This window comes from Pseudomonas sp. GQ91, assembly GCF_059758795.1.
In genome coordinates, this window is record NZ_JCAXED010000013.1 from 1 (window position 1) to 197,537 (window position 197,537).

Genomic DNA, 197,537 nt, shown 5'->3' on the forward strand with positions numbered 1-197,537 from the left:
TGCCACCTCCAGCACGCCGCCGAGGATATCGGCCATCATCGAGGTATGGTTGAGCGCGTCGCCCATGCGGGCGGCCCAGAGTGCATCAGACATGCTGTTCGCTCATCAAGCCGGGACGTCGAACAGCAGCGAACCCTTGATAGTTGCCCAATGCGCGGCTTCGGCATCGCCGAGTTTCTCGGCTTTCACGTAGCTCAGCGCAAGCATCTTGCGCGTGCCCGGCAGTACCAGCGCCAACTGGTACTGGAAGACTTTTTCATTGCCCTTGTTGAACTGGCTGCGCAGCTCGATGCCTTCGACTTCCTGATTGGCCCCCAGGCGCACGGTGGCGCCCGGTTGGCAACGCAGGTCCTGGACCTGTTGTTCAAGGCGCTTGAGCTGGTCGTCGAGGTTGCTTTGCAGGGTTTCGCCCTCGGCCAGCAAGCTGCGGCTGACGATAAGCGAAGTGCCCAGCTCGGGGAACTTGAGAATGTTGATCGTGGCGTCCAGCAACTCGCCGGGCGGCAGCTGGAACTGGAATTCATTGATGCGGTAAGTCATGACGGATAAATCTCGAGGTTAGCCCTTGGGGAACGCGGCGCTGATGTTGGCGTCGATGCCGGCCTTGACGCCCTGGCCGTCGGGCGTGGCACCGGGGCCGCCGCCGTTGTTCAGGTGCAGCACGCCGCCGGTGTTGAACTCGGCATCGCCGCTGGCGTAGAAGCTGATTTGCACGCCCGTGAGGTTGATCTGTCCGCTGGCGTTCAACTCCAGGATGCTTTCACCGCAGACCAGGCGCAGGTTCTCGCCGACTTCGATGACATAGCTCTGGCTGATGCTGTCGGTCTTCTTCTGGCCCACCGAGAGGATGTCTTCCTGCTTGACGATGCGCAGGCGGTTATTGCCGATGGTCACCGTCTCGTTATGGCCGATGCTTTTGTTACGGTCGTGGCCTACCGAATGGCTTTCATCGACCTCGACCACGATGTCCTGGTTGCGCTCGGCATGGATGTACAACTGCTCCAGACCCTTCTTGTCCTCCATGCGGATTTCATTGAAGTTGGCGGGCGTGCCGCCTTTGCTCGAACGGCTCTTCATGCCGCTCTGGGTGGCGTTTTCCGGCAGGTCATAGGGCACCGTCTGTTCAGCGTTGTACACGCGTCCGGTGATGATTGGCCGGTCGGGATCGCCTTCCAGGAAGCTCACGATCACTTCCTGGCCGATTCGTGGAATCTGCATCGAGCCCCAGTTTTTCCCGGCCCAGGATTGCGACACGCGAATCCAGCACGAGCTGTTTTCGTTGGACTGGTCGTGGCGGTCCCAATAGAAATGCACCTTCACCCGGCCGTACTGGTCGGTCCAGATTTCCTCGCCCTTGGGACCCACCACCAGTGCGGTCTGCGGGCCTTTGACAATGGGCCGGTAGGTGTTGGCCAGCGGCCGGAAGCTCTGCTGCGCGTCGATGCAGGTCAGGCTGCTTTCGAACTGTGCCGACGCCGCGCCGCCGCCGGACTCGAGGTTTTCCTGAGTGATGTAGTAGCGCGCGCCGACGATCAGGTATTCACGGTTCTGGTCGCGGCGACTGAAACCGGTGAGGCTGAACAGATGACCGGAGCCCAGGCCGCGGGCGTTACCACTGAACTCCACTTGTTCGTGCAGGGTTTGCAGGGCTTCGATGCGGGTGCGGGCGTAGTGTTCACCGTCAGCGCTTTGCACGTAGGTGCCGGGATAGTCATACAGCGGATAATCCCCGGCGGTGTGCGGGCGGGGCATCGCCGAGCGCACGTCGATCCGCGCGCTGGGGCGCTGGAAGTCATAGTCGTTGAGTTCCAGCGAGCCGGGCTGCACTTCCTGGGCGAGATGCCAGTTGTGCATATGGTCGCGCTCGCGTTGCTGCTCGTCCTTGGGGTAGTAGGGCACCGAGTCGTAGCCAGGCACTGTGAGGTGAGCGCCGTAGGCATCGGCCAGCACCAGCACATGGCGATCCTGTTCGTGGCGGAAGAAGTAGTAGATCCCTTCCTGTTCCATCAGGCGGCTGACGAAATCGAAGCTGGTCTCGCGGTACTGCACGCAGTATTCCCACTCGCGATAAGGTCGGCTCAGGGCATCTTCGAAATCGGAAAAACCCAAGTCGCGGAACACCTGCTTGATGATCTGCGGGATCGTCAGGTTCTGGAAAATCCGGCAGTCGGAGGTACGGCTCAACAGCCACAGCCAGGGGCGCAGCGTCACCTGATAACTGGCGAACTGGCCACGGTCGATGTTCTGGCTGCAGCGCGCGACGATCCCATGGAAATAGCGCTCGCCGCCATTCGCCAGTTGCAGGTTCAGGCCCATCGGCTTGCCCAGCAACTGGTTGAGGTCGATGTTGGCGTCCAGCGAGGTCAGTTGCAGCTCGTAGTTGAACAGCCGCCCAAGCTCTTCGCCACCGCCCATTTCATTGAGCAGCAGCACATCCGGCCCGAGAGGGCTGGTGATCCTGGCCAGGCGTGAGGCTTGGTTGAATAGCATCGGTTAATCCGTAAATTGCGTAATAACTGTAGGAACCCGTTCCAACTGTGGGAGCGGGTTTGCTCGCGAATGCGGTGAGTCAGTCACCGGATGCATCAACTGACACACCGCCTTCGCGAGCGAGCCCGCTCCCACAGTTTTGATTGCGTTCCGTCAGGTCAATTGGCATCGCTGAAGTCGTAGTGCAATTCATTATCCCGGCTGCTGATCCGCACTCCCGCCAAGGCCTTGCCTTCCAGCATGCGCGTGAGGAACTCGCGGCTCATGTCCGGCAACAGACTGTTGGTCAGGATGGTGTCGATCATGCGGCCGCCACTTTCGGTTTCGGTGCAACGCGAGACAATCAGGTCGATCACCGCATCGTCGTAATCGAACGCGACTTTGTGGGTGTTCTCCACGCGTTTCTTGATGCGATCGAGTTGCAGGCGGGTGATTGCCTTGAGCATCTCGTCGCTCAGCGGGTAGTAAGGAATCGTCACCAGGCGTCCGAGCAGCGCTGGCGGGAAAATCTCCAGCAGTGGTTGACGCAGGGCCTTGGCGATTGCTTCAGGTTCCGGGATGCTCGCCGGGTCTTTGCAGACCTGGGAAATCAGTTCGGTACCGGCGTTGGTGGTCAGCAGGATCAAGGTGTTCTTGAAGTCGATCACCCGGCCTTCGCCGTCTTCCATCACACCCTTGTCGAAGACCTGGAAGAAGATTTCATGCACATCCGGGTGGGCCTTTTCCACCTCGTCCAGCAGCACCACGCTGTAGGGTTTGCGCCGTACCGCTTCAGTCAGCACGCCACCTTCGCCATACCCGATATAACCCGGCGGTGCGCCCTTGAGGGTCGACACGGTATGGGCTTCCTGGAACTCGCTCATGTTGATGGTGATGACGTTCTGCTCGCCGCCGTACATGGCTTCGGCCAGGGCCAGGGCGGTTTCGGTCTTGCCTACGCCGGAGGTACCGGCCAGCATGAACACACCAATCGGCTTGCTCGGGTTGTCGAGGCCGGCGCGGGAGGTCTGGATGCGTTTGGCGATCATCTGCAGGGCGTGGTCCTGGCCAATGATGCGTTTCTTCAGGTGCTGGTCGAGGTTAAGTACCGTCTCCAGCTCATTACGCGCCATGCGGCCGACCGGGATGCCGGTCCAGTCGGCGACCACCGAGGCCACGGCCTGGTAATCCACGGTCGGCAGGATCAATGGGGTTTCACCTTGCAAGGCGGTGAGGCGCTGTTGCAGGTCCAGGAGTTTTTCGCGCAAGGCGTGGCTCTCGTCGGTACCGACGTCGCTGTCGACCACGCCAGCTTTTTCCCGCAGCGTGGCGCGGGTGGCGAGCAGTTCGTCGACCAGGGTTTTTTCTTCAGCCCAGCGGCTTTCCAGGCTCGCCAGGCGCTCACGCTCAGCCGTCAGCAACGCTTCGCTGGTGGTTTGACGGGCGCCGATGGCGATGCCGATCGCGTGCTCGCGAGCGATGATTTGCAGCTCGGTTTCCAACGCTTCGATGCGGCGGCGGCTATCGTCCACTTCCGCTGGAACCGCGTGCAGGCTGATGGCGACGCGGGCGCAGGCGGTGTCCAGCAGGCTTACGGATTTGTCCGGCAACTGACGTGCCGGAATGTAGCGGTGGGACAGCTTGACCGAGGCTTCCAGGGCTTCGTCGAGGATTTGCACCTGATGGTGTTTTTCCATGGTCGACGCCACGCCGCGCATCATCAGCAGCGCTTTGTCTTCGGCAGGCTCGGCGACGTGTACGACCTGGAAGCGGCGGGTCAGCGCCGGGTCTTTTTCGATGTGTTTTTTGTACTCGGCCCAGGTGGTAGCGGCCACGGTGCGCAAGGTGCCACGGGCCAATGCCGGCTTCAGCAGGTTGGCCGCATCGCCGGTGCCGGCGGCGCCACCGGCACCCACCAGGGTGTGGGCTTCGTCGATGAACAGGATGATCGGCTTGGGCGAGGCCTGGACGTCTTCGATGACCTGGCGCAGACGCTGTTCGAACTCGCCTTTCATGCTGGCGCCGGCCTGCAGCAGGCCCACATCGAGACTGCGCAGTTCCACATCCTTGAGCGCGGGCGGCACGTCGCCAGCGACGATACGCAGGGCGAAACCTTCGACCACGGCGGTCTTGCCGACGCCGGCTTCACCGGTGAGGATCGGGTTGTTCTGACGCCGACGCATGAGGATGTCCACCAGTTGGCGGATTTCTTCGTCACGCCCGACGATCGGGTCAAGCTTGCCACTGCGGGCTTGTTCGGTCAGGTCGACAGTGAAACGCTTGAGGGCTTCCTGCTTGCCCATAGCACTTGGAGCCATGGCGCCGCTGGCTTCGCCGGGCACGGCGCCGGCGTTGAAACCATCGCTGGCGCCGAGGGCGTTTTCCGGCGAGTCGCCGACGTATTCGTCAAAGCGCTCGCTCAGTGCTTCGACCTTGATCTTGTCGAACTCCGACGACAAGCCCAGCAGCGCATGGCGCAGGCTCGGGGTCTTGAGAATCCCCAGCACCAGGTAACCGGTGCGCACCTGGCTTTCGCCAAACATCAGGCTGCCGTAGACCCAGCCGCGCTCCACGGCTTCTTCGACGTGGGACGACAGGTCAGTGATCGATGTCGAACCACGGGGCAGGCGGTCCAGGGCCTCGGTCAGGTCGCGGGCCAGGCGCGCCGGCTCCACGTTGAACTGACGGATGATGCGGTGCAGGTCCGAGTCCTGCAGTTGCAACAACTGGTGAAACCAGTGGGCCAATTCCACATACGGATTGCCCCGCAGCTTGCAGAACACAGTGGCGGCTTCGATGGCTTTGTAGGCCACGCTGTTGAGTTTGCCGAACAATGCGGCGCGGCTGATTTCACCCATGCTCTGGATTCCTTGAGGTGGTGGCCAGTTCGGCGTAATGCCGGGCCAGGATTAGGTCGTTGGCGTCGTGTCCGGGTTGGCCGAGCCACGTGTTGAAGCCCAGTCGGAACTGGCCGTTAAGCCGCAGTGTCGGGACTTCAGGTTGTTGCAGAACCAGATTGAGGTCCCAGTCCAATTCATGGCCCAGGTACTCGGCCACCCAGGCCACCAGTTCGTTGAACGGCTGGCTGCCGGGCAACATGCCCATGTAGTCATCGAGCGTGAGCGGGCCCAGGCGAATGCGGAATTTATGCTGGCGATCCCAGACGTGGCTGCCCAGGCAAAAATCCACGCCGAGCTGGTGGGCGCTGACACCGACGCGGCTGCGCTCGGGCAGCTCCAGCCATTGGCCGACATATTCTTCGATCGCTACCGGCAAGCCGAAGTATTCGCCGAGGATTGCCTTCAAACCGTCGGGGTAGCGGGTTTGCGCGCTGAGGTGGCCGCTGTAATGCAGCTTCGCGGTGTCGGGGATCAGGCCTTGTTCCAGCAGGCTGGGCATGCCTCGACCACTCAGGGCCGCCAAGCGTGCCGACCAATAATCATCGTCCGGGCGATCATGACTGACCGTTGGCCGCGCCTCGGCCCAGGCCCGGTAGAACAAGGTCAGCAGGCGATGGTGGAACACATCCAGGAAGCGCTTGCTGGTGCCGTCGGCATTGTTGCGCTGGCGTTCGCGCACGTATTCGGTGATGTGCAGGGGCAGCGGGCCGTTGGGGCCACCGAGGCCGAAAAAGAACTGCTCCAGCCGCGCCGGCTTGTTGTCGCCACCCGGATCGACCGAGGCCAGGGTGGCCGGGGCGAAGGTGCAGTCGGCCTGTTGCCCGAGGCGCAACGGGTCATCCGCCAGGCGCAGGGAGTGGCCCAGGCGCGGCAGGTCCGGTGATTCGCACTCGATACGCCGCAACGCCTGGAAGAAGTCATATTCCCAGGGCTGCTGATGCATCGCATCCAGGGTACTCACAGGGTCGGACGGCGTCCGGGCTTGGCTTTCCATCGCATGATCTCGCCGCGTTCGGTGGTACGGATCACCGTCTCGGTAAAACTGTTGATCGACACGTAGCGTGCCAGAAAGCGTTCGAACACCGCACCGAGCAGGAACACGCCGGTGCCGCGAAACGCGTTTTCGTCAAATTCCAAGGTGATTTCCAGGCCCCGGCCAAACACGATCGGGCCGGGCATCGGCAGGCGCCGGGTCACGGCTTTGCTGCTGACGTCGCGCAGGCCTTCGATTTGCAATTGCAGGGCAGCGTCGTTGCTGTCGCCGTACAGGCGCAGCAACTCACGCAACGCGGCGGCGCCCTGGCCTTGTTCACTGAGGGACAGGTAGTTGAGCGACAACTGGCTGATCAGGCGCCAGGCCTTGGCATCATGGGCGTGGCTGGCGCGTGGGCGGCTGGGCCCGGCCACGCAGCGCACCGCCAGCACCGGGGCACTGTCGGCCAGGGTGAAGTCAGTCTTGCCATTGCCCACGCTCATGAACAACGGCAAATCGCGGTTGGTGCACAGCGCCGTCACCCCCAGCTGACGCAGGTCATGGCGGTAGGGCGCCTGCTGACTGTCGACCAGGCTGACAAAGGTTTCGCTGCCCACATAGGTCGAGCGCGGACCGTTGCGGCGCTGGTCGCTGGACAGCACGCGCGGCTCGCGGCGTACGGTGTAATAGGCCAGGTCGCGCCCGTAGCGCGACGGATCACGTACGGCATAGAACGGCAGGAACGGCTGATCCGGGCCGGTGCCATGACCGGTGATGCCGCTCAGGGAGTGAATCTCGAAGTCCATCGGCCGGGTACGGTCGGCGATCACATGGTGTTCGTTGACCCGCTCGGACAAGTGGATGCGGTCCACGCGCTTGGGGAACAGGTTGATCGCCGGGGTGCAGAACGGTACGAACTGCGCCGCGCCAACGCTGCCTTCCAGGCTCGGCTCATGGCGGTCGAACAGTACGATCAGTTCCAGCTCCTGGCCGTCGCACCGTTGCACTGCACGGCTCAACTGCGCGATCTCGACGAACAGAAAGCGGTGGGGCAGGGCAAAGTATTCCTGCAGCAGCCGATAACCCTGGAAGGCCCGCGAGACCACCGGCATCGCCGCATCGGCATCGTCGAAACCGCGTGAGCGCAGCGCGTCTTGCGGCAGGCGCTCGACCCAGTCGCCTCCGGGCTTGCGCGCAAATACCGCACAGGCATTACCCAGTAATTGTTCGTAGAGGCGAAACGGTTGCTCGTCGGCGCCGTTGAGGTACAGCGGCAGGTCATTCAGGGCCAGGCTGTTGAACGGCAGTTCGGCGCCGGTGCGCAAGGTCAATCGCAACCCGGCCTTGGCCTTGGGCTCGCTGGCGGCCAGGCGCCCGAGCACGGCGGAGGGATTGCCAAAGTACTCGGCCTGGCTGACACGCAGCGGCCACAGCGTCACCGGATGCGCGGTGCGGTACTCGCAGCAGGTTTGGCTTTCACGGCCTAATGCGGCGCGCAGGACAGTGCCTCGCGGCAGTGGAAAACCGTCGGCGAGGGAGCCCTCGTCGGGATCCGCCTGAAACTGCACCACGCTCATCGAGGGTGTCGGCGCGAGATAGTGCGGGTAGGCGATCTCCAGCAGGTTATGGGTGAAGGTCGGGTACTCGGCGTCGAGCTTGAGCTGCACGCGTGCGGTGAGATAGGCGAAACCTTCGAGCAATCGCTCGACATACGGGTCGGCGCAGTCCATGCCGGACAGGGTCAGCCGACTGGCGATCTTCGGGTATTCCTTGGCGAACTCCGCGGCGCTTTCGCGCACGTGGTGCAGTTCCTGGTTGTACAGCTCGAGCAGGCGCGGATTCATGAGCGTCTCCGCTGGTCGGCATTGACCACGCGCACGTGGCCGGACTCCAGGTCCAGATCGGTTTGCAGCAACAGACGCAATGGCACCGGTTGCGCCCACAGGTCGCCTTCAATCTCGAAACTCAGGGCGTTGTGGTTCATCTCGCCGTGGGCCACCCGCGCCTTGACCCGCAGGGTGTGGCGCAGGATGCGTGGCTCAAACGTGGCAATCGCCTGGTAGATCAAGGCCTCCAGGGCGTTGATATCGACGCTGGAGGCACTGTTGCCGGCCAGGGCCGGCAGGCCGTAATTGACCACCGAGGTCCCCGCCGGGGTGTGCAGCGTCGCATCGGCGCTGAGCAGGGATGTGGTGTTGAGCAGCCACGCAAGGTCGCGCAGCACCGAGGCTTTCAATTGGCTCAGGGACAGCACGCGCTTGTCCGCGCTTTCCTTGGGGTTGCTCGGGTCGTCGTCGGTCAACCGATCCAGCAGGGAGGGTTGCAGGCGGTCGCGGGTGGCGATTTCGGTTATCACGGGAAAAGTCCGACGAAGTGCTTCTGGTCTATCACGCCGCCCATGCAAAATGAACTCTGGGCTACGATGGACGTTTCCAGACGACCTTGGATCTGGCGGACAGCCTGATACTGAGATGTGCAACTACGGCTGGATTCGGGCTCTGCTTGTGAGTGATAGACGAGGATGATCAGTTCGTTATCGCTGACAGCTTCAACACGAGGTAATCCCTTGCGGTCCGGGCTGAATTTGCATGGCCAGGGGATTTCTAGTTGCAGCAGGCTTTGGTCGGGTTTGCGCAATGCGCAACGTTGCTGGTGATTTTCCAGTATCAACGTCTGCCCAGCCAATATCACCCTGTCCTTGGCAAGCTCAGCCGTTGAGGGCGGGGCCTGCTCTGCACAGGCGGACAGGCTGGAAACAACGCAAGCCGCAAATAGGGGCAATATCCATAGCTTGATCATGTGAGTTCCCAGAACCAGACTTGCCTGGAGGCATGTGCGGGGTCATCGTAGCTGCCTGTCTGTCCGCGTCTCCATACGTCGATATGGTCACCTGAGCGGGCCTCGGTGCTTTCTCCATATCGTCTGAAGCAGTCTTTGAAGAAGATGATTCCGGTTTTCTGTTGCAATGTGCGACGGTCTTCGGCGCTACCGGTCAAGATTGTCGGGCGACCTAAGTGATGGCGCCACAGCCAGTTGGCAAGTGACTCTGCGCCTCGCGCATGGCCATGCGCGCATTTGGGCTCGGTGTAGGTCGAACTGTTGACCTTGATGGTGTGCTCGCCGTTCAGGGCGATGCTCATGCGGATAGCGCACTGATTATCCCAAGGCCCGTCACAGGCCGGAGGATGGTCGGGAGAATAGGGCGGATAGCTGTTCCACAAATTGATAAACGAAGGCTTGGCCATGACTCATACACCAGTGGGAAAGGACAGGACTCGAGCAAGCACCAAACACCCCCGGCATGTGGCACCGGGGGCATGTTCGATTACGCCTTGATGTTCTGGCGGATGTTCCAGCCGAACTTGATCGGACCGCCGTCCTTGGTGCCGTCGGCTTTCTGCGGCTGGTAGTCCACCAGCACCTTGGCGAAGTTCAGGGTGACGTTTTCGGTCAGGCGATCATCGTTGCCCGAGCCGCCGGTGCTCAGGGACGTGATCAGCACCTCTTCCAGGTTGATGATCATGTACTCGACCTGGTTTTCGCCACCGGCCTTGCGCACGGTCAACTTGACCTTGTCGATGTGCTTGCCGCTGGCGCAATGCATCATCAGGTTGGGCGAGGCTTTGTCGACGTACTTGGTCAACGACAGGTCCTGGATATTCACCTTGCCTGCGCCACCGCCACCACCGACGTGCATGTTGCCGGACTGGGACATGCCCCAGCTCCAGTTCAATACGTCGATTTCGTCCTTGTGGGCCTTGTCCATGGACTCGCCCTTGATGTCACCGATCTTGATGAAAATATCAACAGCCATGTTTTCTCCCTGTGTGGTCTCAGCCACAGACGTTGTGGGCGTCGCCGACCTCTGTAGGAGCGAGCTTGCTCGCGAAGGTCGTCAACGATGACGCTGGCATCCTGAATGAATGCGGCGCCTTCAAGTTTTTCGCGAGCACGCTCGCTCCTACAGAGAGCGAGTCGGTCCCGATTTTTACGCGCCTTTGGCAGACGGCAGTTTGGATACCAGGCGCAACGACACGGTCAGCCCTTCGAGCTGGTAGTGCGGGCGCAAGTAGAACTTGGAGTTGTAGTACCCGGGATTGCCTTCGACTTCTTCCACGATCACTTCGGCGGCAGCCAATGGATGCTGGGCCTTGGTGGTTTCAGTGGAGTGCGCCGGGTCACCGTCGACGTAGTTGAGGATCCAGTCCTGCAACCAGCGCTGCATTTCGTCCTTCTCTTTGAAGGAACCGATCTTGTCGCGCACGATGCACTTCAGGTAGTGCGCAAAACGGCAGGTGGCGAACAGGTACGGCAGGCGTGCGGCCAGGTTGGCGTTGGCGGTGGCGTCCGGATCATCGTATTCGGCTGGTTTCTGCAAGGACTGGGCGCCGATGAACGCGGCAAAGTCAGTGTTTTTCTTGTGCAGCAGCGGCATGAAACCGTTCTTGGCCAGCTCCGCTTCACGGCGATCGCTGATGGCGATTTCGGTCGGGCACTTCATGTCCACGCCGCCGTCATCGGTAGGGAAGGTGTGGGCCGGCAGATTTTCCACTTCACCACCCGACTCCACGCCACGGATGCGCGAGCACCAGCCGAAATGTTTGAACGAGCGGTTGATGTTCACCGCCATCGCGTACGCGGCGTTGGCCCAGGTGTACTTGGAGCTGTCGGCGCCATCGGTGTTTTCTTCGAAGGCGAAGGCTTCCACCGGATCGGTCTTGGCGCCATACGGCAGGCGCGCCAGGAAGCGCGGCATGGTCAGGCCGATATAGCGCGAGTCTTCCGACTCACGCAGCGAGCGCCAGCCAGCGTATTCCGGCGTGGTGAAGATCTTGGTCAGGTCGCGCGGGTTCGACAGTTCCTGCCACGAGCCCATGCCCATCACGGTCGGTGATGCCGCTGCGATGAACGGCGAGTGCATGGCGGCGCAGACTTTCGACAGCTCGCCCAGCAGTTCCACGTCGGGCGGCGACTGGTCGAAGTAGTAATCGCCCACCAGGCAACCGTAAGGTTCGCCGCCGAACTGGCCGTATTCTTCTTCGTACATCTTCTTGAAGATCGGGCTCTGGTCCCACGCGGTGCCCTTGAATTTCTTCAGGGTCTTGTGCAGGTCGGTCTTGGAGATATTGAGCACGCGAATCTTCAGCTGCTCGTCGCTCTCGGTGTTGTTGACCAGATAGTGCAGGCCGCGCCAGGCGCTTTCCAGTTGCTGGAAGTCCGGGTGGTGGATGACCTGATTGACCTGGGCGGTGAGCTTGGCGTCAATCGCGGCGATGATCGATTCGATCGACTTGATGGCGTCGTTGGACACCAGGTCTGTCTGCGCCAGGGCCTGTTCGGCCAAGGTGCGCACGGCGGTTTCCACCGCTTCACGGGCGCGCTCGGTCTTGGGTTTGAATTCTTGCAGCAACAGCGAGGCGAACTCGCTGGTTTCTTCGGTTGCGCCGAGATTCTGGGCGCCTTCGCGTGCGGTATCGGTCATGATCATTGGTCCTGTGCTGGCTTCGGCGCGCTCGCCAGGGCCTGCAACAGCGCTGGATCCTTGATCGCCTTCATGATGATTTCTTCAGCGCCGGTCTTGCCGTCCATGTAGGTCAGCAGGTTGGCCAGTTGCGTGCGCGCTTCAAGCAGCTTGTTCAGCGAGTCGACCTTGCGCGCCACGGCGGCGGGGCTGAAGTCGTCCATGCTTTCGAAGGTGATGTCCAGGCTCAGGTTGCCTTCGCCTGTCAGCTCGTTGGGCACATGAAACGCGACGCGCGGCTGCATGGCCTTGAGGCGTGAGTCGAAGTTGTCGACGTCGACTTCAAGGAACTTGCGATCGGCCACCGGCGCCAACGGTTCGGCGGGTTTGCCGGCGAGGTCGGCCATGACGCCCATCACGAAGGGCAGCTGGACCTTTTTCTCGGCGCCGTAAAGCTCGACGTCGTACTCGATCTGCACCCGGGGCGCACGATTGCGCGCGATGAATTTCTGAGAACTTTGCTTCGCCACGTTGCTGCTCCTGGTCGCTTGAGCGACGGTGTTGTTACTGCGAAAACCAGACGTTTATTCGCCGTCCGGTCCGCGCAGGTTTTCAAATTGGGACATGCCGTCGGGAATCAGATTGCGCACGATGGCCGCGAAGTCGGCGTGCACCAGATTTTTCGCACGGTTCAACAGCACCGGCAGCGGGCTCGAAGGCTCGTGACGGCTGTAGTACGCAAGGATTCGATCCAGATGGCGCAGCACTTCGTCGCGGCTGGCGATTTCGCCGGTGCTACGCGGTGCGGCGGGCGGTGCCGCGTGCTCGACCGAGGCGGCGTTGTCGTCACTGACAACCTCGGGTTCACGACTGTCACCGTCCTGGGGGGCGAACTGACTGAAAATCTGCAACGCCTGCTTGAGTGGTTGCTTGAGCGGGCCGAGGTCCACGCCTTGGGCGGACCCAACCTGGTCACTGACGTATTGCTCAATGGTTTCGCAGGCGGTGCGTGCCTCCTCGAGCGCGGCGCGAGTGGCTTGCACCTGTTCGGCGTCGCTGTCGAGAAAGGCCCCGGCAAGTTGTTCGGCGCCGAGTTGTTCACCCGGGAAACTCTGCAGGCCGCTGGCGTTGAGCGCGCCCCGCAGGCTTACGGGACCAAAGGTTCGGGAGCGGGCGAGGATGCTTTCGCGCAGCAGGCGAATGGTCTCGTCGCAGGTCAGGCCGGTGAGGGCGTTGATGCGTACCGTGGGGTCATTGTTGTCCTCGGCGTCCAGGCGCGGATGCAGGTCGCCCCAGTACTGCTGAAGCAGTTCGCTGATCAGTCGCAGGACATTCGCAAGTCCGCTCACGCCTTGCAGAGCGAGGGAGCTTTGCAGCAGGAAATGGGTGATGCGCAAGTCTTTGCTGCGTTGCAGCAGGTCCAGGCTTTGCTGCTGGATACTGCGCCATTCCGGCGGTTCGGCGGGCAGGATCGAGTCGCCCATGCTGCGTTCGGGTTGACCCTGGGCAGCACGTTCCAGATGCAGATAGTCCGCGTCATATTCCAAGTCTTCACCACAGGGTGAAGTCGCGGAAACGGCGGCGAGCAGCAGCGGCACATCCACTAAGTTCGATCTCCTTATCAACCCGTTAGTCTCGGGTAACGCATGCATTAGTTGCGCACGGAACTTGCGCTTTTTATGGGCATGTCTTTCTCTTCAGTGCAGGCTCTTTGATTTCAAAGTGCCATCATGCAAATTCAAGAAGTTGTGCATTTTTGGTGTAGTAGTTATGCCTTGTCAAGGTAAGCTATTCGCACCGTGTGACAGATGTGCGGTGCTTAACACGCTGCGCGACCCGCAGGTCAAAGTCAGTGCCGTTAGAGGATTTTTGTCACAAGAGCCAGTTAAAATCAGCGATCCTGCGGTTAAAACGGGCTTCTAGGGTGGTTTTCACGATTTTTCGCCGGGGCCTTGGGAATGATCTTCCCGCGACTCGGGCAGGCGTGGGTTTCAGCAAGGAGGCAAGATGGCGCTGTGTTTGACTATTACCAGTTATCACAAAATTACCCCTGGACAGTGTGCGGAAAAGTCCATGGATAATGGAGTGATGGCCATCGGTCGCGCTGCTGAAAATGACTGGGTATTGCCTGACCCAGAGCGCTTGGTTTCCGCGCAACATTGCGTCATTCAATACAAGGATGGTCGCTACTACTTGACCGATAACAGCACTAACGGTGTGGAGTTGGTCAAGGCCGGTATTCGTTTGCGCCGGGGAAACAGTGAGCCCTTGCAAGATGGCGAGTTGATCCGTATCGGCGATTACGAAATCCAGGCGCGCATCGACGCTGGGGTGAAAGTGAGCGATAGCCTGCCGTTCGCGGGTGACACGTCCAACAGTTTTGAAGCGTTGATGGGCCGCCAGGGCGCCGCCGTTGCACCCGTGGCCACACCGAGCGCGTCGCCGGCCATCGCGCCGCAGTTTCAAGGCGCGTCGTCGATGGACACGCTGCCCGACCTGTTCGACTTTCTCAGCCCGACCGCCGTGCCGCCAGCCACGCAGCCCGATCACGTCCCGGCCGAGCAGCACGACTTCCGCCCGCCGACCCCGCTGCCATCCGCGCCTGAGCCGGTGTTGCCGGGTGCAGTGATTCCCGAGGACTGGGATTTGTTGGGCGACCCGCCCGCGCCGGTAATCGAGGTCGCAGTCCCCGTGGAAGCCCCGCAGCCGCCGCTGCCGAGAGTCGAACCGCCATTGCCGGAGCCCCCGCCGGAGGCATCCGACAGCCCACAGCCCGATTTGCTGCAAGCCTTCCTGCGCGGTGCCGGGCTCGATCAACTGCGCCTGGACAAGGCGCAGGCCGAAGCGCAGATGGAAAGCATCGGGCGCAGCTACCGGCTGATGGTCGAAGGCTTGATTGACGTGTTGCGTGCCCGCAGCAGCCTCAAGGGCGAGTTCCGGATGCAGCAGACGATGATTCAGCCGGTGGAAAACAACCCGTTGAAGTTCGCCCCGAATGCCGACGAAGCCTTGTTGTTGCTGCTGCGTCATGGCAATCCGGCGTTTATGGCGCCGGACCTTGCCGTGCGCGACAGTTTCGATGATTTACGTGCCCATCAGTTGGCGGTGATGGCCGGTGTTGAAGCCGCCATCAAGCACTTGCTGGCGCGTTTTGAACCGGCGCAGTTGGAGGCGCGCATGGGCAAGCCCGGCGGGCTGTCGAGCCTGTTCAACGGGTCGCGCCAGGCCCAGTACTGGCAGCAGTTTACCGAGCTGTACAGCAACATTTCCCGTGAAGCCCAGGAAGATTTCCAGGACTTGTTCGGTCGCGAATTCAGCCGGGCCTACGAAGCGCACAGTGCACGCCAGCGACGCTGAAGCGCACTACAACAATGGAATAACGGATAGCTAAGTACGTCATTGAGGACGCAGGATGATTTCCAGGTTTTTAGTCGCAGTCGCCAGCGCATTCCTGCTGGCGGCGTGTGCCAAGGATGCAGCAAAGCCTTCGGCCCCCGAAGCAGAAGCGGACACTGCCGCCGTCGAGCTGCACTTTCATGCCATCAACGGGCTCAACCCCGGCACCACTGGCCAGGCTGCGCCGGTGCGGGTACGGATTTTCGAGCTGAAAAATGCCGCGATCTTCAGGCGTTCTGACTATTTCGCCCTGGCCGACCGTGCCCAGGCGACGCTCGGATTGGATTTGATCGATCAGGACGAAGTCGTGATCAAACCCGGCCAGCAACTGAGTATCCAGCGTGACCTCGACCCGGCCACTCGACAGGTCGGCCTGCTGGTGGGCTATCGCGAGCTGGACCGCGCGCAATGGCGCACGGTGCTCGAGATTCCGCCGCGCGCGTACACCGAGTACCAGATCAGCCTTGATGTGCGTGCGGTTCGCGCGGACATCGTGGTCCCCCCATCCAGCCCTGCCCAATAACAAGCAATCGGAGCCCCCATGTCCTGGAACAATCGCGTGGTCTGGTCGGAAGGCATGTTCATCGGAACGCAGCACTTTCAGCAGCATGACCGTTACCTGGAAAACCTGATTGATGCCCGCAGCCGTCCATTGTCGGCAGGCGCGTGGGGCTTTTCCGAACTGCTGATCGACCAAGGGCTGCTGGCCCAAGGCAAGCTGGCCATCGTCTCGGCCCGTGGCTTGTTGCCCGATGGCACGCCGTTCAACATTCCCCAGGACGACCTGGCACCGAGCCCGTTGAACATTGACGACAGCCTGCGCGACGGCTTGGTTTATCTGGCCTTGCCGCTCAAGCGTGCCGGCGCCCCCGATACGGTCGATGAAGGCGAAGCCCTGGGCGCCGCGCGTTACGTGAGCCAGGTCCGGGAAGTGCGCGACGACAATGCGCCGTTTGAAAATCGTGCGCCGGTGGCGGTCGGTTCCCGTGCCTTGCGTTTGCTGACGGCCGAGGATGGCGTCAGTGATTACGCGGCCATCGGCCTGGTACGCATCAAGGAAAAGCGCGCCGACCGCGCTCTGGTTCTGGATGACAGCTACATCCCGCCGGTGCTCGATGTGGCGGCCAGCAAACCGCTGACAGCCTTTCGCAGCGAACTGCTTGGCTTGCTGCATCAGCGCGGCGAAGCCCTCGCCGGACGGGTCGTGGCATCGGGCGCCGGTGGTGCGTCGGAGATTGCCGACTTCATGCTGCTGCAACTGGTCAACCGCGCGCAGCCGTTGATTCAGCACCTGAGCCAGCTGAGCCCATTGCATCCGGAGCGTTTTTTCAGCGAACTGGTCAGCCTGGCCGGCGAATTCTCGACCTTCTCCACAGCGGGCCGTCGTCCTCAGGAATATCCGCAATACCAGCATGACGACCTTGCCCTGAGTTTCACCCCGGTGATGCAGGCATTGCGTGAAGCGTTGTCGATGCTGATCGACAGCAAAGCCACGCCGATCCCGATTGTCGAGAAAGCCTACGGCGTGCATGTGGCGATGCTCGCGGACAAAACCTTGATCGACAGCGCGAGTTTCATCCTGGTGGTGCGCGCCGATGTGCCGAGCGAAACCTTGCGCGCACGCTTCGGCCAGCAAAGCAAAGTCGGTTCGGTGGAACACATTCGCGACCTGGTCAACCTGCAATTGCCGGGGATTGGCCTGCTGCCGCTGCCGGTGGCGCCACGGCAGATTCCGTACCACGCCGGCTCCACTTACTACGAGTTGGATCGGGGCAGCGAGCATTGGCAGCAATTGATCCACTCCGGCGGTTTTGCCTTCCACATCGCCGGGCAATTCCCGGGCTTGAACCTGGCCTTCTGGGCGATCCGAGGATAATCCGCGATGCATCCCAATGATGATGACCGCACCCAGTTCATGCCGCGTCCGGGTGGTCGTGCGCCGGAGCCCGCCCGCGCGGAGCCGGTTGCGGCGGCGCCACTGTCGATGCCGACCGCGCCACTCACCGGCAAAGCCCAGGGCCTGAATCCGCTGGAAGGCGCGGCCGGTCAACTGCTGGCGTTGCTGACGCGGCTGCGCAACACCATTGCGCATCCGGCCCCGTCGAGTCTGCGAGCACAGTTGCTGGCCTACCTGCGTCAATTCGAAGAGCGTGCCGAAGCCGCCGGCGTGGCCCGCAATGAAGTATTGCTGGCTCGCTATGCGCTGTGCACCGCCCTCGACGAAGCGGTGTTGAGCACGCCATGGGGCAGCACCAGTGACTGGGGCAAGCAGAGCCTGCTGATCACGGTCCACAACGAAGCCTGGGGCGGCGAAAAAGTCTTCCAGTTGCTCGATCACTGCCTGCAAAGTCCGCGCGAGCGCCTGTATCTGTTGGAGTTGCTGTATCTGTGCATATGCCTGGGTTTCGAGGGCCGCTACCGGGTGATGAACGACGGTCGCAGCCAGTTGGAAGCCTTGCGTGAGCGCACGGCGGCGGCGATTCGCAGCGCCCGGGGCGATCACGAGCGTGAGCTGTCGCCGCATTGGCGTGGCGTCACCGTGGCCCGCGACCGCCTGGCGCAATTCATGCCGCCGTGGATCGCGGTCGCGATTGGCCTGGCCTTGCTGCTGGCCTTGCTGTTCGGCCTGCGGATGAAGTTGGCGGCGGATGCCGAGCCGGTGTTCAAGAACATTCATGCCCTCGGCGAGATCCCGGTGCAGGCCATCGACCGTCCGGTGGCGCAGCCGAAAATCATCGAGCGACCGCGCCTGGCGGGTTTCCTGGTCGACGACATCAAGGCCGGGCGCGTGGCGGTGGAAGATGCGGTGGACCGCTCGGTGGTGACCATTCGTGGTGATGAGCTGTTCGCGTCGGCCAGTTCCAGCATCGTCGATGACTATCAGCCATTGATGCTGCGCATCGCCGATGCCATCCGCAAGGTCAAGGGGCAGGTGCGGGTTACCGGGCATAGCGACAACCGTCCGATTGCCACCCTGCGCTTCCCGTCCAACTGGGCCTTGTCCGAAGCCCGGGCCCGATCGGTGCTGGAGATTCTCGCGGCCAAGACCGGCCAGGGCGATCGCTTCAGTGCCGAGGGCAGAAGCGACACCGAGCCGGTGGCGACCAACGCCACAACCGAAGGCCGTGCCCGCAATCGTCGGGTTGAAATCACCGTATTGGCGGAGGGCGTCGAGTGAAGGCGTTTTTCAGTTTCATGATTCGCTGGGTGATCCCACTGTTGGGCCTGATTGCCTTGAGCCTGATCATCTGGTTCGTCGGGCCGTTGCTCGACATCCTTGTGCCGCAAGGCCGGCGTTGGGCGCTGATCATTCTGATCTTCGCGGTGTGGCTCGCTTACCGTGTATGGCGCATCGTCCAGGCGCGCCGGCAAGCCGCTGAAGTGATGCGCAGTCTCGCGGCCGAAACCCCGGCGGATCCCGACAGTGTCGCCACCGCTGAAGAACTCGCGACCTTGCGTCAGCGCATGGATGAAGCCCTGGTGCTGTTGAAAAAGGCCAAGCTGGGCGGTGACGAGCGTCGTAACCTGTATGAGCTGCCGTGGTACGTGATCATTGGCCCGCCGGGTTCGGGCAAGACCACCGCGCTGGTCAACTCCGGGCTGCATTTCCCACTGGCCGCGCAATTGGGCGCGGGTGCCGTGCGTGGCGTTGGCGGTACGCGCAATTGCGATTGGTGGTTCACCGATCAAGCCGTGCTGTTGGACACCGCTGGCCGCTACACCACCCAGGACAGCAACTCCACGGTGGATAAAGCCGCCTGGCTGGGCTTCCTCGACCTGCTGAAAAAGCAGCGCGCCCGGCGCCCGATTGACGGGGCCTTTATCGCCATCAGCCTGTCGGACCTGCTGCTCGGCAGTGACGCCGAGCGGGCCGCGCATGCGGCGGCAATCCGCTTGCGGATCCAGGAGCTGTACAGCCAATTGGGCGTGCGTTTCCCGATTTACCTGATGCTGACCAAGCTCGACCTGGTGCCGGGTTTCATGGAGTTCTTCGACAACCTGAGCAAGGAAGAACGCGCCCAGGTATGGGGCATGACCTTCGCCCTGGACGATGGCAAAAGCAGCGACAGCCCGCTGGCCCATCTGCAAAGCGAATTTGCCGGTCTCGAACAACGTCTGAACGAACGTCTGGTGGAGCGTCTGCAACAGGAGCGCGACCCGGCGCGGCGCGACCTGATCTACGGCTTCCCGCAACAGTTCGGTGCCTTGAAGGATTGCCTGCAGAGTTTCCTTGAGGGGGTGTTCAAGCCCAATGCCTTCGAAGAGCGTGTCTTGCTGCGCGGTGTGTACTTCACCAGCGGCACCCAGGAAGGCAGCCCGATTGACCGACTGATCGGCGCCATGGCCCAGAGCATGAACCTGGACCGCCAGCACCTGGCGCGCCAGAGCGGCACCGGGCGCAGTTACTTCATTGAAAAGCTGTTCAGCGCCGTGGCGTTTGCCGAGCGCGGCTTGGTCGGCGTCAACCCGAAGGTCGAGCGGCGACGCAAGTGGATGGCCCGTGGCGTGCTGGCGGCTAGCGTGGCGCTGGTGCTGGTGGTCAGTACCTTGTGGTGGGTCAGCTATCGCGCCAATCAGGCCTACATTGCCCAGGTCGACCAGAAGGTCGCGCCCCTGGGCCTGACCGTGCAGAACCTGAGCCCGGCGCAACGCGACGTGCTCGCCGTATTGCCGTTGCTCAACGCGGTAAAAAACCTTGCCGCAGATTCGCCAAGCTGGGCCGAAGGCCTGGGCTTGTACCAGGGCGACATGCTCGAAGCCGAGTCCGGCAGCGTCTACCGCAAGCTGCTGATCGCGGTGTTCGCGCCACGCCTGGTGACGCGCATCGAAGAACAACTGCAGGGCGGCGGTAGCTCGGACTTCCTCTACGAAGGTCTGAAGGCTTACCTGATGCTCGCTGACAACGAGCATTACGACCCGGACTTCATCAAGGCCTGGATCGCGCTGGATTGGGACCGCAGCCTGCCGCGCGATCTGCCGGCCGAGCAGCGCCAGGCGCTGACCGGGCACTTGCAGGCGCTGTTCGATCGCCATCCGCCGAGTGCTCGCCTGGACCCGCGACTGATCGATGACCTGCGTCGGCAACTGCAACAACTGCCGGTGGCCCAGCGTGTGTACGATCGGGTCAAGCGCCAGAAATTGCCGGAGGGCGTGGCGGATTTTCGTCTCAACGAAGCCGCTGGCCGTGATGCCGCGCTGGTATTCAGCCGTAAAAGTGGCAAGCCGTTGGGCGAGCCGCTCAGTGGATTCTTTACCGCCAAGGGCTATCGCCAGGGTTTCTTGCTGACCAGCCTGAACCAGGCCGGCACCCTTGCCGAGGAGCAATGGGTACTGGGTCGCGAGCCGGCCGATCAACAGAACGCCGCCAGCCTTGCCGCGGACGTGCGTCGCTTGTACTTCCAGGACTATCAGCGTCAGTGGGATGCCCTGCTGGCCGACATCGACTTTGTGCCAATCACCAGCGTGGCCCAGGCCGCCGATGTACTGCGGGTGATTTCCGGACCTTCCTCGCCATTGAAAAAACTGCTGGTGGCGGTGGCCAGGGAAACCGATCTGCAACAGGAAGAGCGCTTGCTGGCGGCCAAAGGCGCGCCGGTGGAAGGCGGTGTCGATCAGCTCAAGGAGCGCCTTGGAAGCCTGCTCGGCCAGGAACAGGCCGCGCCCGATACGCCGGCCACCAGTGATGATCCCGTGACCGCGCATTTTGCCGAACTCAACCGCATCGTCGCCAAGAACGAAGGCGAGCCAGCGGCCATCGACGGCCTGCTGGCGGACATGAACGCGCTCTATGTGCAGGTCAGCGCGATGGTCGGCGCCAGTGGGGAAGCCTTGCTCGGCGAGGCCAAGAACCAGGCGACCGCCGCGGCCACGCGGGTCAGCCTGAACGCTGAACGCCAGCCGCCGCTGGTGCAGGGCATGGTCAAGTCGGTGGTCAACGCCACCACCAGCAGCATGATGGGCGGGGTGCGCGATCAACTGAACGCGGCGTGGGGCAGTGAAGTGGTCAACGTTTATCGCCAGTCCCTGGCCGGGCGTTACCCGATGTCGCCGGGCAGTGCCCGCGACGCGACACTGGATGACTTTGGCCAGTTCTTCGGCGTCGGCGGGGTGATGGACAACTACTTCCGTAAATACCTGCAACCCTACGTCGACACCTCGGCCAAGACCTGGCGCTGGCAACCGGGCGCGGCGCAGAAGCTCGGGATCTCTTCCGGTGTGCTGAACACCTTCCAGCACGCGGCGACTATTCGCGATGCGTTTTTCCGCGCCGGAGGCACTCAGCCGATTGTGCGTTTTGAACTCAAGCCGGTGGCGATGGACCCGACTATCACCCAGTTCCTGCTGGACCTGGATGGCCAGCAACTGAGCTACGACCATGGACCAAGCCGCCCGGTCGCCATGCAATGGCCCAATCCCGGCAGCATCGGCGTGGTGCGTATTTCCATCATGCCGCCGTCGGCCAGCGGGCGTTCCGGGGTGACCCTGGACGGGCCGTGGGCCTGGTTTCGCCTGCTGGACCAATCGGACCTGAGCGCCGGCAATTCGCCGGACCGCTTCAACCTGCGGTTGCGGGTCGATGGTGCGAGCATCGCCTACGAGTTGCGGGCCGGCAGCGCCTTCAACCCGTTCAAGAGCCGCGTGCTGCGCGGGTTCAGTCTGCCGGAGCGGCTATGACGACGCCCGGTTTCTACGGCAAGTTGGCCAGTCGCGGGGACTTTGTCAGCCGCGGTTTGCCGCAGAGTTTTATCGGGCCTTGGGACAGTTGGCTGGCGGCGGGTCTGTTGGCCAGCCAAGCCAGCCTTGGTGGGCAATGGTTGAACGTCTATCTGGTCAGTCCGCTGTGGCGGTTTGTGCTGGGCCCGGGTGTGTGCGGACCGGATGCAGTCACAGGGGTGGTGATGCCGAGCATCGACCGGGTCGGGCGCTATTTCCCGCTGACGGTGGCGACGTTGCTGGACCACGACAGCGACCCGGCTTCGGTTGTCGCTGGCTCGGACGCCTGGTTTGAAGCGGTGGAGGAACTGCTGCTGAGCACCCTGGATGGCGGCGCCAGTTTTGAACGCTTCGAGGCCGGGATCGAAGCCTTGGGCGCACCGGTTTGCCAGTCGCGCACCGAAGGCAGTCGTTTCGCCGGGCTGCAACGCTTTGGCGCCACCGATCCGCAGGCCCGCATGCGCGTGCTGGCGGAGCAGGCCTGCGAAGGCGCAAGCCTGTGGTGGGGACGTGGATCGCAACGGATTTCTCCTGGTTTATTGCGGTGTCAGGGCCTGCCTGCCGCCGGTGATTTTGCGCAATTTCTGCTCGGACAAGAAGGTGTGGTGTAGATGGGTGCGACGTACAAGTCCGCGAGCAAAAGCCACGTCGGCATGGTTCGCCAGGTTAACGAAGACGCCTGCCTGGATCTGCCGGAAAACCGCCTGTGGGTGGTGGCCGATGGCATGGGCGGGCATGCTGCGGGTGATTACGTCAGCAGCCTGATCGTCGACAGCCTGCGCAACATTCCCGTGGGCCGCTCCCTCGAGGAATACAGCGCGGCGCTGCGCTCCGACCTGATTCGGGTCAACAGCGCCGTGCGTGAAGAAACGGCTCACCGTGGCGTGACCATGATGGGCAGCACCGTGGTGCTGTTGGCCACCCGCGGCTTGCGCGGGGTGTGCCTGTGGGCGGGCGACAGCCGCCTGTATCGCTTGCGCGATGGAGTCCTGGAAAGTATCTCGCGTGACCACAGCTATGTGCAGGACCTGCAGGACAGCGGGTTGCTCAGCGAAGCAGACGCACGGGTGCATCCGCGCGCCAATATCGTCACTCGCGCGATTGGCGTGGAGGCGCAGTTGCAGTTGTCGGCTGTCGAGCTGCTGATCGCCCCCGGCGACAGTTACCTGCTGTGCAGTGATGGCCTGAACAAGACTGTCGAGGACCATGAGATGCGTGAAGTGCTCAGCCATGACGAGCCGGAGGAGATTGTCCGCAGCCTGGTGCACCTGGGACTCAATCGGGGCGCGCCCGACAACATCACCACCATTGTCGTGAAGGTATCGCCATGACCCTCGACATTCCCGGCTATGACATCGAGGGCGAGATTGGCGAAGGCGCCATGGCCAGCGTCTACCTGGCGACCCAGCGTTCCCTGGAGCGCAAGGTGGCGTTGAAAGTCATGGCTGCCGCGCTCGCTGCCGACCCGAGTTTCTGTGAGCGTTTCCTGCGCGAAGGCAAGACCCTGGCGCGCTTGTCGCATCCACACACGGTGACCATCCATGACATTGGCAATGTCGGCGAGCTGTATTACATGGCCATGGAGTACCTGCCCAACGGCACGCTCAAGGAGCGCATTGCCGATGGCCTGACGCCGGAACAGGGCTTGGTGTACATCCGCCAGATCGCCTCGGCGCTGGGTTATGCCCACGCCCAAGGACTGGTGCACCGCGACGTCAAGCCGGCGAACATTCTGTTTCGCGCCGATGGCACCGCGGTGCTGTCGGACTTCGGCATTGCCAAATCCCTGGATGATCGTACCCAGTTCACTCAGGCCGGGTTTGCCGTGGGCACCCCGAGCTACATGAGCCCGGAGCAGGCGCGAGGCCAGGAAATCGATGGTCGTGCCGACCTTTACGCGTTAGGCGTGGTGCTATACGAAATCCTCGTTGGCAAGCTGCCTTACAACGGCACCGATGCACTCTCCACCGCGCTGGCGCATCTCACCGAGCCGCTGCCGGAATTGCCGGTGCATCATGGCCGTTATCAGGAGGTACTGAAAAAGCTCCTGGCCAAAGACCCGGCGGAACGTTTCCCGGACGCGGCGTCGTTGCTGCGTGCGTTGGATCAACTGCCCAAGGATAGCCTTGAGGCGACGTTGATTCGGCCGCTGCCGATTGCGCCTGGCAATGATCTGGCGGGCATGACACCGGTTTCCATCGAGATCCCGACCCACGCTCCGCAGCCGCAACCACAGGCGGTGCGCCAGCCGGTGGTGACGCCGACGCAACATCGCACTGTTTCCGAACAGCGCCGTGGACCGGTGCTGGCGCTGGCCGCTGTGGCGGTAGCCGTCGCGCTGGCTATCGGCGGTGGCAGTTACTGGTGGCTGAGCGACGACGCGCCCGTCGCGCCGCCGCCAGCGGCAGTCACTCCGGATGTGGCGCCAGCTGCGCCACCCGCGCTCAGCGCCCCAGTGGCTGACGTCGACGGCGGGCAACGCCCGTTGCTGATGGACGGCAAAAAAACCCTGTTCCAGCGGGTACTGAGCAAGCCCGGCGCGAAACTCTCCAGCGAGGCCGGCGGTGCACCGGGCAAGGCCTTGCCGGCATTCTCGGTGCTGTATGTCTACCAACGCAAGGACATCGATGGCAGTCCTTGGCTGCGCATTGGCGCCGCCACTGATGGGCGCAGTGACGGCTGGTTGCCGGCCGTGCAAGTCAGCGACTGGAAACAAAGCCTGGTGCTCAAATTCACCGAGCGTTCGGGCCGGGCGCCCGTGATGTTCCTGCGCCAACCGGCTGCAGTGGAAAAGTTGCTGGCCGATCCCGCCGGGGCGAAAAACCTGCTGCTCAAGGCGCAGCAAAATCCCGAGGACAATCAGCAGGTGCTGGCACTGGAACCTGCTGCCAGCGCCGTCCCGCAGAACCAGTTTTACTTGCTGCCGATCTTCGATTCCAGGGAAAGCTTCGACGAAAACGGTCAGCCGGTGCAGTTGCTCAACATCGCGTCCATCGATCCTGGCAGTGCAGCGTCGACCCAGGCCAGGCCCGCCACGCCGGTGATCAGCGCCAACGCCGATGCATTCCGCACCGCGGTGGTGTTGGTGGTGGACACCACCGTGTCGATGCAGCCCTATATCGATCAAGTACGCGACGTGGTGCACGCGTTGCAAACCCGTATCGCCGAGCGTGGCGAGTTGGACAGCGTGAGCTTTGGCATGGTCGGTTTTCGCAGCAGCGTGAAGAAAACCCCCGGCCTGGAATACGTGGCCAAGACCCTGATCACGCTTGATCAGGGCCGCGACCCGCAGCGTTTTCTCGACATGGCACGGCAGGTCAAGGCGTCCAGCGTTTCCAGTCACTCATTCAATGAGGACGCATTTGCCGGGGTGATGCAGGCGGTGGAGGGCATGGACTGGTCCGGTTATGGCGGGCGCCTGATCCTGCTGGTGACCGATGCGGGCGCCCTGCGCAAGAACGACCCGTTCGCCGCCACCCAGATGAATGAAGCCGAAGTGCGCCAGGCGGCTCTGGGCAAGCAGATCAAGATCTACGCACTGCACCTGCGCACCCCTGCCGGGCAGAAAACCCACGGTGGCGCCGAAGCCCAGTACCGCACGCTGACCGCCGATGCCAACCCGCAGATTGGCGATCTGTATGCACCGGTGCCGGGCGGTGATGTCCGCAAGCTGGGGCAGCAGGTCGATGAAATCGGCAGTGTATTCGCCAATCTGGTGCATCAAGTGCGCAGCAACACTGCGCAGCCGGTGCCGTTGCTCAATGCCGCGCCGAGCCTGACGGACAAGTCCGCGGCAGTTGGCTACGCCATGCACATGGATTTCCTCGGGCGCAAAACCGCCAGCCAGGCGCCGCAACTGGTCAGTGCCTGGACCGCTGACCGCGACCTGACCAACCCGGCGTTGCCGGCGTTCCAGGTATGCGTGATGTTGACCAAATTGCAACTCAACGACTTGCAGCAATCGCTGAAACTGATTGTCGATGCGGCGCGCAAGACCCAGACCTCGCCGCGCGATTTCTTCCAGGAAATCGCCAGCGCCTCGGCTTACATGAGCCGCGATCCCCAAGCCTTGCGCAAGGGCGGCAACCTGGCCGATGGCGGTATTCTCGGTGAATACCTGGAAGGCCTGCCGTACCGCAGCAAATCGCTGAGCATGACCCAGGACCTGTGGTTGTCGTTGAGCGTGGCCGAACAAGAGGACTTTATCGACGAGCTGGATTCGAAAATCCGCCTCTATGAAACCTTCCATAACGACCTGGCCAACTGGGTTCGTTTCGGTGATGCCGAACCGGGCGATGCGTTGTACCGCGTGCCGTTGTCGACGCTGCCGTAATGTTGAGCCTGAGCGCGGTGCACAAAAGCCGGGGCGTCGGCAGCCAACGCTATAGCCTGGTCATTGCGTCGCTGCAACTGCGGGCCGGCGAGCAGCTGGCGATTGTCGGCGCGAGTGGCAGCGGTAAAAGCACCTTGCTGGATATGCTGGCGCTGGTACTGGCGCCGGATCAAGTCGATCAATTCGAGCTCAACCGTGTCGACATTGCCGGGCTCTGGCGTGGCGGCCGGCAAAGTACCCTGGCCGAGCTGCGCAGCCGGTATCTGGGGTATGTGCCGCAGACCGGCGGTTTGCTGGGTTTTCTGGATGTGCGCGGCAACATCGCGCTGTCCCGCCAACTTTTGGGGATGCGGGATGACGGCAGCGTCATGCGCCTGGCCGAGCAGTTGGAAATCAGCGATCAACTCGGAAAACCACCGACCGCTTTATCCGTGGGGCAGCGCCAGCGAGTGAGCTGCGCCCGGGCATTGGCCCATGGCCCGCAACTGGTGCTGGCCGACGAGCCCACCGCGGCACTTGACCCTTTGAACGCCGAGCGGGTGATGCAGGCGCTGTTGGCGCGTACCCTGGAGGCGGGCGCGTGCTGCGTGATCGCGACCCATGATGAACCGCTCGCCCGCGCCAGTGGTTTGCAGGTCCGGCGTATCAGTTGTCGGCGTGATGCCGATGGTGGCGTCACCGCGACCCTTGGGGAGGCCTGCTGATGCGCGGCGCCTTGGTGGCTTCCCTGGCCTGGCAAGACTATCGCAACGATGCCTGGCTGTCGGCGTGTTCGGTGTTGGCCCTGGTGGCGGTGATCGCACCGTTGCTGGTGTTATTCGGCCTGAAATTCGGACTGGTCAGCAGTTTGACCGAGCGCTTGGAAAATGACCCCGCGACGCGGGAAATTATTCCGTTGGGAGGTGGTCGATTCAGTGGCGCGTTTATCGAGCAACTGGGTCGGCGCGCGGATGTGGCCTTCGCGGTGCCGCGCACGCGACAGATTGCGGCGACGGCGCAGTTGGGCGCGCAGACCCTGGAAATGCTGCCGACCGCCGAACGTGACCCGCTGTTGAGCGGCATGCCTCTGCCGCGCGGCCTGGATCAAATGCTGCTGAGCCACACCGCTGCGGAGAAGCTGGGCGCCAAAGCCGGGGATTGGCTGGACGCCAGTTTTACGCGCCAGGTGGCGGGACGCGTCGAGGCCCAGCGCACGCCGCTCCAGGTGTTGGGTGTGTTGCCGCTGGAAGCTTTCGCCCGCGACGCTTTGTTCGCCTCGCTGGAGTTACTGGAAGCGGCAGAGGATTACCGCGACGGTCGCGCTGTCCCGGCGTTGGCTTGGGCAGGCGACGTCGAGGGCGTGCACGAGCAACGGGTGTACCCGGCGTTTCGCTTGTATGCCCGCAGCCTGGCGGATGTGGAGCCGCTGCGGGTGTATTTTGCCGGGCAGAACCTGCTGGTTTCGACCCAGGCCCAGGCCATCGCTCAGGTGCAGTCACTGAGTCGCAATCTGTCGATCGTGTTCTGGGTGATCGCCGGGCTGGCGTTGGCCGGTGCGTTTGCGGCGATTTTTGCCGGTGCGTTGGCGGCGGTTGCACGCAAGCGTCGGGAATTGTCGGTGTTGCGCCTGCTGGGTTTCTCGACCGGCGCGCTCTTGTTGTTTGTGGTGTTGCAGGCGCTCTACAGCGCCGGTTTTGCTGCAGTACTCAGTGCCCTGTTGTATGCGTTCGCTCAGACGGGCTTGAACCAATTATTCGTGCAGGTGCCGGGCGAGTACGCCAGTCATCTGTTAGCGCGACACTACGCTCTGGCCCTGGTGGCTGTCCTCGGCGTCAGTGCCGTGGCGGCAGCGTGTGGTGGTTGGCGTGTAGCGCGAATCCAGGCTTCTGAAGGAATCAGAGATGTATAAATTACTGGGCGCCGCCGTGGTGCTGAGCTTGGCCACCGTGGCCTGTTCCGACGAGGCCTCTTCATCAGGGGGCCAGAACACACTGGACAACCCCAAGCCGTTGGCCGGTGACGTCAGCCTGCCATTGCCGTGCGAAGGCAGCATGGTCTTTCGTTACGTCTATATCCTGGCCCAAGGCACCCTTGACGATCGCGAGATCAGTCTCGGCTATCCCTTCAGTGAAGGCGAGGCGGGTTATAAGCAGTCGTTTATTTCCGGCTATCGCCGGGACTATATCAACGGCCAGTTCACCCTCAAGGACCTGCCCAAGGAGTGGAACAAGGTCATCACGCCGCTGATGCCCGAGACCGACGCGAAGAAACCGCTCAAGCCGATGTTCTACTTCATCGGCAAGTACGAAGTCACCGCTCGTCAATATGCTCAGGTCATGTCCCAGGCCCAGTCCTTGGCCAGCGGCGAACCGGCACCGGCCTGCGATGTACCCGCCGGCATGGCCGGGCGCCTGCCCAAGGTCAAGTTGTCGCGTTTCGAAGCCGAGCGCTTTTCGGCGGTGTACAGCGCCTGGTTGATGAAATACCACCGTGACCTGCTGCCGGTCAGCGGCCGTGGTACGTCGGCAGAAGACGGTGGTGTGGGTTTTGTGCGGCTGCCGACCGAAGTGGAATGGGAGTTCGCCGCTCGCGGTGGCCATGCGGTCAGTCGTCAGGACTTGGAAGGTCGGCTGTTCCCGCGGCGTATCGAAGGCAGCGAAAGCGACGGCCCGCTGGCGGATTGGGCGGTGTTCAACCAGGTGGCCGGAGGCACCGGACAGGCCGCACGCCTGCTGCCCATCGGCACCCGATTGCCGAATCCGATTGGCCTGTTCGACGTGATTGGCAACGCCGCCGAAATGGTCCAGGAATCGTTCCAGTTGGTCCATGCGGGTCGCCGTCAGGGCACTTACGGCGGTTTTGTGGTCAAGGGCGGGAATTACCTGGAAGGCGAGGGCACGCTGTTCACTGGGATGCGCCGCGAATACCCGCTGTTCGGCGCTGACGGCACTGAACAAAGCAACGAAACCACCGGCTTCCGGGTGGCGATTGGGGCATTGTCGGCGCCGCGTTCGCGTTACAACGAGCTGTTTGCCCAATGGCAAAAGGAAGGCCGACTCGCCGGACTGACCGATGCCATCGACGATGCGCAGGACCCGACCAAGCGGCTGGACAGCATCATCGCCGCCAGCGTCGACCCACGCCTGCAAGCCGAACTCGGGCTGGTCAACGAGGAACTCAAGCGCAACGTTTCGCTGATTGCCCGACAACGCGAGGAAGCGGCTGGCAACTTGATCCAGTCCGCAGCGTTGGTGGCCGAAACCATCAGCAACTACAACATCCGCCTGATCAATCTGCAGAAGAGTCGCGAGCGCTCCCTGGCGGCCAAGGACGAGGCCAGCGCGCAACTGTTTGCCACGGCCATCGCCAATGGTCGCAGCGCCCTGGATGGCGCGGTCGGCATTTACATCGACAACCTGGCCACGGGCACGCGTTATACCGATGCGGTGATTCAGGCGCAGTTTCAACGAATCAAGGAAGAGTTGGATCGCAAGCCGATACTGGGCAAGAGCCTGGTGACGCGCGCGACGTTATTCGTTCGCCATGTCGGCAACTACCGCAAGCAACAGCGGGCCGACCCGGCAACGATCTTGAAGGAATTGCTCGCAGCGAGCGCTCAGCGGTCTTGATCGCACGCAGGCTGGCGAGCTTGGAAGGGACTCAGGCGGTGGTGTGCCGTGCTGGGCTGGTCAAACTTAAAAGAGAACACAACTATGCTTTTTTCCCCTAAGACGTCTACACCGGTTTCCAAGCGTTACTTGCTGCTGATCGCGGCGGGCTTCAGCACCGTATTGACGGGCTGCGCCACCTCGCCGGCCTCCAAGGTCGCGTCAAGCACCAAGGTCGAGTATTACCCTAACTGCTACGAGCCGGTGCAGCACCTGCGTGCCACTGATTCTGACATGACCAAGTCGGTGGTGACGGGCGCGGCCATTGGTGCGGCCGGTGGCGCGCTGTTGGGCGCCCTGACCGGTGACTCCGACAAGCGTGGTCGCAATGCCGCCATCGGCGCGGCGGGCGGTGCCCTGGCGGGTGGCGCGGCGGGTTACTACACCGAGCGTCAGAAACAGATCAGCGATGACAACCAACGCATCGCTTCCTACGCTGCCGACTTCAACAAAAGCGCTTCCGATATCGATCGCAGCACCGCATACGCCAAGGCGTCCCAGCAGTGCTATAAGAGCGCGTTCACCAAGCTGGTGGCCGATCGCAAAGCCAAGACCGTCAACGAAACCGAAGGCCGCAAGCGCCTGGCGGAAATCGTTTCCGGCCTGAAAGAATCCAACGACTTGATCGTGGCGGTGAACGGCAAGGCCAGCGAAGACCTGAACAACTACACCCAGGCTTACGAGAAAGACCTGCAGCAGGTGGGTGTACAGCGTAACGATGTGGTCACCGTGGCCAAGGCCGAGACGGCACCCGCGACAAAAGGCAAAAAGCCGGTCAAGGCCGCGAAGAAGCAAGTGCTGCCAACGGTGCCGAAAGAAGCCGTGAGCACCGAAAAAACCATTCAGACCGCCAAGGCCAAGCAGGCTGAAAGCAATCAGGTGGCCAGCGCCGGTAAAAGTCAGATCGAAGGCACTTGCCGCGATCCGAACCTGGCCGATTGGGCGCCCGTTCCTTGCCCTAACGTTTAAGGCAAGTTGTTGCTATAAGCGGTAAACACCAGCCGATCTTCTGCTAATGCGCAAGATCGGTGGTGTTCTGCCTGCAAATCGTTAAACTGCTGCGGCCACTTAATAATTACATCGAGGCCGTGTGCATGAAATTTCGTCTTCTTTTGTGGGTGCTGGGCCTGATGATGGGCAAAGCCAGCCGCTCCAACCCCGCCTTCCAGCAACAGTTGGGTGACAAGGACTTGGCTTTTCAGCTGCAGACCCTCGACGGCAAGGTTGCCCGTCACTTCATCGTCAAGGATCAACGCATCACCAGCCGCTCGGGTGTTCACCCGCAGCCTGCGTTTGCCATCGCCTTTAAAGACGCCGCCTACGGCTTCGCCACGATGCAGGCGAAGAACAAGCAGTTGGCGTTCATGACGGGGATTCAGGACAAATCGATCCAGATCAAGGGCAATCCGGCGCTGGTGATCTGGTTCCAGGATTTGACCAAATACCTGAAGCCGAAGAAAAAATCCAAGGCTTGAGGGGTGGGCGTAAGGCCGAAACCAATACCTGCCAACCTCCAGGCCACAGCCTTGGAGCCCAGCCTCAGTGGAACTGCGACGCCAGTTCGCGCAGCAACACTTCGGCATCGAGTACCTTGCTCACCACATCTTCGGCCTTGTCTCGACTCAGGCCCAGACGTTCCAGCAGTTCGTCGGGGATCTGGGCGTCAGGGCCGGAGCCGATGCCACGGCTGCGCAGCAGGCGCACAGCCAGGCACACCAGGTTTGGATACTCCGCGTATTGACCGTCGTAGGCAGGATCATGCTGGAAGCGCAGGGCGGTGGACAGTTCGTCGGGCATGTCCCAGTAACGCATCAGCCAGGCGCCGATCTGCTCGCGATTGATCCCTAGCAAATGTTGCTCGACATAGCTGTGGCACAGGTGCGGGTTGACCTCCAGGTGCCGACAGATCAGCGAGAAGTGTGGCGGGAACACGTGCGCCAGCAACAGGTAGCCGAAGTTGTGCAACAGGCCGGCGAGGTAAGTCAGGCCCGCTTCCGGACGCTGGGCGCGTGGCATGGCACGGGTCAGGCCTTCGATCACCGCTGCGGTGTAGATGGATTGGTGCCAGTACGGCGTGGCCTGTTGCGGGTGGTCTTTGGGCAAACTCAAGGTTTTGCCCAGCGCCAGTCCCAAGGCCAGGTTGATCACCAGATCAAAGCCCAGCACCCGCACAATTGCATCCTCGACCGAACGGATCTTTCCCGGTGAGGCGTAGTACGGCGAGGCCGCCCAACTCACCACTTGCGCGGCCAGAGCCGGGTCCGTTTCCACCACGCCGGTGATGTCGTCGATGGTGGCGTTGGGATCGACTCGGAGCTTGATGATCTTCTGCGCGGTGTCGGCCAGCGGCGGGATTTCAATCGTAGCTTCCAGGCGTTGCTGGATGCGCCGCACGGTAAACGCCTGCACCGCCTGGGTGATTTCGTCGCGGTCGTCATTCGGGCGGTCAAAATTGGGCTGGATATTGCTCAGGGGCTCGCCAAAGTTGGCGGCGCTGGCTTTGCTCAACAGGCGCTTGAAGTCGTCACTGGAGACTTCCAGCAGCACCGAGGCCTCGCCCGAGTGAACCAGCAAGGTGGGTTCGCGCAGCAGACTTTCTTCGTAAAGGCACGGCGAACTGGTCAGCGGTGGTATGCCGGGCAACTGGCTGAGGTTGTGTTTGCCGAGCATGCGCTCCAGGCGATCCGGGGAGACGGCAGTCAGCTTGCGTCCGGTCAGTTCGGTGAGGCGATTGAGGTCCAGCAACTGGTCATGGGGAAACAGCACCATAAGCGCGCCCACGGCATCATCGAGCAGTACGGCTTGAACTTTTCGCGCCGGATTCAGGCCAGCGTGTTCGACCACTTCCGTGTAGCTGATGGCGAGTTTTGTGAGCAGATCGCGAATGACCATGGGAGCGGTCGGCGGAACTGTGGCATGGGCAACTTCTGACATGGCCGGATCCAATTTCCTACATTTCGTAGGAGTATAACCACCTTGGTCCGAGTGGGGGTCGACTAAGTGAGCACGCCGTCACACTTGACCGTATTGCTGGCCGTGCCGCAACCAGCGATCCAGCAACGGGCTGACGTGTTGTGGCCAGCGCTCCAGCAATGCCTGGGCCGCGTCGCGCACCGCAGGTAGCAAATCGGCATCGCGCATCAGGTCAGCGACCTTGAATTGCAGCAGCCCGGTCTGGCGGGTGCCGAGCATCTCGCCGGGACCACGCAGCTCCAGGTCTTTTTCAGCGATCACGAAGCCGTCGTTGGTTTCGCGCATGATCCCCAGGCGCTGGCGCCCAATCTGCGACAGCGGCGGGTGGTAGAGCAGCACACAGTGACTCGCGGCGCTGCCCCGGCCGACGCGGCCGCGCAACTGGTGCAACTGCGCCAGACCAAGCCGTTCGGGGTTCTCGATGATCATCAGGCTGGCGTTGGGCACGTCGACGCCGACTTCGATCACTGTGGTGGCCACCAGCAGTTGCAGGTTGCCGGCCTTGAACTCGGCCATTACCGCGGCTTTTTCCGCCGGTTTCATACGGCCGTGGATCAGCCCGACCTTGAGCTCGCCCAGCGCGGCGGTGAGGTCTTCGTAAGTGGTTTCAGCGGCCTGGCAGGTGAGTTCTTCCGACTCTTCGATCAGCGTACACACCCAATAGGCCTGACGTCCTTCGGCACAGGCGCCGCGCACCCGCTCGATGACTTCGACGCGGCGGGTATCAGTGACCAGCACGGTGTTGACCGGGGTCCGGCCGGGCGGCAGTTCGTCGAGGATCGAGGTGTCGAGATCGGCGTAGGCGCTCATGGCCAGGGTGCGCGGGATCGGCGTGGCGGTCATGATCAACTGGTGCGGGCTCATGCGGCCACCCACGCCTTTCTGGCGCAAGGCCAGGCGTTGTTGCACGCCGAAGCGGTGCTGTTCGTCGATGATCACCAATGCCAGGTTCTTGAACTGCACTTCGTCCTGGAACAGCGCATGAGTGCCGACCACCATCGGCGCGCCAGCCGCGATCTGCTCCAGGGCCGCCAGCCGATTCTTGCCTTTGAGCTTGCCGGCCAGCCATGCCACTTCCAGGCCCAGCGGTTCGAGCCAGCGCTTGAAGGTGATGAAATGTTGTTCGGCGAGGATCTCGGTGGGCGCCATCAGCGCCACTTGATAGCCAGCTTCCAGGGCCTGCAGCGCGGCGAGGGCGGCAACCACGGTTTTACCGGCGCCCACGTCGCCCTGGATCAGGCGCAGCATAGGCTCTTGCTGACTGAGGTCGTAGGCGATTTCGTTACCGACCCGTTGCTGGGCGCCGGTTGGCGCGAAGCCCAGGTTCGCCAGGTACTGCGCAGGCAGGCGAGTGGCCTTGGGCATCGCCGGGGCGCGCAGCGAGCGCATGCTTTCGCGCAGGCGCTGTTGCGACAGTTGATGGGTCAGCAGTTCTTCGAACGCCAGGCGATGCTGGGCCCAGTGATGACCAAGGGCCAATTCGTCGACGTCGGCATCGGCTGGCGGATGATGCAGGTAGCGAATCGCATCATCCAGCGGTGCCAGTTGGTAGTCGCGGGCCAGCTCTTGAGGCAGCCAGTCAGGCAGGCTTTTCGGGCCCAGCAGCGTCAGGGTCTGCTGGCACAACTGGCGCAGGCGCTGTTGGGTCAGGCCTTCGGTCAGCGGGTAGATGGGGGTGAGTGTGGTATCAACCGGTGGTGGTTCGTCGCCGGTAATGGCACGGTATTCCGGGTGGTAGATTTCCAGTCCCGAAGCGCCAGGTCGAGCTTCGCCGTAGCAACGTACGCGGGTGCCGCGCTTGAGGCCTTCTTTTTGCGCGTTGCTGAAATGGTAGAAGCGCAGGCTCAGGCCGCCGGTGCTGTCTTGCAGACGTACCACCAGGCTGCGGCGCTTGCCCATCACCACGTCGGCGCCGCTGACGGTGCCTTCGATCACCGCGTCCTGCCCAGGGCGCAGATGGCCGATGGGCACCACGCGAGTGCGATCCTGATAACGCAAGGGCAGATGAAACAGCACGTCCTGGAGATTCTCCAGGCCAACCTTGGCCAGCTTCTCGGCCATGGCTTCGCCGACACCCTTGAGTGCCGTCACCGACACCTGCGACAACTCGCTCATGACGGCAACTTAGCTCGCGGCGGGCGGCTTGGCCACCGAGCACAGGCGGATCGAGTCGGCGAGGATTTCGATGGCTTTTGGCCGTGGGAAGCTCGCGCGCCAGGCAATCGCCACGGTGCGAAACGGTACCGGTGGCGTCAGTGGCCGTACTTCAATCACGCCGGCGGCGTAGTGATGGCTGTCCACGGCCGAGAGCGGCAGGATCGAAATACCCAGGCCCGAGGCGACCATATGGCGAATGGTTTCCAGGGAGCTGGATTCCACCGTGGTGTGCTTGGCACCGTCGTTACCCTTGGTCAGGGTCGGGCAGGCTTCCAGCACCTGGTCGCGGAAGCAGTGGCCTTCACCGAGCAGCAGCAGGCTCTTGTCGTTGAGCAGGCCGGCGTCGATGGTGTCTTTTTTGGTCCACGGATGGGACGCGGGCATCAGTACGTAGAACGGCTCGTCGTAGAGCGGCAAGGTCAGCACGTCCGCTTCGTTGAAGGGCAGCGCGATGATGATCGCGTCCAGCTCGCCGTTGCGCAGTTTGTCGCGCAGCACGTGGGTGAAATTCTCTTCGATATACAGCGGCATCTGCGGCGCGACGCGGTGCAGTTGCGGAATCAGGTGCGGGAACAGGTACGGACCGACGGTGTAAATGGCACCGACCTTCAGCGGTGCGGTCAGCTGGTTCTTGCCGGCCTGGGCCAGCTCGCGGATGCTTTGCGCCTGTTCCAGTACCTTCTGGGCCTGGGCAACAATGCCTTCGCCTACCGGCGTAAGGCGCACGGCGCTTTTGCTGCGCTCGAAAATCAGCACACCGAGTTCGTCTTCAAGCTTCTTCACGCCCACCGACAGGGTCGGCTGGCTGACATGGCAACGTTCAGCCGCATGGCCGAAGTGTTGCTCTTGGGCGAGGGTCACGATGTAGCGTAATTCTGTAAGAGTCATAGCGGGCGTCCATGAGGTTGCGGCCAAGCATACCGGCTGCAATCGATAGACGCACGTTATCAGAACTTTGGCAGGGATTGACCCGGTGCCAGGGTCGATCTTGATCAAATGTGGGAGCGAGCCCGCTCGCCCCCACATTCAGCCGCTAGCGGCGACGTTTCTCGATGTTGTAGACAAACGGGGCAGTGATTTCGATGCTGCCATTCGTCAACATGTGGGCCGGTGGCTTGGGCAGCGGCTGGGCACGACGAATCATGTCCAGCGTGGCGCGGTCGAGGTCGGCGTTGCCGGAACGGCCCGTCAGTTCGTAGGAGAGTACCTTGCCTTCGGCATCCACCACGAACCGCAAGCGATTCAAGCCTTCCTTGCCACGGGATTGAGCGCCTGGCGGGTACTTTTTGTACTTCGCCAGGTGGCTGAGCAAGGTGCTTTGCCAAGTGGCCTTGGCGGCGATTTGCGCAGGCGAAGGGCCGGGGGCTGGCTGCGCCGATTTTTCCGCGGGCGCGTTATTCTGAGGGGATTCGCTGGGCGGCTCTTCGGAAGGTTTTTCCTTGGGCGGCTCAGGCTTTTTCTCAGGTTTTGGCGGCTGCGGTTTTGGCTTGGGCTTGGGCTTGACCGGTTTGGGCGCTGCAATGGTCGGCTTTGGCGCTTCGGCCAGTTTCGGCAATGGCAGTTCTTCGACCGGCTCGGGCGGTTGCGGTGGCGTCACCACCTTCGGCGGAGCCGGAGGTGGCGGGGCCGGCATCGGCGCCAGGTCGATGACCATGGCGGCCGGTGGCAGCTGGACCACCTGGGGCGCCGACCACTGGAGCGCGATGATAATCGCGACGGCGTGAACGCCCAGCACGACGGCGAGGCTGCTGCCATATCGCGTCAGTTTGTGGCGCGTCGTGATCATTTCTTGGCTGCCGTCTCAAGTCCGACCAGGCCTACCTTGAGGTAGCCGGCTGCCCGCAGGGCATCCATCACGCTCATCAGGTCGCCGTAGTCCACGCCTTTGTCGGCCTGGAAGAAAATCGTCGTGTCTTTCTTGCCCTGGGTCTTGGCGTCGAGCACCGCTCCGAGGGTTGCGGATTTGACTTCTTCTTCGCCCAGGAACAGGCGTTGATCGGCCTTGACGCTGAGAAACACCGGTTTCTCCGGGCGTGGCGCGGGTTTCGCGCTGGAAGCCGGGAGGTCGACCTTGATGTCGACCGTCGCCAAGGGGGCCGCCACCATGAAAATGATCAGCAGCACCAGCATCACGTCGATGAACGGTGTGACGTTGATTTCGTGGTTTTCGACGAGTTCGTCGTCGCCTTGATTCAAATGCAGGCCCATGGCCGATTACCCCACTTTCACCATGTGCGGTTGCGAGCTGCGCTCGGTAGGCTGGTGATCGAGGTCACGGCTGACCAGCAACAAGACTTCAGCCGAAGCGTCCGACACCTGGGCCTTGTAGCCGGCGATGGAGCGGGCGAAGACGTTGTAGATGACCACCGCGGGAATCGCGGCCACCAGGCCCAGCGCGGTTGCCAGCAAAGCTTCGGCGATACCCGGAGCCACGACGGCGAGGTTGGTGGTCTGGGTCTTGGCGATGCCGATAAAGCTGTTCATGATGCCCCATACGGTACCGAACAGGCCGACGAACGGCGCGGTGGAACCGATGGTTGCCAGTACGCCGGTGCCGCTGCTCATGTTGCGGCCACAGGCTGCAACCAGGCGCTCAAGGCGGAAGCTGACCCGCTCCTTGATGCCTTCTTTCTCGCGACTGTTGGCCGACAGGCGCATTTCTTCCAGCGCATCGTGAACCAGCAGGTGCGCCAGCGTGCCCTTGATCGCCGCGCTTTCGCTGGCTTCTTTCAGGGTGGTGGCTTTTTTCAGGTTGGCGATTTCGGAGCGCAGGCGACGTTTGGCACCCAGCAGTTCGAAGCCTTTGGCGATCCAGATGGTCCAGGTGATGATCGAGGCGATGGCCAGGCCGATCATCACGATCTTCACGATGATGTCAGCGTTCTGGTACATGCCCCAGGGCGACAGGTCGTGGGCCATGCCCAAGGTGTTGTCCTCTTCCAGCACGACGCCGGACTCGTCAGCCGGGGCCAGGCCTTCGGCGGCGGCCGGATCGCTGGCGACAGGCGCTGCAGCCGGTGCATCAGGTGTTGCTGCGTTTTGCTCTGGTGCAGGTGCGGGTGCTGGCGCCGCTGCTGGCGTGGCCGCGGCAGGCTGTGTGGCCGGAGCCGTGGCATCGGCGAACGCGGCGGTCGGTGCCAGCAGAACGCTGAACAGCAGCGCAGCAATCGCGCGCCAGGCGCGGGATGGGCTGTGAAGCTTGGTTGGCGAAGCGGGAAGTTTATTGCGTGTCATGCTGGCCGGACCTGAGAGAAAAAATGAGTGATCGTCCTTCCAGACCCTGAGGGTCGAGGACAAATGGGCGGTCATTATTGCAAGTAATTCTTGTTAACAAAAGTAATACAGTAACTTTATTTGTGCTTTTTCTGGCCGCTGGTCACTTGCGAAGGCTAATCTAGACCTTTGAGAACGGAGTTTTGTGATGTCTGCGCCTTCTGTTGTGATTGCCGGTTGCGGCGATGTGGGTAGCCGTCTGGCGACGCAGTTGCTGGCTTGGAACTGGGAGGTTTATGGCCTGCGACGAAGTATCTCGCGCCTGCCGGAAGGGGTGATCGGTATTGCCGGCGATTTGTTCGACAAAGAGTGTCCTGAAACCTGGCCGGTGGGCGGTGTGGATTACCTGGTGTACTGCGCGGCGGCGACCGACCATGACGAGGCAGGCTATCGAAAGGCCTATGTCGAAGGTTTGCAGCATGTGCTCGAGTGGCTGCAGGATTATGGCCAGGCGCCCAAGCAGCTTTTATTCGTATCCAGCAGCAGCGTGTACGGGCAGCAGAACGGCGAATGGGTCGACGAGTCTTCCGAGACTCAGGCGCAGGGTTATTCCGGGCAGGTGATGCTGGAGGCCGAGCAGGTGGCGCTCAACAGTGGCATAGCTGCGAGCATCGTGCGTTTGACCGGGATCTACGGTCCGGGCCGCGAGTGGCTGCTGACTCAGGTGCGCCGAGGTTACCGTGTGGCAACCGATCCGCCTCTGTATGGGAACCGCATCCACGCGGATGACGCGGCGGGCCTGTTGGCCTTTTTGCTGCGGCATGTGGAGCAGGGCGGTGTGCTGGACAAGGTCTATATCGGTGTCGACGATGCACCAGCGCCGCTGGCGGACGTCGTGGGCTGGTTGCGTGAATATCTGGGTGTTACCGAGTGGTCGGAAGACGCCAGTATGCGGCGCGCGGGCAGCAAGCAATGCAGCAACGCCCGAGCCAGGGCGCTGGGCTGGGCGCCAACGTACCCGAGTTACCGCGAAGGTTACGCCGCCATTCTGAAAGGCTGAGCCTTGCCAGGCAGGAGCCGCAAAGCCGGCTCCTGCAAGGGGTTTACTGTTTTTCCAGCAACCATTGGCGCGGCCCCGGGGTAAACGAAGGCACTTCGTCTGCCTGGGACGTATTGATCGCCTGGAAGATCTCCAATTGCTTGCCGCTGCGCGCAAAAATCCACGGATTGCCCTGGCCGCCTTGCTGCAGCCAGATGCTGTCGTAACCGCCGCTCATCGACGCGCAGTCGCCAGCGAGGCACAGCGAGTATTGATCTACGCCTGGCAGGCCGCTTACCTGGCCATTGGCCCGGAATTGCACGGTGGCGCCGGCGCCATTGCCGCTGCTGATTGTCCAGTTGCCACCCATATAGGAGGCGTACAGCGCTCGCTCGAAGCTGGCGCCGAGTGGCGCGCCTTCCGGGGCTGGCTCGCTGGGGCGATCAAACAGTTGCTCGGGCTCATTGTCATTGGCCGCTTGCAGCAATTGTCGGCCATCGCGCTTGAGCTCAGTGGTCGAGCTGCCATAGAAGTCAACGCTCCAGGTGCCGGACTTTTCCCCCAGCAGCTTACCTTCGGGGCGCTCAAAGCCGTTGAAGTAGCGTGCCTGGCTGGCCTTGGTGTTGACCTCCCATTCGAGGTTCGGGCCGTAGGCTTGCAACGCTTCACGCAAAGGGCCGCCCTGGGATGCGGCGTCAATGGCCACCTGATTGATCCAGGTGCCGCTGACGTCACGGTCGGCAGGATTGCTGGCGCAGCCGCTGAGTAGCAGCGCGAGCAGCGAGGAAGCAACGAGCGCTTTGCGCATGACGAAATCCTTTTAAAACGAAGTCGGCGCAACCTCCAGGGATTGCGCCGCAGGTATTACTCGATGACCAGAATGGCATCCATCTCGACCTGCGCGCCCTTTGGCAGGGCAGCAACGCCAATGGCGGCGCGGGCTGGGTAAGGCTGTTCGAAGTATTTGCTCATGATCTCGTTGACCTTGGCGAAGTGGCTCAGGTCGGTGAGGAAAATGTTCAGCTTGACGATGTCCTTGAACGAACCGCCAGCGGCTTCGGCCACCGACTTGAGGTTTTCAAAGACCTGGACGGTTTGCGCTTCGAAGCCTTCAACCAGCTCCATGGTCTTTGGGTCCAGCGGGATCTGGCCGGACATGTAGACGGTGTTGCCCGCCTTGATCGCCTGGGAGTAGGTGCCGATGGCAGCAGGTGCCTTGTCGCTGGTGATAACAGTCTTGGTCATGAATGACTCCTTGTAGTGTCTGGGCTGTAGGGGGGCGTCATGCACGCATGCGCGTGATGCGGATAACGCCGGTCAGGGCGCGCAGTTTCTTGATCACGCGGGCCAGGTGCACGCGGTCGTGGACGCTGACCACCAGTTGGACCACGCTGATGCGACCGTCGCGTTCGTCCATGCTGATTTTCTCGATATTGCCATCGGCCGCGTTGACGCTGCTGGCCAGCAGCGCGATCAGGCCGCGCTGGTGTTCCAGCTCCACCCGCAGCTCGACGTTGAATTCGCCGGTGACGTCCTTGGCCCAGGACAGCTGGATGCACTTCTCCGGGTTATGCCGGACTTCACTGATATTGCGGCAGTTGTCCAGGTGCACCACCATGCCTTTTCCGGCGGACAGGTGCCCGACAATCGGGTCTCCCGGGATCGGCGTGCAGCACTTGGCATAACTGAGCACCAGGCCTTCGGTGCCGCGAATGGCCAGCGGGCCTTCGGGGCTTGGCAGTTGTTCGCCTTCGCCGAGTAGCCGGCGGGCCACCACATAAGCCATGCGATTGCCCAGGCCGATATCTTCGAGCAAATCCTCGATGGTTTCCTGGCGATACTCGTGGAGCATTGCCTGCACGCGTTCGGTGGAAATCTTGTCGAGGGCGCTGTCAAAGCCGTTGAGCACCTTGTTCAGCAGGCGTTCGCCGAGACTGATGGACTCGGAGCGGCGTTGCAGTTTCAAGGCATGACGAATGTGGGTGCGAGCCTTGCCCGTCACCACGAAGTTCAGCCAGGCCGGGTTCGGGCGCGCACCCGGCGCGCTGACGATTTCCACCGTGGAGCCGCTTTGCAGCGGTTCCGACAGCGGCGCGAGGCGGCGGTTGATGCGGCAGGCGATGCAGCTGTTGCCGACGTCGGTGTGTACCGCGTAGGCGAAATCGACCGCCGTGGAGCCCTTGGGCAGCTCCATGATCCGGCCTTTGGGCGTGAACACGTAGACCTCGTCCGGGAACAGGTCGATCTTCACGCTTTCGATGAATTCCAGTGAGTTACCGGCACGTTGCTGCATTTCCAGCACGCCCTTGACCCACTGGCGGGCGCGGGCATGGGTGCCTTTGGGCTGCTCGTCACCCGAGGATTTGTAGAGCCAATGGGCGGCGATGCCGTTGTTGGCCATCTCTTCCATTTCCCGCGTGCGGATCTGGATCTCGATTGGCACCCCGTGCATGCCGAACAGCGTGGTGTGCAGCGACTGGTAGCCGTTGGCCTTGGGAATGGCGATGTAATCCTTGAAGCGCCCCGGCAGGGGTTTGTACAAATTATGTACAGCGCCCAGCACGCGGTAGCAGGTATCGACCTTGTCGACGATGATCCGGAACGCGTAGACGTCCATGATCTCGTTAAAGGCTCGACGCTTGCCGCGCATCTTCTTGTAGATGCCGTAGATGTGTTTCTGGCGGCCGCTGACTTCACCTTCAATCTCATCGATTGCCAGGCAATGGCTCAGCGACTCTTCGATCTTGTTGACGATTTCCTTGCGATTGCCCCGGGCGCGCTTGACCGCCTGGTAGATGCGCGCGGAACGCATCGGGTGCATGGCTTTGAAACCGAGGTCTTCGAATTCGATACGAATGGCGTGCATGCCCAGCCGGTTGGCGATGGGCGCGTAGATTTCCAGGGTTTCCTTGGCAATGCGTCGGCGTTTTTCGCCGGACAACACTTCCAGCGTGCGCATGTTGTGCAGGCGGTCGGCCAGCTTGACCAGGATCACCCGGATATCCCGGGCCATGGCCATGGCCATCTTCTGGAAGTTTTCCGCCTGGGCCTCGGCCTTGGTCTCGAAGTTCATCTGGGTCAGTTTACTGACCCCGTCGACCAGATCGGCCACGGTTTCGCCAAATTGCGCAGAGAGCGCCTCTTTGGCAATGCCGGTGTCTTCGATCACGTCATGCAGCATCGCGGCCATCAGGCTCTGATGGTCCATGTGCATGTCGGCAAGAATATTGGCCACCGCAAGAGGATGCGTGACGTACGCCTCGCCGCTGCGGCGGCGCTGGCCGTCGTGGGCTTGCTCGGCGTAGAAATACGCTCGGCGGACCAGGTTGACCTGGTCTGGGCCGAGGTAGGTCGATAAGCGATCGGCGAGGGCGTCTATGCTCGGCAAAGTGTGAACTCCTGCCGTTGGCTGTGACCCCGCGCCGTGCTACGTCGACCAGGCATAGGCTTAGACGGCCTCGTTGGACTCATCCTCGAACGCTGCAAACAGCGGTTCGTCTTCAACGATTTCGGCATTGGCGATGAACTCGTAGCTCATCAGGCCTTCAGCGATTTCGCGCAGGGCCACAACGGTAGGCTTGTCATTTTCCCACTGCACCAGTGGCTCTTTGCCGCCAGTGGCCAATTGACGGGCACGCTTGGTAGAGAGCATGACCAGCTCAAAGCGGTTATCCACGTGTTCTAGGCAGTCTTCAACGGTTACGCGGGCCATGGTATTCCTCGGAGCGAATGCAAGATGCGCGCTGCCCGGTTGGGCGAGCGGACTGAACAGTTTAAAAAATCACCAGCGTTTAGGGAAGCGCTGATTTTTCGCAGGCCATCGCAAGCACGCTACAGGTGCCAATGTAAGGCCCTTGCAGCGGTTTTGGGAAGAGTCAATCAGCCAAGCAGTTCGGCCAATAATTTACCAAAACGCTGCTGCTGACGCTTTTGCTGCAACTGATTGCTGCGAAAAATCGCCTGCAGATCGTCCAGGGCATGGGCAAAGTCGTCGTTGATGATCAAGTAGTCATAGTCGACGTAGTGGCTCATTTCGCTGACCGCTTCACGCATGCGACCTTCAATGATCTCGTCGCTGTCCTGTCCGCGATTGGTCAGGCGCTGGTGCAAGGCTTCGAGCGACGGCGGCAGGATGAAGATCGAACGGGCCTTCGGCATCAGTTGGCGCACCTGTTCGGCACCCTGCCAATCGATTTCCAGGATCAGGTCATGGCCTTCGTCCAGGGTTTGCTGCAGATGACTCTGGGAGGTGCCATAGAGATTGCCGAAGACCTCGGCGCGCTCGAGGAAGTCACCGTGCTCGATCATCTTCACGAACTCGCTGCGTTCGACGAAATGATAGTTCACGCCGTTCACTTCGCCGGGGCGCATGGCCCGGGTGGTGTGGGAGACCGAGACGCGGATCTCTTGATTGGTGTCGGTCAGGGCCTTGACCAGACTGCTCTTGCCCGCGCCCGAAGGGGCGGAAATGATGTACAGGGTGCCAGTGCTGTGGGTCATGGGAGGTGCCTTACTCAATATTCTGTACTTGTTCGCGCATCTGCTCGATCAACACTTTGAGGTTGACCGCAGCCGTGGTGCTGCGCGGGTCGAAAGCTTTGGAGCCCAGTGTATTGGCTTCGCGGTTGAGTTCCTGCATCAGGAAGTCGAGGCGTCGACCGGCGGCACCGCCGGACTTGAGCACCCGGCGAACTTCCAGGATGTGGGTGCTCAGGCGGTCGAGTTCTTCGGCGACGTCGCTCTTTTGTGCCAGCAGGACCATTTCCTGCTCCAGGCGCACGGGATCGAGATCGGCCTGCATGTCGGTGAAACGGTCGAGGACTTTCTGGCGCTGGGTGGCGAGCATCTGTGGCACCAGTTCGCGCAGGGTCATCACGTCTTGCTCGATCGCGCTCAGGCGCTCATTGATCAGGCGCGCCAGTTCCGCGCCTTCGCGCTCACGGCCGGCCTTGAGTTCCTTGAGGCCTTGATTGAACAGGGCCAGCGCCTCGGCGTTGAGGGCTTGCGGATCGGAGGCATCGGCCACCAGCACGCCGGGCCAGGCCAGGACTTCCAGTGGGTTCAGCGCGGCCGGCTGCTTGATCAGGCCGGCGATGATTTCGGCGGCGGCGACCAGTTGCGCGGCACGCTCGCGGTCGACCTGCAGCGGCTTGCCGGTGGTTTCTTCGGTGAAGCGCAGGGTGCATTCCAGCTTGCCACGGGAGATGCCGGCACGCAGCGCTTCACGCACCGCGCCTTCGAGGTCGCGAAAAGATTCCGGCAAGCGCAGGTGCGGCTCCAGGTAGCGGCTGTTGACCGAGCGCAACTCCCAGCTCAGGGTGCCTTGGGTGCCGGCTTTTTCGACGCGGGCGAAGGCGGTCATGCTGTGCACCATGGAAGTACCTCGCGATGCAGTCCCGTAAAAACGGGCTGATGAGTAAATTTGAAGCCGACAAGCTAATGCTGTTCTGTAGGAGCGAGGGGGGCGTCTAGCCCTTGCTCGCGAAAAACGTGAACGATGACGCGTGCATTCTGGGTGAACGCGGTGCCCTCGCTCTTACAGTGGGCCTTAAGCCGACAGGCTGCGAAGGCGCAGGATTGTAGCGCAACTGAACGGGCTGCCCCAAACAGTGGCGGTGACAAAGGTTGGCAAGCGCGATTGGGGCCACCCATTCGTAAGCGAATTTATTAGAAGTGCCCTGAATCGGTTGGCGGCTCTATAATGCTCGGCAGTTTTTCGTCCTCTGTACAGGTATCCCCTATGAAACGTCCAAGTGGTCGCGCTGCCGATCAGCTCCGCTCGATCCGCATCACCCGCAACTACACCAAACACGCCGAGGGATCGGTACTGGTCGAGTTTGGCGATACCAAGGTTATCTGCACCGTCAGCGTCGAAAATGGTGTGCCGCGCTTCCTCAAGGGGCAGGGCCAGGGTTGGTTGACCGCTGAATACGGGATGCTGCCCCGGGCCACCGGCGAACGTAACCAGCGCGAAGCCAGCCGTGGCAAGCAGGGCGGTCGCACCCTGGAAATCCAGCGCCTGATCGGCCGTTCCCTGCGCGCGGCGCTGGACATGTCCAAGCTGGGCGAGGTTACCCTGTACGTCGACTGCGACGTGATCCAGGCCGACGGCGGCACGCGCACTGCGTCCATTACCGGCGCCATGGTTGCCCTGGTCGACGCCTTGAAAGTCATCAAGAAGCGCGGCGGCCTGAAAGGCGGCGACCCGCTCAAGCAAATGATCGCCGCTGTGTCGGTGGGCATGTACCAGGGCGAACCGGTGCTGGACCTGGACTACCTTGAGGACTCGGCCGCCGAGACTGACTTGAACGTGGTGATGACCAGCACCGGTGGTTTCATCGAAGTGCAGGGCACCGCCGAAGGCGCACCGTTCCAGCCGGCCGAGTTGAACGCCATGCTGGCGTTGGCGCAGAAAGGCATGACCGAGATATTCGAACTGCAGAACGTCGCACTGGCTGACTGACGTCAGCCTTGAGGAGAAAGGCCATGAGTGACAATCAGCTTCCCGTGCCAGCCCCGGACAAGGAGGTGCGCCAGTGGGCCATGCTTTGTCACTTCGCGGCCTTTTTCGGGCTGGTGTTTCCATTCGGCAGCCTGCTGGGACCGTTGATCCTGTGGCAGGTAAAGAAGGACATGGACCCGCTCATCGATGATCAGGGCAAGGAGGCGCTGAACTTCCAGATCACCGTGGCCATCGCCTGGCTGGTCTGCATTGTGCTGGGGTTTGTGGTGATTGGCTTCCTGCTGATGGTGGTTGTGGTGATCGCCGCCCTGGTGCTGACGATTATTGCCGGCATCAAGGCCAACAAGGGGATCGCTTACCGTTATCCCCTGACCTGGCGGCTGATCAAGTAACCAGCGTCCACAAAAAAACCGACATCGCTGTCGGTTTTTTTGTGCCTGGATTTTGCTGCCTGGAGACTGACCTCAGATGGTCAGGGTCCAGTCGTAGTCCACGATCAGCGGCGCATGTTGCGAAAAGCGCGGCTGACGGGGCAGGCGTGCGCTGCGCACGAAGCGACGCAGGCCCGGGGTCAACAACTGGTAGTCGAACCGCCAGCCCAGGTTGAGCATCTCAGCCTGTTCGTTATCCGGCCACCAGCTGTACTGATCGCCTTCACGGCTGACTTCGCGCAGGGCGTCCACATAGCCCATATTGCCGACAATCTCGTCCATCCAGGCCCGTTCCGGCGCCAGGAAACCCGGTGATTGCTGGCTGTCGCGCCAGTTCTTGATATCCAGCTTCTGTTGCGCCACATACAGCGAGCCACAATAAATGTACTCGCGACGTTTACGCCGCTGTTTATCCAGGTAACGGGCGAAATCGTCCATTAGCTTGAACTTCTGGTTCAAGTCTTCATCGCCATTCTGCCCTGATGGAAGCAGCAAGGTCGCGATGCTGACCTTGTCGAAATCGGCTTGCAGGTAGCGCCCGTAGCGGTCGGCTGTCTCGAAGCCGAGGCCGCTGATGACCGCCTTGGGTTGCAACCGCGAATACAAAGCCACGCCACCTTGGGCAGGGACTTCGGCATCGCAGGCATACAGGAAGTAGCCATCCAGTTGGAAGGCTGGGTCGTCCAGTTCAAAGGCGGAGGCGCGGGTGTCCTGCAGGCAGATGACGTCGGCATTCTGGGCTTGCAGCCAACTGAGCAAACCACGCTCGACTGCAGCCTGAATACCATTAACGTTCACACTGATGATCCGCATAAATGGCCCCAAAAATCACGTGCGTGTATGATACACGCCGTCCACCTAATTAGCTAAATCCGTGGTATCTGAGGCTTTTTTCATGCAAGCGTATCAACGCGATTTCATTCGTTTTGCCATCGATCGCGGGGTTTTGCGCTTCGGTGAGTTCACCCTCAAGTCAGGGCGCACCAGCCCGTATTTCTTCAATGCCGGGCTGTTCAACTCGGGTTCGGCGCTGGCTCAGCTCGGTCGTTTCTACGCCGCCGCCATTGTTGAAAGTGGTATTTCCTTCGATGTGCTGTTTGGTCCGGCCTACAAAGGTATTCCCTTGGCTGCCGCGACAGCCGTGGCGCTGGCCGAACACCACGGGCGAGATCTGCCATGGTGTTTCAACCGCAAGGAAGCCAAGGCCCATGGCGAAGGCGGCAGCCTGGTCGGAGCTGCGCTGCAGGGCGATGTGCTGATCATCGACGACGTGATCACCGCGGGCACAGCCATTCGTGAAGTGATGCAGATCATCGCCTCCCAGGACGGCGCCAAGGCCGCGGGCGTGCTGATTGCATTGAACCGTCAGGAGCGCGGCAACGGCGAGTTGTCGGCAATCCAGGAAGTGGAGCGGGATTTCGCGATTCCGGTGGTGAGCATCGTGTCGTTGAACCAGGTCTTGCAGTTTTTGGAAGACGATCCACAGCTCAAGCAGCATTTGCCAGCCGTCAAGGCGTACCGCGAGCAGTTCGGCGTCTGACGCAGCAGCCCATGTAGGTAACGGGCTTGTGTGGGAGCGGGCTTGCTCGCGATAGCGGTAGTGCATTGAACACTGATGCCGACTGACAAATCGTCATCGCGAGCAAGCCCGCTCCCACAGGGAATCTCCACTCTGCTGCAGATCGGCGCACACAAAAAGCCCCCGTTCAATCAAGTTGAACGGGGGCTTTTTGTTCCAGCGCTTAAGGACGCTTGCGATTGCTGATCAGCGTACCCATGCCGGTGTCGGTGAAAATCTCCAGCAGGACCGCATTCGGCACCCGACCGTCGATAATCAGCGAGCTGCCGACGCCGCCTTGTACTGCTTCCAGTGCGCAACGAATCTTCGGCAACATGCCGCCGTAGATGGTGCCGTCAGCGATCAGGTCGTCCACCTGTTGGGTGGTCAGGCCGGTCAGCACTTGGCCCGTCTTGTCCATGAGGCCGGCGATATTGGTCAGCAGCATCAGCTTTTCGGCTTTCAGCGCTTCGGCGACCTTGCCGGCCACCAGGTCGGCGTTGATATTGTAGGACTCGCCGTTGGCGCCCACGCCGATAGGTGCGATGACCGGGATGAAGTCACCTTTCACCAACAGGTTCAGCAGATCGGTGTTGATCCCGATCACTTCGCCTACCTGGCCGATGTCGATGATTTCCGGCTGGGTCATTTCAGGCGTCTGGCGGGTGACGGTGAGTTTCTTCGCCCGGATCAGCTCCGCGTCTTTGCCGGTCAGGCCAATGGCGCTGCCGCCATGACGGTTGATCAGGTTGACGATGTCCTTGTTGACCTGGCCGCCGAGGACCATTTCCACGACGTCCATGGTCTGCGCATCGGTAACGCGCATGCCGTCGATGAAGTGACTCTCAATGGACAGGCGCTTGAGCAGATCGCCGATTTGCGGGCCGCCACCGTGCACCACCACCGGGTTGATCCCGACGGCTTTCATCAACACGATGTCGCGGGCAAAGCCGGTTTTCAGCTCTTCGCTTTCCATGGCATTGCCGCCGTACTTGATCACCAGCGTCTTGCCGACATAGCGTCGAATGTAAGGCAACGCTTCGGAAAGGACCTTGGCGGTATTGGCAGCGGCTTCGCGTTCGAGGGTCATTCAGGGCTCCGGGCAAAAATCAGAACGGTAATTGGAGATCAGGGGCAACACGTTTCAACTGGGCGTGGAACACGTCCTTGATGCGCTGCAACTCGGCCTCGGTATCCGCCTCGAAACGCAGGACCAGCACCGGTGTGGTGTTGGACGCGCGAACCAGGCCCCAGCCTTCGGCATAATCGACTCGCACACCATCAATGGTGGTCAGGTTGGCACCTTCGCCCCATTGCGCATCGTGCAGTGCATCAATGATGCTGAATTTGCTCTCTTCGGTCACATGGATATTGATTTCCGGCGTGGAAATATCATTCGGGAAGGTCTGGAACAGCGCTTCTGCCGTGGATTTTTCCTTGCTGAGGATTTCCAGCAGGCGCGCGGCGCTGTAAATACCGTCATCAAAACCGAACCAGCGTTCCTTGAAAAACACGTGGCCGCTCATTTCTCCGGCCAACAGGGCACCGGTTTCCTTCATTTTCTTCTTGATCAGCGAGTGCCCGGTCTTCCACATCAGTGGGCGGCCGCCATATTCCTTGATCAGCGGCGTCAGGCGACGGGTGCATTTCACATCGAAGATGATCTCGGCGCCAGGATTGCGGGCCACCACATCGCGCGCGAACAGCATCAGCAAGCGGTCCGGGAACACGATATTGCCGGTGTTGGTCACCACGCCGACACGGTCGCCGTCGCCGTCGAACGCGAGGCCGACATCGGCGCCGACTTCCTCGACCTTGGCGATCAGGTCCACCAGGTTCTCAGGCTTGCCCGGATCCGGGTGATGGTTGGGGAAGTTGCCGTCAACCTCGCAGAACAACGGGATTACTTCGCAGTTCAGGGCTGCGAGCAGTTGCGGGGCGATCACGCCGGCCGCGCCGTTGCCGCAATCCACCACCACTTTCAGGCGGCGCTCGAGTTTGATGTCGCGGGTGATTTCATCCGAGTAGCGCTGGAGAATATCGACCCGGGTGATGCTGCCCTCGCCGCTGGTCAGGTCATTGGTCTTGAGGCGCGTGTGCAGCGCCTGGATCTGCTCGTTGGCCAGGGTGTCGCCCGCGATCACGATCTTGAAACCGTTGTAGTCCGACGGGTTGTGGCTGCCGGTGAGCATCACGCCCGACTTGCCGGCCAGTACGTTGGCGGCGTAGTACAGCGCAGGCGTCGGCACCAGGCCCACATCGCTGACATGGCAGCCGCTGTCGGCCAGGCCCTGAATCAGCTGCTCGACCAACTCCGGGCCCGACAGGCGGCCATCGCGGCCCACTGAAACGTTGGGTTCGCCCTGGGCCAGGCTCTGTGAACCAATGGCGCGGCCGATCCAGTAGGCGGTTTCGGCGGTCAGGGTTTTCGGGACGACGCCACGGATGTCGTAGGCGCGGAAAATGCTGTCGGGAAAGCTCGGTGCGACGTGGGCTGCGTTGCTCATCACTGGGAAACTCCATCGATACGGTGCGGGGCAGGCCTGAATATTGCTGAACGGCAGGCTCAAACTGAAAGGTAAGACGGTGTTTCTGGCATAGAGTTCGTGGTGCAAAAATGCCATCGCCGCCGCAATACAGCTTTTTTGTCTGTTTAATGCATTGATTTTTAAATAAAAATCTTGCTGGTCAGCACGCCTTATTCCTCTTCCTTTAGGGGGATGCGGTGCCCGTAAGCCGGGTGGGGCGCCCGGCCTGCCTCAGCGTAGTCAGTGGCTGCCGGAATGCCCGAAACCGCCTGCGCCGCGCTGAGTCTCGTCAAACTCTTGCACCAGTTCGAAGTGTGCCTGCACCACCGGCACCAGCACCAGTTGTGCAATGCGTTCACCGACGGCGATGTTGAATGCGGTCTGGCCACGGTTCCAGCAGGACACCATCAGTTCGCCCTGGTAGTCGGAATCGATCAGGCCCACCAGGTTACCCAGCACGATGCCGTGTTTATGGCCCAGGCCGGAGCGCGGCAGGATCAGCGCGGCCAGACCCGGGTCGCCGACGTAAATCGACAGGCCGGTCGGGATCAGCAGGGTCTGGCCTGGCTCGAGAACGCTGTCCTCCTTGAGCATGGCGCGCAGGTCGAGCCCGGCGGAGCCTGGGGTCGCGTAGGCCGGCAGCGGGAAGTCGGTGCCGAGGCGGGTATCGAGGATCTTGGCTTGCAAAGCGTGCATGGAAATTAAACCTGGTTCAGCCGTTGGGCGATAAAAGAGATCAGTTGACGGGCAATCTTGCCCTTGCTGGTCTGGGCGAAAAGGGTGGCGTGCAGCGCTCGGTCGATCACGCTGCAGGCGTTTTCCTCGCTGTTGAAGCCGATGCTTGGATTGGCCACATCATTGGCAACGATCAGGTCGAGGTTTTTGTCTTTCAACTTGCGTGCGGCGTAGTCCAGCAGGTGTTCGGTCTCGGCAGCGAAACCGACGCTGAACGGGCGGTCCGGACGGGTGGCAATGGTCGCCAGAATGTCCGGGTTGCGGACCATTTGCAGGAGCAGGCCGTCGCCACTTGTAGGGTCTTTCTTGAGTTTTTGCGGTGCAACGACTTCAGGGCGGTAGTCCGCCACTGCTGCCGAAGCGATGAACAAGTCGCAGGGAATCGCTGCCTCACAGGCCGCGAGCATGTCCCGGGCGCTGACCACGTCGATGCGGGTGACCCGATCCGGGGTCGGTAAATGCACCGGGCCGGTGATCAGTGTGACGCGAGCGCCTGCCTCAACCGCGGCTTCGGCCAGGGCAAAGCCCATTTTTCCTGAGCTATGGTTGGTGATGTAGCGCACCGGGTCGATGTTTTCCTGGGTCGGGCCGGCGGTGATCAACACGTGTTTGCCGGTCAGCGCCAGGTGCTGGAAGCACTCCGCGGCGCACAGCGCCAGGTCGGTGGCTTCAAGCATCCGGCCCAGGCCGACATCGCCGCAGGCCTGGCTGCCGGAAGCCGGGCCGAAGACCTTGAGGCCACGGCTTTGCAGCAATTGGGTGTTGGCCTGGGTGGCGGGGTCGCGCCACATGGCCTGATTCATCGCCGGGGCGATGGCGACCGTGGCGTCGGTCGCCAGCACCAGGGTGGTCAGCAAGTCGTCGGCAATGCCTTGGGCGAGGCGAGCGATCAGGTCGGCGGTCGCCGGCGCGATCAACACCAGGTCGGCCCACTTGGCCAGCTCGATATGGCCCATGGCTGCTTCGGCGGCAGGGTCCAGCAGATCCAGATGCACCGGATGGCCGGACAGCGCCTGCAGGGTCAACGGCGTAATGAATTCGCTGCCCCCACGGGTCATGACCACACGCACTTCCGCGCCCTGGTCCAGAAGCCGGCGAACCAGCTCCGCGCTCTTGTAGGCGGCAATGCCGCCGCCGACGCCGAGAACGATGCGTTTCCGATACAGACGCTGCATTGGCTTGCCTTTCCAGTTCAGTGATGGCGCTGCGATCCCCCCTCCCCAGGAGAAATCGCACGCAAAAAAGAGGGGCTACGATAACACAGCGACCGTCTTGCAACAGCGGCGCACATGCATACGGAGGTGCTATGAGTATTCGCGATTGGCCTGCGGCGGAGCGGCCGCGAGAGAAGCTTTTGGAGTTGGGGGCGGCGAGTCTCTCGGACGCCGAATTGCTGGCGATCTTTCTGCGTACAGGGGTGTCCGGCAAGAGTGCGGTAGACCTTGCGCGCCACCTGCTGGGGCAATTCGGCAGCTTGCGCGCGTTGCTGGATGCCAGGCAGACCGTGTTCAGCCAGCACTTGGGCCTGGGGCCGGCAAAATTCGCCCAGCTCCAGGCGGTGCTGGAGATGGCCCGACGTCACATGGCCGAGCGCCTGCGCAACGATTCGGTCCTGGAAAGTCCGGTCGCCGTGCGTAACTACCTCAAGGCGCTGCTGCGTCATGAGCCCCATGAAGTGTTCGGGTGTCTGTTTCTCGATTCAAAACACCGGGTGCTGGGTTTCGAGAAGCTGTTCCAGGGCACCATCGACAGCGCCACGGTCTACCCTCGGCAGGTGGTCAAGCGCGCCCTGGATTACAACGCCGCCGCGCTGATCTTGTGCCACAACCACCCTTCGGGCAGCACCGAGCCGAGTCTCGCTGATCGAAAATTGACCAAGGAGATGCAAAGGGCCCTGGAGTTAGTGGATGTGCGGGTGCTCGATCATATCATCGTGGGCGATGGCGACCCGCTGTCGATGGTTGAATACGGGTGGATGTAGGGAGGCCGTTGCAAGTTTCAAGCTGCAAGCCTCAAGTTAGCTTGCAGCTTGCAGTTCATGGCTGAAGGCTGACCTTGGAGAAATCCTGCCGACCGAAAGGGCTGACCTGATAGCCCTTGACTTCCTTGCGTGTCAGGGCGAAGGCGGTCGGGTGTGCCAGGGGCAGCCACAGCGCCTGCTGCTGGATTTGCGTCTGGGCCTGCTGATACAGCTTGCTGCGCACACCTTGCTCGTTGGTGGTTTTGCCCGCGCTGATCAACTTGTCCAGGGTCGGGTTGCAATAGCGGGCGAAGTTGGTGCCGGACTTCACTGCCGCGCAAGAGAACTGCGGCGTCAGGAAGTTATCCGGGTCGCCATTGTCGCCGGCCCAGCCCATAAACAGCAGGTCGTGCTCTCCGGCCTTGGCGCGGCGGATCAATTCGCCCCACTCGATCACGCGGATTTCGGCCTGAATGCCGACCTTGGCCAGGTCGGCCTGCAACAATTGGGCGCCCAGGCTCGGATTAGGGTTCAGCAGGCTGCCTGAGGGTCGAGTCCAGATCGTGGTCTTGAAACCGTCCTTGAGTCCGGCGCGCTCCAGCAATGCCTTGGCCTTGGCAACGTCCTGTGGATAACCGGGCAGGTCCTTGGCGTAACTCCAGGTGCTGGAAGGATAAGGGCCGTTGGCCGCTTCGGCTGTTCCTTCAAATACGGCTTTCAGGTAAGTGCTTTTGTCGAAGGCCAGGTTGATGGCCTGGCGGACCTCGGGCTTGTCCAGTGGGGGGTGCTGGCTGTTGATCGCCACAAAGGCAGTCATGAACGCGGCGGTTTTTTCAACCTTCAACTCGGCGTCCTTCCGGGCTTCGCCGATATCCAGCGGTTTGGGTGACAGGGCGATCTGGCACTCGTCACGGCGCAACTTCTGCAAGCGCACATTGGCATCCGGGGTGATGGCAAAGATCAGGTTGTCCACCGCGGGCTTGCCGGCGAAGTAATTCGGGTTGGCCTTGTAGCGAATGGCTGCGTCTTTCTGGAAGCGCCCGAAAACGAAGGGGCCTGTGCCGATAGGCTGGCTGTTGAGTTTCTCGGGCGTGCCGGCCTTGAGCAGTTTTTCGGCGTATTCGGCGGAGTAGATCGAAGCAAAGCCCATGCTCAGCGCCGCCAGGAACGTGGAATCGGCGTGATCCAGGGTAAAACGCACGGTCAGCGGGTCCAGCGCGTCGATTTTCTTGATCAGCGCTGGCAGTTGCAGGGACTGGGCGTGAGGGAAGCCGCTTTGGGCAATCTTGTGCCACGGGTTGGCCGGGTCGAGCATGCGCTCGAAGCTGAAGCGCACATCTTCAGCGGTCAGGGTTCGACTCGGATTGAAATAGCCGGTGCGGTGGAATTTGACGTCCGGGTGCAGGGCGAAGGTGTAGGTCAGGCCGTCCGGCGAGACTTCCCAACTGTCGGCGAGACTGGGGACCAGCGTTGCGGTGGCGGCGTCGAACTCCACCAGGCGGTTCATCAGTACATCCGCCGACGCGTTGGTGGTGGTCAGCGAGTTGTACTGCACCACATCGAACCCTTCGGGACTGGCCTCGGTGCAGACACTCAAGGCGGTGGCCGCTTGCGTCAGCGGCGCAATGAAAAGAGTGGCGAGCAAGAACGGTAGGGCTGCGAGGCGCATATTCGGTTTCCTTTGCAGATCGAAGGCCCATCTGCATGTGCAGTCTGGAAAAGTCCTACCGTAGTAGGCTGGTTGGAAAATGACTAGCCCATTTTTGGCTGTGCTTTTGCGGCAAATGCTGTTTTGATGGCGCCTCACGTCTTTTGGCCCGGCACTTTGCGGTGCGTGTTGGCTCGGTAAATGATTCGGTGCGACGAGCGGTGAATTTGCATTGGGGCCCGTTGTTGCGGCGGTTCAGGCCTTCGCAGGCACGATTCAGCCCAGGAAATACACACGGGTTGTTGTTGCACTGGGGTCTTTCTGGTATAAAGCAGCGCTCTTTTCTAGGGGCCCGGTTCCTTCGCTTGTAGGTGTAGCCGGTAAGACCCTTAAAGAAACGCGGCGCCTGGCGCCAAATGACTGAGAGATTAAGCGGCCAACCCATGCCGGGTTGGGCATGAGGTTTTAGAGGGCTGAGGCATGTCGAGAGTCTGTCAAGTTACCGGTAAGGGTCCGGTGACTGGGAATAACATTTCCCACGCAAACAACAAAACCCGTCGTCGTTTCCTGCCAAACCTGCAGCATCACCGCTTCTGGGTTGAAGAAGAGAAACGTTTTGTCCGTCTGCGCGTATCTGCCAAAGGCATGCGCATCATCGACAAGCGTGGCATCACTGTCGTGCTCGCTGAACTGCGCCGCGACGGCAAAATCTAAGGAGCTATATCATGCGTGAATTGATTCGAATGATCTCTAGCGCCGGTACTGGTCACTTCTACACTACCGACAAGAACAAGCGTACTACCCCGGACAAGCTCGAAAAGAAAATGTTCGACCCGCGCGTTCGCAAGCACGTGATCTACAAAGAAGGCAAAATCAAGTAATTGGTTTTCTTTCTTGTGAAAAAAACCCGCATCTCACGATGCGGGTTTTTTTTGTCTTCGAAAAATCCCTTATCGAGCGGACGCTGCCTTTTCAATTAAGCCTGAGTAAATTTTGTGGCGAGGGGGCTTGTCCCCCGTTGGGCTGCGCAGCAGCCCTGAAACCTGTCACCCCGTTTTGACTGGAGGATCGGGGGGAGACCTTTTGGGGGCTGCTGCGCAGCCCAACGGGGGACAAGCCCTCTCGCCACAAGACAAGCCCTCCCTCATCACAGCTTTCAAGGGGGCTTTGATCAGACCTTGCTTTCGAATATCACGTAGATCTTGCGGCAGGTTTCCAGCACCTCCCAGGTACCGCTGAAACCGGCTGGAATGACAAACCGGTCACCGGCGCGCAAGGTCTTGGCATTCCCCTCGGCATCGCGCAACACCGAAACGCCCTGGACGATTTCGCAGTATTCGTGCTCGGTGTAGTTCACTGCCCATTGTCCGACCTCACCCTCCCAGACGCCGGCGTTCATCTGGTCGCACGGGCTGTTGTAGTGGTTGTAGACGGTTTGCTGCGGATCGCCCTTGAGGATCTTCTCCGCGGCAGGGCTGTAGCGTTCGGCGGCGGTGGCGGCCTGGCTGAAGTCGACGATGGTTTGAATGCTCATGTGCGTGTCCCGTCTAGGCCCGTGGTTGTGGAGCCAAAGTCTATGTTTATTAAAATGAACATCGCAAGGGTGTTTGCCGCCGTTATGTCAAATATATTGAAACATCCCTGGTGGCTGGTTTAGGGTGGCGGGTGCCTTGAGCCGAACAGATGGCTGGCCGGGCAAGCATTCTTTGAAGGTGCCTGGGGATGTCCCGGACGCTTCATTCAATAAGAGGAGGACACTCGCATGACCACCCTGACCCGTGCCGACTGGGAACAACGCGCCAAAGACCTGAAGATCGAAGGTCGCGCCTACATCAATGGCGAATACACCGCCGCCGTTTCCGGCGACACGTTCGAATGCATCAGCCCGGTGGACGGTCGCCTGCTGAGCAGCGTCGCCAGCTGTGACGTTGCCGACGCCCAGCGCGCGGTTGAAAACGCTCGCGCCACCTTCGATTCCGGTGTCTGGTCGCGCCTGGCGCCGGCCAAGCGCAAGGCCACCATGATCCGTTTCGCCGCGTTGCTCAATGCCAACGCCGAAGAGCTGGCGCTGCTGGAAACCCTGGACATGGGCAAGCCGATCGGCGATTCCCTGGGGATCGATATCCCCGGCGCTGCCCGAGCCCTGAGCTGGAGCGGTGAAGCCATCGACAAGATTTACGACGAAGTCGCCGCGACGCCCCATGATCAGTTGGGGTTGGTGACCCGTGAGCCGGTGGGCGTGGTCGCTGCCATTGTGCCGTGGAACTTCCCGCTGATGATGGCCTGCTGGAAGCTGGGGCCTGCGCTGTCCACCGGCAACTCGGTGGTCCTCAAACCGTCCGAAAAGTCCCCGCTGACGGCCATCCGCATCGCGGCCCTGGCGATCGAGGCCGGTATCCCCAAAGGCGTGCTCAACGTCTTGCCGGGTTATGGTCATACCGTGGGCAAGGCGTTGGCGCTGCATATGGACGTCGACACCCTGGTGTTCACCGGTTCCACCAAGATCGCCAAGCAATTGATGATTTACTCCGGCGAATCGAACATGAAGCGCGTCTGGCTGGAGGCGGGTGGCAAGAGCCCGAACATCGTATTTGCCGATGCGCCGAATCTGCAGGCTGCCGCTGAGTCCGCCGCGGGCGCGATTGCCTTCAACCAGGGCGAAGTCTGCACCGCGGGCTCGCGCCTGCTGGTAGAGCGCTCCATCAAGGACACCTTCCTGCCGTTGGTGATCGAGGCCCTCAAGGGCTGGAAGCCTGGCAATCCGCTGGACCCGGCCACCAACGTCGGTGCGCTGGTAGACACCCAGCAGATGAACACCGTGCTGTCGTACATCGAGGCCGGGCATGCCGATGGCGCCAAGCTGGTAGCCGGCGGCAAGCGTACCTTGGAAGAGACCGGAGGCACTTACGTTGAGCCGACGATTTTCGACGGTGTGACTAACGCGATGAAAATCGCCCAGGAAGAAATCTTCGGCCCGGTGCTCTCGGTGATCACCTTCGACAGCGCCGAAGAAGCCGTGGCGATCGCCAATGACACGCCGTACGGCCTGGCTGCCGCGGTGTGGACCTCCGACCTCTCCAAGGCCCACCTGACCGCCAAGGCCCTGCGCGCAGGCAGCGTGTGGGTCAACCAGTATGACGGCGGCGATATGACTGCACCGTTTGGTGGCTTCAAGCAATCGGGCAATGGCCGTGACAAGTCGCTGCATGCGTTCGACAAGTACACCGAGCTGAAGGCTACCTGGATCAAATTGTAAGTCCGGACTCAGGGCTCAAGTTGCAGTAGATCCAATGTGGGAGCGGGCTTGCTCGCGAAGGCGGGGTTTCAGTCAGCGCATGTAGTGACTGACCCACCGCCTTCGCGAGCAAGCCCGCTCCCACACTGTTTTGTGTGATCTGGAAACAATCCACAGGAGCGTGGAAGATGCGTTGGGCGACTTACTTCGCCGTTCTTTCCTCAGTGTTGAGCGTCGGCCTGGCCTTGGGCGTGAGCATGCCGCTGGTGTCGCTGCGCCTCGAAAGCTGGGGTTACGGCAGCTTTGCCATCGGCGTGATGGCGGCGATGCCGGCCTTCGGCGTCTTGCTCGGGGCCAAAGTGTCCAGCCGCCTGGCTGCGCACCTCGGCACGGCGAATCTGATGCGCCTGTGTCTGTGGGCGGGGGCGATTTCCATCGGTTTGCTTGCGGTGTTGCCCAGCTATCCAGTGTGGCTGGTACTGCGGCTGATGATCGGGGTGATCCTGACCATTGTGTTCATTCTGGGTGAGAGCTGGATCAACCAACTGGTGGTAGAGCAATGGCGGGGCCGCCTGGTGGCGCTGTATGGCTGCAGCTATGCCTTGAGCCAACTGTCTGGCCCGCTGCTGCTGGGCTTCCTCGGCACTGGCAATGACCTTGGCTTCTGGGTCGGCGCGGGGTTGCTGGTCGTCTCGCCGGTGCTGTTGCTCGGGCGTTCCGGTGCACCGACTGCCGAGGCTTTCAGCGTGACCTTTGGCGACCTGTTGCGGTTCTGCCGAGGGTTGCCGGCGATTGCCTGGGCGGTGGCGTTATTCGCGGCTTTCGAGGCGATGATTCTCACGTTGTTGCCGGTGTATTGCCTGCGGCAGGGGTTCACCGCCGAAATTGCCTTGGCAATGGTCAGTACCGTGGTAGTGGGCGATGCGCTGCTGCAATTACCGATCGGCGCGCTGGCGGATTACCTGCCCCGGCGCACCTTGTTTCTCGCCTGCGCGGTGTTGCTGCTGGCTTCCAGCCTGGCGATTCCACTGTCGTTGGATACGCTGCTGATCTGGCCAGTATGGGTGTTGTTCGGCGCCAGTGCCGGGGGATTGTTCACCTTGTCGCTGATCCTGATCGGCGAGCGTTACCGCGACGACGCGCTGGTGCGGGCCAACGCCCATATCGCCCAGCTGTGGGGGATTGGCTGTCTGGTCGGGCCGCTGGTGGCGGGCGCCGGCAGTCAGTGGATCAGTGGGCACGCGTTGCCGTTGCTGATGGCGGCGGGGGCCTTGGGCCTGGTGATTCTGTTGTTGCGCCAGGGCGCATTCGGCGCCGTGCAGCCGGCTTAAAGCATGCGCTCCAGGCCGACCGTGGTGGCAAACCAGGCATTGAAGCGGCGCCACCACGTGCCAGGCTCACGGGTCAGGGTGTGTAATTGGCCGTCATCCTCGGTGACCCATACCACCTGGCCCTCCTGCAATTTCGCTTCATAGCTCAAGGCCGGCGCCATGCCTTGCAGAGCCAGGTTGCGTACATGTTCGGCAAGTTCCGGGCTGTCCACCAGCACCCCGACTTCGGTGTTCCACAGTACCGAGCGCGGATCGAAGTTGAAGGAGCCGATAAACGATTTCTTGCGATCAAAGATCATTGCCTTGCTATGCAGGCTGGAATCCGAACCCTGCAGTGAGCGACTGCCCAGCAGGTGCGGGCCACTGCCGCCGCCATCGCCCGGTTGGCGGCGCAGTTCGTAGAGTTTCACCCCGTGCTCAAGCAGCGCCTTGCGATACGGCGCGTAGCCGCCATGCACGGCCGGTACGTCGGTGGCTTCCAGGGCATTGGTCAGCAGGCTGACCGCCACGCCGGCGTCGGCCCGACCGGTCAGGTACAGCAAGCCGGGTTCGCCGGGAACGAAGTACGCTGAAATCATCATCAGCTCCTGGCTCACACCTTCCAGTTCGGGCCCCAGCTGGGTGGTCAGCAAGAGTTGCGGGTCGGGATCAGCCTTGGCCAGGACTTTGCTCGGCGCATCCCACAGCGCCTGGTTCCAGGCCCAGATCAGCTCGCGGCGCCAGAGGTCCATGCGCGGCTGGGTCTGGTAGGTCCTCAGACGGTTGTACAGCACATGGTTTTGCTGGCGGGACTGGGCAAGGGAGTCTTCCAGTCGCGCACGGACCACCGCCAAATCCTGCGAGGACTTGCTGGAGATGAATTGGCCGATGGGTTTGCTGAGTGCACTGTTCCAGTATTGATCGAAACTGTGCCCCAGTTGCTCGGCCACCGGGCCGACGCTGAGCATGTCGATATCGGTGAAATTCAGGTTGGGCTCGGCATCAAAATACGCATCGCCCAGATTGCGCCCGCCGACAATCGCCACGCTGTTGTCGGCCAGCCACAATTTGTTGTGCATGCGCCGGTGTTGGCGCGACAGGTTGAACAGCCGGCCCAGGGCGCGGGTCACGCCTGTGCTGCGGCCCAGATGCAGTGGGTTGAACAAGCGAATCTGGATCTGTGGATGTGCCGCCAGGGTCGCGATGACCTGGTCGAGTCCGTCGCTGGTGGTGTCGTCCAGCAGGATGCGCACGCGTACGCCCCGGTCGGCGGCCTTGAGCAACTCGTCCACCAGCATACGGGTGCTGATGCCGTCGTGGACAATGTAGTACTGCAGGTCGAGGCTGGTCTGGGCGTTGCGAATCAGTTCGGCCCTGGCCATGAACGCTTCGCTGCTATCGGACAGCAGGCGAAACCCTGAACGACCTTGGTAAGGCGCGGCCTGGGCCTGGATCGAGCGGCCGAAGGAAGAATCTGCCGCGGGCAAGGCCTGGCTGGGCTCGCGTGGCACACTTAGGCTGGCGCAACCGCCCAGGCTCAGTAATCCCGACAGGAAAAACGCTAAAAGCCGCTGGCTCATCAAGGCTGTGGATTCCGAATCAAGACAGTTGTCGGTATATGACGGCTATTTTGCGTGAAAGGTCAGTCCGCGCCCTGTTCCTCGGCCAGCATGCGGGTCGCGATCGCGCCGACGTTGCGCACCGCCTCTTCAATCTGCGGCGTCAGCTTGGCAGCGTAGTTCATTCGCAGGCAATTACGGTATTTCCCGGAGGCGGAAAAAATACTGCCGACGGCAACCTGTACACCTTGCTCGACCAGCACGCGATTGAGCTTCAGGGTGTCAAAGCCTTCTGGCAATTCGACCCACAGCAGGAAGCTGCCTTGCGGGCGGCTGGCGCGGGTACCGGTGGGGAAATAGCGGCTGACCCAGTCGAGCATTACGTCGCGATTGCGTTGGTATTGGGTGCGCATCCGCCGTAAATGGGGTTCGAAATGTCCATTTTGCAGGAATTCGGCAATCGCGATCTGGGGTTGGGTCGCGGTCGAACCCGTGCTGATGTATTTCATGTGCAGCACCCGCTCCAGATAGCGGCCGGGGGCTACCCAACCGATCCGCAGGCCTGGGGCGAGGGTTTTCGAGAACGAGCTGCAGAGCAGGACGCGACCGTCCTCGTCGAAGGATTTGATGGTGCGTGGACGAGGGTAGCTGTAAGCCAATTCGCCATACACATCGTCTTCGATGACCGCCACGTCAAAGCGTTGGGCCAGTGTCAGCAACGCGCGTTTACGGGATTCCGGCATGATGTAGCCCAAGGGATTGTTGCAGTTGGGCGTGAGTTGAATGACCTTGATCGGCCATTGTTCCAGGGCCAGTTCCAGGGCTTCGAGACTGATGCCGGTCAGTGGATCGGTGGGAATCTCCAGGGCTTTCATGCCCAGGCCCTTGAGCGTCTGCATGGCGCCATGGAAGCTGGGCGAATCCACCGCGACAATATCGCCCGGTTCGCAAATCGCATGGATGCTGGCCGACAAGGCTTCGTGGCAGCCGGTGGTGATCACGATGTCCTGGGCGTCGAGCTGGCAGCCGGAATCCAAGGACAGTCGGGCAATTTGTTCGCGTAGTTCCATACAGCCGTAGATATTGTCGTAGTACAGGCCCGGCAGGTCCTGGCGTCGACTGACCCGCGCCAGGCTGCGGAGCAGGGGCTTGAGGGTCGGTGACAGTACATCGGGCATGCCTCGTCCCAGCTGTATGACATCTTTGCGTGGCACCGCGCGTATCAGTTCCAGCACCTGATCCCATTGGGAAATCTCCACCGGCCGCTGCGCCGGACGCCCCACCGCGGGCAGGGCGGGCAGCTCGCGGCCTGCCGGGACGAAGTAGCCGGACTTGGGTCGTGGCGTCGCCAGGCCGTGGTCTTCCAGCACGCGATAGGCCTGCTGCACGGTACTCAGGCTGACTCCGTGCTCGATACTCAACGCCCGTACCGAGGGCAGCCGGTCGCCAGGACGATAGAAGCCCTGCTCGATACGTGTGCCCAGTAGTTCCGCGAGGTTGACGTAGAGAGTCATGAAGGTCGCTCCTGAGTGACCAGTACAGATGAGAGGAAAATACACGATTCAATGGCAGATAGGCAGCATCTGTATGGGTTTAATAAAATAAGGCTGAATCTGTAATGGTTTTGCGCACGGATTCATTCTAGCCACTCATGGCAACAGGTAAATGAGGGGCAGGACGATGAGCGGTTTGAGTGATGTGCGGCTGGTGTTACGCAGTCAGGAGTTGGAAGCAGGACAGCAGCGGTCAATGGCGGGGCTGGAGCCGGCTGCGATCAGCCGCTGGACACTGTTCTGGCGTCGGCGGCACACGCGCAAGGCCTTGCTTGAACTGACCCGTGAGCAACTGCGCGATATCGGCCTGGATACCGAACAGGCGCGCCGGGAAGGTTTGAAACCGTTCTGGCGCGGCTGATTCAGAGCAGTTCTTTCAGGCGGTGCCAGAGCATGCCCAGTGCCAAGAGCGGCGAACGCAAGTGTTTGCCGCCGGGGAAGGTGATGTGCGGCACCTGGGCAAACAAATCGAAGCGCCCGCCTTGCTGGCCGCCAATGGCTTCCGCCAGCAGCTTGCCCGCCAGGTGAGTGGCGTTGAGGCCATGACCGGCGTAGGCCTGGGCGAAGTACACGTTGGGCTGGTCCGCCAAACGGCCAATCTGCGGCAGGCGGTTGGCGCCGATGCCGATCATGCCGCCCCACTGATAGTCGATTCTGGCATCGGCCAGTTGCGGGAAGACCTGGAGCATCTTCGGTCGCATATAGGCGCCAATGTCCTTCGGGTCTCGCCCCGAATAATGGCAGGCGCCGCCGAACAGCAAGCGTCGGTCTGCCGAAAGCCGGAAGTAATCCACGGTCACCCGCTGGTCACACACCGCCATGTTCTGCGGCAGCAGGTCGATGGCTTGCGCTTCGCTCAATGGCTCGGTGGCGATGATGTAGCTGCCGGCGGCCAGGACCTTGCCGCTGAGGTCCGGGTTGAGGCCATTCAAGTAGGCATTGCACGCCAGCACCAGGGTGTTGGCGCGCACGCAGCCGTGGGCGGTGTGGACCTTGACCTCAGGCCCGTAGTCGATACGCAGTACTTCTGACTGTTCAAACAGCTTCACCCCCAATTGCTGCGCCACGGCGGCTTCACCGAGGGCCAGGTTGAGCGGGTGCAAGTGGCCGGAGCCCATGTCGATCATGCCGCCGACGTAGCGGTCGGAGCCAATCACGCTGCGCATTTGCCCGGCTTGCAGCAGGCGCAGTTCATGGCGATAGCCCAGGCCGTGGAGTTCTTCGGCGTCGGCGGCCAGGCCTTCGAGGTCGCGGGGTTTGTTGGCCAGGTCGCAGTAGCCCCACGTCAGGTCGCAGTCGATCTGAAAGTCCTCGACCCGCTGGCGTACGATTTCCACGGCTTCCAGGCCCATCAGCTTCATCTCCCGCACGCCATCGGCGCCGATCAGCTTGGCGAACTGGTCCAGGCCATGGCCGACGCCACGGATCAACTGCCCACCGTTGCGTCCGCTGGCACCCCAACCGATCCTGCGGGCTTCCAGCAGCGCCACGCTAAAGCCGCGCTGGGCCAACTCCAGTGCGGTGTTGAGCCCAGAAAACCCGCCTCCGATCACGCACACATCGACCACCACCTCGCCCGTCAACGCCGGGTAATCGGGTTGGGGCAGGCTGCTGGCGGCGTAGTACGAAGCGGTGTGCCGGGCGCTGGCGGTCATGGGAAGCATCCGTGTCTGGAAAATTTGACGCAGGATACAGCGGTCGGGCGATGCTGTCTCACCGTGGGTTTTTAAGGCAGAATTCACGCCTATTCGCTGTTCGGTATGTGGTTCGATGAGTTGCAACAGGCAAAAGATCAGCACGCTGCGTCGGCAGATTCCTTCATTCGAGTGTGTGCCGGGTTGCCATGACTGCTGTGGGCCGGTAACCACGTCCCCTGAGGAAATGTCGCGCCTGCCGCGCAAGACGGCGGCAGAGCAGGAAGCGGCCATGGACCAACTGAACTGCGTACACCTGGGGCCCGACGGCTGCACGGTGTATGACGAGCGACCGTTGATTTGCCGGCTGTTCGGTACCACACCCAGCTTGCCTTGCCCCAATGGCCGGCGTCCGGTGGAGCTGATCCATCCTCGGGTGGAACAGCAGATCCATGACTACATGGCGAGCACCCGGCAGGTGTTGGTCTAGGCGGGATCTCGGCACTGTGCGCCGGGCCGCTGGCTCAATCCGGGATTGGCAGATTCAGGCTTTCCTTCACCTCTTCCATCACGATATAGCTCTTGGACTCCCGCACATGGGGCAGCTTGAGCAAAATGTCGCCCAGCAGCTTGCGGTACGAGGCCATCTCGGAAATCCGTGCCTTCACCAGATAATCGAAGTCCCCTGACACCAGGTGGCATTCCAGCACATGGGGCAGTTTCAGCACGGCTCGCCGGAATTCTTCAAAGGTATCGCCGGATTTGTAGTCGAGGCTGATCTCGACGAACACCAGCAGGCTACCCTTCAAGTGTTGCGGATTGAGCCGGGCGTTGTAGCCCATGATGATCCCCTCGCGCTCCAGGCGCCGGACGCGTTCGGTGCAGGGCGTGGTCGACAAGCCGACTTTCTCCCCCAGCTCGGTAAACGAAATCCGGCCGTCTGCCTGCAAGATGCGCAGGATATTGCGATCAATCTTGTCCAGCTCGCGCTTGGTCTGGGTGTTGGTTCGCATAGGGGATGCTCCTCCGTGGAACGGGTATTTGCCGAGAATTGTCGCCAAATATAGGCATTTATATAGTGAAATGCACTGGCGATTGCTTTTTATACTGCGGGCATCTTTGTGCTGAGCAACAAACGTCAGCGGACAGGCCGTGATGAGGGTATAAAAATGCGCGTTTTGGTCTTGGGTAGCGGGGTCATTGGTGTGGCGAGCGCCTACTATCTGGCGCGGGCCGGTTTCGAGGTGGTCGTGGTCGACCGTCAGCCGGCGGTTGCCATGGAGACCAGCTTCGCCAACGCCGGCCAGGTCTCGCCAGGCTACGCTTCGCCATGGGCGGCCCCGGGTGTGCCGCTCAAAGCCATCAAATGGCTGCTGCAGCGGCATGCGCCCCTGGCTATCAAGGCCACCGCCGACGTCGACCAATACCTGTGGATGGCGCAGATGCTGCGCAACTGCACCGCCAGCCGTTATGCGGTGAACAAGGAGCGCATGGTGCGCCTGTCCGAGTACAGCCGTGACTGCCTCGACGAACTGCGCAGCGAAACCGGCATCACCTACGAAGGCCGCAGCCTGGGCACCACCCAACTGTTCCGCACCCAGGCCCAGTTGGATGGCGCCGCCAAGGACATCGCGGTGTTGCGCGAATCCGGCGTTCCTTTTGAGCTGCTCGACCGTGCGGGTATTGCCCGCGTCGAGCCGGCCCTGGCCAGCGTCACCGATATCCTGGCCGGTGCCTTGCGCCTGCCGAACGATCAGACGGGCGACTGCCAGATGTTCACCACGCGCCTGGCCGAGATGGCCATTCAGTTGGGCGTCGAGTTCCGTTTCGAGCAGGATATCCAGCGCCTCGACTACGCGGGCGACCGTATCAACGGTGTGTGGATCGACGGCAAGCTGGAAACCGCCGACCGCTACGTACTCGCGCTTGGCAGTTATTCGCCGCAGTTGCTCAAGCCGCTGGGGATCAAGGCACCGGTGTACCCGCTCAAGGGTTATTCGCTGACCGTGCCGATCACCAATGGCGCAATGGCCCCGACCTCGACCATTCTGGATGAGACCTACAAGGTGGCGATCACCCGTTTCGACAACCGCATCCGTGTCGGCGGCATGGCTGAAATCGCCGGTTTTGACCTGTCGCTGAACCCGCGTCGGCGTGAAACCCTGGAGATGATCGTCAACGACCTTTATCCTCAGGGCGGTGATCTGTCCCAGGCCAGTTTCTGGACCGGCCTGCGGCCGACCACGCCGGACGGTACCCCGATTGTCGGTGCTACCCCGTTCAAGAACCTGTTCTTGAACACCGGCCACGGCACCCTCGGTTGGACCATGGCCTGCGGCTCTGGTCGTCTGCTGGCGGATCTGATGGCGAAGAAAACCCCGCAAATCAGCGCCGAAGGCCTCGATATTTCCCGTTACGGCCAATCACAGGAGTCTGCAAGACATGTCAATCCAGCGCCAGCTCACCAATGAGCGCATGAGCCAGATCGTTGTCCACAGCGGTACCGTGTACCTGGCAGGCCAAGTCGGCGACGACCTGAGTGCCGGGATTGAACAGCAGACCCGCGAAACCCTGTCCAATATCGAGCGCCTGCTGGACTTGGCCGGTACCGACAAGACCCGTCTGCTCTCGGTGACGATCTACCTGAAAGACATCGACGCCGACTTTGCCGGGATGAATTCGGTATGGGACAAGTGGCTGCCCAAAGGCGTTGCCCCGGCCCGTGCCACGGTTGAGTCGAAACTCTGTGAACCGCAAATCCTGGTGGAACTGTCCGTCGTGGCAGCCCTGCCGTAAATACGATCCCTGTTGCGGTGCCGCTGTTGCAGTCGGCGCCGGTTTTTTCTTCCCCAGCCGCCTAGAAGTCTGCCGTTATGCGTCCAGCCCGTGCCCTGATCGATCTTCAAGCCCTGCGCCACAACTACCAATTGGCGCGTCAACTTACGGGAGCCAAGGCGCTCGCCGTGATCAAGGCGGACGCCTATGGGCATGGTGCCGTGCGCGTGGCCCAGGCGTTGGCGGCCGAGGCTGACGGGTTTGCCGTGGCGTGCATCGAGGAAGCGCTGGAGCTACGAGCGGCCGGAATCGGCGGGCCGATCCTGCTGCTGGAAGGTTTTTTCGAGGCAGACGAACTGCCGCTGATCATCGAGCATGACTTCTGGTGCGTGGTGCATTCGCTGTGGCAGTTGGAGGCGATTGAACACGCATCCCTGAGCAAGCCGCTCACGGTCTGGCTCAAGCTGGACTCGGGCATGCACCGCGTCGGGCTGCACCCCAAGGATTATCACGAGGCTTACCAGCGCCTGCTGGCCAGCGGCAAAGTGGCGAAGATTGTGTTGATGAGTCATTTCGCCCGTGCCGATGAGCTGGACTCCACGCGCAGCGATGAACAGGTTGCGGTGTTTGAAGCGGCGCGCCAGGGCCTGGTGGCCGAGGTCAGCCTGCGCAACTCGCCGTCGGTGATGGGCTGGCCGAGCGTGTCCAGCGATTGGGTGCGTCCGGGAATCATGCTCTACGGCGCCACGCCATTTGGCGAAAACCAGGCCGTTGCCGCAGGTTTGCAGCCCGTGATGACCCTGGAGTCGAAGGTCATCTGCGTGCGTGAGCTGCCGGCCGGCGAGCCGGTCGGTTATGGCGCACGGTTCGTGACCGCGAAACCGATGCGCGTCGGCGTCGTCGCCATGGGCTATGCCGACGGTTATCCGCGTCACGCACCGACCGGCACGCCGGTGCTGGTTGCCGGTCAGCGGAGTCGGTTGCTGGGCCGGGTATCGATGGACATGCTGTGTATCGACCTGACCGACGTTCCGCAGGCGGGCCTTGGTTCGACGGTCGAGTTATGGGGCAAAAACATCCTCGCCAGTGATGTCGCCACGGCAGCCGACACCATCCCGTATCAGATTTTTTGCAATCTGCGCCGAGTGCCACGCGTCTATTCCGGCGCTTAGCCGCTGCCGGCCAGCGACGTTGACCGGGATTCAGGTCAAAGTGTTGTAAATACTGAACGCTGTCGCCATGATAACGCTCAATTACAACAAAGCCTGAATCCTAGGAGGCTCCTGCATTGGACGTCGGCGAACGACTGCAATCCATCCGTAAACTGAAAGGTCTTTCCCAGCGTGAACTCGCCAAGCGTGCGGGCGTCACCAACAGCACCATTTCGATGATCGAGAAAAATAGTGTCAGCCCCTCCATCAGTTCCTTGCGCAAGGTGCTGGGCGGCATTCCCATGTCCATGGTCGAATTCTTTTCCGAAGAAATCCTCCAGGAAAAACCGACCCAGATCGTCTATAAAGCCAATGAGCTGATCGATATCTCCGATGGCGCGGTGACCATGAAACTGGTGGGCCGGGCGCATCCCAGCCGGGCGATCGCGTTTCTCAACGAAATCTACCCGCCGGGTGCCGATACCGGTGATGAAATGCTCACCCACGAAGGCGAGGAGACCGGGATTTTGCTGGAAGGTCGCCTGGAGCTGGTGGTCGGTCTCGAAACTTTTGTGCTCGAAGCCGGCGATAGCTACTACTTTGAAAGCACCAAGCCTCACCGTTTCCGCAATCCGTTCGACGTGCCGGCGCGACTAATCAGCGCAGCCACGCCCGCGAACTTTTAATAAAGAGGCGCCCTGCCTACCTTGCAGAGGTGTCCATAGCTGTATTCCGTCATGCTGAATCTCCCTTTGGACAATAGGGTTGTTTCAGCGGGACGGGCTAACCGTTATACTTTCGCCGCCTGCGAAACCGTGGCCGCAGGCGTGAATAGCCACCATGAGGGTGAACGCGTGAACCTAATTATGAAAATGCTGGCTGTACCAGCAACCGTATTGGCCCTTTGGGCTGTCAACGCTCAGGCTGCGACCAATGATGAGATTGCCAAGCGCCTTGAGCCGGTCGGCAAGGTCTGTGTTCAAGGCGAAGAGTGCAAGGGGATGGAAGTTGCGGTGACTGCGGGCGGCGGCGGCGGGAAAACGCCGGACGAGATCATTGCCAAGCACTGCAATGCCTGCCACAGCACCGGCCTGCTGGGTGCGCCGAAAATTGGCGACACCGCCGCGTGGAAAGAGCGCGCCGACCACCAGGGCGGCCTTGACGGCATCCTGGCCAAGGCCATCACCGGGATCAACGCCATGCCACCAAAAGGCACCTGCGCCGATTGCTCGGATGAAGACCTGATGGGCGCCATCAAGAAGATGTCCGGTTTGTAATTGACCGATCTTCGCTGAAAAAGCCGCTGACCAGCGGCTTTTTTGTGCCCGCGATTCATCTTTCAGGGCTGTTCATTGCAGCAAAGACCCGGCAATCTCGGTCCAAGCCCAATTCATGGAAAGTTCGGGAGGGTCGGATGGTGCAGTTGTGTTCAATCGAGCAAGCGGTCGACGACGTACTGGAACGCTTGCCAGCGCATATACATCTGGGGATGCCTTTGGGGCTGGGCAAGCCGAACCTGTTTGCCAACGCGCTGTATCGGCGTATCGCCAAGCTTCCGGAGCGAACGCTGACGATCTACACCGCCCTGAGCCTGGGCCGTCCGCCCCTGGGCGATGGTTTGCAGAAGCGTTTTCTTGAGCCGTTCATCGAACGGGTGTTCGGTGACTATCCCGAACTGGATTTTCTTGCCGATCTGCGCAAGGACAGCCTGCCCGCCAACATCCATGTGCAACAGTTCTTCATGCAGCCCGGCAGCCTGCTCCACAGCGCCACGGCTCAGCAGGATTATGTCAGCAGCAACTACAGCCACGCCGCCCGGGATATCAACGCCGCCGGCTTGAACCTGGTGGCACAACTGGTGGCGAGCAGCAGCGAGCACCCGGACCGCCTGAGCTTGAGCTGTAACCCCGATATCTCCCTTGATCTATTGCCGATGATCGCCAAGCGCCGCGAAGCCGGGGAAACGATTCTGGTGGTGGGGCAGGTCCATGACGATTTGCCCTACATGCCCGGCGATGCCGAGTTGGGCATGGATCAGTTCGATTTCCTGATCGATGAAAAGGACTGCACCACCCTGTTTTCCACCCCGAATATGCCGGTGGGTTTCCAGGATCACTTTATCGGCCTGCACGCCAGTACCTTGGTGCGCGACGGGGGCACCTTGCAGATCGGCATTGGCTCCATGGGCGACGCGCTGACCGCCGCACTGTTGGCGCGCCAGGCAGATAACGAAGGCTATCGGCAGTTGCTCAGCGACCTGGATGTGTACCAGTGGGCACCGTTGATCAGCCGCGAAGGCGGGGTCGAGCCGTTCGCCCGTGGGCTGTACGGTTGCAGTGAGATGTTCGTCAACGGCTTGCTGGTGCTGGCCGACGCGGGGATCGTGCGGCGTAAGGTCTACCCGGATGTCGCGACCCAGGAGCAGGCCAATGCCGGCATGCTGGACGAGGCGGCGCAGCCGGACGGAATCTCGATACATGGCGGCTTCTTCCTCGGCCCGCGCAGCTTTTATGAACGGTTGCGGGACTTGCCACAGAACAAGCGCCTTGAATTCAACATGACGCGCATCAGCTACATCAACGAGTTGTATGGGCAAGAGCAACTCAAGCGTTTGCAACGCCTGGATGCACGGTTTATCAACAGTGCCTTTACCGTGACCCTGTTGGGCGCGGGCGTGGCGGACCAGTTGGAAGACGGGCGTGTGCTCAGTGGCGTGGGCGGGCAGTACAATTTTGTTGTCCAGGGGCACGCCCTTGAGGGCGCGCGCTCGATCCTGATCCTGCGCAGTTGGCGCGAGTCGGGTGGGGAGGTCAGCTCCAATATTGTCTGGGAGTACGGGCATTGCACGATTCCGCGCCACCTGCGGGACATCGTGATTACCGAATACGGCATCGCCGACCTGCGCGGCCAGACCGACGCCAAGGTGATCGAGGCGCTGCTGAATATTACCGATTCGCGGTTTCAGCAAGGGTTGATTGAAAAGGCCCAGAAGGCCGGGAAACTGCCGAAGGATTTCCAGTTGGATCCGCGTTTTGCCGAGAACACGCCGCAGCGTTTGCAGGCGATCGAGGCGCGGCATCCGCGATTGTTCCCGGAGTATCCGTTGGGCAGTGACTTCACCGATGAAGAGCGGGATTTGTTGCGCGCGTTGAACTGGCTCAAGAGCAAATTCAAGCTGACGGAAGTGCTCGAGCTGGGCAAGGCGGCACTGGATGCCCCAGAGCCTGCGGCGTTTCCCGAGCATTTGAAGCGGATGGGCCTGGACCAGCCTGAGGGACTTAAAGAGGATCTGTATCAGCGCTTGCTACTCGCCGGCCTACAGGCCACTGCGCACTGACAGCCAACACAAAAGCAAATGTGGGAGCGGGCTTGCTCGCGAATACGGTGGGCCAGTCAATAACCTGGTGACTGATGTAGCGCATTCGCGAGCAAGCCCGCTCCCACATGTTTAACCGTGCCCGCTCAAGCGCAGCGGTTATTCGATGAAGGTCACGACGCCACCGGCCAGCGATTTTACCCGGGCCAGGGACTCGACCCGGTAGCCTTGGGCATCCAGTTCCGCGCGGCCGCCCTGGAACGACTTCTCGATCACAATCCCCAGGCCCGCCACGGTCGCGCCAGCTTGCTTGATGATCGAAATCAGCGCCTGGGACGCCTTGCCGTTGGCCAGGAAGTCATCGATGACCAACACACGATCGCTGCTGGTCAGATGGCGTGGGGAGATCGCCACGGTGCTTTCGGTTTTCTTGGTGAACGAATACACCGTCGCCGACAGCAGGTTTTCCGTCAGGGTCAGGGATTGTTGCTTGCGGGCGAAGATCACCGGCACACCGAGGTTCAGGCCGGTCATGATCGCTGGCGCGATCCCCGACGCTTCGATGGTGACGATCTTGGTGATCCCCGAATCCTTGAACAATGCGGCAAATTCGTCGCCGATCAGCTTCATCAGTGCCGGGTCGATCTGATGGTTCAGAAAGGCGTCGACCTTGAGTACGTGATCGGAAAGCACGATGCCTTCTTCGCGAATTTTCTTGTGCAGTGCTTCCACAAAGGCTTCCTCTGGTGGCGCAATGGGCGCCGAAAGTAGATTAAAAAGTAGTCGATTCTAGCGCTTTAACATCGCGCGTATATCCGCCAACGCAGTATTGCCGCGCACGGCTTTCACTTCGGTCGGGGTGTCGTCATTGCCTTCCCAGGCCAGATCGTCCGGCGGCAGCTCATCAAGGAAGCGGCTGGGCGCACAATCGATGATTTCGCCGTATTGCTTGCGCTTGGCGGCAAAGGTGAAGGCCAGGGTCTGGCGCGCGCGGGTAATGCCCACGTAGGCCAGGCGCCGTTCTTCTTCGATGGTGTCGGCTTCGATGCTCGAGCGGTGCGGGAGGATTTCCTCCTCCATGCCCATGATGAACACGTAGGGGAATTCCAGGCCCTTGGAGGCATGCAAGGTCATCATCTGCACGCCTTCGGCGCCGTCTTCCTCTTCCTGCTGGCGTTCGAGCATGTCGCGCAGGACCAGCTTGCCGATAGCGTCTTCGACGGTCATGTCGCCGTCTTCGTCTTTTTCCAGGGTGTTCTTCAGCGCTTCGATCAGGAACCAGACGTTGCCCATGCGGTAATCCGCGGCCTTGTCGCTGGAGCTGTTGGTGCGCAGCCAATTCTCATAGTCGATGTCCATGACCATGCTGCGCAGGGCGCTGATCGGGTCCTCGCCGGCACACTGCTCGCGCACCTTGTCCATGAAGCGCTTGAAGCGTGACAGGCGATCGGTGAAGCGCGTGTCCAGATGTTCGCCCAGGCCGATCTCGTCGGTGGCGGCGTACATCGAAATCTTGCGTTCGGTGGCGTAGTTGCCAAGCTTTTCCAGGGTCGTCGAACCGATCTCCCGGCGCGGTACGTTGATCACCCGCAGGAAGGCGTTGTCGTCATCCGGGTTAACGATCAGGCGGAAGTAGGCCATCAGGTCCTTTACTTCCTGGCGTCCGAAAAAGCTGTTGCCGCCCGACAGGCGATACGGCACCTGGTGATGCTGCAGTTTCAGCTCGATCAGCTTGGCCTGGTAGTTGCCGCGATACAGGATCGCAAAGTCGCTGTAGGGCCGATCCGTGCGCAAGTGCAGGCTGAGGATTTCCACGGCCACCCGTTCGGCTTCGGCGTCTTCGTTGCGGCAGCGGATCACGCGGATCTCGTCGCCGTGACCCATTTCGCTCCACAGCTGTTTTTCAAACTCATGGGGGTTGTTGGAAATCAGCACGTTGGCGCAACGCAGGATGCGGCTGGTGGAGCGGTAGTTCTGCTCCAGCATCACCACTTTCAGGGACGGATAATCGTCCTTGAGCAACATCAGGTTTTCCGGGCGGGCGCCGCGCCAGGCGTAGATCGACTGGTCATCGTCGCCCACCACGGTGAACTGGTTGCGCGTGCCGATCAGCAACTTGACCAGCAGGTATTGGCTGGCGTTGGTGTCCTGGTATTCGTCCACCAGCAGGTAGCGGACTTTGTTCTGCCACTTTTCGAGGATGTCGGCGTGTTCCTGGAACAGCTTCACCGGCAGCAGGATCAGGTCGTCGAAGTCCACCGCGTTGAACGCCTTGAGCGTGCGCTGGTAATGGATGTAGACGATGGCGGCCGTCTGTTCCTTGGGATTGCGTGCGTTTTTCAGGGCTTCGGGCGGCAGGATCAGGTCGTTTTTCCAGGCGCCGATCATGTTCTTGATCTCGTCGACGCCGTCGTCGCCTGCGTATTCCTTCTGCATGATGTCGGTCATCAGGGCCTTGACATCGGTTTCGTCAAAAATCGAGAAACCCGGCTTGTAGCCCAGTCGCAGATGCTCCTTGCGGATGATGTTAAGCCCCAGGTTGTGGAAGGTACACACGGTGAGGCCACGGCCTTCGCCACCCTTGAGCAGGGTACCGACACGCTCTTTCATTTCCCGCGCCGCCTTGTTGGTAAAGGTCATGGCGACGATGTACTGGGCGCGGATGCCGCAGTTCTGGATCAGGTGCGCGATCTTGCGGGTGATCACACTGGTCTTGCCGGAGCCAGCGCCGGCGAGCACCAATAGAGGGCCGCCGACGTAGTTCACGGCTTCTTGCTGCCGGGGATTGAGTCGGGACATACGAGATTTTGGGAGTCATTGAGCAAAAAGGGCGGGCATTTTAACAGGCTGGCAGGATTCTGCTGCCTCTGTACGACGGTGTGACGTACCGCTTGATCTAAATTTGCCGCTTTTGTCACTTTGCCGCAGGATGTGCCAGGTATTTGGGACTATTGTTCAAGAACCGCACTGCGAGTATCTGATAACCAATATCATTGGTCATTGTCAGGCTGCACGTCATAATGCCCGCCGCCAACGAACTTTTGCAGAGTCTAGGGAGCTAGCTTGTCTACGCCTGTCGAACCCTTGCGTTTGCTGCTACTGGCCGAGGAGCCAGTATGGGCAGCGTTATTGCGCGAGTGCCTGGCGCCGATGGGCGATGGGGCTGTGCTGATCAGTGCGCCAAACTGGGAGTCGGTGAGCAGTCTGTTCGATGACGACCACATGGCCGTATTGTTGACCACGCCCAGCTTGCAACCCGGACCCGGCCGTTGCAGTCTGCCTACCGTGTTGCTATTGGACCTGGAACCACTGGTTGCGCCGTTGGGCGCCAGCGACTGGTTGATTCGTGGTTCGTTGGATCACGATACCTTGCGGCGTTGCCTGCGGCATGTCCGCGAGCGGGGCTTGCTGGAAAACACCCTGCAACGCCTGGCCGAACAAGACCCGTTGACCGGCATTGCCAATCGCCAGGGCTTCCAGACCTTGCTGGCCGCACGCCTGGCGGAAAACGTCGGGCGGGGCCTGGCCCTCGGTCACCTGGACCTGGACAACTTCCGTCACGCCAACGACGCCTTGGGGCATCAGGCCGGTGACCGGCTGATCCTGCAGGTGGTCTCGCGGCTCAAGAGTCAGCTGGAAGCCGGTGACCAACTGGCACGCCTGGGCAGTGATGAATTCGCCTTGTTGATCGATACCCGTCGAGCGCCCCAGCGCGCCGAATGGATGGCCGAGCGCATCATCGAGGCTCTGGCCGAGCCCTATTGGATCGATGGTGAAAGCCTGCTGATCGGTTGTAGCCTGGGCGTGGCCCACGCCCGCGCCAAGGCGGGCGCCGATCCGTTGATGTGGCACGCGCATATCGCCATGCAGCAAGCCAAAAGCACCCAAGGCTGCACCTTTCATATTTTCAACGAGCGCATCAACCGCAATGCGCGCAGCCTTGCCGATCTGGAAAGCGAGCTGCGCCGGGCGTTGCGTCGTGACGAACTGGAGCTGCACTACCAGCCTCGGCTGGATCTGGACGATGGACATATCGTCGGCCTGGAGGCCCTGGTGCGCTGGCGCCATGGCGAGCGTGGCCTGTTGCCGCCCAGTGAGTTCGTACCGCTGGCCGAACAGAGCGGCTTGATTGTGCCGCTGGGGTATTGGGTGATTTCCCGTGCCCTGCGAGACATGCAGGACCTGCGCGAGCGCGGCCTGCCGCCGTTGCACATGGCGGTCAACCTGTCGTTTCGCCAATTCCAGGACAGCCAATTGCTGTCGACCTTGAGCCGCTTGATCGCAGAGCGCGGGGTGGAGGCTCAGTGGCTGGAGTTCGAACTCACGGAAACCGCCGTGATGCGCCGCAGTGACTTGGTCAAGCAGACCATGGATGCCCTCGGCCGCTTGGGCGTGAGGTTTTCCCTGGACGACTTTGGCACCGGCTTTTCGTCCTTTGTCCACCTCAACAGCCTGCCGATTGCCTTGCTGAAAATCGACAAGAGTTTTGTCGGTGGCATGGAGGAGCGAGAGGAAAATCGCAAGTTGGTCCATGCGATGATCAACCTGGCCCACAACCTCAACCTCGAGGTGGTGGCCGAAGGCGTCGAAACCGCGGAACAGCTGGCGTTGTTGCGCTTGTTTGGCTGCGATCAAGCTCAGGGATACTTGATCAGCAAACCTTTGCCGCTGCCGGAGCTGGTGGAGTACCTGACGTTTGGCAGCAGTCAGCAAGTGCTATTGGGCGAGGCTTTGTAGTAGCCGTTGAGTGTCAGGCTCCTGGCGAATCATCCGCTTCATCTTCCGTTCAAACGCCCAGGTCAGGCTGACCGCCGCACACGCCAGGCCCAGGGCCAGGCCCCACCAGACGCCGGTCGGTCCCCAGCCGAGGGTGAAGGCCATCAACCAGGCGGAGGGCGCACCGATCAACCAGTAGCAACCCAGCCCGACCAGGAAAGTGGTCTTCGCATCCTTGAGCCCGCGAATACAGCCCATGGCGATGGTCTGCACGCCGTCGAACAGCTCAAACCACGCCGCCACGGCCAACAGGCTGACCGCCAGGCGGATGACCTCGCGAAAGGCCGGGTCGTCATGGTCCAGGAACAGCCCGATCAGTGGGTTGGAGAACAGCCAGAACGCCATGGCAAACCCCAGCATCAGCACCGCGCCGAACACAATCCCGACCCGCCCGGCCCGTCGCGCGTCGAGTAATTGCCCGGCACCGTAATGCGCACCGATGCGCATGGTGACGGCGTAGGACATGCCGGCGGGCACCATGAACGCCACCGAAACGATCTGCAAGGCAATCTGGTGCGCGGCCAATTGTGTGCTGCCCATGGTGCCCATGCACAGCGCTGCAAAGGCGAACAGGCCGACTTCAACCGCGTACGTGCCGCCGATCGGCAGGCCCAGGCGCCACAGTTCCCGCAGGTAATGCAGGTTGGGACGCATCAGGTCCTTGCCCAATGGATAAGCGGCGTAGGAACGGTTGTATTTGATGTACCACCACAGCGCCAGGGCCATGCAGTTGGCAACGATGGCCGTCACCAGGCCGATGCCCATGAGACCGAGTTTCGGCAGGCCGAACATGCCTTCGATCAAGGCGTGGTTGAGCAGGTAATTGATCACCGTGCCGCCCAGGCTGATGATCATCACTGGAGTGGCCTTGCCGATGGCGCTGGTGAAGCCACGCAGGGCCATGAACGTCAGGTAGCCGGGCAGGGCGAACGGCAGAATCATCAGGAACTGCCCGGCCGACTGCACGTTGGTTTCGGTCTGCCCGAACATCAGCAGCACCGGCTTGAGGTTCCACAGCAGCAAGCCGGCCACCAGCGCCATCAACCAAGCCAGCCAGATCCCGGCCTGAGTCAGGCGGGTGGCCCCCTCGATGTCGCCCGCGCCGTGTCGAATGGCGACCAGGGTGCCGACAGCGGCGATCACACCGATGCAAAAGATCGCCACGAACGAATAGCTTGCCGCGCCGAGGCCGCCGCCGGCCAGCGCTTCGGGGCTCAAGCGCGCCATCATCAGGGTATCGGTCAGCACCATCAGCATGTGGGCCAACTGTGAGGCAATCAACGGCCCTGACAGCCGCAGAATGGCCCAGAGTTCGGTACGCGCTGGATGCTGCATGGTCATCACACTCAACAATTCGGGGAAGGGCGAAAGGATTGATTCTCGGCGCTCCCGGCGCTTTGCACAAAGGGATAAATGCGATCACTCATATGATTAAAACTCATGGCTGGGAGATTCTGCTAGGGTTTCGCAATCATGCTGTCGGAGCTTTCCCATGTCCCGTCGTCTTCCTCCGCTTTACGCGCTGCGCGCTTTCGAGGCCGCTTCCCGGCACAACTCTTTCACCCGTGCGGCGCAAGAGCTGTCCATCACGCAGAGCGCGGTCAGCCGACATATCCGCACCCTGGAAGAGCACTTTGCCTGTCGCTTGTTTCAGCGCAGCGGGCGCACTTTGCAACTCACCGAGTCCGCGCGCTTATTGCTGCCCGGTGTGCGCGAGGGTTTTGCGGCCCTGGAGCGTGCCTGCCATACCTTGAACGCCGAAGACGACATCCTGCGCATGAAGGCACCGTCCACCTTGACCATGCGTTGGTTACTGGCGCGACTGAGCCGGTTCCGGCATTTGCAGCCGGGCAACGAAGTACAGTTGACCAGCGCCTGGATGAGCATCGATGAGGTGGACTTCAATCAGGAGCCGTTCGACTGCGCGGTATTGTTGAGCGACGGCCATTTTCCGCCGGACTGGGAAGCCAGCTACCTGTTTTCCGAATGGCTGATTCCGGTGGGGGCGCCCAATTTGCTCCGGGATGGACCATGGGATGTCGAACGTCTGGCCGCCACCGAACTGCTGCATCCCACGCCGGACCGTCGCGACTGGCGTCGTTGGCTTGCGCGCACCGGGCTGGCGTCACAGGTCCCGATCAAGGGCGGACAAGTGTTCGACACCCTCGAACTGGGCATGATTGCCGCTGCCCGCGGGTATGGCGTGTCCATGGGGGATTTACTGATGGTGGCCGAAGATGTCGCCCAGGATCGATTAAGCCTGCCGTGGCCGACCGCCGTGGCCAGTGGAGAGAGCTACTATCTGGTCTGGCCGAAAACCCGCCCCGGTGGCGAGCGCCTGCGCAGGCTTTCGGATTTCCTCCAGGGCGAGGTCCAAGCCATGCAATTACCTCTGGTCGAAAGACTCGACTGAATCGATATAGCGCCCCAAAACCATGCGTTTGGACAGTCTCCCTGTGATCCGCTCAAGTATTGGTGGGTGCCGCCGAAGTAGGTGTGTCGAGCCGCGAATGAATGGCGGCTCAGCGTGCCCCCTTATTAGAGAATCGCCGATTAGCGCTATGAGATCAGGATGATCCGGGCCACGGCCAGGAGCTGTCATGTCTCAACCACGCGCCCGAATTGCTTCGCAGTTGGGCATAGCCTTAGCCGTGATATTGGCTGTCGTTATCAGCGGCAGTACCGTCTTCGCCCTGCGTTCCCTGGACGCCGCCAACCTCGACACCCGGGAAGAGCATCTGGCCAGTGAAGCGCGTTTGCTCGCCGACCAACTCAACACCTTTCACAGCACCCTGCGCGAGAGCACGCAACGCTTGAGTGGGCTCTTCGAAAAACGTTTCGCCGCCGGTTTGAGCGTGCATGCGGACCAGCCCGTGAACGTGGCTGGCATACAGACGCCCAGCCTGTATCTGGACAGCGAGGTGCTGAACAACAACTTTGACGATGTGGATGAGTTCAAGCAGATATCCGGCGGTGTCGCCACGGTGTTTGTGCGCAGCGGCGAAGACTTTATCCGGATCAGTACGTCCCTGACCAAGCAGGATGGCAGCCGCGCTATCGGCACGGTGCTGGACCGCCAGGGCCCGGCCTATCAGCCGGTGCTTGCCGGGCAGACTTACATTGGTCGCGCGGTGCTGTTCGAACGCTCGTACATGACCCAATACAGTCCGGTGCGTGATGCCAGCGGCAAGGTCATCGCCGTGTTGTTCATCGGTTTTGACTACACCGACGCGCAGAATGCGCAGTTCGACAACCTCAAGCGTTTTCGCATCGGCAAGACCGGCTCCCTCGCTTTGCTCGATGAGCAGCAGCGCTGGCTGGTGCCGCCGGCGGGCGTGCAGGCGCCGGACCAGGCGGTGGCGGTCATGCACGATCTTGCCGGCAAGCCGGGTGTGGGGCGTTTCTGGAGTGACAAGAACGAAGATTTCTACAGCGTCGCGATGCCGTTCGACGGCGGCCCGTGGTCGGTGGTTGCCAGCATGCCAAAGGCCGAGATTCGCGCGGTCACCTGGGCCGTCGGCATCCGGCTGGTCATCGGCAGCGTGTTGGCGATGTTGCTGGCGGTGGGCGCCACGGTCTGGCTGCTGCGCAGCAAATTGCAGCCCCTGGGGGATCTGGTGCGCCAGGCCGAGGCCTTGGGCGCGGGTGATTTGAGTGCACGCCTGAACGTCTCCAGCCATGACGAAATCGGTCAGCTGGCACGCAGCTTCAATCAGATGGGCGAAGCCCTGTCGACCATGGTCTCGCAGATCCGCAAGGCCGCCGAAGAGGTCAATAGCCGCGCCCAGGCCCTGTCCGGGTTATCCGGCGGTGCCTACGAAGGCATGGAACAGCAGTCCGGCGAGATCACCAGCATGGCCGGCGCGGTGGAGGAGTTCAGCGCCACTTCCCTGAACATTGCCGACAACATGGGTAATACCGAACGTCTGGCCCAGGAGAATGCCCAGCAAACCCGGATCGGGCGGACCTCGATGCAAGAGGCGTCTTCGTCCCTGGAACATATCGCCGCCGCGCTGAACGGTACCGCCACGGTGATCAATACCCTCGGTCAACGCTCCCAGGAAATTGGCGGGATCGTCGGCGTGATCACCGCGATTGCCGAACAGACCAATTTGCTGGCGCTCAACGCGGCTATCGAAGCAGCGCGCGCCGGTGAGCAAGGTCGGGGCTTTGCGGTGGTGGCCGACGAAGTGCGCAACCTGGCATCGCGTACCCGCCAGGCCACCGACGAAATTTCCGGGATGATCCAGAGCATCCAGCAGGAAACCGGGAATGCCATCAGCACCATGGAGCAGGGCAAGGTGTTGATGCAGGAAGGTCTGTCGCGCAATGCCGACGTGGCGTCGGCACTGGAGCGGATCGACGAGCAAAGCCGCTCGGCCGGCCAGCAATTCGCCGCGATCACCACCGCGACCCAGGAACAGAGCAGCACCGCGACCTTGCTCAGCAGCAACTTGCAGAGCATTGCCCTGGCTAACAGTGAGCAGCGTGAAGTGGTGTCCAACCTGGCGATCACCGCCAAGGAACTGGAGACCCTGGCGGCGGGCCTGCGCCACGAGGTCGATCGGTTTCGCTGAGGCTTAACGCTCGCCAAGTCCCGGATCCACGCGCTTGCCGATGTCCTTGAGACGCGCCAGTTGATCAACCATCGCTGGCGCCTCATCCAGGCTGCCGACAAAAGTCCACAGGTAGGTCATCACCGCGTACACATGGCCGGCCTTGACCGCCGGTGACAATGCCAACTGGCTGATCGCCACGACGAACAGCAGTGCCGCCAGTGAACCTATAAACAGGAACGCGGCGGCCTCGCGGTCGGACAGCCAGATTCGCAGACGCGACAGCACCCGATAGTGGCGTTGCAAAGTATGGGCGCCGACTTTTTCCACCAGGCCGATTTCCTTTTCGAGCCGATCATTCAAACGCTCATGCAGCGCCTGGTTCTTGCGGGCGAAGCGGGGCAGCAAAGTGATGCACAGCAGCAGCGCGGTCAGGCAGGCGAGGCCCACCCACGGCTCGATCACCAGCAGCATCACCGCTGCACCGACGATGGACACCAGTGCGGTGGCGATGATCGGCACGTGCTTCTCGAAAAAATCGACAAAGTCCCGCGCCAACACCACCCGCGCTGCCGCGCGTGATGTGCTGTGTTTTTGCAGGCGCTGATTGAGGATCACTGGCACTGCAAGGTCGGCATAGATACGGGTGAACGTGCGGGTATCCAGTGCTCGCCGTGCGGCCCCGACGACCCAGAACGCCAAGACCACCGCGGCGTAGAGCAATGCACTGGCGGCGTCACCGCGAAGAATCGAGTCCACGGCGAACCCTGCAAACAGTGGGTAGGCCAGCAGCAGGGCGTTCTCCAGCGCTACCAGCGACAGTGTGCAGAACAGCTTGCCGGGATAGGTCCGGGCGATGGCCTTGAGGGTCTGGCTGGCGGATTGTTGACCGATTTTTTTGCTTTCTTCGATCAGAGTCTGTGGGGTTACGGATGACATGGGGTGCACCAGAGAAGTGATAGACGCTATCATTGAGCGACTGCTCAAGTATCCTTGAGCGATCGCTCAAAAAGCAAGTGCCGCTTATCCAGCGGTGCTCAAAGGAAATTGCCCATGTCGCGTATCGACCGTAAAGACCAGATCGTCGCCGCCGCCCTGGAGCTGTTCCGCAGCAAGGGCTTTGCCGATGTTTCGACCCGCGACCTCGCGGATCATGCCGGCCTGTCTCGCAGCCACGTGTATCACTACTTCAGCGACTGGAAAGAACTACGCCGCGAAGCCTTCGTGCGCTTCGCCAACGAGCAACTGGAGGCCGTGCGTGCGCCCCTGGCGGATGCCTCGCCCATGGATGCGCTGCTGGGCTTCTTGCGTGACTGCCTGCCTCGCACTGCCGATGCGGGTTGGGCGCTTTGGCTGGATGCCTGGGATGAGGCGATGCACGACCCGGAACTGGCCCAGGCTTACCTGCGGATCAACGCTCAGTGGCCAGCCATGCTCACCGAGGTCATCGAGCGGGGTGTCACGGCTGGGGTGTTCCGGTGTGACTCGCCCGAGCGCGTTGCCCGCCAGTTGTTTGCGGTGGCGATGGGCTATGCCGATGATCTGATGCTCAAGCCCTCCACCGAGTCGGCAGAAGCGGCGCTGGATGAAGTGTTGGAAGTGGCTGGGCTACTGCTGGATCTGCCCAAGGCCCCTTAGCCGATAGCCGCTGGCCGGTACTGCAGCGCTTCCGCCAAATGGTGCCGGGCGATCCCCTCCACCTGCTCAAGATCCGCCAGGGTGCGCGCTACCTTGAGCAGCCGATGGGCCGCGCGTAGCGATAACGTCAGTCGCTCGCAGGCGGCTTCGAGCCAGCCTTCATCAACTTTCTGCAGTTGGCAGTGCGCACGCAGCCCGGGCAGATCGAGGAAAGCATTGGCGCAGCCCTGGCGCCGTTGCTGACGCTCCCGCGCGTCGGCAACCTGCACCGAGGCCATGGCGGTGTTGTCGCCAGTCTGTCGGGCCGGGTTCAGCGCCGTGCTTTCCCTGGCCACGGTCAGATGCAGGTCAATACGGTCGAGCAAGGGGCCGGAGAGCTTGTTGCGATAGCGCTGGATTTGCTCCGGCGTACACCGGCAGCGCCCGCTCGGTTCACCCATATAACCGCAGGGGCAAGGGTTCATGGCGGCCACCAGTTGAAAGCGCGCCGGGAAGCGTACCCGGTCGCGAGCGCGGGAAATCACAATGTGCCCGGACTCCAGCGGCTCGCGCAGCACCTCCAGCACTTTGCGATCAAACTCCGGCAGTTCATCGAGAAACAGCACGCCATGGTGGGCGAGGGTGATTTCCCCGGGTTGTGGTTTAGAACCGCCGCCCACCAGCGCCGGTCCCGATGCGGAATGGTGCGGCTGGCGAAACGGTCGATGGGGCCAGTGACTCAACGGCGCCAGGCTGACCACGGATTGAATCGCGGCCACCTCCAGCGCTTCCTGTTCGCTCAAGGGTGGCAACAAACCGGGCAGGCGGCTGGCGAGCAAGGTTTTGCCGGTGCCTGGCGGCCCGCTGAACAGCAGGTTGTGAGCGCCCGCCGCGGCAATCAACAGCGCGCGCTTGGCCGCCAGTTGGCCTTGGACTTCGCTCAGGTCGGGGTAAGGTTTGTTCAAGTACTGCAAGCCGTCGGTCTTGAAGGGTTCAATCGGCACCTGCCCATTCAGGTGGGCCACCACTTGCAGCAGATGATCGACTGCAATCACCTTCAGGCCGGAGGCGAGGCACGCTTCCTCGGCATTCGCGCGTGGCACTATCAAGGTGCGGCCGGCCTTGCGTGCCGCCAACGCCGCTGGCAACACGCCTTTCACCGCACGTACTTCGCCGGACAGCGCCAGCTCGCCGAGGCATTCCACGTCATCCAGCATCAGCGCCGGCACCTGCACGCTGGCCGCCAGGATCCCCAGGGCGATTGCCAAATCAAAACGCCCGCCGTCCTTGGGCAAGTCGGCGGGCGCGAGATTGAGGGTGATACGACGCGCGGGGTATTGCAGCGCGGAGTTCAGAATGGCACTGCGCACCCGGTCCTTGCTTTCCTTGACGGCCGTTTCGGGCAGGCCTACCAGCGTCAGGGAAGGCAACCCGTTGGCCATATGCACCTCGACCGTGACGGCAGGGGCCTCGACGCCAATCTGGGCGCGGCTGTGGACAATGGCGAGGGACATGCTCGTTCCTTGAGGTGGAGGGCCGCTTCCTGCGGTTTTTCAAGGGTAGATGAGATTAAGGGGAGCGCAGTGCTGAGGTTTTACAGAACGTATCCCCAGCCGAACGCAGAACCAGCGCCCACATGTTGATCGAGTCGTATCAGGTTATTCCTGGACCGGACTCAGGCGTGCTTCCAGCTCTGCAACCTTCGCCTCGAGGCTTTCCAGGCGCGCTCGCGTGCGGGCCAGCACGACCATCTGGCTATCGAACTCTTCCCGGCTAACCAGATCGAGCTTGCTGAAGCCGCTCTGCAACAGCGCCTTGAACTGGCTTTCGATTTCATTGCGGGGCAGCGGGGTGTCGCCGCTGAACAGTCGAGCGGCGTGGCCGCTCAGGGCGTCGAGGAGGTCTTTGGGCGCGAGCATGGGAAATAATCCGGAATAACGGTTGGCGCGCAGTGTATCACGCAGCGTCTACGGCATTTCTGATGATGCTGGCCGCACGCTTTTCGCGCATCGGCCCGGGCGCTTGCGCACTGTTTTTGTGCGTATCGGCGACGCCGTGCTGGCCCTTCGCTGGGCATAAGTGGACAAGGGATTGATTTCAGTGGTTTTTACGGAGCTGGCAAGGTTTCTGCTTAGACGATCATGACCCATGCACTGATGCAGTCGCTGTGACGAATGCAGTGCGCCGACGGATCAGGGGTACAGGTTTCGTCATGGCGTCGCAAAGGCAATTGCCGAGGCGACGATGCGTTACAAAGCCAGGCACTGCGCTTAGACTTGAGTCGGGTTTGTTTTCCTGGGGCAAGTCCACCAATTCGGGAGAGAGTTTTCATGAAGCTAGTCACTGCCATCATCAAGCCGTTCAAGTTGGACGATGTACGCGAGTCGTTGTCGGAGATCGGCGTGCAGGGCATTACCGTCACTGAGGTCAAAGGCTTCGGTCGGCAGAAAGGTCATACCGAGCTGTATCGCGGCGCGGAATATGTAGTCGATTTCCTGCCGAAGGTGAAGATCGATGTCGCCATTGACGACAAGGATCTTGACCGGGTTATCGAGGCTATAACCAAGGCCGCCAACACCGGCAAGATCGGTGACGGCAAGATCTTCGTGGTCAATCTGGAACAGGCTATTCGCATCCGTACCGGCGAAACCGATACCGACGCAATCTAAGCCGCCAAACCCCAACGCCCCAGGAGAAAACAATATGACTCTGCGTAAATTCGCAGGGCTAGGAGCCCTGTTGTCCATCGTAATGCCCAGCCTGGCCATGGCGGCAGACGAAGTGGCGGCTCCAGTCCTCAACTCCGGCGATACCGCCTGGATGCTGACGGCCACCGCGCTGGTGCTGTTCATGACTATTCCTGGCCTGGCGCTGTTCTACGGCGGCATGGTCCGCTCCAAGAACATTCTTTCGGTGATGATGCAGTGCTTCGCCATTACCGGCCTGATCAGCATTCTGTGGGTCGTCTACGGCTACAGCATCGCGTTCGACACCACGGGCATGGAGCAGGGCGTCGTCAACTTCAACTCATTCTTCGGCGGCATGGGCAAGGCGTTCCTGTCGGGCGTGACTCCGGACAGCCTCACCGGACCTGCGGCGCTGTTCCCGGAAGCGGTGTTCATCACCTTCCAGATGACGTTCGCGATCATCACGCCGGCGCTGATCGTCGGTGCGTTCGCCGAGCGCATGAAATTCTCCGCCATGCTGATCTTCATGGCCATCTGGTTCACCCTGGTGTATGCGCCCATCGCCCACATGGTCTGGAGTGGCGACGGCGGCCTGATGTGGGATTGGGGCGTGCTCGACTTCGCGGGCGGCACGGTGGTGCATATCAACGCCGGCGTGGCTGGCCTGGTGGCGTGTCTCGTGCTCGGCAAGCGTAAAGGCTACCCGACCACACCAATGGCTCCGCATAACCTGGGTTACACCCTGATCGGCGCGGCCATGCTGTGGATCGGCTGGTTCGGCTTCAACGCCGGCTCTGCCGCGGCGGCCAACGGCACCGCCGGCATGGCGATGCTGGTCACGCAGATTGCTACTGCGGCGGCGGCACTGGGCTGGATGTTCGCCGAGTGGATCACCCACGGTAAGCCAAGCGCCTTGGGTATCGCCTCGGGTGTGGTGGCCGGCCTGGTGGCGGTTACCCCGGCTGCTGGCACCGTGGGCCCGATGGGGGCCGTGGTCATCGGCCTGGCGTCGGGTGTGATCTGCTTCTTCTGCGCCACCAGCCTCAAGCGCAAGCTGGGCTATGACGACTCGCTGGACGCGTTCGGCGTCCACGGTGTCGGCGGTATTGTCGGCGCGATTCTTACCGGCGTGTTCGCGGCGCCGATGCTGGGTGGTTTCGGCACGGTAACTGACATTGCCGCGCAAGTCTGGATCCAGGCCAAGGGCGTCGGTTTCACCGTGATCTACACCGGTATTATCACTTACGTCATTCTCAAGGTGCTGGACATGGTGATGGGGCTGCGTGTGACCGAAGAGGCAGAGGCGGTGGGTCTCGACCTGGCGGAGCACAACGAGCGTGGCTACAACTTGTAAGTTCGCTTGAAAAAATATGCCCGGCTTGCCGGGCATTTTTTTGTCTGGGGTTTGTCTGTCAGAAAGGCTTGTGAGATTTTTTCTGCGGAGTTTGTGACGCGATCCACAAGGTACTTTTCACTGTGCGAATGTCTTACAGGCATGTAGGCGTATTCGGCACTTTGTTTTTTCCCAGAGCGCGCTAGAATGCGCGCCGATGGGCGGAGAACTGTATGTGGCAACAGACCCTGATTACCCTGCGGGCCAAGCCTCGGGGCTTTCATCTGGTAACCGACGAGTTGCTCGCCGGCTTGCCTGAGTTGAAGGCGTATCGCGTCGGCCTGTTGCATCTGTGGCTGCAGCACACCTCGGCCTCGTTGACGATCAACGAGAATGCCGACCCGGCGGTTCGCCGAGACTTCGAGCGGTTTTTCAATACGCTGGTGCCGCAAGGCGCGGCGGGATATGAACACAACGACGAAGGTCCGGATGATCTGCCGGCGCACTTCAAGGGCAGCCTGTTGGGCTGCCAGCTGAGTCTGCCGATCAAGGCCGGCCGCTTGGCGATAGGAACATGGCAAGGCGTTTATCTGGGCGAGCACCGTGACCATGGCGGTGCCCGTAAAGTCCTCGTCACCTTGCACGGTGATGGGGCATAAGCCACTGGTTATCCGGTGGACGTTGATTTTTTCCGGCAGCCTTCGACAGATGGCGAAGCTGGGCTATAACTAATCTGCTTTTCGCAAGTCATGAGGTAGAACATGAGCGACGATGATCTGGAAAACGACGAACTCGAAGTAGGTGACGAGGACGACACCGAAGAGGGGCTTGAGGCGGCTGCCGAAGACGTGGCAGATGACGACGGTGGCGATGATGCACCGGTCCCGGCTGCGAAGGGCAAGGCCAAGGCTGCTGTTTCGGTAGACGAATTGCCGAGCGTTGAAGCCAAGAACAAGGAGCGCGATGCGCTGGCCCGAGCGATGGAAGAGTTCCTCGCCAAAGGCGGCAAAGTGCAAGAGGTCGAGGCTAACGTGGTGGCAGATCCGCCGAAAAAGCCGGACAACAAGTACGGCAGTCGTCCGATTTAAGACCTGTTGCATGCTTGCGTGAAAAAACCCGCCGTCGCTGCGTAATGCTGTTCAATTAAGAGTGTCCCATCCCTGTGGCGAGGGGGCTTGTCCCCCGTTGGGCTGCGTAGCAGCCCCAAGACCAGCCGCTGAGGAGTGTCTGATACACCGCATTTCTCTTTATTGGGGCTGCTGCGCAGCCCAACGGGGGACAAGCCCCCTCGCCACAGGAGACTTTCAGCCTTAATTGAACGGCATTGCGTCGTCGCTGCGGGCTTTTTCATGGATAGGACAAATGCCTGCAAATCGCCGCCTCTCAATGAGGGAGCGAGCAAGCCCGCTCCCTCATGTTGATCTTCAGTGTTGCCGCAAACGCATTACTTCCAGCTATTGAGCAGCACTGGCAGCTCGGTCAGACTGCGAATCTGTGCATCCGGGCGCTTTTCCCCTTCCCAGGCCTTGCCCGTCGGGTTGAACCATACCGCTCGCAGTCCCGCCTGCTGTGCCCCGGCAATGTCATCGCCAGGATGATCACCGACATGCACGGCCGCGCCGGCCTCCACTCCACCGCGTTGCAGGGCTTCCTGGAACAAGCGGGCATCCGGCTTGGCGATGCCGATGTCTTCGGCGCGCAGGGCGAAGTGGAAGTAGTCTGCCAGGCCCACACGCTGCACATCGGCATTGCCGTTGGTGATAACCCCCAGCAGATAGGTGCGACGTAGCGCTTGCAGCATCGGCTCTGCTTCGGGGAATACCGTGAGTTGGTGGCGCGCGTGAATAAACGCTTCGAAACATATATCGGCCATTTCCGCCGCTTCAGGCTGCGGGTAGCCCGCCTCCTCAAAGGCGTGCAGCAATACCCGGTGGCGCAAGAGGCTGATGCGGTTTTTGAGTTCGGGATGACGCTGCAGCACTTGCTGGCGAAGGCTGGCGAACTGTTCCAGGGGCAGGTCGCCCACCTTCGAGGCGTGAGTCGCCAGCCATTCGCGCATCGACGCTTCGGCGCTGATGATGACGGGTACATTATCCCAGAGCGTGTCGTCGAGGTCGAAGGTAATCAGCTTGATGCTCATGAGTCGCCGCCTTTAATACGTTTGGCTCGTGGATGGGCGCTGTCGTACACCGTTGCCAAGTGCTGGAAGTCCAGGTGGGTGTAGATCTGGGTGGTCTTGATATCGGAGTGGCCAAGCAGTTCCTGCACGGCGCGCAAGTCTTGCGATGACTCGAGCATGTGACTGGCAAAGGAGTGCCGGAGCATGTGTGGATGCAGGTTTTGCCCCAGCTCGCGTTCGCCAGCGGCCTTGACCCGCAACTGGATGGCGCGTGGCCCGAGACGCCGGCCTTGCTGGCTGACAAACACCGCGTCGTCCGGCGGATTGCTCAGCGCCCGCAGTGGCAGCCAGACCTGCAGCGCTTCCCGGGCCTTTTTGCCGACAGGCAACACGCGGGTCTTGCTGCCTTTACCGTGCACTTGCACCAGGCCATCCGCCAGGTCCAATTGATCGAGGTTGAGACTGGTCAGCTCCGACAGGCGCAAGCCCGAGGAATAGAACAGCTCAAGGATCGCCTGGTCGCGATGGGCGAGGAAGTCATCCTCGACCGCGCCGTCGAGCAATTGCAGGGTGCGATCGGCATCCAGGGTCTTGGGCAGGCGCCGTTCGCCCTTGGGCGGTGCCAGGCCGTTGGCCGGGTCGTGATCGCACAGGCCTTCGCGATTGAGGTAGTGATACAGGCCGCGTACCGCCGACAGCAGGCGGGCCAGGCTGCGCGAAGATTGGCCTTGCTGATGCAGGCGCGCGATCAGGCTGCGCAGGCCCTGGATATCGAGGGCCTTCCAACTGCTGATCTGTTGTTTTTCGCAAAAAGCCAGGACCTTGTTCAAGTCCCGCCGGTAGGCTTCCAGCGTGTGGGGCGACACCTGGCGCTCGCTGCGCAGGTGAGCGCAGTAGGCGTCCAGTTGCCGCTCCATGGCTAGCGCACCGCGCGCAGAGCGCTGGTAAAGCGCGGCAAGACCCGGCCCAGGACTTCGGCAATGTAGGTCAGGAAAAGTGTGCCCACCGAGCTTTTGTAGTGCTGGGGATCACGGCTGGCAATCGCCAGCACGCCATGCAAGCCTTGGTGGCTGAGCGCGACCACGGCGGTCGAGCCGATCTGCTGGCGCTGTTCTTCGCCAAACAGGAAGTCCAGCTCGTGCTCGCGCAAGGTACCGCTGATGGTCTTGCCTTCCGACAACAACCCGCCAATAGCGGTTTGCGCATCGCCGCCGGTGACCCAACGACCGACCGGCATCGGGGTGTCGTTGAACAGGATCAAGCTCACAAAAGGCACCTGGAAGTCCTGGCGCAGGCTGTCTTCGACGGCGATGACCACTTCTTCCAGGCTGTTGGCGTCCATCAGGCTCAGGACCAGGCGGCGGGTCTTGTCGAACAGACGGTCGTTGTCGCGAGCCACATCCATCAACTGCGAAAGTCGATGGCGCATTTCGATATTGCGCTCGCGCAAGATCTTCATCTGCCGCTCCACCAGCGATACCGTGTCACCACGCTGGTGCGGAATGCGCAAGGCCGGCAACAGTTCTTCATGCTCGACGAAGAAGTCCGGATTAGCCTCCAGGTAAGCGGCTACCGCCACTGCGTCCAGACTCTCGCTAGGTGAATGTTTGGCGGGTACCCGGGGCTTATCGGTCATTGGATTGGCTCTCTCATAGACGGACCTGTCCTTCGTATACGCGTGTGGCCGGGCCGGTCATCTTCACCGGTTGGCCTGGGCCTGCCCATTCGATGGACAGGCGTCCGCCGGGCAGGTCGATCAACAACGGCGAATCCATCCAGCCCTGGCTGATTGCGGCCACCGCCGCGGCACAGGCACCGGTACCGCAGGCCTGGGTTTCCCCGGCGCCACGTTCCCAGACGCGCAATTGTGCGCGCGAACGGTCGATGACTTGCAGGAAACCGACGTTAACCCGTGCCGGAAAGCGCGGATGGTGTTCGATTTTCGGCCCCAGCTCGTGCACGGGTGCATTGTTGATGTCGTTGACCCGCAGCACCGCATGGGGATTGCCCATGGACACGGCGGCCAGTTCAACTGTCTTGCCGGCGACGTCCAGCGAGTAACTCAACGCCTGTTCGTCAGCCAGGAACGGAATATCCGCCGGCACCAGCCGAGGTGCGCCCATGTCGACGCTGATCTGGCCGTCGCTGCGGATATCCAGCTCAATGATGCCGCTCTTGGTCTCGACGCGAATCTGCCGTTTGGCGGTCAGGCGCTTGTCCAGCACAAAGCGCGCGAAACAGCGCGCGCCGTTGCCGCACTGTTCCACTTCGGAGCCATCGGAATTGAAGATCCGGTAACGGAAATCCACTTCCGGATTGCTCGGGGCCTCGACAATCAGTAGCTGGTCGAAGCCGATACCGGTGTGGCGGTCGCCCCACAATTTGGCGTGCTTGGGCAGGATGTGCGCGTGCTGGCTGACCAGGTCGAGGACCATGAAATCATTGCCCAGGCCGTGCATCTTGGTAAAACGCAGCAGCATGGGCTTACTCCGGCAGCAGGCTTTCGCCAGCAAACAACTCGGCTACCGTCTCGCGGCGACGCACTTCAAACGCCTGATCACCGTCCACCAACACCTCGGCGCTACGGCCGCGGGTGTTGTAGTTGGAGCTCATGACAAACCCGTAGGCTCCGGCCGAATGCACGGCCAGCAGATCACCTTCTTCCAGGGCCAGTTCACGGTCCTTGGCAAGGAAATCGCCGGTTTCACAGATCGGGCCGACGATGTCATAGGCGCGAGCTTCGCCGTCGCGCGGGCACACGGCGCTGACATTCATCCAGGCCTGGTACAGCGCCGGACGGATCAGGTCGTTCATCGCCGCGTCGACGATGGCAAAATCCTTGTGTTCGGTGTGCTTGAGGTACTCGATCCGGGTCAGCAGTACGCCGGCGTTGGCCACGATATAGCGGCCGGGTTCGAACATCAGGGTCAGGTCACGACCTTCACAGCGTTCGCGTACGGCCTTGATGTAGTCGGCTACGTGCGGCGGCTCTTCGTCACGATAACGCACGCCGACACCACCACCGAGGTCGATGTGGTGCAGGTAGATGCCGCACTCGCCAAGGCGATCGATCAGCGCCAGCAAGCGGTCGAGGGCGTCGAGGAATGGCGGCAGGCTGGTCAGTTGCGAGCCGATGTGGCAGTCCACGCCGAGCACTTCCAGGTTTGGCAGTTGGGCTGCGCGGATGTACACGTCCTCGGCGTCGGCGATGGCGATGCCGAACTTGTTCTCTTTGAGGCCCGTGGAAATGTACGGGTGGGTGCCGGCGTCGACGTCTGGATTGACGCGCAGGGAGATCGGCGCGCGAACGCCCATCTCGGCGGCCACCACCTGCAAGCGCTCCAGCTCGTCGGTGGACTCGACGTTGAAGCAATGCACACCGACTTCCAGGGCACGGCGCATGTCTTCGCGGCTTTTACCGACGCCGGAGAACACGATCTTGTCGGCCTGGCCGCCAGCGGCCAGCACGCGTTCGAGCTCGCCACGGGACACAATGTCGAAACCAGCGCCCAGGCGCGCCAGGACATTGAGCACGCCGAGGTTGGAGTTGGCCTTGACTGCGTAGCACACCAGATGCGGTGTACCGTTCAGCGCGTCGGCGTAGGCACGGTACTGCGCCTCGATGTGGGCACGGGAATAGACATAGGTCGGTGTACCGAAGCGCTCGGCAATCGCGGACAGCGCCACGCCTTCCGCGAACAGCTCGCCGTCCCGGTAGTTAAAAGCGTCCATGATGTGCCCTTAATTGGTGTCGTGCTTATGCGCTTTGGATTGCGACGATTGCGCCTGTTCATTCGGGTCTTTGCTGTCGTCGGGCAGGTACAGCGGGCCTTTTTGACCACAGGCACTGACGAGGCAAGCGACCGCGACGAGCGCAGCAAGGGAAGAGATCAGGCGCTTCATGGCTAAATCCTTGAATATGCATTAATTGCGCCCGAGTATACCGGCCACCCGCTGGCTTGCCTATGCGCCGGGGCACCCGTCCGGCGGGGCTTTGCCGAGTTAGTTGTAAACTTGCCTACAGTAATCAAGGATATTTCACGCGGCTGTGGGGAATGAAATCGGTATCCTTTGCAATCATCGTGGCGCCTCCGTATCGTGCGGCGCTTGAGCGTGAGTAGACACTTTTTGAGGTTCCCACCATGAGTTTGACCGAAGCCCGCTTTCACGATCTGGTCGATACAACCCAGCAAATGCTGGAGGATATTTTCGACGAGAGTGACCTCGACATCGATCTGGAAAGCTCCGCAGGTGTGCTTACCGTCAAGTTCGAGAACAGCAGCCAGTTGATCTTCAGTCGCCAGGAGCCGCTGCGTCAGCTTTGGCTGGCGGCGCGCTCGGGTGGTTTTCATTTTGATTATGACGAGGAAAGCGAGCGCTGGATGTGTGACAAAAGCGAAGAGCAGTTGGGCGAAATGCTGGAGCGTCTCGTGCGTGAGCAGGCCGATATCGAGTTGGAATTCGAAGGTCTCTGATCGTGACCCAGCCCACACCCCCACGGCCGCCCAAACCGCTGTTCAGCAACGTCAGCCCAGCGGTACCGTCACCTTGTATCAGTTTGTGTCGCCTGGACGAAGAAAGGGTCTGCGTCGGCTGCTTCCGTCATGTGGAAGACATCCGGGAATGGCGATCTGCGGATGATCAGCGACGCCGATTGATCGTGGCCAGGGCCGAACAGCGCAAGGCCGGCGCCTGACCGTCGGGTCAGCCCGTCTTGTTTATTTATTGTGCTGTGGTAGTGTCCGGATACGCCTCAACTCATCGAGGTCCGTGAGAACCCCGCCTTTTCCTGGCGGGGTTTTGCTTTTTTGTGCAGAAAAAAGGAGTCTGCCTGAACCATGACCGCACCTTCCATCATCCTCACCCGCCTTGACGTACAGCGTCTGGAGCAACTGATCGACCGCTTGGGCGACGAGTTTCCTGGTGTCGAAGCGTTGCAAGCCGAACTCGACCGCGCCGAAGACGTGGTTGGCCACGATGAAGTACCGGCAACTGTCGTGACCATGAACTCCAGCGTGCATTGCCGTGAGCAAGGCAGCGGCAAGGACTATCACCTGACCCTGGTCTACCCGAAAGACGCGAACGCCGACGCAGGCAAGATTTCGATCCTGGCGCCGGTGGGCAGCGCCTTGCTGGGCTTGCAGGTCGGTCAACACATCGACTGGCCGGCGCCGGGCGGCAAGACCCTCAAGCTTGAACTGCTGAGTGTCGAAGGCCAGCCCAAAGACGGCGGCGCTTTCCCGCTCTAAATCTGCGCCAGCGCGCCATTGAGTCCCTGTTCCAGCTCCGCCTTGTAGCGTAAGTACAGATTGCTCGGGCTCTGAACATCACCGAGTAGGCCCGACAGGTCCAGGTCGGTGATGTAGCAGCGATAGCGTTCGGGCTCCCGGCGCTGCCCGACGATTTCCCGGGCCACCACGGCAAACAATTGATCGCCGAATTCCAACTCGGAAAATTCCCGTTGATCGCAGTACAGGGTAACGCTGACCTGGCCCGGCGCGCCTTTGCCAATAATCGCCTGCACGTCGTAGAACGGCTTGTTCGCCGGCGTTTGTGGCGCGGGGCGTGGTTCAACCCGGCGCGCGCGACCGCTGCCCGACGGCAATAGCCGGTAATACACAATCTGCACCGCAGCCAGCGGCTGTTGCGGGTCCAGCGGTGACAGCGCGTCACGTCGATAGATGATCGATTGCAGGAAGCGCTGCAATGGCACCAGCAGGCTTTGCTCGTCGTGGAACGGCAAGCGCTGTTGCCACAGCGCGTTGAACTCGTCCAGGACATACAGCTCGGCGAAGCCTTCGTTGATGCGGTAGAACACCTGCACACGCTCCGGCAGCCCCATGGGCAACAGCACCGCCAAGTCGTGGTCTTGCAATGCCATGGCGTCCAGGTGCAGCGGGCTGTAGCTGGCCAATTCTTCGCTGAGGTACTCCACCAGCGCCTGCTCGCTGGTCAGCGGCACGTGGTTGGCGTGTCCCGGCGACAGCTCCATCACGTGGTAATGCTGCTGCACCTGGATCAGGTACCGATGGTTGAGTCGGCTGAGCAGCAGGTTTTGCGCAGTGTCGAAAATTTCCTCTACCCGTTGTGCAATGAATTGCGCACGGTTATGACAGAAACAGCGCACGCGGAGCCGCGGCAGATGATCGCCCGGCAGTTGATTGAGGTAGTCACGCAGACAATCGAGCAGGGCGTGAGGCCCGTCATAGCGACTGACCATCACCTCGTTCCAACTGTTGAGGGTGACGTGATCCAGAGTCAGGACCAGGTTTTCCCTGACACCGGCGTAGCTCAGGGAGTCGGTGCGCTCGGTGGTCATCAGGATATTCAAGTCGCGGTGATGCTTGAGCGGATCGACGCCGACGTTGACCAGTAACAGCACCTCCTCGGGGATCGCCGTGCGCAGCAATCGGTCTTCTTCGACACTGGCCAGGGGCAAGGCAATGGTTTGCTGCAAGCTGCCCAGCAGATTGAACAGCTCGAATTCGGTCAAGTCGCTGGCGCCGGGGTGCAAGGCCAGGCGGGTGCTGCTGTCGATGACACCGTTGCGATGGCACCACGTAAGCATTTCCAGCAGGTCACGGCTGCGCTTGATCGGCGCGAAGTGCTCCCACTCCAGCGCGGTCAGGCTGCCGTTGTACAGACCCCAATGGTGCTGGCCCGGCTCCTTGCGGTTGGGCGAGTGGACCAGGGTCAGCGTATCTTCGGCCAGGTCCGGGGCAATGCCGGGGTTGATGAATTCGACCTTGCCGGCTTTGCGCTCAAACGCGGCGTAGAGGCGTCGGCCCAGGACGTTGAGGTCGCGCTTGTTAATCAGGCTGACAGTCTGCTCCGTACGGGCGAACTGAGTCAGGAAGCGATAGCTGTAATTGAGTTCGTTGACCAAGGCCCGGCGTTCGGAGGCGACCTGGCGGACCTTCCACTGGCTGCGGCTATCGAGCAGTGTCAATTGCCGTTGATCCCAGCCCCATTCGTTGGCCAGTCGCTCCAGCAGCGAGCGTTGCCAGCCTGGCGTGCGCTGGCCGGCACTGAGCTTGCGGTTGACCTTCAGGTACAGGCTGCGCCTTACCAGTTCCAGGCGCTCCGGCTCGTTGCGGTCCAGGAGATATTCTTCGATGCGGCGGTAGACCACGATGTAGGGGTCCAGCTCGTCAAGGTCCAGTTGATTGGCGAATACGGCACGCTTGAAACGCAGGCTCAGGCATTGCACCTTGGGGTGTTCGCTGGCGTAGACCTCGGTCAGCAGCAGCTTGAGCACGGATTTATAGGGCGACTCGATGCCCTTGAACAGCTGCCACAGGCCGGCGCCGACAAATTCGCCGGGCGGAATGTTCGCCAGGTGTCCCAGGTCGAGCGTTTCGTCCGCACGGATAAACCGTTTGGAAATCAGGGCGTGGGTAAACTCGGTGTAACGGCTTTCTTCATAGACGGGCACCAACCACCAGATGGGCGTGCGTCCGGCCAGCCAGATTGCGGTGCGATAGAACTCGTCCAGCAGCAGGTAGTGCTGGGTAGTGCCGCAGTCATCGGAGCTGAGTTGCGTGTCGCGATCACCCTGGATAAAACGGTTCGGCTCAACCAGGAAGAAATGGACTTCAGCGCCCATGGTCTGCGCCCAGGTCTCCAGCAGCTGGCATTTCTTGCGCAGTTCGGCCAGTTCCTCCTCGTTCAGATCCCCGGCGTGGCAGACCCACACGTCCATATCACTTTGATCCGCCTGGGCCAGCGTACCGAGGCTGCCCATCAGGAACAGACCGTGGATGGGACGTGGCGGATTGCCGTGGCGAGTCTTGTAGGAGAACGAGCGGGTCAGGCGCTGGGCTTCGGCCAGGACCTGAGCATCCGGTTCATAGTTCGACAGCCCGGCCGGCGTGCTGCCCGAGACATAACCGGGCAACAGCGGATGATTCACGTGGAAAAATAATGGCAGCAACGCCAGTACGCTTTGCTGGCGCGGTGTCAGGCCCTCGATGGCCCGGGCCATGCGGCCTTCATTCAAGCTCAGGAAGCGCGTGCGAAGGCGGGCCAGGACCTTGCGGTCAATGCCTTCGTCCAGGTCGGGGCGAATTTCGTGGGTGTTGGTCATGTCGAACTCGGCAGCTCGCGGAGCCCGGCGTGGGCGGCCGTTTTGAAGTCTACAGACAGAAGCGTAGGAGGTTTAAGGGGAATTTGTTTTTGACGTCAGAATTTTAGCGAAGGCGCGGGTATGCCCGCGGAATCCGTGAAAGAGGATCCCGTGGGCGATAGGAGTATCAGGCGGCTTCTTTGGTGTTGGCGGTGGTCAGGATCGTCAGTAATGTCTGGGCCTGTTCCGCGGCATCCCGACCCAGGCTGGTCAGGTAGCCACCGTCTGGCTGGTCGATCAGTTTTTTATCGAACAGGCGCTTGGCGGCAGCAATGGCAGAAGGTGCAGCGGTCTGATGGACTTTCAGACCTTCCTGGGAACTGCCCAGGTTGAAAAGTGCAAGGATTTCCAGTTCGGCAACCAACTCAGGGGTATACGACATAAGGACTCCGGACGTTCTAGGAATTGTTAGACGCTTGCAGCCCATAAGGTGAACGCACTTGAGCGAACTGTCCAGTGTGTAAGCGCGGGCTTGCTCGCGAAGAGCATTAACATTGACGCGGGGCAATTGGAGTAATGCGGGGTGCTGGGGGTTTCGCGGGCAAGTTCGCTGCTTCAGAGTGCTTATTGCTTCTCCGGCGGCAACTCCGGCAGCGCGCGCAACGCGGTTTCATACCAGTGGGTATCGAACGCGCGATCTTCAGCCAGCATCGCGTCGATTTCAAAGGCAAGTACATGCGCCATCAAATTGAGGATGTCTTCGCGTTCGTAGCCCACCAGGCTCAGCTTGTTGAAGGTGGCTTTGGCGGCAGGCGGAGTATCGCTTTCGATCTGGTTTTCGATCGCTTGAATCAACGTCGATTCGGTGAATTCTTCTTCGTCGTTGTCGATATCGGTAGGCTCGCTCATGGCAGGCTCCTGTCAGGATAGGGCGCCAGTTTACCCCCATTCAGCCCGGTGATGCTGCTGGTCAGGCGGCGTTTCACGTTCTATAACCAACCCGCCAACCCCCGCACGGCCTGGAGGCTATGTAATGCTCAAACTCTACGGATTTTCGGTCAGCAACTACTACAACATGGTCAAGCTGGCGCTGCTTGAAAAAGGCGTGCCCTTTGAAGAGGTGCCGTTCTTTGCCGGGCAAACCCCCGAGGCCCTGGCAGTGAGCCCGCGGGGCAAGGTCCCGGTGTTGGGCGTCGGACAAGGGTTTATCAACGAAACCAGCGTCATCCTCGACTATATCGAACAGACGCAGTCAGGACCTTCGCTGTTGCCTGCCGATCCGTTCCAGCGCGCCCAGGTATTGGCGTTATGCAGGGAAATCGAGTTGTACATCGAGCTGCCAGCCAGGGCCTGCTATGGCGAGGCGTTCTTTGGAATGGCGGTGCCGGAGGCAATCAAGGACAAGGCCAGGGCCGAGTTATTGCTGGGGGTCGCAGCGCTGGGCCGGCACGGGCGGTTTGCGCCGTATGTGGCGGGGGAGAGTTTTACGCTTGCCGACCTGTATTTCATGTACAGCGTGGATTTGGCTTGTGCGGTCGGCGGCAAGCTGTTTGGCCTGGATCTGCTGGCAGAGTTGCCAAAGGCCAAGGCCCTGCTCAACACATTGCAGGAATTGCCCAACGCTCAGCGAGTGGCGGCAGACAAGGACGCGGCGATGCCAGCCTTCATGGCGATGATCGCGGCGAAGAAATAATTCCGGACGCCTCGGACACAAAATGTGGGAGCGGGCTTGCTCGCGATAGCGGTGTAGCAGTCAATGCATCAGTGACTGAACCACCGCTATCGCGAGCAAGCCCGCTCCCACATTTGATCGAGTTGTCAGCGGCTGGCGAGCAGGGCCTGGCCGCGAACCACAGCGGCCTTGACCTGCGTCGGAGCGGTCCCGCCGATATGATTGCGGGCGTTCACCGAGCCTTCCAGGGTCAGCACCGTAAACACATCCTGTTCGATCTGGTCACTGAACTGACGCAGTTCTTCCAGGCTCATTTCCGCCAGGTCCTTGCCGGTGGCCACGCCGTATTTCACGGCGTGGCCAACGATTTCGTGGCAATCACGGAACGGCAGGCCGCGGCGTACCAGGTAGTCCGCCAGGTCCGTCGCGGTGGAAAATCCGCGCAGGGCCGCTTCGCGCATGATCGCGTGCCTGGGCTTGATCGCCGGGATCATGTCGGCAAAGGCGCGCAGTGAGTCGCGCAGGGTATCGGCGGCGTCAAACAGCGGTTCCTTGTCTTCCTGATTGTCCTTGTTGTAGGCCAGGGGCTGGCCCTTCATCAGGGTCAGCAGGCCCATCAATGCGCCAAACACTCGGCCGCTCTTGCCGCGTACCAGCTCGGGAACGTCAGGGTTTTTCTTTTGCGGCATGATCGAGCTGCCGGTGCAGAAGCGGTCAGGCAGGTCGATGAATTGGAACTGAGCGCTGGTCCAGAGCACCAGCTCCTCGGAGAAGCGCGACAGGTGCATCATCGCAATGCTGGCCGCAGCGCAGAATTCGATGGCGAAGTCGCGGTCCGAAACACCATCCAGGGAGTTGCCGCCCACCGCGTCGAAACCCAGCAGTTGCGCGGTGTATTCACGGTCGATCGGGTAGGTGGTACCGGCCAGCGCGGCGCTGCCCAGGGGCATGCGGTTGGCGCGCTTGCGACAGTCCACCAGACGCTCGTAGTCGCGGCTGAGCATTTCGAACCAGGCCAGCAGATGGTGTCCGAAGGTCACAGGCTGCGCGGTCTGCAAATGGGTGAAGCCGGGCATGATGGTGTCCGATTCACGCTCGGCCTGCTCCAGCAGGCCTTGTTGCAGGCGGGTGATTTCAGCCAGGATCAGGTCGATTTCGTCGCGTAGCCACAGGCGGATATCGGTGGCGACCTGGTCGTTACGGCTGCGACCGGTGTGCAGTTTCTTGCCGGTCACGCCTATGCGATCCGTCAGGCGCGCCTCGATATTCATGTGCACGTCTTCAAGGTCGACGCGCCAGTCAAAGGTGCCGGCTTCGATTTCGCCACGGATGGTGGTCAGGCCGTCGATGATGCTGTCGCGCTCGGCGTCGGTCAGCACGCCGACCTTGGCCAGCATGGTGGCGTGGGCGATGGAGCCCATGATGTCGTGACGATAGAGGCGCTGGTCGAAGTTGACGGAGGCGGTGAAGCGCGCGACGAAGGCGTCGACGGGTTCACTGAAGCGGCCGCCCCAGGACTGGTTGGTCTTGTCGGTGCTCATGGATTCGCTCGTGATCTGCTGAAAAAGGACGTGAAAGTGTGTCGCCGATAATAACAGGGTTGCCCCGGGAGGCGGTGATACAGCGTGCCGGCATTTTTATTTGCTTGCAGGCTGGCAAAGTGCCTTGCCGTCGAGCGCGTCCGGGACGAGACTGGAGAGCGCCCGCACCAGAAAATTGACGCGGTGGCTGTATGAAGTATCGCCTCGGTGTTTATTGAGACGATATTTGACGATTGAGCAATATCGTCTTCATGAACGTCTACAGTTGGACTGACAGAAGGTTCAACGCACCAATGTCAGGTGATGAGGTCGAACTCCAGGCAAATCATTAGAAAGGGGGTGTTCGTATTGTTTATCAACAAACCCTATGACGATGCTTCGCAGCATCGGGTTTTGGGCGCTATTGAACAGGTACGGATAAATATTGCTGCCGCTCTTGGGGCACTTTTTACCGCTCACGCTAGTCTTAGCGTGGATCGCCGTGACGGAAGTCACCGCACCTGTCTACGCTATCCTTGTGCGAGACTCACGCAGGAATCCAGCGCAATATGAATGTCCTGATCGTTGATGACGAACCCCAAGCCCGCGAGCGACTGAGCCGTATGGTCAGCGAACTCGAGGGATACAATGTCCTTGAGCCGAGCGCCTCCAATGGCGACGAGGCGTTGGCCTTGATCGAAAGCCTTAAGCCGGACGTCGTGTTACTCGATATCCGGATGCCTGGCCTTGATGGCCTGCAAGTGGCCGCTCGCTTGAGCGAGCGCGAATCTCCGCCTGCGTTGGTGCTGTGCGCCACCCAGGATGAGTTTTCCGTGGAGGCGCTGGAAGCCAGTGGCGCCAGCTTTCTGGTCAAGCCGGTGAGCGCCGATGCGGTGCTCAAGGCTTTGAAAGGCGCCGAACGCCCCAACCGTGTCCAGCTTGCAGCGCTGACGCAACCCGCGGCCCAAAGCGGCAACGGTCCGCGCAGCCATATCAGTGCCCGGACCCGCAAGGGCATCGAGCTGATTCCGGTGAGCCAGGTGATCTATTTTATCGCCGATCACAAGTACGTGACCTTGCGTCACGAGGCTGGCGAAGTACTGCTCGACGAACCGCTCAAGGCTTTGGAAGACGAGTTTGGCGAACGCTTCGTGCGCATCCACCGCAATGCACTGGTGGCTCGCGAACGTATCGAGCGCCTGCAGCGCACGCCCCTGGGACACTTTCAACTGTTCCTCAAGGGGCTTAATGGGGATGCGCTGATTGTCAGCCGGCGCCATGTCGCAGGTGTGCGCAAGATGATGCAGCAGCTATGACCTGAAGGTTGCTGCGCCACCTTTCACTCGAACTTCGGTACGGCGAGGCCAGGGAGGCCCCGCACTTGCTGATTCAAATCAAGGCGAATCTGCCTGAGCTGTTATTATCTGCCGTATCTATTCAGTACGGATTGATCCATGTCCTCTCGCGAAATCCGCATCGCCACCCGTAAAAGTGCCCTGGCCTTATGGCAGGCCGAATACGTCAAAGCACGTCTTGAGCAGGCCCATCCAGGTCTCAAGGTGTCCCTGGTGCCCATGGTCAGTCGCGGCGACAAGCTGCTCGACTCGCCGCTGTCGAAAATCGGCGGCAAGGGGTTGTTCGTCAAGGAGCTGGAAACCGCTCTGTTGGAAAATGCAGCCGATATCGCCGTGCACTCGATGAAAGATGTGCCGATGGATTTCCCCGATGGCCTCGGGCTGTTTTGCATCTGCGAGCGTGAAGATCCTCGTGATGCCTTCGTCTCCAATACCTATGCATCTCTTGATGACCTGCCCCTGGGCAGTATCGTCGGCACCTCCAGCCTGCGTCGCCAGGCACAATTGCTGACGCGCCGCCCGGACCTGCAGATCCGCTTCCTGCGGGGCAACGTCAATACGCGCCTGGCCAAGCTGGACGCCGGCGAATATGACGCAATTATCCTGGCGGCGGCGGGGCTGATCCGGCTGGGCTTCGAAGACCGTATGACCTCGACCATCAGCGTCGAAGACAGTTTGCCTGCCGGTGGCCAGGGCGCGGTAGGTATTGAATGCCGCACGCTCGACCGCGAAATTCATGCATTGCTTAAACCCCTGGATCACCACGACACCGAAGTGCGGGTCACCGCCGAGCGTGCGCTGAACAAGCACCTCAACGGTGGCTGTCAGGTGCCAATCGCCTGCTACGCGGTGCTGGAGGGTGAAAACCTGTGGCTGCGAGGCCTGGTGGGTGACCCCGAGGGCGGTACTTTGCTCACCGCAGAGGTGCGTGGACCGCAGTCTGACGCCACGGCATTGGGTATTCAGGTGGCCGAAGAACTGCTGGAAAAAGGCGCTGGCGTCATTCTGCAAAAAGTCTACGGCGAGGCCGGCCCGCAGTGACCGGTTGGCGCTTGCTGCTGACGCGGCCTGCCGAAGAGTCGGCGGCCCTGGCGGCGACGTTGTCCGAGCATGGCGTCTTCAGCAGCAGCCTACCCTTGCTGGAAACCGAACCCTTGCCTGCCACCGCCGAGCATGAGGCGATTTTTCGTCGCCTGGAGCGTTATTGCGCGGTGATCGTCGTGAGCAAACCGGCTGCTCGCCTGGCCCTGAACTTACTGGAACAATTCTGCCCGCACCCGCCGGCTGTGCCGTGGTTCAGTGTCGGTGCGGCGACGGCGCAGGTGCTGGCCGCGCATCGCCTGGACGTGAGCTATCCCGAGCACGGCGATGACAGTGAGGCCTTGCTTGATTCACCGCGGTTGCGCGAGGCTATCGCCGTCGCCGATCCGCGTGTGCTGATTGTGCGTGGCGAGGGCGGGCGCGAGCTGCTGGCTGAGCGCTTACGTGACCAAGGTGCTAGTGTCGATTATCTGGAGTTGTATCGCCGTTTTCTTCCGGCCTATGACGCAGGCGCGCTGACACGGCGCATCGATGTGGAACGCTTGAACGGCCTGGTGGTCAGCAGTGGGCAGGGTTTTTTACATCTGCAAACCCTGGCTGGTGTCGATTGGCCAAGCGTGGCACGGTTACAGTTGTTCGTGCCCAGTTCGCGTGTTGCCGAGATGGCACGCAGGGCGGGCGCGGAAAAAGTTGTGGATTGTCGGGGCGCCAGCGCCACGGCTTTGCTAGTGGCGTTACGGAGCCAGCCCGTTCCCACTCTCTAATAACGCAAAGGATGGAAACGTGAGCGAAACAGCCTTGCCTAAAGATGAAGCTCAACCCGCGCTTGATGCGCCTGTTGAGACACCTGTCATAGCGCCTCGCCGTGGCAACGGTTTGGCGATTTTCGCCTTGTTGCTGGGGGCCGCCGGCCTTGCGGCAGGTGGTTGGGGGATCTGGCAGGTCCGTGCCCTGCAAGCGAGCAGCCAGCAGCAGTCGGGACAGGTACAGAACCTGGATGAGCAGGCCCAGGGCATCAAGCAGGCTCAACAGCAGTTGACCACACGCCTGGCCCAGTTGCCCGGTGCTGATGAGCTGGAAGAGCGCCGTCGGCTGGTTGCGCAACTGCAGGGTGATCAACAGCGCTTGAACCAGCGCCTGGAAACCGTTCTGGGCGCCAGCCGCCAGGACTGGCGCCTGGCCGAGGCCGAGCACCTGCTGCGCCTCGCTAGCCTGCGCTTATCGGCGTTGCAGGATATCAACAGCGCGCAGGCGCTGGTCCAGGGGGCGGATGAAATCCTTCGCGAGCAAAGCGATCCAGGTTCGTTCGCGGCCCGTGAACAGTTGGCCAAGAGTTTGGCGGCGTTGCGCAGTATTGAGCAGCCAGACCGTACCGGACTGTTCCTGCAACTGGCGGCGCTACGTGACCAGGTGGTGCAACTGGCAGCCGTTTCTCCGGAGTATCAGCTTCAGGACGCCCCGCAAGGGCGCCAGAGCACCGATACTGACAATCGCTGGACCCAGTGGTGGGAGCAGATTTCCCGCTATTTCCGCATTGACTTCAATCCGGATGACAACATTCGTCCACTGCTTGCCGGCCAAGGCTTGAATCAAGTGCGCCTGGCCCTGAGCCTGGCGCTGGAGCAAGCGCAATGGGCAGCCCTCAATGGCGAGCCCGCGGTCTATAGCCGTTCCCTGAGCGAGGCCCGCAGTGTCTTGCAAGACAACTTCAACCAGGACAATCCGCAGAGTCAGGCGATGCTGGCGCGTCTTGCCGAGCTTGAGCCCAAGGCGGTCTCGGTGATCACCCCGGATCTGGCGGCGAGCCTGTCCGCGGTGCAGGCCTACCTCGAACGTCGTCATCTGTCTGCCGATGAAGCCAAGGCTTCTGCTGGCAAGCCGGCGACTCAGGAGTAAAGCCGATGAAACGCTTCTATGTGGTCCTGGTGCTGGCGATTGCAATTGCCCTGGCGCTGGCGGTAGGCATTTCGAAACACACCGGCTATGTGCTGATTACCTATCCCCATGTGCTGCATTACGAGTCTGGATTGTGGTCGACTTTGGTGGCGTTATTTGTCCTCGGCCTGGCGATCTATCTGCTGCGCGTGCTGCTGAGCCTGGTGACGACCTCCGGCGGGGTAGTCAACCCTTGGTCGCGGCGTAATCGCAGCCGGCGGGTTCAGGTGGCGATCGAGCAAGGTCAGATGGACCTGGCAGAAGGGCGCTGGGCCAGTGCCGAGCGTCACTTGCACCGCGCCGCCGAGGCCGAGCGTCAGCCATTGCTGTACTACTTGGGTGCGGCACGGGCGGCCAATGAGCTGGGTCGCTACGAAGAGTCGGACAGTTTGCTGGAGCGCGCTCTGGAGCGACAGCCTCAGGCCGAGCTGGCGGTGGCCTTGAGTCACGCACAGTTGCAGGTGGATCGTGGCGATACCGAGGCGGCCCTGATCACCCTCACCGCGATGCATGAACGTCATCCGCACAATGTCCAGGTGCTGCGTCAGTTGCAGCGTTTGCATCAGCAACGGGGTGACTGGTCGTCGGTGATCAAGTTGCTGCCGGAGTTGCGCAAAGACAAGGTGTTGCCGCCCTCGGAGCTGGCGGATCTGGAGCGTCGGGCATGGGGTGAGAACCTGACCCTGGCGGCCCAGCGTGAGGAGCGTGGTGAAGTCGGCCTGCAATCGCTGGAACGGGCCTGGCAGCAATTGACCTCTGCCCAGCGCCAGGAGCCGCAGTTGGTACTGGCTTACGCCGAGCAACTACGCCAGCTGGGTGCCGATGCCACGGCTGAAGAAACCTTGCGCGGGGCGCTCAAGCGTGGGTATGACAGCCACTTGATCAGGCTCTACGGCTTGCTGCGCGGCAGTGATCCGGCGCGGCAGTTGAAGTTTGCCGAAGGCTGGCTCAAGGATCATCCGGGTGATGCAAGTTTGCTGTTGACGCTGGGCAGACTGTGCCTGCAAAACAGTCTGTGGGGGAAAGCGCGGGACTACCTCGAGAACAGTTTGCACGTTCAGCGTAACCCTGAAGCCTGTGCCGAGCTGGCGCGGTTGCTTGCCCAGTTGGGTGACACCGAACGCAGCAATCAATTATTCCAGGAAGGCCTTGGCCTGTTGGACAGCCGCCTGCTGGCTTCACCGTTGCCAGTACCTGCGCGGGTTTGAAGTAGGAAGACTTGTGGGGTTGGCTCGGAAGTCTCTGACAGCCAACCCTTCAAAGCCGCCATCTCAGCAGGATTTAAGGGGGGCAGGGTAGATTCTTACATCGGACTACGTAAAGTTACCCTCTCTCTGACGGGATATCCCTACACTCTCGCGGAATTGTCTGCTCCAACGCGTATTGAAAGGGGTAAGGCCTTTCCTCTACCGTAACTACCTATCTCTTGCGTTGCGGATAAACAATGTCTTTGGTCCCCTCACGCTCCTTGTTCTTCCTGGCATTCATGGCCGGTGCGCTGACCTTGGGCGCGTCCTTTTACCTGGAATACGGGGCGCTTTTGCGCCCTTGTTTCCTTTGTCTGATTCAGCGCACTCTGCTGGCTGCCTTTACGCTGATCAATCTGGTGGCGGCGCTGCATGGCCCCAAGCGTTCGGGCATCTATCTGTATTGGTCGGCCAGCATGCTGTGCGCGCTGTTGGGGGCCATAACCGCGGTGCGTCAGGTTTTGTTGCAAAACATCCCTCCTGATCAGTTGCCCAATTGCTGGCCAAGCCTGCAGTACATGATCGAACACCTGTCGCCGTGGCAAGCCTTGCAACTGGCCTTCAAGGGCACCGTCGACTGCGCGGAAATCAACTGGACGCTGTTCGACTTGAGCATTCCTGAATGGAGTCTGCTGTTCTTCGTGGCGATGCTGATGCTGGGAGCAACACAGTTCTCGCGCTTGCTGTTCCGTCAGAGGTTTCGTTTGGCGAGGTACTGATTAGTTGCCTTGGGCCGTAGGACGGGATTAAACACTTGTATGAACTTTCTGTCCTGCGTACCTTGAAGCCATAGTCATGCGGGCATAATCTGGCCCGCACGAGTTATTGAAACAGTTTGTTCGATGCGGCTTTGTCCGGTTGCCGCTTTATCCTTGAAGTGTTGCGCGGGCATACAACGGCACCGCCCATAAGGGAAGAGATCATCATGCTGGAAAGTTGTCAGAATGCTCAGGAACGCTGGGGTGGGGTGCACAAGCTGATCGACAGCTGGTTGAAGGCACGTCACGAACTGGTTCGGGCCTTTGATGCACTCGGCGCCAAGCCCGAGGCATTGGCTGAGAATCGCAAACCGCTGCAAGAATTCTGTGAAGTGTTGGTGGACTACGTGTCTGCCGGGCATTTCGGTGTCTACGAGCAACTGACCAAGGAGGCGGAGGCCTTTGACGATCAGCGTGGTCTGGACTTGGCCGAAACCCTCTATCCGCGTATCGACGTCATCACCGAAAAACTGCTGGCGTTTACCGACCTGTGTGATGCGGGAAACTGTGTCGCAGAAAAGTTCAAGGAATTGGGCGCGCTGCTCCATGAGCGTTTCGAGTTGGAAGACTGCCTGATCGAAGTGCTGCATAACGCCCACAAGGAAGAGCCTGCAACCCAGGCTTGATCCTCAGCGGTGAATATAAAAACGGTGCGCATGGCGCACCGTTTTTCGTTGGGTCAGGGACGGCTATCGAGCAATTCAATCTCGAATACCAGCGGCGTATAAGGCGCAATCAACTCGCCGGCCCCGTCCGCCGCATAGGCTTGCGCCGATGGAATCACCAGGCGCCATTTCGCGCCTGCCGGCATCTGTTGCAACGCGCTCCGCCAACCGCTGATCACGCTGTCCAGGCGAAACCATTGGGGTTGTGTGCTCTGATCGAAAATTGTCCCGTCGGGCAATCGTCCAACATAGTTCACTTGCACCTGATCATTGGCCTGTGGTTTTTTCCCGCTGCCAGGGGCAAGTTCGGTCAGCAAGATGCCGTCAGTCAATTCGCGAACGCCAGCTTTGGCTTTTTCCGTGGACAAAAACAACTGCTCGGCGGCGAGGGCTTTTTCACTTTCCGGTACCTGTGCATCGATACTGGCCCGGGCTTCATGTTGTGCGAGGATTTGTTCGATGCGCGCCTCATCCAGGGCGAGCGGTTTGCCTTGGTAGGCGTGTTCGAGGCCTTCGAGCAAGGCGCGGATCTGCAGGTCGGGAACCTCCAGACGCAGGCGTTCACCGAGACTGGCGCCTAAGCTGTAGGCCAGGTCATGGCTGTCTTTGGAAGAGGATTGCGCGCTCGCGCCGGCCGCTGAAAAGGACAACATCAAGATGAAAAAAAGGTAACGCGACATGGGTATTCTCCAGCCGAAAGTGCGGTGGATTATGCCAGTGTGCATGAGCAAAAACCGGAGCGGTTCTTCGTTATATCGATAAGAATTTTTGTGCAGTGCAACGCGAGGCATTCGATACTGTCAACATGCCCTAGCGGCGGTAAGAGCAGAGGGCTAGTATGAGCCGCACCCACGTCAGCCAGGAGGTAAACCATGTCGGCCAAACAGAAGCCTGTAAATACCCCATTGCACTTGCTCCAACAACTCTCGGGCAGCCTGCTCGAACACTTGGAAAGCGCTTGCTCCCAAGCCTTGGCTGATGCAGAGAAATTGCTCGCCAAGCTGGAAAAACAACGCGGCAAGGCTCAGGAAAAACTGCATAAATCCCGCACCAAACTGCAAGATGCAGCAAGCGCAGGTAAATCCAAGGCGCAAACCAAGGCCAAGGGCGCGGTGAAGGAACTTGAGGACTTGCTCGACGCCCTCAAAGATCGCCAATCCGAAACGCGCGCCTACATTCTGCAACTCAAACGCGATGCTCAAGAGAGCTTGAAGCTGGCTCAGGGCGTTGGACGAGTGAAAGAAGCGGTGACTAAGGCGCTGAATACGCGTACTCCGGCTAAAGCCGTAGCTGCCAAGGCCCCGGCCAAAACCGCTGCTGCAAAACCTGCGGTCAAGCCAGCGGCTAGAACTGCAGCTGCAAAACCTGCAGCCAAGCCAGCGGCCAAAACCGCTGCTGCAAAACCTGCGGCCAAACCAGCGGCTAGAACTGCAGCTGCAAAACCTGCAGCCAAGCCAGCGGCTAAAACCGCTGCAGCAAAACCTGCGGCCAAACCAGCGGCTAGAACTGCAGCAGCAAAACCTGCAGCCAAGCCAGTGGCTAAAACCGCTGCAGCAAAACCTGCGGCCAAGCCAGTGGCTAAAACCGCTGCTGCAAAACCTGCAGCCAAGCCAGTGGCTAAAACCGCTGCTGCAAAACCTGCAGCCAAGCCAGCGGCTAAACCTGCTGCTGCAAAACCTGCAGCCAAGCCAGCGACTAAACCTGCTGCTGCAAAACCTGCAGCCAAGCCAGCGGCTAAACCTGCTGCTGCAAAACCTGCAGCCAAGCCAGCGGTTAAACCTGCTGCTGCAAAACCTGCAGCCAAGCCTGCGGCTAAACCAGCAGCTGCAAAACCTGCGGCCAAACCAGCGGTTAAGCCCGCCGCTAAACCTGCGGCAACCGCAGCGAAGCCGGCTACCTCGCCAGCACCTGCCGCGACTCCGGCAGCGTCCACCGCGCCAGCCGCTCCGGCCGCCAACCCTGCTGCGCCGACACCAAGCACCACCCCAAGCAGCGCTTCCTAAGTGCTGGCGACCGCGGCGCGCAGTTGATGCAGTGCGTCGCGGTCGAGGTTGGCGGCTTCTGTCGCCAGTCCTTCAAGCCAGGGTTCATGTCCGGCCATTGTCTCTGTCGGCCATGCCAGCGCTTGTGCGTGCAAGCGTGACAACAGCTGCCGCTCGGCGTCCAATTCCAGGGTCTTGAGCCGTTCGCGCAACACTCCCAATTCCACATCGTGCTGCGCCGTGGCGCGCCATTGCTTGCGTAGCCGACGCAGGGGTTCGATCACCTGGGCCTGCCAGGGCTGTGCAATCTGCTTCAACGCTTGCACGCGCATGGCATCAGGGGCGACGCCACGTTGTTCCAGCCACAACCCGCAGAGCAACAGACACACATCGGCTCCTTGCGTCTGCAGGCGCAGGCATGAGTCTTCCACGCCCGGGCGGGCGTAAGTCGAGAGGGCAAAGCTCCACAGGTCAGCGCACATATTCCTACCCAAGCCAGCGGTCAACGAAGCTGGTAGACTCCGCCGCCATTATGATCCGACTTCAAAGCCTAACATTACAGCGTGGCCCGCAACGTCTTCTCGAAGACGCCGAGCTGACCCTGCACGCCGGTCACAAAGCCGGCCTGATCGGTGCCAACGGCGCCGGCAAATCCACATTGTTCGCCCTGCTGTTGGGTGAGCTGACGCCCGATTCGGGGGATTGTCAGTTGCCGGCCGATTGGCGCATCGCCCATATGCGCCAGGAGATCGACACCCTGGATCGCATCGCGATCGACTACGTGCTCGATGGCGATCTGCGTTTGCGTCAGGTGCAGCGCGAGCTGGCCGAGGCTGAGAAGACCCAGGACGGTGCCGCGCAGGCGCGCCTGCACGCGGAGCTGGACAGCGCCGACGGTTACACCGCCGATGCCCGCGCGCGCAAAATGCTCGCTGGTCTCGGGTTCACCAACGAACAGATGGATCGTCCGGTCGCCGACTTCTCGGGTGGCTGGCGCATGCGCCTGAACCTGGCCCAGGCGCTGATGTGCCCCTCGGACCTGCTGCTGCTCGACGAGCCGACCAACCACTTGGACCTCGATGCGATCCTGTGGCTGGAAGACTTCCTGAAAAGCTACCCCGGCACCTTGTTGCTGATTTCTCACGATCGTGATTTCCTCGACGCGGTGGTCGATAACATCGCCCACGTCGAGCAGAAGAAAATTACCCTTTATCGCGGCGGCTACACCGCGTTCGAGCGCGCCCGTGCCGAACGCCTGGCCCAGCAACAGCAGGCTTTCGAGAAGCAGCAGGCGCAACGTGCGCACATGGAAAGCTATATCGCGCGGTTCAAGGCCCAGGCCACCAAGGCCCGCCAGGCACAAAGCCGGATCAAGGCCCTGGAACGCATGGAAGAGCTGTCGGCGGCCCATGTCGATTCGCCCTTCGACTTCGTGTTTCGCGAGTCGGTGAAAATTTCCAGTCCGTTGCTCGACCTGTCCGACGCTCGTCTTGGATACGGCGACAAGACCATCCTGGAGAAGGTCAAGCTGCAGCTCACGCCCGGTGCGCGGATCGGCCTGCTCGGCCCGAATGGCGCAGGCAAGTCGACGCTGATCAAGAACCTGTCCGGCGAGCTGCAACCGCTGGCTGGACGCCTGACCCGTGGCGAGAATCTGGTGGTGGGTTACTTCGCTCAACACCAACTTGACTCCCTTGATGCCAAGGCCAGCCCGTTGTTGCATTTGCAGCGTCTGGCCCCCACCGAACGCGAGCAGACTTTGCGCGATTTCCTCGGCGGTTTCGACTTCCGTGGCGCGCGCATTGATGAGCCCGTAGTGAATTTCTCCGGTGGCGAAAAAGCCCGTCTGGCCCTGGCGCTGATTGCCTGGGAGCGGCCAAACCTGTTGCTGCTCGACGAACCCACCAACCACCTGGACCTGGAAATGCGCCTGGCGCTGACCATGGCTTTGCAGGAGTTCAGCGGTGCGGTGCTGGTGGTGTCTCACGACAGGCACTTGCTCAAGAGCACCACCGATAACTTCCTGCTGGTGGCCGATGGCAAGGTCGAGGAGTTCGACGGTGACCTGGACGACTACGCTCGTTGGCTGACGGACTATCGTTTGCGTAACGCGCCGGTCAGCAACACGCCGGTCAACCCGGACAAAACCGACAAGAAAGCCCAGCGCCAGGCTGCCGCGGCCTTACGTCAGCAACTGGCGCCGCACAAACGCGAAGCCGACAAGCTGGAAGCCGAGTTGGGCAAGGTTCATGAGCGCTTGGCCAGGATTGAAACCAGTCTTGGCGACAGCGCGGTGTACGAAGCGGCGCGCAAGGATGAACTGCGTGACTTGCTGGCCGAACAGGCCAAGCTCAAAGTTCGCGAAGCGCAACTGGAGGAGAGCTGGATGGAAGCCCTCGAACTGCTGGAAAGCCTGCAAGCGGAGCTGGAGGCGTTGTCCTGATGGATACCCTGCAATTGATGCTGCCGGCGCATTGGGTCGCGCCGTTCTGGATCGGTGTGCAAATTCTACTGATCCTGTTGGCGGGTTACCTGACCCAGCGCTTTGTCGCCAAAGGCCTGACGCGCCTGGGCGAACGCTACCCGTTCCCGCCGCAGTTGCTGATGCCGCTGCGCGGTGGCCTGCGCTGGCTGATCATGGGCAGCGCACTGATTTTTGTGCTGGGGCGCCTGGGCGTTTCGGCCACGGTGCTGTGGACCGCGCTGTCGGGTTTTGTCGCGGTGGCGGCGGTGGCGTTCTTTGCCATGTGGTCGGTACTGTCCAACCTGCTGTGCGCGATTCTGATTTTCACGGTGGGGCCGTTTCGCCTGGGGGATCTGGTCGAACTGGTCGATACCGTCGACAAGCCCGGGGTCAAAGGCCGTGTGGTGGCGATCAACTTGCTGTACACCACGCTGATCGAAGTTGAAGAGGCGGGCACCGACAGCGCCATGGTGCAAGTGCCCAATAGCTTGTTTTTCCAGCGTTCGGTACGCCGCTGGCCAGGCACGCATGTGTTTCCGAGCGACCGTTGATGTTCGCATCGGGTAAAAACCTATAGCCAACTTTCAGTCGGCGGCGTTAGCTTAAGGCCCAACAGCAAACTCCCGATTGAGGTGTGTAATGGCGCTCGAAACATGGCTGGCCTTTTTTGCCGCCAGTTGGATCATCAGTCTCTCTCCTGGCGCGGGCGCCATCGCCTCGATGTCCAGCGGTCTGCAATACGGTTTTCTGCGCGGCTACTGGAATGCCTTGGGCTTGCAGGTGGGCCTGGCGATGCAGATTGCGGTGGTGGCTGGCGGTCTGGGCGCGATTCTCGCGGCGTCTTCCACGGCGTTCTACGTGATCAAATGGTTTGGCGTTGCTTACCTGGTTTATCTGGCCATCAGGCAATGGCGTGCGTTACCGGCGGATTTGACCGATGACGCCGCCGTGCGCCCCATCGGCAAGCCTCTGGCAATGATGTTCCGTGGCTTCCTGGTGAACGCCAGCAACCCCAAAGCCTTGGTGTTCATGCTGGCGGTGTTGCCACAGTTCGTGAACCCGCAGGCACCGTTGTTAAGCCAGTATCTGATCCTGGGGGCGACGATGATCAGCGTCGACATGATCGTGATGGCGGGCTACACCGGCCTGGCGTCGAAAGTCTTGCGCCTGTTGCGCACACCGAGCCAGCAGAAGCGCGTGAACCGCACGTTTGCCGGGTTGTTCGTCGGCGCTGCGGCGTTCCTGGCCAGCTTGCATCGCGCCACGGCCTGATCACCCCGGCCCGGCTGAAGAAAGCAGGCTTTGCCGATCGCTCGTCCCTTGGCGGGTTATTCCGCCAACACATCACTAACGCCTTGAGTCAAAGCGCTTAACACTCGACAATGTGTTACTTCTTGTTTCCATTTGAGAGCCATTCATGACTGCCCCTTCCCGTTTTCTCGCCTGGCTGCTGTTGCCGGCGTTGGTGTCGTGCAGCTTCAACCTGCTGGCGGCTACTCCAGAAGGTGCGCCCAAGGCCCTGCATTTGCTGGATTATATTGGTGCTGACTATCCACCGACGGTGGTGGCGGGCAAGGTTGTCGACGAGTCTGAATACCTCGAACAGGTCGAGTTCCTTGGGGTTTTGCAGGGGCTGGTGGCGCAATTGCCGGACAAGCCCGAACGCGGCGAACTGGTGAAAGGCGTCGATGAACTGCTGGCGGCCGTGAGCGCCCACCAGGACGGTACGGTGGTGGCTCGTCAGGCGCGCCAACTGGGCGCCAAGCTGGCGGTGGCCTATGAGGTCAGCCAGGCACCGGTCATTACGCCGGATCCGGCGCGGGGGGCGCCGCTGTATGCCCAGCATTGTTCGGTATGCCATGGCGCGAGCGGTGCTGGCGATGGCCCGGCCGGGGTTGGCCTGGTGCCGCCACCGGCCAACCTGCGCGATGCCACGCGGTTGGACCGCTTGAGCCTCTACGGGATTTACAACACCTTGGGCCTGGGCGTGGAAGGTACCGACATGCCTTCCTTCGCCGATCAGCTGGATGATCGTCAGCGTTGGGACCTGGCCACCTATATCGCGGGCTTCACCGCCGATCCGGCAGCGGCAAAAGGTGAAAAATCCTTCAACCTGGCTGAGCTGGCGCGCCAGACGCCCGAGGAAGTGCTGGCCGCCGACGGTCCGGATGCCGCGCGTGTTTTCCGTGCCCAGCGGGCACAGCCGCCGCAGGTCCAGCGGGGCCCGGCACAGTTGCTCGACTACACCGCGGCCACCTTGGACAAAAGCCTGGCGGCATTCCGCAATGGTGAGCACGAGCAGGCCTATGACCTCTCGGTCGCGGCGTATCTTGAAGGTTTCGAACTGGTTGAAAGCTCCCTGGACAACGTCGACGCCAACGTGCGCAAAGACACCGAAAAAGCCCTGATGGCTTATCGGCAGTCGTTGCAGGATGGATTGCCGATCGAACAGGTCCAGCAGCGCCTGGACGTGGCCAAGGGCAAACTTACCGAGTCAGCCGGCCTGCTGGGCGGCGATGGCTTGAGCTGGACGCTGAGCTATATCTCCGGCCTGCTGATTCTGTTGCGCGAAGGCCTGGAAGCGATTCTGGTGCTGGCGGCGATCCTCGCGTTCCTGCGCAACACGGGCCAGCAATCGGCCGTGCGCAGCGTCAACCTGGGTTGGGGCCTGGCGCTGGTGGCCGGCTTGGCCACCTGGGCGCTGGCGGCGTATGTGATTGATGTCAGCGGCGCCCAGCGTGAACTGCTGGAAGGCTGCACCGCGCTGTTTGCCAGCGTCATGGTGTTGTGGCTCGGTGTGTGGATGCATGACCGACGCCACGCGGCGGCCTGGCAGGATTACATCAAAAGCAGCCTGGTGGGCGGCGGTGGGCGTTTCGGCTTTGCAGTGCTGGCGTTCTTTTCAGTGTACCGCGAGCTGTTCGAGGTGATCCTGTTCTACGAAACCCTGTGGCTGCAAGCCGGGCCTGCCGGGCATGATGCGGTATTGGCCGGCGGTGCCACGGCGTTGGTGCTGCTGATGGGCCTGGCGTGGATCATCCTGAAGGGCTCCGCGAAGCTGCCGTTGGCGCTGTTCTTCGGCATCAACGCGGCGCTGTTGTGTGCTTTGTCGGTGGTGTTCGCCGGACATGGTGTCAAGGCGTTGCAAGAAGCCGGCATCTTCGGCACACGGCCGGTGGCGTTCTTTGATTTCGATTGGCTGGGCATTCACGCCGACGCTTATTCCCTGAGCGCCCAGGCGGTGGCGATCATCGCGATTGTGCTGTTGTACAGCCGCAGTCGAATGGCCGATAAGCGCCGGATAGCGGCTTCCTGACCACACCCTCAATCACTATGTGGGAGCGGGCTTGCTCGCGATGCAGACGCCTCGGTGTATCCACTACACCCAGGTGAGGCTATCGCGAGCAGGCCCGCTCCCCCATTGAGCGGTGAACAGGCCAGGATGGCTCAGTCATTCTCGTGGGTCAGCTCCAGCACTCGGTCCACCAGTTTGTTGATCCCGGATGCTACTTCGCTGATGTTCTTGGCCAGCATGTAGGCGGGTGTGCAGACCAGTCTGCGCGCCTTGTCTTCGACAATCTCGTCTACCACGCACTCTTGATGAGTCGCGCCCATCTTGTTCAGGGCATCTGCCGTGTCGGCATCGTTGCCAATGGTGCATGTCACGCCGGGGCCGTAGATCTTCGCTGCCAGCGCCGGCGAGATGCAGATCAACCCTACCGGCTTGCCGGCTTCGGCAAACGCTTCGGCCAGCGCCAGCAACTCTGGATTGACGCTGCAGCCAGCGCCTTCGACGGCAAAGTTCGACAGGTTCTTCGCCGCCCCGAAACCGCCCGGCACAATCAGCGCATCGAAGTCCGCGACGCTGGCCTCGCGAATGTCCTTTACGTCGCCGCGGGCGATGCGCGCCGATTCAACCAGCACGTTGCGCGATTCGGGCATCTCTTCGCCGGTCAGGTGATTGATCACGTGCAGTTGTGCAATATCGGGGGCAAAACACTGGACCTGAGCGCCGCGCTGATCCAGGCGCAGCAGGGTGATTACGCTTTCATGGATTTCAGTGCCGTCGTAGACGCCACAGCCGGAAAGGATCACTGCAATCTTTTTGCTCATGGGCATTTCTCCTGATTTATGGCGTTAAATGTCTACTTATTTGTCACTCATTGCCAATGGGATATCTCGCCAGTACACCTAATCTTGATGTAACAATAATTGACCGGACTTGCCCATGGACTTCGTCCCTTACGCGGTACCGTTTTTCATTGCCTTGATTGTGGTCGAACTGCTGGCCGACCGCTGGCGCGGCCAGCGCAATTATCGGGTCGCAGACGCCATCAACAGCCTGAGTACCGGTGTGCTCTCCACCACCACCGGGTTGCTGACCAAGGGGGTGGGGCTGCTGACCTACGCCTTCGCCCTCGAACACCTGGCCTTGTTTGAACTCCCGGCCCACAGCATCTGGACCTGGGTCGTTGCGTTTGTCTTCTACGACTTCTGCTACTACTGGCTGCATCGCTGTGGTCACGAACGCAACATCCTCTGGGCCGCGCACTCGGTGCATCATCAAAGCGAGGACTACAACCTCACCACAGCCTTGCGCCAGACCAGCACGGGCTTTTTGCTGAGCTGGATCTTCTATCTGCCGCTGGCCGTGATCGGCGTGCCGTTGCTGGTGTTTATCAGCGTCGCCTCCCTGAATCTGCTGTACCAGTTCTGGGTTCATACCCGCCATGTGCCTAAGCTGGGCTGGTTCGAGTGGTTCTTTGTCACACCCTCCAACCATCGAGCCCACCATGCACAGAACGCTCTCTACATGGATCGCAACTACGGCGGAGTGTTCATTATTTGGGACCGGCTGTTTGGATCTTTCCAGGAGGAAGATGAAAACGAACCGGTGATCTTTGGCGTGACCACGCCGCTGGCAAGCTGGAATCCGCTATGGGCCAACCTGCAGTTTTATGCGCAGTTATGCAGCGATGCGCGGCGAACCGAGCGCTGGTGGGACAAGCTGCGGATCTGGTTTATGCGCACGGGCTGGCGTCCGGCTGACGTGAAGGCGAAATACCCGTTGGCGAAGCCGGATCTGCGTCAGTTCCGCAAGTTCGAGGTGCCGCTGGACCTGCGTCAGCAGATCTACATTGCCCTGCAATTTGCCGTCTATGTGGGCTTTGGCAGCTACTTGATGAATGCTGGCGAAGGCATGCCGACTGCCGCCCTGGTGCTCGGCTGGAGCGCGATGGCGCTGGGGTTGTTTACCCTGGGCGTGGCGCTGGAGAATCGTCCGTGGGCCTTGAAGGCTGAACTGTCGCGCCTGGCACTGAACGTGCCGTTAGTGTGGCTGGCGCCGCTGCTCGGATTATGGCCGGCCAGCAGCACACTGGGCTGGCTGGGACTGGCCAGCTACAGTTTGCTGAGTGTCATCGGCCTCTACTGTTGTCGGGCGCGGGTTACTCGGCTGGTGTCGTAGGTTCGTTGCAGTTCTTTGCCTCGCTTAGTTGCTGTTGCTCCAGGCGAGACTTTTCCGCGGCGCAGGCTGCGCGGGTCAGGCGGGCATTCTTGATGCGGCGCCGCAGCCACAAGCCCAGGCCGAGCACCAGCAGCGCGCCCAGAACCCAGAGCTCATATTTCTTGACGCTGCCCAGCATGCCTTCAAGCACCGCACCGAAATGATAGGCCGCTGCTCCCAAGGCCGCGGCCCAAATGGCGGCACCGATGCCGTTGAGCAGCAGGTAACGTCCCGGCGGATAGCCTGACAGGCCAATCGCCACGGGCATCACGGTGCGCAGGCCATAGACAAAACGAAAGCTCAGTACCCAAATGTCCGGATGTCGGCGGATGTGCTCCAGCGCGCGGTCCCCCAGCAATTGCCAGCGCGGCTTGCGTGCCAGCAACTTGCGTCCGTGCTTGCGGCCCAGGAAGTACCACAGCTGGTCGCCGGCGTAGCTGCCGCAGAACGCAACCACGACCACCAGATTGATATCCATGTATCCGCGGAACGCCAGGAAGCCTGCGAGGACCAGGATGGTTTCGCCTTCGAAAAACGTGCCCAGGAGGAGAGCAAAGTAGCCAAAGTCATTCAGAAATTGTTGGAGCATTGTCTGGGTGCTGGCGAAGTGAACGCGCAGCCTACGCCTTCGCGCACATTCATGAAAGTATCGAAATGTGTCACGAGATGAACATTTCCTACAGAAACCGTGAGCACAACTCCAGCGGGCATGCCGTGAGTATGAGGGAGCACAACTGTAATTCCTTCGTCATAATGACCGCTTATAACTGTCACGCTCGCCCGTCAACCCGGGCTCAGGAGTCTGCCGTGAGCTTTACCCCCGCCCAACGCCTGTTTCCCGCCACTCGCCTGCGCCGCAATCGTCGGGATGATTTTTCTCGCCGCCTGGTTCGTGAAAACGTGCTGACGGTGGATGATCTGATCTTGCCGGTATTTGTGCTGGACGGTGAGAACCGGCGGGAAACGGTGGCGTCGATGCCGGGTGTCGAGCGCCTGAGCATTGACCTGTTGCTCGAAGAGGCTGCGCATTGGGTCGAGTTGGGGATTCCGGCCCTGGCGTTGTTCCCGGTGACCCCGGCCGGACTCAAGTCGCTGGACGCCGCACAAGCCTGGAACCCCGAGGGCATTGCCCAGCGCGCGACCCGCGCGCTGCGCGAGCGTTTTCCGGAGCTGGGGGTGATTACCGACGTCGCGCTGGATCCGTTCACTACCCACGGGCAGGATGGCGTCCTGGACGCAGACGGCTATGTACAGAACGACATCACGGTCGACGCCTTGGTCAAGCAGGCTCTTTCCCATGCCGCCGCGGGCGCCCAGGTGGTCGCTCCGTCGGACATGATGGATGGTCGCGTCCAGGCGATTCGTGAAGCCCTCGAAATGGCCGGGTACGTCAACGTGCGCATCATGGCCTATTCGGCCAAGTACGCCAGTGCTTACTACGGCCCGTTCCGCGATGCCGTCGGCTCGGCGCTGAACCTGGGCAAGGCCGACAAGGCCTCGTACCAGATGGACCCGGCCAACGGTCACGAGGCCTTGCACGAAGTGGCGGCGGACCTGGCTGAAGGTGCCGATATGGTCATGGTCAAGCCCGGCATGCCGTATCTGGACATCCTTTATCGGGTCAAGGATGAATTCAAGGTGCCGACCTTTGTCTATCAGGTCAGTGGTGAATACGCCATGCACATGGCAGCGATTCAAAATGGCTGGTTGAGTGAAGGGGTGATTCTTGAGTCCCTTACGGCCTTTAAACGTGCGGGTGCCGATGGCATCCTGACTTACTTTGCCGTCCGTGCCGCCCAATTGCTTAGAGAGCAACAATAGCCCTCACAGGAACACTCCATGAATACCGAAGGACTCACAGAAGTTGCTGTAAAAGACGCGCTCCCGGTGGTTGAACACGACACCGAAGCCCCGCCGGCACTGGAGCTTGAGCAGCCCGCCGTGATCGCTGAGCCGGTGGCCGCGGCACCGGCGATGGTGATTCCGAACCTGGATGACAGCAGCCTGTACATCCATCGCGAACTGTCGCAACTGCAATTCAACATCCGCGTGCTGGAACAGGCGCTGGATGAGTCCTACCCGCTGCTGGAGCGATTGAAATTCCTGCTGATCTTCTCCAGCAACCTGGACGAGTTCTTCGAAATTCGCGTCGCCGGCCTCAAGAAGCAGATCACCTTCGCCCGTGAGCAGGCCGGCGCCGACGGCCTGCAGCCGCACCAGGCGCTGGCCCGCATCAGCGAGCTGGTACACGGTCATGTAGACCGTCAATACGCCATTCTCAACGACATCCTGTTGCCGGAGTTGGAAAAGCACCAGGTCCGCTTCATCCGCCGCCGTAACTGGACGGCCAAGCTCAAGACCTGGGTGCGACGTTATTTCCGTGACGAGATCGCGCCGATCATCACTCCGATTGGTCTCGACCCGACGCACCCGTTCCCGCTGCTGGTGAACAAGAGCCTGAACTTCATCGTCGAGCTGGAAGGTATCGATGCCTTCGGTCGTGACTCGGGCCTGGCAATTATTCCCGCGCCACGCCTGTTGCCACGGGTTATCAAGGTGCCGGAAGAGGTTGGGGGCGCAGGCGATAACTATGTATTCCTGTCCTCGATGATCCACGCCCATGCCGATGATTTGTTCCAAGGCATGAAGGTCAAGGGCTGCTACCAGTTCCGCCTGACCCGTAACGCCGACCTGGCGCTGGACTCCGAAGACGTTGAAGACCTGGCCCGCGCCCTGCGCGGGGAGCTGTTCTCGCGGCGCTACGGCGATGCGGTGCGTCTGGAAGTGGCGGACACCTGCCCGAAACACTTGTCGGACTACCTGCTCAAGCAGTTCAACCTGGCCGAGTCCGAGCTGTATCAGGTCAATGGCCCGGTAAACCTGACGCGCCTGTTCAGCATCACCGGCCTGGACAGCCATCCGGAGCTGCAATACACGCCGTTCACCCCGCAGATTCCGAAATTGCTGCAAAACAGCGAGAACATTTTCAGCGTGGTCAGCAAGCAAGACATCCTGCTGCTGCACCCGTTCGAATCGTTCACGCCGGTGGTCGACCTGCTGCGCCAGGCCGCCAAGGATCCGCATGTGCTGGCCGTGCGCCAGACTCTGTACCGCAGCGGCGCCAACTCGGAAATCGTCGATGCACTGGTGGACGCGGCGCGTAACGGCAAGGAAGTCACCGCAGTGATCGAGCTGCGCGCGCGGTTTGACGAAGAGTCCAACCTGCAACTGGCCAGTCGCCTGCAAGCGGCCGGCGCGGTGGTGATCTACGGTGTGGTGGGCTTCAAGACCCACGCCAAGATGATGCTGATCCTGCGTCGCGAAGCCGGTGAAATCGTGCGTTATGCGCACTTGGGTACCGGCAACTACCATGCTGGCAACGCCAAGCTCTACACCGACTACAGCTTGCTGACCTCCGACGATGCGTTGTGTGAAGACGTTGGCAAACTGTTCAGCCAGTTGATCGGCATGGGCAAGACCTTGCGCATGAAAAAGCTGCTGCATGCGCCATTCACCTTGAAAAAGGGCATGCTCGACATGATTGCCCGGGAAACCCAGTTCGCCCTCGACGGCAAACCGGCGCACATCATTGCCAAGTTCAACTCGCTGACCGATCCGAAGATCATCCGTGCGTTGTACAAGGCCAGCCAGTCCGGCGTGCGCATCGATCTGGTGGTGCGTGGCATGTGCTGCCTGCGGCCGGGGATTGCCGGGGTCTCGCACAACATCCACGTACGCTCGATCATCGGGCGTTTCCTGGAGCACACGCGGGTGTTCTATTTCCTTAACGGTGGCGAAGAACAGATGTTCCTGTCCAGCGCCGACTGGATGGAGCGCAACCTCGACAAGCGCGTGGAGACCTGCTTCCCGGTGGAAGGCAAGAAGCTGATCATGCGGGTCAAGAAAGAGCTGGAAAGCTATCTTACCGATAACACCCACAGCTGGAGCCTGCAGTCGGACGGCCGTTATGTGCGCAACACGCCAACCGGCAACCAGAACCCGCGCAGTGCGCAGGCGACGTTGTTGGAGCGTCTGGGCCTGCCGTTGCTGAGCGTTCGCTAAACCCGCGCCTGGTTCTGCAGGAGCGAGCAAGCTCGCTCCTGCAGGCGCTTGTCGGCGTTAGCCAGTCAGCGCACGTTCAGGCTGAAGCCAACCCGCGCCAGCCACTCTGCCTCCTGGGCGAAATCGGCCTGGGTCAACTGGTTTTCGTCCAGCCAGTTGTCAGGAAACACTACATCGAGGCTGTCGCCATTGGCGCGCAGGGTCACCTGTGGCATTTGCCGGGTGCCACGGATGTGGTGGAACAGAATCGCAAAACGCAGCAATGCGCACAGGCGAATCAGCTTGATGCCCTCGTCACCGAACTCGGCGAACTTGTCCTTGGGGATATTGCGGCGATGACCGCGCACCAGTAGCGCGAGCATCTGTTGGTCTTCCCGGGAGAAACCCGCCAGGTCAGAGTGCTCGATCAGGTAGGCGCCATGTTTGTGGTAATGGTAGTGGGCGATATCCAGGCCCACTTCATGGACCTTGGCCGCCCAGCCCAGCAGTTCACGCCAGACCCCGGTTTCCAGTTCCCAATCTTCGGCCACCTGGTCGAACGCATGCAGCGCCTTGCGCTCGACCCGCGCCGCTTGCTCCAGGTCGACGTGATAACGCTCCATCAGCGAACCTAGCGTGCGCTCCCGCACATCCTCGTGGTGATGGCGCCCCAACAGGTCGTAGAGCACACCTTCACGCAGGGCGCCATCACAATGGTCCATACGTTGCAGTTCAAGGGCGTCGAAGATCGCCTCCAGAATCGCCAGGCCCGCCGGGAAGATGGTCCGACGGTCAGGCTTGATTCCGTCGAAGTCGATTTTCTCGACGTCACCAAGCTTGAACAGCTTGCGCTTGAGCCACGCCAGGCCTTCCGCGTTGACTTCGCCAGTTCCGTGACCGCCAGCCTTGAGCGCCAGGCCAATGGCGCGGATGGTGCCGGATGAGCCGATGGCTTCATCCCAGGTCAGGCGGTGCAGCGCGTGCTCGATGCTCATGATCTCCAACCGCGCCGCGGTGTACGCCTGCGCGTAGCGAGCCGGGGTGATCTTGCCATCCTTGAAATAGCGCTGGGTGTAGCTGACGCAGCCCATCTGCAGGCTTTCGCGCAGCAGGGGTTCAAAGCGCTGGCCGATGATGAATTCGGTACTGCCGCCGCCGATGTCGGCCACCAGGCGCTTGCCCGGGGTGTCGGCCAAGGTGTGGGAGACGCCCAGGTAGATCAGGCGTGCTTCTTCACGGCCGGAGATGACCTCCACGGGATGCCCGAGGATTTCCTCGGCGCGGCGGATGAACTCGCCACGGTTACGCGCTTCACGTAGGGCATTGGTGCCGACAATTCGCACGGCGCCTGGCGGCATGCCGTTGATCAGTTGGGAAAAACGCTTGAGGCAATCAAGCCCGCGCTGCATCGATTCTTCGCTGAGCTTGCGCTCGTCGTCGATCCCGGCGGCCAGTTGTACTTTTTCACCGAGCCGCTCAAGGATACGAATTTCACCGTTCTGGGCCTTGGCCACGACCATGTGAAAACTGTTGGAGCCCAGGTCGATGGCGGCGATCAGGGACAGACTCTTGGCTTGGGATTGCGGCATGGGTAGGGGATCTCGGTCGATAACCTCGCCATCGTGCCACGATCAACGGCTGACGCCAACGCGTAGTGTTCGGGGATTTCTCCTGCCACCTGGTGCGGACAGGGTGCGCGGGAAATATAGGACAAATCCATGAGTGGCTGATGACTCTGTATTAAAGCGGGTAGGACAATAACGTTTTATTTGGACCGTTCGTTGCACATGAGTTTTCCTACATGAGCGAGTTTCTTTTGTTAGTTTGAGAATTACATCGGACTACTATAGGCGTAGGTAAAGAAGACGGTTGTATTTAACTGGTCTCACAGATGTTGGCGCGTTGTCTGATTTTATCCAGGCGGTCGAAGAGTAAGACTGTGATCCGGCAATTATGCCGTGGTGTTATTTATTTATGGTTTTGTATATCAGGGGAGAGGCCTCGTTGAGCGTGGAGTCGCCCGAACCATAATAAAAACGCCTGACACTTACTGACGTTAGGATAAGCATGAAAAAACTAGCAGGTTTGACAATGGGTGCTATTTGTCTCGCGGCCAGTCTCGCGGCTCAAGCTACGAATGTTGCACAGTTGATAGTCCGCGGAACCATCGTTCCGGCGGCCTGCAATCTCAGCCTGGGCAGCGGCGGCATCATCGATTACGGGACCATTCGTTCTGGCGAGCTGTCCCAGACGGCTTACAACCCCCGCGAAGAAAAAGTCACGTCGCTGATGGTCAATTGCGGCACCACCCCGGCAAAGTTCGGGTTGACCTTGACCGACTTGCAGGCAGGCACCAAGGTTTCGGGCATTCTGGGCTCGGGCTATAGCGAAGCGCAGAACTACGGCTTGGGGGCGGTATCCGGCCGCCGTACCGGAGGCTACTCGGTCACATTGAAGGATCTGCGGTCTTCGGGTGTTACGTTGCACCCGATCATGCGGGTCAGCAGCGGTGCCTGGCAGCACAGTGATGGCAAAGTCGCTCAAGTGCCCACTCAGTATTCGTGGCGTAACGGCTCGACCGTTACACCCGCATCCATCGCCCAACTAACGGGTGTCATTGCAGTGAAGGCAGTCATCAATAAGGCGCAAGCCCTGGATCTTACCCGAGACGTCACACTCGATGGGCGCGCCACGTTGGTATTGAGTTACCTCTAAATACCCAACAAGCAGCCGGTATTGAAACAGAAGTTTTCACGGTACTTGTGTTTCTTATCGGCGGCTTTCGTGTGGGTGCTTGTTTGTCTGCTGTTTTTAGAATGTGACGGGGAAAACTCGGTGAGTGCTCTTTCGAAAGTGCGTGCAGCGTTGTTATGTGCAAGTTTTTCAGTGTTGGGAGTCACACAGGTAAACGCCGATGGCATGCAGCCTGAAACAACGGTCGTGGTCCTCTTTGAAGAGGACGGCGAAGCGACGATCAATATCAGGAACACCGACCCTGGACCTGCGTTATTGCATTCGGTGATCGAAAACGTACCCGAGGATCAGGAACCGCTGTTGATTGTCACGCCTCCGATTACCCGCGTCGAGGCAGGCGAAACCCAGCTGGTTCGCTTCATCAGTACGTTGAAGACACCGCTCAAGACCCAGCGTCTGAAGCGCGTGTCGTTTGAAGGTATTCCCCAGGCTCGTAGCCCCGGTGGTGCGACCATTGGTATCACGCTGCGGCAGAACCTGCCGCTGATCCTGCACCCACACGGCCTGGCCAGGCATCAGGCGCCGTGGGAGCTGCTCAAGTGGAAGCGTCAGGGGGACGGCCTGAGCGTGCACAACGACAGTGCCTATGTGGTACGCCTGGCACTGGAGGTGCAACTGATCCCGGAAAAACAGCTCGCCACGCTCCCTCGCAGCTATGTCCTGCCGGGTGAGACGCTCAAGGTGAATACCCGTGGAGCGTTGGTGGGCGTCACTTCGGTGGTGATACAGCCAGCCACTGTGTATGGGTTCACGGTCGACACCTATCACGCGGATGTTGTCGATGATGGGATTTGACCGGGCCTTGGGAAAGGGGGCGAGTGGCGTTTGCTGTTCAGGATTTTTCGTGGGGTTGGCAACCCTGTGCGGACTTCCCGGTGACGTGCGGGCGCTCGAATTGGGCGAGGGTTTTGACCTGGCCGCACTGACCAGCCATGGCATTGATCCGAAGGTTTCAGACTATTTTCGCAGTGCGGCGCGTTTTCGCGAAGGTGTCCAGGTGGTGGGGCTACGGGTCAACGGCGCGCCGTTGGGGCTGGTGGATGCGCGCTTCGATTATCAGGGACAGCTGTGCTTTACCCGGAGCCTGTTGGACAAGGCTGGTTTACGGACCCCCTCTGCGATCCTGCAGTCGGGTGTCTCGCCGGATCAGGCGTGTCATGACTTTCTTGGCGAGTTTCCGGCGACCCTGGTGAGGCTGCGCCCCGGCAGCGACGAGGTCTCCCTGGTGGTGCCCACGCAATCGTTGCGTGGGCCGGATTGGCAGGCGGGAAGCTTCACTCAGGGTGGAGCAGCAGCCATGCTCAATTATGACCTGCTGGCATTTGACACCGATGGGCACAGTGGCCCCAGTCGTTTCGTGTCGGCGTACACCGAAGCGGGATTTAATCTGGGCAACTGGATTGTGCGCAGTCGGCAATTCTATGTGTCCGACAACGGCAAGGGCAGTAGCGAGCACGTGTACGCCTATGCCCAGCGGGATATCGGCAGCTTGCAATCGACCTTCCAGGTCGGGCAGATAGCCACCCGCAGTCCGGTATTCGGGGGCCTGCAACTGTCGGGCTTTCAGCTGTTTCCTGATGGCGTCTCGCGCATCGCCGTGGGTAACGATGTGGTGGTAGAGGGTTTGGCACATAGCCAAGCCAGGGTCGAGGTACGCCAATCCGGGGTGTTGATCCATTCGACACTGGTGCCTGAAGGGCCCTTCAGTCTGACCGGCCTGTCGTTGCTCAACGGCACCAGCGATCTGGCAGTGAGCGTGATCGGGACCCGAGGTGGCAAACGTAGCTTCGTGGTGCCCGCTGCCTCGTTTGGCTCGGGTGTGCCCGTGGCCCCCGGTTTCGATTTTGCCTTGGGCAAGGTACGAGAAGCGGTTGCCGATGGCAGGGAGCAACCGGTGGTCGCCATGGGGAGCGGTACCTGGGGGCTTGGCGCGGGTACATCGCTGGGGTTTGGCGTGTTGAGTACGGACGAGTACCACGCAGCGGGTGGTACGTTGAGCCGCGTGTTTTTCCAGCGGGTGGCGATAACTGCCCGGCATAACCTGTCCCGAGACACGGCGCGGGGTGTGAGTGGTGCGCGCAGCGCCTTGTCATTCAGCAGCCCGCTGGGCGCCGGGATTGAGATGAGCCTGAGTGCCACCACCCAGAGTCGAGGTTACCGCGACCTGACGGAGGCCGGCGCCGCACCCAGCGCAGACGCTCTGGATTCCTTGTTCCGGCACCAATACACCGCTGGTTTGACCTGGATCGATCCAAGCGTGGGGGCTTTGTCCTTGAGCTATTCGCGCAGCGTTCAGTTTGATGGCCAGGGCACCGGGCACGTTTTTGCTTCGTGGAGCAAAGGCTTCAAGGGCGCGGATGTGGCGCTGATTGCCGACTCGCAAATAGGCCAGCCACGACGGCGCAAAGATCGTTACACGGACAGGGACGAGCGCACTGAACTGCCCTCCACCGGCCTTTCACTGCGCCTTCAAGTCAGCCTGCCCATCGGCGGGAATCACCGTCTTACATCCTACGCCAGTCGGCGGAACCGGCGCTCTGACCTCGGCACCGCGCTGGCCGGACGCCTCAATGAGTACGTGAACTACGAAGTGGGGACCGAGCGTGATCTGAATCAGCGCGAACAGGCAGTACGCGCTCGCGCGGAGATTATGCCGCGCTATACGCGGATTGGCCTGGGAATGAGTCGGGATGCTGCGAATACCAGCTACACCGGACAGCTGCAGGGCGGCATCGTGGCCCATCCACAGGGTCTGGCGTTTTCTCCCTATGCGGTCCAGGACACCTTCGGCATTCTCTCGGTCGGGAACATTTCGGGCGCCAGGGTCAGTACGCCCCAAGGTCCCGTCTGGACCGACTATCGCGGTTACGCGGTGATTCCCGGGTTGCCTGCGTATAGCAACAGTCATATCGAAGTACAGACCCAGTCCTTGCCCAGGCGCGCTGACCTCAAGAACGGCAGCAAAATCCTCGCGGCCGGGCGCGGCTCATTCAATACCGTGGGCTTCGACGTCGTGAGCGTGCGTCGTGTACTGCTGGAAGCGCGCGATGAGCGCGGCCGGCCCTTGCCTCAGGGCGCGGCGGTATTTGGTGAGGACAAGGCTTTCCTGACCAGCGTTGTAGGCGATGGCTTGATTTTCCTGAACAACAGCGATCAGCAGAAAAACCTCAGCGTTGCGCTGCCTGACTCGACCACTCCCTGCCTGCTGCAACTCAATCTGGAGCCAGAACCCGCGCATGAAAAACTCTACGAAACGACGTCGGCCATTTGCCGTGCTCCCTGAATCATCAACTGGCTGCGGCTTGACCGCTCTGCGCCGATTGCTGGGCTTTTTCCTGCTGCTCCTTACGATGCTGATGACCTGCGAGGTGCGCGCCGCCAGTTGCCAGCTGTCCCTGAGCCAATCGCGGATCGACTATGGCGTGCTGCGTCAGGCGCAGCTGTTGAATGACCGCTTCGGTCCGCAGATCATCGCGCCGGGCAAGCGCACCCTTCACCTGAGCGTCCTGTGTGTCGATATCAGCCCCATGGCCATACGTTTTAGCGGCTCACCGGCGGGCGCGCAGGGCTTTCGTTTTGGCCATGGCGGCAGCTTCACCCTTGGAATCAAGAATGCCCGCCTGGATGGTCGAAACGTCGAGCTGAGTGCCGAGCGACCGCAGGCGGGGATACCCGCCGGGCGCCTGTTGCCCGGTCATGTACTGATAGCTCGGGCGGGGGGTGTGCCGGCGACGGGGCGACGACTTTCGGCAGAAGTGGACGTCGACACCTATCTGCCAGTCGCCCTGTTTTCTGTACGCCGCGAGACAACGCTTGAAGGGCAGGGACAATTTGAATGGCTGCCCGGTGCCGTAAGTGTCAGCCCGGCTGCTCCACCGAACCAATGAAATTGGCCAATTCAGCGGTACGCGGCTGGGTGAACAGCGTTTTTGGATCGCCCACCTCGTGAACCTTGCCCTGGTGCATAAACACCAGAGTGTCACCTACTTCCCGGGCGAAGCGCATTTCGTGGGTCACCATAATCAGGGTCATGCCGTCTCTGGCCAGTTGGCGGACCACGCTGAGCACTTCATTGACCAGCTCGGGGTCCAGCGCCGAGGTAATTTCGTCGCACAACAACACTTTGGGCGACATCGCCAAGGCACGGGCGATGGCTACACGCTGCTGTTGTCCGCCGGACAGGCGATCGGGAAACGCGTCGAACTTTTCCCCCAGTCCGACCCGTTCCAGCATCTCGCGCGCCAGTTGCGCCGCCCGGGTCTTATGTACTTTTTGCACGACCTGGGGCGCCAGCATGACGTTTTCGCCCACCGTCAGATGAGGAAACAGGTTGAACTGCTGGAATACCATGCCGACTTTTTGCCGCAGGCTGCGCAAGTCGGCGCGGGCTGCGTCGAGGTATTCGCCGTCCACTTCGATGACCCCGTCGTTGATCGACTCCAGGCCATTGAGCGTGCGTAGCAGGGTGGACTTTCCCGAGCCGCTGCGGCCGATGATCGCCACCACTTGACCCTCTTCAACCGTCAGGTCGATGCCCTTGAGCACATGGTGATCGCCGTAATACTTATGCAGCGCGGATATTCTAAGCAGAGGCATGCAGTTTCCTTTCCAGGTAGCGGGCACTGAGGGACAACGGGTAGCAGAGCAGGAAATAACCGAGTGCGACCAAGCCATAAACCATGAAGGGTTCAAAGGTGGCATTGGCGAGCATGCCGCCAGTCTTGGTCAGTTCGGTGAAGCCGATGATCGAGGTCACCGCGGTACCTTTGACCACCTGCACCGAAAATCCCACGGTGGGCGCCACGGCGATACGCAGGGCCTGGGGCAGGATCACGTAGCGCAGTTGCTCATAAGGGTTGAGGGCCAGACTGGCCGAGGCCTCCCACTGGCCGTGGGCGATGGACTCCACGCAACCGCGCCAGATCTCGGCCAGGTAGGCGCTGGTAAACAGGGTCAGGGCGATCGCGGCCGCCAGCCACGGCGAAATGTCGATCCCCAGCAAGGCAATACCGAAGAACACCAAGAACAGCTGCATCAACAGCGGAGTGCCCTGGAACAGCTCGATATAGCTGCGTGCGACATTGCGCGGCAAAGAACCACGGCTGATGCGCATCGTCATCACCAGCAGGCCGATCAAGCCACCCCCGATAAACGCCACCAGCGACAACAGCAAGGTCCACTGCAGGCCGGTGAGCAGATTTCGCACGATGTCCCAGAAGGAAAAATCACTCATCAACCGTTCCTCGTCACATAGCGGCGACCGATCCAGTTGAGCAGTTGGCGGATCATCAATGCCATGCACAGATACACCAAGGTCGTCAGCGCATAGGTTTCAAACGCACGGAAATTGCGCGACTGGATGAAGTTGGCGGCAAAGCTCAACTCTTCAGTCGCAATCTGCGAACAGACGGCCGAACCGAGCATCACAATAATGATCTGGCTGCTCAGCGCCGGCCAGACCTTGCCGAGTGCCGGCAGCAGCACCACGTGGCGGAAGGCCTCGAAACGGCTCATCGCCAAGGCAGCGGCAGCCTCCAGTTGCCCGCGTGGGATGGCCTGGATGCCGGCGCGGATGATTTCCGTGGAATAGGCGCCCAGGTTGATCACCATCGCCAGCACCGCGGCCTGCCATTCGGAAATGTGCAGGCCAAGGGACGGCAGGCCGAAGAAGATAAAAAACAATTGCACCAAAAATGGCGTGTTGCGGATCAACTCGACATACACCCCGAAGATCCAGCACAGCGGCTGGATCTTCCACGCTCTTACGACTGCGCCGAGGGTGCCAAGGGCGACGCCCAGCACCGCGCCGATAGCCGTCAACTGCAGGGTAAACAGTGCGCCACGCAGGAGCAGGTCGGTATTGTTCAGGACCGGCACAAAGTCGAATTGGTAGGCCATCAATCAGCTCCGTCGCCGTGCTCAGAGGTCTGCGGGCAGCGGCTGCTTGAGCCACTGTTGCGCGTTCTTTTCCAGGCTGCCGTCAGCCTTGGCGGTAGTGAGAATCTGGTTGACCTTGTCCAGCAGCGCAGGCTCGTTCTTGTTCACGCCGACATACACCGGCGAGTCCTTGAGTTTCACTTTCAGCGCGGGGACACGCTTGGGGTTGCGCTCACTGATCGCCACCATGACCACGTTGCCGCTGGCGATCAGGTCCACCTGGCCGGCGAGGTAGGCGGCGATGGTCGAGTTGTTGTCTTCGAAGCGCTTGATCGTGGCTTCCTTGGGCGCGACGGCGGTCAACTCGATGTCTTCGATGGCGCCGCGGGTCACGCTGATGGTTTTGCCCTTGAGATCGTCAGTGGTGGCAATGGCCGCGTCAGGTGGGCCGAACACCGCGAGATAGAACGGTGCGTAGGCCTTGGAGAAGTCGATGACCTTTTCCCGCTCCGGATTCTTGCCCAGACTGGAAATCACCAAGTCGACCTTGCCAGTGGTTAGAAACGGAATGCGGTTAGTGCTGTTGACCGGGGTCAGTTCCAGCGTGACCTTGAGCTGGTCGGCCAGCAGCCTGGCGGTGTCGATGTCCAGGCCGCGGGGCTGCATGTCCGGACCCACTGAGCCGAACGGCGGGAAATCCTGGGGCACGGCCACCTTGAGGGTGCCACGGGCGACGATATCATCCAGGCCATTGGCCTGGGCGGGCGCTTGGCTCAGCATCAGGCTGGCAAACAGGGCTGTGAGCAGGGCGCGGCAACGCTTGGTCATGACAACTCTCCGAAACGGGCGAAGGAATTTTCTGAGGTCTGCCACTGCACAGGCTATGCCAGTCACTGCGCAATGCCCGTAAGGCCGGTGTTTGTCGGGCAGCGGCGCTCTTGCGGGCCCGAACCGCCGAGCGGTCTCATGCACCTTTTCCGGGCGTCGCCAACACCCGGCGAGGCCCCTTTAAGGTGCGTTCGTACAAGAGCCGCCCGCGCCAGGATCGACAAGCATGACGTGCCACAGAGCGCGCAAGCCTTGAGCCATACCCAAACTCATGGCACGCGATAGCAAGAGTCAATCAGCTGCGACTTCCTGAACGTGGGAAGGGCGGCTATGATGGGCAACGTTTTTTTTGCTTACAACCCGGAGACATCCATGAGCAACGAACTTATCAAGCACGTCACCGACGCGAACTTTGATGCCGAAGTCCTCAAGGCTGAAGGCCCGGTGCTGGTGGACTACTGGGCTGAGTGGTGTGGTCCTTGCAAAATGATCGCTCCGGTCCTGGACGAGATTGCAACCACCTACGCAGGCAAATTGACCATTGCCAAGCTAAATATCGACGAAAACCAGGAAACCCCGGCCAAGCATGGCGTGCGTGGTATTCCGACCCTGATGCTGTTCAAGGACGGCAATGTCGAAGCGACCAAGGTCGGCGCACTGTCGAAGTCGCAACTGGCTGCATTTCTCGACGCCAACATCTAAGCGTCGTCAAAAAAGCCCCGCGAATCGCGGGGCTTTTTCGTGAAACAGGGCTAGACGCTCTGAAAATCAAGTGGTACATTCGGCCCCGCACTGGTTTCTCCACTGCCCCCTGCAAGCCGTCGCCGACGCACTCCTTTTCGATTAGTACGCGATCCTGTCGCCTTCTCTGCGGCGCGGCCTCATTAAGCCAAAAGCTTAATTTCCCCCCTCCATAAATGATTACGTCATTCCTATATGAATCTGACTGAACTCAAGCAAAAGCCGATTACCGAACTGCTCGAATTGGCCGAACAGATGGGCATAGATAATATGGCCCGTTCGCGCAAGCAGGACGTGATTTTCTCCCTGCTGAAAAAGCACGCGAAAAGCGGCGAGGAAATCTCCGGTGATGGCGTGCTGGAGATTCTCCAGGACGGCTTCGGCTTCCTCCGCTCTGCGGACGCTTCTTATCTCGCCGGTCCAGACGATATCTACGTCTCTCCGAGCCAGATCCGTCGCTTCAACTTGCGCACCGGTGACACCATCGTTGGCAAGATCCGACCTCCAAAAGAAGGCGAGCGGTATTTCGCCCTGCTGAAGGTCGACACGATCAACTTCGATCGTCCCGAGAACGCGAAAAACAAGATTCTCTTCGAGAACTTGACCCCGCTGTTCCCGACCGTGCGCATGAAGATGGAGGCCGGTAACGGTTCCACCGAAGACTTGACGGGTCGTGTCATCGACCTGTGCGCCCCGATCGGCAAAGGCCAGCGTGGCCTGATCGTCGCACCGCCGAAAGCCGGTAAGACCATCATGTTGCAGAACATCGCAGCCAACATCGCGCGTAACAATCCGGAAGTTCACCTGATCGTACTGCTGATCGATGAGCGTCCGGAAGAAGTGACCGAAATGCAGCGTACTGTGCGCGGCGAAGTGGTTGCCTCGACATTCGATGAGCCACCAACCCGCCACGTGCAGGTGGCCGAAATGGTCATCGAAAAGGCCAAGCGCCTGGTCGAACACAAAAAGGACGTGGTGATCCTGCTGGATTCCATCACCCGTCTGGCGCGTGCCTACAACACCGTGATCCCGAGCTCCGGCAAGGTCCTCACTGGTGGTGTCGATGCCCACGCCCTGGAGAAACCGAAACGTTTCTTCGGCGCTGCGCGGAACATCGAAGAAGGCGGCTCGCTGACCATCATCGCCACCGCGCTGGTTGAAACCGGTTCGAAGATGGATGAAGTGATCTACGAAGAGTTCAAGGGTACCGGTAACATGGAACTGCCTTTGGATCGCCGTATCGCTGAAAAGCGTGTGTTCCCGGCCATCAATATCAACCGTTCCGGCACTCGTCGCGAAGAGTTGCTGACGGCCGACGACGAACTGCAGCGCATGTGGATCCTGCGCAAGCTGCTGCACCCGATGGACGAAGTTGCCGCCATCGAGTTCCTGATCGACAAGCTGAAGACCACCAAGACCAACGACGAGTTCTTCTTGTCGATGAAGCGCAAGTAAAACCTGCCGTTTCACTGGTCGAAAAAATGGCGCCCCACGTGGGGCGCCCTTTTTTTGTCGAGAAAAGGAAGGTTTTGTCACTGAACTTGTCAGTTTAGATACGTTAAGGTGTGCGCCCTGGCTACGTTTTCCTACTTTCCGCTCTGACAGACAATTAGATTTATGACCACACTTGCTTATCGAAGGGATATCGACGGCCTGCGCGCAGTTGCTGTAATCGCTGTAGTCCTTTTCCATTTTGGCGTTCCCGGTTTCACGGGCGGCTTTGTCGGCGTCGACGTGTTTTTCGTGATTTCCGGCTTCCTGATTACTTCCATCATCTGGCGCGAGCGTCAGGCCAAGCGCTTCAGCTTCGTGGACTTCTGGGCGCGTCGTGCGCGTCGCATCCTGCCGGCGTTGTTTGTGATGATCGTGGCCACGCTGGCGGTGGGCTGGTTCCTGCTGGCGCCCAAGGACTATGAAGAACTGGGCCGCTCGGCGCGTTACCAGGTGTTGTTCGTCTCCAATCTGCTGTTTATGCGTCAAGACGGTTACTTTGATGTGGCGTCGGACCTCAAGCCGTTGCTGCATACCTGGTCGCTGGCGGTGGAAGAGCAGTTTTATATTGTCTTCCCGCTGTTGCTGAGCGTGCTCTCCGCTCGCCTCAAATACTGGCGCACGGCGCTGTTCGGGGTGTTGCTGGTGTCGTTCGGCCTCAGTGTCTGGGCCGTGGCCCAGCATCCGGAAAAGGCTTTTTTCCTGCTGCCGATGCGTGCCTGGGAGTTGTTGGCTGGCGCGATGCTGGCCGTCGTGCCCAGAAGTGAATGGCGCGCCTCCCCTGCGCTGGCCCAAGGGGTCAGTCTGGCCTCCATGGGACTGATCCTGGTGGCCGTGTTCGGTTTTGATCCCCGCACGCCGTTCCCCGGCGTGGCGGCACTGTTGCCAGTGTTGGGCGTGGTCGGCTTGATCTGGGCCAACGGGCACCAGCAGACATGGGTGGGGCGCCTGTTGAGCACGCGGGTGATGGTGGGTCTGGGGCTGATTTCCTATTCCTGGTACCTGTGGCATTGGCCAGTATTCGTGTTCGCCACTTATGCCAGCGTTGAGGCCCTTGCGCCCTTCGAGCTGGCCGGGTTGATGCTGCTGACATTGGTGCTGGGTTACCTGTCCTGGAAACTGGTGGAAAGTCCGTTCCGCGAGAAGCGCCTGCTGCCGGGACGCAAGGCCATATTGCTGGCGGCGGGGTGTGGGATTTTGTGTATTGGCCTGGCGGGCCAGGCCTTGCGCTGGACTGATGGTTTGCCTTGGCGGCTGTCCGAGCAGGCTCTGCGTTTTGCCCAGGCCAAGGAGTGGAGCCCGGAACTGCTGGCTTGCCTGGCTGAAAAAGACACCCCTGATGATCGGTTGTTCTGCCACTTCGGACCCAAGGGTAACTCGACGTCTGCGCTGGTGTGGGGCGATAGCCATGCAACCGCATTGATCCCGGCCCTGGCAAAAGGCGCGAAGCAGCACGATATCAGTCTGGTCCAGGGCAGTTTTGCCGGTTGTGTGCCGATTGACGGGCTGGAAAATATTCCGCGCTGTGCGCATTTCAACCGGCGTGTGGAAAAAGCCCTGGCTCAGCAGTCATTCAGTGATGTGGCGCTGGTGGCGCGTTGGAGCCTGTATCTCTACGGACAGATGTCCGGCGACACCGAGCACGCCATCAAGGACCCCGCCACCGGCCAATACGACCGGGCCACGGCCGAGCGCCGGTTCGCCGAAGGGTTGCGTCAGCGGATTGCCGGGTTGCGCGCCGCCGGACATCGGGTGTGGCTGGTCAAGGAAGTGCCGCTGCAGGAGTTCATCGTGCCTTACCGCCTGAGTCGGCTGGCGATGCTTCATCGACCGGTGGAAGGCCAAGGTTTGCTGTTCGCGCATCACCTCAAGCGCCAGCAGTTTATCAGCCAGCTATTCAATGAGATTGCCAGCGCCGATCCCGGGGTCAAGGTGCTGGACCCCGCGCCCCAACTGTGTGATTCCAATGGTTTGTGCCGGGTCGAACTCGATGGTCGCGCCCTGTACACCGACGATAACCACCTCTCCGATGTCGGCGCGTTGCATATCGAGCAGTTCCTGGAGCCCTTGTTCCGGTCGCTGCAATCGCGGGGGTTGACGGCCAATTAAGCCTGCGCGGTGCTCAATTGCACCGCGATAAGCTGCCAGCCGCCCTCAGAGCAGGTAGGATGTACGCCTATTTTACGGGTGTGATGGTTAATGAAATTCAAGGATCTTCGGGATTTCGTGCAGCAACTTGAGCAGCGCGGAGAGTTGAAACGTATCCAGGTGCCGATTTCCCCGGTCCTGGAAATGACTGAGATTTGCGACCGTACCTTGCGCAACAAGGGGCCGGCGCTGCTGTTCGAAAAACCTGCAGGCTTTGATATCCCGGTCCTCGGCAACCTGTTCGGCACGCCCGAGCGTGTCGCCTTTGGCATGGGCGCCGAGTCGGTCAGCGAATTGCGCGAGATCGGCAAGTTGCTGGCCTTCCTCAAGGAGCCCGAGCCGCCCAAGGGCTTGAAAGACGCCTGGTCGAAGCTGCCGATCTTCCGCAAGATCATTGCCATGGCGCCCAAAGTGGTCAAGGACGCGGTGTGCCAGGAAGTACTCATCGAAGGCGATGACGTCGACTTGGCGATGCTTCCGGTGCAGACCTGCTGGCCCGGCGACGTCGGTCCGCTGATCACCTGGGGCCTGACCGTCACCAAGGGGCCGAACAAGGACCGCCAGAACCTCGGTATCTACCGTCAGCAAGTGATCGGCCGCAACAAGGTCATCATGCGTTGGTTGAGTCATCGGGGCGGCGCGCTGGATTTTCGCGAGTGGTGCGAGAAGCATCCTGGCCAGCCATTTCCCGTCTCCGTGGCGTTGGGTGCGGACCCGGCGACCATCCTGGGTGCCGTCACGCCGGTACCTGACAGTCTTTCCGAATACGCCTTTGCCGGCCTGTTGCGGGGCAATCGCACCGAACTGGTGAAGTGCCGCGGCAATGACCTGCAAGTCCCGGCCAGCGCCGAAATCGTCCTTGAAGGGGTGATTCATCCGGGCGAAATGGCTGACGAAGGTCCTTATGGTGATCACACCGGTTACTACAACGAAGTCGACAGCTTCCCGGTGTTCACCGTCGAGCGCATCACCCACCGCATCAAGCCGATCTACCACAGCACCTACACCGGCCGCCCGCCAGATGAGCCGGCGATTCTCGGCGTGGCGTTGAATGAAGTGTTCGTGCCGATCCTGCAGAAGCAATTTCCGGAGATCACCGACTTCTACCTGCCGCCTGAAGGCTGTTCGTACCGCATGGCTATCGTGACCATGAAGAAGTCGTATCCGGGCCATGCCAAGCGCGTCATGTTGGGTGTCTGGTCGTTTTTGCGACAGTTCATGTACACCAAGTTCGTTATTGTCACTGACGACGACATCAACGCCCGGGACTGGAACGACGTGATCTGGGCCATCACCACGCGCATGGACCCCAAGCGCGATACGGTGATGATCGACAACACGCCGATCGACTACCTGGATTTCGCCTCGCCGGTATCCGGCCTGGGGTCGAAGATGGGTCTGGACGCCACGCATAAGTGGCCGGGCGAAACCGCGCGGGAGTGGGGCCGGGTGATCGTCAAGGATGAAGCGGTGACTGCCCGTATCGATGCGCTCTGGAATGAATTGGGAATAGATTGATGCGTGTAACCCTGCAGCCTTCCGGTGCGGTCCTCGACTTGCAGCCCGGTGAGCGGATTCTCGATGGCGCGCGGCGCTTGGGTTATGAATGCCCACAGGCCTGTCGCAACGGCGTGTGCCACGTTTGCGCAGCGCTGCTGGTCGAGGGTCGGGTCCGGCAGGCCGGTGAAGTGCGTGATCATGGCGAGTTCTATACCTGCATCGCCGAGCCTCTGGACGATTGCATCGTCCTGTGGGATGGCGTGCTGGCGCCGGGAGAGCTGCCAGTGCGCGCACTCGCGTGCCAGTTGAGCGAGTGCGTGGACATCGGCGGCGATGTCTGGCGCGTACGCCTGCGGGCGCCTGCCGGCAAGGCGCTGCGTTATCACGCCGGCCAGTACGTGATGATCGAACGGGATAATGGCGAGAAATCGGCATTTTCACTGGCTTCGGCGCCCCACGCCGGGCGTGAACTGGAGCTGCACGTGCTGGCGCGCGAAGACAGCGCCCGCAACCTGATCGAACAGCTGCAGCGCAACCAGATGGCCCGGATCGAATTACCCTTTGGCGATACGCACCTGGCGGAACTGCCCGACGGGCCGTTGGTGCTGATCGCCGCCGGTACCGGCATGGCGCAGATGCACAGCCTGATCGAGCATTGTCGAGCCAGTGGTTTCAAGCATCCGGTGCATTTGTATTGGGGCGTGCGGCGTCCCGATGATTTCTACCGGATCGAGCATTGGCAGCAGTGGCAGCAATTGCCCAATCTGTTCCTGCATAAAGTGGTCAGCGACCTGTGCGGTTGGGAAGGGCGCTGCGGCCTGTTGCATGAAGCCGTCTGCGAGGACATCAGCGACCTCAAGGGCGTGCACGTCTACGCCAGCGGCTCGCCGGCGATGGTCTACGGGACGCTGGATGCGCTGGTGAATGCCGGGATGGATGCGCACCAGATGCGTGCCGATGTGTTTGCCTACGCGCCCAGGCCTTGATGCGGTGCGGTTTATCAGAACCGCACGCCTGTGGTGAGCATCGCTGCATTGAACCCCAGTAACACCAGTTCCGCTGCCACCGGGCCATAGTGAGTGCCCACTGACGGGATGATCACCGGCGCTACGCCGTAGCGGTTCAGCGGAATCTTGTCGCGGTACTTGCCCCGATATCCCTGGATCGCCCCGCCGGTGACCTTCAGGTACACCGGATAGTCAGTCATATCGAAACGTTGACCGGCATAGGCGTAGTAAGAGCGCTGGCGGAACGAGTTGCGAAACGTGGCGCCGCCATACACCCGCCCCGATGCTTGATTGCGTTCCAGGCCGATCAGGTCTTGATGATTATTGTGTGCAGGGTCGGGGGCGAAGTGCCGTGTGTAAACGCTGGTCTGGGCATACCAGAAGCCTTTGTCGTCCTTGACCGGCGCTTCGCCAGCCCAGCTGATGGCGGCCTGCGTCAATAACAGCAGGCCTGAAAAACGCTGTTTCATGGGGCGACCTCGGTAGTCGATGATTGCGCCTAGTGGGTCGTGATATGGCTTATTTTGAGGGCTCCTGACCCGCAAAGGCTGAACGGGAGCTGAAAGTCCCGGGATTTCACCGGCTATTCCGACGGGCGCATCGCCTGTTGCGGTTTTTCGCCTTGCGACCGCCAGCGGCGAGCTGTGTTACGGTAAAGTCGCTTACATCTGGTAATACAACGGGAGTCGAACGTTATTCGCCATGACCGCCACTGAATCCGATCTTTTGAACAAGGCTTACCCTCCCCGGCTGGATCTGGGACCGCAACTGACCCAAGAGCAGTTGATGAACTCGATGCAGGCCACCCTGGGTTTGCACAAGGGAGGACCGGTCTGGCTCTTTGCGTATGGTTCATTGATCTGGCGTCCCGAGTGTTCGGCCATAGAGCGTTTGCGCGCGCGGGTGCATGGCTATCATCGAGGCCTTTACCTTTGGTCCCACGAGCACCGTGGCACACCGCAATTGCCGGGGTTGGTATTTGGCCTGGATCGCGGCGGTTCGTGCAGCGGCTTTGCTTATCGCTTGCCGGAGGAGCAGCTGGAAGCGTCGCTCTATGCCTTATGGCAACGTGAGATGCCTTATCCGTCTTACCGTCCGCACTGGCTCAGTTGCCGTCTTGAAGATGGCAGCCAAGTGCAAGCCTTGGGCTTTGTGCTGGAGCGCCACCTGCCCAGCTATGCCGGCAATCTGCCGGACAGCGTTCTGAGCCAGGTGTTCGAGAGCGCTTGCGGACGTTACGGCACCACTCGCGATTATGTCGAGCAGACCGTCAACGCCCTGCGTAGCCACGCCATGCCAGACAAGAATCTGGAGGCGCGGCTCAAGCGCTGTTTCAGAAGCTGTGCAGATGATTAGCGTGCAGAGCTGACGCTATTGGTGTGCCACAGCGTTGGGATCAGGAACGCGATGGCCAACAGGCACGCACCGATCAGCAGCACAAAGCCGCCGTCCCAGCCGAAGTGGTCCACGGTGTAGCCCATGGCCGCACTGGCCGCGACCGAACCACCGAGGTAGCCGAACAGGCCGGTGAAGCCTGCCGCTGTCCCCGCGGCTTTCTTCGGCGCCAGTTCCAGCGCCTGCAAACCGATCAGCATGACCGGGCCATAGATCAGGAAGCCGATAGACACCAGCGCGATCATGTCGACCATCGGGTTGCCCGGTGGGTTGAGCCAGTAAACCAGGGTCGCGATCGTCACCAGCGCCATGAACACAATGCCGGTCAGGCCCCGGTTGCCACGGAAAATCTTGTCTGACATCCAGCCGCACAGCAGCGTGCCTGGAATGCCTGCCCACTCATAGAAGAAGTACGCCCATGATGATTTATCGACGGTGAAGTGCTTGGCTTCCTTGAGGTAGGTCGGTGCCCAGTCCAGCACGCCGTAGCGCAACAGGTAAACGAAGACGTTGGCGAGGGCGATGTACCAGAGCATTTTGTTGCGCAGCACGTACTTGACGAAGATTTCCTTGGCGCTGAATTCTTCTTCGTGGCTGGCGTCGTAGCCTTCCGGGTAATCGTTCTTGTACTGCTCGATGGGCGGCAGGCCTACCGATTGTGGGGTGTCGCGCATGGTGATGAAGGCGAAGGCCGCCACCATCAGGGCCACGGTGGCGGGGACGTAGAATGCCGCGTGCCAGTCATTGAACAAGGCCATGCCCAGCAGGAACAGCGGGCCGATCAAGCCGCCGCCGACGTTATGCGCCACGTTCCACACCGACACCACGCCGCCGCGCTCTTTCTGCGACCACCAGTGAACCATGGTCCGGCCACTGGGCGGCCAACCCATGCCCTGGGCCCAGCCGTTGATGAACAGCAAAATGAACATCATGGTGACGCTGGACGTTGCCCAAGGCGCGAAACCGAAAATGAACATCACCCCGGCGGACACCAGCAAGCCGAAGGGCAGGAAATAACGCGGGTTGGAGCGATCGGACACGAGGCCCATGAGGAACTTGGACAGGCCGTAGGAAATCGCGATCGCGGACATCGCCAGGCCGAGTTGGCCCCGGCTGTAGCCCTCGTCGATCAGGTATGGCATGGCCAGGGAGAAGTTTTTACGCAGCAGGTAGTAGCCGGCGTAACCAATGAAAATACCGGCGAAGATCTGCCAGCGCAGGCGTCGGTAGGTGCTGTCTATTTTTTCTTCAGGCAAGGGTGCCTGGTGGGCGGCAGGACGAAAGAAAGCAAACATTCAAGAGCTCCAAATTTCTTGTTTTGACTGCGGATGCGAATGTTACAGTTTCGTTACCGAAAATAGCATTGCCTCTTATCTGGGAGTGCAGGAAATTTGCGCCATTGGATGTTCTTTTTTGAACATGTCGCTAGTGGATAAGTATGGGTCGTGATGGGATTCTGATAACACCGACGATCAAAAAAATGGGAGCGGGCTTGCTCGCTCCCACATTGACCGCCTTTCGAATTATTTAGCGCACTTGTACGACTACCTTGCCTACTGCCTTACGTTGCCCCAGGTCATTGATCGCCTGGGCGGCGTTCTCAAGCGGATATACTTGCGAAACCAGTGGCTTGAGTTTGCCCTCGGTATACCAACTGAACAGCTGCGCGAAATTCGCCGCATTGTCTTGCGGCTGACGCTGGGCAAACGAACCCCAGAACACCCCGACCACTGCCGCGCCCTTGAGCAGCGCCAGGTTTACCGGCAGATCCGGAATGCGCCCGCTGGCAAATCCGACCACCAGCAGGCGGCCGTTCCAGGCGATGGCGCGGATCGCCTGGTCGAACAGATCGCCCCCCACCGGGTCGTAGATCACGTCGGCCCCTTTGCCGTCGGTCAGTCGCTTGATTTCATCCTTGAGGCTGGCCTCGCTGTAGTTGATCAACTCATCGGCTCCCGCGGCCTTGGCCACGGCGAGTTTCTCGGCGCTGCTGGCGGCAGCGATTACCCGCGCGCCCATGGCCTTGCCGATTTCCACGGCGGCAAGGCCGACGCCGCCGGATGCACCCAGCACCAGCAAGGTTTCCCCTGACGCCAGATGGCCCCGTTGCTTGAGTGCGTGCATTGAGGTGCCGTAAGTCATGCTGAAAGCAGCGGCGGTGTTGAAGTCCATGCTTGGCGGAATCGGCAGCACGTTGTAGCCCGGTACGGCGACTTGTTCGGCAAAGCTGCCCCAGCCGGTCAACGCCATGACCCGGTCGCCGACCTTGAGGTGGCTGACCTTTTCCCCCACTTCGCTGATCACGCCTGCCGCTTCGCCGCCTGGCGAGAACGGGAAGGGGGGCTTGAATTGATACTTGCCCTCGATGATCAGGGTGTCTGGGAAGTTCACCCCGGCGGCATGTACATCCAGCAGGATTTCGTTCTTCTGGAGCCCGGGGCTGGCGACGTCTTCCAGCACCAGGGTTTCGGCGGGGCCGAAGGCTTTGCACAGCACGGCTTTCATCGGACTCTTCCTTTTGGCGTAGTGGCCGATAAGTGTAGGTGGGTCAGTGAGCGGGTCAACGAGCATGGCCCGGCCTGATAAGTCGCCATAAGCTTGTGCTCAGCCTTGCTAGCGTTATGCTACTGGGCAATCGATCGTGAGGAATGAACTGTGAAAGCGTGGATCCTGTTGATGCTGGCCCTGACGTTGCCGATGGCAGCGCATGCCGAAGAAGCCAAGGAGGGCGAAGCACCGAAGGTCAGTTATATCAGCCTGACGCCGCCCTTTGTGGGCAACTATGCCCTGGATGGCGGACCGAAACTGCGGGTGTACAAGGCTGACGTCGCCCTGCGGGTGACCGGAACCGAGGCGGCTGCGGCGGTCAAGGCCAATGACCCGCTGATTCGTAACCAGTTGGTGGCGCTGTTTGCCCAGCAGACCGCCGAGAGCATGAGCAGCGTCGAGGGCAAGGAAAAACTGCGTCAGGAAGCCTTGAAGCAGACCCAGCAAGTAATGAATGACGAGACTGGCAAGCCGGTCGTTGAAGACCTGCTGTTTAACAACCTGATCATTCAGTAGTTGCCTGCCGGGGGCCGGCACGCAGATGCTCAGGGTTTCCCTATGGGTTGAGGGCGCGTACGGCGGCCCACTGTTCAACGGTCACCGGCATCACCGATAAACGACTGCCTTTTTGTACCAGCGGCAGCTCGGCCAGAGCGGCTTGCTGTTTCAGGTAGCCGAGCCCCAGAACCTTGGGAAAGGTCTCGACGTGGGCCACGGTGATGGCGCTCCACGGATTTTTCTCGGGCGTGGCCTTGGCATCGAAGTAATGGCTGTCTGGCTCCAGTGCGGTCGGATCGGGGTAGGCAGCCTCGATGATTTTCCCCACGCCAGCGATTCCCGGTTCCGGGCAACTGGAATGGTAAAAGAAGAATTCGTCGCCCACGGTCATCGCCCGCAGGAAGTTGCGCGCCTGATAGTTGCGCACGCCGTCCCAGCGGGCTTCGCCGAGCTTTTCCAGGCCTTTGATGGACAGTTCTTCGGGCTCGGATTTCATCAGCCAATAGGCCATGTTTTCGCTCCTCAAAAAGCAATTGGGCAAGTTGTCTGGCAATTTCATGACAAACCGACGGTCGGTTGACGTCAAGGTTTGCGTGTTGGTTCACGTTAACGCAGAATGCCGGGATTTTAAGCTTGACGCAGCTGGAACGGACTACTTTGGAACGTTGCTGTCATCGTGTGTGATATGCCTGAAGGGGGGCAATCGATGAAACGCAAACCGGATTTACTATGGATATTGGTTGTTTTGTTTGGTCTGGGCGTCGTGACCACCGGTTATGCACAGAGCTTGTGGTCGAACAAGACCGAAGCGCCGATTGAACTTACGCAGCAGCAGTCACAACTCTTCAAGCGTTGATGCTACTTCGGCGCCGTTGAATCCAGCGGCGTCTCTTGCGCGACATACCATTGCTTGTTCGTGACCGTGCCTTGCAGCGGCACATCCCAGCTCGCTTGCGTCAACTGTCCGACTTTCTGGCATTCATGGGCCAGGCCTAACAGCGTCGGTTTGCGCCAGGCTTTTCGCCGTGCCAGGTACGCCAGGCTACGGTCGTAGAAGCCGCCGCCCATGCCCAGTCTGCCGCCCGCATCATCGAAGCCCACCAGCGGCAAGAGCACCAGATCCAATGCCCAGACCTTGCGCTGCCGGGCGGCGTTGATCCGAGGCTCAAGAATGCGGAAACGATTGGGGCTCAGTTTTTCTCCCGCGCGTACTCGCTGAAACACCATCTTGGTCCGCGGCCAGGCACTGAGCACCGGCAGGTAGGTGGCTTTGCCGAGACGTTGAGCCGCCCGCAACAGCAGGCGCGGATCGATTTCACCGTCCGACGGTAGATATAAGGAAATGTGCTTGGCCCGGCGAAACAGCGGGTGCTGTGCCAGTTGCCGATACAGGCCGAGGGCGGCCTGGCGCTGCTCGCTTGGCGTCAGGGCGCGGCGGGCTTTGCGCAACATGCGTCGAAGTTGCGGGCGGGAAAGCGGCGCAGGTTCGGTCATGGGTGTCGGCTTTTTTCAGGTGATAAAACAATGCCAGTCACATGACTGGCATTGGATTGGAAATCAGGCTCCCCGACAGAACCGCTGTCGACTTAGCCCTTGAACCCGAAAGTTCAAGGTGGAAGAAGCAGTAGGCTTTAAGGCTTTCCGTCTAGCGGACATGCACACCAGCCCAACGTGCAACTTCCAGGGTAGTGCGAATCGGCTCCGGGACATCGCCGACTGGCAAGCACGCCAGGGAGTGGAGCGAGTATACCCGAAACAGACGCTGCAATCAGCCCTTGGGTGCTTCTTGATCGTTGGAAAGTGCCAGATCCACGCGTTCCAGCAGGTCCCGTACCTGCTCACGCGTCGAGCCGCTGGCCTGTACGTCAGGGCGTTCCTGCTTGTGCAGCAAGTCGTGGGTAATATTCAGCGCTGCCATGACCGCAATGCGGTCGGCACCGATGACTTTGCCGCTGCTGCGGATCTCGCGCATCTTGCCGTCCAGGTAGCGGGCGGCGCTCACCAGGTTGCTGCGTTCTTCCTGGGGGCAGATGATCGAATATTCTTTGTCGAGAATCTGCACGGTGACGCTATTGCTTGAACTCATGAGTCTTGCTCCAGGGCCTTCAGGCGCGAAATCATCGATTCGACCTTACGCCGGGCGATTTCGTTTTTTTCAATGAGGTGAGCGCGTTCCTCGCGCCAGGTCTTTTCCTGAGCTAATAGGAGTCCGTTTTGACTCTTTAGTTGCTCGACCCGGTTAATTAGCAATTCGAGTCTGGCCATCAGCGCTTGCAAGTCGGTGTCTTCCATTGGGTTCCACTGGATTTGTCTGATGAATGGCAACTGCAGGATAAACGATCTGACGCCCTCGATAGTCTGGTGCGTCTGCCGGTGCTAGGATACATCGCTTCATTCTAGTCATTGCGCTGCCTGGCGCCTAGCTCACCATGCCTAATCAGAATTCCCCGTACGATGCTTTTTCCAAACTGCTGAGCACCAGCGGTCATCCTTGCTCGCCCGCCGAACTGCACGGTGTGCTGCTCGGACGCAGTTGCACCGGTGTCGGCTTTGACGCCGACAACTGGCTCGCCGACGTCGCCGAGTTGCTGGAAACCGAGCCCCAAGAGAGCGTGCGCAACGCTTTGATCGGTCTGCAAGAGATGGTCAAGGGCGAGCTGACCGGTGATGACGTCACCGTCGTCCTGCTGCTCCCCAGCGATGACGCCCCGCTCACGGAACGAGCCGCCGCACTGGGCCAGTGGTGCCAGGGTTTCCTTCATGGCTTTGGCGTGAATGCCGGCGGCCTGGACCTGAGCACGGATGCCAAGGAAGTGTTGCAGGATCTCGCGGCCATCGCCCAGGTACAAGACGCCCTGGAAGAGTCCGAAGACGGCGAAGGCGACTATATGGAAGTCATGGAATACCTGCGCGTCGCGCCATTGCTGCTGTTCACCGAGACTAAAAAGCCCGCGGAACCCGCTGCACCCAAGCCGTCGCTGCACTAAGAGAGGAAGCCCATCTGCCCATGGTTCATATCCCCAAGGCGGAATACACCCGCCGCCGCAAGGCGCTCATGGCGCAGATGGAACCCAACAGCATCGCGATCCTGCCCGCCGCCGCCGTGGCGATCCGCAACCGCGACGTCGAGCACGTGTACCGTCAGGACAGTGATTTCCAGTACCTGAGCGGCTTTCCCGAGCCCGAAGCGGTGATTGTGCTGATGCCCGGCCGTGGCCATGGCGAATACGTGCTGTTCTGCCGCGAGCGCAATGCCGAGCGTGAGCTGTGGGACGGTCTGCGCGCCGGTACCGAAGGCGCGATTCGTGAATATGGCGCTGACGATGCATTTCCCATCACCGATATCGACGACATCCTCCCCGGCCTGATCGAAGGCCGCGACCGGGTGTATTCGGCCATGGGCAGCAATGCCGAGTTCGACCGGCATCTGATGGAGTGGATCAACGTCATTCGCTCCAAGGCGCACCTCGGCGCCCAGCCGCCGAACGAATTTGTTGCCCTGGATCATCTGCTGCATGACATGCGCCTGTATAAATCCGCCGCCGAAGTGAAGGTCATGCGCGAAGCCGCGCGGATTTCCTGTGCGGCCCATGTGCGGGCGATGCAGGCCAGCCGGGCCGGGTTGCACGAGTTCAGCCTGGAAGCCGAACTGGATTACGAGTTCCGCAGGGGCGGGGCGAAGATGCCGGCGTACGGCTCCATCGTTGCCTCGGGACGTAACGCATGCATCCTGCATTACCAGCAGAATGATGCGCTGCTCAAGGACGGTGACCTGGTGCTGATCGACGCCGGTTGCGAAATCGATTGTTACGCCAGCGACATCACTCGCACCTGGCCGGTCAACGGCAGGTTTTCGCCGGAACAGAAAGCGATCTACGAAATAGTACTGGCGTCGCAGGAAGCCGCCTTTGCCGAAATCGCGCCGAACAAACACTGGAACCAGGCCCATGAAGCCACGGTGCGGGTGATCACGGCAGGGTTGGTGAAGCTGGGATTGTTGCAGGGCGATGTCGAGGCGTTGATCGCCGACGAAGCCTACAAAGCCTTTTACATGCACCGTGCGGGTCATTGGCTTGGCATGGATGTGCATGATGTCGGTGAATACCGGGTCGGCGGTGAATGGCGGGTACTGGAAGTCGGCATGGCCCTGACCGTGGAACCGGGCATTTACATTGCCCCGGACAACCGGAACGTGGCAAAAAAATGGCGTGGCATAGGCGTGCGCATCGAGGATGACGTGGTGGTGACCAAGCAGGGCTGTGAAATTTTGACCGGCGGCGTGCCGAAGACGGTGGCCGAGATTGAAGCGTTGATGGCGGGCGCCCGATGAGCCGGGTCAATCTTGCCATTATCGGCGGCGGCCTGGTGGGCGCCAGCCTGGCCTTGGCGCTGCAGGCCGGGGCCAAGGCGTTGGGGTGGAAGATCGTGCTGATCGAGCCTTTCGCCCCCGGCGACAGCTACCAGCCGAGCTACGACGCACGCTCGTCAGCCTTGTCGTTTGGCGCGCGGCAGATTTATCAGCGCCTGGGCGTGTGGCAGCAGATTTCCCGGCGCGCCGAGCCGATCAAGCAAATCCATGTCTCGGACCGGGGACGCTTCTCCACCGCCCGGTTATCGGCCATGGAAGAAGGCGTTCCCGCCCTGGGCTATGTGGTGGAAAACGCCTGGCTCGGGCAATGCCTGTGGCAAGGGCTGGACAAGGAGGTGATCAGTTGGCGCTGCCCGGCCGAAGTCACCGGCATGGAGCCCTTGCCTGACGGTTATCGCCTGACCCTCAACGATGAAACGGTGCTGGAGTGTGACCTTGCGGTACTGGCCGACGGCGGGCGCTCCGGGCTGCGGGAGCAGTTGGGGATCGGTGTCAGGCAACGTCCTTACAACCAGAGCGCCTTGATCGCCAACATCACCCCGAGCGAAGCGCATAACGGCGAAGCGTTCGAACGCTTTACCGATGATGGCCCGATGGCTTTGTTGCCGTTGCCGGACAACCGTTGCGCGCTGGTCTGGACCCGCGTCGGTATGGATGCGCAGCGCTTGGCGGCACTCGACGAGGGCAGTTTTCTCAGCGAATTGCAGGGTGTCTTCGGCTACCGTCTCGGCACCCTGAAACAGGTGGGCGCCCGCCACTTGTACCCGTTGACGCTGGTGGAGGCCGAAGAGCAAGTGCGCTCTCATCTGGTGATCCTGGGCAACGCGGCTCACAGCCTGCATCCGATTGCCGGGCAGGGTTTCAACCTGTCCCTGCGCGACGCCTATGCCTTGGCCGAGGCCTTGCTGGCCGGGCCGCGAGTACCCGGCGACCTGGCGACGTTGCAGGCGTATCGCGAGCGCCAGCGCCTGGATCAAAAGCTGACCGTGGGTTTCTCCGACCAGGTCACGCGACTGTTTGGCAGTGGCCAGCCGCTGGTCGCCATGGGCCGCAACCTGGGCTTGCTGGGCCTGGACCTGCTACCGCCGGCCAAGCGCTGGTTCGCCCGTCAGGCCATGGGCCTGGGGACGCGTCCCGATGTGTAAGTGGTTGATCCAGCGATTGGGCAAGGCGCGTTTGCTGCGTTGGCTGATGACCTTGTATCCGCCTTATCTGGGGGCGGGTGTCCGGGTGCGGCACATCAGCGAGGATTTTCGACAGGTCAAGGTGCGCATGGGCCTTGGCTGGTACAACCGCAATTATGTCGGCACCCAGTTTGGCGGCAGCCTGTACTCGATGGTCGACCCGTTCTTCATGTTGATGCTGATGGAAAACCTGGGGCGTGACTACATCGTCTGGGACAAGGCCGCGACCATCGATTTCATCTCGCCGGGCAAAGGTCCGGTGTTTGCCGAATTTTCCATCGATGAGACCTTGCTCGATGAGGTGCGTCGGCAGACCGAAGGCGGCGCGAAATATTTGCCACGGCTCAAGGTCGAGATTCATGACGGCTCCGGCACGTTGGTGGCGCGAGTCGACAAAACCCTTTACGTGCGGCGCAAGCCGCCAGCGAAACAGGCTTAAACCATGGATATGCGCGCAGATGTGCTGATTGTCGGGGCCGGAATGGTCGGAAGTGCGCTGGCGCTGGCGTTGCAAGGCAGCGGCCTGCAAGTGCTGCTGATCGACGGCGGTCCGCTGAGCGTCAAACCGTTCGACGCCGCCGCCCCCTTCGAACCGCGGGTCAGCGCCCTGTCAGCCGCCAGCCAGCGCATTCTCGAGCGTCTGGGTGTCTGGGATGGCATCGCCAGCCGCCGCGCCAGCCCTTACGGCGAGATGCAGGTGTGGGATGGCAGCGGTACCGGGCAGATCCATTTTTCAGCCGCCAGCGTACATGCCGATGTGCTTGGACATATCGTCGAAAACCGTGTGGTCCAGGACGCGCTGCTCGAGCGCTTGCATGATTGCGACCTGGGCCTGCTGGCCTCTGCGCGCCTGGAGCACATGCGTCGTTCCGGCGATGAATGGCTGCTGACCCTGGCCGATGGCCGCACCTTGCGCGCGCCGCTGGTGATTGCGGCCGATGGTGCCAACTCGGCGGTGCGGCGACTGACCGGTACCGCCACGCGCGAATGGGATTATCTGCATCATGCCATCGTCACCAGCGTGCGCAGCGGCCAACCGCACCAGCGTACGGCCTGGCAGCGCTTCACCGATCAAGGGCCGCTGGCCTTCCTGCCGCTCTCGCGAGACGGCCAGGAGGATTGGTGTTCCATCGTCTGGTCAACCACGCCGAGTGAGTCCGAGCGTCTGATGGCACTGGACGACGAGCGCTTTTGCCGTGAGCTGGAACGTGCCTTTGAAGGGCGCCTGGGCACGGTTCTCAGCGCCGATCCACGGCTGTGCGTGCCGTTGCGCCAGCGTCATGCTAAACGCTATGTGGCCGAAGGTCTGGCGTTGATTGGCGATGCCGCGCATGTCATCCACCCCCTGGCGGGGCAGGGCGTCAACCTCGGCTTCCTGGATGCGGCGGTACTGGCCGAGGTGCTGTTGCAAGCGCTGGAGCGCGGCGAGCGGTTGGCGGATGTGAAGGTGCTCAGCCGCTACGAGCGGCGACGCATGCCGCATAACCTGGCGCTGATGGCAGCGATGGAGGGCTTTGAACGCTTGTTCCAGGCTGATCAGTTGCCGTTGCGCTGGCTACGTAATGCGGGGCTGAAGATGGTCGACCAGATGCCCGAGGCCAAGGCGCTGTTTGTGCGGCAGGCGCTGGGACTGACCGGGGATTTGCCGGACTTGGCCAAGGCCTGAGCACGCCGGGATTATTTGTCGCAGGGTAAACCTTAATTGTGCAACATCTCGTAACGCCTCGACCGAGTGTTCGGTTGAGATGCTAAATGTGAGTCCTTATCATTTGCACTCCTTCGATTACGAGAGACCGCCCCCATGTTGGCACCCAAGCGCCTCCTGACTGCCCTGGCACTCACCCTTATCGGCAGCAGCACCGTCCAGGCGGCTGACGAAGTCGTGGTCTATTCCTCGCGTATCGACGAGCTGATCAAGCCGGTGTTCGATGCCTACACCAAGAAGACCGGTGTGCAGGTGAAGTTCATCACCGACAAGGAGGCGCCACTGATGCAGCGCATCAAGGCTGAAGGCGAGAACGCCACTGCCGACCTGCTGCTCACCGTCGATGCCGGCAACCTCTGGCAAGCCGAGCAGATGGGCATCCTGCAGCCGTTCACCTCCAAAGTGATCGACGCCAACATCCCTCTGCAATATCGCGCTTCCAGCCATGCCTGGACTGGCTTGAGCCTGCGCGCGCGGACCATTGCCTACTCCACCAAACGCGTGAAACCGGGTGAACTCACGACCTACGAAGCCCTGGCCGACAAGCAATGGGAAGGCCGCCTGTGCCTGCGTACCTCGAAAAAGGTCTATAACCAGTCGTTGACCGCGACCCTGATCGAAACCCATGGCGCGGCCAAGACCGAAAAAATCATCAAGGGTTGGGTCAATAACCTGTCCACCGATGTGTTCTCCGATGATACCGCCTTGCTGGAAGCGATTGACGCCGGCCAGTGTGACGTCGGCATCGTGAATACTTACTACTATGGCCGCCTGCACAAGCAGAAGCCGGACCTGGGGGTAAAACTGTTCTGGCCGAACCAGGGCGACCGTGGCGTACACATCAACCTGTCGGGCATTGGCCTGACCAAGTACGCGCCGCACCCGGAAGCCGCCAAGGCCATGGTGGAGTGGATGACCACGCCTGAAGCGCAGAAAATCTTTGCCGATGTGAACCAGGAGTTTCCGGCTAACCCGGCGGTACAGCCGTCGGCAGAAGTGGCTGCCTGGGGCAAGTTCATTGCCGACACCTTGCCGGTGGAAGTCGCGGGCAAGCGCCAGGCCGAAGCGATTCGCCTGATGGATCGCGCTGGCTGGAACTGAGTACACTTTACACGTCGCCGCAAAGCCAATGTGGGAGCGGGCTTGCTCGCGATAGCGGAGTGTCAGTCGATGTATCTTTGACTGGTGCAGCGCTATCGCGAGCAAGCCCGCTCCCGCACTGTTTTGTGTATGTCTTCAAATGATCCATTTCCTGAGAACCTGCTCTTGGCCCATCCCGCCCAACGCCGCTGGTACCTGCCGGTCTTCACCGTCGCCGCCCTGGTACTGCTGCCGCTGAGCGTCCTGCTGTTGTCCTGGCAAAGCATCGACGTGCAAATCTGGACCCACCTGTGGGAAACCCAGATGCCGCGCCTGCTGGGCAATACCTTGACCCTGGTGCTGGGCGTCGGTGTCGGCGTGACGGTCCTGGGCGTCAGCCTGGCCTGGCTGACCAGCCTCTGCGAATTCCCCGGAAGGCGTTGGCTGGATTGGGCGCTGATGTTGCCGTTCGCGATTCCTGCGTATGTGCTGGCGTTCGTCTTTGTCGGTCTGCTGGACTTCGCAGGGCCGGTGCAGACGCTGCTGCGCGAATGGTTCGGCAGCGGCCTGCGCCTGCCGCGTGTGCGGTCTACCAGCGGCGTGATCATCGTCCTGGTGTTGGTGTTCTATCCCTACGTCTACCTGCTGGCACGCACGGCGTTCCTTGCCCAGGGCAAAGGATTGATGGAAGCGGCGCGAGTGCTGGGCCAGTCGCCATGGCAGGCGTTTTGGCGAGTTGCCTTGCCCATGGCGCGACCGGCCATCGGTGCTGGCGTGGCCTTGGTATTGATGGAAACGCTGGCGGACTTCGGGGCGGTATCGGTGTTCAACTTCGATACGTTTACCACCGCCATCTACAAGACCTGGTACGGCTTTTTCAGCCTCTCCAGCGCCACGCAACTGGCGAGCCTGTTGCTGCTGGTGGTGATGCTGGTGCTGTACGGTGAGCGCCGCGCCAGAGGCGCCAGTCGACCGAGTAATGAGCGACCGCGTGGCAAGGCGCTCTATCATCTGCGCGGGCTCAAGGCGGCTGCGGCGAGTGGCTGGTGCGGATTGGTGTTTGCCTGCGCCTTTGTCATCCCGATGCTGCAGTTGATGGTCTGGTTCTGGCAGCGCGGCCGGTTCGACCTCGACGAACGATATGCCGGGCTGATCGTCCACACGCTGTATCTGGGCGGTATGGCGGCGCTGATTACGGTCAGTGTCGCCTTGGTCCTGGCGTTCGCCAATCGCCTGGCCCCGACCCGCGCCGTACGATCCGGGATCAGCCTGGCCAACCTGGGTTACGCATTGCCGGGCTCAGTGCTGGCGGTGTCGATCATGTTGGCGTTCAGCTATCTGGACCGCGAACTGGTGATTCCGCTGTCCGGCTGGTTGGGCGGTGCCGGCAAGCCCTTGCTGCTGGGCAGCCTGTCGGCGCTGTTGCTGGCCTATCTGGTGCGATTCATGGCGGTGGCCTATGGCCCGCTGGAAAACAGCCTGGCGCGAATCCGTCCGTCTTTGCCGGAAGCCGCCCGCAGTCTGGGCGTGGGCGGACCACGACTGTTTTGCAAGGTGTATCTGCCGCTGTTGCTGCCAGGCACCTTGAGTGCAGCGTTGTTGGTGTTCGTCGACGTGCTCAAGGAAATGCCGGCTACCCTGCTGATGCGCCCGTTCGGCTGGGACACACTGGCGGTGCGCATCTTTGAAATGACCAGCGAAGGGGAGTGGGCCAGGGCTTCGTTACCGGCGCTGACGCTGGTGTTGGTGGGGCTCTTGCCGGTCATCGGGCTGATTCGACGTTCAGCGCGACGAATCGGTTAGGTGCCAGTCATACGGCTTGAGGCTACAATGCGCGGCATTCGGTGCGGTCCATCTTTCAGATCGGATAGCTGAGCGTGGTTCCAGGCCTTGTATTTCAAGGCGTGTGGCTATAACGGCTACCGTCCGCACCTTCGCCAAGCCCGGAAGGAGAAACCCATGGGACAGCGTACGCCTCTGTACGACCTGCATCTCGCCCTAGGCGCGAAAATGGTCGATTTTGGCGGTTGGGATATGCCTTTGCATTACGGCTCGCAGGTCGAGGAGCACCATCAGGTGCGACGTGACTGCGGGGTGTTTGATGTTTCCCACATGACCGTGATCGATGTCACAGGCCTCCAGGCCAAGGAATGGCTACAGTATCTGCTGGCCAATGATGTTGATCGTCTGCATGGCTGCGGCCGTGCGTTGTACAGCGCCATGCTCAACGAACAGGGCGGGGTGGTGGACGATATGATCGTCTATCGCAACAAAGACGGTTACCGGTTGGTCGTCAATGCCGCTACCCGTGACCAGGACATTGCCTGGATGCAGGCGCAACTCGGTAGCTATCAGGTGCACATCCACGAGCGGTCGGAATTGGCCATGCTCGCTATTCAGGGCCCCCAGGCCCGGCAAAAGATCGCTGAACTGGTGAGCCAGTCCCGCGCATCCCTGATTCATCAACTCAAACCCTTTGAAGGCCAGGCCGACGGTGACTGGTTTATTGCCCGTACCGGCTACACCGGTGAGGACGGTCTGGAAATTGTCCTGCCTGCGAATCAGGCTCCGGCATTCTTCAACGATCTGGTCGGGGCGGGCATTTCGCCGATCGGCTTGGGCGCGCGTGACACCCTGCGCCTGGAAGCCGGCATGAACCTCTACGGCCAGGACATCCATCAGCAGGTGTCACCGCTTGCCGCCAATATGGCCTGGAGCATTGCCTGGGAACCGCGCAGTCGCAATTTCATCGGTCGGGCCGCGCTGGAAGCCGAGCAAGCCTCGGGCGTGGCGCTCAAGCTGGTAGGGCTGGTACTGGAAGAGCGTGGCGTTTTACGTGCTCATCAGGTGGTTCGTATCGCCAATGTTGGCGAAGGGGAGATCACCAGTGGTAGTTTCTCTCCTACGCTGAGCAAATCCATTGCCCTGGCGCGGGTACCGATGGCTACCGCCGACCGCGCCGAGGTGGAAATTCGCGGTAAATGGTACCCGGTGCGAGTGGTCAAGCCGACCTTCGTGCGCCATGGCAAAACCTTGATCTAACCTTATTTGGCTGGCCGCTGGCCGCTGACATTTCTTTTTGAGGACACAGACAATGAGTGATATCCCTGCCGACCTGCGTTTTGCCGAAAGCCACGAGTGGGCGCGTCTGGAAGCTGACGGCAGTGTGACCGTCGGTATCTCCGATCATGCCCAGGAAGCATTGGGTGATGTGGTCTTCGTGGAGCTGACCGAAGTCGGCACGGTGTTTGGCGCGACCGATCAGGCTGGGGTGGTTGAGTCAGTGAAGGCTGCTTCGGATATCTACTCACCGATTGCTGGCGAAGTGATCGCGGTCAACGACGACTTGAGCGGCAGCCCTGAGCTGCTGAACTCCGACCCTTATGGCGCCTGGATCTTCAAGCTCAAGCCAAGCAACCCGGCTGATCTGGACAAGCTGCTGGATGCTGCCGGTTACAAGGCTGCCATCGGCGAGTAAACGCAAATCCCACTGTGGGAGCGGGTTTTCTCGCGAAGGCGGAGTGTCAGTCAATACATCAGTGGCTGGCCCACCGCATTCGCGAGCAAGCCCGCACACTGAACTGTATCAACCGTGGGTTTTCAGTACCGCTTTGACCGTCGCTACAACCCGCTCCACATCCGCCTTGGTCATCGCCGTGAACATCGGTAACGACACAATCAAACGCCCGATTTTTTCCGCCACCGGGAACATACCTTCCTTGAATCCCCGCGCCCGATACAGGCTCAGCAGATGGATTGGCGGGTAGTGATAACCGATACCCACGCCGTGGGCCTGCATCTGCTCCATGAACGTGGCGCGTGCCGGCAGGTCATCCCGACGCTCAGGCAGCACCAGTTGGAACAGGTGCCAGTTACTGTTTTCAAAATCCGCAGGCGGCGTTTGCGCGCCGTAGGTGGCTTCAAAATCACTGCCAAGACACTCGAAGTAATGACGTGCGAGGTCCCGGCGATGGGCGGTGATCTTCTCGATATGTGCGAACTGCCCCAACCCGATGGCGGCTGCAATATCGGTCATGTTGAACTTGCCGCCTAGCACATCCACGTCCAAGCCGTCGAAGCCGCTGCGCGTCACCCCCTGCAGGCGATATTTCTCCGCTAGCCGTGCTTCATCGGCATTGTTCAACACCAGGCAACCGCCTTCGGAACAGGTGATGTTCTTGTTGGCCTGGAAGCTGAAGGATACGAAGTCGCCAGTGGCGCCAATCCGTTGGCCCTCCCAACTGGACCCCAGTGCCTGGGCGGCATCCTCCACAATACGCAGGCCATGCTTGTTGGCCAGCGCGTAAAGCCTCGGCATGTCCAGCGGCAGGCCAGCCAGATACACCGGGATGATTGCCTTGGTACGTGGTGTGATCGCGGCTTCCACTTGAGCGAGGTCGATATTGCGGGTAACCGGATCAATATCGGCAAACACCGGGGTAGCGCCCACCGCCAGAATCACGTTGGCCGTCGCCACCCAGGAAATAGGTGTGGTGATGACTTCATCCCCGTGCCCTACACCGGCGATGCGCAAGGCAATCTCCATGGTGCAGGTGCCCGAGTTGAAGGTGCGTACCGGCCGACCGCCGAAGTATTCCGACAATTGCGCTTCAAACGTCTGCACCTTCGGTCCGCTGGTGATCCAGCCAGAGCGCAACACATCACCGACCGCCGTGATCGTGGCTTCATCGATGGTGGGTTTGGAAAAAGGTAGAAAAGGCAGTTGGCTCATGACGAGAAAGGCATCCGTTTCAAAAGGACCAGGCGTGAAAAACGCGTCGACCCCGCCAGGGTGACACACAGTGACTGAATATAGCCTGTCATCCGTGAGCGAGTCGTCAACCGACGGGCGAAAAAAAGCCGCTTTAAAAAGCGGCTTTCTCATGAGGCGATGTTACTCGGCGGCAATAGCGTTTTTGGCCAGGATGGCGTTGGCCAATTCCATGTCCGTGGCTTTCAGGCCCGGGTTGTCTGCGCGCACTTTCTGCATGGCAGCTTCCAGGTAAGGACCACGGATGCCGCCGTCGCTGGCGACGAAACTACCGGCGTCGTCCTGGGCGGCGACCACCAGCTTATGGTCCTTGAACGTCAGGTATGTCGAGCCGGTGGTGGCGCCCGACGAGATGACATTACGCCAGAAGCTGTCGGCCATCGCCGAACCGACAGGAAGGGACAGCAAGGCAAGGGTAGCGACAGCATATTTAAGACGCATGATGGATGACTCCGACTAGGTTATCTGAACCGTTTGATTATGAATAACCCAGCCTAGTTCCGTGACTGACTAAACAGTTTCCACGCGTAAAATCACGCCGTCCTGGCCAATCACCCGGACATGGACCCCGGCGGGTGTATCAGGCCCGGTGACTATCCATACGCCATCGTTCACCTTTATTTTGCCCCGACCCTCGATGATTGCCTCATGCACCAAGAACGTGCGCCCGATCAGTTCTGAACCGCGCATGTTCAGCCCAGGCTGATCGCTGGCCTTGGCGGCGCTGCGCTGGCGTTTCCACCAATACACCGCTGTCAGTATGGACAGCACGGCAAACAGCAGCAGTTGCAATTCCAGCCCAAGTCCCGGGATCAGGAACTTGAGCACGCCCACGGCGGCGGCCGCGATCCCCATCCACAACAGGTAACCGCCGGTCCCGAACACTTCAAGGATCAGCAGCACCGTGCCCAGTGCCAGCCAGTCCCAAAACGACAGATGTTGCAAGAACTCCCACATGGCGCGTGCCTCAGGCTTTCTTGTTGTCGAAGGTGGCCTTGACGATTTCGCCGATACCGCCCACCGCGCCGATGACCTGGCTGGCTTCCAACGGCATCAGGATCACTTTGCTGTTGTTGGCCGAGGCAAGTTTGCCCAGGGCATCAATGTATTTTTGAGCGACAAAGTAGTTAACGGCTTGCACATTACCCGAGGCGATAGCTTCCGATACCACCTGCGTCGCTCGGGCTTCCGCCTCGGCCTGACGCTCACGGGCTTCGGATTCAAGGAACGCTGCCTGACGACTGCCTTCGGCTTCCAGAATCTGCGCCTGCTTCTTGCCCTCGGCCGTCAGGATCGCCGATGCCCGCAGGCCTTCGGCTTCGAGGATCTGGGCACGCTTGATCCGTTCGGCTTTCATCTGGCCGGACATGGCCGCCATCAGGTCCGCGGGCGGGCTGATGTCCTTGATCTCGATACGGGTGATTTTGATGCCCCACGGAGCCGTGGCTTCGTCGACGGTGCGCAGCAGTCTTTCATTGATGCCGTCGCGCTGGCTGAGCATGGCGTCCAGCTCCATGGAGCCGAGCACCGTACGAATGTTGGTTTGCAGCAGGTTGCGGATGGCGTGTTCGAGGTTGTTCACCTCGTAGGCCGCCTGGGCGGTGTTGACCACCTGGAAGAAGCACACGGCATCGATCTGCACGGTGGCGTTGTCGGCGGTGATGACTTCCTGGGGTGGAATATCCAGCACGCTTTCCATGACGTTGATCTTGCGGCCGATGCGATCCATGACCGGAATAATGATGTTCAGACCCGGCTTGAGCGTGTTGGTGTAGCGCCCGAAGCGCTCGACCGTCCACTGGTAGCCCTGCGGCACAACCTTGAAGCCCATGAAGAGGATGGCGATGGCCAAGCCTACGAAGAGGAGAAGAACGGTACCGGTCTGCATAACGATTCCTTGTCTGGATAGTGGCGGTAACACGGATTTTGTTGAGTGTAACGGGCTTGTCAGAGATAGGAACGGTTTACTCGCTCATCAATAAAGCGAAGGTGTTACTCGAAACACTTCTTCGAGACTGGTCAGTCCGGCCGCCACCTTGTGTGCGCCGGCAAGACGCAGACAGTGCATGCCGTTTTCGAGTGCTGCGCGGCGCAGCGCCTGGACGTCAGTCTCGGCGCTGACCAAGGTTCTGGTTGCGTCGTTCATCAGCATGATTTCGTAGACGCCGGCGCGCCCGCGATAGCCGCTTTCGCGGCATTCCGCGCAACCGTTGGCGCTGAATATCTGCGCTGGCAATGGAACCGGCCAAGGCTGTGTCACGCGTTGCCAGTCTTCATGGTTCACCGCGACAGGGCTTTTACAGTGGGGACACAGCAGCCGCACCAGACGCTGAGCCATGACGCCGAGCAACGTTGCCTTGATCAGGTAATGTGGAATGCCCAGCTCCAGCAATCGGCTGATGGCGCTCGGGGCGTCGTTGGTGTGCAGGGTCGACAGCACCAGATGCCCGGTCAACGCCGCCTGGATCGCCATTTCGGCCGTTTCCGCGTCGCGGATTTCACCGATCATGATGATGTCCGGATCCTGGCGCATCAGCGCGCGTATGCCGCTGGAAAACGTCAGGCCGATGTTGTGTTGGACCTGCATCTGGTTGAAGGCTGGTTCCACCATCTCGATCGGGTCCTCCACCGTGCACAGGTTGATCTCGCGGCTCGCCAGTTGCCTGAGGGTGGTGTAGAGGGTGCTGGTCTTGCCCGAACCGGTGGGGCCGGTGACCAGGATGATGCCGTTGGCCTGGCCGGTCATGTGCTGCCAGCGTTGTCGGTCGCTGGGGGACAGTCCCAATTGCTGGAAGTCTTTGAGCAGTACCAGGGGATCGAAAATCCGCAGCACCAGTTTCTCGCCGAACACCGTGGGCAAGGTTGAAAGGCGCAGTTCCACTTCGCCGCCGCCCGGGCTTTTAGTCTTGACCCTCCCGTCCTGGGGTTTGCGCTTTTCGGCCACGTTCATGCGTCCGAGACTTTTCAGGCGGCTGACCACCGCCATGCTGACCTGGGACGGAAACTGATAGACGTCATGCAACAGCCCGTCGATGCGAAAGCGTACGCGGCCATGGTCGCGGGCGGGTTCGAGATGGATGTCGCTGGCGCGCTGGTCAAATGCGTATTGCAGCAACCAATCGACGATGTTGACGATGTGCGCGTCATTGGCCTCGGGTTCCTGGTCGATAGCGCCGAGGTTGAGCAGGTGCCCGGTGTTGGCCGTGGCGAGGATCTTGTGATCGGCGCCGCTGACTGACTTGGCCAGCCTGTAGAACTCCAGGGTACAGCGCCGGATGGTCACGGGGTTCGCCACCACACGCTTGATGCGGCGCTTCAGGACATGTGCCAGGCCAGCTTCCCAAGTGTGCAGGTAAGGCTCGGCGCTGGCGACCGTGACGCTGTCGGCGTCGAGGCCGACGGCGAGAATGTGATGGCGCTGGGCAAAGGCGCAGGACATCAGCGGCACCACCGTGGTCACGTCGATCTTCAGTGGATCGATACGCAGATAGGGTTGATCAACATGGTGGGCCAGCCACTGCGTCAGCGTTTCCAGGGACAAGGACTGATCAGGGCAGGCAGGGTCGACGAGCGCTTGGCTGGCGAGCAGCTCCAGAGGGTGCAAATCGCGGATGGGCAGGTCGAGCAGTCGCGCGACCGTCGCTTCGCTGATCAGCCTGTGGGCGGTCAAGGCGGGCAGCAACTCGTTGAGGGTCAGCCGACGATCCTGGAGTGCTGGCTCAACGGTCATGGCGGCTGTCCTGGGCGGTCTTTAGGTAGCACCAAGGTTAGTCGCCCCTTGGCCGCCACCGCCCAGAATGGTATTGCAGGTTCTTACCGGGCCATCCGCCACCACGGACGGCCAGATGCTCTTGCGCTGTGGGGTTTTACAGCCGCAGCAAGGTCTTCCACGCGCGGTTCTGATAGACCGCAATCACCTGATGCATACGCGCATCCAGCGATTCGTCGGTGATCGGCTGGTTGGCCAATGCCGCCAACTTGTTCAACTCACCGTACAAACGATCCAGTTCCGGGATCTCCAGCAGATGACGGGCATGGTGCAGCCAGGCCTGCAGGCGTTCGATGCGCGGCAGTTGTTCAGCCAGGTCTTCCGGCTGTTGCTGGTAGCGCGGCAGGCGCAGGGCGACGGCTTCGTCGGCCAGCAGGCGCGGCAGCCAGTTGGCGATCTGCGCGGCGCCCTGGCGGTTGCCGCGTACATTGCGGTCCAGGCTCCAGGCGCGGGCCAGCAGCCAGCGCGAGGTGTTCAACGAGAACAGGCCCCAGCGCACATCGCCTAGCTCTTCGATGAACTGCTCGGGCGCGGCCTTGCGCACGTCTTCGTCCTCGTCGCCCGCCTGGACCAGCGGGCGCCAGTCTTCCAGCAGGGCATCCAGGGTGCTGCGCAGTTCGCTGGTGGTTGGGCGTGGCGCGGCCTGGCCAAGGCTGCCGATCAGGGCACGCAGTTCGGCGAGGTTCTCCACCCAATCCTGCAACAGGCGCCAGTGACCGTTGAAACGGTACTGCTCGGCCAGGCGCTGGCTGCTGCCCAGCAAGTGCCAGGTCAGTGCGGCGAACACCTCGTCCAGCGGCATTTCCGGGGCCAGCACCGGAGCTGGCAGGCTCAAGGAGTAACTGTTGGCGTCGAACAGGCGATAGCCGCGCTCGGCCTTGCTGATGTCACACGGCATCAGCGCCAGGGTCTGCGCCAGCTCGGCGGCGAGTTCCAGCAGGGCGGCCGGCTCGCCTTCGCGCAGCTCCAGTTCCAGCTCGCAGATTTCTTCTTTCTGCTTGCCGACGATGACGTGACCCAGGTCCAGCGCCGCTTCGATCACCACCTTGGCCTTGCCACGGCCCCAGGCGATTTCGGCCCGTTCACGCACGAAATCCGTGGTGAAAATCGGCTTCAGGGTCTTTTTGTCGAGTTCGGCCAGTTGCTCGGGCCAGCATTCGCCGTCGAGTTTCTTTACGTCGAGCTTGGCTTTGGGCAGCTTCCAGTCGTATTCATTACGCTCCGACAAACCGGCGATGCTTTGACCGCGGGTCTTGAGGGTCTGGATCACTTCGTCGCCGTCCCGGCGCAGGCGCAAGGCGACTTTGGCCTGGGCCAGGTCGCGCTGCGGGGTATCGAAGTACTGGTTCATCAACTCACGGCGTTCCCAGCCACTTTTGTTGCGTTTTTTCAGTAATGGGTGCTCACGTAGCGCGGCGAGGGTCTCGCGGCTGACGCGGAGCTTGATTTCGGTTTCTTTCTGCATGGCCGGAAAATCCAGGATCGGGAGCGCAGCCGGGTAAATGTGTGGCTGCCAAGGTCGTGCAGTGTACAGGACTGAGCCCGGCAACGTGCCGCAACGGTTTATTGTGCGACGCAGATGGTTCTATGATGAGTTTCATCTGGAAGTTGAGAGACAGCGCATGCCTTTACCGTCGATGAAAGAACAGTTTGCCGCGCTGATCGCCGCGCCCTCGGTCAGTTGTACCCAGGCCTCTCTCGATCAAACCAACCGTCCAGTGATCGATTTGCTCGCCACGTGGCTCGGTGACTTGGGGTTTTCCTGCGATATCCAGCCGGTCAGCCCCGGCAAGTTCAATCTGCTGGCCAGTTTCGGGACGGGCCCTGGCGGCCTGGTATTGGCGGGGCATAGCGACACCGTGCCCTACGACGAAGCGCTGTGGCAGACCGATCCGTTGAAACTGACGGAAGTGGATGGCCGCTGGGTAGGACTGGGTAGTTGTGACATGAAGGGCTTTTTTGCCTTGGTCATCGAAGCCGTATTGCCGCTGTTGGACCAACCGTTCAAACAACCGCTGCTGATCCTCGCCACCTGCGATGAAGAAAGCTCCATGGCCGGCGCCCGTGCCCTGGCTGAAGCCGGTCGTCCGTTGGGACGTGCGGCGATCATCGGCGAGCCCACCGGCCTCAAGCCGATCCGCCTGCACAAAGGCGTGATGATGGAGCGCATCGATATTCTCGGGCGCAGCGGTCACTCCTCGGATCCGCGCCTGGGTCACAGCGCCCTTGAAGCGATGCATGACGCCATGGGCGAGTTGCGTGGCCTGCGCCTGGCCTGGCAACGGGAATATCGCAACGCGCAATTCAGCGTACCGCAACCGACCTTGAACTTTGGCTGTATCCATGGCGGCGACAACCCCAATCGCATTTGCGGCCAATGCTCCCTGGAGTTCGATTTGCGGCCCTTGCCGGGCATGGATCCCGAGGTATTGCGCGCCGCTATTCGACAGAAACTGGGGCCCGTTGCCGAGCACCATCAGGTGCAGATCGAATACGCGCCACTGTTCCCCGAAGTACCGCCCTTCGAGCAGCCTGAAGACGCAGAACTGGTGCGCGTGGCGGAACGTTTGACCGGTCATCGCGCCGAAGCAGTAGCGTTTGGCACCGAAGCACCTTATCTTCAGCGCCTCGGGTGTGAAACCCTGGTGCTTGGCCCCGGCGATATCGCCTGCGCCCACCAGCCGGGCGAATACCTTGAAATGTCACGCTTGACGCCTACAGTGCGTCTATTGCGGGAACTGATTGAACATTACTGCCTCAAGCCTGCATAAATTAACCCCACCTCATCCCGTACATAAAAGGAGAGCGAGCGTGTCGCCAAGCCTGTTCCGACGATAACCATCAGCCCGCTGTGCGTTTAGCGATTCATCCTTTTTTGGCTGCTTTTTATTACAGGCCCAGGTTTTATGCCCGAATACGTCAATTGGCTTCGTCACGCTTCCCCTTACATCAATGCCCACCGCGACTGCACCTTTGTGGTCATGCTGCCGGGTGACGGCGTGGACCATCCGAACTTCGGCAATATTGTCCACGACCTGGTGCTGCTCCACAGCCTCGGCGTGCGGCTGGTGCTGGTCCACGGTTCGCGCCCGCAAATCGAAACCCGCCTCGCGGCGCGCGGCCTGACCCCGCATTACCACGAAGGAATGCGCATCACCGATGCCGCGACCCTGGAGTGCGTGATCGACGCGGTGGGCCATCTGCGCATAGCCATCGAAGCGCGCCTGTCGATGGACATGGCGTCATCGCCGATGCAGGGCTCACGCCTGCGGGTCGCCAGTGGCAATCTGGTGACCGCGCGGCCTATCGGCGTGCTGGACGGCATCGACTATCACCACACCGGCGAAGTGCGCCGGGTCGACCGCAAGGGCATCAATCGCCTGCTGGACGAGCGTTCCATCGTGTTGTTGTCTCCCTTGGGCTACTCGCCGACCGGGGAGATTTTCAACCTGGCCTGCGAGGATGTCGCGACCCGTGCGGCGATTGATCTGGGGGCCGACAAGCTGCTGTTGTTTGGCGCCGATCTGGGCCTGATCGACGAAAATGGTCGGTTGGTGCGTGAATTGCGCCCGCAGCAGGTACCCGCGCATTTGCAGCGCCTTGGCAGCAACTATCAGGCCGAATTGCTGGATGCCGCGGCCCAGGCGTGCCGGGGTGGCGTGGGCCGCAGCCATATCGTCAGTTATGTCGAGGACGGGGCTCTGCTCACCGAGCTGTTTACCCGGGACGGCGGTGGCACCCTGGTGGCCCAGGAACAATTCGAATTGGTACGCGAGGCGGCGATTGAAGACGTCGGTGGCTTGCTGGACTTGATCAGTCCGCTGGAAGAACAGGGCATTCTGGTGCGCCGCTCCCGGGAAGTGCTGGAACGCGAAATCGAGCAGTTCAGTGTGGTGGAACGCGAAGGCATGATTATCGCCTGTGCCGCGTTGTATCAGATCGCCGAATCGGACGCTGGCGAGTTGGCCTGCCTGGCGGTCAACCCGGAGTATCGACACGGCGGGCGTGGTGATGAGCTGCTCGAACGTATCGAGACCCGTGCTCGCGCCCAAGGCTTGAAGACGCTATTCGTGCTGACGACGCGCACTGCCCACTGGTTCCGCGAGCGGGGCTTTGTGCCCAGCAGCGTGGATCGTCTGCCGTCCGCCAGGGCGTCGTTGTACAACTTCCAGCGCAATTCGAAAATCTTCGAAAAAGCCTTGTAAAACACCCACCCACGGCAGGGGCGAGCCCCGCTTTCCCTGCCGCCGGTGTGCTTTTACTCGCCTGCACAACCTCTCCGCGACCCGCGCCGAATAGTCCGGCAACACGTACATTTAAAAAAACGTGAGCGATACAAAAACTGTAACAAATTGACGAGAGGATGCGCGTTTGGCCATGATGGCGTCGCGTTTTCGATCGTGAGTGACGTATGCAGCGGTGCATTCACGCGAAGCGATCTGAAAAACGGCCAAAAATTACCCTTCAGAAATCAGCGTATGGCGCGATACCCCATTGCGGGACCATCGTCTCATGGCGTGACTTATTCCTGAAATGAATGAAAAAGAACGAAATTATTCTTTTCGGAAGTATGGAAGTCTTATTACCCTGCAAGGACCCAATAAACGGTGATTAGACGAAGGTCGTAGACACACATGCTTACGATTGACTTGTCAGTCACGATCTGGCGCTAATCGCGCATCTGTGGATCGAGGGCGTCAGACCCGAGACCAAAGAACTACAAAAATTAGAAACGAGAGGAGCGGTACATGAAGAAGTCCACATTGGCGTTAGCTATTGCGGTAGCTGCGTTGGCTCAGCAGGCTGGGGCAGCAGGCTTTATCGAAGACAGCAAGGCATCGGTGAGTTCCCGGACCTTGTACTTCAACAATGATCAGCGTGAAAACGGCGGGGCTGATCAGCGCGAAACGGCCACGGGCCTGAAGTTCAATTACCAGTCGGGTTTCACCCAAGGCACCGTTGGCTTTGGTATTGATGCTCAAGCACTCGTCGGTATTCACCTGGACGGTGGTCGTGGTCATCACCCGGACAGCAACACCTTCGTTCCAAGCGATACCGATGGTTCGGCTGTGAGCAACTGGAGCAGCGCGAGTGCCAACGTGAAGGCCCGCTTCTCCAAGACCGAAGCGCATCTGGGTGGCGCCCTGGCACCGAACCTGCCGATCCTGGTCGCGAGCGACGGTCGTCTGTTGCCACAAACCTTTGAAGGCGGCACGGTCACCTCCAAGGAAATCGACAATGTGACCTTCAACGCCGGTCAACTCGAGCATGCCACTGGCCGTGCCTCGAGCAACAGCACTGGCCTGTCGGTCAACGGCGCGAGCCAGGAAAGCAACAAGTTCCGGTTTGGCGGCGCTGACTGGAAAGTCACCAAAGACCTGACGCTGCAGTACTACTACGCCAACCTGGAAGACTTCTATAAGCAACACTTCCTGGGCCTGGTTCACGTCTATCCGATCGCCGAAGGTCAATCGTTCAAGACCGACGTGCGCTACTTTGACAGCAGCTCCGACGGCAAGAATGGTCAGGCTGGCTATCAGTTCAACAACAACGGCGGTTACGCGAAAGACGCTGGCGAGGTCAATAACAAGACCTGGAGCGCCATGTTCACTTACACCTTGGGTGGCAGTGCGTTCCTGTTGGGTCACCAGCGCGTCAACGATGATGGCGGTTTCGTCTGGTTGAACCAAGGCAGCGTTGTCGACGGCAATGGTCGTAACGAAGGTGCCGGTGGCGCGAGCTTCTACCTGTTCACCGATAGCATGATCAACTCCTTCGTGCGTGCGGGTGAAAACACCACGTTCGGCCAGTACTCCTATGACTTCGCGGCATTGGGCGTTCCAGGCTTGAAAACCTCGATTGCCTACCTGCATGGCGACAACATCAAAGCCAAGAACGGTGGCAGCGACCAGTCCGAGTGGGAGCGTGATATGCGCATTGACTACACCATTCAAGAAGGCGCACTTAAAGGCTTTGGTACCACGTTGCGTCACGGTGTCTACCGTGGCAGCGGCACCGGTATCAACGACCAGGATCAGACTCGCCTGATCTTCAACTACACCTACAGCTTCCTGTAAGTCCGGTTGATAAAAAAACCTCGCCTTATCGCGTAATGCCGTTCAGTTAGCAAGTGAAGCGCCTGATACCGCTTGTGTGGCGAGGGGGCTTGTCCCCCGTTGGGCTGCGTAGCAGCCCCAAAAGCCTGCCCCATCGTCCAGTCAAACCGGGGGGCAGGTTTCAGGGCTGCTGCGCAGCCCAACGGGGGACAAGCCCCCTCGCCACAGGCGGTGTTCGGCACGCGACTTTCTTAACTGAACGGTATTACGCGTTATCGCGGGGTTTTTTTGGGGTGGATTTTTATATTTCTTTTTGATCTAAATAAATCGATATTTATTCTTTTTAATTTGTTTTTGTCGCAGGCACAGTAGGCTCCATAAGCACTTCATCAGGAGCCAAATCATGAGCCTCAGACTGGGTGATATCGCCCCCGACTTCGAACAGGAATCCAGCGCCGGCAAGATTCGTTTTCACCAGTGGCTGGGTGATAGCTGGGGCGTACTGTTTTCCCATCCGGCGGACTTCACGCCGGTCTGCACCACTGAGCTGGGTTTCACCGCCAAGCTCAAGGACGAATTTGCCCGGCGCAGCGTCAAGGCCATCGCCTTGTCCGTGGACCCGGTGGACTCCCATCACAAGTGGGTCGAAGACATCAACGAAACCCAAGGCACCGTCGTCAACTTCCCGATTCTGGCCGATGCCGACCGCAAGGTCTCCGACCTGTATGACCTGATCCACCCGAACGCCAGTGACACGCTCACCGTGCGCTCGCTGTTCGTGATCGATCCGCACAAAAAAATTCGCCTGACCATTACCTACCCGGCCAGCACGGGCCGTAACTTCCACGAAATTCTGCGGGTCATTGATTCGCTGCAACTGACCGACCACTACAAAGTCGCGACCCCGGCCAACTGGCAGGACGGTGATGAAGTGGTGATCGTGCCGTCGCTCAAGGACGAGGAGGACATCAAACAGCGTTTTCCCAAGGGCTATCGGGCGGTGAAACCTTATCTGCGGCTTACCCCTCAACCCAATCGTTAAAGCGCGCCACGTCGCGAACCGCTGACACGTGCTCAAGGAATTTCCTACATGCTGGTTGTAACACTTGGTGGCAGTCCCAGCCAACGCTCCCGCTCCGGGGTGCTGCTGGATCATTCCCGACGCTGGTTGCAGCAACAAGGTGTCGAAGTGGTGAGTTATCGGGTACGGGACTTCCCGGCCGAGGACTTGCTGCACGCACGTTTCGACAGCCCGACAGTCCTCGACCTGTTGCAGCAAGTGGCCAACGCCGATGGCTTGCTGATTGCGACGCCGGTATACAAGGCGTCGTTTTCCGGCGCGTTGAAAAGCATTCTCGACCTGCTGCCCGAGCGTGCGCTGGCGCACAAGGTTGTGTTGCCCATGGCCACGGGCGGCAGCATTGCGCACATGCTGGCGGTGGACTACGCGTTGAAGCCGGTGCTGTCGGCCTTGAAAGCCCAGGAGTTGCTTCATGGGATTTTCGCCGAAGACAGCCAGATCGCTTATGGCGAAGGCAGTCAACAGGCGCAACTGGCGCCGGTGCTCGAACAGCGCTTGAGCGAGGCCCTGGAGCAGTTCTACAGCGCGCTGGCCCGTCGCCCGAAACCGCTTGATCCGCACGTGTTGAATGAACGTTTGTTGAGTGCTCGCTGGAGCATTTGAGCCGTACCCTGATTTCGTAACCCTCACCTTACTCAGCCGCCAACGGCCAAGCAGGTGCAGCCAGGACCCTTATCGCTATTTGGAGAGCGCCATGCGCACTGTCATCTTGCGTCGGGGACTGGTCGCGCTGTTTGCCGCGGCTGTGTCCTTTGGCGTCATTGTTCAAGCACAAGCGGCCGAGACCCTGCGTATCGGCTATCAGAAATACGGCACGCTGGTGCTGCTCAAGGTAAAAGGCACGTTGGAAAAGCGCCTGGCCGAGCAGGGCGTTCAAGTGCAATGGACCGAGTTTCCTGGCGGTCCGCAGTTGCTGGAAGGATTGAATGTCGGCTCGATCGACTTTGGTGTGACCGGCGAAACGCCCCCGGTCTTCGCCCAGGCCGCTGGCGCTGATCTGCTCTACGTCGCCTATGAACCGCCTGCGCCCACCAGCGAGGCAATCCTGGTACCCAAGGCGTCGCCGATCACCTCTGTGCAGGGCCTCAAGGGCAAGAAAGTCGTCCTCAACAAAGGCTCCAACGTGCATTACCTGCTGGTGCGCGCCCTGGAGGATGCCGGCCTGAAATACACCGACGTACAGACTGTATTCCTGCCGCCCGCCGATGCCCGCGCCGCGTTCGAGCGTGGCAGTGTCGACGCCTGGGTTATCTGGGACCCGTACCAGGCCGCCGCCGAGCAGCAGCTGCAGGCCCGCACCCTGCGTGACGGCAGCGGCATCGCCGATAATCATCAGTTCTACCTGGCCACCCGGCCTTACGCCAAAAAACACCCGGAGGTGATCAAGGCGCTGGTGGAAGAAGTGCGCGCCGTCGGCGATTGGGCCAAGGCCAACCCGCAAGAGGTAACCGCCCAGGTTGCCCCGCTGCTTGGCCTGCCGGTCGATGTCACCCTGACTTCGATGCAGCGCCAGGGCTTCGGTGCGTTGTTCCTGACCCCGGAAGTGATCGCGGCGCAGCAGAAAATCGCCGACAGCTTTTACCAACTCAAATTGATCCCCAAGCCCTTGAGCATCAAGGACGTGATCTGGACGCCACCTGCGTCCGTTGCCAAAGCGCCGTAATCCGCCTTTTTCAGGAGACAACTCCATGAGCCTCAATATTTTCTGGTTCCTGCCTACCCATGGGGATGGCCATTACCTTGGCACCACCGAAGGCGCGCGCGCCGTCGATCACGGTTATTTGCAGCAAGTCGCCCAGGCAGCGGACCGCTTGGGTTTTGGCGGCGTATTGATTCCCACCGGACGTTCTTGCGAAGACTCGTGGCTGGTGGCAGCGTCGCTGATTCCGGTGACCCAGCGCCTGAAATTTCTCGTTGCCCTGCGTCCCGGGATTATTTCGCCAACGGTGGCTGCGCGTCAGGCGGCGACCCTGGATCGACTCTCGGGTGGGCGGGCGCTGTTCAATCTGGTGACCGGTGGTGATCCGGAGGAGCTGGCCGGTGACGGCTTGTTCCTCAGCCATGAAGAGCGGTATCAGGCGTCAGTGGAATTCACCCGCATCTGGCGTCGGGTGCTGGAAGGCGAAACCGTGGATTACGACGGCCGACACATCCGTGTCAAAGGCGCCAAATTGCTTTATCCACCGATCCAGCAACCGCGTCCGCCGCTGTACTTCGGCGGTTCTTCGCAAGCGGCCCAGGACCTGGCGGCCGAACAGGTGGACATGTTCCTCACATGGGGCGAGCCGCCGGCCGCGGTGGCAGAGAAGATCGAACAGGTCCGGCACAAGGCCGCCCAGTTGGGGCGCACGGTGCGCTTCGGTATTCGCCTGCATGTGATCGTACGGGAAACCAACGAGGAGGCCTGGAAAGCTGCCGACAAACTGATCGCCCATCTGGACGACGACACCATCGCTCGTGCCCAGGCGTCATTGGCGCGTTTTGATTCGGTAGGCCAGCAGCGAATGGCGGCCTTGCACGGGGGCAGTCGCGACAATCTGGAAGTCAGCCCGAACCTGTGGGCCGGCGTTGGCCTGGTACGCGGCGGGGCAGGCACCGCCCTGGTGGGGGATGGCTCGACGGTCGCGGCGCGAGTCAAGGAGTATGCAGCGCTGGGCATCGATACCTTCATCTTCTCCGGTTATCCGCATTTGGAAGAGTCATACCGGGTGGCGGAACTGCTGTTCCCGCACTTGGATATCGAGCGCCCCGAACTGCCGAAAAGCGCCGGTTATGTCAGCCCGTTTGGCGAGATGGTGGCCAACGACATCCTGCCCAAAGCGGCGTCACAGAGCTGAGGTCGAGATGAGTATTCAAGGTTTTTTTCATCGATTGGCGCCGTGGGCGCTGCCGTTGCTGCTGTTGGCGGTATGGCAGTTGTCGGTGTCGGCGGGCTGGTTGTCGACGCGGATTCTGCCAGCGCCGGACGCGGTGATCGAGGCTGCGATCACGCTGGTACGCAGCGGCGAAATCTGGACCCACCTGGCCATCAGCGGCTGGCGCGCTGGGCTGGGTTTTGTGATCGGCGGCGGTATCGGCCTGGCGCTGGGGTTTATCACCGGTCTGTCGAAATGGGGCGAGCGCTTGCTGGACAGCTCGGTGCAGATGATCCGCAATGTGCCGCACCTGGCGCTGATTCCATTGGTGATCCTGTGGTTCGGCATCGATGAAACCGCGAAGGTGTTCCTGGTCGCGCTCGGTACGCTGTTCCCGATTTACCTCAACACTTATCACGGCATCCGTAACGTCGACCCGGCCTTGGTGGAAATGGCCCGCAGCTACGGGTTGTCCGGGTTCAGCCTGTTTCGCCAAGTGATCTTGCCGGGTGCCTTGCCCTCGATCCTGGTGGGCGTGCGGTTTGCCCTGGGCTTCATGTGGTTGACGCTGATCGTGGCGGAAACCATCTCCGCCAGCTCCGGTATCGGTTATCTGGCAATGAATGCCCGCGAGTTCCTGCAAACCGATGTCGTGGTGCTGGCGATTGTGTTGTACGCCGTTCTTGGCAAGCTCGCGGACCTGGCGGCGCGTGGCCTGGAGCGGGTCTGGTTGCGCTGGCATCCGGCTTATCAAGTCACTCAAGGAGGTGTGGCATGACTGCTCAACAACCTCCGCGCCTGTTGCGAGGCATCCCGCTGGCTGTGCGTCAGTTGCGCAAGTCGTTCGGCCCCCGGGAAGTGCTCAAGGGCATTGATCTGCACATTGCGGCAGGCCAGTTCGTGGCGGTGGTCGGTCGCAGTGGCTGTGGCAAAAGCACCTTGCTGCGCCTGCTGGCCGGCCTGGATCAGGCCAGCAGCGGCGAGTTGCTGGCCGGCTCCGCGAGCCTGCACGCGTCTATTGAAGACACGCGGCTGATGTTCCAGGAAGCGCGCTTGCTGCCATGGAAAAAGATCATCGACAACGTCGGCCTGGGGCTCAAGGGCAATTGGCGTCCCCAGGCGCTGGACGCGTTGGCGGCGGTCGGCCTGGCCGAGCGCGCCGATGAATGGCCAGCGGCCTTGTCCGGTGGGCAAAAGCAGCGGGTTGCCCTGGCGCGTGCGCTGATTCACCGGCCGCGCTTGTTATTGCTGGACGAGCCCCTGGGTGCGCTGGACGCCCTGACCCGGATTGAGATGCAGCAACTGATTGAAAATCTCTGGCAGCGGCACGGCTTCACCGTGCTGCTGGTGACCCACGACGTCAGCGAAGCCGTGGCCATTGCCGACCGGGTGATCCTGATCGAAGACGGCGAAATCGGTCTCGACCTGCAGGTCGATCTGCCACGCCCCAGGGCCCGGGGTTCCCACCGCCTCGCGATGCTGGAAGCCGAAGTACTCAACCGAGTGCTGTCGCTGCCCGGCGTCCCGCCTGAACCTGAACCTGTTTCACCACTGCCTGCGCAATTGCGTTGGGCGCAGTAAGGCTGCTGCAAGCTTCGAGCTATAAGCAGTAAGAGAAAGCAGGATGTTTTTACTTGCAGCTTGTAGCTAGCAACTTGCAGCTCATTTCGACCCAAGGAGAAATCTTATGACTATTAAAGCGATCAACGTGCGTAACCAGTTCAAAGGCACCATCAAGGAAATCGTCGAGGGCGAAGTGTTGTCGGAAATCGATGTGCAGACCGCGTCCGGTATCGTCACGTCGGTGATCACCACCCGCTCGGTCAAAGAGCTGGAATTGGTGATCGGCAGTGAGGTGATTGCGTTTGTTAAGTCCACGGAGGTTTCGATCGCGAAGCTGTGATCGGCTCCAGGCCACTTTCGCGAGCAAGCCCGCTCCCACATTTTGATTTGTGAACCCATTCAAAAATGTGGGAGCGGGCTTGCTCGCGATGAGGCCGGCCCAGGCAACACATTACTCAGTGCGCAGTTGCTCGCTTAGGCAAAAACGCCGGCAGATAGAGTCCCACATACGCATCGAACACCCGCATCCCTTCCTCGGCCATACGCGGCGTGATCTGCCCGTGCTGATGCACCGAGCGCGCATACACGCGGTCGCTCAATTCCAGCGCCAGGGCGAATACGTCAACATCCGCGGGCAAGCTCGGCACCTCGAAGTGCCGGTTGAACACGGCCAGCATCAAGTCCCCCAACTCCAGATCATGCTGGCGGTCAGCCTGGGTCACTTCGGTCAGGCCATGCTGGGCGAGGATCAACTGGCGAGCGGCAGCGTCTTTGCTGTAGATCGTCAGCATGCGCAACTCGACCACGCGAGACAGATCGCGCCAGTGGTGAAGCTTGTCGTGATCGATGGGTGCTTGCAGGGCTGCGCGAAAAGCCGCGTGAACGTCGGCGGTCAATGCTTCCAGCAGGGCCGGCACGCTGGCGAAGAAGTGATACACCGATGAGGGTGGAATCTGCGCCCGTTCGGCCACGCTGTAGATCGACAGACTGCCCACGCCTTCGGCGGCCAGCAATGTGCGAGCGGCGTCGAGGATCGCGTCGATCCTGGCCTGGCTGCGGGCGCGGGGCTTGCGCGGGGTGGCGGGGCGGGTGGTCATTGAAGTCTCCTACAAGGCAACGCGCATTGTATGAGCAGGAATCTGTGTTGTCTGCCAGGGCCTCATCGGGAGCAAGCCCCCTCCCACATTTGACTGCTGGTACTCGACCAAGTGTGGGAGGGGGCTTGCTCCCGATGAGGCCAACGCGGTCTCCCGAAATAAACCCATAAAAAAACGCCGCCGACTCAAGTCAGCGGCGTTCCTTTTAGCAGGAGCAAGCGCTTACACGGTATGCAGGTACCAGTTGTACTCGAGGTCGGAGATGGAGTGTTCGAACTCTTCCAGCTCACTTTCCTTGCAGGCGACAAAGATATCGATGTATTTCGGATCGATGTACTTGGCCATCACCTCGCTGTCGTCCAACTCGCGCAATGCGTCGCGCAGGTTGTTCGGCAGGCTTTGTTCGTTCTGCTCGTAGCTGTTGCCTTCGACCGGTGCATTCGGCTCGATCTTGTTGGTCAGGCCGTGGTGCACGCCCGCCAGGACCGAAGCCATCAGCAAGTACGGGTTGGCATCGGCGCCGGCCACACGGTGTTCGATCCGCACCGCATCGGCGGAGCCGGTGGGTACGCGGATCGCCACGGTACGGTTGTCCAGGCCCCAGCACGGTGAATTCGGTACGTAGAACTGTGCGCCGAAACGACGGTAGGAGTTGACGTTGGGGCACAGGAACGCCATTTGGGCGGGTAGGGTCTCCAGCACACCGCCGATCGCGTGACGCAATGCGGCGTTCTGCTCGGGATCCTCGCTGGCAAAGATGTTCTTGCCGTCCTTGTCCAGGATCGAAATATGTACGTGCAGACCATTGCCCGCCTGGCCCGGGTAAGGCTTGGCCATGAAGGTGGTGTCCATCTCATGGTCGTAGGCGATGTTCTTGATCAAGCGCTTGAGCAATACCGCGTAATCGCAGGCCTTGATCGGGTCGGCGACGTGGTGCAGGTTCACTTCGAACTGGGCCGGGGCGCTTTCCTTGACGATGGCGTCGGCCGGAATGCCTTGCTCTTTTGCACCTTCCAGAATGTCCTGGAGGCAGTCGACGTATTCGTCGAGGTCGTCGATCAGGTAGACCTGGGTCGAGTGCGGGCGTTTGCCGGAGATCGGCGAGCGAGGCGGCTGGGGCCGGCCGTTCACGTTCTCCTGGTCGATCAGGTAGAACTCAAGCTCGAAGGCTGCGCAGATGGTCAGGCCGAGCTCGTCGAACTTGGTCACGACTTGCCGGAGCACTTCGCGCGGATCGGCGAAGAAAGGTTCACCTTCAAGTTCGTGCATGGTCATCAGCAGTTGCGCGGTAGGACGCTTTTGCCAGGGCTCATTGCACAGGGTGTCAGGGATTGGATAACAGATTCGGTCAGCATCACCGATATCCAGACCCAGGCCAGTGCTTTCCACCGTCGAGCCATTGATATCCAGGGCAAATAAAGAGGCAGGCAAGTTAATGCCCTTCTCGTAAACCTTGTGGAGGCTGGTGCGTTCGATGCGCTTGCCGCGCACCACACCATTCATATCCGCAATTAGAAGGTCTACGTACAGAACCTCAGGATGATCCTTAAGGAACGCGTTCGCTTCGTTAAGCTGAACGGCACGCGGGGGTACCGACATGATGCAACACCTTTGTTGTTAAAAATATCAATCATTGATCTTCTCTGGTTTCAGTCAACCCGAACGGCTTGCCGAAGTCAAGCGAGGCCTTTTTTGCCCTAAAAAAGCGCCTCAAGGGCATTTTTGAGGCGGTTTGGGGCGTTTTTAGCTGCTTGAGGGGCTTGGGACCTGCGAGGTTGAGCGGGCCGTGTTGTATTTTTTACGGGGGTGTTGTGTAAAAAAATGAACAAGGCTAAGCTCGATTCAAACCCATAACAGCAATAATACCGGGGTGCTTCATGTATCGCCTGCCGTCAATCGGCGTCACCGCCTGGCCCAAACAGGTCGGTCTGCATGCTTATCACATCAGTGGCGACTCATACGTCCGTGCAGTGACCAGCGCTGCCAGGGACTTGCCATTGATTATGCGGTCCCAGGCGGACGTGTTCGGACCGGCCATTATTTTTGACGGCCTGGCGGTCACCTCCGTTATCGGCTTACCTTCTCGCCTGCAATCCAAGTCTGCGCATCGGGCCGCTCCCCTTCGGGGTGTCGCTCGTGATTCTGCACGGCTTTTGCTTGAGGAGTGCAATGTCAGCGCAAATGGCAGGTAAGCTCTTACCCTGATCGACAAAGCGACGCGGATGCTGCGTCAACCAACGCCTGGCCTTTAATGGATGTCAGGAAACCCAGCCCAGAGGCATTTATGAGTAACAACCTCGACCAGCTCACCGATTGGTTGAAAGACCATAAGATCACAGAAGTCGAATGCATGATTGGCGACCTCACCGGTATCACCCGGGGCAAGATCTCGCCGACCAACAAGTTCATCGCCGAAAAAGGCATGCGCCTGCCCGAGAGCGTGCTGTTGCAGACCGTGACCGGCGACTATGTCGAAGACGACATCTATTACGAACTGCTCGACCCGGCCGACATCGACATGATCTGCCGCCCCGACCAGAACGCGGTATACCTCGTGCCCTGGGCCATCGAGCCCACTGCCCAGGTGATCCACGATACCTACGACAAGCAAGGCAACCCGATTGAGTTGTCGCCGCGCAACGTGCTCAAGAAAGTCCTCAAACTCTATACCGACAAAGGCTGGCAGCCCATCGTGGCGCCGGAGATGGAGTTCTACCTGACCAAACGCTGCGAGGACCCGGACTTCCCGCTGCAACCGCCGATCGGCCGCTCCGGGCGTCCGGAAACCGGTCGCCAATCCTTCTCCATAGAAGCCGCCAATGAATTCGACCCGTTGTTCGAAGATGTCTACGACTGGTGCGAGCTGCAAGAGCTGGATCTCGACACGCTGATCCACGAGGACGGCACGGCGCAGATGGAAATCAACTTCCGTCACGGCGATGCCCTGTCCCTGGCCGACCAGATCCTGGTGTTCAAGCGCACCATGCGCGAAGCGGCGCTCAAGCACGATGTGGCCGCCACCTTCATGGCCAAGCCGATGACCGGTGAGCCTGGCAGCGCCATGCACCTGCACCAGAGCATCATCGACATCGCCACTGGCAAGAACGTGTTCTCCAATGAAGACGGAACCAAGAGCGAACTGTTCCTGCATCACATTGGTGGCCTGCAGAAACTCATTCCCGAGCTGTTGCCGTTGTTCGCCCCTAACGTCAACTCGTTCCGCCGCTTCCTGCCGGACACCTCGGCGCCAGTGAACGTGGAGTGGGGTGAGGAAAACCGCACCGTCGGCCTGCGAGTACCGGATGCCGGCCCCCAGAATCGCCGGGTGGAAAACCGTCTGCCGGGCGCCGATGCCAACCCGTACCTGGCCATCGCCGCCAGCTTGCTGTGCGGCTATATCGGTATGGTCGAAGGCATCAGCCCGAGCGCGCCGGTTGTTGGTCGGGGTTACGAGCGTCGCAACCTGCGCCTGCCGTTGACCATCGAAGACGCGCTGGAGCGCATGGAAAACAGCAAGACCATCGAGAAATACCTGGGTCAAAAGTTCATCACGGGCTACGTCGCGGTCAAGCGGGCCGAGCATGAAAACTTCAAGCGCGTGATCAGTTCGTGGGAGCGGGAATTCCTGCTCTTCGCCGTCTGATGCGCCGGGTGCGGCCGTAATACGCCGCACCTTCACCTGCTATTTTTGGAGATTGGTATGTCCAGCAACAACCCGCAAACCCGTGAATGGCAAGCCCTGAGCAACGATCATCACTTGGCGCCGTTCAGCGACTTCAAACAGTTGAAAGAGAAAGGCCCGCGCATCATCACCAACGCCAAGGGCGTCTACCTGTGGGACAGCGAAGGCAACAAGATTCTCGACGGCATGGCCGGCCTGTGGTGCGTAGCGATCGGTTACGGTCGCGATGAACTGGCTGACGCCGCCGCCAGACAAATGAAAGAGCTGCCTTACTACAACCTGTTTTTCCAGACCGCTCACCCGCCGGTCCTGGAACTGGCCAAGGCCATCGCCGATATCGCCCCCGCCGGCATGAACCACGTGTTCTTCACCGGCTCCGGCTCCGAAGGCAACGACACCATGTTGCGCATGGTCCGCCACTACTGGGCGATCAAGGGCCAGCCCAACAAGAAAACCATCATCAGCCGCAAGAATGGCTATCACGGCTCCACCGTGGCCGGCGCCAGCCTGGGCGGCATGACGTACATGCATGAGCAGGGCGACTTGCCGATCCCGGGCATCGTCCACATCGCCCAGCCTTATTGGTACGGCGAAGGCGGCGACATGAGCCCCGAAGAGTTCGGCATCTGGGCCGCGAACCAACTGGAAGAAAAGATTCTGGAAGTGGGCGTGGACAACGTCGGAGCCTTTATAGCCGAGCCGATCCAGGGCGCCGGTGGCGTGATCGTGCCGCCCGCCAGCTACTGGCCGCGCATCAAGGACATCCTCGCCAAGTACGACATCCTGTTCGTCGCCGATGAAGTGATCTGCGGCTTCGGTCGTACCGGCGAATGGTTCGGCAGCGATTTCTACGACCTCAAGCCGCACATGATGACCATCGCCAAGGGCCTGACCTCGGGCTACATCCCGATGGGTGGCCTGATCGTGCGCGACGAAGTGGTCGAGGTGCTCAACGAAGGCGGTGACTTCAACCACGGTTTCACCTATTCCGGTCACCCGGTGGCTGCAGCGGTCGCCCTGGAAAACATCCGCATCATGCGGGATGAGAAAATTGTCAGTCGCGTTCACCAAGAAACGGCACCGTATTTGCAGAAGCGTCTACGTGAGCTGGCGGATCATCCGTTGGTGGGCGAAGTGCGCGGTGTCGGCATGTTGGGTGCCATCGAGCTGGTTCAGGACAAGGCGACGCGCAAGCGTTATGAAGGCAAGGGCGTGGGCATGATCTGCCGTACCTTCTGCTTCGAGAATGGCCTGATCATGCGCGCGGTGGGCGACACCATGATCATTTCGCCGCCACTGGTGATCAGCAAGGCCGAGATTGACGAACTGGTGAGCAAGGCTCGCCAATGCCTGGACCTGACCTTGGCGGCATTGCAGGGCTAAGTGCTAGGCTCATGACGCAGCGGCCTTCGGACCCTGCGTCTGGGCCGTTATGAATACGTATTGATAAATCGAGCGTCTTGGTTGAAAGCCGGCCCAGGAACTTGCCAGACTGTCGTCTTGTTTTGCTGCCCTTCGGGGCCACCAGAACACTGCAACGCGTTAGAACGCTGTGGCCCAAAAAAGAATAACTGGAGCATGACCAATATGAAGGCATTAGGTTTGAAGAACGCAGGCAAGACCCTCCTGGCCCTGTCCATGATGGGCGTAATGGCAGGCACGGCCCAGGCCGCTGACAAAGTGCTGCACGTCTATAACTGGTCCGATTACATTGCACCGGACACCGTCGCCAAGTTTGAAAAAGAGTCCGGCATCAAGGTGGTGTACGACGTTTTCGACAGCAACGAAACCCTGGAAGCCAAGTTGCTGGCCGGCAAGTCCGGTTATGACATCGTGGTTCCGTCGAACAACTTCCTCGCCAAGCAGATCAAGGCCGGTGTTTATCAGGAGCTGGACAAGTCCAGGCTGCCGAACTGGAAGAACCTGGATACCGATCTGCTCAAGGCCGTTGGCGACGCCAGCGACAAAGGCAACAAGCACGCGTTTCCCTACATGTGGGGCACCATCGGCATCGGCTACAACCCGGACAAGGTCAAGGCTGCGCTGGGCGTCGACAAGATCGACTCGTGGGATGTGCTGTTCAAGCCCGAGAACATCGCCAAACTCAAAAGCTGTGGCGTGAGTTTCCTCGACTCACCGACCGAAATGATTCCCGCTGCCTTGCATTACCTGGGCTACCCGACCGACACCACCGACAAGAAACAACTGGCTGAGGCCGAAGCGTTGTTCCTCAAGATTCGTCCTTCGGTGGGTTACTTCCATTCCTCCAAGTACATCTCTGACCTGGCCAACGGCAACATCTGCGTCGCCGTGGGTTACTCGGGCGACCTGGAGCAATCCAAGTCCCGCGCTGCCGAAGCCGGCGGCAAAGTCAAAGTCTCCTACGCCATTCCCAAGGAAGGTGCAGGCAGCTTCTACGACATGGTCGCGATTCCCAAAGATGCCGAGAACCTCGATGCGGCCTATCAGTTCATGAACTACCTGTTGCAGCCTGAAGTCATGGCTGAAATCACCAACAGCGTGCGTTTCCCGAACGGCAACAAGGCGGCCACGCCGCTGGTGAACAAAGATATCTCGGGTGATCCGAGCATCTATCCGTCGGATGAAGTGAAAGCCAAGCTGTACGCCATCAGCGATCTGCCGACCGCTACCCTGCGCACGCTGACGCGCAGCTGGACCAAGATCAAATCGGGTAAATAAGCAAAAACCTGTAGGAGCGAGCTTGTGTGGGAGCGGGCTTGCTCGCGAAGGCGGCGTGTCAGACAGCATGTGTATCTACTGATACACCGCCTTCGCGAGCAAGCCCGCTCCCACCCAAGTCGGCTACAACGAATTAAATGACAGAAAGTTTTGCCGGATCGGTTTATCGAAGGTAAGTTGCGCGCCGGTTTTGTTGTCGGGCGGTGAACCGACCCTGCAATTCGGGCAACAACTTAGGCCCAACTAATTGAGAGGACCTCCACGTGCCAATTTCCTTATTTCGCAAAGCCTTGCTGGCAGGGGCGGGGCTCACGTTGGCAGTCAGCGTGCAGGCCGCTTCAACCGTGCATGTTTATAACTGGTCGGACTATATCGGTCCCGATACCCTGGCCGAGTTTGAAAAAGCCACCGGCATCAAGCCCGTCTACGATGTGTTTGATTCCAACGAAACCCTGGAAGGCAAGCTGCTGGCCGGCCGCACCGGTTATGACGTGGTGGTGCCGTCCAACCACTTCCTGGGCAAGCAGATCAAGGCCGGGGCGTTCCAGAAAATCGACAAGGCGCAGTTGAGCAACTACGCCAACCTCGACCCGGCGCTGCTCAAGCGCCTGGAAAAGAACGATCCGGGCAACCAGTACGCGGTGCCTTATCTGTGGGGCACCAACGGCATTGGCTACAACGTCGATAAGGTCAAGGAAGTGCTGGGTGTCGACAAGATCGATTCCTGGGCGGTGCTGTTCGAGCCGGAGAACATGAAGAAGCTGGCCAGTTGCGGTGTGTCCTTCATGGACTCTGCCGATGAAATGCTGCCGGCAGTCCTCAATTACATGGGCCTGGACCCTAACAGCACAGACCCGGCCGATTATAAAAAGGCCGCTGAAAAACTGCTGGAAGTACGTCCTTATGTCACCTACTTCCATTCTTCCAAATACATCTCGGACCTGGCCAACGGCAATATCTGCGTGGCGGCGGGTTTCTCCGGTGATGTGTTCCAGGCCAAGGCCCGCGCGGCCGAAGCGGGCAAGGGCGTGAATATCGCCTACGTAATTCCCAAGGAAGGCGGCAACCTCTGGTTTGACGTGCTGGCGATCCCCAAGGACTCCACCAACGTCAAGCAAGCGCACGCGTTCATCAACTATTTGCTGCAACCTGAGGTGATCGCCCAGGTCAGCGATTACGTCGGTTATGCCAACCCTAACCCGGGGGCGGACAAACTGATGGATCAATCGATACGCACCGACGCAGCGGTTTACCCACCGCAGGCGGTGCTCGAGCGGACTTTCGTCAACAGCGAGTTACCGCCGAAAGTGCAACGCTTGATGACCCGTAGCTGGACCAAGGTCAAGACGGGCAAGTAAGGCTCACACTATCCAGAGTTCGCCCGCCTGGGGCGAACTGCACTCTTTTGTTTTGGGAGTTTCGTAAATGGCAGTTGCCTCCGGCGCCTATAAGAAAGCCCTCGAGGGCGACCAGACACCGAAAAAGGTGTTGGTCAAAATCGACCGGGTCACGAAGAAGTTCGACGAGACGATTGCCGTGGACGATGTGTCCCTGGAGATCAAGAAAGGCGAGATCTTCGCCTTGCTCGGCGGTTCGGGTTCGGGCAAGTCCACCTTGCTGCGTATGCTCGCAGGTTTCGAGCGCCCGACTGAAGGGCGGATTTTCCTCGACGGTGTCGACATCACCGACATGCCGCCGTACGAGCGTCCGATCAACATGATGTTCCAGTCCTACGCACTGTTCCCGCACATGACCGTGGCGCAGAACATCGCGTTCGGCCTGCAGCAGGACAAGATCCCCAAGGCGGAAGTCGAAGCGCGCGTGGCCGAGATGCTCAAGCTGGTACAGATGAGTCAGTTCGCCAAGCGCAAACCGCACCAGTTGTCTGGCGGCCAGCGCCAGCGGGTGGCGCTGGCACGTTCCCTGGCCAAGCGCCCGAAACTGCTGCTGCTCGATGAGCCCATGGGCGCCCTGGACAAGAAGCTGCGTTCGCAGATGCAGCTGGAGCTGGTGGAGATCATCGAGCGCGTCGGCGTGACCTGCGTGATGGTGACGCACGATCAGGAAGAGGCCATGACCATGGCCGAGCGCATCGCGATCATGCACCTGGGCTGGATCGCCCAGATCGGCAGCCCGATCGATATCTACGAAACCCCGACCAGCCGCCTGGTGTGCGAATTCATCGGCAACGTCAACATCTTCGAAACCCTGGTGGTGGACGACGCCGAAGGTCACGCGGTGCTCGAGTGTGCTGACCTGGACCGCAACATCTACGTAGGCCACGGCATCGCCACTTCGGTGGAAGACAAGTCGGTGACTTACGCGATCCGCCCGGAAAAGCTGCTGGTCACCTCCGAAATGCCGACCTGCGAGCACAACTGGTCCAGCGGCAAGGTCCACGACATCGCCTACCTCGGCGGTCACTCGGTGTTCTACGTGGAGTTGCCGAGCGGCAAGCTGGTGCAGTCCTTCGTCGCCAACGCCGAGCGCCGTGGCCAGCGGCCAACCTGGGGTGACCAGGTTTACGTGTGGTGGGAAGACGACAGCGGCGTGGTACTGCGCTCATGAACATGCGCAAATTCAAGCGGCGCCTGCACCGCATAGTCCCCAGTGGCAAGCAGGTGGTCATCGGGATTCCGTTCCTGTGGCTGTTTCTGTTTTTCGCGCTGCCGTTCTTCATTGTTTTGAAGATCAGCTTTGCCGAAGCCGACGTGGCGATTCCGCCTTACACCGAGATCTACACCTACGTTGAGCAGAAGCTGCAATTGGTGCTGAACCTGGCCAACTACAGTTTGCTGGCGGGCGATGACCTGTACATCGCCGCGTACCTCGGCTCGCTGAAAATGGCATTTTTCAGCACGTTGCTGTGCCTGCTGATCGGCTACCCGATGGCCTACGGCATCGCCACCGCGCGCAAGGAAATGCAAACCGTGCTGGTGCTGCTGATCATGATGCCGACCTGGACGGCGATCCTGATCCGTGTGTATGCGTGGATGGGCATCCTCAGCAACAACGGTTTGCTCAACGGTTTCCTGATGTCCATGGGGTTGATCAACGAGCCGTTGCAGATCCTCAACACCAACATCGCGGTGTATATCGGTGTGGTCTATTCGTACCTGCCGTTCATGATCCTGCCGCTGTACGCCAACCTGGTCAAACATGACCAGAGCTTGCTGGAGGCCGCATCCGACCTGGGCTCGAGCACCTTCAACAGTTTCTGGAAAATCACCGTGCCGCTGTCCAAGAACGGCATTATCGCCGGCTGCATGCTGGTGTTTATCCCGGTAGTGGGCGAGTTCGTGATCCCCGAACTGCTGGGCGGTCCGGAAACGCTGATGATCGGTAAAGTGTTGTGGCAGGAATTCTTCAACAACCGTGACTGGCCGGTGGCGTCTGCCCTGGCGGTGGTGATGCTGGCGATCCTGATCGTGCCGATCATCCTATTTAACCGCAGCCAGGCCAAAGAGATGGAGGGCAAGGTATGAAGCGCTTCAGTTTCTCCAGCTTCATGCTGGTCGTAGGGCTGCTGTTCATCTACCTGCCGATGCTGATCCTGGTGATCTATTCGTTCAACGAATCGAAGCTGGTGACGGTGTGGGGCGGCTGGTCGATCAAGTGGTATGTCGGTCTTTTGGATAACACCCAATTGATGGGTTCGGTTGCCCGTTCCCTGGAAATCGCCTGCTACACAGCGGTGGCCGCGGTGGCGCTGGGTACGTTGGCGGCGTTTGTGCTGACGCGTATCAACCAGTTCAAGGGGCGTACGCTGTTCGGCGGCCTGGTGACGGCACCGCTGGTGATGCCCGAAGTGATCACCGGTCTGTCGTTGTTGCTGCTGTTCGTGGCGATGGCGCAGATGATCGGCTGGCCCCAGGAACGGGGCATCCTCACCATCTGGATCGCCCACACCACATTCTGTGCGGCGTATGTGGCGGTGGTGGTGTCGGCGCGCTTGCGTGAACTGGACCTGTCGATTGAAGAAGCGGCGATGGATCTGGGCGCGCGGCCGTGGAAGGTGTTCTTCCTGATCACCATCCCGATGATTGCACCGTCGCTGGCGGCGGGCGGGATGATGTCCTTCGCGCTGTCCCTGGATGACCTGGTATTGGCCAGCTTCGTATCGGGGCCGGGTTCTACCACGTTGCCGATGGAAGTGTTCTCGGCTGTGCGCCTGGGGGTAAAACCCGAGATCAATGCCGTGGCCAGCCTGATCCTGTTGGCGGTGTCACTGGTGACCTTCCTGGTGTGGTTCTTCAGCCGCCGGGCCGAAGAGCGTCGCAAGAAAGCGATCCAGCAGGCCATCGAAGAAGCGGCAGCGGACGGTTGGAAACAACCGGATGCGCGCCGCGCCCCAGCGCCGGTCTAACACCCCTGAAGGATGACAAACTCTCTTGTGGCGAGGGGGCTCGTCCCCCGTTGGGCTGCGCAGCAGCCCCCAAAACCAGGCTCCTGAAGAGGGGTTGGTAGGCTTTTTTGGGGCTGCTGCGCAGCCCAACGGGGGACAAGCCCCCTCGCCACAGAACAAACCCATTACCGCAGAGGTTTCCCCCTTCGGCGGGTTTATTCGGGAGCTCTGGCTGGCAGTAACTTGAGCGTACTGCGGGTATTGGCCAGCACTTCCTCCTCATCGGAATGCGCCTGCTCATACCCGCCCTTCAGCCGCCGGGCCGCGCCCCAGCGCCGGTCTAACACCCCTGAAGGATGACAAACTCTCTTGTGGCGAGGGGGCTCGTCCCCCGTTGGGCTGCGCAGCAGCCCCCAAAACCAGGCACCTGAAGAGGGGGGTGGTAGGCTTTTTTGGGGCTGCTGCGCAGCCCAACGGGGGACAAGCCCCCTCGCCACAGAACAAACCCATTACCGCAGAGGTTTCCCCCTTCGCCGGGTTTATTCGGGAGCTCTGGCTGGCAGTAACTTGAGCGTACTGCGGGTATTGGCCAGCACTTCCTCCTCATCGGAATGCGCCTGCTCATACCCGCCCTCGATATACGCCTCGGCCTGGTCGGCGTAGTGCTTGTCGAACGGCACGCCGCTTTGTCCCACCGGATTGATGGTCAGTGCGTGGGCGGCGTCGGCGAAGTCGATCAAGCGTCGGGTGGAAGGACCATAGGTCACTGGCCACGGCGCCGGGCCGATGGCGGCGGACAGGTTGTTCGGCACTTCATGGCTGCCAGGAGCGGCGAAGGGCCCGACATTGAGGAGCTGATTCAAGGGCTTCTGCGAGCCCAGCGGATGTCCATGGGTCAAGGTATGCGCCTTGCCCCACCGCCATTGCGTCGGGTCGTCGCCGAAAGTGGCCTTGAGGTGTTTCAGACTGGCTTGCCAGGCGAGCCTGACGCTATCGGCGCGGCTCTCCTTGGGCACTGTGGCGCGGTTGTCCCACCACGGCGAGTCGGCCGCCGCCGCGAGGCGTGGCAGGGCGGCGTCGATCACGCGCGTGGTGAGCAAGGTCTTGAACATCTCGTCGCCCAGTTCGTCATGCATGGCAACGTCGGCAAGGTCGAACAGCAACTGGTTGAATAACGTCGCGCTGATGGAAGTCACCGGGTAATCGCCTTTCCAGGCCGCCAGTTGGTCCACCAGCTTCAATTCGGCCGGGTCCTTGACCACCTCACGCAGCACCGGCAGCAGCGGAGCCAGCAAGCGTGGCCCGTAGGCGGTGGTGGTGCCCAGTTGCAAGGCCTGACTGTTTTCCACATCCCATTTCACGCGGTTGTCGCTCAATTGCGTATTCAACTGCTGGCCGCGGTCGGCCAGGTTGTAATAGCCGGGGATCTGCAGGCCGCTGGGCGACACCGGCTGGGCGTTGGCCGAAACCACGTAGCCGCGTGCCGGATTCTCTTCCTGCGGGTTGGCGCTGAACGGGTAGAAGCCCGGTTTGTCGGCCTCAGGCTTACTGCCATCGAGGATAAAACCGGCGCTGGCCCCGGCTGCGCGGACCGGCAACTTAGCCGCCGCCCACCAGCCGATGTCGCCCTTGGCGTTGGCCCACACAATGTTGAGCCCCGGCGCGTGGATCTTGGTCACGGCCTTTCGCGCCTTGACCAGAGTGTCGGCGCGGTTGAGCTGGTAGAAACCGTCGAGGATCGGGTTCTCGGTCTCCAGGAACGCCCACCACATGGCAATCGGCGTTTTGCCGGAACTGGCGCCGAGCACGTCATTGATAATCGGACCGTGGGGCGACTGGCGCAGGGTCAGCGTCACCGGCGCCTGGCCCTTGACGGCAATCTGTTGTTCGCTGCTGGACATATCGACCCACTGGTCGTGGTACCAGACCTGGTTGGGGTTGTCCGGATTGAGCTTTTCGGCGATCAGGTCGAGATCGTCGTTTTGAAACATGGTCAGGCTCCAGCCGAACGCCTGGTTGTGTCCCAGGAACGCCACCGGCACCAGGGCATTGTGATAGCCGTAGAGTTCAAAGTCAGGCGTCGATAACTGGGCCTCGTACCACACCGAAGGCACCGCGAAGCGGATATGCGGATCGCCCGCCAGCAGAGGCTTGCCGCTCTTGGTGCGATTGCCGCTGATGGCCCAGGCGTTGCTGCCCTCGAATTGCGGCAGGCCATTCTCGGCCAGGGCCTGCTCGCTGAGGCGGGCGATGGCGCCGAGGTCTTGCCAATCACCGGCGCCGAGGCCGAGGTCACCCTTGGGTTTCCACTCGAGGTCAAATACGCTCAGGTAGTCGCTGCCCAGGTGATCGCGTACGTATGTCAGCAGAGGTTCTGTACGAAAGGCCGCAGCGAAGCTGTAGGCCAGATACCCGGCGATGCTGATGGAGTCTTCGGCGGTAAACGGGCGCTTGGGGATGCCCAGCACGTCGAACTCCATGGGGCGGGCGTGGGTGTCCTGATACTGATTGATTCCGTCCAGATACGCCTGCAAGGCCTTCCAGTGCGGTGATTGGCGATCCATCTGGGCCACGTAGGTGGTGGCGCGGTCGCGGATGCGCAGGCTGCGAAACAGCTTGTCGGTGTCCAGCAACTTGGCGCCCAGCACTTCGGCCAGTTCGCCCCGGGCCAGGCGGCGCATGATTTCCATCTGGAACAACCGGTCCTGGGCGTGCACGTAACCCAGCGCGCGATACAGATCGGCTTCGTTCCCGGCACGAATATGCGGCACGCCGCGATCGTCATAACGCACGCTGACCGGGCCTTGCAGGTTGGCCAACTGCACGGTGCCCTGACGGGTCGGTTGCTTGCTGTAGACGTACCAGCCGGCGCCAAGGGCGATCAATACCAGCAGGGCGGCGAGAACCGACAAGACGCGCTTCATGAACAATCCTTAGTAAAGAGGGCGACGGGCTACAGGTCTTTAGGCCACGAACAATAGCAGCCAACTGCCAGGGTGTGGATAGCGTTCACCTCGCGCCCGCTGTTGAGTGCTTGCAGGATCGGCTCGATAAAGCTGTTGCTCGAATTACAGGTCAGTCCCTCGCTGTAAGGACCGAAATACGCCAGCTTGCCGTTGCGATCCCAGATGCCGACGGCCGGGCTGGCGGGGACCTGCTCGGCGCCGGGCAAGGCGCTGAGTAGGGTCATTGCGCCGAGGGTCGCGGGCAGTTGGCCGTGGCTGCCGGCTTTTTGCAGGGCATAGAACTCCACGCCTTGGGGCGCGTACTGTTCAATCAATTCGCTGAGGTGCTGCTGGTTGCCGACATTGCACGGGCAGGCCGGGTCCCAGAAATGCACCAGGCGAATGGGGCCGGGACCTGCAAGAGGCTCGGGCAGTGTGAGCATGTCTCCGGAAAACACTGCGGTGTGTTGGCTGAAAGCCCGCAGGTAGCGACCCTGGAACCAGTCATACGCGGCCCACAGCACGGCGCCGCAGAGCAGGATGAGCAGGCTGGCCAACAGGGCGGTGCGGTAGGGTTTTCGCATTCGGATCGATCCTCGACGGTCGCGTAGCTTGCCATGCTTGCCCTGACAGATGAATATCGCAGCTCGATAAAACCTGTTCAGTGCGTTGAGCCTTAGTCTGGAACTTCTTATGCCCGTGACCTTTGACCCCGATCACCTGCGCGAAAGCTTGCGGCCCCTGGTGGATGCGCAAGCGCTTTCGGTCGAGGCCCGGGTCTATCAACGTTTCTATGGCCTGGATCTGGCGACACGCAAGGAGCCGGTGGTCAGCCGCCTGGGACGATTTGATATCGACGGCTTTGAGGTGGTCAGTCAGGTCTGGTGGCCCGCGCAACCGGTGGCGAGCCTGTTTCTGTTTCACGGTTTCTACGACCACATGGGGCTGTACCGCAGCGTGGTGGAGTGGGGCCTGGATCAGGGTTTCGTAGTGATTGCCTGTGACTTGCCGGGGCATGGCCTGTCCAGTGGCGAGCGTGCCAGCATCGATGATTTCGCGGTCTACCAAGCCGTGGTGCAAGGGCTGTTCGAGCAGGCGGACGCGTTGCAGCTGCCCCAGCCCTGGCACCTGTTCGGACAAAGCACCGGTGGAGCGATTGTGGTGGACCATCTGCTCAATCATGGCGCGAGCAGTCCGGCGCAAGGCCAGATATTCCTGTTGTCGCCGCTGGTGCGCCCGCGAGCCTGGGGCTGGTCACAGCTCAGTTATCACCTGCTCAAGCCGTTCGTCAAAGGCATTGCCCGACGTTTCAGCGATAACAGCAACGACCCGGCGTTTCGGCCATTCCTGGAAGCCGATCCATTGCAGCCACGGCAACTGCCGACCGCCTGGGTGGGCGCGCTGGGGCGCTGGATCAAGCGCATCGAGGCCGCGCCGCGCAGTGCGCGGCGGCCACTGATCGTGCAGGGCGAGGAGGATATGACGGTGGATTGGCGGCATAATTTGCAGGTGTTGCGGAGCAAGTTTGATCAGCCGCAGATCCTGATGGTGCCGCGTGGGCGGCATCACTTGGCAAATGAGTTGCCTGAAATCCGCGAGCAATACTTCAAGTTCCTCACCGACCACCTGAAATAACCCTCCCCCTGTAGGAGCGAGCAAGCTCGCTCCTACAGGGGGAGGGGCGTCAGGGGGCCAGGCTGGAGGTGCTTTGGCCGACCGCCAGGCCGGCGCGGATCGCTGCCAGCGCTGCTTGGTAATACGCCTTGCCTTCCGGCGATTCGGCGAAGGTTGCGAACTCTTCCAGCTCCGGGTCAGACAGGTCCCGGTAGACGTACAACAATGTGTTGTTCAAATCATTGCCGATCTGCTGCATCAACCGCTCACGCTGGCCGTTCAGCATACTTTGCGCCTGGCCGCCGCCGAGCAGGCCGGGAATCATTTGGCTGAGGCTGTCGGCCGCCACGCCGGCAATCGCCAGGCTGACCTCCGCACCGGCTTCTCGGGCGGGCAGGGCTTGGGCCAGATGGCCGATGATCAGGCTGCGGGTGGCATCGGCCTGGATCTGGGGCAGACCACGGGCATTTTTTGCCAGTTGATCACGGCGCGTCGCCAATAACTCTGCGGCGACGATCTTGCGGCCCAGGGGCGACTGGAAAAAATCCAGTGCCGGCTTGGGGTCCGCCAAGTGCTTGCGCAGCTGCGCTTCGGCTCGCTGATCCATGGCCTGGGGCGCGAAGCGTTGGTTGCTGTTATCCACCAGCGCCTGGTACACCGCCGGCGGCAGACTGTTGCGGTAACGCTGCTGGGCGGCATTCAAGGCGTCATTGAAATGCGCACGCTGTTCTGGCCAGCCGGCGACCGTGTACAACTGGTCATAGCTGTCTGCCCAGGCGGGCAACACGCAACACATCAGCAAGGATAAAAACAAACGACGCATAAGGACTCCTGTCAGTCGGCCACTATTGTCCGTGTCGGGCGTAGGATTTGTCGAGAAGTCCTATCAGTTACCTGACTAATGTGTATTTAGACGCTCAGCGGCTCTGTCGGATTCACAGGCGTATGGATACTATGCGCGCCATGCCCATACCCTCTGATCACCCGGTGCTGCTAAGCATCGTCGACGACCTGGCCGTGAAAGGCTGGTCGCAGCAAAACATCTTCCTGCCAGAGGCTCTGACCCTGGAACTGGCGGCTGAGTGCCGTAAACGTGCCGCCGAAGGTGAATTGGCGCCGGCGGCGGTCGGGCGCGGCCCGGCCCAGGAGATTCGCGAGGGTATTCGTGGTGACCATATCCAATGGCTGGAGCCCGGCCAGGCGGCGATATGCGACCGCTATCTGGAATTGATGGATAACCTGCGCCTGGCGATGAACCGAGGCTTGTTCCTCGGGCTGGAAGAGTTCGAATGTCACTTCGCGATGTACCCGCCCGGGGCGTTTTACCTCAAGCATGTCGACCGTTTTCGCGATGATGACCGGCGGATGGTCTCGGCGGTGCTTTACCTGAATGACGCCTGGTTGCCTGAACATGGCGGCCAGTTGCGCATGTACCTCAAAAATACCGTGGAATACGATGTGGATCCCATCGGCGGTTGCCTGGTGGTGTTCCTGTCGGGTGAAATGCCCCATGAAGTCTTGCCTGCCAGTCGCGAGCGCCTGTCCCTGACGGGCTGGTTTCGTCGGCGCGGCAACGAGCCGTTTTGAGGATGCAAAAGATTCTGGTCAGCCGCTGCCTGTTGGGGCATCGGGTGCGCTACGACGCTGGTGCCAGCGGGCCCTTTGAGCAATTGACCGCGTGGCAGGCCGAAGGCCGGGTGGTTGCGGTATGCCCGGAGGTGGCAGGTGGTTTGCCGACACCACGACCGGCGGCCGAAATACCCGGTGGCCAGGGCGTCGACGTCTGGGACGGGCGCGCTCAGGTGGTGACGGCGGCGGGTGAGGATGTCAGCCAAGCTTTCCTGGACGGGGCCCGTCAGGCCCTGGCATTAGTGCAACGTCACGGCATCCGCATCGCCGTGCTCAAGGCCAACAGCCCGTCATGCGGCAACCTGCTGACCTATGACGGCACATTCAGCGGCGTGAAGGTCAGCGGCGAAGGGGTCACGGCAGCCTTGCTCAAACGCCATGGCGTGCAGGTCTTCAGCGAGCTGGAATTGCCCGCGGCCGCACAGGCGCTGGCGCATCTCTCCAACCCGGCTTGAGCAACGCTTGTCGCGCATTCGCACACGTGCACGCAGCCTCGCCAAGGCTCGACAGCTACGGGAGGCGCGCTCGGTCAGGGTATCCACGAAAGCTTATGCCAACCGATATTCGTCGTCGTTTCAGGGCTTCGCCGGCTTGCTCATGTCTGTCTCGAACCATTTCTGCGACAGCGCCGTCAGCCGTCCATCGGCCCTGATCCGCTGCAGCGCCTTGTCCAGGCTCGACTTGAAGGCCGGATTGCCTTTCTGGAACGGGATCGCCAAGCTCAAGGTCGGGTCTTGTCCGGCGGGTTGTCGGGTGGTGACCTGGCTGCGCAGGTCCACGCCTTCAGGGGGACGTGGCGGTCTGACGAATTGATTGCCGTTGATTGCATCAAGGCTGCTCAGCCGGCGCTTTTCCGGCTTGGGCGCAATCAGATGGGCTTTGGAATAGCTGTAAGGCTCGCTGAAATCGAAACGATCCTGCAGTTCAGGAGTCACAGCGATATGGTTGATCGCCACGTCGTACTTGCCGCTCTCGACGCCAGGCAGCAAATCGGTGTCATCGGTGGTGATAAAAGACGCACGTACGTCCATTTCCTGGGCCAGCAGTTCACCCAGTTCCACCTCGAAGCCGGTGAGTTTGTCGCCTTCCTTGAAGTTGAAGGGCGGCGTGTTGGCTTCCAGAGCGATGCGCAACTCTCCGCGATCAAACACATCATCGAACATTTCGGCGTGAGCCAAAGGGCTCATGAGAGGAAGCAAAAGTAACAGGCCAGGCAAAAAGCGCATGGTCACTCCTAAAGGATTCGAAGGTGCGAGGCGCCGTTCAGGCCCGCTTTGCTATGGTGTTGAGTGCCTTGGACAACGTTTCGTCACTAAGTTGTCACAACCCTACAGATTTCACAGAAAAACTGGAGAAGTTAATGAAAGCCATTTTGTCTCGTGCAACCCTGGCCAGCCTGCTGCTGGGGGCTTCGATGCTCGCAAGCGCGGCTGACGGTATTCCGCGCAGCGCGTCACCAGCAGGTGCTGAAGTGTCCATCGTTTCGCCGAAAGATGGCGCTACCGTGGATAAAACCTTCACCGTGAAATTCGCCATGGAAGGCCTGAAGCTGGCTCCCGCCACTGATCAGGCGCCAGGCACCGGTCATCATCACTTGCTGATCGACCAGAAAGAACTGCCGGATGCCAGCCTTCCGATCCCCGCCACCGACACCGTGATCCACTACGGCAAGGCTCAGACTGAAACCGAAGTGACCCTTGCTCCAGGCAAGCACACGTTGCAATTGGTCGCCGGCGACAAACTGCACATGCAATTCGAGCCGACTGTAGCTTCGAAAGTCATCACGGTTAACGTCAAGTAAGATTTGTTCAGACAAAAAAATGGGAGGCCCCTGCGGGTCTCCCATTTTTTATGGCGGCGCTGGTCGCTGATCTTGTAGGAGCGAACTTGCTCGCGAAAAACCCGAGGGCGCCGCGTGCACCCGGGATGCACGCGTCATCGTTAACGTTTTCCGCGGGCAAGCCCGCTCCTGCAGGCTTCTTAGAAAAGCACGCGGCTACGGATAGTGCCGTTGATGTGCTGCAGCTTCTCTTGCGCCAGATCGGAGTACTCGGCGTCGACGTCGATGACGACGTAGCCGACTTTCTCGTTGGTCTGCAGGAACTGGCCGGAAATGTTGATGCCGTTTTCCGCGAAGACCTTGTTGATCTCCATCATCACACCCGGAATGTTCTGGTGGATGTGCAACAGGCGGTGCTTGCCAGGGTGAGCCGGCAGCGCCACTTCCGGGAAGTTGACCGAGGACACCGAGGTACCGTTGTCGCTGTACTTGACCAGCTTCTCGGCCACTTCCAGGCCAATATTGGCCTGGGCTTCAGCGGTGGAACCGCCGATGTGCGGGGTCAGGATCACGTTGTCCAGGCCACGCAGCGGGCTTTCGAAGATGTCGTCGTTGGAGCGTGGCTCAACCGGGAAGACGTCGATGGCGGCGCCGATCAGGTGCTTGTCCTTGATCGCGTCGGCCAGGGCATCCAGCTCGACCACCGTACCGCGTGCGGCATTGATCAGGATCCCGCCTTTCTTGATTGCACGGATTTCCTTCTCGCCAATCATCCACTGGGTTTCAGCGGTTTCCGGAACGTGCAGGGTCACGATGTCGGACATGCCCAGCAGCTCGGTCAGGCTCGCCACTTGCGTGGCGTTGCCCAATGGCAGCTTGGTCAGGGTGTCGTAGAAAAACACCTGCATGCCCAGGCCTTCGGCCAATACCGACAATTGCGTGCCGATCGAGCCGTAACCGACGATACCCAGCTTTTTACCGCGGATTTCGAAGGAGTTGGCCGCACTCTTGATCCAGCCGCCACGGTGGCAGGAAGCGTTCTTCTCAGGGATACCGCGCAACAGCAGGATGGCCTCGGCCAAGACCAGTTCCGCAACGGAACGGGTGTTGGAGTACGGTGCGTTGAACACCGCGATACCGCGCTCGCGCGCTGCATTGAGATCGACCTGGTTGGTGCCGATGCAGAAACAGCCGACCGCTACCAGTTTCTTGGCGTGGTCGAAGACCTCTTCGGTCAGCTGGGTACGGGAGCGAATGCCGATAAAGTGCGCGTCGGCGATCTTTTCCTTGAGCTGGGATTCCGGCAGAGAGCTGGTGATGTACTCAATGCTGGTGTACCCGGCGGCCTTAAGGACGTCGACGGCCGATGGGTGGACGCCTTCCAGAAGAAGGAACTTGATCTTGCTCTTATCGAGAGAAGTCTTGCTCATCTGCGTAAACCTGTATCCCGGAGAAAAATGGCAGGGAATCGAGCAGCGCAAGCTGACCCGGACGGCAGGAAAGCCGTCACCGCAGAAACGCCCTTGGGCTCTGTCCTGCGGGGGCGGTATGCTAGCATAGGTGCCCCGCTAAACACCCATTCCTGCGACGTGAAGCGTTCTCAGGATGACCATGAATTGTTCGAGAGTTCTGTCGATGACCCATCCTGCCCTGATTGATGAGCTGAAGACCCTGGTTGAGCCTGGCAAAGTCCTGACCGATGCCGACTCCCTGAATGCTTACGGCAAGGATTGGACCAAGCATTTCGCCCCGGCCCCCGTGGCCATTGTCTTCCCCAAGACCACCGAGCAGGTGCAGGCCATTGTCCGCTGGGCCAATCAGCACCAGGTGGCGCTGGTGCCGTCCGGTGGTCGTACCGGCCTGTCGGCCGCTGCGGTTGCGGCGAATGGCGAAGTGGTGGTGTCGTTCGACTACATGAACCAGATTCTCGACGTCAACCTCACCGATCGCACCGCCGTGTGCCAGCCAGGCGTGGTGACCAAGCAGTTGCAGAACGTCGCCGAGGAACAAGGCCTGTATTACCCGGTGGATTTCGCATCGTCCGGTTCCAGCCAGATTGGCGGCAATATCGGTACCAATGCCGGCGGGATCAAGGTGATTCGCTACGGCATGACCCGTAACTGGGTGGCCGGCATGAAGGTGGTCACCGGCAAGGGCGATCTGCTGGAATTGAACAAGGACTTGATCAAGAACGCGACCGGCTACGACATGCGCCAGCTGTTTATTGGCGCTGAAGGCACGCTGGGGTTTGTGGTCGAAGCGACCATGCGCCTGGATCGCGCGCCGAAGAACCTTACCGCGATGGTGCTCGGCACGGCTGATTTCGACTCGATCATGCCGGTATTGCACGCCTTCCAGAACAAGTTGGACCTGACTGCCTTCGAGTTCTTCTCCGACAAGGCCTTGGCCAAGGTGCTCGCCCGTGGCGATGTACCGGCGCCCTTCGAGTCCGAGTGTCCGTTCTACGCGTTGCTGGAATTTGAAGCCACCACGGAAGAGGTGGCCAACCACGCCCTGGAAACCTTCGAGCACTGTGTCGAACAAGGTTGGGTGCTGGATGGCGTGATGAGCCAGAGCGAAACCCAGCTGCACAACCTGTGGAAGCTGCGCGAGTACATTTCCGAGACGATTTCCCACTGGACGCCGTACAAAAATGATATTTCGGTCACCGTTTCAAAGGTGCCGGCATTTCTGAAAGAAATTGACGCTATTGTCGGCGAACACTATCCAGACTTCGAAATTGTCTGGTTCGGTCACATTGGCGACGGCAACCTGCACTTGAATATCCTCAAGCCTGAAAACCTGAGCAAGGACGAGTTCTTCGCCAAGTGCGCTACCGTGAACAAGTGGGTGTTTGAAACCGTCGAGAAGTACAACGGTTCGATCTCCGCCGAGCACGGCGTGGGCATGACCAAGCGCGATTACCTGACCTACAGCCGTTCGCCAGTGGAAATCGAATACATGAAGGCAGTGAAGGCGGTGTTTGACCCGAACGGGATCATGAACCCAGGCAAGATCTTCGCTGTTTAACCGTCACCAGAGAGGACGCGGTCAATGAGCTATCAGCACAAGTACGTTGATGGGACCAACATTCATTTTCCCTTGGGCAAAGTGGTGTGCATCGGGCGTAACTACGCCGAACACGCCAAGGAACTGGATAACCCGGTGCCGACCGAGCCCTTGCTGTTTATCAAGCCAGGCAGTTGCGTGGTGCCGATGGAGGGCGGCTTCGCCATTCCCGCCGAGCGTGGCTCGGTGCATTACGAGGCGGAAATCGCCGTGCTGATCGGCAAGCCCTTGTCCACCCAGCCAAGCCGCGAAGAAGTGCTGGACGCTATCTCCGGTTTCGCCCCGGCCCTGGACCTGACCCTGCGGGACAAACAGGCCGAACTCAAGGCCAAGGGCCTGCCGTGGGAAATCGCCAAATCCTTCGACGGTGCGGCGGTGATCGCGCCATTCGTGGTGGGTAGCAGCTTTGCCGATATCACCGACATCGGCATTCGCCTGACCATCAATGGCGAAGTGCGCCAGGATGGCAACAGCGCACAAATGCTCAACCCGATTGTCCCGATGATCCAGCACATGGCCGGCTGCTTTTCGCTGCAGGCGGGTGATGTAATCCTTACCGGAACCCCGGCGGGTGTAGGTCCGCTGAATGTGGGTGACGAGCTGGTGGTGGAGTTGCCGGGCGTGAGCCGCTTCGAAAGCAGCGTGCGCTGAATGCCGACCTGTGGCGAGGGGGAAGCCCCCTCGCCACAAAAGCGGTGGGTTTTGCATTTTTTTCACACACCATCCGGATAATCTTCCGCCTTTGGCACACGAACCTGCGGCTCCTGTGCTCTTTCCCTTTGCTGACTTTCTGGAAAGCTCGCCATGGCCGTACCGCTCCCTTCGGTGAAATCCACGCGTCGCCCGCGCGTAAGCTTGCGCTGGTATTCCTGGCTGTTGCTGGCCGGGGCCGTCCTGTATGGCGTTGCCTGGGCAATGCATTGGGATGATCGCGGTGTGCTGTGGATACTGGAAGGCTTTGAAAGCCCGGTCGAGCGCAAGGAAAGTGTCTGGCTCCCCGACTATCAGACGGTCATCGATGCCAAGCTGTTGCCGGGGATGGAAAAGGACGAAGCTTCGGACCTGGCCTACAGCCCGCAGACCAAGACCTTGTTCTCGGTGATGGGCAAAAAACCCTTTCTGGTAGAACTGAACTTGCAAGGGGATGTGTTGCGCAAGATGCCCCTGGTCGGCTGGAACAACCCGGAAGGCGTGAGCGTGATGGAAAACGGCGTGCTGGCGATTGTCGATGAGCGCATGCACACCCTGACCCTGGTCAAGGTCGATGCCGATACTCGGCAATTGGCCTTCGCGGACTTCCCGACCTACGACCTGGGCCCTTCCAAGGATCAGAACAAGGCTTTTGAAGCGGTCGCCTGGGACAAGCGCAATCAGCAACTGGTGCTGGGTGAAGAACGGCCGGCGGCCTTGTTTACCTGGAAAAGCGACGGCAGCCAGACCCTGGCCGGGGATAAGCAAAAGCTGCCCAGCTCCGAGCTGGACATGCGCAACCTTTCAGCCCTGAGTGTCGACCCGCGTACCGGTCATTGGCTGGTGCTGTCGGCCGACTCCCATCTGCTGCTGGAGTTGGATGAGAAAGGCGAGCAAGTCAGCTTCATGACGCTGCTCGGCGGTTTCAACGGTTTGAAGGACACCATCCCGCGCGCCGAAGGCGTGACCATGGATGAAAACGGCACGTTGTACATGGTCAGCGAACCTAACCTGTTCTATCGTTTCGAACGACAGAAGTAACGACTGATTACGTCAGAACTTTCTCTATGAGCGGCATTCACCAGACAGCCAGGTGCGTTTAAGTTTAAATTCAGGCGGCCGTGATATCTATTCGCCAGTTTTCACTTTGAGCCCGCTCCCATGCGTCGACTTGCCCGTCCCAAACCTGCCTTTTTTATCCTGTTGCTGATCGCCCTTGTTGCGGCCGGGGTGGTCGCGCAGCAGTTTCGTCTGTTCGAGCGCGCCTGGTTCAACTGGCAAGTCTCGCGTCATCCAGTGGATGCGCGCGCCATTGGCCTGGCGGACTATCAGGTGGTGCTGGAGGCGCAAGTGATCGAAGGCCTGGATGCGGACGTCTCGGCGCTGACCTACGATCCGGTACGCAGCAGTCTGTTCACCGTCACCAATAAAAACGCCGAGCTGATCGAGCTGTCCCTGGACGGCAAGATCGTGCGGCGTATTCATCTGGTGGGCTTTGGCGATGCCGAGGCGGTGGAGTTCATCAGCGAAAATACCTACGTGATCAGTGACGAACGTCAGCAGCGCCTGATCAAGATTCACCTGGAAGACGACACGCAGTTCCTGGACGCCGACGACGCCGAGCAAATGACCCTCGGTGTGCATTTGAGCGGCAATAAGGGGTTTGAAGGCCTGGCCTACGATTCGGTGGGCAAGCGCCTATTTGTCGCTAAGGAACGCGATCCGATGCTGATTTATGAAGTGCACGGTTTTCCGCACTTCAAACCGGAAAAAACTTACTCCGTACACGTGGTCAACAACCCCAAGCGCGATGCCGGTCTGTTTGTGCGCGATCTGTCGAGCCTGCAATACGATGAGCGCAGCGGCCATCTGCTGGCACTCTCCGATGAGTCGTTTCTGGTCTTGGAACTGGATATCGACGGTCGCCCTTTGAGCACCTTGTCGTTGCTCAAAGGGCACCATGGCCTGGAGAAGCGCGTGCCCCAGGCCGAGGGGATTGCCATGGATGACCATGGCACGCTCTACATGGTCAGTGAGCCGAACCTGTTTTACGTGTTCAAAAAGCCCTGATCAGAACATCCACTGCACGCCCAGCGAATAACCGGTCTGGCTGCCCTCGGCGTGACCCAGGCGGCCGTTCACCTCGGCAAACACGCCCAACTGCGGGGTGATCGCCAGTTGGCTGCCGAGTTGCGCGCGACCAAAACGCTTGTCCACCGTGCCCAGCCGAGCGGTGCGTGCCTGGCCGTCGGCGCGGGCGGTCAGAGCGAGATCGTCCAGCCGGCCGTCGGCCAATTCCTTGACCCAGGCAATGTCTCCATAAGGCATCAGACTCATACCATGGGGCAGGGCGACGGCACCGCGCACACGCCAGCCGAGGCTGGCTTCCAAGGAGTCGAAGGATTGCTGCTGATACTCAAGGGCGGTGCGCAGGTGCTGTTTTTCGTGGAATTTATCGAGGCGGTAATGGCTGTAATCCAGCCCGGCAAACGGCCCGGTCTTGATTGTGCCGACGTCGAAGTCATAACCCCCCAGCAGCCGTGCGCCGAGGGACAAGGCGTCGGTCTCGCCGGTGAGTTGCTGATCGAGCAACACCGGCCCGCCATTCGCCTGGATCCGCAGGTTGCGCTGTGAGTCGAAGCGGCTGTGGCCCACGCTCAGGTCGCCGGCCAGCCAGGCCGGGCCGCCATCGTTCAGCAGGGCGTAGAGCGCTGCTTGCCAGGTGTCGCTGTCCAGCTTGCCGCGGTGCTCAAGCTTGTCACGACCATTCAGATAACTGAGGCTGGCGCCGATGTTCAGGCTGCTGCTGAGTTGATAGTCACCCAAGGCATGCAGGCCAAGGCGCCGCGCTTCTGGATTGGGGACGGTATCGAAACCGCTGTCCGGGTTGAACTCGCCATCCACGCCAACTTCACCCTCAAAACTGCCCACTTCACGACTGGCCGATTGCAGGGTCAGCCAGCGACGGTCATGCAGGCGCACCATGGCCTGGTGCTGGCGCTGCAGGTGGTCCTGCATATTGCGCGCAACCGCGCCGCCCGAGGCGGTGGACGCCATCAGGTCGGCATTGGTCAGCTCCAGCACCAGACGGCTGAGCAGGCGCGAATAGTCCCGCAGGCGCTGATCGATGCGTTCCTGGCCGAAGGCGTTGGTCAGTACATCCTGGTTGTCTTCGGCAGGGTCGTGCCAGGTCGAGCCACCGGGAATCGCCGGGTTGTCAGTTTGGGTGTAACCGTCCAGGTCGCCCAGTTCCCAGTTGGTGGATTCGACATAGAGGATCGGAATGTTCAGCCCCTCGAAGGCTTCGCCATCGCTGCAACACCCGGTACCCGCGGGGTATTGCGGGTCCAGGCCGGGGTTGGTGAACAGGTTGATGCCCAGCTCCTTGGCGATCTGCAGGGTGTGCTCGCGCAGTGATGCCAGCGCGGGGTTGGCGGTGCTGTTCTGGCCGGCGTGGGCGTACATCAGGTCGCCAGTGATCAGGCTGTCGAGGTTGATCATCGCCAGCATGTTGGCACGCTGGCTGGCGCTCAACGCCTCGACAAACGCCCGGGAACCGCGCAGGCCTTCCTCTTCGGCGCCAAACCCGACGATTTGCAGACCGTTCTCCAGTGGCAGTCCGCCGAGGTTTTTTGCCACTTCCGTCAGCACGCCCGCGCCAGAGCCATTGTCGTCGAGGCCTTGCAAGGTCGGGCGGCCGAAATAGGTATCGAAATGCGCGCCGATCACCACGTATTGCGGCTGGGTGCCGGCGGCGTAGGCCACCACGTTCTGCGAGGCGCGACTGCCGGCGTTCCAGGTGAAGTCCTGGCGACTGAGGGTATAGGCGCTGCCCATCTGGCTTTGCATCCAGTTGGCGGCCCCGGCGAAATTGGCGGTGTCGCGATAACGGCCGGGATAGTCGGTGATCAGTTTTTCCAGGGTGAGGTTGGCGTGTTGGCCGTAGTCGTAGGCGTGGGCCTGGGTGGCCAGCAGGACGCCAGCGACGCTGATAGCGAGAGCTAGGGGCTTGATCACAGGGTCTTCCTTGAAGTGATTGGGAGGTTCAAACCGAATCTGCCTGCACGATGCGCGCCTGATTCCTTGGGCGAGCGCGAATGGGCGCATTGCTGAAAGCGCAGGTCGCGTGACGGTAACGCGTAACGGATTTGATGCCAAACACGGCAAGGGACGCCGTGACGGAGCGCACGGTTTTGGAGGGGGTTGCCACGAACGGACGCCTGGCAATGTGGGAGGGGGCTTGCTCCCGATAGCAGTGTGTCAGTCAGGGCACCTGGTACTGACTGATCGCCATCGG

General features: G+C 60.7%; 184 protein-coding genes, 1 other RNA gene and 3 pseudogenes. 106 read left to right on the forward strand and 82 right to left on the reverse strand.

Features of this window, described 5'->3' with window-relative positions; genetic code table 11:
- Positions 1–105: 105 nt before the first annotated feature.
- From AC6CIA_RS19240 to tssA, 12 genes are all read right to left on the reverse strand, one after another.
- Complete coding sequence (locus tag AC6CIA_RS19240) at positions 106–540, reverse strand: DcrB-related protein (RefSeq protein ID WP_339533372.1); 435 nt, start codon at positions 538–540, stop codon at positions 106–108.
- Positions 541–558: 18 nt separating this feature from the next.
- Entirely contained in the window at positions 559–2,490 is a 1,932-nt protein-coding gene (locus AC6CIA_RS19245; protein WP_498314279.1) for a type VI secretion system Vgr family protein, read from the reverse strand.
- A gap of 158 nt (positions 2,491–2,648) precedes the next feature.
- A complete protein-coding gene (gene tssH / locus AC6CIA_RS19250; protein WP_498314281.1) occupies positions 2,649–5,327 on the reverse strand; it encodes a type VI secretion system ATPase TssH in 2,679 nt (892 codons plus the stop codon).
- Positions 5,320–6,363 carry a type VI secretion system baseplate subunit TssG gene (tssG, locus tag AC6CIA_RS19255; RefSeq protein WP_498314283.1) on the reverse strand — a complete coding sequence of 348 codons (1,044 nt, stop codon included), beginning with the start codon at positions 6,361–6,363 and terminating at the stop codon, positions 5,320–5,322. The genes tssH and tssG overlap by 8 nt, the downstream gene beginning before the upstream one ends.
- Positions 6,327–8,186: a type VI secretion system baseplate subunit TssF gene (tssF, locus tag AC6CIA_RS19260; RefSeq protein WP_498314285.1), complete on the reverse strand. Its 1,860-nt coding sequence runs from the start codon at positions 8,184–8,186 to the stop codon at positions 6,327–6,329. Before tssF ends, tssG begins: the two co-directional genes overlap by 37 nt.
- Positions 8,183–8,698 (reverse strand): type VI secretion system baseplate subunit TssE, encoded by a 516-nt coding sequence (gene tssE, locus AC6CIA_RS19265; protein ID WP_084381568.1) that lies wholly within the window; start codon positions 8,696–8,698, stop codon positions 8,183–8,185. The genes tssF and tssE overlap by 4 nt, the downstream gene beginning before the upstream one ends.
- Positions 8,695–9,141, reverse strand: coding sequence for a hypothetical protein (locus tag AC6CIA_RS19270; RefSeq protein ID WP_498314287.1), 447 nt, complete (start codon positions 9,139–9,141; stop codon positions 8,695–8,697). Before AC6CIA_RS19270 ends, tssE begins: the two co-directional genes overlap by 4 nt.
- Positions 9,138–9,587, reverse strand: coding sequence for a type VI secretion system amidase effector protein Tae4 (locus AC6CIA_RS19275; protein ID WP_498314289.1), 450 nt, complete (start codon positions 9,585–9,587; stop codon positions 9,138–9,140). Before AC6CIA_RS19275 ends, AC6CIA_RS19270 begins: the two co-directional genes overlap by 4 nt.
- A gap of 80 nt (positions 9,588–9,667) precedes the next feature.
- Positions 9,668–10,156 carry an Hcp family type VI secretion system effector gene (locus tag AC6CIA_RS19280; protein WP_339527604.1) on the reverse strand — a complete coding sequence of 163 codons (489 nt, stop codon included), beginning with the start codon at positions 10,154–10,156 and terminating at the stop codon, positions 9,668–9,670.
- A gap of 174 nt (positions 10,157–10,330) precedes the next feature.
- Positions 10,331–11,824 (reverse strand): type VI secretion system contractile sheath large subunit, encoded by a 1,494-nt coding sequence (gene tssC, locus AC6CIA_RS19285; protein WP_339527606.1) that lies wholly within the window; start codon positions 11,822–11,824, stop codon positions 10,331–10,333.
- 2 nt (positions 11,825–11,826) lie between these two features.
- A complete protein-coding gene (tssB, locus tag AC6CIA_RS19290) occupies positions 11,827–12,333 on the reverse strand; it encodes a type VI secretion system contractile sheath small subunit (RefSeq protein ID WP_084381563.1) in 507 nt (168 codons plus the stop codon).
- A 54-nt stretch (positions 12,334–12,387) separates the two neighbouring features.
- The gene (gene tssA / locus AC6CIA_RS19295) at positions 12,388–13,407 is read right to left on the reverse strand and encodes a type VI secretion system protein TssA (protein ID WP_498314292.1); all 1,020 of its coding nucleotides are present in this window, start codon (positions 13,405–13,407) and stop codon (positions 12,388–12,390) included.
- Positions 13,408–13,810: 403 nt separating this feature from the next.
- Between tssA and tagH the strand changes: the two genes are divergently transcribed.
- From tagH to AC6CIA_RS19360, 13 genes are all read left to right on the forward strand, one after another.
- On the forward strand, positions 13,811–15,160 hold the full coding sequence (gene tagH, locus AC6CIA_RS19300) for a type VI secretion system-associated FHA domain protein TagH (protein WP_498314294.1): 1,350 nt from the start codon (positions 13,811–13,813) through the stop codon (positions 15,158–15,160).
- A 55-nt stretch (positions 15,161–15,215) separates the two neighbouring features.
- Positions 15,216–15,722 carry a type VI secretion system lipoprotein TssJ gene (gene tssJ, locus AC6CIA_RS19305; RefSeq protein WP_498314296.1) on the forward strand — a complete coding sequence of 169 codons (507 nt, stop codon included), beginning with the start codon at positions 15,216–15,218 and terminating at the stop codon, positions 15,720–15,722.
- A gap of 18 nt (positions 15,723–15,740) precedes the next feature.
- Positions 15,741–17,075 (forward strand): type VI secretion system baseplate subunit TssK, encoded by a 1,335-nt coding sequence (tssK, locus tag AC6CIA_RS19310; protein ID WP_498314297.1) that lies wholly within the window; start codon positions 15,741–15,743, stop codon positions 17,073–17,075.
- A gap of 6 nt (positions 17,076–17,081) precedes the next feature.
- Positions 17,082–18,377 carry a DotU family type VI secretion system protein gene (locus tag AC6CIA_RS19315; protein WP_498314299.1) on the forward strand — a complete coding sequence of 432 codons (1,296 nt, stop codon included), beginning with the start codon at positions 17,082–17,084 and terminating at the stop codon, positions 18,375–18,377.
- Entirely contained in the window at positions 18,374–21,874 is a 3,501-nt protein-coding gene (tssM, locus tag AC6CIA_RS19320; RefSeq protein WP_498314300.1) for a type VI secretion system membrane subunit TssM, read from the forward strand. Before AC6CIA_RS19315 ends, tssM begins: the two co-directional genes overlap by 4 nt.
- Entirely contained in the window at positions 21,871–22,524 is a 654-nt protein-coding gene (gene tagF / locus AC6CIA_RS19325) for a type VI secretion system-associated protein TagF (RefSeq protein WP_498314302.1), read from the forward strand. Before tssM ends, tagF begins: the two co-directional genes overlap by 4 nt.
- Positions 22,525–23,244, forward strand: a complete 720-nt coding sequence (locus tag AC6CIA_RS19330) for a PP2C family protein-serine/threonine phosphatase (protein WP_498314304.1) — start codon at positions 22,525–22,527, stop codon at positions 23,242–23,244.
- Positions 23,241–26,246, forward strand: a complete 3,006-nt coding sequence (locus tag AC6CIA_RS19335) for a serine/threonine-protein kinase (RefSeq protein ID WP_498314306.1) — start codon at positions 23,241–23,243, stop codon at positions 26,244–26,246. The genes AC6CIA_RS19330 and AC6CIA_RS19335 overlap by 4 nt, the downstream gene beginning before the upstream one ends.
- Positions 26,246–26,950 carry an ABC transporter ATP-binding protein gene (locus AC6CIA_RS19340; protein ID WP_498314308.1) on the forward strand — a complete coding sequence of 235 codons (705 nt, stop codon included), beginning with the start codon at positions 26,246–26,248 and terminating at the stop codon, positions 26,948–26,950. The genes AC6CIA_RS19335 and AC6CIA_RS19340 overlap by 1 nt, the downstream gene beginning before the upstream one ends.
- Positions 26,950–28,134, forward strand: coding sequence for an ABC transporter permease (locus AC6CIA_RS19345; protein WP_498314309.1), 1,185 nt, complete (start codon positions 26,950–26,952; stop codon positions 28,132–28,134). The genes AC6CIA_RS19340 and AC6CIA_RS19345 overlap by 1 nt, the downstream gene beginning before the upstream one ends.
- Positions 28,127–29,854 carry a formylglycine-generating enzyme family protein gene (locus AC6CIA_RS19350; protein ID WP_498314311.1) on the forward strand — a complete coding sequence of 576 codons (1,728 nt, stop codon included), beginning with the start codon at positions 28,127–28,129 and terminating at the stop codon, positions 29,852–29,854. Before AC6CIA_RS19345 ends, AC6CIA_RS19350 begins: the two co-directional genes overlap by 8 nt.
- Before the next feature lie 84 nt (positions 29,855–29,938).
- The gene (gene tagQ, locus AC6CIA_RS19355; protein ID WP_498314313.1) at positions 29,939–30,862 is read left to right on the forward strand and encodes a type VI secretion system-associated lipoprotein TagQ; all 924 of its coding nucleotides are present in this window, start codon (positions 29,939–29,941) and stop codon (positions 30,860–30,862) included.
- Positions 30,863–30,987: 125 nt separating this feature from the next.
- A complete protein-coding gene (locus AC6CIA_RS19360; protein ID WP_498314315.1) occupies positions 30,988–31,368 on the forward strand; it encodes a helicase in 381 nt (126 codons plus the stop codon).
- Between the two features lie 64 nt (positions 31,369–31,432).
- On the opposite strand, the gene AC6CIA_RS19365 is transcribed toward AC6CIA_RS19360, so the two are convergent.
- The 6 genes from AC6CIA_RS19365 to exbB all read right to left on the reverse strand — a co-directional run bounded on the left by AC6CIA_RS19365 (position 31,433) and on the right by exbB (position 38,257).
- Positions 31,433–32,827: an HDOD domain-containing protein gene (locus AC6CIA_RS19365; RefSeq protein WP_498314317.1), complete on the reverse strand. Its 1,395-nt coding sequence runs from the start codon at positions 32,825–32,827 to the stop codon at positions 31,433–31,435.
- 78 nt (positions 32,828–32,905) lie between these two features.
- Complete coding sequence (gene recG, locus AC6CIA_RS19370; protein WP_498314318.1) at positions 32,906–34,981, reverse strand: ATP-dependent DNA helicase RecG; 2,076 nt, start codon at positions 34,979–34,981, stop codon at positions 32,906–32,908.
- 9 nt (positions 34,982–34,990) lie between these two features.
- Positions 34,991–35,911 carry a hydrogen peroxide-inducible genes activator gene (locus AC6CIA_RS19375; RefSeq protein ID WP_084381546.1) on the reverse strand — a complete coding sequence of 307 codons (921 nt, stop codon included), beginning with the start codon at positions 35,909–35,911 and terminating at the stop codon, positions 34,991–34,993.
- A 145-nt stretch (positions 35,912–36,056) separates the two neighbouring features.
- Positions 36,057–36,809, reverse strand: coding sequence for an energy transducer TonB family protein (locus tag AC6CIA_RS19380; RefSeq protein WP_498314320.1), 753 nt, complete (start codon positions 36,807–36,809; stop codon positions 36,057–36,059).
- Complete coding sequence (gene exbD / locus AC6CIA_RS19385; RefSeq protein WP_339527639.1) at positions 36,806–37,231, reverse strand: TonB system transport protein ExbD; 426 nt, start codon at positions 37,229–37,231, stop codon at positions 36,806–36,808. Before exbD ends, AC6CIA_RS19380 begins: the two co-directional genes overlap by 4 nt.
- A 6-nt stretch (positions 37,232–37,237) precedes the next feature.
- A complete protein-coding gene (gene exbB, locus AC6CIA_RS19390; RefSeq protein WP_498314323.1) occupies positions 37,238–38,257 on the reverse strand; it encodes a tonB-system energizer ExbB in 1,020 nt (339 codons plus the stop codon).
- A 187-nt stretch (positions 38,258–38,444) separates the two neighbouring features.
- On the opposite strand from exbB, the gene AC6CIA_RS19395 reads away from it, so the two are divergent.
- Positions 38,445–39,296 carry an SDR family oxidoreductase gene (locus AC6CIA_RS19395; protein WP_498314325.1) on the forward strand — a complete coding sequence of 284 codons (852 nt, stop codon included), beginning with the start codon at positions 38,445–38,447 and terminating at the stop codon, positions 39,294–39,296.
- Between the two features lie 43 nt (positions 39,297–39,339).
- On the opposite strand, the gene AC6CIA_RS19400 is transcribed toward AC6CIA_RS19395, so the two are convergent.
- The 6 genes from AC6CIA_RS19400 to AC6CIA_RS19425 form a co-directional block, all read right to left on the reverse strand.
- Positions 39,340–40,083: a hypothetical protein gene (locus AC6CIA_RS19400; RefSeq protein WP_498314327.1), complete on the reverse strand. Its 744-nt coding sequence runs from the start codon at positions 40,081–40,083 to the stop codon at positions 39,340–39,342.
- 56 nt (positions 40,084–40,139) lie between these two features.
- A complete protein-coding gene (locus tag AC6CIA_RS19405) occupies positions 40,140–40,520 on the reverse strand; it encodes a RidA family protein (protein WP_498314329.1) in 381 nt (126 codons plus the stop codon).
- 37 nt (positions 40,521–40,557) lie between these two features.
- Positions 40,558–42,663, reverse strand: coding sequence for a bifunctional GTP diphosphokinase/guanosine-3',5'-bis pyrophosphate 3'-pyrophosphohydrolase (spoT, locus tag AC6CIA_RS19410; RefSeq protein ID WP_084381540.1), 2,106 nt, complete (start codon positions 42,661–42,663; stop codon positions 40,558–40,560).
- A gap of 60 nt (positions 42,664–42,723) precedes the next feature.
- On the reverse strand, positions 42,724–42,987 hold the full coding sequence (gene rpoZ / locus AC6CIA_RS19415) for a DNA-directed RNA polymerase subunit omega (protein ID WP_003176920.1): 264 nt from the start codon (positions 42,985–42,987) through the stop codon (positions 42,724–42,726).
- Between the two features lie 167 nt (positions 42,988–43,154).
- Positions 43,155–43,775, reverse strand: a complete 621-nt coding sequence (gene gmk, locus AC6CIA_RS19420; RefSeq protein ID WP_498314331.1) for a guanylate kinase — start codon at positions 43,773–43,775, stop codon at positions 43,155–43,157.
- A 10-nt stretch (positions 43,776–43,785) separates the two neighbouring features.
- Positions 43,786–44,649 (reverse strand): YicC/YloC family endoribonuclease, encoded by an 864-nt coding sequence (locus AC6CIA_RS19425; protein ID WP_498314333.1) that lies wholly within the window; start codon positions 44,647–44,649, stop codon positions 43,786–43,788.
- 366 nt (positions 44,650–45,015) lie between these two features.
- On the opposite strand from AC6CIA_RS19425, the gene rph reads away from it, so the two are divergent.
- Together rph and AC6CIA_RS19435 are read left to right on the forward strand one after the other, a co-directional pair.
- Positions 45,016–45,738 (forward strand): ribonuclease PH, encoded by a 723-nt coding sequence (rph, locus tag AC6CIA_RS19430; protein WP_498314335.1) that lies wholly within the window; start codon positions 45,016–45,018, stop codon positions 45,736–45,738.
- A gap of 23 nt (positions 45,739–45,761) precedes the next feature.
- Entirely contained in the window at positions 45,762–46,130 is a 369-nt protein-coding gene (locus AC6CIA_RS19435) for a DUF4870 domain-containing protein (protein ID WP_339527648.1), read from the forward strand.
- Between the two features lie 72 nt (positions 46,131–46,202).
- Here AC6CIA_RS19435 and crc read toward each other — a convergent pair whose 3' ends face one another.
- Positions 46,203–46,982, reverse strand: coding sequence for a catabolite repression control protein Crc (crc, locus tag AC6CIA_RS19440; RefSeq protein WP_003176915.1), 780 nt, complete (start codon positions 46,980–46,982; stop codon positions 46,203–46,205).
- An 82-nt stretch (positions 46,983–47,064) separates the two neighbouring features.
- On the opposite strand from crc, the gene pyrE reads away from it, so the two are divergent.
- On the forward strand, positions 47,065–47,709 hold the full coding sequence (gene pyrE / locus AC6CIA_RS19445; RefSeq protein WP_498314337.1) for an orotate phosphoribosyltransferase: 645 nt from the start codon (positions 47,065–47,067) through the stop codon (positions 47,707–47,709).
- 202 nt (positions 47,710–47,911) lie between these two features.
- Here pyrE and argB read toward each other — a convergent pair whose 3' ends face one another.
- The 4 genes and pseudogenes from argB to coaBC form a co-directional block, all read right to left on the reverse strand.
- A complete protein-coding gene (argB, locus tag AC6CIA_RS19450) occupies positions 47,912–48,817 on the reverse strand; it encodes an acetylglutamate kinase (RefSeq protein WP_339527652.1) in 906 nt (301 codons plus the stop codon).
- A 19-nt stretch (positions 48,818–48,836) separates the two neighbouring features.
- A pseudogene (locus tag AC6CIA_RS19455) lies at positions 48,837–50,240 on the reverse strand (phosphomannomutase/phosphoglucomutase); the annotation flags it as partial.
- A gap of 255 nt (positions 50,241–50,495) precedes the next feature.
- Positions 50,496–50,951 carry a dUTP diphosphatase gene (gene dut / locus AC6CIA_RS19460; protein ID WP_339527654.1) on the reverse strand — a complete coding sequence of 152 codons (456 nt, stop codon included), beginning with the start codon at positions 50,949–50,951 and terminating at the stop codon, positions 50,496–50,498.
- 5 nt (positions 50,952–50,956) lie between these two features.
- Positions 50,957–52,165 carry a bifunctional phosphopantothenoylcysteine decarboxylase/phosphopantothenate--cysteine ligase CoaBC gene (gene coaBC, locus AC6CIA_RS19465; RefSeq protein WP_498314339.1) on the reverse strand — a complete coding sequence of 403 codons (1,209 nt, stop codon included), beginning with the start codon at positions 52,163–52,165 and terminating at the stop codon, positions 50,957–50,959.
- A 131-nt stretch (positions 52,166–52,296) separates the two neighbouring features.
- On the opposite strand from coaBC, the gene radC reads away from it, so the two are divergent.
- Positions 52,297–52,971, forward strand: coding sequence for a RadC family protein (radC, locus tag AC6CIA_RS19470; RefSeq protein ID WP_339527658.1), 675 nt, complete (start codon positions 52,297–52,299; stop codon positions 52,969–52,971).
- A 55-nt stretch (positions 52,972–53,026) separates the two neighbouring features.
- On the opposite strand, the gene AC6CIA_RS19475 is transcribed toward radC, so the two are convergent.
- Positions 53,027–54,619 carry an ABC transporter substrate-binding protein gene (locus tag AC6CIA_RS19475; RefSeq protein WP_498314341.1) on the reverse strand — a complete coding sequence of 531 codons (1,593 nt, stop codon included), beginning with the start codon at positions 54,617–54,619 and terminating at the stop codon, positions 53,027–53,029.
- A gap of 459 nt (positions 54,620–55,078) precedes the next feature.
- Between AC6CIA_RS19475 and rpmB the strand changes: the two genes are divergently transcribed.
- Together rpmB and rpmG are read left to right on the forward strand one after the other, a co-directional pair.
- The gene (gene rpmB / locus AC6CIA_RS19480) at positions 55,079–55,312 is read left to right on the forward strand and encodes a 50S ribosomal protein L28 (RefSeq protein ID WP_007920377.1); all 234 of its coding nucleotides are present in this window, start codon (positions 55,079–55,081) and stop codon (positions 55,310–55,312) included.
- 11 nt (positions 55,313–55,323) lie between these two features.
- The gene (rpmG, locus tag AC6CIA_RS19485; RefSeq protein WP_003176906.1) at positions 55,324–55,479 is read left to right on the forward strand and encodes a 50S ribosomal protein L33; all 156 of its coding nucleotides are present in this window, start codon (positions 55,324–55,326) and stop codon (positions 55,477–55,479) included.
- 290 nt (positions 55,480–55,769) lie between these two features.
- On the opposite strand, the gene AC6CIA_RS19490 is transcribed toward rpmG, so the two are convergent.
- Positions 55,770–56,132, reverse strand: a complete 363-nt coding sequence (locus AC6CIA_RS19490) for a cupin domain-containing protein (RefSeq protein WP_498314343.1) — start codon at positions 56,130–56,132, stop codon at positions 55,770–55,772.
- A 228-nt stretch (positions 56,133–56,360) separates the two neighbouring features.
- On the opposite strand from AC6CIA_RS19490, the gene AC6CIA_RS19495 reads away from it, so the two are divergent.
- Together AC6CIA_RS19495 and AC6CIA_RS19500 are read left to right on the forward strand one after the other, a co-directional pair.
- Entirely contained in the window at positions 56,361–57,854 is a 1,494-nt protein-coding gene (locus AC6CIA_RS19495; protein WP_498314345.1) for an aldehyde dehydrogenase, read from the forward strand.
- Positions 57,855–58,021: 167 nt separating this feature from the next.
- The gene (locus AC6CIA_RS19500) at positions 58,022–59,164 is read left to right on the forward strand and encodes an MFS transporter (protein ID WP_498314347.1); all 1,143 of its coding nucleotides are present in this window, start codon (positions 58,022–58,024) and stop codon (positions 59,162–59,164) included.
- On the opposite strand, the gene AC6CIA_RS19505 is transcribed toward AC6CIA_RS19500, so the two are convergent.
- Positions 59,161–60,723 (reverse strand): phospholipase D family protein, encoded by a 1,563-nt coding sequence (locus AC6CIA_RS19505; RefSeq protein ID WP_498314349.1) that lies wholly within the window; start codon positions 60,721–60,723, stop codon positions 59,161–59,163. The genes AC6CIA_RS19500 and AC6CIA_RS19505 overlap by 4 nt on opposite strands.
- Before the next feature lie 62 nt (positions 60,724–60,785).
- Complete coding sequence (locus AC6CIA_RS19510; RefSeq protein WP_498314350.1) at positions 60,786–62,216, reverse strand: aminotransferase-like domain-containing protein; 1,431 nt, start codon at positions 62,214–62,216, stop codon at positions 60,786–60,788.
- Positions 62,217–62,382: 166 nt separating this feature from the next.
- Between AC6CIA_RS19510 and AC6CIA_RS19515 the strand changes: the two genes are divergently transcribed.
- Positions 62,383–62,616, forward strand: a complete 234-nt coding sequence (locus AC6CIA_RS19515) for a DUF1127 domain-containing protein (protein ID WP_498314352.1) — start codon at positions 62,383–62,385, stop codon at positions 62,614–62,616.
- Position 62,617: 1 nt separating this feature from the next.
- Here the strand turns inward: AC6CIA_RS19515 and AC6CIA_RS19520 are convergent, their stop codons facing one another.
- A complete protein-coding gene (locus AC6CIA_RS19520) occupies positions 62,618–63,910 on the reverse strand; it encodes an NAD(P)/FAD-dependent oxidoreductase (RefSeq protein ID WP_498314354.1) in 1,293 nt (430 codons plus the stop codon).
- A gap of 115 nt (positions 63,911–64,025) precedes the next feature.
- On the opposite strand from AC6CIA_RS19520, the gene AC6CIA_RS19525 reads away from it, so the two are divergent.
- A complete protein-coding gene (locus AC6CIA_RS19525; RefSeq protein WP_339527675.1) occupies positions 64,026–64,379 on the forward strand; it encodes a YkgJ family cysteine cluster protein in 354 nt (117 codons plus the stop codon).
- 34 nt (positions 64,380–64,413) lie between these two features.
- Here the strand turns inward: AC6CIA_RS19525 and AC6CIA_RS19530 are convergent, their stop codons facing one another.
- Positions 64,414–64,902: an Lrp/AsnC ligand binding domain-containing protein gene (locus AC6CIA_RS19530; protein WP_003206849.1), complete on the reverse strand. Its 489-nt coding sequence runs from the start codon at positions 64,900–64,902 to the stop codon at positions 64,414–64,416.
- 156 nt (positions 64,903–65,058) lie between these two features.
- On the opposite strand from AC6CIA_RS19530, the gene dadA reads away from it, so the two are divergent.
- From dadA to AC6CIA_RS19560, 6 genes are all read left to right on the forward strand, one after another.
- Complete coding sequence (dadA, locus tag AC6CIA_RS19535; RefSeq protein ID WP_498314356.1) at positions 65,059–66,360, forward strand: D-amino acid dehydrogenase; 1,302 nt, start codon at positions 65,059–65,061, stop codon at positions 66,358–66,360.
- Positions 66,332–66,685 (forward strand): RidA family protein, encoded by a 354-nt coding sequence (locus AC6CIA_RS19540; RefSeq protein WP_498314358.1) that lies wholly within the window; start codon positions 66,332–66,334, stop codon positions 66,683–66,685. Before dadA ends, AC6CIA_RS19540 begins: the two co-directional genes overlap by 29 nt.
- 77 nt (positions 66,686–66,762) lie before the next feature.
- Positions 66,763–67,836: an alanine racemase gene (gene alr, locus AC6CIA_RS19545; RefSeq protein ID WP_498314360.1), complete on the forward strand. Its 1,074-nt coding sequence runs from the start codon at positions 66,763–66,765 to the stop codon at positions 67,834–67,836.
- 116 nt (positions 67,837–67,952) lie between these two features.
- On the forward strand, positions 67,953–68,501 hold the full coding sequence (locus AC6CIA_RS19550; protein WP_084381286.1) for a cupin domain-containing protein: 549 nt from the start codon (positions 67,953–67,955) through the stop codon (positions 68,499–68,501).
- A gap of 180 nt (positions 68,502–68,681) precedes the next feature.
- Positions 68,682–69,092, forward strand: a complete 411-nt coding sequence (locus AC6CIA_RS19555; RefSeq protein ID WP_498314537.1) for a c-type cytochrome — start codon at positions 68,682–68,684, stop codon at positions 69,090–69,092.
- A 137-nt stretch (positions 69,093–69,229) separates the two neighbouring features.
- Entirely contained in the window at positions 69,230–71,152 is a 1,923-nt protein-coding gene (locus AC6CIA_RS19560) for an acetyl-CoA hydrolase/transferase C-terminal domain-containing protein (RefSeq protein ID WP_498314362.1), read from the forward strand.
- Between the two features lie 138 nt (positions 71,153–71,290).
- On the opposite strand, the gene AC6CIA_RS19565 is transcribed toward AC6CIA_RS19560, so the two are convergent.
- Positions 71,291–71,863 (reverse strand): xanthine phosphoribosyltransferase, encoded by a 573-nt coding sequence (locus tag AC6CIA_RS19565; protein ID WP_084381289.1) that lies wholly within the window; start codon positions 71,861–71,863, stop codon positions 71,291–71,293.
- Positions 71,864–71,920: 57 nt separating this feature from the next.
- The gene (gene rep / locus AC6CIA_RS19570; protein ID WP_498314364.1) at positions 71,921–73,930 is read right to left on the reverse strand and encodes a DNA helicase Rep; all 2,010 of its coding nucleotides are present in this window, start codon (positions 73,928–73,930) and stop codon (positions 71,921–71,923) included.
- Between the two features lie 264 nt (positions 73,931–74,194).
- Here rep and AC6CIA_RS19575 point away from each other — a divergent pair, with 264 nt between their 5' ends.
- Entirely contained in the window at positions 74,195–75,868 is a 1,674-nt protein-coding gene (locus tag AC6CIA_RS19575; RefSeq protein ID WP_498314366.1) for a putative bifunctional diguanylate cyclase/phosphodiesterase, read from the forward strand.
- On the opposite strand, the gene AC6CIA_RS19580 is transcribed toward AC6CIA_RS19575, so the two are convergent.
- On the reverse strand, positions 75,848–77,248 hold the full coding sequence (locus tag AC6CIA_RS19580; RefSeq protein WP_498314368.1) for a NorM family multidrug efflux MATE transporter: 1,401 nt from the start codon (positions 77,246–77,248) through the stop codon (positions 75,848–75,850). The genes AC6CIA_RS19575 and AC6CIA_RS19580 overlap by 21 nt on opposite strands.
- Before the next feature lie 151 nt (positions 77,249–77,399).
- On the opposite strand from AC6CIA_RS19580, the gene AC6CIA_RS19585 reads away from it, so the two are divergent.
- The 3 genes and pseudogenes from AC6CIA_RS19585 (at position 77,400) to AC6CIA_RS19595 (ending at position 80,484) form a co-directional block, all read left to right on the forward strand.
- Positions 77,400–78,320 carry a LysR substrate-binding domain-containing protein gene (locus AC6CIA_RS19585; protein WP_084381293.1) on the forward strand — a complete coding sequence of 307 codons (921 nt, stop codon included), beginning with the start codon at positions 77,400–77,402 and terminating at the stop codon, positions 78,318–78,320.
- Positions 78,321–78,507: 187 nt separating this feature from the next.
- Positions 78,508–79,629, forward strand: a pseudogene (locus tag AC6CIA_RS19590) (Cache 3/Cache 2 fusion domain-containing protein); the annotation flags it as partial.
- A 132-nt stretch (positions 79,630–79,761) separates the two neighbouring features.
- A complete protein-coding gene (locus AC6CIA_RS19595; RefSeq protein ID WP_498314539.1) occupies positions 79,762–80,484 on the forward strand; it encodes a methyl-accepting chemotaxis protein in 723 nt (240 codons plus the stop codon).
- Between the two features lie 3 nt (positions 80,485–80,487).
- Here the strand turns inward: AC6CIA_RS19595 and AC6CIA_RS19600 are convergent, their stop codons facing one another.
- Complete coding sequence (locus tag AC6CIA_RS19600) at positions 80,488–81,402, reverse strand: ABC transporter six-transmembrane domain-containing protein (protein ID WP_498314370.1); 915 nt, start codon at positions 81,400–81,402, stop codon at positions 80,488–80,490.
- Between the two features lie 114 nt (positions 81,403–81,516).
- On the opposite strand from AC6CIA_RS19600, the gene AC6CIA_RS19605 reads away from it, so the two are divergent.
- Positions 81,517–82,101 carry a TetR/AcrR family transcriptional regulator gene (locus AC6CIA_RS19605; protein WP_498314372.1) on the forward strand — a complete coding sequence of 195 codons (585 nt, stop codon included), beginning with the start codon at positions 81,517–81,519 and terminating at the stop codon, positions 82,099–82,101.
- On the opposite strand, the gene AC6CIA_RS19610 is transcribed toward AC6CIA_RS19605, so the two are convergent.
- Positions 82,098–83,594 (reverse strand): YifB family Mg chelatase-like AAA ATPase, encoded by a 1,497-nt coding sequence (locus AC6CIA_RS19610; RefSeq protein WP_498314374.1) that lies wholly within the window; start codon positions 83,592–83,594, stop codon positions 82,098–82,100. The two genes, AC6CIA_RS19605 and AC6CIA_RS19610, sit on opposite strands and share 4 nt — an antisense overlap.
- A gap of 144 nt (positions 83,595–83,738) precedes the next feature.
- Complete coding sequence (locus AC6CIA_RS19615) at positions 83,739–83,999, reverse strand: accessory factor UbiK family protein (protein WP_498314376.1); 261 nt, start codon at positions 83,997–83,999, stop codon at positions 83,739–83,741.
- Between the two features lie 411 nt (positions 84,000–84,410).
- Between AC6CIA_RS19615 and glnK the strand changes: the two genes are divergently transcribed.
- From glnK to sutA, 4 genes are all read left to right on the forward strand, one after another.
- Complete coding sequence (glnK, locus tag AC6CIA_RS19620; RefSeq protein WP_002555808.1) at positions 84,411–84,749, forward strand: P-II family nitrogen regulator; 339 nt, start codon at positions 84,411–84,413, stop codon at positions 84,747–84,749.
- Positions 84,750–84,783: 34 nt separating this feature from the next.
- Positions 84,784–86,121 carry an ammonium transporter gene (locus AC6CIA_RS19625; protein WP_498314378.1) on the forward strand — a complete coding sequence of 446 codons (1,338 nt, stop codon included), beginning with the start codon at positions 84,784–84,786 and terminating at the stop codon, positions 86,119–86,121.
- A 212-nt stretch (positions 86,122–86,333) separates the two neighbouring features.
- Complete coding sequence (locus AC6CIA_RS19630; RefSeq protein WP_498314380.1) at positions 86,334–86,759, forward strand: secondary thiamine-phosphate synthase enzyme YjbQ; 426 nt, start codon at positions 86,334–86,336, stop codon at positions 86,757–86,759.
- 102 nt (positions 86,760–86,861) lie between these two features.
- Positions 86,862–87,188 carry a dormancy-specific transcriptional regulator SutA gene (sutA, locus tag AC6CIA_RS19635; protein WP_015886504.1) on the forward strand — a complete coding sequence of 109 codons (327 nt, stop codon included), beginning with the start codon at positions 86,862–86,864 and terminating at the stop codon, positions 87,186–87,188.
- Positions 87,189–87,544: 356 nt separating this feature from the next.
- Here sutA and AC6CIA_RS19640 read toward each other — a convergent pair whose 3' ends face one another.
- The 6 genes from AC6CIA_RS19640 to lptM are packed head-to-tail and all read right to left on the reverse strand — an operon-like array spanning position 87,545 to position 92,122.
- A complete protein-coding gene (locus AC6CIA_RS19640) occupies positions 87,545–88,240 on the reverse strand; it encodes an HAD family hydrolase (protein WP_339527708.1) in 696 nt (231 codons plus the stop codon).
- The gene (gene xerC, locus AC6CIA_RS19645; RefSeq protein ID WP_498314382.1) at positions 88,237–89,136 is read right to left on the reverse strand and encodes a tyrosine recombinase XerC; all 900 of its coding nucleotides are present in this window, start codon (positions 89,134–89,136) and stop codon (positions 88,237–88,239) included. Before xerC ends, AC6CIA_RS19640 begins: the two co-directional genes overlap by 4 nt.
- A 2-nt stretch (positions 89,137–89,138) precedes the next feature.
- Positions 89,139–89,855: a DUF484 family protein gene (locus AC6CIA_RS19650; protein ID WP_498314384.1), complete on the reverse strand. Its 717-nt coding sequence runs from the start codon at positions 89,853–89,855 to the stop codon at positions 89,139–89,141.
- A 13-nt stretch (positions 89,856–89,868) separates the two neighbouring features.
- The gene (gene dapF, locus AC6CIA_RS19655; protein WP_084381303.1) at positions 89,869–90,699 is read right to left on the reverse strand and encodes a diaminopimelate epimerase; all 831 of its coding nucleotides are present in this window, start codon (positions 90,697–90,699) and stop codon (positions 89,869–89,871) included.
- 4 nt (positions 90,700–90,703) lie between these two features.
- Positions 90,704–91,951: a diaminopimelate decarboxylase gene (gene lysA, locus AC6CIA_RS19660; RefSeq protein WP_498314387.1), complete on the reverse strand. Its 1,248-nt coding sequence runs from the start codon at positions 91,949–91,951 to the stop codon at positions 90,704–90,706.
- A 9-nt stretch (positions 91,952–91,960) separates the two neighbouring features.
- A complete protein-coding gene (lptM, locus tag AC6CIA_RS19665; RefSeq protein WP_084381305.1) occupies positions 91,961–92,122 on the reverse strand; it encodes an LPS translocon maturation chaperone LptM in 162 nt (53 codons plus the stop codon).
- A 239-nt stretch (positions 92,123–92,361) separates the two neighbouring features.
- Here lptM and cyaY point away from each other — a divergent pair, with 239 nt between their 5' ends.
- The 3 genes from cyaY to rnk all read left to right on the forward strand — a co-directional run bounded on the left by cyaY (position 92,362) and on the right by rnk (position 93,468).
- A complete protein-coding gene (cyaY, locus tag AC6CIA_RS19670; protein ID WP_498314388.1) occupies positions 92,362–92,694 on the forward strand; it encodes an iron donor protein CyaY in 333 nt (110 codons plus the stop codon).
- Between the two features lie 2 nt (positions 92,695–92,696).
- Positions 92,697–92,915 (forward strand): DUF1289 domain-containing protein, encoded by a 219-nt coding sequence (locus tag AC6CIA_RS19675; RefSeq protein WP_339527721.1) that lies wholly within the window; start codon positions 92,697–92,699, stop codon positions 92,913–92,915.
- A 142-nt stretch (positions 92,916–93,057) separates the two neighbouring features.
- Complete coding sequence (gene rnk / locus AC6CIA_RS19680) at positions 93,058–93,468, forward strand: nucleoside diphosphate kinase regulator (RefSeq protein WP_498314390.1); 411 nt, start codon at positions 93,058–93,060, stop codon at positions 93,466–93,468.
- On the opposite strand, the gene AC6CIA_RS19685 is transcribed toward rnk, so the two are convergent.
- The 3 genes from AC6CIA_RS19685 to AC6CIA_RS19695 form a co-directional block, all read right to left on the reverse strand.
- Positions 93,465–96,305 carry a class I adenylate cyclase gene (locus AC6CIA_RS19685; RefSeq protein WP_498314392.1) on the reverse strand — a complete coding sequence of 947 codons (2,841 nt, stop codon included), beginning with the start codon at positions 96,303–96,305 and terminating at the stop codon, positions 93,465–93,467. The genes rnk and AC6CIA_RS19685 overlap by 4 nt on opposite strands.
- A gap of 166 nt (positions 96,306–96,471) precedes the next feature.
- Positions 96,472–96,726 carry a TIGR02647 family protein gene (locus AC6CIA_RS19690; protein WP_498314394.1) on the reverse strand — a complete coding sequence of 85 codons (255 nt, stop codon included), beginning with the start codon at positions 96,724–96,726 and terminating at the stop codon, positions 96,472–96,474.
- A gap of 182 nt (positions 96,727–96,908) precedes the next feature.
- Positions 96,909–97,193, reverse strand: coding sequence for a hypothetical protein (locus tag AC6CIA_RS19695; RefSeq protein ID WP_498314396.1), 285 nt, complete (start codon positions 97,191–97,193; stop codon positions 96,909–96,911).
- A 124-nt stretch (positions 97,194–97,317) separates the two neighbouring features.
- Between AC6CIA_RS19695 and AC6CIA_RS19700 the strand changes: the two genes are divergently transcribed.
- Positions 97,318–97,977, forward strand: coding sequence for a glutathione S-transferase family protein (locus AC6CIA_RS19700; RefSeq protein ID WP_498314398.1), 660 nt, complete (start codon positions 97,318–97,320; stop codon positions 97,975–97,977).
- 125 nt (positions 97,978–98,102) lie between these two features.
- Here the strand turns inward: AC6CIA_RS19700 and argH are convergent, their stop codons facing one another.
- Entirely contained in the window at positions 98,103–99,497 is a 1,395-nt protein-coding gene (gene argH / locus AC6CIA_RS19705) for an argininosuccinate lyase (RefSeq protein WP_498314400.1), read from the reverse strand.
- A gap of 414 nt (positions 99,498–99,911) precedes the next feature.
- On the opposite strand from argH, the pseudogene AC6CIA_RS19710 reads away from it, so the two are divergent.
- From AC6CIA_RS19710 to rsd, 8 genes and pseudogenes are all read left to right on the forward strand, one after another.
- Positions 99,912–100,049: pseudogene (locus AC6CIA_RS19710) on the forward strand (sensor histidine kinase); the annotation flags it as partial.
- Positions 100,046–100,792: a LytR/AlgR family response regulator transcription factor gene (locus AC6CIA_RS19715; protein WP_498314401.1), complete on the forward strand. Its 747-nt coding sequence runs from the start codon at positions 100,046–100,048 to the stop codon at positions 100,790–100,792. The pseudogene AC6CIA_RS19710 and the gene AC6CIA_RS19715, both read left to right, overlap by 4 nt.
- Positions 100,793–100,930: 138 nt before the next feature.
- On the forward strand, positions 100,931–101,872 hold the full coding sequence (gene hemC, locus AC6CIA_RS19720) for a hydroxymethylbilane synthase (RefSeq protein WP_498314402.1): 942 nt from the start codon (positions 100,931–100,933) through the stop codon (positions 101,870–101,872).
- Positions 101,869–102,636, forward strand: coding sequence for a uroporphyrinogen-III synthase (locus AC6CIA_RS19725; protein WP_498314404.1), 768 nt, complete (start codon positions 101,869–101,871; stop codon positions 102,634–102,636). The genes hemC and AC6CIA_RS19725 overlap by 4 nt, the downstream gene beginning before the upstream one ends.
- A gap of 19 nt (positions 102,637–102,655) precedes the next feature.
- Positions 102,656–103,768 carry a uroporphyrinogen-III C-methyltransferase gene (locus tag AC6CIA_RS19730; protein WP_498314406.1) on the forward strand — a complete coding sequence of 371 codons (1,113 nt, stop codon included), beginning with the start codon at positions 102,656–102,658 and terminating at the stop codon, positions 103,766–103,768.
- Between the two features lie 5 nt (positions 103,769–103,773).
- Positions 103,774–105,015 carry a heme biosynthesis protein HemY gene (locus AC6CIA_RS19735; protein ID WP_498314408.1) on the forward strand — a complete coding sequence of 414 codons (1,242 nt, stop codon included), beginning with the start codon at positions 103,774–103,776 and terminating at the stop codon, positions 105,013–105,015.
- A gap of 236 nt (positions 105,016–105,251) precedes the next feature.
- Complete coding sequence (locus tag AC6CIA_RS19740; protein WP_498314410.1) at positions 105,252–105,773, forward strand: disulfide bond formation protein B; 522 nt, start codon at positions 105,252–105,254, stop codon at positions 105,771–105,773.
- 206 nt (positions 105,774–105,979) lie between these two features.
- Positions 105,980–106,438, forward strand: coding sequence for a sigma D regulator (rsd, locus tag AC6CIA_RS19745; protein ID WP_304629261.1), 459 nt, complete (start codon positions 105,980–105,982; stop codon positions 106,436–106,438).
- 53 nt (positions 106,439–106,491) lie between these two features.
- Here rsd and AC6CIA_RS19750 read toward each other — a convergent pair whose 3' ends face one another.
- A complete protein-coding gene (locus tag AC6CIA_RS19750; RefSeq protein WP_498314413.1) occupies positions 106,492–107,157 on the reverse strand; it encodes an FKBP-type peptidyl-prolyl cis-trans isomerase in 666 nt (221 codons plus the stop codon).
- Between the two features lie 192 nt (positions 107,158–107,349).
- Between AC6CIA_RS19750 and AC6CIA_RS19755 the strand changes: the two genes are divergently transcribed.
- Positions 107,350–108,480, forward strand: a complete 1,131-nt coding sequence (locus AC6CIA_RS19755; protein ID WP_498314415.1) for an AlgP family protein — start codon at positions 107,350–107,352, stop codon at positions 108,478–108,480.
- On the opposite strand, the gene AC6CIA_RS19760 is transcribed toward AC6CIA_RS19755, so the two are convergent.
- Complete coding sequence (locus AC6CIA_RS19760) at positions 108,477–108,941, reverse strand: TIGR02444 family protein (protein ID WP_498314417.1); 465 nt, start codon at positions 108,939–108,941, stop codon at positions 108,477–108,479. The two genes, AC6CIA_RS19755 and AC6CIA_RS19760, sit on opposite strands and share 4 nt — an antisense overlap.
- A gap of 50 nt (positions 108,942–108,991) precedes the next feature.
- Between AC6CIA_RS19760 and AC6CIA_RS19765 the strand changes: the two genes are divergently transcribed.
- The 4 genes from AC6CIA_RS19765 to AC6CIA_RS19780 all read left to right on the forward strand — a co-directional run bounded on the left by AC6CIA_RS19765 (position 108,992) and on the right by AC6CIA_RS19780 (position 114,239).
- On the forward strand, positions 108,992–110,902 hold the full coding sequence (locus AC6CIA_RS19765) for an ATP-binding cassette domain-containing protein (RefSeq protein ID WP_498314419.1): 1,911 nt from the start codon (positions 108,992–108,994) through the stop codon (positions 110,900–110,902).
- A complete protein-coding gene (locus tag AC6CIA_RS19770) occupies positions 110,902–111,474 on the forward strand; it encodes a mechanosensitive ion channel domain-containing protein (RefSeq protein WP_498314421.1) in 573 nt (190 codons plus the stop codon). Before AC6CIA_RS19765 ends, AC6CIA_RS19770 begins: the two co-directional genes overlap by 1 nt.
- A gap of 88 nt (positions 111,475–111,562) precedes the next feature.
- Complete coding sequence (locus AC6CIA_RS19775; RefSeq protein ID WP_498314423.1) at positions 111,563–112,195, forward strand: LysE family transporter; 633 nt, start codon at positions 111,563–111,565, stop codon at positions 112,193–112,195.
- A gap of 145 nt (positions 112,196–112,340) precedes the next feature.
- Positions 112,341–114,239, forward strand: coding sequence for an FTR1 family protein (locus tag AC6CIA_RS19780; RefSeq protein WP_498314425.1), 1,899 nt, complete (start codon positions 112,341–112,343; stop codon positions 114,237–114,239).
- Positions 114,240–114,370: 131 nt separating this feature from the next.
- On the opposite strand, the gene elbB is transcribed toward AC6CIA_RS19780, so the two are convergent.
- The gene (gene elbB / locus AC6CIA_RS19785; protein WP_498314427.1) at positions 114,371–115,036 is read right to left on the reverse strand and encodes an isoprenoid biosynthesis glyoxalase ElbB; all 666 of its coding nucleotides are present in this window, start codon (positions 115,034–115,036) and stop codon (positions 114,371–114,373) included.
- 115 nt (positions 115,037–115,151) lie between these two features.
- Here elbB and AC6CIA_RS19790 point away from each other — a divergent pair, with 115 nt between their 5' ends.
- Positions 115,152–116,390 carry a sterol desaturase family protein gene (locus AC6CIA_RS19790; RefSeq protein WP_498314429.1) on the forward strand — a complete coding sequence of 413 codons (1,239 nt, stop codon included), beginning with the start codon at positions 115,152–115,154 and terminating at the stop codon, positions 116,388–116,390.
- On the opposite strand, the gene AC6CIA_RS19795 is transcribed toward AC6CIA_RS19790, so the two are convergent.
- Positions 116,371–117,018 carry a DedA family protein gene (locus AC6CIA_RS19795; RefSeq protein ID WP_498314431.1) on the reverse strand — a complete coding sequence of 216 codons (648 nt, stop codon included), beginning with the start codon at positions 117,016–117,018 and terminating at the stop codon, positions 116,371–116,373. The genes AC6CIA_RS19790 and AC6CIA_RS19795 overlap by 20 nt on opposite strands.
- 218 nt (positions 117,019–117,236) lie before the next feature.
- Here AC6CIA_RS19795 and hemB point away from each other — a divergent pair, with 218 nt between their 5' ends.
- Both hemB and ppk1 read left to right on the forward strand, forming a co-directional pair.
- The gene (gene hemB / locus AC6CIA_RS19800) at positions 117,237–118,250 is read left to right on the forward strand and encodes a porphobilinogen synthase (RefSeq protein WP_498314433.1); all 1,014 of its coding nucleotides are present in this window, start codon (positions 117,237–117,239) and stop codon (positions 118,248–118,250) included.
- Positions 118,251–118,268: 18 nt separating this feature from the next.
- Positions 118,269–120,491: a polyphosphate kinase 1 gene (ppk1, locus tag AC6CIA_RS19805; RefSeq protein WP_498314434.1), complete on the forward strand. Its 2,223-nt coding sequence runs from the start codon at positions 118,269–118,271 to the stop codon at positions 120,489–120,491.
- Positions 120,492–120,556: 65 nt separating this feature from the next.
- Here the strand turns inward: ppk1 and ppx are convergent, their stop codons facing one another.
- The gene (ppx, locus tag AC6CIA_RS19810; RefSeq protein ID WP_498314436.1) at positions 120,557–122,059 is read right to left on the reverse strand and encodes an exopolyphosphatase; all 1,503 of its coding nucleotides are present in this window, start codon (positions 122,057–122,059) and stop codon (positions 120,557–120,559) included.
- Between the two features lie 478 nt (positions 122,060–122,537).
- Between ppx and AC6CIA_RS19815 the strand changes: the two genes are divergently transcribed.
- The 4 genes from AC6CIA_RS19815 (at position 122,538) to AC6CIA_RS19830 (ending at position 127,111) form a co-directional block, all read left to right on the forward strand.
- Complete coding sequence (locus AC6CIA_RS19815) at positions 122,538–123,185, forward strand: DUF1120 domain-containing protein (RefSeq protein WP_498314438.1); 648 nt, start codon at positions 122,538–122,540, stop codon at positions 123,183–123,185.
- A gap of 150 nt (positions 123,186–123,335) precedes the next feature.
- The gene (locus AC6CIA_RS19820) at positions 123,336–124,019 is read left to right on the forward strand and encodes a fimbria/pilus chaperone family protein (protein WP_498314540.1); all 684 of its coding nucleotides are present in this window, start codon (positions 123,336–123,338) and stop codon (positions 124,017–124,019) included.
- Positions 124,009–126,507: a fimbria/pilus outer membrane usher protein gene (locus tag AC6CIA_RS19825; protein ID WP_498314542.1), complete on the forward strand. Its 2,499-nt coding sequence runs from the start codon at positions 124,009–124,011 to the stop codon at positions 126,505–126,507. The genes AC6CIA_RS19820 and AC6CIA_RS19825 overlap by 11 nt, the downstream gene beginning before the upstream one ends.
- A 19-nt stretch (positions 126,508–126,526) precedes the next feature.
- A complete protein-coding gene (locus AC6CIA_RS19830; RefSeq protein WP_498314440.1) occupies positions 126,527–127,111 on the forward strand; it encodes a DUF1120 domain-containing protein in 585 nt (194 codons plus the stop codon).
- Here the strand turns inward: AC6CIA_RS19830 and AC6CIA_RS19835 are convergent.
- The 4 genes from AC6CIA_RS19835 to AC6CIA_RS19850 are packed head-to-tail and all read right to left on the reverse strand — an operon-like array spanning position 127,083 to position 129,929.
- On the reverse strand, positions 127,083–127,820 hold the full coding sequence (locus AC6CIA_RS19835) for an amino acid ABC transporter ATP-binding protein (RefSeq protein ID WP_498314442.1): 738 nt from the start codon (positions 127,818–127,820) through the stop codon (positions 127,083–127,085). The two genes, AC6CIA_RS19830 and AC6CIA_RS19835, sit on opposite strands and share 29 nt — an antisense overlap.
- Positions 127,807–128,457, reverse strand: coding sequence for an amino acid ABC transporter permease (locus AC6CIA_RS19840; protein ID WP_339527796.1), 651 nt, complete (start codon positions 128,455–128,457; stop codon positions 127,807–127,809). The genes AC6CIA_RS19835 and AC6CIA_RS19840 overlap by 14 nt, the downstream gene beginning before the upstream one ends.
- Positions 128,457–129,122, reverse strand: coding sequence for an amino acid ABC transporter permease (locus tag AC6CIA_RS19845; protein ID WP_339527798.1), 666 nt, complete (start codon positions 129,120–129,122; stop codon positions 128,457–128,459). The genes AC6CIA_RS19840 and AC6CIA_RS19845 overlap by 1 nt, the downstream gene beginning before the upstream one ends.
- Before the next feature lie 21 nt (positions 129,123–129,143).
- A complete protein-coding gene (locus AC6CIA_RS19850; RefSeq protein ID WP_498314445.1) occupies positions 129,144–129,929 on the reverse strand; it encodes a transporter substrate-binding domain-containing protein in 786 nt (261 codons plus the stop codon).
- 372 nt (positions 129,930–130,301) lie between these two features.
- Between AC6CIA_RS19850 and trxA the strand changes: the two genes are divergently transcribed.
- From trxA to AC6CIA_RS19875, 5 genes are all read left to right on the forward strand, one after another.
- Positions 130,302–130,631 carry a thioredoxin TrxA gene (gene trxA / locus AC6CIA_RS19855; protein WP_339527802.1) on the forward strand — a complete coding sequence of 110 codons (330 nt, stop codon included), beginning with the start codon at positions 130,302–130,304 and terminating at the stop codon, positions 130,629–130,631.
- Between the two features lie 234 nt (positions 130,632–130,865).
- Complete coding sequence (rho, locus tag AC6CIA_RS19860) at positions 130,866–132,125, forward strand: transcription termination factor Rho (protein ID WP_339527804.1); 1,260 nt, start codon at positions 130,866–130,868, stop codon at positions 132,123–132,125.
- A gap of 162 nt (positions 132,126–132,287) precedes the next feature.
- Complete coding sequence (locus tag AC6CIA_RS19865; protein WP_498314448.1) at positions 132,288–134,270, forward strand: acyltransferase family protein; 1,983 nt, start codon at positions 132,288–132,290, stop codon at positions 134,268–134,270.
- A gap of 90 nt (positions 134,271–134,360) precedes the next feature.
- Positions 134,361–135,827 (forward strand): 4-hydroxy-3-polyprenylbenzoate decarboxylase, encoded by a 1,467-nt coding sequence (gene ubiD / locus AC6CIA_RS19870; RefSeq protein WP_498314450.1) that lies wholly within the window; start codon positions 134,361–134,363, stop codon positions 135,825–135,827.
- Positions 135,827–136,795 carry a CDP-6-deoxy-delta-3,4-glucoseen reductase gene (locus AC6CIA_RS19875; RefSeq protein ID WP_498314451.1) on the forward strand — a complete coding sequence of 323 codons (969 nt, stop codon included), beginning with the start codon at positions 135,827–135,829 and terminating at the stop codon, positions 136,793–136,795. Before ubiD ends, AC6CIA_RS19875 begins: the two co-directional genes overlap by 1 nt.
- Positions 136,796–136,809: 14 nt before the next feature.
- Here AC6CIA_RS19875 and AC6CIA_RS19880 read toward each other — a convergent pair whose 3' ends face one another.
- Positions 136,810–137,286 carry a sn-glycerol-3-phosphate transporter gene (locus tag AC6CIA_RS19880; RefSeq protein ID WP_498314453.1) on the reverse strand — a complete coding sequence of 159 codons (477 nt, stop codon included), beginning with the start codon at positions 137,284–137,286 and terminating at the stop codon, positions 136,810–136,812.
- 232 nt (positions 137,287–137,518) lie between these two features.
- Between AC6CIA_RS19880 and AC6CIA_RS19885 the strand changes: the two genes are divergently transcribed.
- Complete coding sequence (locus AC6CIA_RS19885) at positions 137,519–138,172, forward strand: gamma-glutamylcyclotransferase (protein WP_498314455.1); 654 nt, start codon at positions 137,519–137,521, stop codon at positions 138,170–138,172.
- On the opposite strand, the gene glpT is transcribed toward AC6CIA_RS19885, so the two are convergent.
- Both glpT and AC6CIA_RS19895 read right to left on the reverse strand, forming a co-directional pair.
- Entirely contained in the window at positions 138,169–139,506 is a 1,338-nt protein-coding gene (gene glpT / locus AC6CIA_RS19890) for a glycerol-3-phosphate transporter (protein ID WP_498314457.1), read from the reverse strand. The two genes, AC6CIA_RS19885 and glpT, sit on opposite strands and share 4 nt — an antisense overlap.
- A 232-nt stretch (positions 139,507–139,738) precedes the next feature.
- Positions 139,739–140,716, reverse strand: coding sequence for an NADPH:quinone oxidoreductase family protein (locus AC6CIA_RS19895; protein WP_498314459.1), 978 nt, complete (start codon positions 140,714–140,716; stop codon positions 139,739–139,741).
- A 150-nt stretch (positions 140,717–140,866) separates the two neighbouring features.
- Between AC6CIA_RS19895 and AC6CIA_RS19900 the strand changes: the two genes are divergently transcribed.
- Positions 140,867–141,274, forward strand: a complete 408-nt coding sequence (locus AC6CIA_RS19900) for a flagellar basal body-associated protein FliL (RefSeq protein ID WP_339527824.1) — start codon at positions 140,867–140,869, stop codon at positions 141,272–141,274.
- Between the two features lie 40 nt (positions 141,275–141,314).
- Here AC6CIA_RS19900 and AC6CIA_RS19905 read toward each other — a convergent pair whose 3' ends face one another.
- On the reverse strand, positions 141,315–141,767 hold the full coding sequence (locus AC6CIA_RS19905; protein ID WP_498314461.1) for an EVE domain-containing protein: 453 nt from the start codon (positions 141,765–141,767) through the stop codon (positions 141,315–141,317).
- A gap of 195 nt (positions 141,768–141,962) precedes the next feature.
- On the opposite strand from AC6CIA_RS19905, the gene AC6CIA_RS19910 reads away from it, so the two are divergent.
- On the forward strand, positions 141,963–142,112 hold the full coding sequence (locus AC6CIA_RS19910) for a hypothetical protein (RefSeq protein WP_090221576.1): 150 nt from the start codon (positions 141,963–141,965) through the stop codon (positions 142,110–142,112).
- A 2-nt stretch (positions 142,113–142,114) separates the two neighbouring features.
- Here AC6CIA_RS19910 and AC6CIA_RS19915 read toward each other — a convergent pair whose 3' ends face one another.
- From AC6CIA_RS19915 to AC6CIA_RS19930, 4 genes are all read right to left on the reverse strand, one after another.
- Positions 142,115–142,750: a 5-formyltetrahydrofolate cyclo-ligase gene (locus tag AC6CIA_RS19915; RefSeq protein WP_498314464.1), complete on the reverse strand. Its 636-nt coding sequence runs from the start codon at positions 142,748–142,750 to the stop codon at positions 142,115–142,117.
- Between the two features lie 65 nt (positions 142,751–142,815).
- A non-coding RNA gene (ssrS, locus tag AC6CIA_RS19920) (6S RNA) lies at positions 142,816–142,994 on the reverse strand.
- Positions 142,995–143,024: 30 nt separating this feature from the next.
- Entirely contained in the window at positions 143,025–143,342 is a 318-nt protein-coding gene (locus tag AC6CIA_RS19925; protein ID WP_339527828.1) for a cell division protein ZapA, read from the reverse strand.
- Positions 143,339–143,548, reverse strand: coding sequence for a TIGR02449 family protein (locus AC6CIA_RS19930; RefSeq protein WP_003213954.1), 210 nt, complete (start codon positions 143,546–143,548; stop codon positions 143,339–143,341). The genes AC6CIA_RS19925 and AC6CIA_RS19930 overlap by 4 nt, the downstream gene beginning before the upstream one ends.
- A gap of 137 nt (positions 143,549–143,685) precedes the next feature.
- Between AC6CIA_RS19930 and AC6CIA_RS19935 the strand changes: the two genes are divergently transcribed.
- The 9 genes from AC6CIA_RS19935 to gcvH all read left to right on the forward strand — a co-directional run bounded on the left by AC6CIA_RS19935 (position 143,686) and on the right by gcvH (position 153,072).
- Positions 143,686–144,243 carry a YecA/YgfB family protein gene (locus tag AC6CIA_RS19935; protein WP_498314466.1) on the forward strand — a complete coding sequence of 186 codons (558 nt, stop codon included), beginning with the start codon at positions 143,686–143,688 and terminating at the stop codon, positions 144,241–144,243.
- Positions 144,244–144,263: 20 nt separating this feature from the next.
- Entirely contained in the window at positions 144,264–145,586 is a 1,323-nt protein-coding gene (gene pepP, locus AC6CIA_RS19940) for a Xaa-Pro aminopeptidase (RefSeq protein WP_498314468.1), read from the forward strand.
- Positions 145,583–146,770 (forward strand): 2-octaprenyl-6-methoxyphenyl hydroxylase, encoded by a 1,188-nt coding sequence (gene ubiH, locus AC6CIA_RS19945; protein ID WP_498314470.1) that lies wholly within the window; start codon positions 145,583–145,585, stop codon positions 146,768–146,770. The genes pepP and ubiH overlap by 4 nt, the downstream gene beginning before the upstream one ends.
- Entirely contained in the window at positions 146,763–147,248 is a 486-nt protein-coding gene (locus tag AC6CIA_RS19950; RefSeq protein WP_498314472.1) for a DUF4442 domain-containing protein, read from the forward strand. Before ubiH ends, AC6CIA_RS19950 begins: the two co-directional genes overlap by 8 nt.
- Before the next feature lie 9 nt (positions 147,249–147,257).
- Positions 147,258–148,475, forward strand: coding sequence for a 2-octaprenyl-3-methyl-6-methoxy-1,4-benzoquinol hydroxylase (locus AC6CIA_RS19955; protein ID WP_498314544.1), 1,218 nt, complete (start codon positions 147,258–147,260; stop codon positions 148,473–148,475).
- A gap of 135 nt (positions 148,476–148,610) precedes the next feature.
- Entirely contained in the window at positions 148,611–149,615 is a 1,005-nt protein-coding gene (locus AC6CIA_RS19960) for an extracellular solute-binding protein (protein ID WP_339527838.1), read from the forward strand.
- A 165-nt stretch (positions 149,616–149,780) separates the two neighbouring features.
- The gene (locus AC6CIA_RS19965) at positions 149,781–151,397 is read left to right on the forward strand and encodes an ABC transporter permease (RefSeq protein WP_498314475.1); all 1,617 of its coding nucleotides are present in this window, start codon (positions 149,781–149,783) and stop codon (positions 151,395–151,397) included.
- A gap of 156 nt (positions 151,398–151,553) precedes the next feature.
- Positions 151,554–152,636 carry a glycine cleavage system aminomethyltransferase GcvT gene (gcvT, locus tag AC6CIA_RS19970; protein WP_498314477.1) on the forward strand — a complete coding sequence of 361 codons (1,083 nt, stop codon included), beginning with the start codon at positions 151,554–151,556 and terminating at the stop codon, positions 152,634–152,636.
- Between the two features lie 52 nt (positions 152,637–152,688).
- A complete protein-coding gene (gcvH, locus tag AC6CIA_RS19975; protein WP_339527844.1) occupies positions 152,689–153,072 on the forward strand; it encodes a glycine cleavage system protein GcvH in 384 nt (127 codons plus the stop codon).
- 108 nt (positions 153,073–153,180) lie between these two features.
- On the opposite strand, the gene AC6CIA_RS19980 is transcribed toward gcvH, so the two are convergent.
- The 6 genes from AC6CIA_RS19980 to AC6CIA_RS20005 form a co-directional block, all read right to left on the reverse strand.
- The gene (locus tag AC6CIA_RS19980) at positions 153,181–154,326 is read right to left on the reverse strand and encodes a DegT/DnrJ/EryC1/StrS family aminotransferase (RefSeq protein WP_498314479.1); all 1,146 of its coding nucleotides are present in this window, start codon (positions 154,324–154,326) and stop codon (positions 153,181–153,183) included.
- 162 nt (positions 154,327–154,488) lie between these two features.
- Entirely contained in the window at positions 154,489–154,806 is a 318-nt protein-coding gene (locus AC6CIA_RS19985) for a DUF2388 domain-containing protein (protein ID WP_038444322.1), read from the reverse strand.
- Between the two features lie 69 nt (positions 154,807–154,875).
- Positions 154,876–155,322, reverse strand: coding sequence for an NfeD family protein (locus tag AC6CIA_RS19990; RefSeq protein ID WP_498314481.1), 447 nt, complete (start codon positions 155,320–155,322; stop codon positions 154,876–154,878).
- A 10-nt stretch (positions 155,323–155,332) separates the two neighbouring features.
- Positions 155,333–156,253 carry an SPFH domain-containing protein gene (locus AC6CIA_RS19995; RefSeq protein WP_339527852.1) on the reverse strand — a complete coding sequence of 307 codons (921 nt, stop codon included), beginning with the start codon at positions 156,251–156,253 and terminating at the stop codon, positions 155,333–155,335.
- 87 nt (positions 156,254–156,340) lie between these two features.
- Positions 156,341–158,095 (reverse strand): type IV pilus assembly ATPase TfpB, encoded by a 1,755-nt coding sequence (gene tfpB, locus AC6CIA_RS20000; RefSeq protein WP_498314483.1) that lies wholly within the window; start codon positions 158,093–158,095, stop codon positions 156,341–156,343.
- A 136-nt stretch (positions 158,096–158,231) separates the two neighbouring features.
- Positions 158,232–159,599 carry a CYTH domain-containing protein gene (locus tag AC6CIA_RS20005; protein WP_498314485.1) on the reverse strand — a complete coding sequence of 456 codons (1,368 nt, stop codon included), beginning with the start codon at positions 159,597–159,599 and terminating at the stop codon, positions 158,232–158,234.
- A 157-nt stretch (positions 159,600–159,756) separates the two neighbouring features.
- On the opposite strand from AC6CIA_RS20005, the gene argE reads away from it, so the two are divergent.
- From argE to AC6CIA_RS20055, 10 genes are all read left to right on the forward strand, one after another.
- Positions 159,757–160,905: an acetylornithine deacetylase gene (gene argE / locus AC6CIA_RS20010; protein ID WP_498314487.1), complete on the forward strand. Its 1,149-nt coding sequence runs from the start codon at positions 159,757–159,759 to the stop codon at positions 160,903–160,905.
- Positions 160,906–161,040: 135 nt separating this feature from the next.
- Entirely contained in the window at positions 161,041–162,339 is a 1,299-nt protein-coding gene (gene argA, locus AC6CIA_RS20015) for an amino-acid N-acetyltransferase (RefSeq protein WP_339527860.1), read from the forward strand.
- Positions 162,340–162,882: 543 nt separating this feature from the next.
- Positions 162,883–164,211 carry an OprD family porin gene (locus AC6CIA_RS20020; RefSeq protein ID WP_498314489.1) on the forward strand — a complete coding sequence of 443 codons (1,329 nt, stop codon included), beginning with the start codon at positions 162,883–162,885 and terminating at the stop codon, positions 164,209–164,211.
- A gap of 382 nt (positions 164,212–164,593) precedes the next feature.
- Complete coding sequence (locus AC6CIA_RS20025; RefSeq protein WP_498314491.1) at positions 164,594–165,232, forward strand: peroxiredoxin; 639 nt, start codon at positions 164,594–164,596, stop codon at positions 165,230–165,232.
- A 48-nt stretch (positions 165,233–165,280) separates the two neighbouring features.
- Positions 165,281–165,874, forward strand: a complete 594-nt coding sequence (ssuE, locus tag AC6CIA_RS20030; protein ID WP_498314493.1) for an NADPH-dependent FMN reductase — start codon at positions 165,281–165,283, stop codon at positions 165,872–165,874.
- A 91-nt stretch (positions 165,875–165,965) separates the two neighbouring features.
- Positions 165,966–166,934 (forward strand): sulfonate ABC transporter substrate-binding protein, encoded by a 969-nt coding sequence (locus tag AC6CIA_RS20035; RefSeq protein ID WP_498314495.1) that lies wholly within the window; start codon positions 165,966–165,968, stop codon positions 166,932–166,934.
- A 25-nt stretch (positions 166,935–166,959) separates the two neighbouring features.
- Positions 166,960–168,108, forward strand: a complete 1,149-nt coding sequence (ssuD, locus tag AC6CIA_RS20040) for an FMNH2-dependent alkanesulfonate monooxygenase (RefSeq protein ID WP_498314497.1) — start codon at positions 166,960–166,962, stop codon at positions 168,106–168,108.
- A gap of 7 nt (positions 168,109–168,115) precedes the next feature.
- On the forward strand, positions 168,116–168,904 hold the full coding sequence (gene ssuC, locus AC6CIA_RS20045) for an aliphatic sulfonate ABC transporter permease SsuC (protein ID WP_498314499.1): 789 nt from the start codon (positions 168,116–168,118) through the stop codon (positions 168,902–168,904).
- Positions 168,901–169,707, forward strand: coding sequence for an aliphatic sulfonates ABC transporter ATP-binding protein (ssuB, locus tag AC6CIA_RS20050; protein ID WP_498314501.1), 807 nt, complete (start codon positions 168,901–168,903; stop codon positions 169,705–169,707). Before ssuC ends, ssuB begins: the two co-directional genes overlap by 4 nt.
- Before the next feature lie 106 nt (positions 169,708–169,813).
- Positions 169,814–170,029: a TOBE domain-containing protein gene (locus AC6CIA_RS20055; RefSeq protein WP_498314502.1), complete on the forward strand. Its 216-nt coding sequence runs from the start codon at positions 169,814–169,816 to the stop codon at positions 170,027–170,029.
- A gap of 115 nt (positions 170,030–170,144) precedes the next feature.
- Here the strand turns inward: AC6CIA_RS20055 and AC6CIA_RS20060 are convergent, their stop codons facing one another.
- The gene (locus tag AC6CIA_RS20060; RefSeq protein ID WP_498314504.1) at positions 170,145–170,786 is read right to left on the reverse strand and encodes a TetR/AcrR family transcriptional regulator; all 642 of its coding nucleotides are present in this window, start codon (positions 170,784–170,786) and stop codon (positions 170,145–170,147) included.
- Between the two features lie 222 nt (positions 170,787–171,008).
- Positions 171,009–172,385, reverse strand: coding sequence for a glutamine synthetase family protein (locus AC6CIA_RS20065; RefSeq protein ID WP_339527878.1), 1,377 nt, complete (start codon positions 172,383–172,385; stop codon positions 171,009–171,011).
- A 278-nt stretch (positions 172,386–172,663) separates the two neighbouring features.
- On the opposite strand from AC6CIA_RS20065, the gene AC6CIA_RS20070 reads away from it, so the two are divergent.
- From AC6CIA_RS20070 to AC6CIA_RS20105, 8 genes are all read left to right on the forward strand, one after another.
- On the forward strand, positions 172,664–172,978 hold the full coding sequence (locus AC6CIA_RS20070) for a hypothetical protein (RefSeq protein ID WP_498314506.1): 315 nt from the start codon (positions 172,664–172,666) through the stop codon (positions 172,976–172,978).
- Positions 172,979–173,070: 92 nt separating this feature from the next.
- On the forward strand, positions 173,071–174,429 hold the full coding sequence (locus tag AC6CIA_RS20075; protein ID WP_498314508.1) for a glutamine synthetase family protein: 1,359 nt from the start codon (positions 173,071–173,073) through the stop codon (positions 174,427–174,429).
- Positions 174,430–174,486: 57 nt separating this feature from the next.
- Positions 174,487–175,851, forward strand: a complete 1,365-nt coding sequence (locus AC6CIA_RS20080; RefSeq protein WP_498314510.1) for an aspartate aminotransferase family protein — start codon at positions 174,487–174,489, stop codon at positions 175,849–175,851.
- A gap of 219 nt (positions 175,852–176,070) precedes the next feature.
- Positions 176,071–177,168, forward strand: coding sequence for a polyamine ABC transporter substrate-binding protein (locus AC6CIA_RS20085; protein WP_498314546.1), 1,098 nt, complete (start codon positions 176,071–176,073; stop codon positions 177,166–177,168).
- 263 nt (positions 177,169–177,431) lie between these two features.
- Entirely contained in the window at positions 177,432–178,526 is a 1,095-nt protein-coding gene (locus AC6CIA_RS20090; protein ID WP_498314512.1) for a polyamine ABC transporter substrate-binding protein, read from the forward strand.
- Between the two features lie 67 nt (positions 178,527–178,593).
- Positions 178,594–179,736: an ABC transporter ATP-binding protein gene (locus AC6CIA_RS20095; protein WP_339527886.1), complete on the forward strand. Its 1,143-nt coding sequence runs from the start codon at positions 178,594–178,596 to the stop codon at positions 179,734–179,736.
- Positions 179,733–180,653 (forward strand): ABC transporter permease subunit, encoded by a 921-nt coding sequence (locus tag AC6CIA_RS20100; protein ID WP_084378633.1) that lies wholly within the window; start codon positions 179,733–179,735, stop codon positions 180,651–180,653. Before AC6CIA_RS20095 ends, AC6CIA_RS20100 begins: the two co-directional genes overlap by 4 nt.
- Positions 180,650–181,534 (forward strand): ABC transporter permease subunit, encoded by an 885-nt coding sequence (locus AC6CIA_RS20105; RefSeq protein ID WP_339527889.1) that lies wholly within the window; start codon positions 180,650–180,652, stop codon positions 181,532–181,534. The genes AC6CIA_RS20100 and AC6CIA_RS20105 overlap by 4 nt, the downstream gene beginning before the upstream one ends.
- Before the next feature lie 518 nt (positions 181,535–182,052).
- Here the strand turns inward: AC6CIA_RS20105 and AC6CIA_RS20110 are convergent.
- Positions 182,053–184,437: a penicillin acylase family protein gene (locus tag AC6CIA_RS20110; protein ID WP_498314515.1), complete on the reverse strand. Its 2,385-nt coding sequence runs from the start codon at positions 184,435–184,437 to the stop codon at positions 182,053–182,055.
- A 29-nt stretch (positions 184,438–184,466) separates the two neighbouring features.
- Positions 184,467–185,042 carry a DUF6436 domain-containing protein gene (locus AC6CIA_RS20115; protein ID WP_498314517.1) on the reverse strand — a complete coding sequence of 192 codons (576 nt, stop codon included), beginning with the start codon at positions 185,040–185,042 and terminating at the stop codon, positions 184,467–184,469.
- A gap of 109 nt (positions 185,043–185,151) precedes the next feature.
- Here AC6CIA_RS20115 and bipL point away from each other — a divergent pair, with 109 nt between their 5' ends.
- Positions 185,152–186,093: a phospholipase BipL gene (gene bipL / locus AC6CIA_RS20120; protein WP_498314518.1), complete on the forward strand. Its 942-nt coding sequence runs from the start codon at positions 185,152–185,154 to the stop codon at positions 186,091–186,093.
- Between the two features lie 49 nt (positions 186,094–186,142).
- Here the strand turns inward: bipL and AC6CIA_RS20125 are convergent, their stop codons facing one another.
- Positions 186,143–186,895 (reverse strand): DUF2059 domain-containing protein, encoded by a 753-nt coding sequence (locus AC6CIA_RS20125; RefSeq protein WP_498314520.1) that lies wholly within the window; start codon positions 186,893–186,895, stop codon positions 186,143–186,145.
- Between the two features lie 131 nt (positions 186,896–187,026).
- Here AC6CIA_RS20125 and AC6CIA_RS20130 point away from each other — a divergent pair, with 131 nt between their 5' ends.
- Together AC6CIA_RS20130 and AC6CIA_RS20135 are read left to right on the forward strand one after the other, a co-directional pair.
- Positions 187,027–187,659 carry a 2OG-Fe(II) oxygenase gene (locus AC6CIA_RS20130; protein WP_339528209.1) on the forward strand — a complete coding sequence of 211 codons (633 nt, stop codon included), beginning with the start codon at positions 187,027–187,029 and terminating at the stop codon, positions 187,657–187,659.
- A gap of 2 nt (positions 187,660–187,661) precedes the next feature.
- Positions 187,662–188,156, forward strand: a complete 495-nt coding sequence (locus tag AC6CIA_RS20135; protein WP_498314522.1) for a 2-thiouracil desulfurase family protein — start codon at positions 187,662–187,664, stop codon at positions 188,154–188,156.
- Positions 188,157–188,276: 120 nt separating this feature from the next.
- On the opposite strand, the gene AC6CIA_RS20140 is transcribed toward AC6CIA_RS20135, so the two are convergent.
- Complete coding sequence (locus AC6CIA_RS20140; protein WP_498314524.1) at positions 188,277–188,927, reverse strand: transporter substrate-binding domain-containing protein; 651 nt, start codon at positions 188,925–188,927, stop codon at positions 188,277–188,279.
- 134 nt (positions 188,928–189,061) lie between these two features.
- On the opposite strand from AC6CIA_RS20140, the gene AC6CIA_RS20145 reads away from it, so the two are divergent.
- Positions 189,062–189,502: a DUF4399 domain-containing protein gene (locus AC6CIA_RS20145; RefSeq protein WP_498314526.1), complete on the forward strand. Its 441-nt coding sequence runs from the start codon at positions 189,062–189,064 to the stop codon at positions 189,500–189,502.
- Between the two features lie 179 nt (positions 189,503–189,681).
- On the opposite strand, the gene serA is transcribed toward AC6CIA_RS20145, so the two are convergent.
- Positions 189,682–190,911: a phosphoglycerate dehydrogenase gene (gene serA, locus AC6CIA_RS20150; RefSeq protein ID WP_084378621.1), complete on the reverse strand. Its 1,230-nt coding sequence runs from the start codon at positions 190,909–190,911 to the stop codon at positions 189,682–189,684.
- Positions 190,912–191,116: 205 nt separating this feature from the next.
- Between serA and AC6CIA_RS20155 the strand changes: the two genes are divergently transcribed.
- The 4 genes from AC6CIA_RS20155 (at position 191,117) to AC6CIA_RS20170 (ending at position 195,310) form a co-directional block, all read left to right on the forward strand.
- Positions 191,117–192,511 (forward strand): D-2-hydroxyglutarate dehydrogenase, encoded by a 1,395-nt coding sequence (locus tag AC6CIA_RS20155; protein WP_498314529.1) that lies wholly within the window; start codon positions 191,117–191,119, stop codon positions 192,509–192,511.
- 24 nt (positions 192,512–192,535) lie between these two features.
- Positions 192,536–193,201: a fumarylacetoacetate hydrolase family protein gene (locus AC6CIA_RS20160; RefSeq protein WP_498314531.1), complete on the forward strand. Its 666-nt coding sequence runs from the start codon at positions 192,536–192,538 to the stop codon at positions 193,199–193,201.
- 153 nt (positions 193,202–193,354) lie between these two features.
- Positions 193,355–194,281 carry an SdiA-regulated domain-containing protein gene (locus tag AC6CIA_RS20165; protein ID WP_498314532.1) on the forward strand — a complete coding sequence of 309 codons (927 nt, stop codon included), beginning with the start codon at positions 193,355–193,357 and terminating at the stop codon, positions 194,279–194,281.
- A gap of 120 nt (positions 194,282–194,401) precedes the next feature.
- A complete protein-coding gene (locus AC6CIA_RS20170) occupies positions 194,402–195,310 on the forward strand; it encodes an SdiA-regulated domain-containing protein (protein ID WP_498314534.1) in 909 nt (302 codons plus the stop codon).
- On the opposite strand, the gene AC6CIA_RS20175 is transcribed toward AC6CIA_RS20170, so the two are convergent.
- Positions 195,311–197,257: an autotransporter domain-containing protein gene (locus AC6CIA_RS20175; RefSeq protein WP_498314536.1), complete on the reverse strand. Its 1,947-nt coding sequence runs from the start codon at positions 197,255–197,257 to the stop codon at positions 195,311–195,313.
- Positions 197,258–197,537: the final 280 nt, after the last annotated feature.

Coding starts and splice junctions, on each gene's coding strand:
- AC6CIA_RS19240 (WP_339533372.1), bottom strand. CDS start 540: ATGACTTACCGCATCAATGAATTCCAGTTCCAGCTGCCGCCCGGCGAG.
- AC6CIA_RS19245 (WP_498314279.1), bottom strand. CDS start 2,490: ATGCTATTCAACCAAGCCTCACGCCTGGCCAGGATCACCAGCCCTCTC.
- tssH (WP_498314281.1), bottom strand. CDS start 5,327: ATGGGTGAAATCAGCCGCGCCGCATTGTTCGGCAAACTCAACAGCGTG.
- tssG (WP_498314283.1), bottom strand. CDS start 6,363: ATGGAAAGCCAAGCCCGGACGCCGTCCGACCCTGTGAGTACCCTGGAT.
- tssF (WP_498314285.1), bottom strand. CDS start 8,186: ATGAATCCGCGCCTGCTCGAGCTGTACAACCAGGAACTGCACCACGTG.
- AC6CIA_RS19270 (WP_498314287.1), bottom strand. CDS start 9,141: ATGATCAAGCTATGGATATTGCCCCTATTTGCGGCTTGCGTTGTTTCC.
- AC6CIA_RS19275 (WP_498314289.1), bottom strand. CDS start 9,587: ATGGCCAAGCCTTCGTTTATCAATTTGTGGAACAGCTATCCGCCCTAT.
- AC6CIA_RS19280 (WP_339527604.1), bottom strand. CDS start 10,156: ATGGCTGTTGATATTTTCATCAAGATCGGTGACATCAAGGGCGAGTCC.
- tssC (WP_339527606.1), bottom strand. CDS start 11,824: ATGACCGATACCGCACGCGAAGGCGCCCAGAATCTCGGCGCAACCGAA.
- tagH (WP_498314294.1), top strand. CDS start 13,811: ATGGCGCTGTGTTTGACTATTACCAGTTATCACAAAATTACCCCTGGA.
- tssJ (WP_498314296.1), top strand. CDS start 15,216: ATGATTTCCAGGTTTTTAGTCGCAGTCGCCAGCGCATTCCTGCTGGCG.
- tssK (WP_498314297.1), top strand. CDS start 15,741: ATGTCCTGGAACAATCGCGTGGTCTGGTCGGAAGGCATGTTCATCGGA.
- AC6CIA_RS19315 (WP_498314299.1), top strand. CDS start 17,082: ATGCATCCCAATGATGATGACCGCACCCAGTTCATGCCGCGTCCGGGT.
- tagF (WP_498314302.1), top strand. CDS start 21,871: ATGACGACGCCCGGTTTCTACGGCAAGTTGGCCAGTCGCGGGGACTTT.
- AC6CIA_RS19330 (WP_498314304.1), top strand. CDS start 22,525: ATGGGTGCGACGTACAAGTCCGCGAGCAAAAGCCACGTCGGCATGGTT.
- AC6CIA_RS19335 (WP_498314306.1), top strand. CDS start 23,241: ATGACCCTCGACATTCCCGGCTATGACATCGAGGGCGAGATTGGCGAA.
- AC6CIA_RS19340 (WP_498314308.1), top strand. CDS start 26,246: ATGTTGAGCCTGAGCGCGGTGCACAAAAGCCGGGGCGTCGGCAGCCAA.
- AC6CIA_RS19345 (WP_498314309.1), top strand. CDS start 26,950: ATGCGCGGCGCCTTGGTGGCTTCCCTGGCCTGGCAAGACTATCGCAAC.
- AC6CIA_RS19350 (WP_498314311.1), top strand. CDS start 28,127: ATGTATAAATTACTGGGCGCCGCCGTGGTGCTGAGCTTGGCCACCGTG.
- tagQ (WP_498314313.1), top strand. CDS start 29,939: ATGCTTTTTTCCCCTAAGACGTCTACACCGGTTTCCAAGCGTTACTTG.
- AC6CIA_RS19360 (WP_498314315.1), top strand. CDS start 30,988: ATGAAATTTCGTCTTCTTTTGTGGGTGCTGGGCCTGATGATGGGCAAA.
- AC6CIA_RS19365 (WP_498314317.1), bottom strand. CDS start 32,827: ATGTCAGAAGTTGCCCATGCCACAGTTCCGCCGACCGCTCCCATGGTC.
- recG (WP_498314318.1), bottom strand. CDS start 34,981: ATGAGCGAGTTGTCGCAGGTGTCGGTGACGGCACTCAAGGGTGTCGGC.
- AC6CIA_RS19375 (WP_084381546.1), bottom strand. CDS start 35,911: ATGACTCTTACAGAATTACGCTACATCGTGACCCTCGCCCAAGAGCAA.
- AC6CIA_RS19380 (WP_498314320.1), bottom strand. CDS start 36,809: ATGATCACGACGCGCCACAAACTGACGCGATATGGCAGCAGCCTCGCC.
- exbD (WP_339527639.1), bottom strand. CDS start 37,231: ATGGGCCTGCATTTGAATCAAGGCGACGACGAACTCGTCGAAAACCAC.
- exbB (WP_498314323.1), bottom strand. CDS start 38,257: ATGACACGCAATAAACTTCCCGCTTCGCCAACCAAGCTTCACAGCCCA.
- AC6CIA_RS19395 (WP_498314325.1), top strand. CDS start 38,445: ATGTCTGCGCCTTCTGTTGTGATTGCCGGTTGCGGCGATGTGGGTAGC.
- AC6CIA_RS19400 (WP_498314327.1), bottom strand. CDS start 40,083: ATGCGCAAAGCGCTCGTTGCTTCCTCGCTGCTCGCGCTGCTACTCAGC.
- AC6CIA_RS19405 (WP_498314329.1), bottom strand. CDS start 40,520: ATGACCAAGACTGTTATCACCAGCGACAAGGCACCTGCTGCCATCGGC.
- rpoZ (WP_003176920.1), bottom strand. CDS start 42,987: ATGGCCCGCGTAACCGTTGAAGACTGCCTAGAACACGTGGATAACCGC.
- gmk (WP_498314331.1), bottom strand. CDS start 43,775: ATGACCCACAGCACTGGCACCCTGTACATCATTTCCGCCCCTTCGGGC.
- AC6CIA_RS19425 (WP_498314333.1), bottom strand. CDS start 44,649: ATGGTGCACAGCATGACCGCCTTCGCCCGCGTCGAAAAAGCCGGCACC.
- rph (WP_498314335.1), top strand. CDS start 45,016: ATGAAACGTCCAAGTGGTCGCGCTGCCGATCAGCTCCGCTCGATCCGC.
- AC6CIA_RS19435 (WP_339527648.1), top strand. CDS start 45,762: ATGAGTGACAATCAGCTTCCCGTGCCAGCCCCGGACAAGGAGGTGCGC.
- crc (WP_003176915.1), bottom strand. CDS start 46,982: ATGCGGATCATCAGTGTGAACGTTAATGGTATTCAGGCTGCAGTCGAG.
- pyrE (WP_498314337.1), top strand. CDS start 47,065: ATGCAAGCGTATCAACGCGATTTCATTCGTTTTGCCATCGATCGCGGG.
- argB (WP_339527652.1), bottom strand. CDS start 48,817: ATGACCCTCGAACGCGAAGCCGCTGCCAATACCGCCAAGGTCCTTTCC.
- dut (WP_339527654.1), bottom strand. CDS start 50,951: ATGCACGCTTTGCAAGCCAAGATCCTCGATACCCGCCTCGGCACCGAC.
- coaBC (WP_498314339.1), bottom strand. CDS start 52,165: ATGCAGCGTCTGTATCGGAAACGCATCGTTCTCGGCGTCGGCGGCGGC.
- radC (WP_339527658.1), top strand. CDS start 52,297: ATGAGTATTCGCGATTGGCCTGCGGCGGAGCGGCCGCGAGAGAAGCTT.
- AC6CIA_RS19475 (WP_498314341.1), bottom strand. CDS start 54,619: ATGCGCCTCGCAGCCCTACCGTTCTTGCTCGCCACTCTTTTCATTGCG.
- rpmB (WP_007920377.1), top strand. CDS start 55,079: ATGTCGAGAGTCTGTCAAGTTACCGGTAAGGGTCCGGTGACTGGGAAT.
- rpmG (WP_003176906.1), top strand. CDS start 55,324: ATGCGTGAATTGATTCGAATGATCTCTAGCGCCGGTACTGGTCACTTC.
- AC6CIA_RS19490 (WP_498314343.1), bottom strand. CDS start 56,132: ATGAGCATTCAAACCATCGTCGACTTCAGCCAGGCCGCCACCGCCGCC.
- AC6CIA_RS19495 (WP_498314345.1), top strand. CDS start 56,361: ATGACCACCCTGACCCGTGCCGACTGGGAACAACGCGCCAAAGACCTG.
- AC6CIA_RS19500 (WP_498314347.1), top strand. CDS start 58,022: ATGCGTTGGGCGACTTACTTCGCCGTTCTTTCCTCAGTGTTGAGCGTC.
- AC6CIA_RS19505 (WP_498314349.1), bottom strand. CDS start 60,723: ATGAGCCAGCGGCTTTTAGCGTTTTTCCTGTCGGGATTACTGAGCCTG.
- AC6CIA_RS19510 (WP_498314350.1), bottom strand. CDS start 62,216: ATGACTCTCTACGTCAACCTCGCGGAACTACTGGGCACACGTATCGAG.
- AC6CIA_RS19515 (WP_498314352.1), top strand. CDS start 62,383: ATGAGCGGTTTGAGTGATGTGCGGCTGGTGTTACGCAGTCAGGAGTTG.
- AC6CIA_RS19520 (WP_498314354.1), bottom strand. CDS start 63,910: ATGACCGCCAGCGCCCGGCACACCGCTTCGTACTACGCCGCCAGCAGC.
- AC6CIA_RS19525 (WP_339527675.1), top strand. CDS start 64,026: ATGAGTTGCAACAGGCAAAAGATCAGCACGCTGCGTCGGCAGATTCCT.
- AC6CIA_RS19530 (WP_003206849.1), bottom strand. CDS start 64,902: ATGCGAACCAACACCCAGACCAAGCGCGAGCTGGACAAGATTGATCGC.
- dadA (WP_498314356.1), top strand. CDS start 65,059: ATGCGCGTTTTGGTCTTGGGTAGCGGGGTCATTGGTGTGGCGAGCGCC.
- AC6CIA_RS19540 (WP_498314358.1), top strand. CDS start 66,332: ATGTCAATCCAGCGCCAGCTCACCAATGAGCGCATGAGCCAGATCGTT.
- alr (WP_498314360.1), top strand. CDS start 66,763: ATGCGTCCAGCCCGTGCCCTGATCGATCTTCAAGCCCTGCGCCACAAC.
- AC6CIA_RS19555 (WP_498314537.1), top strand. CDS start 68,682: ATGAAAATGCTGGCTGTACCAGCAACCGTATTGGCCCTTTGGGCTGTC.
- AC6CIA_RS19560 (WP_498314362.1), top strand. CDS start 69,230: ATGGTGCAGTTGTGTTCAATCGAGCAAGCGGTCGACGACGTACTGGAA.
- rep (WP_498314364.1), bottom strand. CDS start 73,930: ATGTCCCGACTCAATCCCCGGCAGCAAGAAGCCGTGAACTACGTCGGC.
- AC6CIA_RS19580 (WP_498314368.1), bottom strand. CDS start 77,248: ATGACCATGCAGCATCCAGCGCGTACCGAACTCTGGGCCATTCTGCGG.
- AC6CIA_RS19585 (WP_084381293.1), top strand. CDS start 77,400: ATGTCCCGTCGTCTTCCTCCGCTTTACGCGCTGCGCGCTTTCGAGGCC.
- AC6CIA_RS19595 (WP_498314539.1), top strand. CDS start 79,762: ATGGCCGGCGCGGTGGAGGAGTTCAGCGCCACTTCCCTGAACATTGCC.
- AC6CIA_RS19600 (WP_498314370.1), bottom strand. CDS start 81,402: ATGTCATCCGTAACCCCACAGACTCTGATCGAAGAAAGCAAAAAAATC.
- AC6CIA_RS19605 (WP_498314372.1), top strand. CDS start 81,517: ATGTCGCGTATCGACCGTAAAGACCAGATCGTCGCCGCCGCCCTGGAG.
- AC6CIA_RS19610 (WP_498314374.1), bottom strand. CDS start 83,594: ATGTCCCTCGCCATTGTCCACAGCCGCGCCCAGATTGGCGTCGAGGCC.
- AC6CIA_RS19615 (WP_498314376.1), bottom strand. CDS start 83,999: ATGCTCGCGCCCAAAGACCTCCTCGACGCCCTGAGCGGCCACGCCGCT.
- glnK (WP_002555808.1), top strand. CDS start 84,411: ATGAAGCTAGTCACTGCCATCATCAAGCCGTTCAAGTTGGACGATGTA.
- AC6CIA_RS19625 (WP_498314378.1), top strand. CDS start 84,784: ATGACTCTGCGTAAATTCGCAGGGCTAGGAGCCCTGTTGTCCATCGTA.
- AC6CIA_RS19630 (WP_498314380.1), top strand. CDS start 86,334: ATGTGGCAACAGACCCTGATTACCCTGCGGGCCAAGCCTCGGGGCTTT.
- sutA (WP_015886504.1), top strand. CDS start 86,862: ATGAGCGACGATGATCTGGAAAACGACGAACTCGAAGTAGGTGACGAG.
- AC6CIA_RS19640 (WP_339527708.1), bottom strand. CDS start 88,240: ATGAGCATCAAGCTGATTACCTTCGACCTCGACGACACGCTCTGGGAT.
- xerC (WP_498314382.1), bottom strand. CDS start 89,136: ATGGAGCGGCAACTGGACGCCTACTGCGCTCACCTGCGCAGCGAGCGC.
- AC6CIA_RS19650 (WP_498314384.1), bottom strand. CDS start 89,855: ATGACCGATAAGCCCCGGGTACCCGCCAAACATTCACCTAGCGAGAGT.
- dapF (WP_084381303.1), bottom strand. CDS start 90,699: ATGCTGCTGCGTTTTACCAAGATGCACGGCCTGGGCAATGATTTCATG.
- lysA (WP_498314387.1), bottom strand. CDS start 91,951: ATGGACGCTTTTAACTACCGGGACGGCGAGCTGTTCGCGGAAGGCGTG.
- lptM (WP_084381305.1), bottom strand. CDS start 92,122: ATGAAGCGCCTGATCTCTTCCCTTGCTGCGCTCGTCGCGGTCGCTTGC.
- cyaY (WP_498314388.1), top strand. CDS start 92,362: ATGAGTTTGACCGAAGCCCGCTTTCACGATCTGGTCGATACAACCCAG.
- rnk (WP_498314390.1), top strand. CDS start 93,058: ATGACCGCACCTTCCATCATCCTCACCCGCCTTGACGTACAGCGTCTG.
- AC6CIA_RS19685 (WP_498314392.1), bottom strand. CDS start 96,305: ATGACCAACACCCACGAAATTCGCCCCGACCTGGACGAAGGCATTGAC.
- AC6CIA_RS19690 (WP_498314394.1), bottom strand. CDS start 96,726: ATGTCGTATACCCCTGAGTTGGTTGCCGAACTGGAAATCCTTGCACTT.
- AC6CIA_RS19695 (WP_498314396.1), bottom strand. CDS start 97,193: ATGAGCGAGCCTACCGATATCGACAACGACGAAGAAGAATTCACCGAA.
- AC6CIA_RS19700 (WP_498314398.1), top strand. CDS start 97,318: ATGCTCAAACTCTACGGATTTTCGGTCAGCAACTACTACAACATGGTC.
- argH (WP_498314400.1), bottom strand. CDS start 99,497: ATGAGCACCGACAAGACCAACCAGTCCTGGGGCGGCCGCTTCAGTGAA.
- AC6CIA_RS19715 (WP_498314401.1), top strand. CDS start 100,046: ATGAATGTCCTGATCGTTGATGACGAACCCCAAGCCCGCGAGCGACTG.
- hemC (WP_498314402.1), top strand. CDS start 100,931: ATGTCCTCTCGCGAAATCCGCATCGCCACCCGTAAAAGTGCCCTGGCC.
- AC6CIA_RS19735 (WP_498314408.1), top strand. CDS start 103,774: ATGAAACGCTTCTATGTGGTCCTGGTGCTGGCGATTGCAATTGCCCTG.
- AC6CIA_RS19740 (WP_498314410.1), top strand. CDS start 105,252: ATGTCTTTGGTCCCCTCACGCTCCTTGTTCTTCCTGGCATTCATGGCC.
- rsd (WP_304629261.1), top strand. CDS start 105,980: ATGCTGGAAAGTTGTCAGAATGCTCAGGAACGCTGGGGTGGGGTGCAC.
- AC6CIA_RS19750 (WP_498314413.1), bottom strand. CDS start 107,157: ATGTCGCGTTACCTTTTTTTCATCTTGATGTTGTCCTTTTCAGCGGCC.
- AC6CIA_RS19755 (WP_498314415.1), top strand. CDS start 107,350: ATGTCGGCCAAACAGAAGCCTGTAAATACCCCATTGCACTTGCTCCAA.
- AC6CIA_RS19760 (WP_498314417.1), bottom strand. CDS start 108,941: ATGTGCGCTGACCTGTGGAGCTTTGCCCTCTCGACTTACGCCCGCCCG.
- AC6CIA_RS19765 (WP_498314419.1), top strand. CDS start 108,992: ATGATCCGACTTCAAAGCCTAACATTACAGCGTGGCCCGCAACGTCTT.
- AC6CIA_RS19770 (WP_498314421.1), top strand. CDS start 110,902: ATGGATACCCTGCAATTGATGCTGCCGGCGCATTGGGTCGCGCCGTTC.
- AC6CIA_RS19775 (WP_498314423.1), top strand. CDS start 111,563: ATGGCGCTCGAAACATGGCTGGCCTTTTTTGCCGCCAGTTGGATCATC.
- AC6CIA_RS19780 (WP_498314425.1), top strand. CDS start 112,341: ATGACTGCCCCTTCCCGTTTTCTCGCCTGGCTGCTGTTGCCGGCGTTG.
- elbB (WP_498314427.1), bottom strand. CDS start 115,036: ATGAGCAAAAAGATTGCAGTGATCCTTTCCGGCTGTGGCGTCTACGAC.
- AC6CIA_RS19790 (WP_498314429.1), top strand. CDS start 115,152: ATGGACTTCGTCCCTTACGCGGTACCGTTTTTCATTGCCTTGATTGTG.
- AC6CIA_RS19795 (WP_498314431.1), bottom strand. CDS start 117,018: ATGCTCCAACAATTTCTGAATGACTTTGGCTACTTTGCTCTCCTCCTG.
- ppk1 (WP_498314434.1), top strand. CDS start 118,269: ATGAATACCGAAGGACTCACAGAAGTTGCTGTAAAAGACGCGCTCCCG.
- ppx (WP_498314436.1), bottom strand. CDS start 122,059: ATGCCGCAATCCCAAGCCAAGAGTCTGTCCCTGATCGCCGCCATCGAC.
- AC6CIA_RS19815 (WP_498314438.1), top strand. CDS start 122,538: ATGAAAAAACTAGCAGGTTTGACAATGGGTGCTATTTGTCTCGCGGCC.
- AC6CIA_RS19825 (WP_498314542.1), top strand. CDS start 124,009: ATGGGATTTGACCGGGCCTTGGGAAAGGGGGCGAGTGGCGTTTGCTGT.
- AC6CIA_RS19835 (WP_498314442.1), bottom strand. CDS start 127,820: ATGCCTCTGCTTAGAATATCCGCGCTGCATAAGTATTACGGCGATCAC.
- AC6CIA_RS19840 (WP_339527796.1), bottom strand. CDS start 128,457: ATGAGTGATTTTTCCTTCTGGGACATCGTGCGAAATCTGCTCACCGGC.
- AC6CIA_RS19845 (WP_339527798.1), bottom strand. CDS start 129,122: ATGGCCTACCAATTCGACTTTGTGCCGGTCCTGAACAATACCGACCTG.
- AC6CIA_RS19850 (WP_498314445.1), bottom strand. CDS start 129,929: ATGACCAAGCGTTGCCGCGCCCTGCTCACAGCCCTGTTTGCCAGCCTG.
- trxA (WP_339527802.1), top strand. CDS start 130,302: ATGAGCAACGAACTTATCAAGCACGTCACCGACGCGAACTTTGATGCC.
- rho (WP_339527804.1), top strand. CDS start 130,866: ATGAATCTGACTGAACTCAAGCAAAAGCCGATTACCGAACTGCTCGAA.
- AC6CIA_RS19865 (WP_498314448.1), top strand. CDS start 132,288: ATGACCACACTTGCTTATCGAAGGGATATCGACGGCCTGCGCGCAGTT.
- ubiD (WP_498314450.1), top strand. CDS start 134,361: ATGAAATTCAAGGATCTTCGGGATTTCGTGCAGCAACTTGAGCAGCGC.
- AC6CIA_RS19875 (WP_498314451.1), top strand. CDS start 135,827: ATGCGTGTAACCCTGCAGCCTTCCGGTGCGGTCCTCGACTTGCAGCCC.
- AC6CIA_RS19880 (WP_498314453.1), bottom strand. CDS start 137,286: ATGAAACAGCGTTTTTCAGGCCTGCTGTTATTGACGCAGGCCGCCATC.
- AC6CIA_RS19885 (WP_498314455.1), top strand. CDS start 137,519: ATGACCGCCACTGAATCCGATCTTTTGAACAAGGCTTACCCTCCCCGG.
- glpT (WP_498314457.1), bottom strand. CDS start 139,506: ATGTTTGCTTTCTTTCGTCCTGCCGCCCACCAGGCACCCTTGCCTGAA.
- AC6CIA_RS19895 (WP_498314459.1), bottom strand. CDS start 140,716: ATGAAAGCCGTGCTGTGCAAAGCCTTCGGCCCCGCCGAAACCCTGGTG.
- AC6CIA_RS19905 (WP_498314461.1), bottom strand. CDS start 141,767: ATGGCCTATTGGCTGATGAAATCCGAGCCCGAAGAACTGTCCATCAAA.
- AC6CIA_RS19910 (WP_090221576.1), top strand. CDS start 141,963: ATGAAACGCAAACCGGATTTACTATGGATATTGGTTGTTTTGTTTGGT.
- AC6CIA_RS19915 (WP_498314464.1), bottom strand. CDS start 142,750: ATGACCGAACCTGCGCCGCTTTCCCGCCCGCAACTTCGACGCATGTTG.
- AC6CIA_RS19925 (WP_339527828.1), bottom strand. CDS start 143,342: ATGAGTTCAAGCAATAGCGTCACCGTGCAGATTCTCGACAAAGAATAT.
- AC6CIA_RS19930 (WP_003213954.1), bottom strand. CDS start 143,548: ATGGAAGACACCGACTTGCAAGCGCTGATGGCCAGACTCGAATTGCTA.
- AC6CIA_RS19935 (WP_498314466.1), top strand. CDS start 143,686: ATGCCTAATCAGAATTCCCCGTACGATGCTTTTTCCAAACTGCTGAGC.
- pepP (WP_498314468.1), top strand. CDS start 144,264: ATGGTTCATATCCCCAAGGCGGAATACACCCGCCGCCGCAAGGCGCTC.
- ubiH (WP_498314470.1), top strand. CDS start 145,583: ATGAGCCGGGTCAATCTTGCCATTATCGGCGGCGGCCTGGTGGGCGCC.
- AC6CIA_RS19950 (WP_498314472.1), top strand. CDS start 146,763: ATGTGTAAGTGGTTGATCCAGCGATTGGGCAAGGCGCGTTTGCTGCGT.
- AC6CIA_RS19955 (WP_498314544.1), top strand. CDS start 147,258: ATGCGCGCAGATGTGCTGATTGTCGGGGCCGGAATGGTCGGAAGTGCG.
- AC6CIA_RS19960 (WP_339527838.1), top strand. CDS start 148,611: ATGTTGGCACCCAAGCGCCTCCTGACTGCCCTGGCACTCACCCTTATC.
- gcvT (WP_498314477.1), top strand. CDS start 151,554: ATGGGACAGCGTACGCCTCTGTACGACCTGCATCTCGCCCTAGGCGCG.
- gcvH (WP_339527844.1), top strand. CDS start 152,689: ATGAGTGATATCCCTGCCGACCTGCGTTTTGCCGAAAGCCACGAGTGG.
- AC6CIA_RS19980 (WP_498314479.1), bottom strand. CDS start 154,326: ATGAGCCAACTGCCTTTTCTACCTTTTTCCAAACCCACCATCGATGAA.
- AC6CIA_RS19985 (WP_038444322.1), bottom strand. CDS start 154,806: ATGCGTCTTAAATATGCTGTCGCTACCCTTGCCTTGCTGTCCCTTCCT.
- AC6CIA_RS19990 (WP_498314481.1), bottom strand. CDS start 155,322: ATGTGGGAGTTCTTGCAACATCTGTCGTTTTGGGACTGGCTGGCACTG.
- AC6CIA_RS19995 (WP_339527852.1), bottom strand. CDS start 156,253: ATGCAGACCGGTACCGTTCTTCTCCTCTTCGTAGGCTTGGCCATCGCC.
- tfpB (WP_498314483.1), bottom strand. CDS start 158,095: ATGACCGTTGAGCCAGCACTCCAGGATCGTCGGCTGACCCTCAACGAG.
- AC6CIA_RS20005 (WP_498314485.1), bottom strand. CDS start 159,599: ATGCAGAAAGAAACCGAAATCAAGCTCCGCGTCAGCCGCGAGACCCTC.
- argE (WP_498314487.1), top strand. CDS start 159,757: ATGCCTTTACCGTCGATGAAAGAACAGTTTGCCGCGCTGATCGCCGCG.
- argA (WP_339527860.1), top strand. CDS start 161,041: ATGCCCGAATACGTCAATTGGCTTCGTCACGCTTCCCCTTACATCAAT.
- AC6CIA_RS20020 (WP_498314489.1), top strand. CDS start 162,883: ATGAAGAAGTCCACATTGGCGTTAGCTATTGCGGTAGCTGCGTTGGCT.
- AC6CIA_RS20025 (WP_498314491.1), top strand. CDS start 164,594: ATGAGCCTCAGACTGGGTGATATCGCCCCCGACTTCGAACAGGAATCC.
- ssuE (WP_498314493.1), top strand. CDS start 165,281: ATGCTGGTTGTAACACTTGGTGGCAGTCCCAGCCAACGCTCCCGCTCC.
- AC6CIA_RS20035 (WP_498314495.1), top strand. CDS start 165,966: ATGCGCACTGTCATCTTGCGTCGGGGACTGGTCGCGCTGTTTGCCGCG.
- ssuD (WP_498314497.1), top strand. CDS start 166,960: ATGAGCCTCAATATTTTCTGGTTCCTGCCTACCCATGGGGATGGCCAT.
- ssuC (WP_498314499.1), top strand. CDS start 168,116: ATGAGTATTCAAGGTTTTTTTCATCGATTGGCGCCGTGGGCGCTGCCG.
- ssuB (WP_498314501.1), top strand. CDS start 168,901: ATGACTGCTCAACAACCTCCGCGCCTGTTGCGAGGCATCCCGCTGGCT.
- AC6CIA_RS20055 (WP_498314502.1), top strand. CDS start 169,814: ATGACTATTAAAGCGATCAACGTGCGTAACCAGTTCAAAGGCACCATC.
- AC6CIA_RS20060 (WP_498314504.1), bottom strand. CDS start 170,786: ATGACCACCCGCCCCGCCACCCCGCGCAAGCCCCGCGCCCGCAGCCAG.
- AC6CIA_RS20065 (WP_339527878.1), bottom strand. CDS start 172,385: ATGTCGGTACCCCCGCGTGCCGTTCAGCTTAACGAAGCGAACGCGTTC.
- AC6CIA_RS20070 (WP_498314506.1), top strand. CDS start 172,664: ATGTATCGCCTGCCGTCAATCGGCGTCACCGCCTGGCCCAAACAGGTC.
- AC6CIA_RS20075 (WP_498314508.1), top strand. CDS start 173,071: ATGAGTAACAACCTCGACCAGCTCACCGATTGGTTGAAAGACCATAAG.
- AC6CIA_RS20080 (WP_498314510.1), top strand. CDS start 174,487: ATGTCCAGCAACAACCCGCAAACCCGTGAATGGCAAGCCCTGAGCAAC.
- AC6CIA_RS20095 (WP_339527886.1), top strand. CDS start 178,594: ATGGCAGTTGCCTCCGGCGCCTATAAGAAAGCCCTCGAGGGCGACCAG.
- AC6CIA_RS20100 (WP_084378633.1), top strand. CDS start 179,733: ATGAACATGCGCAAATTCAAGCGGCGCCTGCACCGCATAGTCCCCAGT.
- AC6CIA_RS20105 (WP_339527889.1), top strand. CDS start 180,650: ATGAAGCGCTTCAGTTTCTCCAGCTTCATGCTGGTCGTAGGGCTGCTG.
- AC6CIA_RS20110 (WP_498314515.1), bottom strand. CDS start 184,437: ATGAAGCGCGTCTTGTCGGTTCTCGCCGCCCTGCTGGTATTGATCGCC.
- AC6CIA_RS20115 (WP_498314517.1), bottom strand. CDS start 185,042: ATGCGAAAACCCTACCGCACCGCCCTGTTGGCCAGCCTGCTCATCCTG.
- bipL (WP_498314518.1), top strand. CDS start 185,152: ATGCCCGTGACCTTTGACCCCGATCACCTGCGCGAAAGCTTGCGGCCC.
- AC6CIA_RS20125 (WP_498314520.1), bottom strand. CDS start 186,895: ATGCGTCGTTTGTTTTTATCCTTGCTGATGTGTTGCGTGTTGCCCGCC.
- AC6CIA_RS20130 (WP_339528209.1), top strand. CDS start 187,027: ATGCGCGCCATGCCCATACCCTCTGATCACCCGGTGCTGCTAAGCATC.
- AC6CIA_RS20135 (WP_498314522.1), top strand. CDS start 187,662: ATGCAAAAGATTCTGGTCAGCCGCTGCCTGTTGGGGCATCGGGTGCGC.
- AC6CIA_RS20140 (WP_498314524.1), bottom strand. CDS start 188,927: ATGCGCTTTTTGCCTGGCCTGTTACTTTTGCTTCCTCTCATGAGCCCT.
- AC6CIA_RS20145 (WP_498314526.1), top strand. CDS start 189,062: ATGAAAGCCATTTTGTCTCGTGCAACCCTGGCCAGCCTGCTGCTGGGG.
- serA (WP_084378621.1), bottom strand. CDS start 190,911: ATGAGCAAGACTTCTCTCGATAAGAGCAAGATCAAGTTCCTTCTTCTG.
- AC6CIA_RS20155 (WP_498314529.1), top strand. CDS start 191,117: ATGACCCATCCTGCCCTGATTGATGAGCTGAAGACCCTGGTTGAGCCT.
- AC6CIA_RS20160 (WP_498314531.1), top strand. CDS start 192,536: ATGAGCTATCAGCACAAGTACGTTGATGGGACCAACATTCATTTTCCC.
- AC6CIA_RS20165 (WP_498314532.1), top strand. CDS start 193,355: ATGGCCGTACCGCTCCCTTCGGTGAAATCCACGCGTCGCCCGCGCGTA.
- AC6CIA_RS20170 (WP_498314534.1), top strand. CDS start 194,402: ATGCGTCGACTTGCCCGTCCCAAACCTGCCTTTTTTATCCTGTTGCTG.